Origin of the sequence: Bifidobacterium asteroides (genome assembly GCF_003202695.1) — a bacterium.
GTDB classification, from domain to species: Bacteria; Actinomycetota; Actinomycetes; order Actinomycetales; family Bifidobacteriaceae; genus Bombiscardovia; species Bombiscardovia asteroides_G.
In genome coordinates, this window is record NZ_QGLL01000006.1 from 461,371 (window position 1) to 636,145 (window position 174,775).

Annotated in this window: 143 protein-coding genes, 4 tRNA genes, 2 pseudogenes and 2 riboswitches (1 of these 151 cut by a window edge); of the genes and pseudogenes, 58 read left to right on the plus strand and 91 right to left on the minus strand. The window is 59.5% G+C overall.

Translation table 11 applies throughout. The features are described from left to right. The 5 genes from DKK75_RS03945 to DKK75_RS03965 form a co-directional block, all read right to left on the minus strand. A protein-coding gene (locus tag DKK75_RS03945; RefSeq protein ID WP_110452141.1) for a hemolysin family protein crosses the window boundary here: on the minus strand, positions 1-1,163 show its 5' portion. The gene continues 250 nt to the left of window position 1, outside the view; the window shows 1,163 of its 1,413 coding nt (coding positions 1-1,163); it begins with the start codon at positions 1,161-1,163; its stop codon lies off the left edge, out of view. Next, positions 1,156-1,710, minus strand: a complete 555-nt coding sequence (gene ybeY, locus DKK75_RS03950) for an rRNA maturation RNase YbeY (protein ID WP_110452142.1) — start codon at positions 1,708-1,710, stop codon at positions 1,156-1,158. The genes DKK75_RS03945 and ybeY overlap by 8 nt, the downstream gene beginning before the upstream one ends. After that, a complete protein-coding gene (locus DKK75_RS08335; RefSeq protein ID WP_110452143.1) occupies positions 1,707-2,918 on the minus strand; it encodes a PhoH family protein in 1,212 nt (403 codons plus the stop codon). The genes ybeY and DKK75_RS08335 overlap by 4 nt, the downstream gene beginning before the upstream one ends. A 40-nt stretch (positions 2,919-2,958) precedes the next feature. Continuing rightward, on the minus strand, positions 2,959-3,306 hold the full coding sequence (locus DKK75_RS03960) for a histidine triad nucleotide-binding protein (protein ID WP_110452144.1): 348 nt from the start codon (positions 3,304-3,306) through the stop codon (positions 2,959-2,961). A gap of 71 nt (positions 3,307-3,377) precedes the next feature. Continuing rightward, positions 3,378-4,178, minus strand: coding sequence for a 16S rRNA (uracil(1498)-N(3))-methyltransferase (locus tag DKK75_RS03965; RefSeq protein WP_110452145.1), 801 nt, complete (start codon positions 4,176-4,178; stop codon positions 3,378-3,380). Positions 4,179-4,298: 120 nt separating this feature from the next. Here DKK75_RS03965 and DKK75_RS03970 point away from each other — a divergent pair. Together DKK75_RS03970 and DKK75_RS03975 are read left to right on the plus strand one after the other, a co-directional pair. Continuing rightward, positions 4,299-4,387: transfer RNA gene (locus tag DKK75_RS03970), tRNA-Leu, on the plus strand. Positions 4,388-4,653: 266 nt separating this feature from the next. Further along, entirely contained in the window at positions 4,654-5,520 is an 867-nt protein-coding gene (locus DKK75_RS03975) for a TrmH family RNA methyltransferase (protein WP_110452146.1), read from the plus strand. A 204-nt stretch (positions 5,521-5,724) separates the two neighbouring features. Here DKK75_RS03975 and DKK75_RS03980 read toward each other — a convergent pair whose 3' ends face one another. The 12 genes from DKK75_RS03980 to aroC form a co-directional block, all read right to left on the minus strand. Beyond that, positions 5,725-7,041, minus strand: coding sequence for a uracil-xanthine permease family protein (locus tag DKK75_RS03980; RefSeq protein ID WP_110452147.1), 1,317 nt, complete (start codon positions 7,039-7,041; stop codon positions 5,725-5,727). A gap of 101 nt (positions 7,042-7,142) precedes the next feature. Next, entirely contained in the window at positions 7,143-7,865 is a 723-nt protein-coding gene (locus DKK75_RS03985; protein ID WP_110452148.1) for a metal-sulfur cluster assembly factor, read from the minus strand. Then, on the minus strand, positions 7,862-8,449 hold the full coding sequence (sufU, locus tag DKK75_RS03990; RefSeq protein ID WP_110452149.1) for a Fe-S cluster assembly sulfur transfer protein SufU: 588 nt from the start codon (positions 8,447-8,449) through the stop codon (positions 7,862-7,864). The genes DKK75_RS03985 and sufU overlap by 4 nt, the downstream gene beginning before the upstream one ends. A 60-nt stretch (positions 8,450-8,509) precedes the next feature. Further along, positions 8,510-9,784, minus strand: coding sequence for a SufS family cysteine desulfurase (locus DKK75_RS03995; RefSeq protein WP_110452150.1), 1,275 nt, complete (start codon positions 9,782-9,784; stop codon positions 8,510-8,512). Positions 9,785-9,805: 21 nt separating this feature from the next. Next, positions 9,806-10,585: a Fe-S cluster assembly ATPase SufC gene (gene sufC, locus DKK75_RS04000; protein ID WP_110452151.1), complete on the minus strand. Its 780-nt coding sequence runs from the start codon at positions 10,583-10,585 to the stop codon at positions 9,806-9,808. A 1-nt stretch (position 10,586) separates the two neighbouring features. Next, complete coding sequence (sufD, locus tag DKK75_RS04005) at positions 10,587-11,813, minus strand: Fe-S cluster assembly protein SufD (protein ID WP_110452152.1); 1,227 nt, start codon at positions 11,811-11,813, stop codon at positions 10,587-10,589. Beyond that, the gene (sufB, locus tag DKK75_RS04010) at positions 11,813-13,267 is read right to left on the minus strand and encodes a Fe-S cluster assembly protein SufB (protein WP_181414468.1); all 1,455 of its coding nucleotides are present in this window, start codon (positions 13,265-13,267) and stop codon (positions 11,813-11,815) included. The genes sufD and sufB overlap by 1 nt, the downstream gene beginning before the upstream one ends. A gap of 261 nt (positions 13,268-13,528) precedes the next feature. Further along, positions 13,529-15,193: a CTP synthase gene (locus DKK75_RS04015; protein ID WP_110452154.1), complete on the minus strand. Its 1,665-nt coding sequence runs from the start codon at positions 15,191-15,193 to the stop codon at positions 13,529-13,531. A gap of 64 nt (positions 15,194-15,257) precedes the next feature. Then, complete coding sequence (locus DKK75_RS04020; RefSeq protein ID WP_110452155.1) at positions 15,258-17,801, minus strand: excinuclease ABC subunit UvrA; 2,544 nt, start codon at positions 17,799-17,801, stop codon at positions 15,258-15,260. Continuing rightward, positions 17,798-18,268, minus strand: a complete 471-nt coding sequence (locus DKK75_RS04025) for a type II 3-dehydroquinate dehydratase (protein ID WP_110452156.1) — start codon at positions 18,266-18,268, stop codon at positions 17,798-17,800. The genes DKK75_RS04020 and DKK75_RS04025 overlap by 4 nt, the downstream gene beginning before the upstream one ends. A 3-nt stretch (positions 18,269-18,271) precedes the next feature. Continuing rightward, positions 18,272-19,903, minus strand: coding sequence for a bifunctional shikimate kinase/3-dehydroquinate synthase (locus DKK75_RS04030; RefSeq protein WP_110452157.1), 1,632 nt, complete (start codon positions 19,901-19,903; stop codon positions 18,272-18,274). 12 nt (positions 19,904-19,915) lie between these two features. Then, on the minus strand, positions 19,916-21,109 hold the full coding sequence (gene aroC, locus DKK75_RS04035) for a chorismate synthase (RefSeq protein WP_110452158.1): 1,194 nt from the start codon (positions 21,107-21,109) through the stop codon (positions 19,916-19,918). 62 nt (positions 21,110-21,171) lie between these two features. Between aroC and DKK75_RS04040 the strand changes: the two genes are divergently transcribed. Next, the gene (locus DKK75_RS04040; RefSeq protein ID WP_110452159.1) at positions 21,172-21,645 is read left to right on the plus strand and encodes a hypothetical protein; all 474 of its coding nucleotides are present in this window, start codon (positions 21,172-21,174) and stop codon (positions 21,643-21,645) included. A gap of 44 nt (positions 21,646-21,689) precedes the next feature. Here the strand turns inward: DKK75_RS04040 and mltG are convergent, their stop codons facing one another. From mltG to rpsD, 7 genes are all read right to left on the minus strand, one after another. Further along, entirely contained in the window at positions 21,690-22,886 is a 1,197-nt protein-coding gene (gene mltG, locus DKK75_RS04045) for an endolytic transglycosylase MltG (protein WP_181414442.1), read from the minus strand. Beyond that, positions 22,887-23,369, minus strand: a complete 483-nt coding sequence (gene ruvX / locus DKK75_RS04050; protein ID WP_110452305.1) for a Holliday junction resolvase RuvX — start codon at positions 23,367-23,369, stop codon at positions 22,887-22,889. Positions 23,370-23,376: 7 nt separating this feature from the next. Next, a complete protein-coding gene (alaS, locus tag DKK75_RS04055) occupies positions 23,377-26,058 on the minus strand; it encodes an alanine--tRNA ligase (protein ID WP_110452160.1) in 2,682 nt (893 codons plus the stop codon). Between the two features lie 165 nt (positions 26,059-26,223). Next, positions 26,224-26,463 carry a hypothetical protein gene (locus DKK75_RS04060; protein WP_110452161.1) on the minus strand — a complete coding sequence of 80 codons (240 nt, stop codon included), beginning with the start codon at positions 26,461-26,463 and terminating at the stop codon, positions 26,224-26,226. Then, the gene (locus DKK75_RS04065; protein ID WP_110452162.1) at positions 26,463-26,894 is read right to left on the minus strand and encodes a DUF948 domain-containing protein; all 432 of its coding nucleotides are present in this window, start codon (positions 26,892-26,894) and stop codon (positions 26,463-26,465) included. The genes DKK75_RS04060 and DKK75_RS04065 overlap by 1 nt, the downstream gene beginning before the upstream one ends. A 92-nt stretch (positions 26,895-26,986) precedes the next feature. Then, positions 26,987-27,655, minus strand: coding sequence for a histidine phosphatase family protein (locus DKK75_RS04070; protein ID WP_110452163.1), 669 nt, complete (start codon positions 27,653-27,655; stop codon positions 26,987-26,989). 92 nt (positions 27,656-27,747) lie between these two features. Further along, a complete protein-coding gene (gene rpsD, locus DKK75_RS04075; protein WP_110452164.1) occupies positions 27,748-28,374 on the minus strand; it encodes a 30S ribosomal protein S4 in 627 nt (208 codons plus the stop codon). A gap of 318 nt (positions 28,375-28,692) precedes the next feature. Between rpsD and DKK75_RS04080 the strand changes: the two genes are divergently transcribed. Together DKK75_RS04080 and DKK75_RS04085 are read left to right on the plus strand one after the other, a co-directional pair. Then, entirely contained in the window at positions 28,693-29,379 is a 687-nt protein-coding gene (locus tag DKK75_RS04080) for a TetR/AcrR family transcriptional regulator (protein ID WP_110452165.1), read from the plus strand. Beyond that, a complete protein-coding gene (locus DKK75_RS04085) occupies positions 29,376-30,653 on the plus strand; it encodes an MFS transporter (RefSeq protein ID WP_110452166.1) in 1,278 nt (425 codons plus the stop codon). The genes DKK75_RS04080 and DKK75_RS04085 overlap by 4 nt, the downstream gene beginning before the upstream one ends. Positions 30,654-30,735: 82 nt before the next feature. Here the strand turns inward: DKK75_RS04085 and DKK75_RS08275 are convergent. The 4 genes and pseudogenes from DKK75_RS08275 to DKK75_RS04105 form a co-directional block, all read right to left on the minus strand. After that, positions 30,736-31,308: pseudogene (locus tag DKK75_RS08275) on the minus strand (NAD(P)H-dependent oxidoreductase). Between the two features lie 164 nt (positions 31,309-31,472). Next, positions 31,473-32,807, minus strand: coding sequence for an ABC transporter permease (locus tag DKK75_RS04095; RefSeq protein ID WP_110452167.1), 1,335 nt, complete (start codon positions 32,805-32,807; stop codon positions 31,473-31,475). Continuing rightward, positions 32,794-33,987 carry an ABC transporter permease gene (locus DKK75_RS04100; protein ID WP_110452168.1) on the minus strand — a complete coding sequence of 398 codons (1,194 nt, stop codon included), beginning with the start codon at positions 33,985-33,987 and terminating at the stop codon, positions 32,794-32,796. The genes DKK75_RS04095 and DKK75_RS04100 overlap by 14 nt, the downstream gene beginning before the upstream one ends. 42 nt (positions 33,988-34,029) lie before the next feature. Then, positions 34,030-34,986 (minus strand): ABC transporter ATP-binding protein, encoded by a 957-nt coding sequence (locus DKK75_RS04105; protein WP_110452169.1) that lies wholly within the window; start codon positions 34,984-34,986, stop codon positions 34,030-34,032. 180 nt (positions 34,987-35,166) lie between these two features. Between DKK75_RS04105 and DKK75_RS04110 the strand changes: the two genes are divergently transcribed. Together DKK75_RS04110 and DKK75_RS04115 are read left to right on the plus strand one after the other, a co-directional pair. Next, positions 35,167-36,474: a sensor histidine kinase gene (locus DKK75_RS04110; RefSeq protein WP_110452170.1), complete on the plus strand. Its 1,308-nt coding sequence runs from the start codon at positions 35,167-35,169 to the stop codon at positions 36,472-36,474. After that, positions 36,471-37,124, plus strand: a complete 654-nt coding sequence (locus tag DKK75_RS04115) for a response regulator (protein ID WP_110452171.1) — start codon at positions 36,471-36,473, stop codon at positions 37,122-37,124. The genes DKK75_RS04110 and DKK75_RS04115 overlap by 4 nt, the downstream gene beginning before the upstream one ends. Positions 37,125-37,175: 51 nt before the next feature. On the opposite strand, the gene DKK75_RS04120 is transcribed toward DKK75_RS04115, so the two are convergent. Then, positions 37,176-39,731 carry a UvrD-helicase domain-containing protein gene (locus tag DKK75_RS04120; RefSeq protein ID WP_110452172.1) on the minus strand — a complete coding sequence of 852 codons (2,556 nt, stop codon included), beginning with the start codon at positions 39,729-39,731 and terminating at the stop codon, positions 37,176-37,178. 203 nt (positions 39,732-39,934) lie between these two features. Further along, positions 39,935-40,228, minus strand: coding sequence for a hypothetical protein (locus DKK75_RS04125; RefSeq protein WP_029678544.1), 294 nt, complete (start codon positions 40,226-40,228; stop codon positions 39,935-39,937). 247 nt (positions 40,229-40,475) lie between these two features. On the opposite strand from DKK75_RS04125, the gene DKK75_RS04130 reads away from it, so the two are divergent. Beyond that, complete coding sequence (locus tag DKK75_RS04130; protein ID WP_110452173.1) at positions 40,476-41,066, plus strand: xanthine phosphoribosyltransferase; 591 nt, start codon at positions 40,476-40,478, stop codon at positions 41,064-41,066. Positions 41,067-41,104: 38 nt separating this feature from the next. Here DKK75_RS04130 and DKK75_RS04135 read toward each other — a convergent pair whose 3' ends face one another. The 3 genes from DKK75_RS04135 to DKK75_RS04145 form a co-directional block, all read right to left on the minus strand. Continuing rightward, positions 41,105-42,097, minus strand: a complete 993-nt coding sequence (locus DKK75_RS04135; RefSeq protein WP_110452174.1) for a D-2-hydroxyacid dehydrogenase — start codon at positions 42,095-42,097, stop codon at positions 41,105-41,107. 73 nt (positions 42,098-42,170) lie between these two features. Beyond that, positions 42,171-43,340 carry an aminotransferase class I/II-fold pyridoxal phosphate-dependent enzyme gene (locus DKK75_RS04140; protein WP_110452175.1) on the minus strand — a complete coding sequence of 390 codons (1,170 nt, stop codon included), beginning with the start codon at positions 43,338-43,340 and terminating at the stop codon, positions 42,171-42,173. Between the two features lie 372 nt (positions 43,341-43,712). Then, a complete protein-coding gene (locus tag DKK75_RS04145; RefSeq protein ID WP_110452176.1) occupies positions 43,713-44,657 on the minus strand; it encodes a sugar-binding transcriptional regulator in 945 nt (314 codons plus the stop codon). 155 nt (positions 44,658-44,812) lie between these two features. Between DKK75_RS04145 and deoC the strand changes: the two genes are divergently transcribed. The 7 genes from deoC (at position 44,813) to DKK75_RS04180 (ending at position 50,327) form a co-directional block, all read left to right on the plus strand. Beyond that, positions 44,813-45,463, plus strand: a complete 651-nt coding sequence (gene deoC / locus DKK75_RS04150; protein ID WP_110452177.1) for a deoxyribose-phosphate aldolase — start codon at positions 44,813-44,815, stop codon at positions 45,461-45,463. Between the two features lie 92 nt (positions 45,464-45,555). Further along, positions 45,556-46,926: an L-fucose:H+ symporter permease gene (gene fucP / locus DKK75_RS04155; RefSeq protein WP_110452178.1), complete on the plus strand. Its 1,371-nt coding sequence runs from the start codon at positions 45,556-45,558 to the stop codon at positions 46,924-46,926. A 14-nt stretch (positions 46,927-46,940) separates the two neighbouring features. Then, positions 46,941-47,957, plus strand: coding sequence for an aldose 1-epimerase family protein (locus DKK75_RS04160; RefSeq protein WP_110452179.1), 1,017 nt, complete (start codon positions 46,941-46,943; stop codon positions 47,955-47,957). An 8-nt stretch (positions 47,958-47,965) separates the two neighbouring features. Further along, complete coding sequence (rbsK, locus tag DKK75_RS04165) at positions 47,966-48,892, plus strand: ribokinase (protein WP_110452180.1); 927 nt, start codon at positions 47,966-47,968, stop codon at positions 48,890-48,892. A 154-nt stretch (positions 48,893-49,046) separates the two neighbouring features. Continuing rightward, positions 49,047-49,457 carry an isoaspartyl peptidase/L-asparaginase gene (locus tag DKK75_RS04170; protein WP_219997310.1) on the plus strand — a complete coding sequence of 137 codons (411 nt, stop codon included), beginning with the start codon at positions 49,047-49,049 and terminating at the stop codon, positions 49,455-49,457. A 91-nt stretch (positions 49,458-49,548) separates the two neighbouring features. Then, positions 49,549-49,974, plus strand: a complete 426-nt coding sequence (locus DKK75_RS04175; RefSeq protein WP_110452307.1) for a TetR/AcrR family transcriptional regulator — start codon at positions 49,549-49,551, stop codon at positions 49,972-49,974. Further along, on the plus strand, positions 49,971-50,327 hold the full coding sequence (locus tag DKK75_RS04180; RefSeq protein ID WP_110452181.1) for a hypothetical protein: 357 nt from the start codon (positions 49,971-49,973) through the stop codon (positions 50,325-50,327). The genes DKK75_RS04175 and DKK75_RS04180 overlap by 4 nt, the downstream gene beginning before the upstream one ends. Before the next feature lie 552 nt (positions 50,328-50,879). On the opposite strand, the gene DKK75_RS04185 is transcribed toward DKK75_RS04180, so the two are convergent. After that, positions 50,880-51,125 (minus strand): hypothetical protein, encoded by a 246-nt coding sequence (locus tag DKK75_RS04185; RefSeq protein ID WP_110452182.1) that lies wholly within the window; start codon positions 51,123-51,125, stop codon positions 50,880-50,882. A gap of 606 nt (positions 51,126-51,731) precedes the next feature. Here DKK75_RS04185 and DKK75_RS08135 point away from each other — a divergent pair. The 4 genes from DKK75_RS08135 to DKK75_RS04205 all read left to right on the plus strand — a co-directional run bounded on the left by DKK75_RS08135 (position 51,732) and on the right by DKK75_RS04205 (position 57,854). Beyond that, on the plus strand, positions 51,732-51,869 hold the full coding sequence (locus DKK75_RS08135; RefSeq protein ID WP_181414443.1) for a hypothetical protein: 138 nt from the start codon (positions 51,732-51,734) through the stop codon (positions 51,867-51,869). Positions 51,870-52,170: 301 nt separating this feature from the next. Further along, positions 52,171-52,383 carry a hypothetical protein gene (locus DKK75_RS04195; protein WP_110452183.1) on the plus strand — a complete coding sequence of 71 codons (213 nt, stop codon included), beginning with the start codon at positions 52,171-52,173 and terminating at the stop codon, positions 52,381-52,383. Positions 52,384-52,386: 3 nt separating this feature from the next. Then, the gene (locus DKK75_RS04200; RefSeq protein ID WP_110452184.1) at positions 52,387-54,474 is read left to right on the plus strand and encodes an Eco57I restriction-modification methylase domain-containing protein; all 2,088 of its coding nucleotides are present in this window, start codon (positions 52,387-52,389) and stop codon (positions 54,472-54,474) included. A 2-nt stretch (positions 54,475-54,476) separates the two neighbouring features. Further along, a complete protein-coding gene (locus DKK75_RS04205; RefSeq protein ID WP_110452185.1) occupies positions 54,477-57,854 on the plus strand; it encodes a DEAD/DEAH box helicase family protein in 3,378 nt (1,125 codons plus the stop codon). Positions 57,855-58,383: 529 nt separating this feature from the next. Here DKK75_RS04205 and guaA read toward each other — a convergent pair. After that, positions 58,384-59,946, minus strand: a complete 1,563-nt coding sequence (gene guaA / locus DKK75_RS04210) for a glutamine-hydrolyzing GMP synthase (RefSeq protein WP_110452186.1) — start codon at positions 59,944-59,946, stop codon at positions 58,384-58,386. Positions 59,947-60,286: 340 nt separating this feature from the next. Here guaA and DKK75_RS04215 point away from each other — a divergent pair, with 340 nt between their 5' ends. The 3 genes from DKK75_RS04215 to DKK75_RS04225 all read left to right on the plus strand — a co-directional run bounded on the left by DKK75_RS04215 (position 60,287) and on the right by DKK75_RS04225 (position 66,012). Continuing rightward, positions 60,287-62,761 carry a phosphoketolase gene (locus DKK75_RS04215; protein WP_110452187.1) on the plus strand — a complete coding sequence of 825 codons (2,475 nt, stop codon included), beginning with the start codon at positions 60,287-60,289 and terminating at the stop codon, positions 62,759-62,761. Between the two features lie 158 nt (positions 62,762-62,919). After that, positions 62,920-64,608: a phosphate acetyltransferase gene (gene pta / locus DKK75_RS04220; RefSeq protein ID WP_110452188.1), complete on the plus strand. Its 1,689-nt coding sequence runs from the start codon at positions 62,920-62,922 to the stop codon at positions 64,606-64,608. 177 nt (positions 64,609-64,785) lie between these two features. Further along, on the plus strand, positions 64,786-66,012 hold the full coding sequence (locus tag DKK75_RS04225) for an acetate/propionate family kinase (protein WP_110452189.1): 1,227 nt from the start codon (positions 64,786-64,788) through the stop codon (positions 66,010-66,012). 142 nt (positions 66,013-66,154) lie between these two features. Here DKK75_RS04225 and hisN read toward each other — a convergent pair whose 3' ends face one another. Both hisN and aroA read right to left on the minus strand, forming a co-directional pair. Continuing rightward, complete coding sequence (gene hisN, locus DKK75_RS04230; RefSeq protein ID WP_110452190.1) at positions 66,155-66,955, minus strand: histidinol-phosphatase; 801 nt, start codon at positions 66,953-66,955, stop codon at positions 66,155-66,157. Positions 66,956-66,987: 32 nt separating this feature from the next. Continuing rightward, positions 66,988-68,346, minus strand: coding sequence for a 3-phosphoshikimate 1-carboxyvinyltransferase (gene aroA / locus DKK75_RS04235; protein WP_110452308.1), 1,359 nt, complete (start codon positions 68,344-68,346; stop codon positions 66,988-66,990). A gap of 115 nt (positions 68,347-68,461) precedes the next feature. On the opposite strand from aroA, the gene DKK75_RS04240 reads away from it, so the two are divergent. Further along, positions 68,462-68,535, plus strand: a tRNA-Pro gene (locus DKK75_RS04240). A gap of 339 nt (positions 68,536-68,874) precedes the next feature. On the opposite strand, the gene DKK75_RS04245 is transcribed toward DKK75_RS04240, so the two are convergent. The 5 genes from DKK75_RS04245 to DKK75_RS04265 all read right to left on the minus strand — a co-directional run bounded on the left by DKK75_RS04245 (position 68,875) and on the right by DKK75_RS04265 (position 74,221). Further along, the gene (locus DKK75_RS04245; protein WP_110452309.1) at positions 68,875-69,558 is read right to left on the minus strand and encodes an NUDIX hydrolase; all 684 of its coding nucleotides are present in this window, start codon (positions 69,556-69,558) and stop codon (positions 68,875-68,877) included. Positions 69,559-69,594: 36 nt separating this feature from the next. Continuing rightward, entirely contained in the window at positions 69,595-70,512 is a 918-nt protein-coding gene (locus DKK75_RS04250; protein WP_110452191.1) for a Nif3-like dinuclear metal center hexameric protein, read from the minus strand. 42 nt (positions 70,513-70,554) lie between these two features. Continuing rightward, positions 70,555-73,443, minus strand: coding sequence for a DNA polymerase I (gene polA, locus DKK75_RS04255; RefSeq protein ID WP_110452192.1), 2,889 nt, complete (start codon positions 73,441-73,443; stop codon positions 70,555-70,557). Between the two features lie 7 nt (positions 73,444-73,450). Next, positions 73,451-74,098 (minus strand): ANTAR domain-containing response regulator, encoded by a 648-nt coding sequence (locus tag DKK75_RS04260; protein ID WP_110452193.1) that lies wholly within the window; start codon positions 74,096-74,098, stop codon positions 73,451-73,453. Positions 74,099-74,147: 49 nt separating this feature from the next. Then, positions 74,148-74,221 (minus strand) — tRNA-Leu (locus DKK75_RS04265). 121 nt (positions 74,222-74,342) lie between these two features. On the opposite strand from DKK75_RS04265, the gene DKK75_RS04270 reads away from it, so the two are divergent. After that, on the plus strand, positions 74,343-74,936 hold the full coding sequence (locus DKK75_RS04270) for an NUDIX domain-containing protein (RefSeq protein WP_110452310.1): 594 nt from the start codon (positions 74,343-74,345) through the stop codon (positions 74,934-74,936). A gap of 227 nt (positions 74,937-75,163) precedes the next feature. On the opposite strand, the gene pyk is transcribed toward DKK75_RS04270, so the two are convergent. The 6 genes from pyk to DKK75_RS04300 all read right to left on the minus strand — a co-directional run bounded on the left by pyk (position 75,164) and on the right by DKK75_RS04300 (position 83,280). Continuing rightward, positions 75,164-76,606, minus strand: coding sequence for a pyruvate kinase (gene pyk, locus DKK75_RS04275; RefSeq protein WP_110452194.1), 1,443 nt, complete (start codon positions 76,604-76,606; stop codon positions 75,164-75,166). A 111-nt stretch (positions 76,607-76,717) separates the two neighbouring features. Beyond that, a complete protein-coding gene (locus DKK75_RS04280) occupies positions 76,718-77,719 on the minus strand; it encodes a TerC family protein (protein ID WP_110452195.1) in 1,002 nt (333 codons plus the stop codon). A 160-nt stretch (positions 77,720-77,879) separates the two neighbouring features. Beyond that, positions 77,880-79,991, minus strand: coding sequence for an excinuclease ABC subunit UvrB (gene uvrB, locus DKK75_RS04285; protein WP_110452196.1), 2,112 nt, complete (start codon positions 79,989-79,991; stop codon positions 77,880-77,882). 38 nt (positions 79,992-80,029) lie between these two features. Further along, positions 80,030-80,677 (minus strand): dephospho-CoA kinase, encoded by a 648-nt coding sequence (gene coaE / locus DKK75_RS04290; RefSeq protein ID WP_258333146.1) that lies wholly within the window; start codon positions 80,675-80,677, stop codon positions 80,030-80,032. A 73-nt stretch (positions 80,678-80,750) separates the two neighbouring features. Next, entirely contained in the window at positions 80,751-82,256 is a 1,506-nt protein-coding gene (gene rpsA, locus DKK75_RS04295) for a 30S ribosomal protein S1 (protein WP_110452197.1), read from the minus strand. 103 nt (positions 82,257-82,359) lie between these two features. Then, the gene (locus DKK75_RS04300) at positions 82,360-83,280 is read right to left on the minus strand and encodes a bifunctional methylenetetrahydrofolate dehydrogenase/methenyltetrahydrofolate cyclohydrolase (protein ID WP_110452198.1); all 921 of its coding nucleotides are present in this window, start codon (positions 83,278-83,280) and stop codon (positions 82,360-82,362) included. Positions 83,281-83,625: 345 nt separating this feature from the next. Between DKK75_RS04300 and DKK75_RS04305 the strand changes: the two genes are divergently transcribed. Both DKK75_RS04305 and DKK75_RS04310 read left to right on the plus strand, forming a co-directional pair. Continuing rightward, positions 83,626-84,501, plus strand: coding sequence for an ABC transporter ATP-binding protein (locus DKK75_RS04305; RefSeq protein WP_110452199.1), 876 nt, complete (start codon positions 83,626-83,628; stop codon positions 84,499-84,501). Then, on the plus strand, positions 84,498-85,325 hold the full coding sequence (locus tag DKK75_RS04310) for a metal ABC transporter permease (protein WP_110452200.1): 828 nt from the start codon (positions 84,498-84,500) through the stop codon (positions 85,323-85,325). Before DKK75_RS04305 ends, DKK75_RS04310 begins: the two co-directional genes overlap by 4 nt. A gap of 6 nt (positions 85,326-85,331) precedes the next feature. On the opposite strand, the gene DKK75_RS04315 is transcribed toward DKK75_RS04310, so the two are convergent. Both DKK75_RS04315 and DKK75_RS04320 read right to left on the minus strand, forming a co-directional pair. Continuing rightward, positions 85,332-85,811, minus strand: coding sequence for a 2-C-methyl-D-erythritol 2,4-cyclodiphosphate synthase (locus DKK75_RS04315; protein ID WP_110452201.1), 480 nt, complete (start codon positions 85,809-85,811; stop codon positions 85,332-85,334). A 14-nt stretch (positions 85,812-85,825) separates the two neighbouring features. Continuing rightward, positions 85,826-86,446, minus strand: coding sequence for a CarD family transcriptional regulator (locus DKK75_RS04320; protein WP_110452202.1), 621 nt, complete (start codon positions 86,444-86,446; stop codon positions 85,826-85,828). Between the two features lie 223 nt (positions 86,447-86,669). On the opposite strand from DKK75_RS04320, the gene DKK75_RS04325 reads away from it, so the two are divergent. The 4 genes from DKK75_RS04325 (at position 86,670) to DKK75_RS04340 (ending at position 90,586) form a co-directional block, all read left to right on the plus strand. Further along, positions 86,670-87,401: a response regulator transcription factor gene (locus tag DKK75_RS04325; RefSeq protein WP_110452203.1), complete on the plus strand. Its 732-nt coding sequence runs from the start codon at positions 86,670-86,672 to the stop codon at positions 87,399-87,401. 17 nt (positions 87,402-87,418) lie between these two features. Next, entirely contained in the window at positions 87,419-88,549 is a 1,131-nt protein-coding gene (locus tag DKK75_RS04330; protein ID WP_110452204.1) for a sensor histidine kinase, read from the plus strand. A gap of 70 nt (positions 88,550-88,619) precedes the next feature. Next, positions 88,620-89,237, plus strand: coding sequence for a LexA family protein (locus DKK75_RS04335; RefSeq protein WP_110452205.1), 618 nt, complete (start codon positions 88,620-88,622; stop codon positions 89,235-89,237). Further along, a complete protein-coding gene (locus DKK75_RS04340) occupies positions 89,234-90,586 on the plus strand; it encodes a Y-family DNA polymerase (protein WP_110452206.1) in 1,353 nt (450 codons plus the stop codon). Before DKK75_RS04335 ends, DKK75_RS04340 begins: the two co-directional genes overlap by 4 nt. On the opposite strand, the gene DKK75_RS04345 is transcribed toward DKK75_RS04340, so the two are convergent. After that, positions 90,583-91,362, minus strand: a complete 780-nt coding sequence (locus DKK75_RS04345; RefSeq protein WP_110452207.1) for a ComF family protein — start codon at positions 91,360-91,362, stop codon at positions 90,583-90,585. The two genes, DKK75_RS04340 and DKK75_RS04345, sit on opposite strands and share 4 nt — an antisense overlap. A 72-nt stretch (positions 91,363-91,434) precedes the next feature. Beyond that, on the minus strand, positions 91,435-92,247 hold the full coding sequence (locus DKK75_RS04350) for an HAD-IIB family hydrolase (RefSeq protein WP_110452312.1): 813 nt from the start codon (positions 92,245-92,247) through the stop codon (positions 91,435-91,437). A 92-nt stretch (positions 92,248-92,339) separates the two neighbouring features. Here DKK75_RS04350 and DKK75_RS04355 point away from each other — a divergent pair, with 92 nt between their 5' ends. Then, positions 92,340-92,774, plus strand: a complete 435-nt coding sequence (locus DKK75_RS04355) for a metallopeptidase family protein (protein WP_258333147.1) — start codon at positions 92,340-92,342, stop codon at positions 92,772-92,774. A 10-nt stretch (positions 92,775-92,784) separates the two neighbouring features. Here DKK75_RS04355 and DKK75_RS04360 read toward each other — a convergent pair whose 3' ends face one another. The 3 genes from DKK75_RS04360 to DKK75_RS04370 are packed head-to-tail and all read right to left on the minus strand — an operon-like array spanning position 92,785 to position 97,755. Continuing rightward, positions 92,785-94,308 (minus strand): DUF5719 family protein, encoded by a 1,524-nt coding sequence (locus DKK75_RS04360; protein WP_110452209.1) that lies wholly within the window; start codon positions 94,306-94,308, stop codon positions 92,785-92,787. Then, a complete protein-coding gene (locus DKK75_RS04365; RefSeq protein ID WP_110452210.1) occupies positions 94,305-97,439 on the minus strand; it encodes a glycosyltransferase in 3,135 nt (1,044 codons plus the stop codon). The genes DKK75_RS04360 and DKK75_RS04365 overlap by 4 nt, the downstream gene beginning before the upstream one ends. A 58-nt stretch (positions 97,440-97,497) precedes the next feature. Next, positions 97,498-97,755 (minus strand): WhiB family transcriptional regulator, encoded by a 258-nt coding sequence (locus tag DKK75_RS04370; RefSeq protein WP_110452211.1) that lies wholly within the window; start codon positions 97,753-97,755, stop codon positions 97,498-97,500. Positions 97,756-98,057: 302 nt separating this feature from the next. Here DKK75_RS04370 and DKK75_RS04375 point away from each other — a divergent pair, with 302 nt between their 5' ends. From DKK75_RS04375 to DKK75_RS04390, 4 genes are all read left to right on the plus strand, one after another. Next, positions 98,058-99,485: an LCP family protein gene (locus DKK75_RS04375; RefSeq protein WP_258333148.1), complete on the plus strand. Its 1,428-nt coding sequence runs from the start codon at positions 98,058-98,060 to the stop codon at positions 99,483-99,485. A 73-nt stretch (positions 99,486-99,558) separates the two neighbouring features. Beyond that, complete coding sequence (locus DKK75_RS04380; protein WP_258333149.1) at positions 99,559-100,833, plus strand: LCP family protein; 1,275 nt, start codon at positions 99,559-99,561, stop codon at positions 100,831-100,833. 174 nt (positions 100,834-101,007) lie between these two features. Continuing rightward, positions 101,008-102,897: an FtsK/SpoIIIE domain-containing protein gene (locus tag DKK75_RS04385; RefSeq protein ID WP_181414444.1), complete on the plus strand. Its 1,890-nt coding sequence runs from the start codon at positions 101,008-101,010 to the stop codon at positions 102,895-102,897. A gap of 77 nt (positions 102,898-102,974) precedes the next feature. Continuing rightward, the gene (locus DKK75_RS04390) at positions 102,975-103,253 is read left to right on the plus strand and encodes a WhiB family transcriptional regulator (RefSeq protein WP_015021978.1); all 279 of its coding nucleotides are present in this window, start codon (positions 102,975-102,977) and stop codon (positions 103,251-103,253) included. A gap of 120 nt (positions 103,254-103,373) precedes the next feature. Here DKK75_RS04390 and DKK75_RS04395 read toward each other — a convergent pair whose 3' ends face one another. Beyond that, complete coding sequence (locus DKK75_RS04395) at positions 103,374-104,861, minus strand: sensor histidine kinase (protein WP_181414445.1); 1,488 nt, start codon at positions 104,859-104,861, stop codon at positions 103,374-103,376. Positions 104,862-105,029: 168 nt separating this feature from the next. Between DKK75_RS04395 and trhA the strand changes: the two genes are divergently transcribed. Beyond that, a complete protein-coding gene (trhA, locus tag DKK75_RS04400) occupies positions 105,030-105,950 on the plus strand; it encodes a PAQR family membrane homeostasis protein TrhA (protein ID WP_110452215.1) in 921 nt (306 codons plus the stop codon). Between the two features lie 162 nt (positions 105,951-106,112). Here the strand turns inward: trhA and DKK75_RS04405 are convergent, their stop codons facing one another. The 13 genes from DKK75_RS04405 to DKK75_RS04465 all read right to left on the minus strand — a co-directional run bounded on the left by DKK75_RS04405 (position 106,113) and on the right by DKK75_RS04465 (position 120,939). Beyond that, complete coding sequence (locus DKK75_RS04405; protein ID WP_110452216.1) at positions 106,113-106,592, minus strand: GreA/GreB family elongation factor; 480 nt, start codon at positions 106,590-106,592, stop codon at positions 106,113-106,115. 105 nt (positions 106,593-106,697) lie between these two features. Beyond that, a complete protein-coding gene (locus DKK75_RS04410) occupies positions 106,698-107,105 on the minus strand; it encodes an FKBP-type peptidyl-prolyl cis-trans isomerase (RefSeq protein WP_110452217.1) in 408 nt (135 codons plus the stop codon). Between the two features lie 89 nt (positions 107,106-107,194). Beyond that, a tRNA-Leu gene (locus DKK75_RS04415) sits at positions 107,195-107,280 on the minus strand. Between the two features lie 24 nt (positions 107,281-107,304). Further along, entirely contained in the window at positions 107,305-108,306 is a 1,002-nt protein-coding gene (locus tag DKK75_RS04420) for a Ppx/GppA phosphatase family protein (protein WP_181414446.1), read from the minus strand. 11 nt (positions 108,307-108,317) lie between these two features. Further along, positions 108,318-109,043 (minus strand): DUF501 domain-containing protein, encoded by a 726-nt coding sequence (locus DKK75_RS04425; RefSeq protein ID WP_181414447.1) that lies wholly within the window; start codon positions 109,041-109,043, stop codon positions 108,318-108,320. A gap of 69 nt (positions 109,044-109,112) precedes the next feature. After that, complete coding sequence (locus DKK75_RS04430) at positions 109,113-109,709, minus strand: FtsB family cell division protein (protein ID WP_110452219.1); 597 nt, start codon at positions 109,707-109,709, stop codon at positions 109,113-109,115. Between the two features lie 102 nt (positions 109,710-109,811). After that, entirely contained in the window at positions 109,812-111,107 is a 1,296-nt protein-coding gene (gene eno / locus DKK75_RS04435) for a phosphopyruvate hydratase (protein ID WP_110452220.1), read from the minus strand. A gap of 43 nt (positions 111,108-111,150) precedes the next feature. Next, the gene (mfd, locus tag DKK75_RS04440) at positions 111,151-114,774 is read right to left on the minus strand and encodes a transcription-repair coupling factor (RefSeq protein ID WP_110452221.1); all 3,624 of its coding nucleotides are present in this window, start codon (positions 114,772-114,774) and stop codon (positions 111,151-111,153) included. Beyond that, positions 114,764-115,363 (minus strand): aminoacyl-tRNA hydrolase, encoded by a 600-nt coding sequence (pth, locus tag DKK75_RS04445; protein ID WP_110452222.1) that lies wholly within the window; start codon positions 115,361-115,363, stop codon positions 114,764-114,766. Before pth ends, mfd begins: the two co-directional genes overlap by 11 nt. Before the next feature lie 40 nt (positions 115,364-115,403). Further along, on the minus strand, positions 115,404-115,934 hold the full coding sequence (locus tag DKK75_RS04450; RefSeq protein ID WP_110452223.1) for a GNAT family N-acetyltransferase: 531 nt from the start codon (positions 115,932-115,934) through the stop codon (positions 115,404-115,406). Continuing rightward, positions 115,931-119,137 carry a UPF0182 family membrane protein gene (locus DKK75_RS04455; protein ID WP_110452224.1) on the minus strand — a complete coding sequence of 1,069 codons (3,207 nt, stop codon included), beginning with the start codon at positions 119,135-119,137 and terminating at the stop codon, positions 115,931-115,933. The genes DKK75_RS04450 and DKK75_RS04455 overlap by 4 nt, the downstream gene beginning before the upstream one ends. A 9-nt stretch (positions 119,138-119,146) precedes the next feature. Next, on the minus strand, positions 119,147-120,310 hold the full coding sequence (locus DKK75_RS04460) for a glycosyltransferase family 4 protein (RefSeq protein WP_110452225.1): 1,164 nt from the start codon (positions 120,308-120,310) through the stop codon (positions 119,147-119,149). After that, positions 120,307-120,939, minus strand: coding sequence for an NAD(P)H-dependent oxidoreductase (locus DKK75_RS04465; RefSeq protein ID WP_110452226.1), 633 nt, complete (start codon positions 120,937-120,939; stop codon positions 120,307-120,309). Before DKK75_RS04465 ends, DKK75_RS04460 begins: the two co-directional genes overlap by 4 nt. Positions 120,940-121,072: 133 nt before the next feature. Beyond that, positions 121,073-121,231: riboswitch (M-box (ykoK) riboswitch) on the plus strand. A gap of 97 nt (positions 121,232-121,328) precedes the next feature. Between DKK75_RS04465 and DKK75_RS04470 the strand changes: the two genes are divergently transcribed. From DKK75_RS04470 to DKK75_RS04485, 4 genes are all read left to right on the plus strand, one after another. Beyond that, positions 121,329-123,068, plus strand: a complete 1,740-nt coding sequence (locus DKK75_RS04470) for an ABC transporter permease (protein WP_181414469.1) — start codon at positions 121,329-121,331, stop codon at positions 123,066-123,068. A 20-nt stretch (positions 123,069-123,088) separates the two neighbouring features. Beyond that, a complete protein-coding gene (locus tag DKK75_RS04475; protein WP_110452228.1) occupies positions 123,089-124,441 on the plus strand; it encodes an ABC transporter ATP-binding protein in 1,353 nt (450 codons plus the stop codon). 38 nt (positions 124,442-124,479) lie between these two features. Then, positions 124,480-124,552: riboswitch (Fluoride riboswitch) on the plus strand. 87 nt (positions 124,553-124,639) lie between these two features. Then, complete coding sequence (locus DKK75_RS04480; protein WP_110452229.1) at positions 124,640-125,101, plus strand: FluC/FEX family fluoride channel; 462 nt, start codon at positions 124,640-124,642, stop codon at positions 125,099-125,101. Further along, the gene (locus tag DKK75_RS04485) at positions 125,098-125,472 is read left to right on the plus strand and encodes a fluoride efflux transporter FluC (protein ID WP_110452230.1); all 375 of its coding nucleotides are present in this window, start codon (positions 125,098-125,100) and stop codon (positions 125,470-125,472) included. Before DKK75_RS04480 ends, DKK75_RS04485 begins: the two co-directional genes overlap by 4 nt. 50 nt (positions 125,473-125,522) lie before the next feature. Here the strand turns inward: DKK75_RS04485 and DKK75_RS04490 are convergent, their stop codons facing one another. The 6 genes from DKK75_RS04490 to DKK75_RS04520 all read right to left on the minus strand — a co-directional run bounded on the left by DKK75_RS04490 (position 125,523) and on the right by DKK75_RS04520 (position 131,659). After that, positions 125,523-126,530 (minus strand): bile acid:sodium symporter family protein, encoded by a 1,008-nt coding sequence (locus tag DKK75_RS04490; RefSeq protein WP_110452231.1) that lies wholly within the window; start codon positions 126,528-126,530, stop codon positions 125,523-125,525. Positions 126,531-126,651: 121 nt separating this feature from the next. Continuing rightward, the gene (locus tag DKK75_RS08030; protein ID WP_146208609.1) at positions 126,652-126,759 is read right to left on the minus strand and encodes a L,D-transpeptidase family protein; all 108 of its coding nucleotides are present in this window, start codon (positions 126,757-126,759) and stop codon (positions 126,652-126,654) included. 746 nt (positions 126,760-127,505) lie between these two features. After that, a complete protein-coding gene (locus DKK75_RS04505) occupies positions 127,506-128,306 on the minus strand; it encodes an alpha/beta fold hydrolase (protein ID WP_110452234.1) in 801 nt (266 codons plus the stop codon). After that, entirely contained in the window at positions 128,303-129,409 is a 1,107-nt protein-coding gene (gene ychF, locus DKK75_RS04510; protein ID WP_110452235.1) for a redox-regulated ATPase YchF, read from the minus strand. The genes DKK75_RS04505 and ychF overlap by 4 nt, the downstream gene beginning before the upstream one ends. Positions 129,410-129,465: 56 nt before the next feature. Continuing rightward, entirely contained in the window at positions 129,466-130,269 is an 804-nt protein-coding gene (gene proC, locus DKK75_RS04515) for a pyrroline-5-carboxylate reductase (RefSeq protein WP_110452236.1), read from the minus strand. Positions 130,270-130,279: 10 nt separating this feature from the next. After that, a complete protein-coding gene (locus DKK75_RS04520) occupies positions 130,280-131,659 on the minus strand; it encodes an alpha/beta fold hydrolase (RefSeq protein WP_110452237.1) in 1,380 nt (459 codons plus the stop codon). A 434-nt stretch (positions 131,660-132,093) separates the two neighbouring features. On the opposite strand from DKK75_RS04520, the gene DKK75_RS04525 reads away from it, so the two are divergent. From DKK75_RS04525 to DKK75_RS04540, 4 genes are all read left to right on the plus strand, one after another. After that, on the plus strand, positions 132,094-133,131 hold the full coding sequence (locus tag DKK75_RS04525; protein ID WP_181414450.1) for a LacI family DNA-binding transcriptional regulator: 1,038 nt from the start codon (positions 132,094-132,096) through the stop codon (positions 133,129-133,131). Positions 133,132-133,185: 54 nt separating this feature from the next. Further along, the gene (locus DKK75_RS04530) at positions 133,186-134,169 is read left to right on the plus strand and encodes a ribokinase (protein WP_375314992.1); all 984 of its coding nucleotides are present in this window, start codon (positions 133,186-133,188) and stop codon (positions 134,167-134,169) included. A gap of 326 nt (positions 134,170-134,495) precedes the next feature. After that, the gene (locus DKK75_RS04535) at positions 134,496-137,186 is read left to right on the plus strand and encodes a DUF7134 domain-containing protein (protein ID WP_258333150.1); all 2,691 of its coding nucleotides are present in this window, start codon (positions 134,496-134,498) and stop codon (positions 137,184-137,186) included. A gap of 336 nt (positions 137,187-137,522) precedes the next feature. Beyond that, on the plus strand, positions 137,523-138,212 hold the full coding sequence (locus DKK75_RS04540; RefSeq protein ID WP_110452240.1) for a response regulator: 690 nt from the start codon (positions 137,523-137,525) through the stop codon (positions 138,210-138,212). Between the two features lie 19 nt (positions 138,213-138,231). On the opposite strand, the gene DKK75_RS04545 is transcribed toward DKK75_RS04540, so the two are convergent. From DKK75_RS04545 to DKK75_RS04570, 6 genes and pseudogenes are all read right to left on the minus strand, one after another. Next, a complete protein-coding gene (locus DKK75_RS04545) occupies positions 138,232-140,880 on the minus strand; it encodes an ABC transporter permease (protein ID WP_110452241.1) in 2,649 nt (882 codons plus the stop codon). 31 nt (positions 140,881-140,911) lie between these two features. Beyond that, positions 140,912-141,796 (minus strand): ABC transporter ATP-binding protein, encoded by an 885-nt coding sequence (locus DKK75_RS04550; RefSeq protein WP_110452242.1) that lies wholly within the window; start codon positions 141,794-141,796, stop codon positions 140,912-140,914. 369 nt (positions 141,797-142,165) lie between these two features. Next, entirely contained in the window at positions 142,166-142,414 is a 249-nt protein-coding gene (locus tag DKK75_RS04555; RefSeq protein WP_110452243.1) for a hypothetical protein, read from the minus strand. Further along, positions 142,411-142,584, minus strand: coding sequence for a hypothetical protein (locus tag DKK75_RS04560; protein ID WP_181414451.1), 174 nt, complete (start codon positions 142,582-142,584; stop codon positions 142,411-142,413). Before DKK75_RS04560 ends, DKK75_RS04555 begins: the two co-directional genes overlap by 4 nt. A gap of 53 nt (positions 142,585-142,637) precedes the next feature. Continuing rightward, a pseudogene (locus DKK75_RS04565) lies at positions 142,638-143,526 on the minus strand (ABC transporter ATP-binding protein). A gap of 194 nt (positions 143,527-143,720) precedes the next feature. Further along, on the minus strand, positions 143,721-145,040 hold the full coding sequence (locus DKK75_RS04570) for an O-acetylhomoserine aminocarboxypropyltransferase/cysteine synthase family protein (protein WP_110452245.1): 1,320 nt from the start codon (positions 145,038-145,040) through the stop codon (positions 143,721-143,723). Between the two features lie 287 nt (positions 145,041-145,327). Between DKK75_RS04570 and DKK75_RS04575 the strand changes: the two genes are divergently transcribed. The 4 genes from DKK75_RS04575 (at position 145,328) to DKK75_RS04590 (ending at position 150,718) form a co-directional block, all read left to right on the plus strand. Then, positions 145,328-146,224: a pyridoxamine kinase gene (locus DKK75_RS04575; RefSeq protein WP_110452246.1), complete on the plus strand. Its 897-nt coding sequence runs from the start codon at positions 145,328-145,330 to the stop codon at positions 146,222-146,224. A gap of 726 nt (positions 146,225-146,950) precedes the next feature. Beyond that, positions 146,951-147,469 (plus strand): YraN family protein, encoded by a 519-nt coding sequence (locus DKK75_RS04580; protein ID WP_110452247.1) that lies wholly within the window; start codon positions 146,951-146,953, stop codon positions 147,467-147,469. Continuing rightward, positions 147,469-149,055 carry a YifB family Mg chelatase-like AAA ATPase gene (locus DKK75_RS04585; protein ID WP_110452248.1) on the plus strand — a complete coding sequence of 529 codons (1,587 nt, stop codon included), beginning with the start codon at positions 147,469-147,471 and terminating at the stop codon, positions 149,053-149,055. Before DKK75_RS04580 ends, DKK75_RS04585 begins: the two co-directional genes overlap by 1 nt. A 13-nt stretch (positions 149,056-149,068) precedes the next feature. Further along, complete coding sequence (locus DKK75_RS04590; RefSeq protein ID WP_258333151.1) at positions 149,069-150,718, plus strand: DNA-processing protein DprA; 1,650 nt, start codon at positions 149,069-149,071, stop codon at positions 150,716-150,718. On the opposite strand, the gene DKK75_RS04595 is transcribed toward DKK75_RS04590, so the two are convergent. After that, on the minus strand, positions 150,634-150,978 hold the full coding sequence (locus DKK75_RS04595; protein WP_181414452.1) for an MGMT family protein: 345 nt from the start codon (positions 150,976-150,978) through the stop codon (positions 150,634-150,636). The two genes, DKK75_RS04590 and DKK75_RS04595, sit on opposite strands and share 85 nt — an antisense overlap. Positions 150,979-151,056: 78 nt before the next feature. Between DKK75_RS04595 and DKK75_RS04600 the strand changes: the two genes are divergently transcribed. From DKK75_RS04600 to DKK75_RS04610, 3 genes are all read left to right on the plus strand, one after another. Further along, complete coding sequence (locus tag DKK75_RS04600; RefSeq protein ID WP_110452249.1) at positions 151,057-152,958, plus strand: FAD-dependent oxidoreductase; 1,902 nt, start codon at positions 151,057-151,059, stop codon at positions 152,956-152,958. A gap of 142 nt (positions 152,959-153,100) precedes the next feature. Beyond that, positions 153,101-154,240, plus strand: coding sequence for a succinate dehydrogenase/fumarate reductase iron-sulfur subunit (locus tag DKK75_RS04605; protein ID WP_445337708.1), 1,140 nt, complete (start codon positions 153,101-153,103; stop codon positions 154,238-154,240). A 73-nt stretch (positions 154,241-154,313) separates the two neighbouring features. Further along, positions 154,314-154,991, plus strand: coding sequence for an O-methyltransferase (locus DKK75_RS04610; protein WP_181414453.1), 678 nt, complete (start codon positions 154,314-154,316; stop codon positions 154,989-154,991). A gap of 18 nt (positions 154,992-155,009) precedes the next feature. On the opposite strand, the gene DKK75_RS04615 is transcribed toward DKK75_RS04610, so the two are convergent. Together DKK75_RS04615 and DKK75_RS04620 are read right to left on the minus strand one after the other, a co-directional pair. After that, a complete protein-coding gene (locus tag DKK75_RS04615) occupies positions 155,010-155,777 on the minus strand; it encodes an LOG family protein (RefSeq protein WP_110452252.1) in 768 nt (255 codons plus the stop codon). Between the two features lie 235 nt (positions 155,778-156,012). Continuing rightward, on the minus strand, positions 156,013-157,365 hold the full coding sequence (locus DKK75_RS04620; protein ID WP_258333152.1) for a 3'-5' exonuclease: 1,353 nt from the start codon (positions 157,363-157,365) through the stop codon (positions 156,013-156,015). A gap of 908 nt (positions 157,366-158,273) precedes the next feature. Between DKK75_RS04620 and DKK75_RS04625 the strand changes: the two genes are divergently transcribed. After that, entirely contained in the window at positions 158,274-158,744 is a 471-nt protein-coding gene (locus tag DKK75_RS04625; protein WP_110452253.1) for a hypothetical protein, read from the plus strand. 93 nt (positions 158,745-158,837) lie between these two features. Here the strand turns inward: DKK75_RS04625 and DKK75_RS04630 are convergent, their stop codons facing one another. From DKK75_RS04630 to DKK75_RS04655, 6 genes are all read right to left on the minus strand, one after another. Next, on the minus strand, positions 158,838-159,575 hold the full coding sequence (locus DKK75_RS04630) for a helix-turn-helix transcriptional regulator (RefSeq protein ID WP_110452254.1): 738 nt from the start codon (positions 159,573-159,575) through the stop codon (positions 158,838-158,840). A gap of 1,240 nt (positions 159,576-160,815) precedes the next feature. Next, entirely contained in the window at positions 160,816-162,048 is a 1,233-nt protein-coding gene (locus DKK75_RS04640) for a macrolide family glycosyltransferase (RefSeq protein ID WP_110452256.1), read from the minus strand. A 166-nt stretch (positions 162,049-162,214) separates the two neighbouring features. Continuing rightward, complete coding sequence (locus tag DKK75_RS08140) at positions 162,215-162,364, minus strand: hypothetical protein (protein WP_181414455.1); 150 nt, start codon at positions 162,362-162,364, stop codon at positions 162,215-162,217. 3 nt (positions 162,365-162,367) lie between these two features. Continuing rightward, entirely contained in the window at positions 162,368-162,553 is a 186-nt protein-coding gene (locus DKK75_RS08205) for a hypothetical protein (RefSeq protein ID WP_110452257.1), read from the minus strand. A 252-nt stretch (positions 162,554-162,805) separates the two neighbouring features. After that, the gene (locus DKK75_RS04650; RefSeq protein WP_219997312.1) at positions 162,806-164,563 is read right to left on the minus strand and encodes an ABC transporter ATP-binding protein; all 1,758 of its coding nucleotides are present in this window, start codon (positions 164,561-164,563) and stop codon (positions 162,806-162,808) included. Continuing rightward, positions 164,564-166,603 (minus strand): ABC transporter ATP-binding protein, encoded by a 2,040-nt coding sequence (locus DKK75_RS04655; protein ID WP_445337710.1) that lies wholly within the window; start codon positions 166,601-166,603, stop codon positions 164,564-164,566. A 155-nt stretch (positions 166,604-166,758) separates the two neighbouring features. On the opposite strand from DKK75_RS04655, the gene DKK75_RS04660 reads away from it, so the two are divergent. From DKK75_RS04660 to DKK75_RS04685, 6 genes are all read left to right on the plus strand, one after another. Beyond that, entirely contained in the window at positions 166,759-167,733 is a 975-nt protein-coding gene (locus tag DKK75_RS04660) for a helix-turn-helix domain-containing protein (protein WP_110452259.1), read from the plus strand. Positions 167,734-171,004: 3,271 nt separating this feature from the next. Further along, positions 171,005-171,286 (plus strand): hypothetical protein, encoded by a 282-nt coding sequence (locus DKK75_RS04665; RefSeq protein ID WP_110452260.1) that lies wholly within the window; start codon positions 171,005-171,007, stop codon positions 171,284-171,286. After that, positions 171,276-171,728 (plus strand): hypothetical protein, encoded by a 453-nt coding sequence (locus DKK75_RS04670; RefSeq protein WP_258333153.1) that lies wholly within the window; start codon positions 171,276-171,278, stop codon positions 171,726-171,728. Before DKK75_RS04665 ends, DKK75_RS04670 begins: the two co-directional genes overlap by 11 nt. 72 nt (positions 171,729-171,800) lie before the next feature. Beyond that, a complete protein-coding gene (locus tag DKK75_RS04675) occupies positions 171,801-172,166 on the plus strand; it encodes a hypothetical protein (protein WP_110452261.1) in 366 nt (121 codons plus the stop codon). A gap of 5 nt (positions 172,167-172,171) precedes the next feature. Next, complete coding sequence (locus DKK75_RS04680; protein WP_110452321.1) at positions 172,172-172,372, plus strand: hypothetical protein; 201 nt, start codon at positions 172,172-172,174, stop codon at positions 172,370-172,372. 94 nt (positions 172,373-172,466) lie between these two features. Further along, complete coding sequence (locus DKK75_RS04685; RefSeq protein WP_219997313.1) at positions 172,467-173,360, plus strand: Ltp family lipoprotein; 894 nt, start codon at positions 172,467-172,469, stop codon at positions 173,358-173,360. Positions 173,361-173,850: 490 nt separating this feature from the next. Here DKK75_RS04685 and DKK75_RS04690 read toward each other — a convergent pair whose 3' ends face one another. Then, positions 173,851-174,468: a bifunctional DNA primase/polymerase gene (locus DKK75_RS04690; protein WP_110452262.1), complete on the minus strand. Its 618-nt coding sequence runs from the start codon at positions 174,466-174,468 to the stop codon at positions 173,851-173,853. Between the last annotated feature and the right edge of the window lie 307 nt (positions 174,469-174,775).

Sequence of the window (174,775 nt, forward strand, 5' to 3'; positions counted from 1 at the left end):
TCGTCAATGGTGATCTCGTAGAGCTCCTCCAAGTCGGCAATGGGCGTGCGGACCGGCAGCTGCCAGGTGTGCGTACCGATCTGCTTGGGTTCATCATGCTGGACCCGGTCGTGCTCATCCTCCAGCTCGCCCACAATCTGCTCAATGGCATCTTCAATGGTGACCAGGCCAGCGATGCCTCCATACTCGTCCACAACCACGGCCAAGTGGTGGCGGGAGCGCTGCATGTAGTGAAAGAGATCGTCCACTGGCTTGGATTCTGGAACCAGAACGGGCCGACGGATAATGGAAGCGACTGATCTGTCGCCTCTGTGATTGAAGGCTATGGCACGGACAACATCCTTCAAGTAGACGATGCCGACCAGATCATCCACGTCGTCCCCAATGGCGGGAATGCGGGAGAATCCCGATCTAGAGAAGAGCTTCAGGGCCGAATCCAGACTGGCGTCCTTGGAGATGCAGATCATGTCGGTGCGGGGAACCATGATTTCGCGTGTCAGCGTGGTCGACAGGGTCAACACGTTCTTCAGCATCTCAGAGATCTCGGGATCGAAGGCGCCGGCCTCCACCAGTTGATCGACCATGGCTCGACCCTGCTCGATCTGGATCTTCTCCAGCTCCTCGTCGTCGGAAAGGTCGCCGCGATGGTTTTTGCGGGAACGGGCTTCAGCCTGCCGCCGACGCTTGAAAGGTGTAAGGAGAACAGCCAGCCCGACCAGGCGAACGTGCTTGAGCAATGCTTCCATGGGCTGACGTGAACGGCCACGAGGACCCAGGGTGACGGAGACCGCAGCCACCAGGATGGCCATGGCGACCCCGCACAGCAGCTGCTCCCAGAGGAATAGACCGCCAAGAGCAGCCATGCAGGCCACCAGGACGCCGACCATGATGTCGCAGATGATGCGCACAAAGGCGCAGGCACTTCCCGTCACTTGCCGCTGGGAGATCAGACTCTGGGCTCGATGAATCCGATCGATCCGCTTCATTCTGGAGAACTGGCTGAGCTCCTGGTCGGTCTGCAGACCCAAAATCAAATTGTTGAGACTGGATCGGGTCACACGATTGAGCGCCCCTTGAGCCTCGGCCAGTGCAAGGGAGAGAACGACCAAAGCGATGGCGACTAGAGCCAAAACCACTATTGCGGCAATTGCCTGCTCACTCATGGGATCCGCCTTTCTGGTGGGCATCACGACCGAACCGCTCATAGATCTCCAGAGCATTGACGGCCCCGGCCGGCAGACCGGCATCCGCGATGGGTCCCTGACGCAAAGCGAGGAAGGTCAGCAGCAGCTGACGTTGCAGACCGAACATCTGCGCCTCCTGCTCCTTGCCGACGTGGTCATACCCCAGCAAGTGCAGAGTCCCATGGATAGCGAGCAGCAGCATCTCTTCCATGGTGGAATGGCCTGCCGCCAGGGCCTGTTGAGCCGCCACCCAGGGACAGATGACTATATCCCCTAGGATGCCCTCCTGCCGATGGTCCTCGTCGCCTGGGCGCAGCTCGTCCATGGGAAAGCTCATGACATCGGTTGGGCCCGCCAGGTTCATCCAGCGCTCGTGCAGCACCGCCATGGGCTCGGGATCGTTGAAGAGGATTGTCATGTCGGACTGGGTGCTCACACGCATCTGATCCAGTACCCATACCCCCAGGTCGGAGAAGGTCTTGGCATCAATCAGCCACTGGGTCTCGTTGGTCACTTCTACGCTCATGCCTGCCCCCGTCCCCGGCTGCGGGCCTGATCGGAGCGGTCGTAGGCCCGGACAATCTGCCCGACCAGCCTATTGCGTACCACGTCAGCCGCCTGTAGATGTACGAAGGCGATATCGTCGATGCCATGGAGAATCTCTTCTATGGTGGCCAGACCCGATGCGGGGCCGCCCAGATCCACCTGGGTGACATCGCCGGTGATGACCATTTTGGTGTTGAAGCCCAAGCGGGTCAGGAACATCTTCATCTGCCTGCGAGTGGTGTTCTGGGCCTCATCCAGAATGACGAAGGCATCGTTCAGCGTGCGCCCGCGCATATAAGCAAGCGGGGCCACTTCGATAGTCTCATCGGCCAGTAGACGATGAAGACGCGTGGCCCCCAGCATATCGGCAAGGGCATCGTAGAGGGGTCGCAGGTAGGGATCAACCTTCTCATTAAGCGTGCCAGGCAGGAATCCCAGGCTCTCCCCTGCCTCCACGGCCGGCCGGGTCAGAATTATGCGCCCGGTGCGCCCAGCCCGGAATTCCTGAACGGCCTTGGCTACCGCAAGATAGGTCTTGCCGGTGCCGGCTGGACCGATGCCGAAAGTGATGGTATGCGTTTCGATGGCGGCCACGTAGGCTGACTGGCCAGCGGTCTTGGGCCTGATCGGACCCTTGGCGGCCTGGGTCAAGGGACGGCGACGAACTGCCGAGCTTGCTATCTTACGGGACTGGTCGGCATCTTCAAGGGGGCTGCCCCCCTCCGGTTCTGCAATATCTGCCCTCCGATAATTGCGGTCTACGTGAGTATGGTCTGTCGTATTGCGGTCCTGGATTTTGCAGTCTGCAAAGGTTTGATCTGCGGTATTGCTGTCTGTAATTTTCTGCTCTTCTGCCGAATCGGCATCGGCGGACTCCACCGGATGTGAACCATTGTTAGCGTCTGCGGTCCCTAGACGGCGGTGGTCCAGTATTCGCCCCACCTGATCGGCATCCACAGGGACTTGGTCGGCGGTCTGCATGAGTTCTGACAGCAGGTCCCTGATCTGTGCCGCCTGGACATCGCCCTGCCGATCCTGGGCCCGCAGCATGATCCGGTTGCCCCGAACCAGAATGGACACGGCCGGAAAGGCACGCTCGATCCTGTCGATGACTGCATCCTCCGGCCCCAGCACCTGAACCGGGTCGATCCCCTCCGGAATCTCCAAGGTTCGCGTAGTTACCGCCACGGATTCCCTTCCTGCACGATGACGATGGTGAATGCGGGCCTCACTCGGGAAGCACCTGTCCGGTCAGAACGTGGGCGTGGACGTGGAAGACCGACTGGCCGGCATCCTCTCCCGTATTGAAGATCAACCGGTAGGCTCCATGGAAGTCCTGGTCGGCGATTCGCTGCGCCACCTGGACTATGCGGGCCAGGGTATCGGGATCCGCCTTGGCCAGTTCGGCCACCGATCCGTAGTGGTGGCGCGGGACGATCAGGACGTGGACGGCTGCCTTGGGGTTGGCATCCTTGAAAGCGTAGACGGTCTCATCCTCATAGACTTTTTCGCTGGGAACCTCTCCCGCCACGATTCTGCAGAAAATGCAGTCCTCCTGTCGATCGTCATCGCTCATAGCCACTCCTTACCGTTTGCTGACAATGCTGTTTTCCATTTTATGGTCGAGGACGTATATTGCGATCTACTTCATGCGCTGGGCTCAGGGGCTTCTGAATGCCAGCGGCCCATCATATCCGCCAGCAGAGTCAGGGCCACAGGTCCAGCCAGAGCCGCCCTGAGTATGTTGCCTCCCAGCCTCACCGGCAGGGCCCCCTGCCTCATCATGGCCTGGACCTCCTGATTGGCAATCCCACCCTCGGGACCCACAACCACAGCAACTGACGAGCCATCTGGCAGCTCGCCAACACGTTTACGGACCGCATCCCACCCAAGGTCGGCATCCTGGTGCAGAACCAGCACTAGGTTTCCCTGATTGGTTGCCATCCGGCACCAAGCGGCTAGACCATGGCTGTCTACCTTGCCCAGTAGTCGAGGACGGTAGGCCCTCCGGCTTTGCTCAGTGGCTGCGTCCAAGGTGGCCTGCCAGTGGCGGTCGTTGCGACCAGTCCGCCATTTGGCAATGGATCGATCAGCCTGCCAGGGCATGACCTGATCGACCCCGATCTGGGTGGCCATGTCGATGGCCTGCTCGTCCCTGCCGCCCTTGGCCAGGGCCTGAACAAGAACCAGTCCCTTCTCTGGAAGTGCCTGGCGGCCCACAGCGATGACCTCCACCAAACCGGTCGAAGCATCCCTGACCAAGGCACTGATCCGCAGTCCGTTTCCGTCTGAAAGATCCAGCTGATCCCCGTTCTGCAGCCTCATGGAGCCCAGAGCATGGCGACGAATATGCTCGGGCAGGGTCAGACGCCAGCCAGTGTGAAGCTCGTCGCTGGCCAGTGGGGAATCATCGTGGTCGGGATCCAGCAGAAAGAGGGGTGCAGTCATGGTGACAGGCTACAGCCCGCTGCCGAAAAGCGTTCTCCCACGACGACACGCACCCCCCAATCGCCCAGTGCGCGATGCCGCCTGAGATGCTATGATTGTCTGCGTTGCGATTACGCACCTGTCCGGGTGGCGGAATGGTAGACGCGCTAGCTTGAGGTGCTAGTGCCTATATATATACAGGCGTACGGGTTCAACTCCCGTTCCGGACACTTAGCTTCTCATCAATGGGGCCACCTCGATTCTCATGTTTCGTATTTATTGAAAATTAGCGTTGAATATTTCATCCACAGATTCATGTATGGCTCGTGCCGTTGCTTTTTTGATTAATGCAACTGATGAGTACAGCTCATTTTGACTTATTATCAGTGTTCTTGAGTGAAAATCACACATGCCCGGTTTTCGGTTGCGCCGCCTATGCTGTTGACAGAACACGGGTCCCTCAAAGGCCCAAGAACCAGAAGAAGGAGCTACAGGCGTGCTCAGAGTGAGAATCGACTCCATCGAGGACGACAGAATCGAGGCCTTCACCAGGCTGACAGAGCCACAGCTGCGCAATCGTCTGGAACCCGCCAAGGGCCTGTTCATCGCCGAATCCCCCAAGGTTATCGCCCGTGCTCTGGATGCTGGGGTAGAACCTATCTCTTTCCTGGTGGAGGAACCATGGCTGGAGGGAATGCGTTCCATGTTCGATCAGGTGGACGCAACCTTCGGACCTAACGTCCCCGTCTATGTGGCCAGCCCTGCACAGCTCAAAACGATCACTGGCTACCGGCTCCATCGAGGCGCGCTGGCCGCCATGAGACGCTGGCCTCTGCCCACTGTTGAGCAGATTTGCCGATCAGCAAAGCGAGTAGCCGTCATGGAGAATATTGTTGATCACACCAACATCGGTGCCCTGATGCGTTCAGCTGCCGCCCTGCAGGTGGATGCCGTCCTAGTCACGCCATCCTGCTCTGATCCTCTGTACCGCAGAGCTGCAAGAGTCTCCATGGGCACGGTCTTTCAGGTTCCATGGACCAGGATCGGCGGCGATGATATCCACGCCTGGCCCGACCAGGGCATGCGCCAACTGCAGGATCTGGGCTTCACGACGGCGGCTATGGCCCTGAACCGGGATGCCATCAGCCTGGATGAGCTGGCGGAGCGTCTAGGTCCCGGACCCAACCGGATCGATCGTCTGGCTCTGATATTCGGTACGGAAGGTGATGGACTGAGTCACAGGACCATCGCCAGTGCGAACCTCACTGTACGCATTCCCATGAGCCACGACGTGGACAGCCTGAACGTGGCTGCGTCAAGCGCCGTAGCCTTCTATGCGACCAGACCCAAGCGCGCTGGCTGAACCTTGCCAGAGCTGGTCCAGCCAGTTATTTGAACAAGCCAGTCAACCGATCAAGCCAGGAACTGAGTCCTCTGCTCAGCAGCAGAGTCCTGCGGCCCTCCGTCGCTTCATTCCATGGCCGAGTACTTAATATCGGGCAACCAATTAACATCAGGCAATCTTCAGCATCAGGAAACCACGGAAAGTCGGACGACACCGAGGCAATCAGCTCTCTTGGGAGACGGCCTGCGGATCCTCATGAATGTAGTCGTCCGGGTCGATGGTCCCCCGCCAGCGGCCGATGGCCTTGAGACCGTGGTACATGACCAGCGTAGCCACAGAGCCAATGGCGATACCGTTGAAGCTGACCCCGGCCACCGCGAAGGTGAAGTCAGCGATGCCCACGATCATGACGACGGCGCCCACGGTCATGTTGACGGACTTGCCGAAATCCACCTTGTTCTCCACCCAGATGCGGATGCCCAGCATGCCGATCATGCCATAGAGCATGGTGGTGACCCCGCCCAGAACGCCAGTGGGAATGGTATTGATGATGGCCCCGAACTTGGGGCAGAGGGAGAGCAGGAAGGCGAAGATTGCAGCACACCAATAGGCGGCTGTGGAGTAGACCTTGGTGGCGGCCATAACGCCTATGTTCTCAGCATAGGTGGTAGTGCCCGAGCCTCCGCCCAAACCGGCCAGAGTGGTACCCAGCCCGTCGGCCATCAGGGCTGTGCCGATCTGATCGTCATAATCGCGGCCGGTCATCAGAGCCACCGACTTGACATGTCCGATGTTCTCCGCCACCAGGACCAGCACCACGGGGATGAACATGGCCAGGACGGAGGGGTCGGCCTGAGGAGTCTGGAAGTGAGGCAGACCGAACCAGGCGGCCTTTTCCACAGCCGCGAAGTCGACCTGACCCTGTGTGACCGCGAAGCAATACCCGACAATGACGCCCAAGAGAATGTTGAGTCGGCCAATCAGTCCCTTGAAGAGGACTGCTATCAGCATGACGGCCACCAGGGTTACCAAGGCGGTCAGCGGAGCGGATTTGAAATTCTTCCAGGCCGAAGGGGCCAAATTGAAGCCGATGATGGCCACGATGGCGCCATTGACCACAGGGGGCATGATCATATCGATCCAGCGCGAACCGGCGAAGTGGACGATCAGGCCGATCAGGAAGAGCAGAGCGCCGGTGACCATGATCCCGAAGGAGGCCACAGCCAGACCCTTGTGAGCGGTGGTCACCGCCAGGACCGGCGCTATAAAACCAAAGGAGCTGCCCAGGTAGGAGGGCAGGCGATTGCGGTTGATCAGCAGGAAGAGGGCCGTAGACATGGCCGTGAAGAAGAGGGTTGTAGAGGGGTCGAATCCGGTCAGAATAGGAACCAGGAAGGTGGAGCCGAACATGGCGATGACATGCTGGGCGCCGATGCCAGCCGTACGTGGCCATGTGAGTCGCTCATCGGGTTCCACCACTTCGCCCGGAGCCAATGTCTTCCCGTCTCCATGCAGTTTCCAGCCCATGGACAATGCCATTTCACTGTGCTTTCTCTCATGCGCCGTGCCGGTCACGGCGGACCGGAAACATCAGTATATTCGCATGGGAGGACCCGAGTCGGCCTGCCGGACGGGTATCCTCACTGATACGTGGGCATGTTCTCGAAGTTGAAGCCGATGGCGGCCAACTGCTCACGACCTTCTGGGGTGATCATGTCAAGGGTCCAGCGCGGCGACCAGGTCCAATCGATGCGAAACTCTTCCACCAGGCCCGCAAGGACGCTGGCGCACTGATCCTCGATCAGGTCAGTCAGGGGGCAGGCCGGCGTGGTCAGGGTCATGGTGATGATGGCCCTTCCCAGTTCGTCGATTTCTATGCCGTAGACCAGCCCCAGGTCAACTACGTCAATGCCTAGCTCAGGGTCGATGACCTGGTGCAGAGCCTCCTTGACATCTTCAGCAGTGGCCCGGCCGATGTCGTCAACAGCCTTCAAAGGAATGGCTTCCTCAGCAGCGGCCTCAGTATCAGCGGCATTCTGGTTCGTAGTCTTGGCACTGTTGCCGGCCGGCGCACTGGTCGAGGATTGGTCGCTTAAGACCCGGTCCGCTGACGCGCCATCAGGGGAAGCTCCTGATGTAACTGCTTCTGCACTCTGATCATCAGACTGTGTCAAATTGGACTCCTTGTCCGCCTGACTATCGACCTGGCGCATGGAACTACCTTCTGCCGACTTCAAAACCGTTTCAGCACCCAAAGGATTGCTGGCCAGCGCCTGTGCCGTACCCGGATCGCTGATGGCTCTGCCCACCGAGGCCAGGATGGAGTCCTGGGGTTCGGGCACCAGATTCATATTGCCGTTCATGCCTGCTCCTCCTTCGCACCTTCGTCGCCCTCTTGCCCAGCCGACAGGGCTTGGGCCACGGAGGCCTTCATACCCTCCCAACCCAGCAGAGCGCACTTGATTCGCATGGGATACTTGGACACGCCTTGGAAGACCATGGCATCGCCAAGGGCATCCTGAGTCTGCTCGTCCTCAAGTCCAGCTCCGCGTGATTCCATGAGCTTGCGGAAATCGGCAGCCAGGTCCATGGCATGATCGACGGCCTGCCCCTGGACCAGATCCACCATGATGGACAGGCTGGCCTGGCTGATGGAACAGCCCGAACCCTGCCAGACGATTCGCTGGATGAGGTCGGGACCGCCCTGCTCGCCAGGCGCTACCTCCACATGGATGGTGGCCTGATCCCCGCAGGTGGGGTTGAACTGATGGGACTCGGCAGCCAGACAGGCCTCGTGCTCCACCCGGATGGTCACGCCGTCGCCATCCGGGTCTTCCCCCGCATCAGACTGATCCCCTACACGCCCGTGAGGATTTCGTGCTGCGTCCAGGATTACCTCCTGGTACATCTGCTCCAGTTCCTCGTCGTCCATACCGAAATCCGCCATGTCCTTAAACTTACCAGTACGTCTTGGTCAAAACCGTCTATGCGCTGCCGGTGAAGGCCTTCAGGCCACTCGGAAGAAGCTGCGGACACCGGAGACGGCATCCAGCAGGGCATCCGTATCGGCAACAGTATTGTAAACGCCCGTTGAGGCCCGGTTGGATGCCATCAGGCCAAAGTGGCGGTGCACCGGCTGAGCACAGTGATGTCCCACGCGGATAGCAATACCGCGTGAATCCACATACTGGCCTACGTCGTGAGGATGGACTCCCTGAACGTCGAAAGCAACCGTACCGATCCGGCCCTCTGGCGTGGTCGGCCCTAGAATTCGCACACCCTCCAAATCACCCAGTCGCAACAGACCAGCGGTGATGGTCCTCTCGTGTTCAGCCACGTTATCCATGCCCAAATCCATCAGCCAATCGGCGGCTACTCCGGCGCCGATCATCTGTGCCACCGGCTGTGTTCCAGCCTCGAACCGGGCCGGAGGATCCATGTAGCTGGCTGGACGGTCCAGATAGGCCAGCTCCACCATGGATCCGCCAAATGATGCCGGAGGCAGGGCTTCCAGGAGTTCACGACGGCCGTAGAGGAAGCCTACGCCGGTGGGGCCATACATCTTGTGAGCGCTCCAAGCAGCGAAGTCCACATCCATGGCATGCAGATCCACAGGCAGATGAGGCACCGACTGGCAAACGTCCAGCACTACCAGGGCGCCCACCTGGTGGGCACGGCGGACGATGGGCTTGATGTCGGTGATGGCGCCGGTCACATTGCTGACGTGGGTGACGGCGACCACCTTGGTCCGCTCGGTAATGACCTGGTCGGCAGTATCGGCCAGGACGCGGCCCTCCGAATCCAGATCGAAGTACTTGAGGACTGCTCCGGTCCGGTAGCACAGCTCCTGGAAGGGCAGGAGGACCGAGTGGTGCTCAGCCTTGGTGACCACGACCTCATCCCCCGGCTTCAGAGCGAAACGACGTGCCGCCTTGCCTCCGCGACCTAGGCTGGCGTTGCTGAAGGCGGTGGCCAGCAGGTTCAGAGCGGCCGTGGCACCGGCGGTGACCACAATCTCCTCGCCGCCCTCCTGGCCCTCTGCCCCGACCAAGGCGGCAACGCGGGAGCGAGCATGCTCAAAGGCCATGGTGCTGCGGGCGGCCAGCTCATGGGCGCCCCGGTGTACCCCGGCGTTGTCCCTCAAGTAGAAATCCCGAACGGCATCGATGACCGCCAGAGGCTTCTGAGCTGTTGCGGCCGAATCCAGATAGACCAAGGGGTGACCATGCACCTGCTGGTCCAGAATCGGAAACTGCTGACGAATACTGTCATCGATGACCATTGCGGACCTCTTCTCTTATCCTCAGGCCAGAGCCGATTCCGAGTCGGCGCCCTCGGGCAAGTACTGGTCGTACCCGGTATCCTCCAGGGTGTCGGCCAGCTCAGGGCCACCGGTCTTCACAAAACGGCCGTCAGCGAAGACATGGACGATGTCAGGCTTGATGTACTTGAGGATCCTGGTGTAATGGGTAACCATGAGCACACCCATGCCCGTGCTCTCCTTGGCCCTGTTGACTCCTTCGGAAACGATGCGCAAGGCGTCCACGTCCAGACCGGAGTCGGTTTCGTCCAGGACAGCGAACTTGGGCTTGAGCAGCTCCAGCTGCAGAACTTCGGCCCGCTTCTTCTCACCGCCCGAGAAGCCCTCATTGACCGAGCGCTGGGCGAACTTGGGATCCATGCGCAGCCTCTTCATGGCATCATTCAGATCCTTGGTCCACTGGCGGATGGCCGGAGCCTTACCGTCGACCTCGGTCTTGGCAGTACGCAGGAAGTTGGTCATGGATACGCCGGGCACCTCGACCGGGTACTGCATGGCCAGGAAGAGACCGGCCTTGGCCCGCTCGTCCGGGGTCATCTTAAGCAGGTCCTGCCCATCCAGCAGAGCCTGGCCCGAGTCCACCTCATACTTGGGATGACCAGCCAGGGTGTAAGCCAGCGTGGACTTGCCCGACCCGTTGGGCCCCATGATGGCATGGGTCTCGCCAGAGTGAACGGTCAGCGTGGCCCCCTTGAGGATCTGCTTGCGACCCTCCTTGGTCTCCACCGAGACGTGCAGATCCTTGATTTCCAATGTGGACATGTCAGTTCTCCTCCAAAACGTGCTGCATCTCTTGATCCTCGCCGGCCGCCAGCCTGCGGTCGATGACCCCCATCAGGTGCCCGGAGACGCTGGGGACGTCAATCTCCTCCACCAGTTCGCCGAAGAAGCCTCGAACCACCAGCTTGCGGGCCTCCTGCTCCGGGATGCCACGGGACTGCAGGTAGAAGAGCTCCTCATCGTCAAAGCGTCCGACCGAACTGGCATGGCCGGCCCCGATGATGTCGCCGTTCTCGATCTCCAGGTTGGGCTCGGAATCGGCAATGGCCCCCGGGGTGAGCACCAGATTCCGGTTGAGCTCATAGGAGTCGGTTCCAGGCGCCGTGGGCTGAATGAGCGCGTTGCCCACCCATGTCGTGTGCGCGCCGATTCCGTCCAGGGCCCCCTTGTAGACCACACGGGACTTGCAGTTGGGGTGGTTGTGGACCACCATGGTCCGGTGCTCCATGTGCTGGCCGGGATCGACAAAGTAGATGCCCAGCATGTTCAGGTCACCCTGCTCGCCGCCGAAGTCCTGATCCATGCGCAGCCGCACAACGTCTCCGCCTAAACTGACGACGGAGTGACGCAGGGAGGCCTCGGCACCCAGGTGAATGCGGTGGTTGCCGATATGCTTGCTGCCCTTGTCCCATTCTTGAATAAAGGTGGTCGACATCTGCGAATTGTCGCCAATATCGATTTCAACCCCTTCTGCAAGGCGTGCCTGGCCCTGGTGCTCAACCACCAGATCGGCCTTGGTGCCCGCCTCTGCCTTGATGACCAGGTGGAAGGCATCAAGTTCAGGACCGCCGCCATTGACACGGACCAGCACAGGCTGATCCAGAGTGCCTTTGAGATTGACTACAGTCGCCTGCTTGCCGCTCGCCCACTCCACGGCAGCCGCTCGATCGCTGGGCTTGAGGACAGTGCCGCAGGGAGCCTGGTCCATAGGAATCTGGCTGAAGCTGACCTGCTCTGCTGGCGGTTCGGACCCGTCGATCATGGTGACCGAAACCTTGGTCAGACCGCTGGGCTTGAAAACGGTGAAGAACTCCTCCATCCGGTCGATGGGGGTGAATCGCCAGTCATCCTGCTTGCGCGTGGGCATGGGGAAGTCGTCGGGATTGAAGGATCGGGGCTCCTTGTCGGCGCTGGACGGCATGGTGGCCGGGAATGCATACGGATCTTCGGGATCCGCGTGCGGAATGGTTATTTCGCTCTTCTGTGACATCAGCCTACCGAACCCTCCATCTGCAATTCGACCAAGCGGTTGAGTTCCAACGCGTACTCCATAGGCAGCTGCCGGGAGATGGGCTCCACGAACCCGCGCACAATCATGCCCATGGCTTCCTTCTCCTCCAGACCACGGCTCATCAGATAGAAGAGCTGGTCTTCGGAGACCTTGGAGACGGTGGCTTCGTGAGCCATCGAAACGTCGTCCTCGCGAACGTCCACATGAGGATAGGTGTCGGAGCGGGAGTAGTCGTCCACCAGCAGGGCATCGCAGACAACCGAGGAAGAGGACTTCTCGGCGCCCTTGATGATCTTGACCAGGCCTCGGTATGCGGCCCTTCCCCCATTGCGGGAGATGGACTTGGAGACGATGGTGGAGGAGGTGTGAGGTGCCAGATGGATCATCTTGGCGCCCGTGTCCTGGTACTGTCCCTTGCCGGCGAAGCCCAAGGAAAGAGTCTCGGCCTTGGCGTAAGGCTCGGCCAGGATGCAGGCCGGGTACTTCATGGTGGCCTTGGACCCGATGTTGCCGTCAACCCACTCCATGGTCCCGCCCTCGCGTACATAGGCACGCTGGGTGACCAGGTTGTAGACGTTGTTGGACCAGTTCTGCACCGTGGTGTAGCGCACGCGGGCGTGGGGCTCGACCACGATCTCCACATTGGCCGCATGCAGGGAGTCAGTGGAGTAGATGGGGGCCGTGCAGCCCTCCACATAGTGGACGTACGAGCCCTCGTCGGCGATGATCAGCGTGCGCTCGAACTGCCCCATGTTAGGCGTGTTGATGCGGAAATAGGCCTGCAGAGGGATATCCACATGGACACCCTTGGGCACATAGACGAAGGAGCCGCCCGACCAGGCCGCTGTGTTCAGGGCGGCGAACTTGTTGTCGTCCGGAGGAATAACGGTGGCGAAGTACTTACGGAAGAGGTCTGGGTACTCTTTCAGGGCTGTGTCCGTATCCAGAAAGATGACTCCCTGCTTGCGCAGGTCTTCACGAATGGAGTTGTAAATGACCTCGGACTCATACTGAGCGGCCACGCCGGAGACCAGCCGCTTCTTCTCGGCCTCGGGAATACCCAGCCTGTCGTAGGTGGTGCGGATGTCGTCGGGCAGATCCTTCCAGTCCTTGGCCTGCTCCTTCAAGGGCTTGACATAGTACTTGAAGTCGTCGGCATCAAACCCGCTTAAATCCACGCCCCACTTGGGCATGGGCTTTTCCATGAAGGCCCGATAGCCCTTAAGCCGCATCTGCAGCATCCAGTCAGGCTCGCCCTTGTCGGCCGAGATGGCCCTAACCACGTCCTCATCGATGCCCTTGTGGGCATCGCGCCCAGCGTCATCGGAATCATGCCAGCCATAGGTATAGTCGCCGAACTCGGAGATGATCTGGTCGTCCTGTTTGATTTTTTCTTCGTTGACGCGGGAGCGGTCGGCCACGTACTGGCTCATTTCCACATCCCTCGATGTGTCTGTCCGCTGCGAGGTGCTATCCACGAGCTGAGACCTCCTAACACACGCACGGCCGCCATATGCGGCCGATCACACCATTACAGGATAACCGGGACAGTAGTGAACCGCCAGAGCCTGGCTTACGCTCTCTAAGGAATTCAGCCAGCCCTCTTAACAGCAGCGCCGAGACGGACAATCGCCCGCTTCCCTATAAGAGGGAAACGGGCGATCATAGCGAACGTTTTTGAAAACGAATTGACCTCAGGCCGCCTCCTGGCCTCCATGCTCCAGGCTGGCCTTGACCAGGCCGGCGAAGAGAGGATGCGGCTTGGTGGGCCGGGACTTGAACTCCGGGTGGGCCTGGGTGCCCACATAGAAGGGGTGCTGGTCCTGGGAAAGCTCCACGAACTCGGTCAGCTGCCCGTCCGGGCTAGTGCCCGAAATGTGCAGACCGGCCTTGTCCAGCCGCTCCTTGTAGGCCACGTTGACCTCGTAACGGTGACGGTGGCGCTCGGAGATCTCAGTAGAGCCGTAGAGCCGGGCTACCAGGGAGTCAGGCTTGAGCACTGCAGGGTAGGCACCCAGGCGCATGGTATGACCCATGTCACCATGGCCGGCCACAATGTCCTTCTGCTCCTCCATGGTGGCAATGACCGGGTTTTCACAGTCAGGCTCGAACTCCGAGGAGTTGGCATCCTCCAGCCCCAGAACGTGGCGGGCGAATTCGATGACCATGGACTGCAGACCCAGGCAGAGTCCCAGTGCGGGCAAGCCGGTCTCGCGGGCGTAGCGCAGGGCGCCGATCTTGCCTTCGATGCCACGGATGCCGAAGCCACCGGGGACCACGATGCCGTCGACATCCTCCAAGGCCCTGCGGGCGCCGTCCATGGTCTCGCAGGTGTCGGCAGCAACCAGCTTGACCTGCACTTGCGACCGATTGCCGAAGCCGCCGGCCTTCAAAGCCTCGATGACCGACAGGTAGGCATCAGGCAGGTCGATGTACTTGCCCACGATGGCAATAGCCACCTTGGTACGGGGATTGTGGACTCTGTCGAGCAGGTCCTCCCACTCGTTCCAGTCCACATCGTGGAAGGGCAGACCCAGCTTGCGCACCACATAGGCGTCCAGACCCTCCTTGTAGAGGATCTTGGGCACGTCGTAGATGCTGGGCGCATCCACGCAGTTGACCACACCCTCGGCATCCACGTCGCACATGAGGGAGATTTTGTCCTTGATGGCCTGGTTGAGCGGCCGGTCCGAGCGCAGCACCAGGGCATCGGGGGCAATGCCCAGCTGGCGCAGGGCCATGACCGAGTGCTGGGTGGGCTTGGTCTTGAGCTCGTGTGCGGCGGCCACGTAGGGAACCAGGGAGACATGGACGAACATGCAGTTGTCCGGGCCTATGTCCCGCCGAACCTCGCGGGCGGCCTCCATGAAGGGCTGGGACTCGATATCGCCCACAGTCCCACCGATCTCGGTGATGATCACATCCACGTCGTCGCCGGCCTGGGCCCGCATACGACTCTTGATCTCGTTGGTCACGTGAGGAATGACCTGGACGCACTGGCCCAGGTACTCCCCCGCACGCTCCTTGCGCAGAACGGACTGGTAGATCTGGCCGGTGGTCACGTTGGCCTTCTGGGAGAGGAAGACGTCGGTGAAACGCTCATAGTGGCCGATGTCCAGATCGGTTTCGGCCCCATCCTCGGTCACGTAGACCTCGCCGTGCTGGAAGGGGTTCATGGTTCCCGGATCGACGTTGATGTAGGGATCCAGCTTCTGTTGAAGAACGCGAATCCCGCGGCTTCTCAGCAGTCGGCCCAGAGAGGATGCCGTCAGTCCCTTGCCCAATGAAGAGACCACGCCGCCGGTGACGAAAATGTGTTTGGTGATATGCCCTTGCGAATTTCCATGTTCTCTGACCATGGAACTTCAGCCTATCAGACGGGAGCGACCAGAAACCGACCAACACTCGAGGGGGCGGACGGATTCAGACTCGCTTGAGATGTAGGTGTTCAGCCAGGTAGCGGCCGGTCACCGAATCCGGGTTACGAGCTACGGATTCAGGGTCGCCCTGTGCCACGATTCTTCCGCCTCGATCGCCGCCGCCCGGGCCCATATCGACCACATGGTCGGCGTTGGCGATCATGTCCAGATCATGTTCGATGAAGACCACAGTAGCCCCTTTGCTGACCAGGCGCTCCAGCACTCCGATCAGGACGCGCACATCCAAGGGGTGCAAGCCGGTGGTGGGCTCGTCCAGAACGAACATGGAGCCACTCTGTGTGCGGCCCAGCTCGTTGGAAAGCTTCAGCCGCTGGGCCTCCCCGCCAGAAAGGGAGGGAGTGTCCTCCCCCAGGGTCAGGTAGTCCAATCCCAGATCCTTCAAGGTCTGCAGGCCTCTGCGGATGGCCGTGTACTCGCGGCTCTGTGCGAAGACTTCCAAGGCCCGGCCCACCTCCATGGCCAGCAGATCAGGCAGGCTCAGCGGCTCCGGGTGGGACGGCGTGGACAGTCGGTAATGCTCGGCCTCCGGACGGTACCGTCGACCATGGCAGCTGGGACAGGTGATGGGGATGTCGGGCAGGAACTGCACATCCAGGCTGATTTGGCCTGTACCGTCGCACTGGGGGCAGCGCAGGGATCCGGTGTTATAGGAGAAAGCCGAGATTCCCAGCTTGTCCTTTTCCGCTCGTTCAGTGGCCGCGAAGAGACGGCGCAACCGGTCCATCAGCCCCGAGTAGGTGGCCACCGTGGAGCGCACATTGATGCCAATGGGCGAGGAGTCCACCAGGCGAACCCTGTCGATGCCCGCCGAATCCAGGCTGTGTACGTGCTTGGGCATTGGATTGCCCTGAATACAGGTCTGGAGGGCCGGAACCAGAGACTCCAGGATCATAGTGGTCTTGCCGGAACCGGATACCCCGGTCACAGCCGTCATGCAGCCACGAGGAATGGCCAGATCCAGCGGGCGGACCGTGTGAATGGGTCCTGCCTGCATACGGATCCATTCATTCTCGGCAGGCAAGGGATGCCGGTCCCGCGTCAGAACAGGCTCATGTCCATCCAGAAAACCAGCGATGCGCGAGTCCGGATCGGCGGCGATCCGCTCAGGAGCTCCCTGTGCCAGGATCCTGCCGCCGCGTTCCCCTGCTCCGGGGCCCATTTCGATAAGATCGTCGGCTGATGCCAAAACCTTGACGTCATGGTCGACAAAGACCACGGAATTGCCGTCGGCCAACAGATCGCGCATGACCCCTATCAGCCCCTCCAGGTTTGCCGGATGCAGGCCAGTTGAGGGCTCATCCAGCACATAGAGCACGCCGGTGGTCTCATTGCGTACAGCCCTAGCCAGCTGGGCCCGCTGCCGCTCGCCTGTGGAAAGAGATGCGCTGGAACGGTCCAGGGTCAGATAGCTCAGTCCCAGCTGTATCAGACGCCTGCCCATCTCTGCCAGAGTCCTGCATAAGGCTGAGGCCATGGGCTGCAAAGCTTCAGGCAATGTGGGCGGCAGCTTTCGTCCCCAGTCCAGCACGCGATCCAGGGGCCAGGAGGTGACCTTGGCCAGGTTGTCCCCGTTGATCTCAGGCAGGCGCGCCCGCTGGTTGAGCCGTGTGCCCTTGCAATCAGGACAGGTCCTTTCGGTCAGGAACTTGGCAACTTTGGCTAGGCGTTTGTCATCGTTGGCCCTTTTGAGCTCCTCGGTCACAGTCAGGCGGGCATTGCGGAATGTGAAGTCCAGCTCGTGGACCCCCTTGACCGAGGTGATGGTGATGTGCTTCTTCTCGGCCGGCCCTTCGAAGACGATCTTCCGTTCCCTATCAGTCAAGTCCCGCCAAGGCACATCGGTGCGGACTCCGAACTCGCGCACGATGTCGGGCTGAACGTTGAAGCCGAAGGTCCGCCACGGCACCACTGCCCCCTGATCGATAGTCAGGCTGTCATCGGGGACCAGGGTGGCATCGTCCACCTCACGCACGGTTCCGGTTCCCTGGCAGGTGGGGCAGGCTCCCAGAGAGTTGAAGGCAAGCTCCTCGGCGCTGGGAGGCACCACCTTTGCTCCGCAGATCGGGCAGGTGATGGGCATCTCGGCAGCCACAGCCAGGGTAGGCTCCTGGCGATGGCCATTGGGACAGACATGGCTGGACAGCCGGGAGAACATCAGCCGGAGCACATTGAGCAGCTCAGTGGCGGTGCCGAAGGTGGAACGCATGCCGCCAACGCCCGGCCGTTGACGCAGAGCCAAGGCTGGCGGCAGGAAGCGTACCGAGTCCACCTGAGGACGCTGAACCTGAGTCATCCGCCTCCTGGTGTAGGTAGACAAGGATTCCAGGTAACGGCGGGAACCTTCTGCATAAAGGACTCCCAGAGCCAAGGAGGATTTTCCGGAGCCCGAGACCCCAGCGATCCCAACCAGGCGATTCAGGGGGATATCTACATTCAGATCGCGCAGGTTGTGAACCCTGGCCCCGCGGACAAGGATAGCCGTGGGCGGTGCGAAGAGTTTTTTACTGGTCTCTCCGCTGTCGCTCATGCGGACTCCAGCAGATGGGCTACTGCTTCCAAGGCCAGCCGGTATCCGTAGAAGCCCATGCCGGTGATGGTGCCGGTAGCCACTGGCGAGATGACGCTGCGCCGACGGAAGGCCTCTCTGGATGAGGGATTGGAAATATGGACCTCCATCAGCGGCAGCCCTGCCTGTGTGACCTGAACGGCAGCATCGGCAAGCCCATAACTGTAGTGAGTGAAGGCAGCCGGGTTGAGCACCACTGCGCTGCTCTGGTCCACGGCCTGGTGCATCCAACGGATGACCTGGCCCTCGTCGTCCGATTGCAGCACCTGAGCATCCAAGCCCAACTGCAGACCCCAATGTTCGCAGTCCCGGGCGAGAGTCGCCAGATCCTGACGGCCATAGACATCAGGATCGCGCACGCCCAGCCGACCCAGGTTGGGTCCGTTGACCACCAGAACCTTCTGCCTGCCCTTGTCGGCATCCGCCATCTGTCATTCCTCCTTGCGTATGGCCTGGAAGGCCTCCTTGAGCGCCGAGACCGGCGGATCGTCCAGGTGGGTGGGTTTGCCCAACCCATCAAGAATGATAAACCGCAACTTGTTGCCTCGGGCCTTTTTGTCCCGATGCATAAGAGCCAGCACCTGGTCGAAATCTCCCCCATCCCACCATGTCCTAAGGCCCAGAGAAGAGAGAAGCTGCCGATGATAGTCGACCGCCTCCTGATCCAGATGGCCGGTGATCCTTGCCAGCTCGGCTGCGAAGACCATGCCCACGGATACGGCCTGGCCATGCCGCCAAGTGAAGTGTTCGATCTTCTCGATGGCGTGGCCCAAGGTGTGGCCGTAGTTGAGAAACTCCCGCAAGCCGGACTCCTTGAGGTCCACCGAGACGTGCCGGGCCTTGACCTCGACCGTACGCTCGATCAGATCCTGGACCACCGTGCCCAACCACTGGTCGGACTCCTGTCCGTCGAAAGCACGCAGGGAGTCGGCCCGCTCCTCCAGCTCACGCAGGATGCCCCCATCCATGATGAAACCGGACTTGGCCACCTCGCCCAAGCCCTCTACAAAGATATCGTTGGGCAGGGTACGCAGGGTGCGCAGATCTGCGAGGACGCCGACAGGGGTATAGAAGCTGCCGACCAGATTCTTGCCCTGCTCCAGGTTGATGCCGGTTTTGCCTCCGGTGGACGCATCGACCATGGCCAGCAGGGAAGTAGGGCAGTTCACATAGTGAATGCCCCGCATCCAGGTAGCGGCAATGAACCCGGCCTGATCAGTAGCTGCTCCCCCCCCCAGGCCTACGACTGCATCGGAACGGGTAAAGCCTTCAGTAGACAGGCGCTCCCAAATGCTCTGACTGACCTGGATGGTCTTACCGGCCTCCGCGTCGGGAATGGTCAGATCCAACACCTGGTAACCAGCCTGGCGCAGCAGGGCCCGGGCATGGTCGGAATGCCGCTGAACCGGCTGGGTGTGAATCAGGGCCACCCTCATAGTCTGGTCTCCAAGCAACTCATGCAGTCGCCCGGTCACCCCTGCGCCGATCCTCACATCGTATGGGTCAGGCCCGCTGACGTGAACCACCCGCTCAGTCAAGGCATCGGCCAATCGTCTGGCCAGGGCATGAGGGGTGGTGTTCCTGGATTTTAGGGTAATAGTTGCTAGATCCTGGTAGACGCTGCGACGTTCACGATAGAGAGCCATCCAGCGTTCTGACGCACCACCGCGAAGGAGTGGACGATGATCCGACCGAGCCGCTCGGCTGATCCCCTCCTCCGGGTCGATCTGCAAGTAGACTACAGCGCCACCTGCCCGCCGATAATCCTGCAGTGCTTGGAAGACCTCGATGCTCATGGGAGCACCTCCTCCCAAGGACAGGATGCCACCGGAAAAGTCCTTCAGCAGCTCGAGGACCGCTCGGGTTTCCATATCTCGGAAAGCCTGTTCGCCCCGGGTGTCGAAGATCTCGCTGACTGATCGGCCTGCCTCTTTCTCAACGCACTGGTCCGTATCCCTAAAAGGCGCCTTGATCAGGGCGGCTGTCTCCCTGCCCAGACGGGTCTTGCCTGCACCGGGCATGCCGATGACGACGGCCTTGGGCATGCTGCTGCTTTCAATCATGCGATCCGCCCCTCACCGCAGATGCTCAGGCCAGGACTGGAGGTAGGCTTGGGCGTTGCGTTGAACTTCGTCGAGCGAGTCGCCGCCGAACTTTTCCAAGGCGAAGCGCGCCAGGGTCAGGTTCATCATGGCTTCACCAATCACTGCGGCGGCAGGAACGGCAGTCACGTCTGAGCGCTGATGGATAGCCTGGGCAGGCAGACCGGTGGCCACATCCACTGTGCGCAGGGCCCGAGGGACCGAGGAGATGGGCTTCATGGCGGCTCTTACCCTGATCGGCTGGCCGTTGGACATGCCGCCTTCCAGGCCGCCTGCGTGATTGCTGAGCCTGCGGATCGTACCGTCCAGGCCCGGCTCCATCTCATCATGGGCCTGTGAGCCAGGACGATCAGCCTCGCTGAATCCGTCGCCGATCTCCACACCCTTGATGGCCTGAATGCTCATGAAGGCACTGGCCAGGGCAGCATCCAGACGTCGGTCATCCTCCACATACGTGCCGAGACCTGCAGGCACACCATAAGCGATGACCTCGAAGACGCCTCCGGCGGTGTCTCCGTCCTTCTTGATCTGGTCGATCCTGGCCATCATCCGCTTCTCGGCATCCTTGTCCAAGGTCCTGACCGGCGAGACATCCAGGGCGGCTCCATCCTCAGGGCCAGGCACGACTTCATGCCCCTCCAGGCCGATCCCGGCTATGGAGACGACATGGGAGACGGTTCGTATGCCCAGAGCCTGCTGCAGAAAGTCAGCAGCCACTGATCCTAAGGCCACCCTGGATGCGGTCTCCCTGGCCGAGGAACGCTCAAGGACCGGACGCGCATCCGTAAACCCATACTTGCGCATACCAGTCAGATCAGCGTGGCCGGGCCTGGGCCTGGTAAGGGGGGCGTTGCGACCAGTCGTCGGAGGCTCCTGATCGGCAGGCAGCTCTTCCACGCTCATGATTCGCTCCCATTTGGGCCACTCCGTGTTGCCGATCTCCATGGCCACCGGCGAGCCGAGCGTCCGCCCATGCCTGACCCCAGTCAGCAGTCGCACACGATCCTGCTCAAAACCCATCCTGGCCCCACGACCATAGCCCAGTCGACGGCGGGCCAGAGCCGATTCAATATCCTTTGTGGACACGGCGACCCCGGCGGGCAGGCCCTCCATCATAGCCACCAAAGCCTCTCCATGGGATTCCCCCGCCGTCTGCCAGCGCAACATATTCAAGCTCCTCGTTCGTTCCTCGTTTGCCAGGTTAGGGCTACCTGTGATTATCTTAGAAGATGGTCTACCTCATCCCAGTGCCGGGACTGCTGACCGCCCTCCTGTTGGCCCTGATTGACATCCGCTCCCGGCGAGTCCCTCGTCTTCTGGTGATCTTCGGACTGATGCTGCAGACCGTGACCCTGCTGGTCTTTTCGGTGATTCGGGCTCAACCAATATTGCTTGTGCAGTGCCTGCTGCTGACTCTGGCATCTGCAGGCCTTCAGCTCTTGCTGGCCCTGGTCCGACCTGGTGCCCTTGGTCTGGGCGACGTGACGGCCACAGGTCTGATAGCTCTGAGCCTATCCGTTCTTGGATGGACAACCATCCTGATCTGGTGGTTCATGATGGGGCTACTGGGGCTGATTGCCCTCGCCTTGCTCTGGTTGGCTCGTCGCCGCGCATCTGCAAGAACAAGCAGCCCTCTCACGCTGGCCTACGTCCCGGTCATCCTCGCCGGGGCAGTAGCGGCCTTGATCGTTGACGCCGTCTAAGACCCGCCCGACGCCTGACCGACAAGGAGATTCATGAAGAGGCGCTATTGGCTCTGCTGGTTGTGCTGAGATTGCCACGCTTTGTATTCTTTGACATCGCGGTTGAATTGATCCTGATTGTCGCTAAATCTAGTCTCTCCGGTGTCCATGTTGACAGTTACGAAATAGAGCCAGTCGCCCGACTCAGGGTGCATGACCGCTTGGATGGCCTCATCGCCCGGGCTGCCGATTGGCCCTGGGGGCAGACCCTGGTGGACTCTGGTGTTGTAAGGGTCGTTTGTGTTCTGCAGCATGGCATCGGTCAGCTTCAAGGCGGAGACATTGTTGGAGTAAGCCACAGTGCTGTCCATGCCCAGGGGCATTCCTTTGTCCAGTCGGTTGTGGATGACCTGGGCCACCTTGCTGTAGTATTCAGACTTGTTGACCTCGGCCTCAATGATGGAGGCCGTGTTGAGGATGTTCTGCCGATCCTGGCCTCCTGGCACGCCGAGCAGGTCCAGCCGCTCTATTCGCTTGGAGACAAGATCTGTCAATATGACCTTGGCTGACCCAGCCTTGCGCACGTCGTATTCGCCAGGCTGCAGCCACCCTTCGAAGTTACCCTGGGCCTCCTGGGGAAGGATGCCCTCACCCTTGGCCTGGATCAGGGCATCGAATTCGCTCTGTGGAACCCCGGAAAGCTGGACGGCCGTGGCGATCACATCGCGGACCCGCTCCCCGGCCCGCACCTGCAGGAAGCCTCCGGCCTTGTTCCGGTCGGTCAGAATGGCCACCACGTCAGAGGCCTTCATTCGCAGACGCAGATCGAAGGTGCCGGGCATCAACCTGGATTCGGACTGAGTGCTGGCAACGGCATGCAGGAAGGCCGCAGTGGACTTGACCACACCAGCCTTGACTAGATTGGCACCCACCTGATCAGCCCCCTGGCCGCTCTCTACCGTAAACTCCAAGGGCTGTCCACCGGGGCCTGGATAGTCAGGGGCGACCTCCTTGGTGGCTACGATCCTAGGGGTGCCATGACGCAACCCACCTACCAGAATCACCGTACAGGAAGCGGCCAGCACAACAGCCAAAGCGATGATCACCATCATGATCCGCTTGCGACGCTTGCGCCTTTCGCGTCTACGGCGCATCTCGCGCCGCGAATGAGGAGGACGCGGCGGTTTAGCGGAAACCAGGGGTTGCCCATCGTCCACCCACTGGATCTTGTCCTGGAAGAAGTCCTGCATGTCGTCGGCCAATTACCACTCCTTGTCGGCACGTTGATCGTCCAGGGCCGACTGCAACAGCACAACAGCGGACTGCTGATCGACTACGGGACGATGTCTTCGCCCATCCACGCGGGCATCATACAGCTGACGATGGGCGCTGACGGTCGTCAGTCGTTCGTCTCGCAATACTACACTGGGCACCTGCTCTGGGGCAACGTCAGCATCCTGTGCGGCCTCCTGAAGGCGGATAGTCAGGGCGCGCACCCAACGGGACGCCTTTTTGGCGCTGCGACCAGTCTGACCGCTCAAGAGCAGAGGGTATCCGACTACGACTCTGGACACGCTTTTGTCCATAATCAGGTCCTCCACCTGGTCGAGGGCCTGAAAGTAGTCGCCTTGAACCCTGATGTTGCCTGCGGGAAATGCCAGGGTCAGCTCCGGGTCCGACAGGGCCAGGCCCACCCTGGCTTCGCCAAGGTCCACCCCCAGCCATACGGCTGTATGTGATCGCACAGGAAGCTCAGCCCTCTCGGACCTGATCACTCAGAGCTTTCAAGGACCGATCAATGGCCGAGGCATCCTGGCCCCCGCCCTGGGCAAAGTCAGGCTTTCCGCCGCCACCGCCGCCCAGAACCTTGGAGGCCGTCCTGACCAGGTCGCCAGCCCTGAAACCACGATCACGAGCTGCCTGGTTTGTGGCCACGAAGATGACAGGCTTGTCACCCTCGCTGACACCGGCCAGAGCGACCACGACCGGGTATTCCTCACCCATGCGGGCACGCAGGTCGGTCACCGTCTTGCGCAGTGCATCGACCGAGCCGAAATGCCCCATATTCCGAGAGGCGATCTTGACCTCGCCTGGGGCATGCAGGGCCTGATTGGCCAGTTCAGGCACAGCCTGGGCCATCTGCTGCTCATAGGTGGCCGCCAGTCGGCGGTCGGACTCCTTGAGCTTGGCCAGCAGGGCCGAAATCCTGGATTCAAGCTCGTCAGGGCGAGCGTTGAGCTTGTCGGAAAGCTGAGAGACCAGCGCATGCTCACGGGCGTTGTATTCGTAGGCCCCCTGGCCCACCACGGCATCCACACGACGAACACCAGTGCCCACCGAGGCTTCGGACATGATGGAGACCGCGCCGATCTTGCCCACGTGATCCACGTGGGTTCCTCCGCAGAGCTCTCGGCTCCAACCGTCTTCGCCGATGGAGACCACACGAACCACGTCCCCGTACTTCTCCCCGAACAGGTGCATGGCGCCCAGAGCGATGGCATCGTCGTACTTCATTTCCTGCGTGGTCACGGCCAGGTTGTCGCGCAACCGGTCATTGACACGGGCCTCCACCGCATCCATAGCCTGACGGCTGGGGGCCTGCGACCACTGGAAGTCGAAGCGCAGCCTGTTGGGCGCATCCTCGGAACCGCGCTGCGTGGCCTGGGGGCCCAGCTCCTCGCGCAGGGCCTTGTGTACCATGTGCGTGGCAGTGTGCGAGCGAGCAATAGCTCCGCGCCGGTTCCTGTCAATGGTGGCCGTGGCCGTAGCCTGCAAGGTCAGCGTTCCCTCGGTCAGACGACAGCGGTGGATGGTCAGTCCCTTGATGGGCTTCTGCACGTCATCTACCTCCAGGACGGCCCCATCGTCGGTCAATATCTCCCCTTGGTCGGCCAGCTGACCGCCGGCCTCTGCGTAGAAGGGCGTGCGATCCAAAATCACCTCAACCTGGGCAGGTGCCTTGGCAACCGGAACCGCCCCCTTGCCCTCCTGGATGATGCCCAGGACGGTCGACCGGCTGGAGAAGTCGGTGTAGCCCAGAAAGATCTGAGGCTCGTCCAGGCTCTTGCGCATATCATCGTAAACGCTCAGATCCACGTTGTGCCGCTTCTTCATGGCATCGGCGCGGGCCCTGGCCTTCTGCTCGTTCATGAGCTTTCGGAACTCGTCCTGGTCCACCTTGACGCCCTGCTCGGCGGCCATCTCCAGGGTCAGTTCGATGGGGAAGCCATACGTGTCGTGCAGTGTGAAGGCATCCTTGCCGGACACCTCAGGTTCGCCCTTCCCGCTCTTGGCCTTGCTTACAGCTGTGTCCAGAATGGTGGTTCCCTTGTCCAGTGTCCGGCGGAAGGCCAGCTCCTCGCCATAGGCCGATTCGGCCACCTCGGAGAAGGTGTTGTTCAGCTCAGGGTAACTGGGCGACATGGCCTCCTTGGAGACCGGGAAGAGCTGGGGCAGGACCTCCTGATCCACGCCCAGCATCTTCATGGAGCGAATCGTGCGGCGCAGAAGACGACGCAGCACATAGCCACGACCGACGTTGCTGGGGCGGACGCCGTCGCTCATGATCATCAGGGCCGAGCGGACATGGTCTGCCACCACACGGAAGCGCACGTCATCCTGGGCGTCATCGCCGTAGTGCCGTCCAGACAGGCTCTCGGCTGCCCGGATGACGGGGTAGACCTCGTCGGTCTCATAGATGTTCTGCTTGCCTTGGAGCAGGTAGGCCAGCCGCTCAAGTCCGGCACCGGTGTCGATGTTCTTGTGCTCCAGCTCGCCCACGATGTGCAGGTCGGTCTTAGAACGGACGTTGTCCACCTCGTAGTTCTCGAAGACCAGATCCCAGATTTCGATGTATCGGTTCTCGTCGGCCGAGGGACCGCCCTCCTTGCCGTATGCAGGCCCGCGGTCCACATAGATCTCGGAGCAGGGGCCTCCGGGGCCGGGGCCGCCAGTGGTCCAGAAGTTGTCCTCCATGCCCAGAATTTCCATGTGCTCGGGGTCGAAGCCCTCGTTCTTCCACAGGGAGCGAGCCTCGTCATCGTCGGTGTAGGTGGTGACCCAGATCGTTTCGGGGTCGAAGCCGTAGCCGCCCTGGTCCTGGGGCTTGGTCAGCAGGTCCCAGGCATAGTGGATGGCCTCCTCTTTGAAGTAGTCCCCAAATGAGAAATTGCCCAGCATCTGGAAGAAGGTGCCGTGACGTGTGGTCTTGCCCACCTCGTCGATGTCCAGGGTGCGCACGCACTTCTGGTTGCTGGCCATGCGGCTTTTGGGAGGGGTCTGCTCCCCCAGCAGGTAGGGGATGAAGGGGACCATGCCGGCGATGGTGAAGAGCGTGGTGGGATTGGGCGAGATCAAGGAGGCGGAGGGAACCACCAGATGATCCTTGCCTTGGAAATAATCGAGGAAACGCTTGGCGATTTCCGATGTGCGCATGCTGCTTTCGCTCCTTCAGACCCGGTGAACGCCGACGGGATACGGGCTGTCCAAATGACTCGGTTGTCCGAGGCGCGAACAAGTCGCCCGCGCTTCGGACTCATAGCTGAATATGCTGATTTTACACCGGCCAGGCCTCTTTGTACTGGCCTGTCCGCCCCAGGCTCAGCCCTGGAAACGGTACAGATAGCGGCGGTCCAGCTCGTCCTGCCGCTGGTGCATTGTTTGGGTGAACTGGCGCACCAGGCCGGATAGGGTCCGGGAGGCTACCTGGTCCTGATCCTCGCCCAGCACGAATTCTCTCGCACGCTTGGGGGTATTGGCCCTCACATAGGCCTCGGCCTTGGTGACCAGGACCACGCCTGCTGTGACGCCCAGTCCCAGCCAGAAGATCCGTTTGAACATCAGCGGGTCCTCCCCTCGTTCCCTTGACCATCATTGGCCTTTTTCGCTGTTAAGGACTTGGATTCGGCGCGGTCGCGGCCTCCTGAAAGGAATGACGAGATCGTCTTGCGCATGGCATACAGGAAGGCTGCCACTTTGATGACCGGCTTGCCCAGCATTGATCCGTACAGGTCAGTCAGGGCACCTACGTTGCCTGCCGTCGTCGAAGCCGCTGCGGAGATGCGATTGACGTCAGTCAGGGTCTGGTTGAGCTGGGTGACCGTGCTGGCGGACTCGTCCAGAGTGGGCACAACATGTTCGCCCGTTTGCTTGATGGTCTGCGCCAGCTGATCGAAGAGCTTCCCCAGACGAATCAGGGGATAGATCAGAAACCCCGCCAGGATAGCGAAGGCAATGGCCGCTATCAGGCCGGCAATCTGTCCTACGTCCATCTGCTACCTCTCTTCCATTGGTACGATACTGGGGACTACGCTAGCACGCGCCATCTATCAGTCCAGGCCATGACCGGCCGGTTGACGCCGATTCAACGATTGAAGGACCGGACCTGCAGGGCGCGATCGAAGGGAGCATCCGTATCGAAGTCGAATATGGTGACGCTTCCGTTGCTAGGGCGGCTGCTGGTGTCGTAGCGCCCGCCGCCGAAGCGGTTGACCAAACTGAGCAGGGTGTTGCCGTGCGAGATCAGCAGGACGCGGTCATCATTCTTCAGGTCCGCGTTGGCTGCAATCAGAGAGAGTCCGCCTGCAATCCGCGTCCAGTACTCACTGTCAGACTCAGCATCTCCAAAGGGATCAGCCTGCTTGAGGAAGTCCCTGGTGGCAGCCAAACCGAACCGGTCCACAATCTGCTGGTAGGTGCCCGCTCCATGGGGAGCGCCTGCAGCCCACCAGGCCATGGCCATGTCCTGCCCCTCGAAGTAGCCGTAGAACTGCTCGCGGAAGTGACTGTCGCTGACCGGCTCCGGCTTCTTCTCCGACTGGTTCCGGGCCAGGATCCTGCGGACCGTCTCCTGAGCCCGAGTGGTATCCGAGCAGTAGGCGGCGGCAAAACTCACCTGGCTGAGCTTGTGGCCTGCGCGATCGGCATCCTCCAGACCCGAGGAGGTAAGCGGCGAGTTGGACCATCCCTGGAGACGGTTGTAGCGATTGAAATAAGTCTGCCCATGGCGGACAGCATATAGATGGAGCAGCATGCCTCTATTATCTCACCCCTACCCCAGCAAGGGCGGCAGATCCTGACATGCAAAAGGCCCCGGACGAACCGGGGCCCCAAAGTCGCAGGCGGTCAGCGAGCGTAGAACTCGACCACGTACTGGATGTTGATCTGAACCGGGATCTCCTCCGGCTCGGGCTTGCGAACCAGGCTGGCCTTCAGGGAAGCCAGGTCCACGTCCAGGTAGCCGGGAACCGCGGGCAGCACATCCCGGTGGACGCCTTCGGCGGCGATCTGGAAAGGCACCATGGTCTGGCTCTTGGGCTTGACCTGGATGGTCTGGCCGGGCTTGACCCTGTAGGATGGCCGGTCCACGATGTTGCCGTCGACCAGGATATGGCGGTGGACCACGTACTGACGGGCCTGGGCGGTGGTGCGGGCGATGCCGGCGCGCAGAACCAGGTTGTCCAGGCGGGACTCCAGCTCGCGGAGCATGGCGGCACCGGTCTGGCCGGACTCGTGGGTGCCCCGCTCATAGGCGGCGCGCAGCTGCTTCTCGGAAACGCCGTACTGAGCGCGCAGCCTTTGCTTCTCGCGCAGACGGACGGCGTAATCGGATTCGGTGCGACGGCGGCTGCGTCCGTGCTCGCCGGGGCCATAGGGGCGCTTCTCGAACAAGCGCTGGGCCTTGGGAGTCAAGGCAATGCCCAAGGCGCGCGACAGGCGGACCTGGCGACGCGCACGCTGAATGTTAGTCATTGATGCAATCCTTACTTGCTTCTGTCGTTATCTGAACGAAGACGGCCAAAACCGTCGAGTCAGGCCTCTCCAATGCTTCACCGTGCCATGCACGAACGGCCTTGCGACCGCCGACCCATTGATGGGCTGAGACTCCAGATAGATTTGCGCACAAATGCGCAAACCAAGTATTTATTAAACCACATATACCCGACCTGCAAGTACAAGTATGTTATGGTATATTCATACCAACGGTCGGTATGATATTGAGGCAAGAATGGCAGACTCACCCAACCGATCAACGACGACCCATCTCCGAGATCTGCAAGGAAGGCGAACATGGCCCGCAATACACACCCCGAGCTGACGCTGGAGCGAATCATCAAAGCCGCCACCGAGCTCTTCACCAGCCAAGGCTACGACAAGACCAGCATGCAGGACATCATCGATGCAACAGGAGGATTAAGCAAGGGAGCCGTCTACCATCACTTCCGGTCAAAGGAAGACCTCTTCGATGCTGTGGCCAATAGGTTGATGAAGACCATAAGCGAGACGAACAACAAGGCCCAAACCCCATCGGGACAAGGCACGGCTTTGGAGCAGCTGCAGTCGCTCTTCTCCCCTGAGCGAGCACGAAAGAGACTGGAGGCTGCGGATCTGATGTTCCGTAAATTCAACCCAAAGGCCAATCCCAAGATGCTCGGCATGGAATTCACCGCCTTGGTGGATGAGCGGGACGACTTTGTCGACCTATTCAAACAGGGCAATCAGGACGGTTCACTGCATGTAGACCATGTCGAACAAACCGCCGAGGTTTTCCGCCTGCTAGCCAACATGTGGCTGCTGCCCTTCTTTCGCCGGGGCACGCAGACGGAGCTGCGCGCCAGAGCCGCTTGCTTTTTCTCGATCATGCAGGGCCTGGGCATCCCCCTGCACGACCAGGGATTCTCCGACCTGCTGGCCTCCTTCGGCACCAATGCCGAGGACAACAACAAGGAAAAGCCCGAAAGCGAAGGCAGTATATGAACCCGCCTGCTCACGACCAGGCCTCAAGCATGGGCCACTCCAGGAACAAGGGCCTGCTGACACTGCCATTCATTGCTCTTTTGACGACTGAGATTCTCTCCAATCTAGGGCAAACATGCTTGGTCTTCGCCCTTCCGCTTCACCTGCTCAACATCTCAGGATCGGCATCCCTCTATGGCATGGCATCCGCTCTGGCTGTCCTTCCATCCATTCTCCTGACACCCCTGGGCGGAGCTCTGGCCGACCGCCTGCACAAGCAGTCCACCATGGCGGTGCTGGACATTCTGACAGCACTGACCGCCTTCTTGTACATCCTGATAAGCCACAAGATCGACCCAGTTTTTTTGACCGTGGCCTGCATGATGCTGATCAATGCCTACAGAGCCTGTTACAGCCCAACGGTGCAGGCAGCTCTTCACTGTCTGGTGGACAGAAAAGATCTGACCCGTGCATCAGCCCTGGTTTCGCAGGCGATCTCCTTGGTAGGAATGATCGGACCAGTATTGGCCGGCATGGTCATGGGATTCTTCGGAATCATGCAAGTGGTCGGGGTCGCCGCCTCGGTCTGTCTCCTTTCTGCCGTCTGGATCAGAATCGCCGTCAGGATTCCCGAACCATCACGGGGCCCCTCACAAGGCCCAAGAGCACTGGTGAGCCATCTGGCCGCGGACACCAAAGCAGCGGCACAATTCCTGATTAGGCATACCAATCTCAAAGTGGTCATAGGACTCAGCCTGGCGGCCAACTTGATCTTTGCCTCCTACATCAACGTGGCCCTACCTTATATGGTCACGCGCACGCTGGGTCTGAGCAATGCCATGCAGGGGCTGGCCGAAGGAATACTGGCCTGCGGAAGCCTGCTTGGAGCCATCCTGGTGTCCCTCCGTCCAGGCTGGTTCTATCTGCAACGGATACCCATGCTGCTCTCGGGCAGCGCCCTGGCACTTCTGCCAATTGCGGCAGGACTGCTATTGCATTCGCCTACATATGTCCTCTTCGCCCTGGTAGCTGGATGCATGGCTCTGGCTGCGGGAATGGTGCAGACGGTCAACATCACTTCCCTGTCCTATGAGCAGATTCATACCCCTGCAATGCTGATAGGCAAAGTAATAGGGCTGACCAACAGTCTATGCATGTGCGCGATTCCGCTGGGACAGGCTGCCTTCGGTCCTCTGATCGATCACTGCCACATGCCCGTGATCATCACCGGGGTGGTCATAGTGACGCTGATGACATGTCTGATTGCCAAGCTGGCCATGAAGCCGGACGAATGACTGGCATGGTGGATGCCCTTTGAATGCCGCACCGACGTTGAGCGACATCGACGCAAAAGCATCTTAATAAGGCTGACGGGCTTTACTCTGCTGAAAGCACTGTATTGCATATCTTCTGCGTGAAGGCTTCGCGGCGTTCAGCTGTATCAACTTTCGAGTCGATACAGCCCAGAATGCTTGCCCCAGTGAATTTAACGCCACAGAATTTTAGGATGGAATGCTTCCATCGGGTCACGGTGGAACCATACATCTTGGATACGAAGGCCGGCCCATGGCTGCTGCTGATAATTTGCGCCGTCTTGCCTTTGAGCAGCCCCCGCGAGTTAAGTCTGCTCTCATATCGGTAGGCAAATTGTGGCGTGACCACCCTATCAAGCCAGCCCTTGAGAATGGCCGGTTCACCTGCCCGCCAAATGGGGAAGACAAAGACCGGATGATCGGCTCAGGCGACCATGCTTTGATAACGCTTAGGCGCTGATTCGTCCTCCATGTGCTTGGCGTAGCCATAGCGCAGCACCGGGTCGAAGCCTTCCTGGCTGAGGTCGATCATTTCGACCGTGCGGCCCTTACGTCGGGCAGCTTGTGCATAAGCCTGGGCGTCGGTATGGCTGAAACTGCCTTCATAGGGTGATCCTTGAATAACGAGCATATTCATATCATTCACTTATTCAATCGTGCTGCATTGGTTTTGGCGCTATCAAAGCTTCAGATGGCTTTATTATCCAAAATTTTTTTATATTCGGTAGATTATCGAAAACAAAACCGTTGACAGATTAGACAGCGAGAGGTCTGCCTGAAAATGATATGAATGCAGGAAAGCTATCCGATCATACTCGGGTCGGAACTGACAGGAGCGACCAGGGTGACCCGGGTGCGCGTCAGACGTGAGACCATGAGACCAGCACAGGCATAGGCCAGAGCAAACAAGGCAACCACCGTCAGCGGAAGACCCCAAGAAGCCAGGGCTGCTGCGTTTGAATCCATAATTGATTGAACAGCGGTGTTGTACCACCAGCCTGGGGTCAGTTTGCCGATGGTCTGCATGACCGGAGGCAAAGGGCCGCCGGAACTTGACCCGGAAGTGAACATAACCACTAGGCCAAAGGTGACTCCCACGGAGTTTATGAGAGAAGAGGAGGGGTTGAACTGAGCAAGCATGAATCCAAATGATGCCGCAGAAACAGCGAATATCAGCATAGCGCCAAAGCTCAGCAGCACCCTCCCCCAGCCCAGTGAAGCCAAGGACACCCCTGATGCCGCCATGCTGAAGACAACAAGTGACGCATAGTATGTCCAGGAAATGGCTGCCAGAATGAGGGCTGCCATAAGCTCCTGCCCATTCAGACTGCTTGATTGCATTGGAGAGGCAAGCAGGCGTCGATGCCGATCAGGAGAACTGAAGGCTCCGAAGAGCGTGGCAACGCAGACCGTCAGTGCCGTCATCAAGGGAAAGGCAGCCAGGCCGACTGTCATGGCGAAGCCTTTCAACAGGGCTCCATCGTCATCCTTTGGGCTGGCATGGATGCCCACACGTAGCTGGTCGCTGACACAGTGGGCTACTACATAGGTAGCCGCATCCTTTACCGCTGCGGATGAATGCAAATCCATCGAACCGTTTTGGCCAAGACCTGTCAGCAAAGCTGTACGAAAAGCATCAAAATAACTGTCCACCTGCAATTGTGCCAGACTGCCACGGCTGGAATTATAGGAGGCAGCCGTTTCAACTTTAGGGAAACCATGCGTCTTATCGCCGCTGTGAACTTGGGTAGCAGTGTCTTCAAGCGCCTCAAGGAACCGTTGGCCATATCCGGCTGGGATGATAACGGTCAAATCGCTTTTACCAGATACATTGGCATCCTGCAGGGTCTGAGGCTTATCTTCGACTGTCACCAATTGAGCCGACCCGCCCAGATACCGCTCCAAACCCTGGCCCAGCTCGCAACCAGCCTGGTTACCGCAGTCCCGGTTGATGACGACTATCTTCGCACGTGCGGGTTCAAAGCGCCCAACCGAGCTTGAGGCATTGGCCCGTACCGCAGCCTGCATATTCGTGGAACCGACGACAATCATGATCAGGCTCATGCCCACCAAATACAGGAGGAGATAGAACTTATGCGCCCAAATGACGCGCAGTGCTGTTTTACAAGTATTCATACCGTTGTTTCCTTAGAAGCAGACCACAGGCGGTCAGGAAGATGGCGGCCATAATGGCCAGGATGCCGCAAGTGCGGGCGAAAGGCCCCAGGCTGTCGTAGTAGACGATGTCGTAGAAGAGATTGGAGACCTGTTTTACTGGGTTGATCATGTGGAGGATAGGAGCATGCTCCTGTATGGCATTGTTGAGGTCCATAGTCATGCTGCCGTAGAGGCCGATAAAGGTACTCAGGGTGCAGTCGATGCCTATGACCAGGCCAACCTTCGTTTCGGTGGGGAGTTTAGGAATCGCGCCCATCATAGAGCCGAAGGCGGTAGCCATAAAGGTGCCCACGGCGATGGCTATGAGTGCTATCGGGTCACGACCACCTGTTTGCACGCCGCAGACTGTGCGGACGAAGACGTAGGCGACCAGGAGGCTGACTGCTGAGATGAGCCAGGAGGCCAGGAAGGCGCCCGCTGCCTGCCGCCACTTAGGGCTGGGAGAACTGGCCCTTCGGGCTCCCAGGGCTGAAAGGTTGGGCTGAGTCCTGGCAATCATCTCAGCTGCGGTGCTGGCTCCGATAAGGCAGGCCATAGCAAGCACGGCGAAGAAGTAGGGCGCAGTCATCGAAGGACGGATGTGCGTCAGGCGGATTTGCTTGGTGTAGGCCTGTTTGCCGGATTGCAGCAGAATTTGGTTGCCTGGCGAGGCAATGGCTGCCCTTGCGGAGTTCGCCTGGTTGAAGCTGCTCAGCGAGGCGGAAAGAATGGAGACCGCTATGCCTTCGGAGGCGGTTGCATCGGATTGGATGTTGGCGGCTTCGCGGTCAGACAGGACCATGTTGATTAATCCGTCAGAACCCGCGTACAGGTAGCCGATATCCTTCCGGGTATCCAGACGCGTGTTCGCTTCGCCCCTGGAAGCCACTATCGTCGGGATAAGCAGCTGAGTGCCGTCGGATCCTGCCTTGGGTTTCTCCGATAGTGATGAAACCAGCTCGTCAGCGCCTGGGCTGGCTTTCCAGCTAGCGTCCGAGACTATGGAGAAATGTTGTGCCTCGGCAGTGTAGCTGTCTTGCAGGTTGCCCATGATGCCCAGCACCAGAGCGGCCAGAATGACTGGAAAGGCCAGGACCCAGAAGAGGGAGGAGGTGTTGCGTATCGAGGTCTTGACGTTGATCAGGAATGAGTTCCACATAAATAAAGCGCTCCTTACGGCAATTGAGCCTAGGGACCGCGCTCAGTCGCGCAGTTCCTTGCCGGTCAGTTCCAGGAACACGTCGTTGAGGGATGGCGGGCGGCTGGTCAGGTGGCCGTAGCTGGTCCGGGTGGATTCCAGGACCGTCAGCACATCCTGCAGGTTGTGTTCGCCCTGCCGGCAATGGATGACCAGTTCCTTGCCGTCATAGTCGACGGACTGAGCCAGAGTCAGGGCACGGATCCTGGCCAGTGTGGACTCCTGCAGATCCAGAGTCTCAACGGTGATCTGCTCGCCGGCCTCTACCATGCCCTTGAGCTCCTCGGCGGTGCCCAGGGCAATTTGACGACCATGGTCCATGATCATGATCCGCGTACAGATCTGCTCCACCTCCTCCATGTAATGGCTGGTGTAGACCACGGTGGCTCCCTGGGCATTCAGCCGTTCGATGCCCTCCAGGATGGCATTGCGGCTCTGGGGGTCAACGGCGACGGTGGGTTCGTCGAAGAAGATGAGGTCAGGCTGGTGGGCGATGCCGCAAGCAATGTTGAGCCTGCGCAGCAGACCGCCTGACAGTTTGCCGGGACGGAACTTGCGGAAGTCGCCCAGCCCCACGAAGTCGATGGCTTGCTCGACCAAGTCCTTGCGGTCGGTCTTCCTGGGCACATAGAGGGAGCAAAAATAGTCGATGTTCTCCTGCACGCTTAGTTCATTGAAGACAGCCACATTCTGTGGAACCACCCCGATATGACTTTTAAGATCGTAGGAGGTCGAGGTCATCTCCTGCCCGAAAATCCGAACCGTCCCCGATTCAAAGCTGAGCAGGGCCAGTATGCAGTTGATGGCGGTTGATTTTCCTGAGCCATTGGGGCCGAGCAGTCCGAAAACCTCGCCTTGATTGACTTCCATATCGAAGTGGTCCAAGGCCACCATGTCACCGTAGCGCTTCACCAGTGCGCCGACCTTCAAGGCAGGCTCTTGCTCACGTGAACTGTTCATGACTCCATCATCCCAGCTAGGACTGGCCCAACACCATGACAGTCGTCATCAATATTGTGGATGCACAAATCAGAACTATGGCATTTGTCATGGGTGCCACTGCCTGCGGATAGACGCAGGAACGGGTAGTCCGCCAATTACTATTGGCAACAGTAAGAGCAGCAGGGCAAGGAGACATTCATGGGCAGGATTGCTGGCTGGCTGGTCCTGCTTGGTCTGGGGACCTTATGCGGATCATGGTATGGTTCAGGGGTTTCAGGAACCCTGATCGCCGGCCTCCTGGCCTCAGTAGCCGCAGGAGCCCTGTGCGAATGGATGCTGCCAGCGCCAGGTTCCATGTGGGGTGGCGCTCTGGTGTCGCTTTTGGCAACGTTCATACCGGACTGGCTTTTCTTTTTCCCGGCCCTGGCCTTTGAGGCGGGAGTTGGATTCGGAGCCATGGTCCCGGCAACCGGATCAGCCGGCATGAAAGACTCTCGGACCATGGCAGTCATTCTTCCAAGAAAGAAGAACCATGAGCCGGCCTGGCCCATGCTGCTCTTGACCCTGCTGCCGGCATTCTTTTGGCTGATACCTGCCGTCACCGACCTTGTATTGGTCAGAGGCCTCACCCGACGCTATGCCCTGCTGGCTTTGCTGACATCAGCACTGGCGCATGGCGGCGGACTCGCATGCGCCCGCCTGGCGGAGGCTAAGGAGCATGTATGGCAGATTGAAGACACCGAGCGCTACCGGATTCGCCAACTGCACAGCCGTATCAACGACCTGGACGAGAAGAGAGCCCAGGCGACCCGGATGGCGCACTTAGCCGAGCGGACCAGGATCGCCCGAGATATTCATGACAATGTGGGCCACCGGCTCACCCGTGCCATCATGCAGATCCAGGCTGGCCGGGTGGTTGCGCAGAGCAAAGGCGATCAGAGTACCGAGCAGATACTGGATGATGTCGGCAAGACCTTGGACGAGGCCATGACCACAATACGTCGTTCGGTGCATGACTTGGAGGATGAGGGCACCGACTTCGCATCCCAAATGGAGGATGCCGGCTCCGAGGCTTCTATGGGGCAGCTGCAGGTCGATCTGAACAACGGCATTGAGGCAGCACCTGCACCCGTGTGTCGCTGTTTGGCCACCATTATTCGCGAGGCCCTTACCAATACGGTCCGCCATTCTTCAGCTCGGTCAGCACAGATTATTCTGCGTGACCTCCCGGCCTTCTGGCAATTGGTCGTGCAGGATGACGGCGGAATTCAGCAAGCGCAGCCCCACAGCTCGCACTTAACACCAAGCAATGAACGTAAGCATGGGTCAGAGCTCCGACGAGGCATGGGGCTGGCCGACATGGAGGCCAGGGCCAGGGCTTTGGGAGGCACAGCCAACAGCGGCCCCAACCAGCAAGGATGGAAGGTCTTCGTATCCTTGCCCAAGGAACCCTGGTCAGACCACAGCGCAGCTGAGCATGTAAAGAATGGGCAGGTCATGGCATGAAAGTCGCTATCGCTGATGACGATCCGATCGTCTGCTCGTCCCTGTCAACGATTCTGACCGCAACCGGCGCTGCAGACGTGCTCTGGACCGCCAATGACGGCCAGTCAGCCTTGGATTGTTTTCAGGCTCCCGGCGGGAGGCCTGACGTGCTGCTGCTCGATGTGCAGATGCCTGGCATGAATGGCCTGGAATCGGCAGAGCGCATCATCGCCATGGATTCAACTGCCCGCGTGCTTTTTCTGACGACCTTCGCGGACAAGGACTATGTTTCCCGCGCCTTGGCCTTGGGAGCCAAGGGCTATGTGATCAAGCAGGACGTGGCTTCAGTGGTTCCGGCCCTTCAAGCCGTCATGGCAGGGCAGACGGTTCTTGGAGCTGAGGCTGTAGCTAATCTGTCAATTGTCAAGCAGGACGAGCAGACACAAAAGAACCCAGCTGAGCCTGTTCCCCGGCGCTTCCAAACTCTGACAGACCGCGAACGTGAAATCGTCACTCTGGTTGCCGACGGACTCGATAACCAGGCCATTGCCAGACGTCTCTACCTCAGCGAGGGCACCGTTCGTAATCACATCTCCGCCATCCTGACCAAGACCAACCTGGCCAACCGCACCCAGTTGGCCGTGGAATGGCTCTCCTCGCATGAGTCGTGAGCATGCAGCTTCTGCGATCCGGCTTCTTGACTAGCGCCTGGTCTTGAACGTTCATAGCTTTTCGATTGGCGCCAAGCGCAGCATCAGCCTCTTTGTCCCCTCGGAGCCAAAGTCCACGGTCAGAACCGAATTGTGCCCCTTGTCCTGAATATCGACCACCTTGCCCAGGCCATACTGGTCATGGGCCACCCTGTCACCCAGGGAGAAGTCCTCTATGGACAGTCCGTTCGACTGAGGCTGGGCTGAGGCTTTGCCAGCGTGTGCGGATGACGACGAGCTCGCTGTGCTGCGCCTGGTCGTGACTTTTCCGTTTCTTGAGGAGAAACTGTCGGAAGACCAAGAACCGCCGCCTCTGCGGGAGCTGTAACCCGATGATCCGAACGACCGCGGCGAGGATGTCCGCGAGCGCCCATACCCATTGCGACCAGAGCTAAAGCCAAAACCGGATCCGCCGAGAGTCTGATGACCAAACGCACGGCCATCGCTTACATCCTCAAAGCCGCCGAATTCGTCCTCGTCGTCCCCCAGGTCCCAGCCTGCGCGCATCCGCTCGCTTCCGGCCTGCCGACGTTTCCAGTCGATCAACTCGTCAGGGATGTCGTCCAGAAACTGGCTGGGCAGCATATCATTGACCTGCCCCCATTGGGAACGTACGGCCGCCCGGGTCAGGTAGAGTCGACGCTTGGCGCGGGTCACGCCCACGTAGGCCAGTCGGCGCTCCTCCTGCATCTCATCGGCATCCTCCAGGCAGCGGGAGTGAGGGAAGGTTCCTTGCTCCATGCCGGTCAGGAAGACCACCGGATACTCCAGACCCTTGGCTGTGTGCAGGGTCATCAGCGTCACCTTGCCCGAGTCGTCGCCCAGTCCTGGCAGCTGGTCCGAATCGGCCACCAGTGCCGTGGTCTCCAGGAAGCCAGCAAGCGTAGCGTCTGGCGTCTTCTGCTCGAACTCGGCGGCCACGGACTGCAACTGGCCAAGGTTCTCCAGCCGGGAGGCATCCTGGGGATCCACCGACTTGCGAAGCTCGTCCAGCATGCCGGATTCCTCCAGCACCTTCTCAACGATCTGCGATGGCTTGGTACCGTGCTCTGCAGCAAAGTCGGTCAGGGAAGCAATCAGATCCCTGAAGGCCTTCATTCGCTTGACCATGAGCGTGGAAGCCCCGGGCACCTCCTCGATATGCTGCACCCCCTCCCAGAAGGAGACATGATGCAGATCCGCATAGGAGGTAGCCGCAGCCTCGGCGCGCGCGGCCAGGCCACGCTTAGGCACATTGAGTATCCTCCGCATGTTCACGTCATCCTGGGGGTTGGCGATGGCGTGCAGGTAGGCCAGGGCGTCCTTGATCTCCTTGCGCTCATAAAAGCGGGTCCCGCCCACCAGCTGATAAGGCAGGCCTGCGTTGATCAGCCCCTCCTCCAAGGCACGGGACTGGGCGTTGGCCCGGTACATGATGGCCATGTCGGAGTATGGAATGCCCTCCTCGCTGCGCAGCCGGGCGATCTCGGTGGCGATCCAAGCAGCCTCCTGCTGTGCGTTGTCGGCGGCATAGCCCACGATGGGCTCCCCTTTGCCCAGTGCAGTCCAGAGCTTCTTGGGCTTGCGGCCCTCGTTCTTGACGATGATGGCATTGGCTGCGTCAAGAATGGTCTGGGTTGAGCGGTAGTTCTGCTCCAGGAGGATGGTCCGGGCTCCGGGGAAGTCCTTCTCGAAGTCCCTGATGTTGCTGATGTCGGCCCCTCGGAAGGCATAGATGGACTGGTCCGAATCCCCCACCACGGTGATCCAGGCCTGATCCTGCTTGTCGGCATCAGCACCGGCCAGCTCGCGCATGAGCACGTACTGGGCATGGTTGGTGTCCTGGTACTCGTCCACCAGCAGGTAGCGGAAGCGATGGTGGTAGTACTGTGCCACCGTTGGGGACTGCTGGAGCAGCTGGACCGTGCGCACGATCAGATCGTCGAAATCGACGGCGTTGGCCTGAGCCAGCCGATGCTCGTACTCGGCGTAGACCACGGAGTAGAGCTCTTCCTCGTTGCCGAAACGGGCGGTGATCTGCTGGCCGCGCTGCCCAGGCCGGTAGTCGGGGGCGTACTCCTGCAGCTGCGTGCGCCAGTCCTGCAGGTTGTTCTTGTAATCAGATATATGGCTGAGAATGTTTCTGGGGGTGTAGCGTTTCAGATCGATGTCGAGATCCTTGCCGATCAGCTTGATCAGGCGCTCGGAATCGGCAGTGTCATAGATGGTGAAGCCTGATCCCAGCCCGATCTCCTTGCCATCCCGCCTCAGAATGCGCACGCAGGCCGAATGGAAGGTGGACACCCACATGCGGTCGGCTACGGGACCGATCAGCCTGCGCAGGCGTTCGCGCATCTCGGATGCCGCCTTATTCGTGAAGGTGATGGCCAGTATCTGGCTGGGCCAAGCGCCGAACTGGCTGAGGATCCAAGCGATCCTGCGGGTCAGCACCCTAGTCTTGCCCGAACCGGCCCCTGCCCCGATCAGCAGGGCCGGTCCCTGGTATTGAACCGCCTCGGCCTGACGATCGTTGAGCCCCTTGAGCAGCTCCTTAGCGCTGCGCTGGATCAAGTCCGGTTCCTCGTTCACAAGCCACCTCTTGCCATCTGGTCTCGGTCACCGTCACAGGCCGGATGGCGCGCACCCGGCAAACAATTATTTCTACCACAATGCGGTGTCATCGACCCTGGCGCACAGATTTGCCGACTGACATAACGGCAGGCATAAAAGACCCCGTCCGCTTTTGAGAGGGAAAGCGAACGGGGATGAGTCGGGAAGTCGAGATGACCCAGTCAGTTGCGCATTTGGTCCTTGGCGTTGTTGACAGCCTCGGTGGCGCCCTGCTCAGCCTTGGCCTTGCCGACCTTGACATCGGCCTTGGCCTGGTCCATCTTGTCGGAGGCGGCGTCCTTGGCGTCGCCCATCTTGTCCTGGGCAGCGTCCTTGGCATCGCCCAGCTTGTCGGCAACGGCGTCCTTGGCATCGGATGCCTTGTCCATAACCGTGTCCTTTACATCGCCTGCGACGTCGGAAATCTTCTCGCCGGCAGACTTCATGGCATCCTTTGCATCATCCAGAATCCCCATATGGTCCTCCTTAGGTCCTTTAACGCATCGCGACGATGCGTGACCATTGCGGTCGATTTTCACTGTAACAGTCAGGACCTTGAATCCTTGGATTGACGGGCTGACACGCCAGGAAGACACTCCAATCCGCTGGAGGTGAAACCTGGCGGATCAGGCCAGCCTGGCGACGGTCGCAGAACCGGGTTATGTTGGTTTCTATCCGTAGGGACCATAGGGGCCCCGCTTTCATGACGACAAGGACAATGACATGCAGGAACTTGAGGAGCGAATCCGCTGCCAGGGCACGGTCAAGCCTGGCAATGTACTCAAGGTGGACGCCTTCCTCAACCATCAGTGCGACGTGCGGCTCTTCGACCACATGGGCGCCGAATGGGCCCGCCTGTTCGCAGGTCACCGTATTGACAAGATTCTCACCATCGAAGCATCCGGCATCGGCATCGCCTGCCTAGCCGCCCGCCACTTCGGCGACGTTCCGGTGGTCTTCGCCAAGAAGACCCAGTCCATCAACCTTGACGGCGACCAGTACACGGCCCGGATATACTCCTTCACCAAGCAACGGGAGTATCCCGTCATCGTGGCCAAGCGCTTCCTCAATGAGGGCGAGCATGTGCTGATCCTTGACGACTTTCTAGCCAAGGGCAATGCCCTGCACGGTCTGATCGACATCTGCCATGACGCCAAGGTCATCGTAGAGGGCATCGGCATCGCCGTGGAGAAGGGCTTCCAGGAGGGCGGCCGTACCCTGCGCAAAGAGGGCTACAACCTCAAGTCCCTGGCCATCGTGGAAAGCATGGACCCGGACCAGGGCACCATCGCCTTTGCTCAGAATCCAGCCTGAGTAGGTCGGCCCCGGTTCGGGTCGCTGCAATAAGAGGGTCAGTCCACCTGATGCTCGCTGATGCCGCCCTCCAAGACGGTCTTCACGTCGTTCAGGGAGATATTGACCATGGCAGTCACGGCGGCATCAGTGTAGAAGCCGATATGAGGCGAAACCTCGACGTTGGGCATAGCCTTGAGGATCTCCAGGGCCTGGTTATCGACCTTGGTCCCGCTCAGATCCTTTTCGAAGATGCCGGCCTCCCCCTCGATGGTGTCGATAGCGGCACCGGCGATGGACTTGGTCTGCAGGGCCTCAATCAGAGCCGGCGTGTCCACAATGGGACCGCGGGCCGCATTGATCAGGAAGGCCGAGGACTTCATGGCATCCAGGGCCTGCGCGTTGATCAGATGATGGGTGGTCTCGTCCAGTGGCGTATGGACGGTGACGATGTCGGCCCGCTTCAGAAGAGTAGGCAGATCCACATAATCCAGGGTGTCTGCCAGCTCAGGGCGGTGAACAGGATCGTCGGCAATCACAGTGGAGCCCAAGGCACGGAAGATCCTGGCCACGGCCGATCCGATCTTGCCGGCTCCGATGATCCCCACAGTCAGGTTGTGGATCTCGTGGGCCTGAAGCCCGTCCCAGGTATAGTCGTCCTTGGCCTCGCGAGCGCTGGCCTCCCCCAGATGCCGAACCAGACGCATGACCTGGGCCAGGACCAATTCCGAGACCGACCGGGGCGAGTAGGCAGGCACGTTGGTGACGACCAGCCCGTTATCCCGGGCAGCCTGCAGATTGACGATGTCATACCCAGTGATCCGCAGGGTCAGCTGCTTGAGTCCATATTCCTTGAGCCGCTGGTAGAGTTCTGGTTCGGACAGAGCAGCATGCTGCTGGATGACGATGCCGTCGTATCCCTTGATCATGTCCACGGTTTTCATTCCTAGATCGCGGTCGGTGGTATCCACCTGAACGTCATTGGCTTGGGCCCAGGCCTGAATGGCCTCCTGCTCGTCGGGGCGTACTGAATACATGAGAATACTGGTCATTTTTGCTTTTCCTTAATAACTGTCTTCATTGATGGTTGTCAGATGATGATTAGCGAATGGATAGCCGGAGCAATCAGCCACGATTTTCGCGCATATAGTCGCCAATTCGCTCCACGGCAGTGTGTAGATCCTCCATGGAGGCCGCATAGGAGATGCGGACGTAGCCTTCTCCCCCAGGTCCGAAGCTTGCTCCGGGGATTACCGCCACCTTGGCCTTTCGAGCCAGGTCGTAGACGAAGCTCCAGCTGTCCCGCATGCCCTCCGGCAGCCGGGCGAAGATATAGAAGGCGCCCTTGGGATCAATGACATCCAGACCGACCTCGGGCAGGGCCTTGACCAGATAGTCCCGCCGCTTGCGATAGGCCTCGCGCATCGGATCCGTGTCATTCATGCCCTTGGTCAGAGCCTCCTGGGCCGCATACTGGGCGTTGGTGGTCACTGAAGTGATAGTGAACTCATTGACCTTGCCGATCTGGTCAATGACATCTGCGGGGCCAGCGGCGATGCCGACCCGCCATCCAGTCATGGCATGGGACTTGGAAACCCCGCTAAGAACGACCGTCTGCTCGGGCAGGATGGTGCCCATGGAGACATGAGTGCCCTGATAGGTCAGCTCGGCGTAGATCTCATCACTGAGCACGAAGAAGCCGTGTTTGCGCGCCACCTGGGCCAGAGCTTCCAGATCCTCGCGGGCATAGGTCACGCCGGTGGGATTGGTTGGATAGTTGAGCACTAGGGCCTTGACCGGGCCTTCACTGTTTTCGACGGCAGCCTCCAGCTTGTCAGGTTTGAGAATGAAATCGTCATCAGAGGTGTCGACGAAAACGGTCTTGGCGCCGCTCAGCTGAGCAATAGGAATGTAGAGCGGGAAGATAGGCGTGGGCAGAATGACCGTGTCGCCCGGGTTGATCATGGCGGTCAGACCCGAGAAGATGCCTCCGGTGGCCCCGGCAGTAATCACCATTTGCGTGTTAGGGTCGTAGTCCAGCTCGTACTTGGCGCGAAGATAGTCGGCTGCTGCCTTACGAAGACTGGGCATGCCACGACTTTCGGTGTAATGACTCCGGTTGTCTTGGATGGCCTGGATGCCCGCCTGCTTGACGTGCTCGGGCGTAAAGAAGTCCGGCTCCCCAAGGGTCAGCTTCACGATGCCGTCGATTCCGGCGATCTCTTTGTTGAACCCGAGAATGTCACTCGGTGCCAGAGCTTTGACCCTGGCATTCATATGATCCGCCAATGTCATTGGCTTGTCCTTTCCCATGCGGTTACTGCAACCATTGTCGCTGGTGCTGCCCTACCGACTATGCGGTGACGATGCACGGGAAATGCTGTCGACGACTGCAGGGCCGGTGGGTTCCGATCCATGCAACCGTTCCTACAAGGCACGCGGCGTCACAGATCGAATCCGTGCCACCAATAGGTAAATCGTGTGCCCTGCATGCTGAAACCTCCTGCGGAATCTACAATCAGCATTGTCACCAAGCGTACAGCGAAGTTTCGGCAATCCTATGAACGCGACCATTATTTGACCAATCGCTTCCATGCTCCTGACGCGACAGGCATCCAAAGAGCCTATGGCAGACGGCACAATTCAGTCGACTGCATATAGGGTCGCTCATCCTTCAAGCAGCCGCATGGCAGCCTGCGAATCCGTGATCAGCACATTGGCATAACCGCCTAGAAGCGCCGCCCGCATGGATGCTAGCTTGGAAGGCCCTCCCGCCACCAATATGGAGTAAGGCTTCTTGCGCAGCCGATAAAGCTGTATCCCCACCGTTCTCGCATCAATGCTGTCATCCGCAATGGAGCCGTCGGCAACTATAAATCGTGAAAGCACATCGCCGACAGCCTTATGCTGCAACATAGCGATCTCCCTGCGAGAAAGATATCCTAGCTTGAAGAGCATGGTATCGTCACGAACGGTTCCGCAGGTAAACACGGCGATATCGGTCCGGTCCCCCTGACGGACGATCTCGTCTATGAAACGGTCCTTGAGCACAATGTCCCGTGTCAACGCATTGTCGAAAATGACCGGCAATGGCAGCACTGTTGTGGTGGTGCCGAAGGCCATACCGAATTTCAGGGCGATATCCGCGGCATAGTTGTTGAAGTCGGATGCGGAGACGCTCCCCTTCAGCTGAACCACCGACACATCCTTGTGCTCATTGGGCCGCAGATGATCGGCTACGGCCTTGAGAGTCCTCCCCCAGCTGATGCCCAACCGGTCGTGGTCTCCGACAATCTCGGCGAGGTAATCTGCGGTGACCGCGCCCAGTTTGCCCCTTATAACGTCTTCATCACCGGTCGAGTCATAGGCAAGCCTGACGTCGCGCAGGCCGAATGCCACTTTGAGCCTTCTGGCAAGAGACTGCAGGTCAGTCTGCGGGTCCGCGATGAGCACGCGGACAAGCCCTTCCCGTCTGGCGAAGGCCAGGAGACGCGAAACCGTAGGACGGGAAACGTTCAGTCTGCGGGCGATTGCGCTTTGGCCCAAGCCCTCTTCGTAATACCAGTGACAGACTGTGACCGCTTGATTCCTATGCTGTTCATCGTTGATCATGAAACCTTCCCTTCTCATAGTCGCGCAAAACCAACATGCAAAAGAGCTTCACGGCTTGCCAGCGATTGAGCATTCATTTTTGAACATATGTTCATCTTAGTATTTTACTTTTGTGCATTCACTGTTAGTGTGAGGTCCACAAGGAGGTAACAACCATGCAGATCAATCGCCTCATCGATCACACACTGCTCAAACCAGACGCAACGCTTGCGCAGATTGACCAGGTCATCGACGAAGCCCTGAACAACCATTTCTATTCGGTCATGGTCAATCCCTACTGGGTTTCCCACGTCCATGAACGAGTCAAGGGGTCAGATGTCCTGACTGCCTGCGTCATCGGCTTCCCCCTGGGCGCCAACACCACGGCCAGCAAGGTAGCCGAAAGCCGGGAAGCCATCGCGAACGGAGCCGATGAGCTGGATATGGTGATTAACATCGGCGAAATGGCAGGTGGTCGGGAAGACCTGGTCGCCAAGGACGTTCGTGCGGTCGTCGAGGCCGTCCACCAGGCAGGAAAGGTCATCAAGGTCATCATCGAGACTGCTATGTTTGACGATAAGCAGATCGCGCGGGCCAGCACCCTGGTGGCTGACGCAGGCGCTGATTTCGTCAAAACATCCACCGGATTTGCCAGCCGCGGCGCCAGTGTGCACGACATCGAAGTCATCAAGCAAGCAGTCAACGGAAGAATTCACATCAAGGCCGCGGGCGGCATCCATACCCGGCAGGAGGCTGAGGCCCTAATCGACGCAGGCGCCGAACGGCTGGGCACCAGCTCCAGCATGGCCATCATCGGCAAGGCCTGACTTCGGCATCCGGGGGTCCGCCCCCGGACCGGCACTTAATACCCGGCGGACGCAGCGCGGCGGCCACCGAATGCAAACCCAAGGAGGGGTTCATGCAATCACCAACTTTACAGAAGCGTCCAACAGCTTCTTTCCATCTATTCAAGCTGCATGCTCAGGAATTGGATGATGGATACCTGGACAGGACGCCTATGCTCCAGTACATTCTGCTCTCCTGTCTATTCCCTCTTTGGGGAGCGGCTGCCAGTCTCAATGACATACTCATAACTCAGTTCAAAACCATTTTCACCCTTTCCAATGTCGCCAGCGCCTTTGTGCAGACGGCCTTCTATCTTGGCTACTTCCTGATTGCTATACCGGCTTCACTCATCATCAAGAAGACCTCATACAAGGTCGCTATCATGATCGGCCTTTCGCTGTATACCATTGGGTGCTCGATCTTTTTCCCAGCCTCGCGCATGGCCACCTACGGATTCTTCCTAATCGCCCTGTTCGCCTTGGCCTGCGGCTTGAGCTTCCTCGAGACCTCGGCCAACACCTTCAGTTCTCTCATGGGGCCGAAGAAGTACGCCACCCTGCGGCTTAACATCTCTGAGACCTTTTACCCGCTCGGAGCCATCGCCGGCATACTCCTGGGCAAATACCTGATCTTCGGTGCGGGCCAGAGCCTGGAAAAGCAGATGCAGGGGCTTCATGGACAGGCCCGCATCACCTTCGGCGAGCGTGCACTTCAACACACCCTGCTGCCTTACAAATACATCATCTTCGTTCTACTGGTCGCCCTAGTGCTTTTCGCACTGACACAGTTCCCCTCAGGCAAGCCCAAGGTGGATTCGACCAAACAGCAACCTCAGGCGCGCATAGGCGAAACTCTGGTCTATCTTGCGCATAATCGCCGCTTCCTTTGGGGCATTTTCACCGAGTTCATGTATGTAGGAATGCAGACGGCCGTCTGGTCCTTCACCATCAGATTGGCCATGGAGCTCAATTCCTCGATCAACGAACGCTCGGCATCGACTTTCATGGTCTACAGCTATGCGGCCTTCTTCGTAGGCAAGGTCATTGCCAACTTCATGATGAAATCCATGCAGCCCGCTCGTGTCCTGCAATGGTTCTCGGCGTTCGGACTGGCAGCCCTGGTCTACATCCTCCTGGTGCGCAACATGAGCGCCGTCTATGCGGCCATCATTGTCTCGGGACTGTTCGGACCCTGCTGGGCCACCATCTACTCCGAGACCTTGGATACGGTGACCGACAAACGCCACACGGAAACAGCGGGAGCCATCATCGTCATGTCCATTGTGGGCGGTGCCTTCATCCCTGTAGTGCAGGGATTCGTCGCGGACATCTCGAACATGTCCCTGTCCTTCCTTGTCGATGTGGTCTGCTTCGCGGTCGTCTGCGTCTACTCCACAGCAAAGATGCGCGCCTTCAAAGCTGAGGGCGCTCGGCAAAACCAATGAAAGGAAAACCAATCATGCAACAGCTTCACCTCAATCATGACATGTTCGGCCCAGCCGAATTCACCCTCTATCAGGACGATAATTTCAAAGCCGTCACTTTCGTCTACCCTTCAGGAGTTGAAGCGGTCCGTCTGGAGAATTCCTGCGGACAGCTCACCGTCCTGCCCTACATGGGCCTGATCATCTGGGATGCGGTCTTCGACTCCATCAGTCTGAAAATGAAAGACATGTTCTCTCAACCCCTGCCCGGCACTGGCATCGCTGATACATACGGCTGCTTCCAGTTCACATCAGGACTCCTTGGCGGCGGAACACCGGCACCGGAGGATGACTATCAGCTCCATGGCGAGGCTCCGACCAGCCGTATGGACAATGCCTGGCTGGAATTCGGAGATGGGACCATGTCAATACATGGGCAATTCGAATATGTCAAGGGGTTCGGCGACCACTACCTGAGTCGGCCATCCGTAACATTGCACACGGATTCCGGTCTCTTCGACATCGGCTTGGAGATCACCAACCTCTCCAACTGCCAAACCATGCCCCTGCAATACATGTGCCATATGAATTACGCCTACGTGCATGACGGACATATGGAGCAAAATGTGCCTGACGGTGCTTTCCGCCTGCGCCAGACCGTTCCCGCCCATGTTCATCCTACCCCGCAATGGCTGGCCTACAATGAAGACCTCAAGGTCAGCGGCGAGCTGATCAACGACCTGAACGACGAGAGCCACTACGATCCTGAAATTGTCTTCTTCTCCCAGAATCTGGCCAAGTTTACCGATGTCGCCGAGTTCCGACTCCACCTGGATGCCGAACACAACTTCCTGACAAGATTCAGCACTGAGCAATTCCCCATCGTCACCCGCTGGCTCCTTTATAACGCCGATCAGCAGGTAGCGGCCTTTGCTCTGCCCGGCACCAGCACGCCCGAGGGCCGCGCCGCCGCTGAGAAGGCAGGCACCCTGATCCATCTGAAGCCCCAGGAAAAGCGTTCATTCCTGGTAACCACCGGCTTGGAAAGGTAAAGAAGAATATGGCTGACATCACTGTCATCGGTTCCAATATGTATGAGCTGACCACCTTTGTCGATCGCATGCCGGTCGAGGGAGAGACTGTGGAAGCTCCTGAATTCGAGATGGGGTTCGGCGGCAAGGGGGCCAACCAGGCCATCGCTGCCGCCCGTCTGGGTTCAAATGTCAATTTCATCACCATGGTCGGCAAGGACGAATTCGGCAGACAGCAGCTGGAGAACTACCGCAGCAATGGCATCAGAGCCGAGGGAATCGGCATCGCCGATGGAAGCAGCGGCGTAGCGCCGATCTTTGTGGACACCAGCGGCGACAATCGTATTCTGATCGTCAAAGGCGCCAACAAGCAGCTAACGCCTGCCGCCTTAGACGGCAAAAAAGACCTGATTAAGGGATCGAAACTGGTCGTTCTCCAACAAGAGATCGCCCTGGAGACGAACTACCATGCAATCGAACTGGCAGAGAATTACGGCGTCCCGGTCCTGCTGAACCCTGCGCCAGCCAATGACGATCTGAACATCGACTATGTATCCAGAGTGGCCTTCTTTGCGCCGAATGAGACCGAGCTGGCAACGCTTACTGGAATGCCCACAGGGACATTGGACGAGATCAAGACCGCAGCACGGAACTTGATTAAGCGTGGGGTAGGCAACCTGATTATCACTATGGGCGGCAAGGGCGCCCTATGGGTCAGCGCCGACCAGGAGCTGCTGGTGCCTGCGGTCACGGTTGAAGCCGTGGATACCACTGGCGCCGGCGATGCCTTCATCGGCTCGTTCGCCCACTACTACACGCAGGGCGAGGATGTGCCAACCGCTCTGGGCCACGCCAACAGATATGCGGCAATCAGCGTCACGCATCGAGGCACCCAGAAAGCTTATCCAACGGCCGCCGAACTGAACAACCTCCTGCTGGAAATGGTGCAGGCATAAGGTCTTCGTTATAGTCGCATCGCCAGACGTGGACGGGCAGACCGCCCTCGTCTGGCTTTTTATGTCCTCACTGCGAAATGCTGTCATATACTGTGCCTCAAAGACAGGTAAGAGACAGAGTTCTTGGAAATGTCGGTCAAAAAGGGGCGAGGAAATGACCAATCGAGTGACGCTGGTCACTGGAGCCACCAGCGGCATAGGGTATGAAACCGCTCGAATGCTCGCCGATCATGGATACCGCGTATATGCGGCCGCCACCGGGCTGGGAGAAGACATCATGAAAGGGTGCCTCTCCTATCGGATCGTCGCCCTGATGGGAAGTGGATTGACCCCTCAGGAGGCCTGCGATACTGCAGTCTGCGGATTTGACGACCTCCTGAGGAACCGCTACGGCAAGGTCGGCGAGATCTCCATGATCGCTCTCAACGCAAGAGGGGAATGGGGAGTCGCCACCAACGTGGAATTCACCTTCTGCACAGTCAAGAAGGGCGAGCCGATACGCATACTCATGGCCAATCCGGATGGCAGGGGCGGAACACGAATCGAACCAGTGGCCAAGAAATAGTTGCAGGAATACGAACGCCCGCTGAAGGCGCCCATCAAATGACCGTTTATCATTCTTGACTGATTAGTCAACTAATGCTATCTTGATGGGCATGGGTCGCAAGAGAAGTTTCGATGATGATGAGGTACTTGCCCGTGCCCGCGGGGTTTTCCTGGAGCATGGCTATGAGGGAACGTCGATTGATGCTCTCGTCAAAGCCACGGGTCTGCTCCGGGGCAGTCTCTACAGTGCCTTCGGCAGCAAGCGTGGCATGTTCGTGGCTGCGCTACGCGATGCAACGGATTCAGAGTCGGGCGATTCGGGAGTGCTCAATCTGGTATTGGTGGCACTCATGGAGCTGTCAGATCATGATCTTGAAGTTCGTGGGCTGGTCTGGGATTACCTTGCGAAGCTGTCCAGCTCGGGATCTGACGATACTAATGCTGTGGCCCTTGATATCGCCACGCTCCTTGGCGAGACGCTGCTGCAGCGTGCACATATTCGGTTGCAGTCTGATGATGAAAGAAGCAAGTCATGAACAACAAGGTGGCAATTGTCGGGCGGACGCTGGAGATTGAACCGCAGGGCTTGGATAAGATGTGGTCGTTCAAGGGGAAACTGGCCGTGCCGCTTGAGCATGTTCTGGGTGCTAGCGAGGATCCGGGCATTCTTGATGATGCCAAAGGGCTGCGTTCACCCGGCCTTCATGTTCCCGGTAAATGGGCCGGCACATACATTGAGCACGGGGAAAAGACATTCTGGAATGTCACCAGACCGGAAAGTCCCATTGTCATCCAACTCAAGGATGAGCGCTATGACCGACTGGTGCTCGGAGTGGAACATCCCCGTGAGCTGGTTGACCGGATCAACGCAGCCATCATCGAAAAGTAAACGACGAGTTGCAGCTTCTGAGTTTTTCTATTAGCTATCGGCGTTCAAGTGGTTAGAAGGTTATCGAATGGGCCGACAAGTTATATGACGTATCGGTATATGACTTGTCGGCCCAGATGCTCACTCCCACTCGATAGCGGTGATTCTGCTGCTCCGCCATTCCAGCTACACCCAGTTTCCGCGCCATCTCGAAGCGCGTGCCGCCGAGTGACGCGACGACACGCTTCGTCGTCTTAGTGGACAAAAACTAGGACAGTTTCGAAACTCTTGTCAAGCGCAGGGCCTTAAGTTTTAGCTTTTGGACCAAAAAGTATAGAAGATGGTCTTTCATAGCTAGAAAACACTGAAAACGCCTGTTTCGAAACTCAAACGCCATTTTGCGCGCAAGCCGGCAGCTGCGCCTGCAAGTGAGTAAATGCGAGTGGCTTGTGAGCGATTCAAAAACCGTAGGTCACGGCTCTTCGTCATCGGTGTCCGAAGTGAGTAGTCTTGGTTGACTTGCCCATAAGTTGACGCTTTGGACAAAAGCCAGCCAACTCAACGACTCCCGTATCATAGAAACCACTTGGAACAGAGGCCGATCTGAAACACCGAATAGACGAGTATCAAGATTCCGAAGCAGACCATCATCACACAAAGCCCGATTCCGGCCCATTTTATAAAAGAGTCTTTTCTTTGCTTGTCGGAATTAAACTCCAGCCGGTCGGGAGAATATGTCTTGCCGTACTCATCGGCCCTTGAGGCCTCTTTCGAAAGCAGCTCGAAGGCTTCGTCGAGATCTTCGGCGAGCCTGTCCACATCGAACCTAACTTTGAAAAGATGCGTCTCGTCATGCTACTTGAGCGCCGATTTGTCCTGCAACAAATAGAACCTCTCGCCGTTCACTTCGTTTGCCAGAGCGGTCCTCTCGAGCAGCTGATGCCCACTCGTCCGCCCCACCTTGCGCAGACAGCCCTCCCGCAATGTCCATGTCTCAACGGATGGGTACTACTTGTCTGGATGCGCCTGGGGCAACATGCCAAAAGCACGCAAGGTCGCGCGCAGAACACGCAGCAGCAAATACTACAGAAAAGGCGCACGACAGATGCTGGACTTCGGACAACAGCACTGCGGAAGACGAGCATTCTGACCACGACCGAACAACTCTGGCTACTAGACAGGCGCCCATATGGGGCGCCTTTCACTTCTCAGAGACTTAGCTGCCAGCTAAGGTATGCAGCCCATGGCTGTTTCGCGAAGGCCCGACCAGCTCGTCTTACCGCGATCCTTCTCCGCTCACGCCCGGTGCGCCGTACGCATCAAGCGGTTCAATCGTCGCGCAGACGAAAAAGCACACGGTGCCGTGGGGTGTGCTCGCGCGGTGCTGCGCAACACGTGCATTGAAAGAAAGAAGGAGGCGAACCGATGTTGGACTATGAAGAGAAGATAAAGCGTCGTGAGCTGCCTGCCACGATGGCAGATGCTGAAAGGCTGGCGAGGGGCCTGGACCAGCTGCTCGAGTCCATGGCGCCGGCCGATCAGCCGGTCTCGCTCGACACCTAGGGGATACTAGCCCTGATGTCGATAAGCGAGAGGCGCATCGAGCGTATCTGGGCGCCACCCGCATCCTGGAGGCCCAGAACGAGTTTTACGCCGAGGAGCAGGCAACACCAAACCCCTCGAAAACCAGGAACACGGCTCAAGCGGAAACTGCTCTCCGAATCCAAATGGAAGTTTCCTACGTCTGGTACGTTAGCATGAGGCCTGGACATCGACTGTCCCTCTATTCCCAGTGCCACGCTGTACCGCTGCGTTATAATAATGAAAATGCATTTGTATTGCATTTCGAGCGACAGGGACACAAATGTCTGACGGTTACAAGGACCTCGTCAAACGTAACCCCGACGAGACTGAGATCAGAAGCTTCCTGGTTGACGGCGACCAGGTCTCCGTGCCCCTGCACATCCCCGACACCTTGCGTGACGCGGCCAAGCAGGAGGCGGCCCTCCGAGGTATGGGCTTCTCGGCATTCGTACGCACGTGCATGCTCGAAGAGCTCGCGAAGAAGGGACAGTAACCCGTGGCCGAGCCAATCTATGATATGTCGGTCAAAAGCTTCATAGAGTACTTCTACCGTCGATACCCAACCTTCATTCTTAAAACACTGCTGTGCGATCGCACGACGGGACGCAATATCATATGGGCCGACAACGAATACGAGACTTTGGGCGAAGGCTACATGGGCGACGACGAGATGACCGTCGAGAAGATCACGGGCATGAACTCCGGCATCATCAAGCCGCGCATCGCCAAGGAAGAAGAGAAACAGTCCCGGCGCACCAAGAGTCGCGCTGAAGTATTCACTCCATCGTGGTTGTGCAACGAGATGAACAACGACCTGGACGAGGCATGGTTCGGCCGACGCGACGTTTTCAACACTGAGATCATTGCAGACGATGGCGCCAATACATGGACGGCCGCTAATGAGCCAATTGAATTCCCCAAGTCGAAAGGGCACGGTTGGCATGCCTACGTGGAGGCACCGCGGCTCGAGATCACGTGCGGCGAAGCACCATTCGTGTGCTCACGTTACGACACCGTGACGGGCGACGAGCTGCCCGTGCACGAGCGCGTGGGCTTCCTAGATCGCAAACTGCGGGTCGTGACCGAGAAGACCAAAACTCGCGAGGAATGGGTGCGTCGAGCGCTCGACGCGCTGCGGGCGACTTACGGCTTCGAGTATCAGGGTGACAATCTGCTCATCGCACGCATCAACGTGCTCGAAACGTTTGCCGAGCATTTCCGCGACCGTTGGGGGTCGGACGCTGCGCAAGACGAACTTGAGCAAGCCGCGTGGATCGTTTCCTGGAACTTCTGGCAGATGAACGGCTTCACCGATGCCGTACCCACCAATAAGATGGGCGCTGTGACAAAGTCGACCCTGGGGACATTCGAAACGCCCAAGCCGGAACCAGTACAGTCTTCGCTGTTCGATGACGCGTTTTCCGACGCGGCAAACGAAAAGGCCAAGAAATATGAGCCAAAGGAGACGGTTCCTCTCTGTGTGATTTATGACTGGCAGAACGGTGAGCCCTTCGAGTTCGCCACATTGAAAGGCAAGGCAACGGCCATGAAGAAGAAATTCTATGCGGTGATCGGCAACCCTCCGTATCAGGAGACCGTAGAAGGAAGCACGCGAGCAAGACCTGTTTACAATTATTTTATGGATGCTTCTTATGGTGTAGCTGAGAAAACCGTACTTATTACCCCTGCGAGATTTCTGTTCGATTCTGGTTTGACGCCTAAAGCATTCAATCAACGAATGCTGGAAGACGAGCACCTTAAAATTGCTAAGTACTATCCCGACGGTGCGGAGGTATTCCCTAACACCGATATCAAGGGTGGAGTTGTTATCACCTATCACGACGAAAAGAAAACATTCAAGCCTATTCGAAGGATGTACAAAGACGAGCGTCACCGTTCCCTCGTCGAAAAGGCGCTCAAGGCTAGTGATTTTCAGCCTCTATCGACTATTGTTGGAAGCCAGGGCACTTTCAAATACACAGATGCTTTTTTTAAAGACAACCCTGCTGCGCGTAAGGTTCTGACCAAAGGTACTAAAGATAAAATTCTATCTGCACACTTTAGCGACAGCGATTTTGCTCGCTCGTTCATGGATGTTGAGACTGATGGTTACGTAAAAGTGCTCGCCCGTGTTGAAGGACGGCGTGTGTATCGCTGGATTCGAAGTGATTACATTGTTGAAAATGGCAACGATACACTTGCGTTTTACAAAGTTTTTGTTGCCGAGGCTCAGGGTTCTGGAGCATATGGTGAAGCTTTGAGTGATACCGTTATTGGAGAGCCCGGGACAGCGCAAACGGATACGTTTCTGGCCTTTGGCAAATTCGACAATGTTGATGAGGCACATAATCTTTCGAAATACCTTAAAACCAAGTATGCGCGTGCACTGCTAGGGGCGCTTAAGGTTACTCAGCACGCTGCCTCTGCGGTTTGGGCCTACGTCCCTCTCCAGAACTTCACTTCCGCTTCCGACATCGATTGGTCGAAGCCCGTAGCCGACATCGATCACCAGCTCTATAAAAAGTATGGCCTTAATAATGACGAAATCGAGTTCATCGAATCCAACGTGAAGGAGATGAATTAATCATGACGGTCATCGACATCTCCCAGATAATTGCGACCACCGCGCCTGCGGTGCCGCAGATTTACGCTTATACCACGCCCGAGATCGCCCGCCATAACGGCTGGACAAAGATCGGCTACACCGAGCAGGACGTGCGCGAACGCATCAAGCAGCAGACGCACACCGCCGACGTGCGGTGGCACCTGGAGTGGAGCGGCAACGCCACGTGGGAGCACCGCGCAGGCACGTTCCACGACACCGACTTCCATGCGTATTTGGAGAAGCAGGGCGTCGAGCGCGAACAAAAAACGGAATGGTTCAAGATCAGCGGTGAGGAGTCCCACCAGCAGTTCTATCAATTTCGCGACACCGACGGCGTGCTGGACACACCCGGCTCCGCCTCCTACACCCTGCGCGCCGAGCAGCAGCATGCCGTTGAGCAGACGGGCGCATTCGCCCGCGCCCATTGGGACAAGGACGGCGCTCACGGTGGAGAGTTCTTGTGGAACGCCAAGCCGCGCTTCGGCAAGACCCTCACTGCCTACGACCTGTGCCTACGCATCCACGCGCAAAAGGTGCTCATCGTCACCAACCGTCCCGCCATCGCAAACTCCTGGTACGACGACTACGTGAAGTTCGTGGGCCTGGAGCACGGCTACCGCTTCATTAGCAGCGTGGACGCCTTGGCAGGCAAGCCCTACTGCCTCAGCCGCGAGGAATACCTGCGCGCTATTCGCAACAACCCGGAGGGCCCCAAGGGGTTCATCGAGTTCGTGAGCCTTCAGGACCTCAAAGGCTCCATCCGCTTCGGCGGCGTGTATAAAAAACTCAACGAGGTGGCCGATCTCACTTGGGACGTGCTCATCATCGACGAGGCTCACGAGGGCGTGGACACCTTCAAAACCGACGTGGCGTTCGACCACATCAAGCGCCACTTCACGCTGCACCTCTCCGGTACACCCTTCAAGGCCATCGCCAACGAAAAGTTCGCCGATGATGCCATCTATAACTGGACCTATGCCGATGAACAGCAGGCCAAGGGCGACTGGCCCGCCGACTCCGAGCAGCCGAACCCCTACGCCGACCTCCCCAAGCTCAACCTGCTCACCTACCAGATGAGCGACATCGTTGAGCAGGAGGTCCGCGGCGGCATGAAGATCGATGGCGAGCAGACCGAGTTCGCCTTCGATCTCAACGAGTTCTTTTCGACCAAGCAGAACGGTGACTTTGTACACGAAGATGACGTGGACAAGTTCCTCAACGCGCTCACCACGCAGGAAAAGTTCCCGTTCTCGACGCCCGAGCTGCGCGACGAGCTGCGCCACACGTTCTGGATACTCAACCGCGTCGACTCCGCCCGCGCCCTCGCAAAGAAACTGCAGGAGCACCCCATCTTCGGGGACTACGAGGTGGTGCTCGCAGCCGGTGACGGCAAGATCGACGCCGACGACGAAAACGAGAAGTCGCTCGACAAGGTGCGCCGCGCGATCAAGGACCACGACAAAACCATCACGCTGTCGGTGGGCCAGCTCACCACCGGCGTCACCGTGCCCGAGTGGACCGCCGTGCTCATGCTCTCGAACATGACGAGCCCCTCGTTGTACATGCAGGCGGCCTTCCGCTGCCAGAACCCGTGCCTGTTCGACCTAGGCGGAGGCAACTACGCACGCAAGGAGAACTCCTACGTCTTCGACTTCGACCCCGCACGCACGCTCACCATCTTCGAGCAGTTCGCCAACGACCTGTACGGAGAAACCGCGCAAGGTGGCGGCGACGCGAAGACGCGCGAGCGCCACATCCGCCAGCTGCTGAACTTCTTCCCCGTCTACGGCGAGGACGACGATGGGCAGATGGTCGAGCTCGACGCCGAGCAGGTGCTCAGTGTGCCGAGGCGCATCCACGCCCGCGAGGTAGTCAAGCGCGGCTTCATGAGCAACTTTCTGTTCCAGAACATCGCGAGCGTCTTCCATGCGCCAGCAGAGGTCGTGGAGATCATCCAGCGCTTCGATCCCTACGAGCAGGGCAAGGCGCAGAACGCCGAGAAGGCCAAAGTCAAGATCGACGAGGGTACAGCCGACGAGCTCTCGATCAACGACGAGGGCGAGGTGGAGATTCCCGACGAGCAGGTCGTTGGCAAGGCGGCGGACATCTTCGGGCCGAAGGTCTATGGCGACATCACCGTCGAATTCTCCAGCCACGTGGACGGCATCGCGAAGGCTCACGAGGCCGATGACGATGACAGGGCGATGCTCGACAACCTCAAGAAAGCCTTCAAGAAGAGCGTAACCGAGCCCTTGGTGCAGGCCGGCAAGGAGAGCTACGGCAGCGAACTCAAGCCTCGCCAGCAGCAGCAGATCGAGCGAAAGGTTCAGGCAGATGCCGACATCCAGCTCAACCGCCAAGTAGGCGATTATCAGATCCAGGCGCGCCGCATCAAGCAGTTGCGCAAAGACGAGCTCAAGGCGGCAACCAACGCAGCCGAGCGCGCTGAGGTGAACCAACGGTACGACGAGCAGAAGGCCGAGACGTTCCAAGCGCTCGCCCAGAAGCTCGAGGACACCCGTAAAGAGCTCGTGCAGAGCGCCGGCGAGACCGTGGTGCGCGAGATAGAGACAGCCAAGAAGGAGGACGAGAAGCAGGGCATCGAGGACAAGGTGCGCGCCCATCTGCGCGGCTTCTCGCGTACTATCCCGTCGTTCCTCATGGCGTACGGCGAAGAGGGCACGACGCTCGCGAACTTCGACACCGTGATCCCCGCCGACATTTTCCGCGACGTAACGAGCATCACTGTGGACGAGTTCCGCTTCCTGCGCGACGGCGGCGACTACACCGACGCCGAGACCGGCGAGACGAAACATTTCGTCGGGCACATCTTCAACGAGGTAGTGTTCAACGACTCCGTGTGCGAGTTCATCAAGCTACGCGAGTGCCTGGCCAACTACTTCGACGAGTCCCAGACAGAGGACATCTTCGACTACGTGCCGCCCCAGAAGACCAACCAGATCTTCACGCCGCGCAACGTCGTAGTTGAGATGGTGGACCTTTTCGAGAAGGAGAACCCGGGCTGCTTCGACGATCCGAACCACACCTTCGCCGACCTGTACATGAAGTCTGGCCTGTACATCACTGAGATCATCAAGCGGCTGTATCGAAGCGACGGCATGAAGGCCGCCTTCCCAGATGACCGCGAGCGACTGGACCATATCCTGGAGCGCCAGGTGTTCGGTATCGCGCCCACCAAGATCATATACGAGATCGCCACGCACTTCATCCTGGGCTTCCACGACGAAGTCGGCCATGGATGCGACTCGAACTTCGAACTCGCGGACTCCGCGGAGCTTGCCAAGGAGGGCACGCTGGATGCTTACGTTGAACGCGTTTTCGGGCCCAAGCTAAGTTAGGCGTAAAACGCCATGGCACATGCACTCGACAGCCTGCAGGACGGGCGTGCGGAGGCAGCGTACAGCGGCGATTTATACGGCGTCACTCCACGGCATTCTCCCCTGGATACTCCCGCTTTTCCTGAGTGAGGAGATTCTTTACTCCCCACTAGCCACTTGGAAAAGCACCGAATAGACACTGCTGAGAAGTCTACTGAGTTTGTTTTGGGTTTCACAGGTCCCGATACAGCGCCGTTCCGCCCTCGTGAACAAAAACCACGCATCTACTCTCGGGGATATAGCTTTACTCACAATCCTCCGTATACTGCCCCGCACTTTATTGTCTTGAGGTACACGGCATAAAGAATGAAATCGCAGGTGAGGGGGAATAAAACGGCAAAGAAAAAGCCTCCGTTCCAACGCAGGAACGAAGGCCTATTTATCTAGTTTATTCATCGCCGTCGCAGGCGGCTTTGCCGTGATTCACGTATGAAACGAAACTCAACGGCACTGCGCGGCATTCAAAAGCGCAAGTCAAAGCTCTATCGGTCTACTCCCACTCGATGGTTGCCGGAGGCTTGGAGGTGCAGTCCAGGACCACGCGGTTGATGCCCGGGCACTCGTTGGTAATGCGTGTGGAAATAGTGGCCAGCACGTCGTAGGGCAGACGCGTCCAGTCAGCAGTCATGGCGTCCTCGGAAGAGACCGGACGCAGCACGATCGGCGAGCCATAGGTGCGCTCGTCGCCCTGCACACCTACCGAATGCACATTGGCCAGCAGCACCACCGGGCACTGCCAGATCTGCCGATCCAACCCAGCCTTGGACAGCTCTTCGCGGGCAATGGCGTCCGCCTCGCGCAAGGTCTCCAAGCGTTCACGGGTGATCTCGCCAATGATGCGAATACCCAGACCAGGGCCCGGGAAGGGCTGACGCCAGACGATCTGGTCAGGCAGGCCCAATTCGGTGCCGATAGCCCGGACCTCATCCTTGAAGAGGGTGCGCAGGGGCTCGATCAGCTTGAACTTGACATCCTTGGGCAGACCGCCCACATTGTGGTGGGACTTGATATTGGCTGCTCCGTCTCCACCGCCCGACTCGACCACGTCGGGGTAGAGCGTGCCCTGCACCAGGAACTTTACTTCCTTGCCGGTCTTGCCGGCCTCCTCGATCACCTGCCGCTGGGCTTTTTCAAAAGTGCGGATAAACTTCTCGCCGATGATCTTACGTTTGCGCTCGGGATCGGAAACACCCTTGAGCGCAGTCAGGAAATCCTGTGAGGCATCCACAGCTATCAGCTTGATGCCAGTGGCGGCCACGAAATCATGCTTGACCTGCTCGGCCTCCCCTTTACGCAGCAGACCATGATCCACAAAGACGCAGGTCAACTGGTCGCCGACGGCCCTGTGGACCAGGGCAGCTGCCACTGCTGAGTCGACGCCGCCCGACAGGCCGCAGATGACCTGGTCGTCACCCACCGTGCGACGGATCTTCTCCACCTGTTGCTCGATGATGCCTGAGGCATTCCAATCCGACGGCAGTCCAGCGCACTGATGCAGGAAGCGATCGATCAGGTCCTGCCCCAGAGGGGTATTGGTCACCTCGGGATGCCACTGGACCCCGTACAGCCCCCGGGAAGGATCCTGCATGGCCGCAACTGGAGCACCTTCGGTATGCGCCAGAACCTCAAAGCCTTCGGGCGCGCGGTTGACGGCGACGCCATGGCTCATCCACACATCCTGCCGGGCGGGCGAATCCTGCAGTATTCCTTTGGCGCTGTCGATGAAGGCCTTGGTCTTGCCGTACTCCCCCAAGGCCGCCTTGTCCACCTCGCCGCCAAGCTCATGGGCCATGACCTGGAAGCCATAGCAGATGCCCAGCACGGGCACCCCCACTTCGAAGATCCGCCTGTCAATCGTAGGCGCCCCGTTCACGTATACGGAGGCTGGACCGCCTGAGAGGATTACCGCCTTGGGATCCTTGGCTAGCATCCGGTCCAGACTCATCGAATGAGGCACCAGCTCGGAATAGACCCCCGCCTCCCTGACTCGACGAGCGATCAGCTGGGCGTACTGCGCACCGAAATCGACCACCAGCACGGGACCCTGTGCCATAAGACTCCTTATATATATAAGTATGCTGTATCTGCCATGAATATCTGTGAACGACGATTCCACGCCTACAGACATGTCCAGTATGGTTGTTGTTTTCGACAATGCTACCGTCATTGAGCCCTTATCGGCACCCCCGATAGGCAGTCGTGTCTGCAAAGCAGACAATTCCATCGCATTTTCTCACAAGAGCGAACACACACTGCAAGAAAACGTTCAGAAAAGTCGTCTCGTTCACGTACCATGAAGCCATTGGATATGGACTCGACGGATGTCTGAATTGACACTGTTCGGGCCCATAACCGAGGTAAATAAACAATCGCACTAAAGTGCAGGAGTACACATGACGAATCCTGTTATCGGCACCCCTTGGGCGAAGCTGGAGACCCCAATCGCCGAGGAGACCCTCGAGGCCGTCGACAAGTATTGGCGGGCGGCCAACTATCTTTCCATCGGACAGATTTACCTTCGCAGCAACCCCCTGATGAAGGAGCCCTTCACTCGGGAGGATGTCAAGCATCGTCTGGTCGGCCACTGGGGCACCACCCCAGGCCTGAACTTCCTGCTGGGCCATATCAACCGACTGATCGCCGACCATCAGCAGAACACTGTAATCATCATGGGCCCCGGTCACGGCGGCCCCGCCGGTACCTCGCAGTCCTACCTGGATGGCACCTACAGCGAGTACTACCCCAAGATCACCAATGATGAGGCTGGCCTGCAGAAGTTCTTCCGCCAGTTCTCTTACCCAGGCGGCATTCCCTCCCACTTCGCGCCTGAGACCCCCGGGTCCATTCACGAAGGCGGCGAACTGGGCTATGCCCTCTCCCACGCCTACGGCGCCATTATGAACAATCCCAGCCTCTTCGTGCCCTGCATCGTGGGCGATGGCGAGGCCGAGACCGGCCCTCTGGCCACCGGCTGGCAGTCCAACAAGCTGGTCAACCCCCGCACCGACGGCATCGTCCTGCCCATCCTGCATCTGAACGGCTACAAGATCGCCAACCCGACCATCCTCTCGCGTATCTCCGACGAGGAGCTGCATGAGTACTTCCATGGCATGGGCTATGAGCCCTTCGAGTTCGTTGCAGGATTCGACGACGAGGACCATCTGTCCATACATCGTCGTTTCGCCGACCTGCTGGAGACCGTCTTCGACAAGATCTGCAACATCAAGGCCCGGGCCGAAACCGACGACATGACCCGTCCCTTCTACCCCATGATCATCTTCCGCACCCCCAAGGGCTGGACCTGCCCCAAGTTCATCGACGGCAAGAAGACCGAGGGATCCTGGCGCGCTCACCAGGTGCCGCTGACCTCCGCTCGCGACACCGAGGCCCACTTCCAGGTTCTCAAGAACTGGCTGGCCTCTTACAAGCCCGAGGAGCTCTTCGACAAGAAGGGAGCCCTGCGTCCCGAGGTCACCAGCTTCATGCCCAAGGGCGATCTGCGCATCGGCGAGAACCCCAACGCCAACGGCGGGCGTCTGCTCAAGCCGCTGGAGCTTCCTGACATCCACGACTACGAGATCGATATCAAGAAGCACGGCCATGGCTGGGGCGCCACCGAGGCCACCCGCGTCCTGGGCTACTACACCCGCGACGTACTGGCCAAGAACCCCACCGATTTCCGCATCTTCGGGCCTGACGAGACGGCTTCCAACCGTCTGGCTGCCGCCTACGAAGTGACCAATAAGCAGTGGGATGCCGACTACCTGTCGGAGCTGACCGACGAGCACATGGCCCATACCGGTCAGGTTATCGAACAGCTCTCCGAGCACCAGATGGAAGGCTTCCTGGAGGGCTACCTGCTGACCGGCCGCCACGGCATCTGGAGCTCCTACGAGTCCTTCGTGCACGTCATCGACTCCATGATCAACCAGCATGCCAAGTGGCTGGAGGCCACCGTCCGCGAGATCCCGTGGCGCAAGCCCATCGCCGGCCTGAACCTCCTGGTCACCTCGCACGTCTGGCGTCAGGACCACAACGGGTTCTCCCACCAGGATCCTGGCTTCGTCGACATCCTGCTGAACAAGAACTTCAACAACGATCACGTAGTCAACATCTACTTCCCTGCCGATGCCAACATGCTGCTGAACGTGGGCGAGCGTTGCTACAAGTCGACCAACTGCATCAATGCCATCTTCGCCGGCAAGCAGCCCGCCGCCACCTATCAGAGCGTGGACGAGGCCGCCGCCGAGCTGGAGAAGGGGGCTGCCCGCTGGGATTGGGCCTCCAATGCCAAGGATGCTGAGGATGCTGATGTAGTCATCGCCACTGCAGGTGACATCCCCACCCAAGAGGCCCTGGCCGCCGACGACATGCTGCAGAAGCTGGGCGTGAAGGTTCAGTTCGTCAACGTGGTCGATCTGCTGAAGATCCAGGACACCGAGGAGAACGATCAGGCCCTGTCCGACGAGGAGTTCACCGAGCTCTTCGGCAAGGACAAGCCGGTCCTGTTCGCCTTCCACGCCTACCCCGGCTCCATCTACCGCCTGATTCACGGACGTCCCAACCACGACAACTTCTCCGTGCACGGCTACGAGGAGCAGGGCTCCACCACCACGCCATTCGACATGGTGCGCGTCAACAACATGGATCGCTGGTGCCTGGCCGCCTCCGCGCTGAAGCTGGTGGACGCCGGCAAGTACGCCGATCAGATCGACAAGTGGACCAAGTTCCGCGACGAGGCCTTCCAGTTCGCCGTGGACAAGGGCTACGACCACCCTGATTACACCGATTGGGTCTGGCCTGATGCCAACCGCGCCGGTCAGGAGACCATCTCCGCCACCGCCGCGACTGCCGGAGACAACGAGTGATACGCTGATCCGACTCTGGAACCGCCCGTCATGCAGAGCCCGCATGGCGGGCGGTTTCCCTTTTTTATGGCCTTTGCAATCGCCAATAGCCCTATACTGGACACGGTTGTGAACAAAGCAGTCATCGAGACAACCACGTCCGAACAGGAGAAGACACAGTGAGTCTTGCAAGCATCACCATCATCAGCCCAGAAGCCGCCAACGGCCGCAATGTTGTTGCCTACGGCCTGACCAAGGCCTTGAGTGCCAAAGCACAAACAGCCGTGTTCAGGCCAATCGCCTGCAGGAAGCACCCCTTGACCCCGACACTGGTTGCAGCCAGCTCATTTCCTGATACGGATCCAGAGATCTGCCGCGGCAAGTGTCCAGGGCACGCCACAGAGGATCCCATGCAGACCCGTGCAGACGCCCTCAATGCCTATGACCAGCTGGTGGAAGCCACCCACCCAGAGCGCGTCCTGATCGTGGGCAGCGACGCTTTGAAGCTCTTTGACCCCGGTCTGTTTGCCCTCAATGCACAGATCGCCGCCGACCTGAGGTCCCCGGTCATGCTGGCTGTCTGCACGATCGGCAGGGAACCCAGTCAAGTCATGAAGACCGTGGCAGCTTGCCGACGGACCATTGAGGCCCAGGGAGCCGTGCTCGCCGGAGTCTTCATCACCGGGTGCAAACCAGAGCAGAAAGCGCCTCTTGCCCAGGCTTTCCAGGAATACGACCTGCCGACCTGGACGGTGTCCAAGATGGATTTCGATACGGATCCGTCCGCTGACCAGGCCCGCCAGGCCACCAGCCGGACATTCCAGCAGGAGGTGGATGTCGATCAGGTGCTGAAGGCCGCCGATGCTGCCAACCCTAAGGCCACCACTCCTGTAGCCTTCCAAAATGATCTGTTGGCCGAGGCCAAGGCAGACAAGAAGACCATAGTCCTGCCCGAGGGCGGCGAGGACCGCATCATCAAGGCGGCCGACTACCTGCTGGCACGCAACATCGTCGACCTGATCATCGTGGGCGACAAAGCTTCCATCTTGGCACGCGGCAAGCAGCTTGGCCTCAGCAACCTGGATCAGGCCTCCTTCCAGCCCATGGATGACGAGCAGGTGCTGGCTCCCATGGTCGAGCGCCTCTGCCAGCTGCGTGCCAAGAAAGGTATGACCCCGGACCAGGCGCGCAAGCAGCTGGCTGATCCTTCATATTTTGGCACCATGCTGGTGGTGCTGGGCAAGGCCGACGGCCTGGTGTCCGGCTCGATCAACTCCACTGCCAACACGGTCCGTCCGGCCCTGCAGGTGATCAAGACCAAGCCAGACGCTTCGCTGGTCTCCGGAGCCTTCCTCATGTGCTTCCCCGACCATGTGGCGGTCTTCGCCGACTGTGCCATTAACCTCAACCCATCCTCGGAGCAACTGGCTGACATCGCCATCCAGTCGGCCCAAACCGCTCGCTCCTTCGGGGTGGATCCACGCGTGGGTATGCTCTCTTACTCCACCCTGGGCTCGGGCAAGGGCCCGGATGTCGACCTGGTTGAAGAGGCCACCCGTCTGGCTAAGGAGAAGGCACCGGACCTGCCCATCGTGGGCCCCATCCAGTTCGATGCGGCCTGGTCGCCCACCGTGGCAGCGACCAAGGCCAAGGGCGATCCGGTCGCCGGAAAGGTCAACGTCTTCGTCTTCCCCAGCCTGAGCGCCGGCAACATCGGATACAAGGCCGTACAGCGCACCTCCGGTGCCCTGGCCATCGGACCGGTCCTGCAGGGGCTGAACAAGCCGGTCAATGACCTCTCGCGCGGCGCTCTGGTGGCCGACATCATCAACACCGTGGCCCTGACCGCCGTCGAGGCACAGGACTGATCGCTGTCCCTATAGCTCAGGGGCTGTTGTTGGGTCACTGCTTCAGCAAGAATTCAGCAGCAGCCCCGAAACCATTCCGGCCTGGCGATATTCCGCGCCTTGTAAGGGCCGACGAGTAATCTGGAAGACTGATTGAGGAGCGCAGGCTCTATACAAGCACATCAGGAGGATGCCCCAATGGCGAAAACCGTCCTAGTCATCAATTCGGGTTCAAGCTCGATCAAGTACCAGCTGGTCGATCTGGAGACCAGTAAGAGCCTGGCCTCGGGTCTGGTCGAGAAGATCGGTGAGCCAACCGACGGCCATTACAAGCATGAGGTCAATGGCGAGAAGCATGAGCTTGAGGAACCCATCCACGACCATGAGACCGGGCTCAAGCGCGTCCTAGGCTTCTTCAAGGAGTATGGACCGGATCTGGACAAGGCCGGCATCATCGCTGTGGGCCACCGTGTCGTCCAGGGCGGAGCCATCTTCCCCAAGCCTGCTCTCCTGACCAAGAAGACCCTGAGCCAGGTCAAGGATCTGGCTGTGCTGGCCCCCCTGCACAACGGGCCCGAGGCTGAAGGCGCCGAGGTTATGAGCCGGCTGATGCCGCAGACCCCGCAGGTCTTCGTCTTCGACTCCTCCTTCTTCTTCGAACTGCCCAAAAAGGCCTCCACCTACGCTCTCAATAAAGACATTGCCAAGCAGTACCACATCCGTCGCTACGGCGCCCACGGAACCAGCCATCAGTATGTGGGCCAGCTGGTTCCCGATCTGCTAGGCAAGCCTGCAGAGGGATTGCGGCAAATCGTCCTGCATATCGGCAACGGGGCTTCCGCTTCGGCGCAGGTCTCCGGACATCCCGTCGAGACCTCCATGGGTCTGACCCCCTTGGAGGGACTGGTCATGGGCGGTCGTACCGGCGATATCGACCCTGCCGTTGTCTTTCACCTGATCCGCAACGCCCACATGAGCGTGGATGAGCTGGACACCCTCTTCAATAAGCGCTCCGGCATGACCGGCCTGACCGGCCATGGCGACATGCGTGAGGTCCACCGGCTCATCGCCGAGGGCGATGAGGATGCCAAGCTGGCCCTGGACATCTACGTTCACCGCATTGTCGGCTACATTGGCAACTACACTGCCCAGATGGGCGGCCTGGATGCCATTACCTTCACGGCCGGCGTGGGCGAAAACGATGAGATCGTGCGCCGTCGGGTCATCGAACAGCTGGAGCCCTTCGGTGTAAAGCTGGACCAGGAGAAGAACGACCAGCGGTCCAAGGAGGCCCGGATCATCTCTACTCCCGACAGCACAGTCGCCGTCTGTGTCATCCCCACCAACGAGGAGCTCTCCATCGCCCGTCAGGCCGAGATCGTCGCGAGCCAAGGCGATGCCTACGGCAACAAGTTCCAGGCCTGACCGCTGATCTGATCTGTCCTTTCAAGCTGATTGATGAGTGAATGATGAATGATTGAGATCAAGGTTTGGTGCTAACAACCGAGAAGGCCGACGACCACAGCAATGCATGTGACCACCGGCCTTCTCCTATATGTCATTTGCGTCAATCCCCTAAAGCCGCCAATGCCTCCTTGTGCAGAAGGCCATTGCTGGCAAGACCATTGCCACCCCAGGGACCCGGGTTGCCTGCCAGATCCGTAAAGCTGCCTCCCGCCTCGGTCACAATGGGGACCAGCGCACCCATGTCATAGAGGTCAAGTTCCGGCTCGGCCGCAAGGTCGATGGCCCCCTGGGCCAGGAGCATATACTGCCAGAAGTCGCCGAATCCACGCAGGCGCCAGATCCGATCAGTGAGGTCGAGAAGCTGCTCTCGGCGCCCTATGGCCTTCCATCCAGTCAGCGACGAAATGGACATGGAGGCATCTTCCATCCGGTCCACTCCTGACACGTGGATATCCTTGGGTTCTTCTCCCTGGCGCGCCATGTAGGCTCCCTGGCCCTGCGCGGCATACCAGCGAGTGCCGAGCATGGGAGCCGATACCGCGCCGACCACCATCTGGCGGTCTACTTCCAAGCCGATCAGAGTTGCCCATACAGGAACTCCGCGCACATAGTTCTTGGTTCCGTCAATCGGATCGATGATCCACCGCCTGCCGTTTGATTCCTGCTTGCCCAGCTCCTCGGCATAAACGGTATCGTCCGGCCGTGCTTGGGCCAGAACACGACGAATCACCGCCTCTGCCTCCTTGTCAGCCTGGGTAACCGGCGTATTGTCCGCCTTGCGTTCCACCTTGAGATCCGATGACATGAAGTAGCCCATCGTAACCTGATCGGCCTTATCGGCCATGGTGATGGCCAGATCCAGGTCCTCCCGCAAGGACGGCCTTTCAGCCTCGACATTCATAAGACGGCTCCTTCCGCTCGAATCGCTGTGGCTCAATCTTGGTCTTCGCCTGCCAGCATCCGCTTCCACATACCTGGGAAGTCAGGCATGGTCTTGGCCGTGGTGCCGATGTCGCGCACCCGGATGCCAGATATCCTAAGCCCGATCATGGCGGCAAAGGTGGCCATACGGTGGTCGGCATAGGTCTCCATGACAGCCCCGTGCATATTCTGAGTCGGCACCGGTTCGATCTCCAGGCCATCGTCCAACTCCGCCGCATGGCCGCCTACTCTGGTGATCTCCGTGGCAAGCGCCTTCAGCCTGTTCGTTTCATGACCGCGCAGGTGGGCGATCCCGTGAAGGCGACTGGGTCCGTCGGCAAAGACCAGCATGGCCGCAATAGAGGGCACAATCTCCCCTGCCGGGGACAGGTCGAAGTCGCCAAGCCCATGAATGGCTTCCCCGCCGATCACCTTGCAGCTGGCACTACCTTGCCCATCGGGAACCATGTCTACCTTCGCGCCCATAGCCTCAAGATACCTGGGCAGGAAACCACCTGGCTGGGTGGTATGTTTCGGCCAGTTGGGTACGCTGACTCGGCCGCCTCCTATCAGAGCCGCTCCTAGGAAGGGTGCCGCATTTGACAGATCGGGCTCCACCTGGACCTGATCAGGCAGCTGTGTCCCGCCAGACCCCCGACCTTGAACGCTCCACCTGTAGCGGTCGGGATCGGCCTCGACATGGACTTCGGCCTGACGCAGGTCCTCTACAGTCATAGCGATGTGCGGAAGGCTGGGAAGATGCTGGCCAGCGTGCACGATGGTCATGATGCCATCAGCCCTGGCAGCCAGAAGCAGTAGGCCGGAAATGAACTGCGAGGATGCTGAGGAGTCTATGGTCACCTCTCTGCCAACCAGGCGAGGCGGCGGCGTGAGCACAAAGGGCAGAAAGCCCTCCTTGCCCAGATACTCGATCCTGGCTCCCAGCTGGGTCAGCCCCTCCAGCAGGGGCCTCATGGGGCGCCGATAGGCCTGCTTGTCTCCGTCGAAGAGCGTGGGTTCATCAGCCAGCATGGCCAGACCCGGCACGAACCGCATGACAGTCCCGGCCAGCCCGCAGTCCACCCGAGCGCCGCCATGGAAGCGCCCATCTGCCGGCGGGACAACCGTCACCTTCGTAGGACTACCCTTATCAACAAGACAGACCACTCCGAGGGCTTCCAGGGCACGAATCATCAGGTCCGTATCACGCGATCTGAGCAGACCAGCCAGCCTGACGGGGCGACTTCCCAGGGCCGCCAGAATCAGATACCTGTTCGAGAGGGACTTGCTTCCCGGTATGGTCACCGTCGCATCCAAAGGGCCACCTGTCTGCGGCGCTGTCCATGTCTCTTCCACTGTCATGGTCACCATGGTAACCATAGGCGCAGAGCTGTTCCCGCTTCTTGTTCGTCCCTACCAGGTCAGCAGAGATCCGACCCTGTGCTATATTGATAAACTGTGCCCATACGGTGATACCGTTGGGCCCCGGGCTATAGCGCAGCTTGGTAGCGCGCCTGCTTTGGGTGCAGGATGTCGCCGGTTCAAATCCGGCTAGCCCGACTTTTTTCCCATGCCAGGTGTCAGGTTCTTGCGTTCATGCCAGCAATCCTGTCAAGAAGGCCAATGGAGCCAGAAGGCCTGCAAACTCTCAAGCAGGGCTCTGGTGAAAAAGATCACGCCAAGATGCGAATGGTCGGCATGGGCGGCGACCAGCTCCCATCCCAGTTTTCCAGGTTATATTCCAGCCAGCACTCTGGGATAAGGGCGGGACCATACGTTCGGTAACCGCATGGTAAATGTCGCCGCAGAAAGAAAAACAGCAGATCGCTCCCATGGTCATGCCACCAAGACAATTGGTATGTTTAGGCTTAGTTTCCATGCATCCTGCCAGCCCCGGTCCTAATGCTCCTTCAGACGACGAATGGCCTCGTGCTGGATGGCCACCATCGCCTTGGCATCGGTGACTCCCGCCCCGCAGAGCTCCTGCCAGGAAACCCAGGTCGACTCGATATGCTCGCCCGGATCAAAGTCGGTGGGTCCTTGATGCCAGCGACGCAGATGAAGGACCATGATGTGTCCAAGCTCGTCGCTCATTCCCAAGGAGGAGTAGACGTCGGGGGCGGCATCGATCCAGCCGTCCTCAGGATTCAAATGACTTTCGGAGCCCCTAGCACCTTCAGGCCCGGGCACCAAACCAGTTTCCTCACGAAGTTCGCGCAGGACGGCCATGACTGGGCTCTCCCCCGAGCCAATGAAGCCTGCAGGCAGACCAAAGACATAGGCTTGGGCCCCCACCCGATACTCACGGGTCAAGAGATAGGCATCGGCAGCGCAGTCATGCACCAGCATGACCACGCAAGGAGCGTGACGGATGAGCTGCCGGTCGATGGTTTCCTTGGAACCGTCACGCCGGAACATGGCCACCTGCTGCTGGTTAATAACAAATATCGGGCCTCGGAAGACCTCCTTGTCATCAATCAGTTCGGGAGCGCGGGTCATATCGATGCCCTTGAGCCCCTGGCCATCCTGACCGGCCAGTCTTGCAGCCAATCGTGCCTGCAGCTCCGGTGCTTCAGCGCTCATGAAATCATCCTCCTCTTCATCCACAAACCGCAGTACTCAGCGCACCACCATGGTCCAGGGATCGGTGACGATGGATGAGACCTCCACTTGCGGACGAACACCTGTAGCCGTCTCCAGGACCCTGGCAATGTCTCCCTTGGCGAAGCGGAACCAGAGGCTCTCGATGGCCGAATGCGGGGTGTTGATCAGCATGGGCCTGGGCTGATTGGCCCGACCGGCCATTCGTGCCTCGTAGAGGGCCTGCTGGTAGGCATCCGTAGCAGGATGATGGCGCAGATCGCTGGTGATGTAGACATCAGCTCCCGTGGACCGGACCAGATCAAACTCGGAGTCTCCTGAACCGGGCAGCAGAGCGACGGTTGAGACCATGGCCCGGGACGGACCGACCGCCTGAACTCCCAGAGCCGTCCTAGGCAAGAGATCAGCCACCTTATGGACCAGATCCTCAAATGGCATGGGCTCCGGAAGGCTTCCCCAACGACCCAGACCCACAAGAATCCCCTGATCGGCGTGCAAATCGCGTTTCGAGACCGGCTGAGGAGCCAGTGGTCGTGCATCCTGCAGGTTCAGGGCATCGGCCGCGGCTTGGGCCACGCCACGATAAGCAGCATCAGCATTGGTATGCCCCACCCAGAGTCCGCACCGGCCCTCGACCAGCCTGGTTATCACATCCCCACGGAAGTCCTGGCCGGAAACCTGGTGAACCGACCTGAAGAAGAGCGGATGGTGGGTAATCAGCAGGTCGGCCTTATGGTCCAGAGCCTCCTGAACCACATCAGGCCTAGGGTCCACAGCGCACCAGATCCGCCGGACCGGCCAGGACGGGTCTCCCGCCACTAGACCCGGATAGTCCCAGTCCTCCGCATAATCCAGCGGGTAGATCCCCTCCAGCAGATCCACCACCTGGCCCAAAGGCACCGAAGGCCTCTGAACCTCATTTTGTTCATCAGGCATGACGATCCCTCCTCGGATCTTACTGGGTCAGACCGCCGCGCATCAGTGAGCGGCCAGCTCCCAGTCCTGGCCGATACCGGTGGACACGTCCAGGGGCACGGCCAATTCAACGGCATGCTCCATGGAATCCTTGACCAGCTTGGTGGCCTTGTCGGTTTCGCCGGGAGCAATTTCCACCACCAATTCATCGTGGATCTGCAGGGATATGCGACTCTTCAGCCCCTGATCCGACAAGGCGCGGCTGGCCTTGATCATGGCGATCTTCATGATGTCGGCGGCCGACCCCTGGATCGGCGCATTCAGGGCGCCCCTCTCAGCAGCCTCGCGGGTGGGACGGCGCTTGGAGCGCAATCCGGGGAAGTAGCGCCGTCGGCCAAACATGGTCTCGGTGTAGCCCTTCTCCCGGGCATCCGCCACTAGGGATTCCAGGTATTCATGGACCTTGCCGAAGGTGGCGAAGTACTTGGAGCGCAGCACATCGGCTGCTGCTGGACTGATCTTGAGCTGCTGGGCCAAGCCGTATGTGCTCAGTCCATAGGCCAGTCCGTAGCTCATGGCCTTCACGTGGGAGCGCTGATCCCCGGTGACTTCCTCCATGGGGATGTCATAGACCAGGCTGGCCACGTACCGATGAAAGTCAGCGCCGGACTTGAAAGCCTCGATCAATGCCTGGTCTCCGGAAAGATGGGCCATGATCCGCAGCTCCACCTGGGAGTAATCCGAAGAGAGCAAGGCCTCGTATCCGCTTCCGGGAACGAAGGCCGAACGAATCTCGCGGCCCCGCGCATCCCTGTTGGGGATGTTCTGCAGGTTGGGATCCACCGAGCTCAATCGGCCAGTGGCAGCCACGGTCTGCTCATAAGTGGTGTGCAGCCGTCCATCCCGAGGATTGACCGCCTCGCGCAAGGTCTGCACGATCTGTTTGAGCTTGTTGGTCTCCCTGTGCTTGAGCAGCGCGCCCAAAAAGTCGTTGGCCCGCTCATTGTTGACCGACTTGATATACAGGTCCTGCAGGACCGAAACATTGGTCGAGTAGGAGCCGGTCTTGGTTTTATGGGTAGGAACCAGGCCCATGTCATCGAACAGCACCTTGCTCAGCTGCTTCGGGCTCTGCAGATTGACCTTGCTGCCAGCCTTCTCCCAGGCGATTTCCTGAGCCTGATGGGCCTCAGCGGCGAACCGGTCATACATATCCTTCAGACGGGCATCATCCACCTTCGCGCCCTCAGTCTCCATCTGCGCCAGAACTGCGGAAGTGGGCAGCTCTATGGTGCGCAAGAGGCCATACTGGTGACGCTCGTCAATGAGCACCTGCAGCCGCTCGGAAAGCATCATAACGTACTGCGCCTGGCGAAGAGTCCGAGTCACCTGTGTTGGTTCCTCTTCATCCTCTCGCCCGTCCAAGGCCAGAGAACCCTGGGTAGCCTGAGGCTCTTCATCTACTGTGATATCCAAAAAATGAGCGACGGCGTGTTCCAAATTATCAGCATGAAAATCAGGCTGCGCCAGGTAGCCTGCCAGCTTGGTGTCAAACAACGGCAAGGGCATGCTCAGCCCCTGACTCTCAAGCAGGTGCAGGTGCTCCTTGTAGCCATGGACCACGCAGGTGCCGATCCGCTGGTCGATCAGCTCCTGGATGGCCTTGCGCATGGCTTCGTCAATATCTTCCGCCTTCAGGATCAGACCATGACCGTCCATGGATAGAATGGCAAGCTCTTCCAGGCCGTAGTCACCATGATTGGCCCAGCCCACGGCATGAAGAACCCAGTGCTCCTTCATTGCTTCGCTGCACCGCATGGCATTCTGGTCGAAGTCGCCAATGTCCTTGATTTTGTCCAGGGAAGCGGCCATGGCATTGACATGGTCCGCCGAGTGTCGGCAAAGGGCCTTATCCGGCAGATGCTTGTCGCACCAGTCCCGCAGCTGGTCGGCACTCTCCGCCTGATCACGCTTCGGCTGTATGAATTCCTCCTGCTTATTGGTGACATCAACCTGAGCGGAGGTTGGAGAGTAATCAGCAACCGTGTTGAATCCGCGCAAGATCTTCTTGCGTGTCTGCTGGCCGAACTGCAACTGTTCGAATATAGGCAGAACTTGATCCATATGAATGGTGCCGAAACGCAGATCCCCCACTTTCACGCCCAGGTCAAGATCGCGCACTAGGGCATTGACCTTCCGGTTAAGCCTCACTTGATCAGCGTTCTCTGCCAGGGCCTGGCCCTTCTTGCCGCCGATTTCGTCGGCGTGCTCCAGAATGGAATCCAGCGATCCGTACTTGTTGATCCACTTGGCGGCATAACCGTCACCAACGCCAGGCACGCCAGGAATGTTGTCAGCGCCCTCGCCGCGCATGGCAGCCAGATCCGGATACTGCTCCGGGGAGACCTTGTAGCGGTCCTTGATGGCCTCGGGCGTCATGTGCTTGAGGTTCTTGAAGTGGTGGCCCGGGTAAAGCACCGTGATGTCGTCGTCCACCAGCTGGAAGGCATCCCTGTCTCCCGACAGAACCAGGGTCTTGAATCCAGCCTGCTCCCCCATAGTTGCCAGTGTGCCGATGATGTCATCACCCTCGTAGCCAGGCTTTTCGATATAGGTGATGCCCAGACCCTTGAGCAGGTCCTGGATCAGGGGCAGCTGGCTCAGCAATTCCTTGGGTGCTGCCTCACGGGTGCCCTTGTACTGAGGGAGCATATCATTGCGGAAGGTGCCACCCTTGACGTCAAAGGCTACACCCATATGGGTGGGCTTCTCCTTGGCCATGACATCCGCAAGCATGGTGGCAAATCCCCATACTGCGTTAGTGGGCTGTCCGGTCGAGGTTGTGAAGCTCTCGACGGGTAGGGCATAGAAGGCCCGGAAGGCCAGCGAATGTCCATCGACGACCAGCAGGGTGCGGCCGTCCTTGTCCTGCTTCTTCGTCTGGTCTTCCATAGAAGGGCTAACGGTCGTTCTGATTGGCCACGTTGTTGATGACGACGTCGGCCACTTCCTGCATGGTCAGTCTGCGATCCATGGAAGTCTTCTGGATCCAGCGGAAGGCCTCGGACTCGGTCATGCCCATGCTCTCCATGAGCAGGCCCTTGGCTCTATCCACCCGCTTGCGGGCTTCGAAACGGGCCTTCATGTCGGTGACCTCGTCCTTCAGGGCGTTGATCTGATCAAAGCGAGAGATGGCTACTTCAAGAGCCGGCAGCAGCTTTTCCGGGGCGAATGGCTTGACCACATAGGCCATGGCACCGGCATCAGCCGCCTTCTCAACAAGGCTCTGCTGGGAAAATGCCGTCAGCATAACCACCGGGGCCAAGTTTTCCTTGCCTATCTCAGTGGCGGCCGTAATGCCGTCAGTGCCGGGCATCTTCACATCCATAACCACTACGTCTGGTCTCAGCTCGCGGGTCAGATCAATGGCCTCCTGGCCGCTGGCCGCCTGACCGACCACGTCATAGCCGGCATCCTCGAGAGCTTCAACGGTATCGAGCCTGATCAAAGCCTCATCCTCCGCCACAACCACGGTCCGCCCTTCGGGGGACTCGCTGCGGTTCTTACTCTCTGAAGCCACTTTCAACCTCGTTTCCTGAAAGTCCATCTGTACGTCACCGGACGACCGATGAGGACGGATGGGGTTCGCTTTATCGTGCCCCCGGTGAGACTCGAACTCACACTGCACGGATTTTGAGGCCGTTTCCTCTGCCAATTGGGATACGGGGGCTTTTCATCACCACAGAGAATCTACCATACTTTGGCGACGACGCAAGGTTATTCGTGTTGAATCTGCCTTAGAATGAAGACAGTTATGTATACAGGCACATCAGCAGTCGAAGGAGAGCATGATGACCACTCAGATCTATCGGCGGTTCGATCCTTGGCGCACCTCCCCCGTCCAGGAGAAGGCCCGCAAGCAGATCATGGACAGCCACTATTTCAGCGTCGACAGGGTCACCTATGAATCCAGCGACAACCAGACTTTCGATCGCAGCATCGTCAGCGAAAAGCATGGGGACACCATAGCAGTCCTGGCCATCACCGACGACGGACGAATACCCCTGGTCGAGCAGTACCGTCTGCCCACCCACCGCTGGACCCTTGAGCTGCCCGCCGGCCACCCGCTCAACGATAAGGAAGCCCCCATTGATGTAGCCACCAGACGACTGCGCGAAGAGGCCGGATACAAGGCTGCCTCCTTTAACCAGTTCGCCAGATTCATCAATACTCCCAGCTTCTCCACCCAGCACACCACGCTTTTCTATGCCGAAGGCCTGACCCCGGTCCAGCCTTCCAGCCTTGCACCAGAAACCCCCCACCAGAATGTGCGCCTTTTCACCGTGGATGAGGCCTACGACATGGTGATCGCAGGAACCATACTGGATGCCAAAACCACCATCGCCATTCTGCGGGCCAAAATCGGACTGTCTGACCTGCACTGACAACAGCACAGGAGCAACTGACTGCTGTCAATGCTTAAGCCTGGAACAAGAGCGGCAAGCTTAGCCGGGACTGGAGCCTTCATACAACGAACCGGCGGCCTCAGCCCCCCGTCGTCCTGGGCGGAGAAAGACCACCGGTTCGTTGCATTGCAATAACAGTGTCAAATGAACCTAACGGTTAACCTGCCTGACTGACGCAAACGACAGTCAGGCAGCAAACCGGAAAGTCACTCGTTGGCGCCTACAGTGTGCACATAGATGCAGTCGGTGTTTCCCGGTTCATACTCGCCTTGAGCGCTGCTGAGCACCACCAGGCAGTCGCCGTCGGAGACCTTGCCCTGCTTCTTCAAGGTGGAGTCCACGAAAGCCATGAGACCTGCACGGTTGAAATCGTGGTAGTCCTGCTCGCACATAAAGGCCTCGGTGCCCCAGCTCAGAGCCAGCCAATGATAAGTATGCTCATCGGTGGTCAGAGCATAAATAGGGGCGGCCGGACGCTCGCGAGAGACCCGGTGCACGGTGTTGCCTGTCTGGGTGAAAGCCACAATGGCCTTGGCGTTGATCTTGTCAGCCAGGTCCACGGCGGCGGAGGAGACGGCACCAGAGTTGGACATGTCCAGGTTGCGCATACCCGGGATACGGTCAAAACCGTGGGTGGTGGCGTATTCGGAGATCCGTGCCATAGTAGCCACCGTAGTGTCGGGGTAATCGCCGACGGCGGTCTCGTTGGAGGTCATGGTGGCGTCGGCGCCATCCAGGACGGCGTTGGCGCAGTCGGAAGCCTCTGCACGGCTGGGGATGGGCGAATGAACCATGGAGCCCAGGACCTCAGTGGCGACGATGACCGGCTTGGCATACTGGCGGGCCAGCTCAATGCAGCGCTTGGTCACCAGGGGGACCTGCTCGAAGGGCATCTCCACGGCCATATCGCCGCGGGCCACCATAATGCCGTCGAAGGCCTTGACGATCTCCTCCAGGTTCTCAACGGCCTGAGGCTTCTCGATCTTGGCGACGACGGGGATGCGGCGACCCTCCTCGTCCATGATCTCGTGGGCGCGGTCGATGTCGGTGGCGAAGCGGACGAAGGACATGGCGATGATGTCAGCGCCGGTGCGGATGCCCCAACGCAGGTCCTCCTCATCCTTGGGAGTCAGCGCCGGCAGGCTTACAGCCACACCGGGCAGGTTGATGCCCTTGTGAGAGGAGACCGGACCAGCCACGACCACCTTGGTGTAAACCTGATTGCCCTCGACCTTAGTGACCTCCAGACGGACCTTGCCGTCGTCAATCAGGACAGGATCCCCCGGATGGCAGTCCCCGGGCAGACCCTTGAAGGTAGTGGAGGTTATGTGCTCGTCACCCTCGACATCATCGGTGGTGATGATGAACTCCTGGCCTTCCTTGAGGATGACCTTATCTTCGCCCTGCTCGTTCTTCTTGAACCATCCGCAACGAATCTTTGGACCCTGCAGATCAACCAGAGCAGCCACGTTGCGTCCGAGCTCCTTGCTGGCCTGACGCACGTTGTTGTAAACCTTGAGATGATCTTCAGGGGTGCCGTGAGACCGGTTGAGCCTTGCCACATCCATACCGGCCTTGACCAGCTTGGTGATGTTTTCCAACGACTCGGAAGCCGGCCCGATAGTATCGACGATTTTGGCTTTGCGCATATGCTACCTGCCTGTTCTTTTCCATGTTTACCGTTCTATTGTACAGACTCGGCGCGATGAGAACCAGTATTTTCCGTTAGCGCTAACAAACCTTGTGATCCAAGGCTTTGCCTATTGCTTATCTCCATGTGAATCTGTTTCAGAGGATGCCAAACGACTCTTGATCACTGAAGCCAAGGCGGCAATGCCTACAGCCAGAACGATGACCAATAGGGAGACCCCAGTCGGGATATCCGGCACGGCTGTCAGAGGCCGTCCGCCATTGATGAAGGGCAGCGTGTTGCCGTGCAAAGCTTCCAGAATCAGCTTGACCCCGATGAAGGCCAGGACCACAGCCAGCCCTAGAGGCAGATACTCCAGCTTGTCCAGTAGGGAACCCAGCAGGAAGTAGAGCTGCTGAAGGCCCAGCAGGGCGAAGACATTGGACGTGAAGACGATGAAGGGATCCTTGGTCAGCCCGAAGATGGCAGGAATGGAATCGAACGCGAACATGACATCGGTGGTGCCGATGGCCAGGAAGACCACCAGCATAGGAGTGAAGTAGCGCTTGCCCTCAAAGGTGGTCCGCAGATGTTCACCGTCGTAGTGGCTGGTAATGGGGATGACACGGCGCAAAACTCTGATCATCCCGTTCTCGTGGTACTCCTCCTGCTTGCCCCGGCTGGATACCATGTTCCAAGCGGTATAAAGCAGGAAGAAGCCGAAAATGAAGAAGACCCAGGTAAAGCGGGTAATCAGCGCAGTCCCGGCTAGGATGAACACCCCGCGCAGCAGCAAGGCAATGGTGATGCCGATGCTGAGCACATAGCGCTGAAGACGCAATGGCACAGCGAAATTGGTCATGATAATGACGAAGACGAAGAGGTTGTCGATGCTGAGGGAGTACTCGGTCAGCCAGCCCGAGTAGAACTCTATGGCCGGCTTGGACCCGGCCACCTTCCATATCAGCGCCCCGAAGATCAGGGCCATGACCACGAAGAAGCCGATGTGCAGCACGCATTCGCCGGTCGAAGGCACATGTGGCCGCCGCCCGATCACCAGAAGATCGACCACTAGGAAGACAGCCAGCACAACCAGGCTCACAACCATGAACGGCAGAGGTGTTTCAGACATATTATCTGACTCTAGCGGCAAGATATGACGTGCTCATCTCCCCGTCTGCATGTCTGATCATCCTTTCCGACGGCGCTCTGTAGTTCAGGCCTGTGATGCTCTTGCCGGACATCACAGGCTCGCAATAAGGTCGAAGCTGGCCACTGACCAAGGGCCGAACTTACTTTTTAGCCTCGGTCATCTGCCGAAGCTCCCTCTTCAAATCCTTGATTTCGTCGCGCAGGCGGGCTGCAAGTTCGAACTGCAGCTGTTGCGCAGCCGTGTGCATCTGGTCGCTTAGCTGACGAATCAGGTCGGCAAGATCCTGCGCAGGCAGACCGGCCTGGAGGATCTCCTGATGCCGCTTGTCGGCCTCCTCCTTGTCGTAGAGGGGCACGCCCAGGTGAGAGTTGCCGGCCTTGTTAGCGTTGCGATAGCCGCCTGCAAGCAGGGTCTGAGTGTCCACATCCTCCTTGGCCAGCATGTCGTTGACGTCGCTGATCTTCTTGATCAGCGGCTTGGGATCCACACCGTGTTCCTTGTTGTAGGCGATCTGCTTGGCCCGACGACGGTTGGTCTCGCTGATGGCCTTCTCCATGGAGTCGGTGACCTCGTCGGCGTACATGATGACCTTGCCGGACACGTTCCTGGCCGCACGACCGATGGTCTGGATCAGGGAGCGGTAGGAGCGCAGGAAGCCCTCTTTATCCGCATCCAGGATGGCCACGAGGGAGACCTCAGGCAGGTCCAGCCCCTCGCGCAGGAGGTTGATGCCCACGATGACGTCGATCTTGCCCTCGCGAAGCTCCCGCAGGAGCTCCACACGCCGCAGGGTGTCCACGTCAGAGTGCAGGTACTCCACCTTGATGTCGCGCTCCAGCAGGTAGTCGGTCAGGTCCTCGGCCATCTTCTTGGTCAGCGTGGTCACCAGGACCCGCTCATGGCGGTCCACCCGCGTCTTGATCTCGTCCAGGAGGTCATCCACCTGGCCCTTGACCGGCCTGACCTCCACCTCGGGATCCAGCAGACCTGTGGGCCGGATGACCTGCTCCACCACACCGTCTGACAGACCAATCTCATAGTCGCCAGGAGTAGCCGACAGATAAACGGTCTGACCGACCTTGTCCAGAAACTCGGGCCACTTCAGCGGACGGTTGTCCATAGCCGAAGGCAGGCGGAAGCCGTGCTCCACCAGGGTCCGCTTGCGACTGGCATCACCCTCGTACATGGCACCGATCTGGGGAACGGTCACATGGGACTCGTCGATGACCAGCAGGAAGTCGTCAGGGAAAAAGTCAAGCAAGGTGTGGGGCGGCGTTCCAGGTTCGCGTCCATCGAAATGTCTGGAGTAGTTCTCCACTCCGGAGCAGGTGCCGATCTGGGTGAGCATCTCCAGATCATAGGTGGTACGCATGGTCAGCCTCTGAGCCTCCAGCTCCTTGCCCTGCTTACGCAGCTGGCCCACACGCCAGTCCAGCTCCTCCTTGATGGTCTTCAGTGCGCGCTCCATCCGCTCGGGACCGGCCACATAGTGGGAGGCTGGGAAGATGTGCACTGAGGACTCATGGGCGATTTCGTCCCCGGTCAGCGGGTGCAGCGTGGAGATGCGGTCAATCTCGTCGCCGAAGAATTCGATGCGTACGGCCAGCTCTTCATATACGGGGATAATCTCAACCGTATCTCCTCGCACGCGGAAGGTGCCTCGAGTGAAGGCGATGTCATTGCGCTTGTACTGCATGTCCACGAACTTGCGCAGCAGATCGTCCCGGTTGATCCGGTCCCCCTCGTGCAGGAAGAGCATGCGTCCGGCGTACTCTTCGGGCGTTCCCAGGCCGTAGATGCAGGAGACCGTGGCCACCACCACGCAGTCGCGCCTGGTCAGCAGGTTGGCTGTGGCGGCATGCCGAAGACGCTCCACATCATCGTTGATGTTGGAGTCCTTCTCGATATAGGTGTCCGTCTGGGGGATGTAGGCCTCAGGCTGGTAGTAGTCGTAGTAGGAGACGAAGTAGGAGACAGCATTGTCGGGCATGAGCTCGCGGAACTCGGCACAGAGCTGTGCAGCCAGTGTTTTGTTGGGCTCCAAGATCAGGGTGGGCCGCTGCAGGCGCTCGATCAGCCAGGCCGTGGTCGCGGTCTTTCCGGTGCCGGTGGCTCCCATGAGCACCACATCGTTCTCGCCATTCTCAATCCGAGTGGCCAGCTCCTCGATGGCTTCTGGCTGATCGCCGGAAGGCTTATAGGGAGACTTGACCACGAAGGGCTTGTCGGTCCGCTCAATGTTGAACCCCATGAAACTCCCTTCCAGGATGCGTCGTTTGCCAAGACCCGTCAGTAACTGCGTGAGGATCCCTTGGCCAAGGCCTTCAACTCTTCATATATTCTATCAACAGACTCGAACATTTGTTCGATAGGCTGGGATCCGTCCACCAGCAGATCAGCCTGAGCGCGTCGGGAACTGCTGCTGGTCTGGGAACCGATGCGCTCAACAGCCTGGCTCGGCGTCATATGCCGCTGATTCACCATACGCGCAATTCTCACCTGGCTTGGAGCTTCTACCAGCAGAACCCTGTCGAAATGAAAAGGAATGGCTGAGCCTACCTCGGTCAGCAGGGGCACCTCATGGACCACCACCTCGGAGCCGTCCAGCCATGGCTGCTCGACCTTTGCGGCCAGGTCATAGACCAGCGGGTGAATGAGGTCGTCCAGATCCTTGCGATCCCGGTCGGCCGTCGGCCCCCCAAAGACCCGTGCCGCCAGGGCTGACCTGTCCACTCCCCCCTGATCGTCCCCGCAGTCCGCTCCAAAGCGCTCCAGAACGGGCTTCACGCCCGTTCCGCCCGGAGCGATGACCTCATGGGAGAGCCGGTCGTAGTCGATGATCCTGGCCCCGTCCTGAGCCAGCCGAGCAGCCACAGTGCTCTTGCCAGCCGCTATCCCGCCGGTCAATCCCACACGTATCATCCCGACCTCCCACATGTAGCTGTTATGACAGCACATACAAATGGAGGGGCCCGACCGAGGCCGGACCCCTCCATTCACTGCTTAACGCTCACTTCTTTTCCTTGAGCAGCTGCTCGCGCAAGGCGGCCAGCTGGTCGTCGGAGGCCAGAGTGCCCTCGGAGCTGGACTCCGAGCTGTAGTTGGTGGTCTCCTCGGAGCTCTGACGGTGAGAGTGAGAACCAGAGGCAGGCGTCTGAGAGGACCTGCTGTCCTCCGCAGCTGAAGCCTCGGCGTTCTCCAGCTCCTTGGCCACGAAGGCCTTGTGCTGCTCCCAGAGGTCGTGGGCGGCCGCATACTGGGACTCCCACTCCTCCCGCTGCTTCTCGTAGCCGGCGATCCACTCGTTGCTCTCGGGGTCGAAGCCCTCGGGATACTTGTAGTTGCCGTCCTCGTCGTACTCGGCGGGCATGCCGTAGATGGCCGGATCGAAGTCCTCGGAGGTCGGATCGACGGAGTCGTCGGCCTGCTTGAGCGACAGGGAGATACGGCGACGATCCAGATCGACATCGATGACCTTGACGAAGATCTCCTCGCCCTGCTTGACCACGGTCTCGGGGTTCTCCACGTGGCGGTTGGCCAGCTCGGAGATGTGGACCAGGCCCTCGATGCCGTCCTCGACGGAGACGAAGACACCGAACTGCACGATCTTGGTGACCTTGCCCTTGACGATCTGTCCGGGCACGTGGGTCCGGGCGAAGCGCTGCCAGGGGTCTTCCTGGGTGGCCTTGAGGGACAGCGAGATGCGCTCGCGGTCCATATCGACATCCAGCACCTCGACAGTGACCTTGTCGCCCACCTTGACGACCTCGCTGGGGTGATCGATGTGCTTCCAGGAGAGCTCGGAAACGTGGATCAGGCCGTCCACGCCACCCAGGTCGACAAAGGCGCCGAAGTTGACGATGGAGCTGACCGTGCCTTCGCGGATCTGGCCCTTCTTGAGCTGGGCCATGAAGGTCTCGCGCACCTCGGACTGGGTCTCCTCCAAGTACTGGCGGCGGGAGAGGACCACATTGTTGCGGTTCTTGTCCAGCTCCAGGATCTTGGCCTTGATCTTCTGCCCGATGTAGGGAGACAGGTCGCGCACGCGGCGCATCTCGACCAGTGATGCGGGCAGGAAGCCACGCAGACCGATGTCGACGATGAGTCCGCCCTTGACGGCCTCGATGACGGTGCCCTCGACGACTCCGTCAGCATCCTTGATCTTCTCGATGTCGCCCCAGGCACGCTCGTACTGAGCGCGCTTCTTGGACAGGATCAGGCGCCCTTCCTTGTCCTCCTTGGTGACGACCAGAGCCTCGATGGTGTCACCGACCTGGACCACGTCGTCGGGATCGACATCCTTCTTGATGGAAAGCTCGCGGGAGGGAATCACGCCCTCGGTCTTGTAGCCGATGTCCAGCAGAACCTCGTCATGGTCGATCTTGACGACCGTCCCCTCGACCAGATCCCCATCGTCGAAGTTCTTGATGGTGGAATCGACTGCTTTGATGAAGTCTTCCTCGGATCCGATGTCGTTGACCGCGACCTGAGGGACTTCCTTCTTGTTCTCTGCCATTAATTAAATTGTTTCTTGTATAGTTGGTGGATATTTTTACCGTATTGAGTTATGCGTTCCCGCCGGTAGGCGCGAACATCCTCCATGATAGGAGACACCACGGTCATTGTCGCCGGGATGCCTCGGGCGTGTCGCAGGCGAGGATTCCGGCGGCTCGCTCAGCGGAATCGACCACGTTGGCCAGGAGCATGGCGCGGGTCATCGGTCCTACACCGCCGGGATTAGGCGTATAGGCGGATGAAGACGGCCTGGCGGCCGGATCGATGTCGCCCTTGATCCGCCAGCGCCCCTCCTGCTTGTCCCAGATTCTGGAGACGCCTACATCCACCAGTACGGCACCCGGGCGAACCTGATCCGGACCGACCAGCCCGGCTCGGCCCACGGCTGCGATGATCACGTCCGCCCTGCGCAGATGAGCATCAATGTCCCTGGTGCGGGTATGACAGAGCGTCACGGTGGCGTCCACCCCGCGATTGGTCAGGAGCAGTCCGATGGTGCGCCCCACGGTCAATCCTCGACCCAGCACGCAGACCTCCTTGCCGGCGAGGTCGATCCCGTAATGGTCAAGCAGATGCAGAATACCCCGCGGGGTACAGGGCAGAGGGGTCCGCACCCGGCCGTCGGCATGCAGGACCAGCTGGCCCAGATTGTAGGGATGCATGCCGTCGGCGTCCTTGGCCGGATCGATGCGTTCGATGATCTCAGTGGGGTCCACACCATAAGGCAGGGGCAGCTGGACGATGTAGCCGGTGCAGTCAGGATCCTGGTTAAGCTGATCCACTGCAGCAAGAATCCGCTCCTTGCCGGTATCGGCGGGCAGGTCCACCCTGATCGACCGGATGCCTACCTGGCTGCAGTCACGATGCTTGCCCTCCACATATTTGAGCGAACCGGGGTCCTCCCCTACCAGGATGGTTCCCAGGCCAGGAGTGCGCCCCAAGGCTGTCAGCCTAGCCACGCGAGCGCGCAGGTCCTCCTTGAGTTCTGCAGCCGCCGCCTTTCCGTCTAGTTTCACTGCCGTCAATACATCTCCATCATCCAAGCGGGCGCAAACCCTCGTCGAATTCGTCTGAGCAAGCCTAGCGCAGATTCCTTCGCGACCGGAACCACATGTCCGAGGGACGGTCCGGACGGCGACCGCATCCATGTTGCATGCAGGCGCGCGAAAAACCGGACCTTCGATTTGACTGACTGCCAAAGCGAATGCCGCATGAGGACATAGGCGGAAACCGACCGGGTTGCAGCGCGGGCCACGATGAGAGGAAGACTTGGCTGACGAGGTTGCGCGCTACCCTTTCCCTCGTCATAATGAGAATCATGCTCAATAAGAGCAGGACCACCATCTTGAATCCCTCCCGGAAAGGACGCCATGGTTACGGACACGGATAGAACATCCACCCAGGCCTGCATCGTCTTCGACCATGCCGCCATCCGCCGATCTGGGCGGCTGATCTGGTCTGAGGGAACCTTCGCTATTCCCTCGGGGACCGTGACGGCCATCGTCGGCACCAACGGCACCGGCAAAACCAGCATGATGCAGGCCGAGCTCGGCCTGCTCCCCCTGGATGCAGGCAGTCTGCAGGTCCTGGGACAGCCAGCTGGGCAGGCCAACGACCGCATCGGCTACGTGCCTCAGAGCTACACTTCGGATATCGACTCCAACCTTACGGCCGAGCAATCCGTTCTGCTGGGGCTCACCGGCACCCGCTTCGGCATTCACCCCGTCACCCGGCAGGACCGCGAGCGCACCAGAAAGGCCATGCGCTTCGTCGGCGTGGAGGACAGGGCCCACCTGCGCCTGTCGCAGCTCTCCGGCGGCCTGCGCCAGCGGGTGGCCATCGCCCAGGCTCTGGTCTGCGATCCTGATCTGCTCATGCTCGACGAACCCCTGGCCAATCTGGACCTGGCCGGGCAGCGCGCCACCGTCCACCTGCTGGCACAGCTCAACAGCCGTCTGGGGATGACCATCCAGGTGGTGGCCCATGACCTGAACATGCTGTTGCCTGTGCTGACCGGGGCGGTCTACCTCTTGGATGGACACCCCCACTACGCCCGCATGGACGACGTGCTGGACTCGGATCTGCTCACCCACCTCTACGGCACCAAGGTGGAGGTAGTCACCACTCCCCAAGGGGACATGTTCGTGGCCCCCGACATGGACGAGCCGATCGGACCTGTCCACAATCGCTATCAACCCAGCCAGGTGGCCCGCCTGCACGAAACGGACAAGGAAAGGACCTCATGACCACATCAGTCTTCGATTCCCATTGGACGGAGATCCTCGCCGCCCCTTTCATGCGCAACGCCATGCTGGCAGGATTATGCATCGCTGTGGCCGCCGGAGCCATGGGCTACTTCACCATTGCCAGACATTCCACCTTCGCTGCCCACGCCCTGGCCCACATCGGGCTGCCTGGCGCCACAGGGGCTGTCTTGCTGGGGCTGCCGGTCTCTGTCGGCATGGGCCTATTCGCCCTGGGAGGGGCGCTGGTCATCGGAGCCCTGGGCAAGCGGGCCTCGCAGAGGGAGATCGCCACGGGCACGGTCCTGGCCTTCGCCACCGGCCTGGGACTCTTCTTCGCCAGGATGTCCAGCTCGGCATCCCAGCAAATGCAGGCCATCCTCTTTGGTTCCATCCTGACCATCACCCGAGGCCAGGTCATCGGCTTCATAATCTTCGACGCGATCCTGCTGATCCTGCTGGCCCTGATCTATCGGCCCCTGCTCTTCAGCTCCCTGGATGAGCAGGTGGCCCAGGCCCGAGGCGTGCCCATCGGGCTGATGAACCTGACCTTCATGGCCATCATGGCCGGGGTCATCACCATCGCCGTACCGGCAGTAGGGACTCTGCTCATCTTCGCCTTGGTCGTCACTCCAGCGGCCACGGCCAACATTCTGGTGGCATCTCCCCTTCGGGCCATGCTTGTATCAGGACTGATCTGCCTGGCTTCCATCTGGGGGGGCCTGGTGATTTCGGCCATGGTGCCCGCTCCTCCAAGCTTCGTCATCGTGACCCTGTCCACCCTCTTCTGGGCCCTGGCTAAAGGATGGGCGGCACTGCGCGCCTGATGCCGATCAGTCCACCAGGGCGGCAGCCATGGCGGCGATGCCCTCGTTGTGACCGGTGAACCCCATGCCATCAGTCGTGGTGGCGGTCAGCCGGACCGGTGCCCCGACGGCCTGGCTCATGGCCTGCTGGGCCAGGTGACGACGGGAAGAAACTTTGGGACGCTGGCCGATGATGACTAGGGAGGCGTTGAGCAAACTGCGGCCGTGCCCGTGCAGGCAGTCCATGGTCCTCTCCAGCATGGCTGCCCCATGCATGCCCGCCCCAAGAGCCTGTGGGCCCAAGCCGAACAAGGTGCCGATATCACCCAGGCCGGCAGCTGACAAGATGGCATCAATCAGGGCGTGGGCGGCCACATCGCCGTCAGAATCGCCTAGCAGGCCAGGAGTTCCGTCATTCCAGGGCAGGCAGGCCAGCCAGAGGGGACGTTCTCCAGTTGGATCGAAGCGATGAGCATCAAAGCCCAGTCCGACGCTTGGATCACCCACGACTGGTCCCGGCCTCAGTGCTTGGCCTTGGTCTTGCCCTTGCCCTTGGTCTTGGATGCCTCCTGAGCCACCCGTGCCAAGGTCTTGGAAGCTGGTTCCTTGGGGGATTTGGTATGGTGCTTGTCATCGCCAGGCATGGGCTCTGCATAGCCCAGATTGACGTCCAGCAGACGCTGGGCCTCGTCCTCGTCCAGCTTCTCGGACAGGGCGATCTCGGAGGTCAGAATCTTGCGGGCCTTGATCAGCATCCGCTTCTCGCCCGCCGACAGCCCGTGCTCGTCCACGTCCCGCTGAGAGAGGTCGCGCACCACTTCGGCGATCTTGTTGACCTCGCCGGTGGCTATCTTCTCCACGTTCAGCTTATAGCGGCGGGACCAGTTCATCTCCTTCTCCTCGACCACCGGGGTGCGCAGGATTTCGAAGACCTTGGCCACTGCCTTGGCGTCGACGATGTCCCTGACGCCCACCTTGGCTGCGTTCTCGACGGGAACGTTGATGACCAGCCCGTCAGAGGAGAGCACGGACAGCTGCAGGTATTTACGGGTGACGCCCTTGACGGTCCGTTCGGTGATGGCATCCACCCTGGCGGCCCCATGACGCGGATAGACGACCATGTCACCGACCTTGTAACCCATATGTCCTCCAGAACGAGTCGATAAAATACCATATAATAATGTCATCGCGCATGGACTTGCCGACGGGCGTCAGAAGACGACGCGATTCTCCGCGAGCACACTTCCCCTGGAGGCTCTGAAGACTATTCTGGAAGAAACGACGGTGGTGGAACGAATGCCAAAAGGCTCCACCCCGCATGACGACCATCGTTTTGCGGATCAGTGATCGAAGACAGAGGTAGGCATGATCAAAAACACAAGCCGCTACACTACACCCAGCACCATCCTGGTGGTTGAGGACGAACCCACCCTGGCCACCGCCATCGCCCAGCGCATCACCGCCGAAGGGTGGACGGCACGGGTGGCCTCGGATGGTGCCAGCGCCGTGCAGGCCGCATCCCAGATCAAACCTGACCTGGTCATCATGGACATCATGCTGCCCGTCATGGATGGTCTGGAGGCCACCAAGCGGATCGTGGCCGAGCGGCCGGTGCCGGTGCTGATTCTGACCGCCCGGGATGATGAGGCCGACAAGGTAACCGGTCTGGGAGCCGGCGCCGACGACTACATGACCAAGCCCTTCTCCATGCGCGAGCTGATCGCCCGCTGCAAGGCCCTTCTGCGCAGGGTGGAGCGAGCCAAGGTCATTGCCAAGAACTCCGAGAACGAGAAGGTGCTGGACTTCGGATCCCTGGTCATCGACCCGGCCCAGCGCATCGTGACCCTGCGTGGGGAGCAGATACACCTGACTCCCACCGAATTCGACCTGCTGGCCACGCTGGCCCGTCGACCCAAGTCCGTGCTCACCCGTGAGAAGCTGCTGGAGGAGGTCTGGGACTGGGTGGATGCCTCAGGCACCAGGACGGTGGATTCCCACGTCAAGGCGCTGCGCCACAAGCTGGGCTCGCAGATGATCCGTACTGTGCACGGCGTGGGATACGCCTTCGAGCCGCCCGAGGACCAGGACCAGCGGTAGCAGCTGCAGTGCAGACAATGGGCAAGGACGGCAGAAACCGGCGCAAGAGGCCTAATCTGAGTGCGCGTGTGGACCGCGAACGACCCATTGGGTCCTTCGCCTCATTGAAGGTGGAGCTGAGCGTCCTGATCATCATCTCCACAGCCATCGCCTTCGTAATGGCCTGGTTCCTGCTGAAGATGGGCTGGAGCGGCTGGATTGCCATGCCCCTGACCCTGGTGGTGGCCCTGGGGATCACCTACTTCTTCTCGCGGGGGCTCACTGCGCCCCTGCGCCAGATGCGGGATGCAGCCGAGGCCATGGCCGACGGTGACTACACGGTTCGGGTCCACGCCACGACGACCAGCCATGACGAGGTGGGACTCCTGGCCCAGTCCTTCAACGAGATGGCCGAGGAGCTCCAGCACGCCGACCAGATGCGCCGTGACATGGTGGCCAATGTCAGCCACGAGCTGCGCACCCCTGTCTCGGCTCTGCAGGCCATGGTGGAGAACATGGCGGACGGAGTGACCGACCCCACGCCAGCCAACCTGGAAGGGATTCTGGAGCAGACCCACCGCCTGTCCGACCTGATCGCCTTCCTGCTGGACCTGTCGAGGATGGAGGCCGGGGCCGCCAGCCTGCAGATCGAGGACTTCGACTTCGGGGACTTCATTGACGAGACCCTTCAGCCCCTGGTCATAGCCGATGCCGGGCATGCCCACGACATCCAGGTTGATCTGGAGAAGGGCCTGAGAATGGAGGGCGACCAGGACCGGCTGCGCCAGCTCTTCACCAACGTCATCAGCAACGCCCTGAAGCACTCGGCCGACAGCACTACCGTGCTGATCCAGGCCCACGAGGACCGGCAGCACGAGGCCATAGTCACCAACGTGGTCAACTTCGGCTCGCAGATACCTCCCGAGGCCCGCACCGACATCTTCCGGCGCTTCGTCAAGGGCAAGGCCGGACCGGGCACGGAGTCGGGAGGCACCGGGCTGGGGTTGTCCATCGCCCGGTGGGCGGCTCAGCTGCATGGAGGACAAGTGCAGGTGGTGGACGATCCGCGCGGAGCGGACTTCGAGATCACCCTGCCCAGATACCACCGCGATCCCGACGAGGACGAGGTGGACGGGGACCGCTCCGGCGGGTCCGACGCGCCGCATTGACGGGGAGGCGAACTTCGACTCATAATGAAATCGAACATTTGTTCGAATATCATCGAGTTCGAGGTGTGCCATGGTAGCTGCTATCCATGGGTCGCCGGAGGCGGCCCCTGTTTCCCTGCCGGAGTGCCGGGTCGACGCCCTGAGCATCTTCCGAGGGCGCCCCAGCCCCATTCCCCAGGCCCTGGAGGCCGTCCACGCCGGTTTCCCTTCAGTAGCCCAGGACTACTTCAGTGGCGATTTCAGCTTCGATCAGAACGTCATCGTCCACCCCGATTCCACCTTCATCATTCATGTGGCCGGCGATTCCATGACCGGCGCTGGCATCTTCGATGGGGACCTGCTAGTGGTCGACCGATCCCTGGAGCCCCGCGAGGGAGACATCGTCATCGCCATTCTGGACGACGAGCTGTTGGTCAAACGGCTGGCCAGGCGCAAGGGACGGACCATGCTGCGGGCCGAGAACCCCGCCTACCCTGACTTCCTGCCCCAGGAGGGCGAGGAACTGGTCATCTGGGGAGTCGTCATCGGCAACTACCACTGGCAGCGAGTGGATGCCAAGGGCGAACCCCGGAGCGGCTCTCCCCTGCCTCAGGTCACCTACCCCGGACACACTCCGCATAGACACAGGCCCACGGGAAGCCAGAGCCGGAAACCCGTCTACCCTTCCACGGGCTGGGGGTCGGCGTGAGCGCACAGGGATCGGCCGATCCTGCAGCCGGGACCGCTCTGACGAGCCGGGTAGTCCTGGCCGATGCCAATTCTTTCTATGCCTCCTGCGAGGCGGTCTTCGATCCCTCCCTGGCTGACCGTCCGGTGGTCGTGCTGTCCAACAACGACGGCTGCGTAGTGGCCCGCAATCGCTCGGCCAAGGCCTTGGGCATCACCAATGGCACACCCTGGTTCACCATTCGTGACCGAGCCCTGCAGGACGGGGTGGTGGCCCGTAGCTCCAACTATGAGCTCTACGCCAGCCTCTCCCGGCGCATGATGGCCATCATGGCCCATTTCCTGCCCAACCAGGAGGTCTACTCCATCGACGAGTGCTTCATGGACAGCATATGGAACGACAAGCGCACCGTCGAGATCTGCCGGAAACTGCGCGCCGCGGTCCTGCGGTCCACCGGCATTCCCGTCAGCGTAGGGGTGGCGCCTACCAAAACCTTGGCCAAGGTGGCCAACCACTGGGCCAAGGATCATCCCTCGACCGAGGGGATCACCCTCTGGAACCAAGTGGAGGCCCAGTATGGCGACCAGATTCTGGCATCAGTGCCCATCGACCAAGTCTGGGGGGTGGGCCGACGGCTGACCGGCAGGCTTATGGGCATGGGCATCACCACTGCTTTGGATCTGCGCAATGCAGATCCCTCCCTGATCCGGCACCGGTTCTCCGTTATGCTGCAGCGCACCCTCCTCGAACTGAGGGGATGGCCCTGCATCGAGCCCGAGGCGGATGCCGCCAGAGGCGTGCGCACCGATCAGATTCTGTGCTCACGCATGTTCTCTCACCCCATCGAGGGCTACGCCACACTGGCTCAAGCGCTGAGCATCTATGCCCAGAAGGCCTGCCGCCGTCTACGCCGGCAGCACGGCCTCTGCGGCAGGGTGCGGGTCTTCTGCTCCACCAGCCCCTATGCGCCTCAGCAGTTCTGCGCAGCCAGCCGGACCGTCGTCCTGGAGGATCCCAGCGACGACCCGCTGGTCATCGCCGGCGCAGCCAGTCGAGCGCTCAAGGGCAGGGTGGATCCGTACGCCCGCTGGATCCGGGCCGGGGTGGTTCTGTTAGATCTGACCGATGCCGACCGCTTCCACACCCTGGAAGGTCTGGACGCAGCCCGAGACACCCATGGTCTGGGAGATGTCCTAGAGGATGTCACCCGGCGTTTCGGCCCCTTCCGGGTGGGCATAGGCTATGGAGGCATCCGTGGCAAGGGTCGGAGTGACGAGGATATGGGGGCCGACTGGGCCATGAACCGGGGCATGCTCTCCCCCCGGGCCACCACCCGCTGGGATGAGATGGCCGTAGCGCAGGCCCGCTAGAGGTCCTCATGACCTGGAGGAACAGCCGCCAGAGCCAAGGCGGCCAGCGGCAGAGCACCTGCGTTCTCCAGGGCGCGAGCACACTGGCGAATGGTGGATCCCGTAGTGATGATGTCGTCCACCACCAGGACGGGATGGCCTGTCAGCCGTGCGGGATACGCAACCGCGATCCGCCCTGTCAGCCGATGGGAACGATTCCGGCGGCCACCCACCTGAACGGACTTGGTTCTGACGGAGTTCATGATCAGAGCTGGTTCCACACGGGCAGTCAGGCCCTGCCGCTGCAGGGCCTGGACCAGGGACAGAAGGATCGGCTGCAGATGAACCCTCCCCCGCCTTCGTAGGGAGGCGGCCGAAGAGGGAGCAGGAACCACCAGAATTGCCTTCGCAGGCTTGGATCGAAGCAAAGGGTTGATCAGCCTGGACAGGGCTGGAGCCAGATCGGCCATGACTTGGCCCAAGGGCCCGTCCAAGGGTCGGTTGTCATGGTCCTTCCAGGCCAGAATGATCCGCCTGACAGGACCGCGATATGGAGCGCAGGCCAAGGCCAAACCTGCGGCATAGGCAGGCGCAGGCACCGAGAAAGGCCGGAAAAGCAGAGATCTGCAACTGGGGCATAGCAGAAGGTCGGGGCGGTCGCAGCCGGCGCAGGCTCGAGGAGCCAACAGGTCCATGGCTGAGGCCGCCAGGGTCGAAGTGACAACGCAAGCGGCCCGTCGGAGTCGGCCAGATGCCAATGAGAGGTTGTGCATATCGCCCAGCCAACCCTCAAACATAGAGAATAGGCAAACAGAGCTGGACCATGTGCATGGACAAACCACCGTTCACAGGATCGTCTGCAGGCCGATTCAGTCCAGATCAGCCTCCATGACCCGGATCAGATCCAGGGCATCGGCAGGGTCATGCACACGCAGGGCCATAGCTCCGGCCAGAGCTGCCGGATAATCGTTGCCATCCGGATCCATCCGGTCGCCCACGAAGGCGATATCGCCTACCTCTACGCCCAGCATCCTTGCCAAGGAAGTCACGGCATAGGCCTTGTCGATGCCCTTGGCCGAGATGTCCACGCTGGTGGAGCCGCCGGAGCGCACTTGTAGGTGGGGCAGGTCAGCGGACACGGCCCGGGCCAAGGCATCCTTGCGGCTGTTATCGGGATCCCAGGCCTCCTTGGCTTGAACAGGAGCCTGCTGACCCAAGGCGGAGAAGGTTATCTGGCTACCACGATCCTCAATGCGCGGCCCCCAGACCTGCTCCTCCCAGTCGCCCAGCTGCTTGGCCCTGCGCTCAAGACTGTCCTCGGCCGCCTGCCGATCCTGAGCGCTCAGGTCGTGGGCGTAAACGCAATCCCAGCTTCCGTCCTGCCAGCGGTAGTAGCGGGTGCCGCTGGTGGGCATCAGATGCAGCTGGTCGAAACGAGTATCGTCAGGCAGGGCATCCAGCACCTGGTCACGAAACTGACTGAACCGCCCGCCCGATACGATAGCTACGGGCCGAAGCCGGGTCAGGGCAGCGAAATGGACGGCCATGATCTGGTCCATGCGCGTCTTGGACAGCGCCAGGGTATTGTCCAGATCAAAGGCCAGCACTCGTGTTCGTGCGCAGATGGACCTTATGTCTTGGCCGCCCCACCAGGCCACGTTCAACGCACCATCCTCCGCCATGATTGCTCCCATCCGCTTGTGAATCATCGCACCATGCTACAAGACACCCTGAATCAAAACCGACTCAGAGTTGAGGCGCTATGGTGAGTGTCATGATCAGCGATCAGCCGCCTTGGTCCCGCAGCGTCTACCGGGACAGTCATGGCCGCGGGATTCGTCGGCCCACGTTCGGCACCCGCCTGCCCCGGTACCGCACCAGATGCGGGATCTTCGACGATCTGACCGCAGCGCAGATCCGGCGGCTGGGCGCCGGATGGCCCCAACTGGTCAAGCCCGTCCAATTCGCTGTTGAGGACGTGCCTCCCTCCGACCCCACCCCATGGGAGGACAGATCGGACCTTTTCTCGCGCAGTTTTCCGGCGAGCCGCGGCATTCCCGCCAGAATCGTCCTCTACCGACTGCCCATCCAAAGCAAGACCCGAGACCGCACGGAGCTGGAGCTGATCATCCGCGACGAGCTGGTCATGCAACTGGCCGATCTCTATGGGCGCGATCCTGAGGAGATCGACCCCATGTGGGGACGCTGAGCACCCGCTCTCAGGGCAGGACAGTGGAGTCGGGGCCTGAACGAATCAGAGTGGTTACAGGCATGAGCCCATCAGGAGCCATGACTGCCAGACCGGCCAGGCCAGCCTGGTTGACCGCATCCACGCTCAGGCGCGCGTTCCATATCAGCCGGGAGGAGTCATGCCCAGAGTCCTCATTCAGCCGAACAGCGGCCACCTGATCGCCCAGATCGTGGGCTGAAAGCTCATGGGCACGGCCTGCCTCAACAGTCAGCGTGCGCTCCCCCAGCTTGTTGCCCTTTTCGTCGAATCCAACCAGTTCGGCCTTGATCGGATCGGCCGATGGATTGGCAAGGGTCAGCGCGGCTTGGGCAGGATGCGATACGGTCAGAGCCGAGGAGGCGGCAGCAGTCCCCGCAGGGATCAGGGCCAGGTCGGACTGCGACCGGTCCTGACTACCCTGGCCGGTCACCTGCAGGACTGCCCGGATAGGCTGGTCGGCATGCGCATGCAGAGCCAGCTTGCCATCAGGCACCCCGCCCAGGTCCACCGCCGTGGCCCGTGAACCCTGCAGATCCAGCCGCCGCAAGGATTGCTGACCGCCTTCATCCATCCAGGACAAGTCCACCGTCGTGGCCCGTGTGCTCTGAAGAAGCAGAGTAGCCTGGTCCGCCCCGCGCAAGCCGGGAATAACCAGATCACGGCCGGGAGCCGCCAAGGCAACCACCTGATCCGACCCGCGTGGATCAAGTCCAGCCATGACATTGACAGAGACCGACATGGCCACCGGAGCCTGGGAGCTGCGAGCCCGGACGTATATGGCCTGCTGGTCAGGAGCCGCCGCAGATAGGTCGTATGAGGCATGACTACCGGGTGCCACGGTCATGGTCTTTCCAGTCTCCAGAGACAGGTTGCCTGAGGAGTGCGAGCCCTGGGCATCAAGACTGATCACCGTGGCCTTGGATGACGGGTTGTAGACCACCAGCCGCTGGGTGGCTCCTCGGCCGGTGGCGGGCAGCAGGAAATCCGCGTCCATGACGGCCCGCGGGCAGGCAAGCGCCTGGATCCCTCGCAGATCACCCTTGGTGGCCCAAGAGACCATACCGATCGCAGCCCCCGTGCCCGGCTGGGATTTGAGCATCCGGGAATCGAAAGCAGCGGCCGAGGCACCGGGATCGAGCGAAGCGGCCATGGCCTTCTGCCCGTCCAAGAGATCAGGATCGGTCACCATGGTACGTCGCCCGCCCTCAAGTGGAGTCAGGCTAGAGCTGCCAATGGATCCGAAGGCGGCGGCTGTGACACGGGCACTCAAATCCCCTTCCGATGCTTTGAACTGGTCATCGCCGACCTTATCCTCGTCCGCTACCGCCATTCGAGCCGGGCAGTAGGCCGTCACATCCCGCTGGCTGACTCGGCTGGCAACCACTGTCGAACCCTGGGCCTTATCGGCCAAGGAGGCCGGAGGCGTCCAGACCAGCAGAGCGGCGATCAGGACCGCCACCAGGGGCACTGTGACCAGAGCGGCCGCCAAGGATCTCTTGCTTCGTGCACTCATAGTTGATCCCCTCCAAAATAACCCGGTCGAGGCAGGGCAACCAGGCAGTATCCCAGCAGTACCAGTCCCAGGGTCCAAAGCCAGACCCTCCTCCAGGTGCTGGCTTCTGCCCGACGGACACCAGCCATGTCAACGCCCACGTTCTTGCCGGACTGCGAACTCAAACGGAAATAGGTTCCCTGGGCGTTGGCCATCACCTGCTGGGCACCATCGCTGGCGGTGATGTTGGATACCAGGTCATCGTTGGGCGTGGGCCCCAGGCCCGCGGCTCCAGAACGGTCAGCGGGCACGTAGATGCCACCGAAGCCCAGGTCGGTCACAGCGGCTACGGCTTTGGAGTCGGCATTGGCCATCAGAGCCGCCGCCGAACGCGAAAGGACCTCCTCGCCTGCCATCTGCCTGCCATTCACCCTCTGAACACGAAGGGCAGGCGAGGCATCGATCAGTTCTCCTCGAGAGGTGTGCAGACCGGTGTAGGCCACGCGGCCGTGGGAGGGCGAGGTCAGCACCAGCACCCGATGGGACGGATCCTTGTCCATATAATCCACTGCTACTGCCGGAAGCTGCCGTCCATCAGCAGACAGGGGTCCTCCGACAGGCGCCACCAGACCGGCCACTGCCACACCTGCAGTAGCCAGAGCCAGTACCAAGCCCAGCAAGAGCCTCGGAACCCGTCCGCCACCATCGACCACAGCCACCGAATTCACTGACTGCGCAGAAGGCAGAGGCGGACGATCAGCATCATCTTTAGCCTGATCATGTCCGGGAGCAAGAGGCGAGAAGGGACGGACTGCCCTGCCAGCCAAGAGGCCCAAACAAACCAGCAGCCCCATGAACGCCATCATCATGCCAGGAAGGACCGAACCGGCCACCGGACCGGTCTCATCAAGTCCGGTGCAGACCGCCTGCGAGACAATCGCCAGGACCAGGCCAAGCAAGATCGTGATCCATAGCATCCTGGCAGCCTTGAGCGCCCGAGGCACAATCAAGGCAATAAAGGCGAGCAAAGCAACCGCCAGCAGACAGCAGGCCAGCGTGATTGGACGCCAGAGCTCAGATCGCCACCTGAAAGGCCATAGGGCCGAAACATCCAGGCCCAGCAGGCGGGTCAGCAACTCCCCCAGGCTCCCGATTCTCGGGTGGCCTGTCAGGTCTGCTGAGGGGATCATAAGGTCTGCGAAAAGCTGTCTCCAAAGCCCCTGATTTGCATGATGCAAAGAGTTGGCCAGGGTCGGCGCCAAGGCCAGCGCCGAAGGCAGCGGAATCAGCAGCAGCATGACCCGATGAGAGGGCACTAGGCAGATCGCCATGATGAAGAGCGGAATCATGGCCAGCATGAGTTGAGGTTCGGCTGCCAGGACCGGCAGGAAGCAGATGGAGGCCAGAGCCGCCTGTTGCACCGAAGCCTTGGGTTGCACAGGAGCCTCGGCCTGGTACAACCCCACGGCCTTGAAAACGAAAGCGAAAGCGGCAGGCATGAAAGCCATGACCGTCAGCATGGGCAGCTGCAGACCATCCACAATGCCCAGGGCGAATGCCAGGCAAGCCCAGAGCAAGCCCAGCAGAACGCGGATGGGGTTGGATCTGGTCACTACGCCGGCCAGGGCCCAGAAAGACAGAGCAGTCAATCCCGTCTCAGCCAGGAGCATCAGAGCCACGGCCTGGGCCACATGACCGCCGGTCAGCAGAGCGAAAGGCAGGAGCACCAGGAGGAAGGGGGCAGGAACTGCGGGCTGCCCCACGCCGCCGGCCCAGGACCAGGAGGTTGTAGCCGCCGCAAGCAGGCGGGACCAGTCAGCTCCAGACGACGGCAGCGAGGGCGCATGGATGGCCCCTCCCGAAAAAACCGTTCGGCACAGAGGCCAGTGGGTGGCCACCAAGGCAGCCAAGACCACTAGAGTCATTCCTGATGCCCATGCCAGGCGTCGCAGAAGCTGCTGGCGCAGATGCGCCAGAGCCAGGTGGCTGAGCATAGGATGCTCCTGCTGGTCGCGGAAGGCCTTTCTGCGCTGCTGCCACTGCCGAATCTGCTGGCTGTTGGCCTGAAGAATGTCTAATCGACGGGGACCGCCATGGCAGACAGAAGTCAGACGGCGACGCATGGTCAGCAAGGCTGCAGGGCGAGCCAGGATCCGCCAGGGTGCGCATAGACGGCAGAAGGCTCGGTATGGCCGCTTGCCGATAAGATCAACAGCCATGAACCAGCAGGCAGCCAGGATCCGCCAGAGCCAGACCAACGGCCACCAGAGCAAGGCAAAATCGGTCAGCAGATAGCGTTCCCGAGCCAGCACGGGACCTATGAAGGCATCTAAGGGGCGATCAGACTGCACCGGCCGTCCATTCCGATCACGCAATCCGCTCATTCTGGCGCTGGCATGAGCCATTCGGGCGCTGGGTACCACCACCACCCGTCCGCCTGACAGGCAGATGCGGCGACAGAGATCATCGGACTGGCCAAAAGTGCCAGCCCAGGCACCAGGTCCACCCAGGTCCTTCATGGTCTGCATAGGCACCAAGGCGCCAGCCAGGCTCACTGCGAAGACATCCTGACGCGCGTCATACTGCTCTTGGTCGGGCTCGTTGTCCACCACTAGACTCACCGTTCCGTGATGGTAGGCATACCGACCCACGTCTCGCAGCCCCTCGCCCTGCCAGTCATACTGCTTGGAGCCCAGCAGGGAGGCAGTGGGATTGCTGTGCCAGGTGTCAACCAGCTTATCCAGACAATGCCTATCCAGCGGACGGCTGTCATCATGCAGAAGCCAAAGAGCGCGAATCCGGCCAGGCAGACGGGCGTAGCCAAGCGCCTTGTCCAGGGCATCGCCGAAAGAGGATGCACCTCGCGCGCGAACCACCTGCACCTCCACCCGCGCTGGCCCATCCACCGGAAACTGCGCATAGAGAGGCTCGGCAGTGGCTCCCGAGCAGTCCGCGATGACCAGGATCCGAGGCAGAAGACTCTGCCGCAAAAGAGCACGCAGGGTGTCCGGCAGGTAGGTCAGATCATGCTCGACCGTGATCACCGCAGCCACGGCATCCTCCACATGAGGACTGGCAGCAGGCGAACATTCGTTCATGACTGAAGAGAGGACCTGCCGGACATCCTGGGCTTGAGGCGCGACGAAACTCATGCGTTCCAGTCTACGCAAACCAGGTCACCGGATGTCCCGCTAAGACACCTGCGGCGATTCAGACTTGACGCTGTGCGCGCATCATTTTCTTGTAACGGCGGCGCTCCCGTTCACTCATGCCGCCCCAGATGCCGAAGCGCTCGTCATGTTCGACGGCCCAGTCCAGGCATTGCTTACGGACGGTGCAGTCTGCGCAGACCCGTTTAGCCTCCTGAGTGGAGCCCCCCTTGCCCGGAAAGAACGCCTCCGGATCGGTCTGTGCACAGAGCGCCTCGCTCCGCCATGATGGTCCGATATTGGCTTCGAACCATTGCATCAGCGGCGTCAGCCTTTTTTTAGTTGTACTGCTGTATCGAGTGTCTATAAAACCACTCATAGCGACCCCCCAGTCCCTAGTGTGTTTACACACTTTTATTACAGTCGCTGCGGGGGTCGTCTGTCAACCCATAACGCCTCTTAACGGATATGTATCGCCCAAGGAGGAGCTCCGGATGGGGGTCAGACTATACTATGACTGGTTCACGCACGCGTCATCGCCATCCCGGTTCTTCCCGCCGGAATGACGCTACAGCGACAGCCGATGAGGAAGGCATACCATTGACGTCCCCAACCAGAAAGATGGGTCTGCCCAACATCAAGGCGGGCAGGAACAGCAAGCCCCGGCACAGCGGCGGGTTCCGTAGCAGCCACCGCCTTCGCACCGGCATTTGCCTGGCCCTGACTTTCGTTCTATGCTTTATGACCTCGATGGCGGCGGCCTTCTGGACAGACATCAACGGGCACATGCACGTGCTCAAGCCCGTCAATCCCCTGACCCAAGCGCACAAGGATCCGGAAGACATCTACAAGGGCAAAACCCTGAACGTCCTAGTGCTGGGTCAGGATACCCGCGAAGGCAAGGGCAATGCGGACGTGGGCGGCAGCGGGGACGGCCTGGAGGAAAACCACCAGTCGGACACGGCCATGGTGGTCCAGATCGCCGCCGATCGCTCCTATGTGAACGTGGTCTCCATTCCCAGGGATTCCATCGTAGACGCGCCAGCCTGCACCACCAGCAAGGGCAAGACCATCCCAGCCCGACGTCAGGTCATGTTCAACTCAATTTTCGCTGAGGGCTACAACCAAGGCGGCGACGTAACTTCAGCCGCCAGCTGCTCCCTGGCTGCAGTCCGCTCCCTGACCGGCCTGGACATCCAGCAGTTCGTGGTGGCCGACTTCAACGGCCTCAAGTCCATCATCGACGCTCTAGGCGGGGTCGACGTGTGCATCCCTAAGGACACGCGGGACAGCTACACCGGCATCGATCTGAAACGCGGTCTGCACCATCTGGACGGGACCCAGGCCACCGAGTACGCCCGTATGCGCCACGGAACCAGCGCCGACGGATCGGACATCATGCGCACCACCCGCCAGCAGTACCTGATCAAGAGCCTTGTCAACGAGGCCAAGACCGTTGATATTTATTCAGACCTGCCCAAGGCCTACCGTCTGGCCACCACGTCCATCTCCACCCTGCAGCTGAGCGAGGGGCTGGGCAGCTTCCAAACCCTACTGGGCCTGGGCAACTCGCTCAAGCATATAGACACCGCCCATATCTACGCCCGGACCATACCTGTCAAGGAATGGCCCCTGGACCGCTACCGGGTGGTATGGACCGACCAGGCCGAAACCATATGGGACCTGCTGCGCAAAGGCGAGCCGTTGACCCAGGCCAATGAGGATGCTGGCTCGACCTCCTCGTCGGACAATCAGACCAACAGCGAGCAGAAGGCGCAAAGCACGCAGGGTGACGTTCAGACCCAGAGCAAGAGCTCGGGCACAGGGACCAGCAGCCAGGCCCCCTCTGCATCTGCATCCGCTCAGCCCGGGCCGGATCCGAGCACAGGACTGATCACCATGCCCGACAAGACCTTGATCGATCCGAGTACAGGCGGCATCGTGGATCCGAACGACGGTACCATCAAAGACGCGCAAACCGGACAGTACATAGGCATGGCAGACCGCTACCTTTTCGCCACGGTCTGTGCGGTTCCGGCGCAGAGATAGCCGATTAACCCCATTAGGTCGTTCAAACATGCTATTGCTTGCCTAGTTGGTCAAAGCTATGGAGGATGAAGGCATGCGGACTGGTTCAGACCAAGGCGGACAAGAGCAGGAGCCACCTAGTTTCATGCCCTCCAGGCATCGCCATCCCGAAGCCGCCCCCAACGCTCCCGCCAAATCCGCCAGGCACAGCCGCAGAAAGCAGGAGCCACCCAGCTTCTCGCCCTCCTCAAGGAGCGTGAATCAACCGACGCGGGCTAACACAACTCGGACAGCCAGGCGCACCAGCGGCTCCTCACGGACCACGCCCAGGCCAGCTGTCCCCACTGCTCCCCGCACAAACGACTGGAGCACCAGCGGCAATCAAGGCAACCGGCGCCTGCGGACCAGTACCGCCCTGACCCGCAAGCATCCGCTACGTAGGTTCATAGCCATACTGCTGCTGGTCATCCTGCTGGCCCTATTCGTACTGGCGGGCTGCGGCTGGTTCTGGATCAATGCCAAACTCACCCGCGAGAAAATGCTGACGGACACCCCGGGTTCTGGAGCAACCACCTGGCTTCTGCTGGGATCAGACCAGCGTGACGGCTCCCCAGGAGCCGGCCAAGACACCAGCATCACCGGTTTCCGGACCGACACCATCCTGGTGCTGACCAAGCCCCGGCATGGAGCTGCTTCCTTGATTTCAGTTCCCCGCGACTCTCTGGTCAAACAGGACGGGAACTACATGAAGATCAACGCCGTTGCATACACATCGGGCTATACGGCTCTGACCAGCAAGATCGAGGACATTACGGGCCACAAGATCGATCATGTGGCTCTGATCCGCTTCGGAGGCCTCAGCAAGGTAGTCGATGCCATGGGTGGCATCAATCTCTGCTATGACGCGGACGTCAACGACCCCAAATCAGGCATGGTCTGGTCCAAGGGCTGCCATCAGGCCGATGGCGGCATGGCCTTGGCTTTTACCCGCATGCGCTACTCGGATCCCAAGGGTGACTTCGGGCGGGCCGAGCGGCAGCGGCAGGCCATATCGGCCATCACCTCAAAGGCTCTGCAGCCTTCGGTCTTGCTCAACCCTGTCGCAGCCAACAAGGTTCTTTCGGCAGGCCTGGATGCCCTCGTGGTGGACGAGCGCACTAACCCCATAGACCTGGTGCGCATGGTACTGGCCTTCCGCAGCGCCAGTGGCGGGAAAGGCATTACCGGAAGCCTTTATTGGACCAACCCCAACTATTACCCCAACAGACGGGTCGGCTCCACCGTTCTGCTGGATCAGGCCCGCAATACAGACCTGTTCAATCAGCTGATCCAGGGCAGTCACGCCCCAGGCACTGTCGGCGGCATCTAACAGCCAGCATCAGGCACACGCTTCTCGAATCCTGCCAGCCCCATCCACATTCGACCACATTGCAGGTTCTCCCTGGCAATCAACAACGGGATCTTTCATGCTAAGAACATGACCAAGGCCCATTCGCTAGCAAGTGCACTCCCCGCATCAGCGACAGTCGGCTCGAAGAAGTCGATGAAAAATAAGAACGACCATCTGCGCCCCGCTAATAAGCGCAGAGCCCAAGTCATTCTGACCCTGGTTGCACAGACAGCTCCAGTCTTGGCTCAAGCGGGCATGATCTGGTACGTGGTCGGCCAGGGCCGCTGGATACTCCTCCTCCTGCTGCTGCCCAGTCTGATGGGAACTCTAGCCATAGTGCTTTTAAGCCTGCTGCGAGCGCATGGTCGGCCATCGTCCTCTCCCCTTACCAGCGCACAACTGAAATACGACACAGTGTCCAATAGTGCATCCCTATCGACGAACACAGAGGACAAGGCTCGACAGGATCTGGCTGAGCTAGCCTCTGACCCTGGCCCTCAGCTTGAGTCCCGGCTGTCGGAATCAGGGGCTTCAGGACCGCACGGTCTGCTCTGGCAGAGCATCGTGCACGCTTGGCTTGCCGCATCAGGGACGACGGCACCAGCAGTCATCGGAATCCGCTCTGACCATAATCCGCTGATCATCGACTTGCCGCACGACGGGCCCCACGCTCTGGTAGCTGGTACCACAGGATCAGGCAAATCGGTCTTTCTGCAGACCTGGTGCTTGTCCCTGGCCGCCAGCCAGCCGCCGGATCGGCTCAATCTGGTCCTGCTGGACTTCAAGGGCGGTGCCGGATTCAGTCTGCTGGCGCGACTGCCGCATACCGTGGGCTGTGTGACCAATCTGGACCTGGACCGGGCCGTACGCGCATTGAACGGTCTTCAGCGGGAGTTGGAGCGGCGCCAACGCCTGGTTGCCAAAGCAGGAGTAGCAGACACTTCACTGATGGCAGATCCACCGGCACGCTTAGTAGTGGTCATCGACGAGTTTCAGGCCTTACGTCAGCTCCTGCCTGACTATCTGGACAAGCTGACTTCTCTGGCCTCTCAGGGAAGGTCCCTGGGCATGAACCTGGTAGCCTGTACCCAGCAGACCATGGGGCATGTCGGTACTCAGATGCGGGCCAATATGAACCTCGGCATCTGTCTACGGGTACGTGACCCCCTTCAGTCCAGGGAGCTACTGGGCTCCTCCTGCGCCACGGCAATCAATCCAGCATGCCCAGGTTTGGGTTTCCTCGAGCAGGGTCAGGGCCTACAGGCCTTCCGCACTTGCCCAGCGACTGACCCAAAGGCCCTGGTGGAACAGATCATAAAAGCCAATCGCTTCTGCGGCAGCCGACCGCCAGCGCCGCTCTTCTCCCATCCACTGCCAGAGCATGATCCGGCCTGCGGACATGTCCTCTGGCGGTCGGGACGGCCCTTGATACCCCTGGGACACATCGACGACGGGGTCCTGCTCCACATCTATCGGCTGCCGCTCAAAGGCCATACAGCCCTGATCGGACCGCGTGGCCGAGGCAAAAGCACTCTGCTGGCCCTTCTGGCCCGTTCCCTGCTCGCCCTGATGAAGCCGGGAGCTCAGCCAAGTCCGAACTTCGACCTGCGCATTACGCGTCGGACTGGTCAGGACTACAGCAGCAGAGACTTCCCAGGCTCGGTGCCAACACCGCCTCATAGTCGTCAGGATGGCGAACGGGAGCTGGTTTGGATTCTTGATGATGCCCAGGATCTGCTGGATCCGCTCTGCCAGGATCCTCTGGCCACTCTTCTGCAGGAGGCTTTAGAACAGGAGGACACCACTGTGATTCTCGCCGTGGATACAGCTAGCGCACTGCGAAGACCAGAACGTTTCAGACGTCGCTTGGTGTTTCCTTGTGGCGAACGCGGGACCGATCTGGCAGCTGGCATCCCCGCGGATCGGCTGGCGACCCTATCCTCCCGTACCAGTGCCATTCCTGGACGGTGTCTGATCCTGGATGCGGGCAGCGGTATTCCACTACAGGTGTTCTCTTTAGCCGTAAAACAAATGGACCCTTGAAAAAAGTCGCTCATCGTGCTTATCTTGCATACGGTAGTGATAAATTATCGATAAAAACTTCTTGGAGGCTTAGGTAGATGAGTAATGCGTTTGATTGGCGCGCCAAGGCTGCTTGCCGTGACAAGGACCCTGAGCTGTTCTTCCCAGTCGGCAACACAGGTGCGGCCTATCAGCAAATCGAGGAAGCCAAGGCCGTGTGCCGGACCTGCAAGGTCATTGACGCCTGTCTAAAGTGCGCGCTGGACACCAACCAGGATTATGGCGTCTGGGGCGGGCTGAGCGAGGACGAACGCAGGGCTCTGAAGCGTCGGGCCATGCGTGCGCGTAGATCCCAGGCCATGCAGATGCAGTCCTGATTCTTTGATTCTTTCCAGATTGCAAAAAGGAAGGGGCGATGGCTTAATGCCATCGCCCCTTCCTTTTCCTGAAAAACACCCCCTGGCTGAAAGGCGTCCTCCGTTAAAAATCGCCCAGCCTCACACGTCCTGAGCCACGCGCAGCTTGATGTTGATGACCGCTCTGGTGCCCCCATCCCTGCGGGGCTCCCACTTGACCGTGCCGCCGAAGTCATTGGTAACAAAGGTATTGATGATCTGCGTGCCCAGCCCGGACCCGGTGGAACGAGCCTGGCCCTGATCCGACTCTGTGCTGTAGCCGTTGCCATCATCCTCGACCACCACATTGAGGTTGTTGCCGCCACGGCCCACCGATATGGTGATGTGACCCTCGTCACGCCCCTCAAAGCCATGTTCGACGGCGTTGTTGACCAGTTCGGTCAGCACCAGAGACAGGGGCGTGGCATCCTGGGCGGGCATCATACCGAACTTGCCCACGTATGAGATGGTGATATGTTGGTCGCTGGTCGTCGCCAAGTCCACGCTCATCTTCAGCAGGTTGGCGATCACCTTGTCGAAGTCGACAATCTCGTCAGCGGTCTGGCTGAGGCCCTCGTGAACTACAGCAATGGTCTGGACGCGACGCTGGGCCTCCTCCAGCTCCTTGCGGACCTCGTCGGACTTGGTGCGTCTGGCCTGCAGCCGGAGCAGGGCCGACACGGCCTGAAGGTTGTTCTTGACCCGGTGATGAATCTCCGAAATGGTCGCATCCTTGGTCTGCAGCTCCATCTCCCTGCGGCGCAGCTCCGTCACATCCCGGCAGAGCACGATGGCACCCGTTCTGCCCTGCTTGCCGTACAGGGGCAGAGAACGCATGGAGACGGCCGACCCGTTGGCATCCAGCTCCGAGTCCACGGCCGCCTTGCCCGACAGGACCAGTGGCAGGGAGTCGGGCACTGGATCATTCTCCTTGAGCAGAGAGGTCCCGATCTCGCTCAGATACTGGCCGATCATGGTCTCCACCGAACCCAGCCTGCGGAAGCAACTGATGGCATTAGGCGAGGCATAGCGCACCACGCCGCCCGCCGTCAGCACGAAGAAACCGTCAGCCACCCTGGCGTTATGCCGCTGGTTGAGTACTGAATCCGCATAGGGAAACTCACCGCGGGTGATCATCTCGAAGAGCTCCTTGCCCGAGTTGATGCTCTCGCTCTCATAGCGGCCATTGGACTCGCGGGTGGCCATATTGGTCTCCCTGACCACCAGACCCAGGGTTCTGCCCTGGTGACGGATGGGGGCGTAAACGTCGCAGACCGTGGCGCGGCCGATGGTGCGCAGCTTGGTGGACCGCAGCACCCCCTTGGACCGCATGGCCGCCTCCAGCTCCTCGCGACGATCAGCAGAGAACTGCTCCCCAACCACGTCTTCGGTGCGCAGAGACATGACCGTGGAGGGTCGGCACTGCTCGGCCACAGTAAACTCCCCCTCACCGGTGCGCAGCAGGAGCAGCAGGTCAGCAAAGCTCAGATCGGCGATGACCTGCCAGTCGGCCACCAGATGGTGGAGCCACTCTCGGTCCTCCTCATTGCAGTCGTCGCACGATGCCAGAATTTCGGAAAAATCAGCCATGTCCTCCATCATACAAAGGACCTGCAGAAGCAGACAGTCCGGTCATGCCAAGGGCGATGATGCCATGTGCGTCCAATACACGGGTCTGAGGTAGGGTTGTTCACGGATATTTCGCCCCGATGGCCGGACAAAACAAGTCCCGACCAGTCAAGGAGCTAAGGGAGGGCCATGGCAATCAGGACCAGCGAGGACGGCAGACCGCCTGAAGACGAAGAGGTCGATCCCGATCTCGAGCGCCGCCGTCAACAGCGTCGTCAGGAGCTGACCTACCTGCGCCGAGATTCAGAAGTGGCCCACGAGGCCCATCTGCAGGCCAAGGCTGATGCAGTGCGCGCCAAGGCCAAAGCCAAGGCTATGCGAATCATGACTAAGGCCGAGATCAAGGCATCACGCATTGAGGGCATCCCCGACATGGAGATCGAGCGTAAGGTCCGTTTGGATGTGCATGGTCGTCCTAAGCCCCTCCTGCGCGGCTGGATCCACGCCGTGGCCGCCCCGCTGGCCCTAGCAGCCGGCATCGTGCTGATCTGTCTGGCCCACGGCACTGGCCTCAAGCTGGCCTGCGCTGTCTTCATGGTCGCTTCACTGGCCCTCTTTGGCAACTCGGCCCTCTACCATCTGGGTGACTGGACGCCAGGTACTACGGACGTGCTGCGCCGACTGGACCATGTCAATATCTTCCTGCTCATCGCCGGCACTTACACCCCTATCTCCTTCGCGCTTGACCCATTCTGGAGACGGATCATCATCCTGGGCATGTGGGGGGCAAGCCTAGTGGCCATGATCGTCCACGTCTTCTGGATAGAGGCTCCCCGCTGGCTGTATACCCTGGTCTATGTGGTCTTCGGAGTCTCAGGTGTGGGCTTCCTGAAGCTCTTCTGGGACTCCCCCATGGCCGGTCCGCCGGTGGTTTGGCTGATCGTGGCCGGCGGCCTGGCCTACATCCTGGGAGCCGTGGTCTACGGCCTGCGCCGACCGGACCCCTGGCCGCGGGTCTTCGGCTTCCATGAGATCTTCCACTGTGGGACGGTCATCGGCTACGCCTGCCATATCGTGGCCATCTACCTGGTGGTCTGCAATTTGCGCTGAGCAGCTCGCCAGTCCCGTGCCTTTTGAATAAAAACATCGGTCTGCCTTAAGAATCAACCGATCATACACAGAGCACTTACTCATAGACAAAGCCGCCCTTCGTCGACCATGGCGAAGAGCGGCTTCATTCAGGCCGGGCTGGGGCGGTGAGGGGTCGTCCCGCTACTTGAGGGGCCGGGCATCCTTGACAGTGACCGAGATATCCTTGCCGTTAGGGGCCTTGTAGGTCACGGTCTGGCCCTTCTTGGCACCCATGAGGGCTGCTCCGATGGGCGACTCGGGGCTTATGACATCGTAGTCGGTGGCCACGGTCAAATCCCTGGAGCCCAATACATAGACCATTTCGCTGCCGGCCATGGTCAGGGTGACCAGGGAGCCATTGCCCACCGTGCCGGCCTTGGGAGCCTTGAGAATCTTGGCGTTGCGCAGCTTGACGATCAGCTCGTTGATCCGCCCCTCATTCTTGCCTTGCTCCTCGCGGGCAGCCTGGTAGCCGCCGTTTTCGCTCAGATCACCCTCAGCGCGGGCAGCCGCGATACGCTCGGTAATCTCATCGCGGTACTCGCCCTGACGATGGTCAAGCTCCTCCTTAAGCTTGTCATAAGCGGCCTGTGTCAGCAGAATCGTCTTTTCCTCAGCCATCTGATTCCTCCTTGTTTGATCCACTTGTCTCGTGGCCCGACCTTAACTGCAAAGTCAAGGGTATGAAAAAGGCGCCGGCCCTCACCGGCGCCTGAAGACCCTTGTCTACCGTGTCGATATGATGTCGATCACGAAGACCAGGGTATCGTCGCCGCCGATACCCGCCTGGGGCATCCCCTGACGGCCGTATCCGTACTCCGGCGGAATGGAGACCAGCAACCTGGACCCCACATTGTGGCCGGGCACCGTCTGGTCCCAGCCGCGAATGACCTGCCCCACGCCAATGCCGAAGCTGGCTGGCTGATGACGCTGGAAGCTGGAGTCGAAGACCTGATCCGAACCCCAAACGACGCCGTGATAGTTGACGGTAACGGTATCACCCTTGCGGACAACAGGCCCGTCCCCCTCGACCAGTTCCACGGCGCGCAGCCCGCTGGGTGCCGGACCATGGAAGGTTATGGTCGGCGAGGCACCGAATTCGGCGTTCACCTCGGGCATGGATTGGTCACTCATCACAACTCCTTTGGTTTTCTTGCATACCAGCGTATCGGTTCGTCGGCCTTGTGACAAGTTGCAACACTGCCGCCAAGCCGATCATGCCTTGGTGCCCCGGGTGGGAATCGAACCCACAAGCCGGTGAAGGCGGCGGATTTTAAGTCCGATGCGTATACCATTTCGCCACCGGGGCCGTTACACATAACGCCTTAGTATATCATTTGCGCAGGAGGGTCCGACCATAGTCCAGGACCAGGCCATCCAGGAGGCCGTGCTCGCTGGCCACATAGGTTCCCGAAGCCAGCGCGCTCGGACTGGCCTGGCCTAGACGCTCCAGCAGACGGCTCCAGATCAGAGCGCCGCCGCCGATCACATCCACACGTCCGGGATGGATGGCCTTGAGCTCCCGACGCTCCTGCCGCCTCATATTCAGCACCTGATCGTCAACCCGGCGGGTCGCTTCAACCGAAATGGACTGGCCGTCGACGGCATGGCGATCGTAGATCTGGCATCCCAGAGCCAGGGCGCTCATGGTGGTAACCGTGCCGGAGACTCCGATCACACTGCCGACCTCGGCTACAGGAACCTGGTCGAAGGCCCGGTCGATCCAGCAGTCGACATCCTCAAGCGCCTGGTCGATCTGCTCCCGGCTGGGCGGATCGTCCAGCAGATGGCGCTCGGTCATCCGCACGGAGCCGATGTTCATGGAGCAGGAAGCCATGACATGGTCCGCAGGCAGATCGCTCCCGTCCCCACCCAGGACAAGCTCGGTGGAGCCACCACCCAGGTCAACCACCAGGTAGGGCGCAGGAGGCATATTAGCGCTGCCCCGCTGCTCCAGCACACTGACCGCGCCCAAAAAACTCAGCGAGGCCTCCTGGGAGCCGCTGATGACCTCAGGCGTGACCCCTAGGATGGAGCGCACTCCCTCTTCGAAACTCTCGCGGTTGTCGGCATCTCTGGTGGCCGATGTGGCCACAAAGCGCAGGCCATTCACCGGGTGCTCCTGCAGCTGTCGGGCGAAGAGCCGACAGGCCTCAAAGGCGCGCTCCAGAGCCTGATTGGAGAAGCGGTGGTTGCGGTCCACGCCCTCCCCCAGCCGGATAACCCGCATCAGCCTGGGAGCCACCGGGTGGAGTCCCTGTCGGTCCACCTGGGCTATCAGCAGACGTATGGAATTGGTGCCGCAGTCCACGCCCGCCACCGTTACCTGATCCATGGAAGCCCCCTTCATCGGTTCTCCTGCCGATCCTCTTGCCGGAATGCTTCAGCCCAGGGCTGGGCGCACCTGCAGAGCTGTGGGTCGAATACCGGCCGCACCAGATCCAGGACCCGGTCGCCCAGGGGATTGATCCCGGGACCCATAACCAGGGACTGGGCGGTCAGAGCATGCAGACACTTGACCCGCTTGGGCATGCCACCGGCCGAGATTCCGGCGATGCGCCCTTCATCGTCACCCAGCCGCTGGGCCAGGGCTGAGCGGAAGGCCAGATAGAGTTCATGCGCCCTGCGGTAAGAGTCGGCCAGATCCGCATTCGAACCTAACTCGGTATTCCAGTCAGCCATGATGCCATCGGCCTCCAACCGTGAGACGGCCTTGACGGCTTCAGGACTGGTCAGATAGCACGTGGTCGGAAAGGGCGTGTCATCCTCCAGCTGGGGCCGAGTGACCACAGCCAGCGGATTGCCACAGACGCAACAGGCGCCCACGGCCACCATGCCACGCGGATAGCGGCCCAGCTGCCGGTTCACGACGGCTATCTGATCTGGCGTAGCCGGAGTGGCCAGAAGCTCCTGTACACGATCTCTGACCGCTGCCAATCCTCGGTCGCTAACCAGACTGGAGACTTCGACCTCATGCTGCCCAACCTCGGACTCGACCTGGACCTTGTCTGCGGCTTGAGATTCCACTGCTGGCTGGGGCCGTCCCTGGGCCTTGATCACGCCTGACCTCATCTTTCCTGATTGTTTTGCTGCTGCGATGTTCATTAACCGCTGGGGCGACAAAATCCGAGCCTTCGGAGTTCACTGCGCTCCCCCGCCATCGGATGGAGAAGGGCCACCAGAACCACCTGGACTGCTGGAACCGCTCGGACTAGCTGATCCGCTCGGACTGGCGGATCCTTTCTGACTGGTTCCGTCGCCAGAATGCTGGCCCGCACTCCCTTTGCTCCTATTGGCAGCCGGATCCTGATCGGCTTTGGCGAAGGAATAGGCCATCTCCTGATACCAGGGCAGGGAGTTCTTCCTGGGAGCCCTGACCCCCTTGCTTCCGGCTTCGTCCTTGTCTTTGCTGCCCGTAACCGCCTCCGGATGCAAGACCCGGATGGCCTCCTCGTCAGGGAAGACGAATCCCAGCCGATCCCGGGCCTGGGCGGTTACATAGGCCTTGTCGTCCCAACGCCGGATCTGGTTCTCCAGGTCACGCTTATGCTCGACAAGCTGGGCCTGTTGGTTGCGCAGACCGTTGAGCTCGGAAAGATTTATGGCATAGGCATGGAAGGTCGAGACCAGTTGGATCAGCCCCAAAGCCACGATGATGACCGCTACAAAGAACGTGATGGGTCCCGACGACCACCTGTCTGTCCGCCGATCGACGTCGCTTCGTTTGTTCTCGGTCATACTCACAAAAATACCCGCGGCAGCCGACGCGGACCGCCACGGGTGAAAAGACTGCCCTGTCGGGTCAAAACCTGCGAAGGCTCCGATCCGGCCGGCAAGGCCTTACTTGGCGTACTTCTTGCAGGCCTTGAAGGCGCTATAGCCGGCGTACTCGGCGGTGGAGCCCAGCTCCTCCTCGATCTCCAGCAGCCGGTTGTACTTGGCGATGCGCTCGCCGCGGGCCGGAGCACCGGTCTTGATCTGGCGGGTGTTCTTAGCCACGGCCAGGTCGGCGATAGTGGTGTCGGAGGTCTCGCCGGAACGGTGGGAAACCATGGATGTGAACCCGTTGGCGGTAGCCAGCTCAATGGCGTCCAGGGTCTCGGTCACAGTGCCGATCTGGTTGAGCTTGACCAGCAGGGAGTTGGCTGCCTTCAGGTCGATGCCCTTCTGCAGTCTCTTGGGATTGGTCACCAGCAGGTCGTCGCCCACGAACTGCAGACGGTCGCCCATGGCGGCGGTGATCTTCTGCCAAGCGCCCCAGTCCTCCTCGGCGAAGGGATCCTCAATGGAGACCAAGGGATACCTCTCTACCAGCCCCTGGTAGTAGTCCAGCATGTAGTCGGCATCGCGATCCTCGCCGTCGAAGTGGTACTTGTCAGTGTCCTTGTTATAGAACTCCGAGGAGGCCACGTCCAGGCAGAGGCCGATCTGCTTGCCGGGCTCGTAGCCGGCGGCCTGAATGGCATCGACGATGTACTTCAAGGAGTCCTCATTGGACTTCATCTTGGGGGCAAAGCCGCCCTCGTCGCCCAGACCGGTCTCATGACCGTCCTTCTTGAGAATGCCCTTGAGGGTGTGGTAGACCTCGACGCCGGCGCGCAGAGCCTCCCGATAGGAGTCGAAGCCGTAGGGGGAGATCATGTACTCCTGGATGTCGGTGGCAAAGTCAGCGTGGGCGCCGCCGTTCATGATGTTCATGTTGGGCACAGGCAGGATGTGGCCGTTGGTGCCGCCCAGATAGCGATAGAGAGGCAGTTCGGCGGACTCGGCAGCCGCATAGAGCGCAGCCAGGGAGACGCCCAGAATGGCGTTGGCGCCCAGCTTGCCCTTGTTGGGGGTGCCGTCCAGATCAATCATGGTCTCGTCCAGGGCGCGCTGATCGGTGGCGTCCATGCCGATGACATTGGGAGCGATGGTCTCATTGACCGCCTTGACGGCGTCCAGCACGCCCTTGCCCTGATAGCGCTTCTTGTCGCCATCCCTACGTTCCCAGGCCTCGGCCTCGCCGGTGGAAGCACCGGAGGGAACCAGACCACGCCCCTCAGCGCCGTCCTCAGTCTGCAGAACGACCTCGACGGTCGGGTTGCCGCGGGAATCAAGAATTTCGCGCGCGAACACGCTTTCAATTGCTGCCACAACTGCTCCTTCAATAAGTTGTTGTGATGTCTCTTACAGAATACTAGTTTTGTTGGACGGGCGAGGGACCCGCTGGCGTGCCATCATCGGAGGACTTGGGCAGCCCCCAGGCAAGGTCGTCCAGCAGGGTGTCCACCCAGGCGGTCATGGCCGCTGAATCCATGGGTCCCGAACCCAGCGAGCCCGCGAAGGGCGCCAGAATCAGCAGGGTCTGCGTCACTGGGCGGTACTGGCTGCCCTTGTATATTCGTGCGATCCTGGCCTGGAGAGAGTCGGGCATGGTTACGGGTCTGATGCGCACCCTGGAGCCCTGGGAGGCGATCTCCGCTATGCCCAAGGAGCGAGCCTTGGCGCGCAGCCTGGCTACAGCGAAGAGGGTGTCGAACTGGGCAGGCGGACGACCGTAGCGGTCAGTCAGCTCCTCGTGCAGGTCGCGCAGATCCTGCTCGTTGCGGGCCGAGGCCAGCTTGCGGTAGGCCTCCAGACGCAGCTTGTCCGAATCGATGTAGTCCACCGGAATGGAGGCCTCAAGAGGTAGGTCGATGCTGACGGTGACCGGCTCTGTCCGCCCGGGCTCCTTGTACTCTTCCACAGCTTCAGAAACCATGCGCACGTAAAGATCGAAGCCGACTCCCTCGATATGGCCGGACTGCTCGTCGCCCAGCAGGTTGCCGGTTCCGCGTAGCTCCAGGTCCTTCATGGCCACATCGTAGCCGGACCCCAGCGCCGTGTTCTGCGCGATGGTGGCCAGCCGATCGTGGGCGGTCTGGGTCATGGGCTTGCTGGGGTCGTAGAGGAAGTAGGCGTAGGCGCGCTCCCGGCCGCGTCCCACCCGGCCGCGCAGCTGGTGAAGCTGGGAGAGTCCGAAGCGGTCTGCCCGGTCCACTATCAGCGTGTTGGCGTTGGGGATATCCAGGCCGGTCTCGACGATGGTAGTGCAGACCAGCACATCGATGTCCCGGTGCCAGAAGTCACGAATGACCCCGTCCAGCTGCTTCTCCCCCATCTTGCCGTGGGCCACGCCCACCTTGGCCTCGGGGACCAGCGTCTGCACTTTGGCTGAGACCTTGCCGATGTCCTCCACCCGGTTGTGGATGTAGAAGATCTGGCCCCCGCGCAGGAGCTCTCGGCGAATGGCTGCAGTCACCTGGGCATCCTCGTAGGCGCCCACATAAGTCAGCACCGGCAGACGGTCCTCAGGGGGCGTAGCCAGCGTGGACATCTCACGGATGCCGGTCACCGCCATCTCCAGGGTGCGCGGAATAGGCGTAGCCGACAGGGACAGGACGTCAACGTTGGTCCGCATGGCCTTGAGGGTCTCCTTGGCCTCCACGCCGAAGCGCTGCTCCTCGTCGACGATCATCAGGCCCAGATCCTTGAAACGGATGCGCGGGTTGAGCAGCTTGTGGGTGCCGATGACTACATCCACGGCCCCGCTGGACAGGCCCTCCATGGTGGCTTGGTTCTCCTTGGCGGTCTGGAAGCGGCTCATGGCTGCTACATCCACCGGGAATCCTGCAAACCGCTCAGTAAAGGTCTGATAGTGCTGCTGGACCAGCAAGGTCGTGGGCACCAGAACCACCACCTGCTTGCCATCCTGAACGGCCTTAAAGGCGGCACGGATGGCTATTTCGGTTTTGCCGAAGCCTACATCACCGCAAATCAAGCGGTCCATGGGCACGGGCTTCTCCATATCGGCCTTGACATCGTCGATGGCCGTCAGCTGGTCCGGAGTCTCCTGGTAGGGGAAGGCGTCCTCCAACTCCTTCTGCCAAGGAGTATCCGGGCTGAAGGCGAAGCCCTTGGTGCGCTGCCGGGCCGAATAAAGCTTGACCAGGCCCTGGGCGATCTTATGGACATGCTTGCGGGCCTTGGCCTTGGTGGCCGACCAGTCGGATCCGCCCAACTTGTTGAGTCTCGGGATCTCGGCGCCGATGTAGCGGCTGACCTGGTCCAGCTGGTCGGCAGGCACGAAGAGCTTATCTGGAGGGGCGTTGCGCTTGGAGGGGGCGTACTCCAGGACCAAGTACTCCCGGCTGCCCTTGCTTGGGCCTACGCCCACGCTGCGCTGGCGCATGCCCAGGAAACGGCCGATGCCATGCTGGTCGTGGACCACATAGTCGCCGGGCTTGAGCTCGTCCAGGTCGATGGCCTTGCGTCGACGGTTGGAGGTCTTGCTTCCGGCAGCCACGCTGGTGCGCCCGGTCAGGTCACGCTCGGTCAGCAGGGCCAGATGGGCAGACTGGTCCACGAAGCCGTCGACGGCCAGGGAGCGGTGGTACTCCACCCCGACGACCCCCGTGGTCTGCACGGCCCGACGCAGACGGCTCAGCGTTCCTTGGGCCGGAGCGGTGACTACAACCCGATCGCCGTGCTCCAGCAGGGAGGCGATGCCCGATGCGGCCCGATCCTCGTCGCCGCGGTACTGGTCCGGTGCCAGAGCATCCAGACGCTCGGCCCCCTCCCGATCCGGGTCCACCGACAGGTCGGTCAGCTTCCAGACCTCTCCCTTGCGGTACTCCAGTGAAGCGATGACCTCGTCGTAGTCCAGGAAACTGGCCCTGTCGAAGCTGATGGGTGCACCCGAGCCCTGCCCGGAGGCCGCCACATGCCAACTGGCGGCCAGGAACTCGTTGGCGGTCTTGACCAGGTCTTGGGCGGAGCGGGCCAGCAGCTGTGGCTCAGACAGCAGAATCAGAGCGCCCTCGGGCAACATGGATCCTACCGGCACCAGGTCGTCGACCAGGGCAGGCAGGAGGGATTCCATGCCCTCCACCGGAATGGCTTCGGCGATGGACTCCAGCATGTCATCGGCGTTGGGGATGCTCCCGATCAGGCAGCGAGCGCGGGCGCGGACCTGGTCGGTCAGCTGCAGCTCGCGGCAGGGCGGCGCCCAGATCCGGTCCAGATCGGGGCCGTAGGTTCGTTGATCTGAGGCGTGGAAGCTGCGGATAGTGTCCACTTCGTCGCCAAAGAACTCGATGCGCACCGGGTGAGCCATGGTGGGAACAAAGACGTCAAGGATGCCGCCTCGGACGGCGAACTGGCCACGCTCCATGACCAGATCCACGCGGGTGTAAGCGTTGCGAACCAGGGCCTGGACGGCCTGATCCAGAGGCAGCTCCTGGCCACGCAGGAAGACCAGGGGCTTCACATCCTGCAGACCCTTCACCACCGGCTGCAGCAGGGAGCGCACAGGCATGACCAAAATGCGGATGGGTCCAAAATCAGGATCGTCCTGAACAGGATGGGCCAGCCGCCTGAAGACGGCCATTCGTGAGGCCACGGTGTCTGCCCGGGGCGAGAGCCGCTCATGAGGCAGGGTCTCCCAGGAGCGCAGCAGAGCCACGTCAGCAGGATCGCCCCCATACCAGGAGCGGACGGCGCCGCTCATCTCCTGAGCGTCACGTTCAGAAGGGACCACCAGGACGACTGGGGCACGCCCGGCTGCGGCTGCTGCCAAGGCTGGCCTGATGCCCTGAGGAGCTTGAACCATGAGGGGGATATCAGTGTCCTCCGCAGGCTGGGAGTCTCCTTTGACCAATCTGGCGAAGGCAGCATCCGTCTGAAGAGCGTCCAGGAGAGGATGCAAGGGCCCATTCAGGGATTCCTGGGGCTCTGCCTTCTTGCCGGCCTCCTGCCCTGACCGGGTATCCTCATCGACCATTGAACTGCTCCTGAGCCTGGCTGAGGCCCTTGGTGATCACGGTTTCTGCGGCATCAGCGCCATCTGCCAAAAACTCAGGCAGACGCTTGCGCTGATCGCCGGCAAAAGTGCCCAGAACCCAGTCCACGGTACGCCTATGGGCATCCGGACCTCCTCGGACATGCCCCACGCCCATGCGGACCCGGGCGTAGACGTTGCTGCCCAGTGAGCGATCGATGGAGCGGATGCCGTTGTGCCCGCCCGAGGATCCGCCGGCCTTGACCTTGATTCGGCCGAACTCCAGATCCATATCGTCATGGATGACCACGACCCGGCTAACTGGTATGTGATAGTAAGAGCAAATGGAGGCCAGAGCATCGCCCGAGTCGTTCATGAAGGTGAGCGGCTTAGTCAGGAAGAAAGCCGTGCGATGTCCGTCGAGATCCAGGGTGCCGCGGCCCAGCAGAGCCAGACCCTTGTGGTCGCGCATGTTGACCGACCATCGTTCGGCCAGCAGATCGGCGCACATGAAGCCCATGTTGTGCCTGGTGCCCTTATACTCGTCACCCGGGTTGCCCAGTCCGGCTATCAGCCAGAAATCGGATGCCATGTAGGTGATACCTCCTGCTCTCAAACGCGACGGTGAGATTCTACACAGGCTCCCCGACCCCGTTTCGCTCAAGGGACAGGCTCCAGTAGGAGACGTCATGCAGGACGAACCGGTCCCAGGCGGCTTGATGAAGAAGGCCGAATCGGCTGAAACCGAACCGATGCAGCAGTGCCTTGGAGGCCGAATTGTCATCGAAGATGATGGCCACGGCCAGACGCATGCCCTCCTGTTGGGCGCGCTCCAGCAGGGAAAGGACCATCAGGGCGCCCAGGCCACGTCCACGGCTGTCGCGATCCACGTAGTAGCTCAGCTCGCAGGTCTCCTGGTAGCCGGGACGATCGTAGTAGGCCGACAGGGAGCCGAAGGCCAGCACCTTGCCCTCCTGCTCCAGGACCAGGACCGGATGGCCCTGGTCCGGATCGTGGGCCAGCCACCATTCCAGGCGCTGATCCAAGCTGACCTGAGCAGTATCCGCTGTGGAACCGCCATCCATGACCGCCTGATTATAGATGGCGGTGACCGCCCCCAGGTCCCCGCGACGGCAGAGCCGGATGAGCGGAATGGCGCTCACTTGTTGCCGCCCTCCTGGTCGGAGGCCTCCTTAAGGGCTTCACGCAGACGGTTCTGCGCCTCGCCGTAAGCGCTGAAGTCGCCCTTCTTCAGGGCGGCATCGCCATCGCTCATGGCCTGATTGGCCTTGTCCAAGGCCTGTTTCAAAGCCTGCCCTCCTGTCGCCGACGCCCCGCCGGGCCCGGCGGTCTTGTCCGGGGCCTGCCCGGATTGCTTGCTCTGGTCAGCATCGGAATTGGTGCGTCCTGTGTTGTCGGCATCGCCGGCCGATGCACCCGAGTTGCCCTGGAAGGTCTTGTCAAGGGCCGCATCAAGGGTGGCCGAGGAGGAGACCTTGTCTCCAAAGGCCACCAAGACCCGCTTGAGCAGGGGGAAGCTGGTGGCGCCGCTGGACTGGACGTAGACCGGCTGGATGTAGATCAGTCCGCCGCCTATGGGCAGGGTCAGCAGGTTGCCGCGTTTGACCTTGGTGGACCCGGACTGGAGCAGATTGAGCTCGGTGGAGACCGCAGCATCCGAGTTGAAGTTGTTCTGCGCCTGCCCAGGGCCAGGCACATTGGAATTCTTGGGCAGCTCCATCAGCCGGATGGTCCCGTAGTCCGGGCCTATCACCCCCTTGGTCGACCCGGCGTCGGAATCCACAGACAGGAACCCGGTCAGAATCTCCCTGGTGGAAGTGCCGGCGGGGATGAAGGTGGAGGTCAGCGAGAAAGCGGGCTTGTCAGTCCCCGGGGTCTGCAGGGTCAGATAGTAGGGAGGCTGCTTGACCCCGGCCTTCTGCTCCTTGCTGGTGCCGGTCGGATCCACGGGGGTCTGCCAGAAGTCCTCGCCGGAGAAGAACTGGCTGGCCGAGTTGACGTGGTACTGGGAAAGGAGCTGGCGCTGCACCTTGAACAGGCTCTCCGGGTAGCGCATATGGCTCATCAGATCGCCCGAGATGGACGAGAGCGGCTTGAACTGGCCGGGGAAGACCTTCTGCCAGGCCTTGAGCACCGGATCCTGGGCATCCCAGGCATACAGGTCCACCGAACCGTCATAGGCATCGACTGTAGCCTTGACGGAGTTACGGATGTAATTGGCTTTTTGAGAGCCCAGGCCTTTGACGGCCTCGGAGCTCAGGGTGGTCGTGTCCTGGGTGATGGGCCCCAGATCCACCTTCTGGGAGTAGGGATAGGCATCAGAGGTGGTATAGCCGTCCACGATCCACTTGACCCGGCCGTCTACCACAGCCGGGTAAACGCGCCCGTCCAGGGTCAGATATGGTGCGACCTGGGCCACGCGCTCCTTGGGCGAACGGTTGTAGAGGATCTGCGAGTCGGGAGTGACGCGATCCGAAAAGAGGATCTGGTCGGATCCAAAGCGGATGGCGTAGAGGACCCGGGACAGGAAGTTACCCACCGAGGGGCCGCCGTTGCCCTTGAACGTATTGGTGGCTCCCTTAGAGCCGGTGGGATAGTCGAATTCCCAGCCTGATGAACCCTGGGGCGCACCGACGATGGAGTACTCGGGTGCGTTGGGCGAGAAGTAGATTCGTGGCTCGTAGTGTTGGCTGTCGGTCAGCTTGCCCCTGGTGGGGATGTCCTGCTCGAAGAACTCGGGCTGTCCGTCCGGAGTGACCTTGTTGCCGTAGGCGGCCACGATGCCGTAGCCGTGGGTGAAGACCGTGTGGTCATTGACCCAATTGCGGTTGTCGTTGCCCTCCAGGTCCAGCTCGCGGGCCCCGATGACCGTATCCTGGCTGACTCCGTCAATATCGTACTTGTCGACAGCCAGGGTGTCTTCGAAGGTGTAGTACTGCTTGGACTGCTGCAGCTGACGGAAGGTGGGAGAAACCACCTGGGGGTCCAGCAGACGAATCTGTGCGGTGGTCTCCGCATCCCGGGAGAGCGCACCCGACTGAACCTCGGTGGTGGCATCATAGGCTTCGGTCTTGAGCTTATCCAGCCCATAGGCCTTGGCGGTGGCGGCGATGTTGCGCTGGATGAAGACGGATTCCATTTCCTGAGCGTTGGGATTGACTCGGAAGCGCTGGACCAACGCCGGCCAGAAAACAGTCAGCAGCAGGGACAGCACAATGGTGACGGCCACAGCAAGGGCCGGAATCCGCCACTGCTTGACGGCCGACCCTAGCGATCCTGCACGGACACGGCCTGGTTCCAGAGTACGTGACCTCAGAATCCAGACGGCCAGGATTATACCCAGCAGGGCCAGAACCACGGCCATGATCAGCGTGACAGGTATGGCTGCCTTGACTGAGGTGTAGGAGGCACCAGTGATCCGATCGCCCTCCTCAGTCAGCCTGCCGAAGACGCCCAGGGCCGTGTCGCCGGCCCAGACCAGCATGAACAGGAGCAGCCAAACGGCCACCTGCCTGCGGGCGGAACGAGTCATCTCCAGAATGCCTCGACCGTGCACGGGCATGGTCAGTCGAATACCGCCCATGAGGAAGTTAGTGACCAGGCTGAAGACCGTAGCCGCCAACAGCATCATCAGCAGGGAGGAGACCAGCAGCTGGAGGCCGGGCAGGATGAAGACATAGAAGCCGGTGTCCAAGCCGAACTGGGGGTCGCGCGCCCCGAAGGACTGGGCGTTGAAGAGCAGAAGCACCTGCTTCCAGTCAGCGTTGAACTGAAAACCAAAGAAGACACCGACAACCAGGGAGACCACCACGGCCACCTTGAGCGCCTTGCGTGAAGAGACTCCCTTGCCTACCTCAATCAGATCGCCCCTGACCCTGATAGTGGACCCGTCGGGCGAATCGGGACGGCTGCGGATGGCCAGGAAGGCCGAGAGCAGGGTCACCGCGGCCAGCAACAGGGCGTAGGCCAGCCACAGGCCCACCTTGATGCCCAACTGGGTCCAGACAATCCGTACCGCCCCCAGCTGGGAAAACCACATGACATCGGTGATGAAGCGGCTGAGCCCGAACAGGAGCAGGAGGACGACCAGGACAGCGGCGACAGCCACGGCTAGAATCCGCGTGCCGCGGGAAGGTCCGTCATTGCCCTTCTTTCGAGAAGTCAACCGGGGGTCACCGGTTCCTGGGAAGCGGGAACGGGGCGTGCCGCCGGACCCTTGGCCGGGACCCTCCCCATCGGTTTGCACGTGCAGGATGACCGGGTCGTCGTCATTGCGACGCCGGCCTGGTCCGCCTGGACCGCCCTCAGGGTCGAACATGGATCCGAAGAAATCAAAGAATGACATGTACCTAGCCTACATGAGATGGCGGTCTTGGATGGCTTGCCGGTAGACCTCCTCCACCTGATCGGCCACCGTGGTCACGTCGTAACGGGCCAAGAGCGCCAGCTGGTCATGGCGCACATTCCGCCTCCAGGAGGGGTCCCCCAGAGCCTGAGCGATTCGCCGGGCCAGCAGTTCGGGGGTGTTGGGCGAATCGACGGGCACCAAAGCCCGCTCATCGCCCATCAGGGTGGACCGGTAGCCGGGATTATCCCCAGCCAGCACCGGAGCCGTGCCCGAGGCGATGGCCTCCAGCAGGACGATGCCGAAGGACTCGCCCCCGGTGGAGGGAAAGACGGTCAGATCGGATGAGGCCAGCAGGGCGGGCTTGTCCTTCTCGTCCACAAAACCAGGGAAGGCCACCGGGGTGCGCAGGGCTGCGGCATTTCGACGGCAGTCCTCCAGCAGCGGCCCTTTGCCGGCCATGGTCACATGCAGGCCTTCGGGCAGGATGCCGTACCGCTCCCCCGCCTTAAGGGCTGAAAGCAGGATCCCCGCCCCCTTGCGGGCCACGAACCGCCCCAGAAAGACCAGATGCGGCCCATGGCCGTGCAGGCGCGCTACCCCTTGGTCGCCAGCGGCCTGTCGGGCCCGGCGCAGGGCAGCCACGTCCACGGGGTTGGCCACCACCCTGCTGGGCACACCGGCAGTCTGCCGGGCATAGCTGGCCGCCACAGGCGAGACTGCAATGACCCTGTCGACGCGCCTGTGGGTCCTGCGGTTGATCATCCCCAGCAGCCGACCGCCCAGCAACTGCAGGTTTCCTGTGGGTGCGATGTGATAGGTGGCCACCAGTGCTGTTGCCGGGTTCGCGGCACGGATGACCCGCCCGGCCAGGAAGGGGCTGTAGGGGGCCTGAACGTGCAGCAGGTCGAAGTGCCCGGCCTCCAGGACCCGGCGGATGGGCGCCTTGGGCGCTGGCAGAGGTATGCGCATCCTGTTGCCGTTGAAGGAGACCATGACGTTGCGGGACAGGGAGTGAACCCCGTCAACCGGCGGATGGGCGGTCTGACCGACCAGATACTGGACCCTGTGACCCCGCTTGCCCAGCTCCCGTCCCAGGGTCAGAATGTGTTGCTGGACCCCGTCAAACACATCCAGGGTGTCATCGAAGATGAATCCGATGCTGAGCGTCACTGAGCGTCCTGGCCTGCTCCGGGCTCGGTCCCTGCGGCCAGTCGACGACCCTTGAGGGCCAGGGCCACCAGGTGCCGGTCGGCGGCCTCCCGCGCCTCCTGTTCGTCGTTGCCCGAGTCCAGATTGTCCACATAGATGGTCTCCACCTGAGCAACCTGGCAATACTTGAGGAAGGTCTGCCTACGCAGCTGGTTGTCCAGGGCCTCCCCGATGCCGCTGGACTGGTACCATTCCTTGTCTCCGCCGGTCAGCATAACGAGCTCCACACGGCGCCCGGCCAGGGCTCCGGGAGTTCCATCAGCGTTGTAGGCGAAGCCCCGGCAGATGACGCGGTCGATAAAGCCCTTCATGATGGCAGGCATGCTGTACCAGTAGACGGGGAAGACCAGGGCCAGTACATCCGCATCCTTGATGCGCTCCTGCATAGCCTGCGCATCCTCGGGCATAGGTCCTTGGCCCAGGTAGTGGGTCCTGTCCTCCATGCCGAAGACGGGATTGAACCCTTCGGCGCAAAGGTCAATCAACTCGGTGCGAGCCCCGCCCTCGGCCGCCCCGTCCAGCAGGGCGTTGCCCGCCGCATCGGTCAGACTCTTGGGTTCGGGGTTGGCCGTGACTGCCACGATCTTCATAGGGATTCGCTCCTTACATTTCATTTCGCGCCTGCACCGACTGCATACAGACCCTTGTCATTGTCAGTCCTGGCAAGGACGGCAACGCCGGTTTGGCAAATGCTTGACACTGCTCCTAGGCCCATCTATGTTATTGCGTGGTCGGTAGGTGAAGCTACCGCATGGACAAGGCATGCTGCCGCAAAGTGGTGGAGACACCCCGCGCAGGTCAACAGTCCCCGTCGGATCAAGGCAGGGACTAATGCAGGGCCAAATACCATGCGAAGCCGAAGCTTGAACGATGACAATGGTCGGCCCAGGGCCGATCGCTACGCCGTCTTCGAGGCTGCCGACAGGGATGTTCCGCACCTTGGAGGGAGGCCATCGTGAATACTGTCGCACTGCCAGGAATGCTCCGTTCTCCACTGAACGACGACCGCAGCCAGGCATCGCGCTCCACCCGCATATGGACGGGCCTGGCCGTAGCCATAGGCGCACTGGTCCTGCTGGGGGCCCTGGCCTATCTGCTGCCCGCCTTGGGCGCCCCCATCGGCCCCGCCGGCGTTCCCTCGCACGTTTCCACGGACCCGTCCAACCTGCCCTACTACGCGCTGCGCTCCCTCTTCCGCATGTTTACAGCCCTGATCATCTCCCTGGTCTTCGCCTTCCTCTATGGACTGGCCGCCGCACGCTCACGCCGCCTGGGCGCGGTGCTCATCCCCCTGCTGGACATTCTGCAGTCGGTGCCCGTCCTGGGCTTCCTGTCAGCCACCATCTCCATCTGGCTGGTCCTCTTCCCCGGGTCCATCATGGGCGTGGAGGCGGCCTCCATCTTCGCCATCTTCACCAGCCAGGCCTGGAACATGGCCTTCTCCTTCTATAACTCGCTGACCAGCGAGCCTGCCGACCTGGACGAGGCGGTAAGGCTGATGCGCCTGACCCGCTGGCAGCGCTTCTGGAAGCTGGACGTACCAAACGCCATGATTCCCCTGCTCTGGAACTGCATGATGAGCATGGGCGGCGGCTGGTTCTTCCTGACCGCTTCCGAGATGATCTCGGTCAACAACAGGACCCTGGCCCTGCCCGGCATTGGTTCCTTCGTTGAGGAGGCCACCGCCGAGCAGGATCTGGGCAAGGTGGGGCTGGCCATCCTGACCATGATCGTTGTGGTCCTATTGATTGACTTCCTGCTCTGGAAGCCATTGACCGCCTGGGCCGAGAAGTTCCGCTACACCAGCAGCCAGTCCACCGAGCCCCGGCGCAGTCTGGTGCTGACGGTCATTCGCCTGTCCGGAGTCAAGGACCTCTTGAGTCTGATAGGCCATCCGCTAGCCGACCTGCTGGACCGAATCACCCGCCCTCTGGGCCGCACCGGAGCACGGTGGAGCCGTGACGCCGAGCGCAGGCGAGCATGCGACCTTGTCTGGTGGGTCTGCCTGGCCCTGATTGGCTTGTGGGGGCTCTGGCAGCTGGATCGTCTGGTAATCCGCCCGCTGGGCCTGGGCGAGGTCGGGCATGTCTTCCAGCTGGGCCTGCTGACCTTCCTGCGAGTGCTGATCCTGATGGTGGTCTGCACGATTGTCTGGGTCCCGATAGGCGCCCTGATCGGCATGGATCCGCGCATCTCCCGTTACCTGCAGCCCCTGGTGCAGATTCTGGCCTCCTTCCCGGCCAACTTCATCTTCCCCTTCGTCACCATGATCTTCATCGTCTGGCGGATCGACATCAACTGGGGAAGCATCCTGCTCATGGCCCTGGGCACCCAGTGGTACATCCTCTTCAACGTCATCGCCGGAGCCTCGGCCATTCCCGACGACCTGCTGGAGATGTCGCGCAGCCTGGGCCAGAACCGCTGGCAGCGATGGAAGACTCTGATCCTGCCGGCTCTGTTCGGATCCTGGTGCACCGGCGGCATCACAGCGGCCGGCGGGGCCTGGAACGCCTCCATCGTCTCCGAGGTGGTCTCCTACGGCAAAACCGAGCTGACGGCCAAGGGCCTGGGTGCCTACATCGCCCAGGTGACCACCACCGGCGACACCCCCCGAATCATCCTGGGGGTGGCCGTCATGAGCATCTTCGTGGTCCTGGCCGACCGGTTCTTCTGGTCTCCCCTGCAATCACTGGCACAACGGCGCTATTCCCTGACATGAGAAGTCTGAGAGGTTCGACAATGACCAAGATCAATTCCAACGGGATCATCACGGCCGAGCACGTGACCAAAACCTACCAGTCCGACAAGGGTGCAGAGCTGACCGTCCTGGACAACATCGACTTCACCCTGCACGAGGGCGAGGTGGTGGCCATCTTGGGCCGTTCCGGCGCCGGCAAGTCCACCCTGCTGCGCATCCTGGCCGGCTTGGTCCCAGCCAGCAAGGGCAACGTCGAATACCGGGGCAAGCAGCTGGAAGGACCCAACCCCGGCGTGGCCCTGGTCTTCCAGAGCTTTGCTCTGATGCCCTGGCTGACCGTCAAAGACAACGTCGAACTGGGCCTGCAGGCCCGCGGCATACCCAGGAAGGAGCGGGAGAAACTCTCCCTGGCTGCCATCGATGCCATCGGCCTTGACGGCTTTGAAAGCGCCTACCCCAAGGAGCTCTCCGGCGGCATGCGCCAGCGCGTAGGCATTGCCCGGGCCCTGGTTCTCAAGCCGGATGCCCTCTTCATGGACGAGCCCTTCTCGGCCCTGGACGTGCTGACTGCCGAGAATCTTCGCCAGGAGGTCCTCAAGGTCTGGTCTGAGGAGGCTGGCAGCGTCAAGTCGGTCCTGATCGTCACCCACAACATCGAGGAGGCCGTGGAGATGGCCGACCGGGTCCTGGTCCTGGACTCGCATCCCGGCCGGGTTATCGCCAATGTGCCCATCAACCTGGACAGGCCCCGGGACAAGCAGTCCGACCTCTTTCAGTCCTGCGTGGACTACCTCTACTCCATCCTGACCGGTCAGCGCGACAGCGAGGACATCCGCCGCCGTCTGCAGACCAAGGTGCGCAACCGTCAGGCCGTGCGGGACTCGGTGCGGGACGAGGACACCGCCGAGCGCAACCTTCCCGACGCCACCCCCGGCGGTCTGGCTGGTCTGGCCGATGTCATGGTCAACCAGCCCAACGGCATGGACCTGGCCGACCTGGCCGCCAAGCTCTCCTTCGAGGTGGACGACCTCTTCCCCCTGATCGACGCCGGGCTCATGCTGGGCATCTTCCAGGCGGACAACGGGCACGTCAGGCTGACCGACCAGGGCCGGGTCTGGCACGATGCCGACATCCTGGAGAGCAAGGAGATGTTCTCACGCATGCTGATGAATCATGTTCCGCTGATCCGCATCATCGACCGGGCTCTGAAGAACAGCGACGACAAGAGTCTGCACGGCTCCCTGATCCTGGACCTGCTACGGGCCCACCACTCGGACAGGGAGGCCGTCCAGCAGTTCGACACCGCCATCACCTGGGGCCGCTACGGCGAGCTTTTCGACTACGATGCCGACGACGACCGGCTGACCCTGGACCCGGAGAACCACGCCGAGTGAGCAGCTACGGCCGTTGCAGTCCTCTTCCGCTCCTAGAATGAGCCTCGGGCGATGGAACCCGCCCGGGGTTTGAGCCCCGAACCGCAAACTGCTGATAGTTCCTGCACTATGATTCGACGACCCCGTCTGCGGGCCGGGTGCAGGCGCATGCCATCCAGCCCGACCCCCGGATGCTGATCCGTCAGGAACCGAGATCCAATGACTCAACCCCTTACAGAAGCCGCAGAATCTCAGCGACTCGAACCCGATATGGCCACGACTCTGGTCGTAATTCTAGGGGGAGCTCTAGGCACCGGCTGTCGATACGCCCTGAGCCTGCTGCCGGGCCAGAGCGGTCCACTGCATCCGGGAACCCTCCTGGCCAATTTGATCGCCTGCGCAGGCTACGCCCTCCTGACCGCCTTCCTGGCCGAGCTGCCAAAAAGCGCACACGCGCGCCGAATTCAGTTGACCAATAAGGGCCTGGGTATGGGCTTGTGCGGTGGGCTATCGACCATGTCCACTCTCTCGCTGGAACTGGTCCAGGGTTTCTCTGGCAGTCGAGTCCAGGCAACAGCCACCTACCTGTTCATCTCCTTTGCCGGAGGCCTGCTGGTCTCCTGGGCCATGGCCACGCTAGGAGCGCATATGGCCGCACATATGCAGGCGGGTTCGCGATGACCGCCACATTGCTGATCTGCCTGTGCGGCGGTTTGGGTGCCGGACTGCGCTACTTGTTGGACACCCTGATCAAGGCCCGCTGGCAGGTGGATCTGCCCTTGTCGACCATGATCATCAACCTGCTGGCCGGTTTGGCTGCGGGACTGGTGGCCGCCCTGGCCGCCTTCCACGGACTGCCCGCCTGGGGACGGATGCTACTGGCCACAGGCCTGCTAGGGGGATTCTCCACTTTTTCGACGGCTGTCAACGAGGCGCTGGCCCTGGCTCGGCAGAGACGGAACCTGGCAGCCCTAGGCTATCTGGCAGCATCCATCTTTCTGCCGCCGCTGCTTACGACCACCAGCTTTCTGATGGCTGGACCAGGCCTTTAGAGACCAGGTCTTGACCGGTCAAGCTCGCCCAGCAGGAAAGGAGCCCAAAATCAGGCGCGAGCCGGTTCCGGACGACCCTGGGCGGAGTCGGCGGCAATCCCCAACCGGTCATCATGCCGACGCCACCAAGCGGACAGGACCGAGCCGGAGATGTTGTGCCAGACGCTGAAGAATGTGGAGGGGATGGCCACAATCGGGTCGGTGGCGAAGGCTTGCAGGGCCAGGGTTGCACCCAGTCCTGAATCCTGCATGCCCACTTCGAAGGTGATGGCCTTCTGCTGGGCATAGCGGAACCCCTTCGGATAGATGCGGTACATGAGCCTGCTGAAGAGGAAGCCCAGCCCATACCCGCACAGGTTGTGAAGCATGACCACTGGCAGGACCAGGGCGGTGGCGGCGGTGAAGAGCTTGGCATGGTTGACGGAGACGACCACGCCGATGATGACCAGGATGGCGATCTGCGAGACCGCCGGCAGGGCCACGGTCACTTTCTTCACCTTCTCCTTGAAGAAGGCATGGACGGCCAGACCCAGAGCGATGGGAATGAGCACCACCTCAAGGGCGGTCAGGAAGAGCTGCTTGGTGGGAATGGCCACATACTGACTGGCCAGCAGGCTCATCAGCATGGGGATCATGAATGGTGCGCACAGGGTGGAAAGCAGGCCTATGGACACGTCCAGGGCCACGTCGCCACGCGACAGGTAGGACATGACGTTGGAGGAGGTCCCCGAGGGGCAGCAGCCCACCAGGATAACTCCCACGGCGATCATGCCGTCCAGGCGGAAGATGCGGCAGAGCAGCACGGCCAGCAGGGGCATGATCAGGTAATGGGCTATGGTGCCCACGATGACCATGAGCGGCATCTTGACGATTCGCTTGAAATCGTCAAGGCTCAGGGTCAGGCCCATGCCGAAGAGAATAATGCTCAGGAAGTAGTTGGTGTAGCTGCGGGCCCAAATGCTAATCTGCGGAACAAAGAAGTTGATGGCGGCCCAAACTAGGACCACTAGGATGAACCATTTAGTCAACCAGTCACTGAATCGCTGCACCTTTTGCATGATTCCTGACCACTTCCTCTCGATAGTTCTCTCTGTGGTAGAGCAAAGGTAGAAAACCGAAGGCAGACACGACGGCGAATGGTCACATTTTGGACGAGGCTGTTCCTGCAATAAATGGAATTCACTTGACCTGAACGGGAGTGTCGGCGGGCACAGCCTGCATGCTCCACAGGGCATCGGGTACCGTCAACCGAATGCAGCCGTGGAACCCGGGTCGGATGCCCAGCATATGGCTTCCTCCTTGATACAGCTACCGCTGGAATCAGTGGAAACCGAGTGGAGGAGAAAGACCCCTTGGTTCAGAAAGCTGGTGTAGTAGCGGGCGCCCGTCCCCTCGCTGGGATCGTAGAAGTGGTCGCCGCGCTCGGCCTGGATGCGGAAGCTGCTCCTGCGCGTGGAATCATCTATGCCCGTTAGGCATGCATGATGAGAGCAGGTCAGACCCATCACGTACGCACACCCGCTGGTCCTGAAGGCTGACCGCCAGGGAGAGGCCGGGGTGGGCCGCAGGATTCAGGTAATCGACCTGCTGCGAAGGCTCGTCCAATCAACAGGACAGGCAGATTTGCCAGCCGGGTCAGTCTTCTGAACATTTGTCTGCCGCTTTGCTGGCTTCTTCGTCGCTGATGAAAAGGAGAAGGCGGATTTGCCGGGATGCTGCGTCTTGGGAAATCGTCTCGCAAAACAGTGGATCTGCTAGAAGCGCTCGCAGCTGCGATTCGTTCAGCATGGGCCGCATCCACCGGCTGGCTCAGGTTGGCGATCAGGACTGTCAGCAGCAGCGTCAACAGAGCGGTTGTCACTACTACAGGAGTGCTGCTGGACAGGGTCCAGCAGCCAACTGAGCATGGCAAGCACACGCCGCTTAAGGCGTTTGCTCTCCAATCCCCAGACAGCCATATCCTTCCCCTTCGTCGCCATTGAACGAACATCTATGCACAGCTCATTTTAGCGGCAGAAGAAGCCAGCAGGGACTCAGCCTTTCAACACCTGCCTGCCCCAATCCGCTAGTAGGTCGCAAACCAGAGCGGTCTGCTCGATCTGCACATTGTGGCCGGCACGGTCCAACGCCGAGTAGGAGGCCCGAGGGAAGCGACAGGCCAGGTCGAACTGATCCAGGTAGCCCACATGGTCGTCCTGACGGCCGCAGACGAAGAGCACAGGAGCTATGAAGCCGGACCAGACCTGGTCGAAGTCCATATCCAGCTGGTAGTGCCCCTCCATTCGCGCCACCGTGTCGGCATCGGCCGAACGAATGCCGGGCATAATGGTGCGTTGGTAAGCATCCAAATGCTTCCGGGACTCAACCACGGCCATCTGCCGGTAGGCATGCCTGGTGAATTCGTCCACGTCGGCCAGGCCTTGGTCGTCCCGGACCAACACCTGACGCGGGGGCAGGCGCCTGTGGGCGGTCACCGGATCGACCACCGAGGAGAGCAGGGCCATCCCCCGGCAGCGATCCAAACGACCGGCGGCGGCATGGCGGCTGAGCAGCCCACCCAGGGAGTTGCCCACCAGGGCGAAGGAGCCGCCGCCGCTGAAAATGTCCACCTGGTCATCCAGCCACCGGGCCAGACCGTCCAGGTCGAGGATGGACGGGTCGGGCGGCGTACGGCCGAAACCGGGCTGGTCCAGATAGATCCGCTCGAAACCGCCCACCCGTTCGAAGACGGGATCCAGGTCGTCGAAGATGTGATGGTCCACGCCGGACCCATGCACGAAAATCAGCGGCAGCCCATGGCCCCGGCGAATGGCGAACCCGGGCTTGGCGCTCACTTCTTGGAACCGGAGGGAATGCCGGTCTTGAACTCCACGATGTCGCCGTCCTGCATGATGTAGTCCTTGCCCTCAAGGCGCATCTTGCCCTCCTCGCGCACCTTGGCATAGGACCCGTCGGCGGCCACGAAGTCGTCATAGGAGACCACCTCGGCCTTGATGAAGCCCTTCTCGAAGTCGGTGTGGATGACCCCCGCGGCCTGGGGGGCGGTCCAGCCCTTGTGAATCTGCCAGGCGCGCACCTCCTTGACCCCGGCGGTCAGGAAGGTCTGCAGACCAAGGATGTCGAAGCCCACCCGGGCCAGCTGGTCCAGGCCTGACTCCTTGAGTCCGGCATCGGTCAGCATCTCGCGGGCGTCGGTCTCGTCCAACTCGGTCAGCTCGGACTCGAACTGGGCGTTCAGGAAGATGGCGGGTGCGGGAGCCACGGAATCGGCCAGCTGCTTCTTCATGTCCTCGTTCTGCAGCTCGTCGTCGTCCACGTTGAAGACGTAGATGAAGGGCTTGGCAGTCATCAGATGCAGGTCGTAGAGCTCGTCCTTGTCGATGTCCCCGGCCTGGGTCGCCTGGTCGATGGTCCGCCCCTGGCCCAGAATCTCCTTGGCCTTGCGGACGGTGTCCAGGTAGGCGGACTTGATCTTGCCGCCGCGCTGGTCCTTCTCCAGCTTGGGCAGGGCTTTGTCGATGGTCTGCATGTCAGCCAGGATCAGCTCGGTGTTGATGGTGTCGATGTCGTCGGCTGGATCCACCTTGCCGTTGACGTGGACGATGTCGTCATCATTGAAGGCGCGGACCACCTCGCAGATGGCGTCGGCCTCGCGGATGTTGGCCAGGAATTGATTGCCCAGCCCCTCTCCCTCCGAGGCCCCCTTGACGATGCCGGCGATGTCCACGAAGGTGACCGTGGCGGGCACGATCTTGTCCGTGTGGACCAGCTTGGCCAGAACGGGCAGCCGGTCGTCGGGCAGCGGCACGATGCCGGTATTCGGCTCGATAGTGGCGAAGGGGTAGTTCTCCGCCAGAACGTTGTTGCGGGTGAGGGCGTTGAAGAGTGTGGACTTGCCAACGTTGGGCAGTCCGACGATTCCTATGGTTAACGACATATCCACCAGTCTATTGCCCGGACTGCCCCGGCGTGGCTCCCCTTAGAGCAGCAGGCTCAGTCGTCGCGCTCCACCGCATCGATGGCCTCGATGACCGCTCCACGGAAGCCGTGCTTCTCCAGGGAGGCGACGCCCTTGATCGTGGTTCCGCCCGGCGAGCAGACCGCGTCCTTCATGGCCCCGGGATTGGTGCCGGTGGCCAGGTAGAGGGCTCCAGTCCCCTGAACCATACGCGCCGCCAGCCGGTAGGCCGCCTGCCTGGACAGCCCATGCTCCACCCCGGCATCGGCCAGGGCCTCCATATACATGGCCGTGTAGGCGGGCGCACATCCGGCGATGGTCGTACCCACCGAGACCTGCTCCCGGGGCAACCGTTCAACCATGGCCACCGGGTCGAAGACCTCGGTGAAAAGCTCACGCTGTTGATCCGTCAGGGTATCGTCCTCCTGGGTGACCAGAATCCCCTGCCCTACAGAAATGGGGGTGTTGGGGATGGCGCAGATCAGGTGGGTGCCTTCTTCAAGGATGTCGGCATAGTCCTCAAGGGTCATGCCGCCCACCACGGACAGGACCATACGGTCCGGATCAGCCAACTCATGACGGATGGGTTCGCAGACCTGAGCCACCTGCCCCGGTTTGACGGCCAGAATCACCAGATCGGCGGCCGCAGCTACCTCGGTGCCGGAGTGCATGGGCCGCACTCCCAGTTGCGCCGCCCGCTCCACCAGTCGGTCATAGTGGGCCGCACAGGCCACAATCCGGCCGCCGGGGAGCACGCCCGCGTCGACCAGGCCCTGGGCCATAGCCTGGGCCATGTTGCCGTATCCGATGAATCCGAGAGTCAATGAGTCCGTGTTCATGCTCTCAAGTCTAGCCTCGCGCCGGGAAGAGCCCCTCTAGATCGCCGCGCTCCAGGGCCAGCTTGTAGAGGTGGGAGAAGACCTTGTCCCCGTGCAGGCCGTCGTGCTCGAACTCGTTGGTCACCCAGGCATGGGCGTGGCCCACGCGGGAGAGGGTGTCCAGCTGGAGCTCGGAGGGCACGTAGAGGTCGTCGGCATAGACCGCGGCCTGCAGGGGAACCTGATTGTCGGCCAGACGGGCGGGATCGTACAGGTGGCCCCAGGAGCCCTCCTCCATAAGCAGACTGACTGCCGGACCGAAGGGACGCAGGGCCGACTCCTGCTCGAACATCCAAGGGAAGATCACCTCCCCGGTGAACATGAGCGGGCGGGCAGCAGTATCGAATTCAGGGCGGGCATCGCGCACCCGCTGCCCGGCCCAGCGCAGGGGGCCGCAGTCCCCGTCAGCGTAGATGAACTCCTGCAGAGGCCAGTAGAGCGGGCTGACCGTCGTGGCCGCCCGCACCTCCTCCAGGAAGGTCTGCGACAGGGTCGCCCGGGAACCGACAGCACCGGAAACGGGCAGGCTGCCGTCGCCCTCCGAGAAGGCCGTGTCCAGCAACCAGTGGAGGCGCTCGAAACCGCCGCTCTTGCCCAGGTCGGCGCCTAAAGTCTGCAGCCGCTCCACGCTCAGTGGGTCGCCGCCGGGCAGGACCACATCGCCCTGGGCCAGCCGGTCGGCAATGGCTGCTACACGTTTTTGGTCCCCCGGATAGCGCTGGTAAAAGATTTGGGACCTCTGGGCCATTTTGGTGAAGGTATGAGAGTAAAGCTCATAAGCATCAGTGGGGATGTGCGGAACGCCCCCAGCAGTGAAGGCCGCAGCCAGCCCCTGGGGGAAGTTCGACAGGTAGGCCATGGTCAGAAAACCGCCGAAGCTCTGCCCCAGTGCCACCCAGGGTTGACCGGCGAAGACCGTGCGACGCAGATGCTCAAAGTCCCGGATGATGGAGTCCGCCAGGAAATGCTTCAGATAGTCGGCCTGGGCTTGGGGCTGACCTAAGGAGGCCATGGTAGAGCCGTCAATGGCGCTGGACCGGCCCGTACCCCGCTGGTCGGGCAGAACAATGCGGAAGTGGCGCAGGGCCTCGGGCATCCACCCGTCGGCACTGGCGCTCAGCGGCCGCGGTGCCCCATACCCGGGTCCGCCCTGCAGGTAGACCAGCAGCGGCAAGTCGTCGTGGACATGTTCGGGGGCACAGACCACGCGGTAGAAGCAGCGGATGACCGCCTGGTCCGAATCATCTTCGGCTCGCCAGATGCCAGGTTCACTGCCCGCCCAGTCCAGGGGAACGGGGATGGACCCCTCACGGACGTAGAGTCCCGGCAGATAGTATCCCTGGTTGATCATGCGCTGGCTCCTTTCTTTTCGATCAGTTGGGTTTATTGTCGTCGGGCGGTTGGACCTGGCTTGTGTGTTGTTTTTCCGGATAGCACGGTAGATGCAGCGATGCTTTGGAACTGGTCGGATTTTGTTGTGGCCTGTTTGGCCGGCGCGATGTCCGCTAACGCGGATGCTCCTGTGCTCACCCCCTCCCAAAGGGAGCCGACGCACTTCGCGCGCCCGCCACGCTCCTGTAAGCAGCCGCTTCCTGCTAAGCATTTAGCCTCGCCTGACTTCACCCATAGCCAAGCCTCGACTGGCCATGCTGTGAAAGTTGCGGTATCGTTACCGCACTGATATAACTGAAGCCTGTCAGAACCGTTCGCCTCCCCATGGCAGCGGTCAGGCAACCGCCAAGGTCGGCAGTCCGGCCCGGCGGCCGTCCACTTCGACGAAAGGCCATGATGGCGTACGCGACGATCAGGGATGTGGCCCAACGGGCCGGTGTCTCCGTATCGACGGTCTCCCGAGCCCTCAACGACTCCGGGCGAATCTCCCCCGCCACACGACAGCGCATCAACCAGGTCATCCACGACTTGCACTACGTGCCGGACTCCCGCGCCCGGTCCATGCACTCCGCTCACTCGCGCACCATCGGCCTGCTCATCCCGGACATCCGTAACTCCTACTTCGCGGACCTGGCCTATCTGATCCAAGGCCAGCTGCTCAACCATGGCTTCCAGACCCTGATCTGCACCTCCACCCAGGATGATTCTGGCGAGGACCGAGCTCAGGTGCGCAACCTGCTGGGACAGCACATCGACGGTGCCATCATCGTGCCTGGACCGCGTTCCTCGCGCACCCTGGAGGAGCTGACCAGACGCGGATTGCCGCTGGTCTGCGTGGACAGGGCTGCCGAAGATGCCGCCGGACGCGGCGGGCGGACCATCCCCTGTGTGGACGCCGACCCTGAGTCCGGGCTCAGGCAGGCCCTTGAGGATCTGCACGCTCATGGCCACCGACGCATCACCCTGGTGCCCGGACCCCTCAAGGAATCGGCCACCTTTCGGGAGCGCCTGGACGTATACCACAATCTGCTGGCAGGCTTAGAGGGCATGGACGACCCGCTGGCCGACGAGGCTGAGCCCGGCACCTTCGACCCCGATATGATCGACCTCTGGGCCCGGCAGGGAATCACCGGAGTGCTCTTCGGGTCCTCACTGGATGCCATACGCGCCATAAAGACAGCCCAGTCCCGAGGAATCAGCATCGGGACGGACCTGTCCATGATCACCTTCGACGATCTGCCGGTCTTCCGCCTCCTGACCCCGGCCGTGTCGACCATCTCCCAGCAGATCGACGTCATGGGGACCCGCTGCGTGGACATGCTCCTGCAGCTGATGGCGGGCTCGCCGGTGCGATCGGTCCGGCTGCGGACCAGCTACCGCCACTGCGCCTCGGTAGGCCGCCCGCCCGCGCACACCGGTCAGGATCCCTGAACCTTTCACAGCGCGATCATCAAGGCGAACAAGCTCATCAAGGAACGGAGAAACATGATTCAAGATATGGCGGCAGCACCCGAGCAGGTGCTCAAGGGACTGGACACCATCAAGGGATCCATCTCGGTGGTCGGTTCCATGAATGCGGACTACACGGTCAACACCGACCGGCTGCCCAAGCCAGGCGAGACCATCAACGGAGGTCCCCTGCAGGTGCTGCCCGGGGGCAAGTCGGCCAACCAGGCAGCGACTGCGGCCCGCATCGGTGCCCAGGTCAGGCTCTTCGGGGCAGTCGGATCCGATTCCAACGCCGACTTCCTGCTGGGGCAACTGGGAAACGCCGGGGTGGACGTCTCCCATGTGATGACCGTGCCCGGAGCCAGCGGAACCACAGTCATCACCGTAGACGCGCGCGGCGAGAATACCATCGTCTACTCCCCCGGCTCCAACGGCAAGGTGGATGTGGACTACGCCCACCGCTCCCGCCAGGCTCTGACCTCGGCCAAGGTGCTGGGCCTGTGCCTGGAGAGCCCCATCGAAACAGTCACTGAAGCCGCACGCATGAGCCACGAGGCCGGCATGACCGTGCTGCTCAACGACTCCCCCTTCCGCGCCGACCTGCCCGCCGACCTGATCGCCAACTCGGACCTGATTCTGGTCAACGAGCATGAGATGGCCCAGCTGCTGGGCATCGAGGAGCCCGAGGACGGCGACTGGCTCGGAACCGACTGGGACCGGATCAACCAGACCATGCAGGACTTTGGGTTCCGCCGGGCCATCGTCACTCTGGGCGGCGAGGGATCCATAGTGCTGGACCAGGGCCAGACCTACCGGATCCACGCCGTGCATGTTGATGCCGTGGACACCACCGGCTGTGGGGACGCCTTCATGGGCACCGTGCTGGCCGGTCTGGCCTCCGACATGACCCTGGTGCAGGCCGCCCAGCTGGCCTCCTACGTCTCCGCCTACGCCGCCACCGGGCAGGGCGCGCAGGCCTCCTACGGGACGGCCGAGCAGATCCGGCTGCGATTCTCCTGAGTCTGAGCGTTCGGGGTCGAGCCACCAGGATTCGGACAATCAGACAAGTAGAGCGCTTTTGACCCCATCCCCGCATTGTCAGGCCGACGAACCGTTGCAGAATAGACGACGGAACGTCGGCCTGACTGGCATCTACGAGCACTTGGGAGGGATGCCCGTCGACTGTCGGATGCCCCACTGCTAGCTCGATTGTCTCGGTCCGGAACCTCATTCGATCACATCATTCCTCGGACTGATGGCACCGCCCGCGACCCCCGAATATTGTTGATTCCATGAATGCAGTCAGCCGAACAGCGCAGCGACCGATCACCAGGTCCAACAATCGAATGTTGCTGACTGACGCCCTCTTTGCCATCGCTCTGTTTCTGCTGGTGAGCGGCTCCAGCGCCAATCTGAGAGATGGAGCCCTGATCCCATTGCAGGAAAACCTAATCCTGATGTGGACGGCCCTGCTCATAGCCCCTGTCGTTATCCGTCGCCGATTCCCCGATCTAGCAGCCGGACTCTTCGTCGCTGTGGCTCTGGCTCAGCTCCTGTTAGGGCCTGCCATCATGCTCTCCGATGCAGTCTGCCTGGTGATGGTCTATTCCTGTATGCTCTACGGACGTCCATCCTTGCGTCGACTCTACCTGACCGTGGCCTGGGTCATGACGCCCCTATCCTGCCTTATCTTCACATTGGTCGATTTGGGGTTTCTGCCTCCGGGCAAGACGCAGCCGGACCACACCTCAATGTTGCCGACCTCATTCAAAGATCTGGCAATCACCTTCCTATCGAATTTTCTGATCGAGGGGCTTCTGCTGCTCATAGCCATCGTTGCAGCCTACTGGACGCGGACCAGACAGGATGCTCTCGGCGAGGCCCGGCGACGCAACCACGCCTTGGCGCTGCAGGCAGAAAAAAGCGCATCCCTATCTGCCAGCGCTGAACGGGCCCGCATAGCGCGTGACATGCACGATGTCGTCGCCCACACTCTGTCCATTGTCATTGTGCAGGCAGATGCCGGCAGGTACGCAGCCACTGGCAATGCCGAGCTGGCACTCAAGACCATGCGCACCATCGATCAAGAGAGCCGTCGTGCCTTACGTGAGCTGAGCTCGCTCTTCGGCAAACTCAAGGCTCCAACCAATTTGGCGCCCGACACCAGCCAAAAGACAGCGGTTTCCCCTCCCAGTCAACACCCATTTTCCCCACAACCAACGGACCCAGCCCATATCCAGCTCCCTGACCAATCCCAAGCAAGTGCCCAAACCACGAACGCTCATGTTCGCAATTCAGTTGATGCAGAACGCGCTCAACCAATTCAAGTCAGCGGCTGCCCTCCCACAATTAAAGAGGCTCGAACCGCAAACACTGCCAAGGCCAACGTTGATACGCCAGACAATGCACATACTTGGCCCTCGGCTGCCACATCTTCAAGCAACCCGCCGACCAGCTACGGATCATGGACAGACCTGATAGAAACCGCCCGACTCGCTCAACCAGAATCCCGATTCAGCCGACGCATTGAAGGCCGACCCTGCCCAGAAAAGTTGGATCGCAGCCACGCCTTAACTGCCTACCGGGTCCTTCAAGAAGCCTTGACCAATATCCGCAAGCATGCCGTTCCGGCTTCAAACGTGCTGATCGAAGAACAGTGGCTCACGGACGGTCTGAGCCTTGCCATCGACGACCACCCGTTCGACCATGCCCCTACCAATTCAGACTCTCCGCCGCAGATGGAACAACCCGAGCATTCAGGTTTTGGCCTTTTAGGGATGCGCGAACGGCTGACTTCTCTGGGAGGCAACCTTCAAGCTGGTCCCAAACCAGAAGGCGGTTACCACCTCCAGGCGTGGATTCCTTTTGCCGCTCAGCCAAAATCCGAACCCGAGGCGGGGATACATGCGAATCGACAAGCTCAATGGTCCCTCCACTCGATTGTCTCCACGCTCTTCATTTGGTTTCAACGCCACCCATTGACAGCCGACCTGGGTTTGGTGATCGGACTCGTATTGGTAGAGAATCCAGGTCAAGCTCTTGCTATAGCACCTGTCACTCCCCAGTATGATCCGAGTCGGCCAGGAAGAATCATCGCCACGCTAAGTCTCGCTTTGCCTCTGATTGTGCGCAGGGTCCGTCCCGGTATTTGCGCCGTTATAGTAGCTGCAGTCGCCGCCCTGCTGCTGCTCTTCTCACCTTGGCTGCCAGAAGCTGCAGTCTCGTCACCAATCGCCGTCTATTCGGCAATGGTTTACGGTAAAAACACCACCAGACGCTGGGTTCCGTTCGCGGTCATCACGGATATGGTTTTATGGGCTGTTAGATGTGCAGTCAATAACCAAGGGTGCCCCACCATTTTGTCCTACTTGGCAGAAGGACCAGAAGAGCCATCTTTTTCTGCATCCCATTTAACGCTTTTCATAGTGATGGCCGCACCGGCCTTGATCTGTCTGCTGACCATTCTGATTGCCTCCCGCCGACGCACCCGTGGTTCGGTCCTGCTCCTCCAGCAGGAACGCGAGCGCGCGCTGAGCCAGACCCTGCAGGAAAGCCAGGCTCTAGCCGCCAATCAAGAGCGGGAACTTATCGGCGCCACCATGCAGGTAGAGGTGGCTGCCACACTGAATACAGTCATTGCATCCACCAGCAAAGCCATCGCCGAGTTGAACGATTACCAAGTCAAGGGAGTAGACCCTCCACCAGAGCAGGTAGCGCAAGCCTTCGGCGACATTGCGAGCCAAGGACGCCAGGCCCTGGCTCGAATGCGCCAACTGCTCACAATCCTGCGTCACAGTTCCAGCACCGATTTGCATTCAAACACTGACATCACCGATAACCCAAACAAGAGCCTCAATTCATACAGGAACCAGATGGACAAGCCCACCCACAAGACCACACCTTTGCCGGCCCTTCACCCAGCCAAACCTCTGCCAGTAGATCTTGATGATCAGCTTGACGACCGTCCACAAGATTCGCAACAGGATAAGGAACCAGAGTATGTCCAATCGGACCAGCCGGACCAATCGGACTCCTGACATAGGCGTTCTTGATAATGAACATCTCCTATGGACAGCACACAGGAAAATGATCATGTCAAGTAATCATCAGCACACTCGAAAAATTGAGCACCCCATGAACTACGCACCCGAAGATTCGTCACTCCGGGAATTGATTGGTGACGAGCATAACTTCACCAGTTGAAAGTCTTTCTGACGATAGTCGCTTAGCCAGCAATTACTCAGACAACAATCAATCAGACAGCGATTACCCTGGCTCCGAATTGAATCCAGTCGTAATTCCTCGCAACACTCAACTCAGATAAAATCGGATAGTGGCGCTGGCCATCATCTAACGGAAAGAAGCAGGCAGTCATGGAACGGACCGAACCCATCAACGTTGCAATCGTGGATGACCAGGATCTGGTCCGTGCCGGTTTTGCCATGGTCATCGGCTCCCAGGATGACATGACCGTGGTCGGCCAAGGCGCAGACGGCGAGCAAGCAGTAGATCTGGCCTCACGCCTGCGGCCTGATGTGATCCTCATGGACGTTCGCATGCCCGGCATGGATGGTTTGGCAGCCACCCGCCAGATCACTGCTTTGTCACCTGACCGCCCGGAGCCCAGGGTCATTGTGCTGACCACCTTTGATCTTGACGAATACGTCATGGCTGCTATAAAAGCCGGCGCATCAGGATTTCTGCTCAAGGATACCGAACCTGAAACCCTGTTATCCTCCATCCGTACAGTCCACCAGGGCAATGCGATCATCGCCCCTTCGGCTACAAAACGACTGATAGAACACATGGCCCACGACATGCCAGCGGCCGAATCCATGCCATCGGAATCAACCTATCGCGATCCCGAAGCGGACCTGCTCACTGATCGCGAGCTGCAGGTCCTGATTCACATAGCCCAAGGCCTGAGCAACCAGGAGATTGCTGACAATCTGGGGATCTCACTGCCCACAGTGAAAACCCATGTCACTCATATTCTTCAGAAAATCAATGCCCGCGACCGCGTCCAAGCAGTGGTCTTCGCTTACGAAAACCATCTGGTATGAACACGGCCATCAGTCAGCATCAATCGTCACTGAGCGCCTCAATGGGTGAAACCTTGACTGCCTCCCTGGCTGGCAGCACACTGGCTGCCACCGCAGCCAGCAAGGCCACTGGCAGTATCAGCGCAAAAGCCGACCATGGCACGGTGAAGGTCACAGATCCTAAAGGCACAAAGACCTGATAAGCTCCTATCCACCCGAATAGCATTCCTAGAATGATTCCAGCCAAACTGGCTCCTAGGGCAATCATGCAGGCTTCGACTCCCAAGGATCGGCGAACCTGGCCGCTGCTCATGCCGATTGCCCTGAGCGTGGCGGTCTCACGACGGCGTTCCAGCACCGACATCATCAAAGTGTTGGAGACCCCTATCAGGGCGATAATGACCGCAACGCCCAGCAAGGCCACCATGATCGCCAACAAGGAATCGATTCTTTCGCCCCATAGCCTCTTTTGCGTCAGCCCACCGCTGATAGCTATGTCGTCATGCTCTCCGACAGCCTGACGTATGTCATCCAAGAGCAGTGCGGCATCGCGATCTCCCTGCGTCCTGATCCAGATTTCATGCGTCTCGGTGTTTATCCCAGCGACATTCCGGGAGTCCGTAATTGCGTAGACGCCACTGGTATCCAGCCGGCCGAATCCGGCAAAGACCCCAGTCAATGTTCTTTCTGCAACTGCCTCTTTTCCACGTTCATCGTCCGCCTGAGGATCAGCTATCGACAACTTCAACTGACTTCCATCCCGGTAACCGGAATGCTTGGAAATCGTTCTGGTCGATACCAGCAGCGCATCCGACCTTTGCATACCTGGACCCAGATCGGCATCAAGCACATGCCTTATCCGTGAAGCATCCAAGGCATAGACAGTCATGGAATCTTGTGAGGGGCCTCCTGACTCGACCTTGGCATTGAATCGCTGCACCAGCTCTGCATCAGCAACACCTTGAATACGCTCAATGTCCCGCACATTTTTCTTGTTCAGCCCCTGACCAGATATTTCAATATCCAAGGAATAACGCTGATCAATATCCTTGGCCAAGGTCCGTTTAGTGGTTGCCGCACCCGTAGCCAGAGTGGAGACCAGGGTAACGCCGATCAGGAGAGCAACACCTGTGGCAGCGACTCGTGAGGGATTGCAAGCGATATTCGCCACTCCAACCTTGCAAGATGGTCCAATCCGGGACACAGGCCTACCCAGGCAACGCAGAAGAGCTGGAATCCACCGACGCGCACCGATCAGCGCACCCAGGAAAATCAGCAAAACACCAAATACCGCGAGACCTAGCAAGAGTTCCTGCTGATTACTGGTCTTGACTGTATCGCCGGTGTTTGTCCTGACTAGCTCCCTGACGCGCCCAGAGGACCAGATCACGAACGCTATGCCAATGACCTCCAGCAGGATGCTGATCAGCAGACCGGTCCGTTTCCTGCTTCCTCGCTCCTGATGATCCACTGGCTGCAGGGCTTCAAGCGGTCTGACCCTGATAGCCGTACGCGTAGACCCAAAGGCAGCCACCAAGGTTGCCAGAACGCCAAGCGCAAACGGAACCAGAAGAGCAGCAGGAGTAAGCAGAAGTGCAAGCTTCATGGTGCCCGAATGCAAACCGAGGCAACCGGCAAGGCCCATCAAACCCATGGCCAGCAGGATGCCTAACAAGGACGATATGACACCAAGAAGCAGGGCCTGCTGCAGCACGCCTACCCTGATTTGCCGTCGATCCGCGCCAATAACCCTCAACAGGGCCAGATATCTGCGCTGTCTGGCCACCATGATCTGGAAGGTGTTGGCAATCACCAAGGCAGCCACCACCATGGCCAGCACACCGAAAGTCATGAGGAAGACAGTCATGATGTTCACACCATTGCCGGTCTGCTCACTGAGCAGCCTGTCCTCCATGGCGCGACGATCCTCCAGCCGGTATCCGTCGGGAACGTATCGGCTGATCTCATGCAGAGTGTTCTGGAGGTCCTTGCCTTGACCATCAACCTCCAGATAGATGTTTTCCACAGGAAGGGACTCCGGTCCAACCATTCTCGCCTTAGTCAGCAGACGATCAATCCGAGATCTCGTCAGCACCACAGCTCCGCCGAAGTCGTCGTACTGTCCACCATGGCTCTTGCAGATGCCTGAGATGGTCAAGTCCACAGTGCCTTGGTGGACAAGGCTTTCTTTATTTGAAGAATCCGGAGCACTGTCACTTCCTGGCAGCATCAACGGGGATAGATGGAGGCGCACCTTATCCCCGAGGCGCGCCCGGAGCCTATCGGCGATGGAACGTGGGAGTACAACCTGATCGTCTGAATCCGGCCATTGTCCCCGATCCAAATCGATAGGCATGAGCTCCTGCCTGGCACCCATAATCGCCAGAATCCCCTTGCTGGACTGACCGTTTGCTTCCGTATCCACCATGAGGTTGACATCGGGGCGCAGACCACGAACCCCCTGCAGTTTCGACAACCCCCTGCTATCGAACTCGTCGAACAGAATTGGCTTGTCCTGATCCCTTCTGGCTGTCACAGCATAATTGGCTTGGCCGGCATCCATGCTGATCTCGTGACGCATGGAGGCATTCGCCACGTTGCCAAAAAGAAGTGTCAGGCACATAAAGAGGGTGCCGATCACGATGGCCAGACCAGCCGGCATCATCATTCGTGCATCGCGCTTCATCATCGTACGGGTTATCCGCCACACAATGCACCCCCTAGTCCTGTACCTGGGAATAGTCAGCAGCGCCAGCCGAAACTTGTTCAGCCAGAAGATCGTTCATGGCTTTCACCGTCGGATCCTGTCGGTCCGCAACGATCTGTCCGTCGGCAAAGACCAGCGCACGGTCGGCATAGGATGCGGCATAGGCATCATGGGTGACCATGATGACGGTCTGGTTCAACTCGCGTACGGAATCGCGCAGGAACTTCAGAACACCAGTGCTGGCGGCCAGGTCCAGGTTCCCCGTCGGTTCATCCGCGAAGACCAGACCGGGTTTGGTTATCAGTGCTCTGGCGATGGCGACCCGCTGCTGCTGTCCCCCGGATAATTCACCGGGAAGATGGTTCAGCCTCTCCGACAAACCCAGCGTCTCTACCAGCTGCTCCATCCACGGGGTGTCAGGCCGAATGCCGTCCAGTACCAGCGGCATGAGGATGTTCTGTTTGGCCGTAAACATAGGCAGCAGGTTGAAGCTCTGGAAGATGAATCCCAGATGTCGCCGCCTGATCAGGGTCAGCTGACGGTCGTCCAGTCGTGTCAGGTCGACTCGGCCAGCCTGATCGATCGATGAATGATGACGATGTCTGCTCTTCGGCTGCAGAAGATCAGCGGCCATATAGACATGGCCAGAGGTGACAGTATCCAGACCGGCTAGAACGTGCATGAGCGTTGACTTGCCCGAACCTGAAGGGCCCATGATAGCCGTGAACCGGCCTTGCTCGAAATTCACGTCGATTCCGCGAAGAGCATGGACAGCATTCGAACCTTGCCCATAATCCTTGGTCAGCTGCCTGGCGCTGACGGCCGGTGGTCCCGCGACGCGTTGGCCTGCTCTGTCTATTAGTCCTTGTGAAGACGAAGTATCCGCTTTGTGCTGCATGGTGCTCCTTATCCGCGAGGAAGCCTTTCTCCCGTCAGCTTCCGACCCTATGCGGCTATCGACTGCCGCGATATGGTCCCTAGGAGCGATGAAAGCAATCATCCTTACGGATGACTGTGCTGAAGAATTCGTCCTGTTAGGCGGGCATCATCCAAATCAACGCGGGGTGGCGGGGATGGACACCTGCGGAGATGAAGAACATCATGTTCGACACAAGAGACATGAGACTCAAGACATGGAACCATCAGGCCAAAGGTCAGGGGCTTCGATATGAACCTGCCCGCAACCTGGTCAGCGCTGGCCTGCCGTTTCGGCCCAAGGTCCTCGGAAATATACAGCATGTTAGGCGACAGGTTCAGATTCACCTGGTCACCCAGGGAGAGCCTGAGCCTGAGCCTGGACACCAGCCGGCCCGGGTAAGACCACTTGGTCATCTGCGCGAGGCCAGGATCCCTTGGACAGACCGACCGGCATCAGTGATGAATCCGTCACAGGAATGGCGATTACGCTCTCGCTCTTGATCTTGCCTGCGCGGACATCCGCCATGAGCTGGGCATCGGATCTGACTGTGTGAACGCCTGGGACTTTTGCCAGCTCCTCGGTTCTGAAGTCCTTCACCCTTTTCTGATCTGAATTGCTGTTTTCCGCGGGGATGATGGCGCAGTTGGCCTGGCAGCATCGGAAGAGACCATACGCCGCATGGAAATGTCCATGGTGTTGCCGAAGAGGAAGGTCATGGCAATAAACAGTGTTCCGACGACTACGGCGATGCCGGCGGGAACCATCATGCCCAAGTCATGCCGCATCATTTTCCTGGCAGCAAACCACATGAGCATTCCCCCTAGCGACCAGCAGCCGAGTTAGCTGTAGCTGCGGGGGCCATGACTTCCTCAGGGAGCAAGGCGTTCATGGAATCCACTGGGGCTGTCCTGGTCTGCCACGATTCGACCACCCGCAAATACCAAAGCCAGGTCGGCAAAGGAAGCTGCAAAAAACATCATGCGTAACCATGATGATGGTCTGTCCCAGCTCGCGGACCGAATCCCGCAGGAAGCTGAGCACCTCGGTCGAGGAGGCCGTATCCAGGTTTCCAACGGGCTCGTCCGCAAAGACAATGGAAGGTTTGGTGATGAAGGCCCTGGCGATGGCCACACGTTGCTGCTGACCACCCGAAAGCTCGCTGGGCCGGTGGGTCAACCTCTCCTCCAAGCCTAGGGTCTTGGCCAGAACGCTCAGCCAGGTTGTGTCTGGCTTGGCCCCATCCAGGATCAGGGGGATGAGTATATTCTGCCTAGCCGTAAACATGGGTAGCAGGTTAAAGCTCTGGAAAATAAAGCCTAGGCTCTGGCGCCTCAAGAGAGTCAGCTGATTGTCATTGAGCGTGGTCAGGTCGACCACCCCCTCTGCCCTCCACGACGGTTGGCCCGCCTGCCTTTCACCCTTTCGGCATCGGCCCCGTTCAGGTAGACATGTCCGGAGGTAGCGGTGTCCAAGCCGGCCAGGGTTTGCATGAGAGTGGACTTGCCCGAGCCGGAGGGGCCCATGATGACCGTGAACCTGCCCCGCTCGAATTCAACATCCACGCCGCGCAGGATATGGACCAGGTTTTCCCCACTCCCGTAGTCCTTGATCAGCCCCTGGGTCTTGATGGCCACCTGGGCGATCTGCTTCGATTCGCCCGCACCAGACGAGGGATCGGAAGGCGCCCTTGTCTTTGCTCCATGCTTCATGCCCTTGTCTTATTCACCCGAACATCACACTCAGCCAGTCAGGCGCTGCCTGCAACCGGAAAATGAGGGGAGGAGGCATATACCAAAGATGCCCATCGAAACGTAATGAGGTTTCGACAGGCACCTTCTGTTTTCTCACCTTCTCGGTCGTATATCACGCATATACGTGACCAGGAAGGAAGTATGATTGCCGGTTACTTGGCCAGACCGGACTCCTTCAATGCCTGGAAGGCACCCTTGAGATCATCCAGAATGTCCTCGATGTTCTCCGTGCCGATGGAGAGCCGGATGGTGCCGGGATGGATGGCCTGATCCTCCAGCTCCTCCGGCGTCTCCTGGGAGTGGGTGGTCGATGCCGGATGGATGGCCAGGGACTTCACATCAGCCACGTTGGCCAGCAGGGAGAAAAGATGCAAGTTGTTGATGAAGACCCTGGCCGCATCCTTGCCGCCCTTCAGATCGAAGGTGAAGATGGAGCCAGCCCCGTTCGGGAAGTACCGCTTATAGAGCTCGTGATCGGGGCGTCCCTCGATGGCCGGGTGGCTGACCGACTCCACCTCCGGCACGGTCTGAAGATAATCCACCACCTTCAGGGCGTTCTCAACGTGGCGCTCAACCCTCAGCGAGAGCGTCTCGGTCCCCTGCAGGAGGAGGAAGGCTGCAAAGGGCGAGATGACGGCGCCGGTGTCACGCAGGAGGATGGCGCGAATGCGGGTGACGAAGGCCGCAGCCCCCAGATCCTGGTAGAAGCGCAGACCGTGGTAGCTGGGGTCGGGTTCGGTCAAGGTGGGGAACTTGCCGGGTACTGCCGCCCAGTCGAACTGGCCGCCTTCCACGACGACCCCGCCCAGGGTGGTGCCATGGCCGCCGATGAACTTGGTGGCCGATTCCACGACGATGTCAGCTCCGTGCTCCAGCGGCCGGAACAGGTAAGGAGTGGCGAAGGTGTTGTCGACGATCACCGGCAGGTTGTGGTCATGGGCGATCTTGGAGATGGCCTCGAAGTCGGGCAGATCGGCGTTGGGGTTGCCGAAGGTCTCGAAGAAGACCAGCTTGGTGTTGTCCTGGATGGCCGACCCGAAGTTGGACGGGTCCGAAGGATCCACGAAGGTGGTCTCGACACCGTCGCGAGGCAAGGTGTGCTTGAGGAGGTTGAAAGTGCCACCGTAGATGTTCTTGGAGGACACGATATGGTCCCCGGTCTGGGTGATGTTCCGGAAGGCATACTCCACAGCGGCGGCCCCCGAAGCCACAGCCAAGCCTGCAGTGCCGTCTTCCAGGGCGGCGATCCTGTCTTCGAACACCCCTTGGGTTGAGTTGGTCAGACGGCCGTAAATGTTGCCCGGGTCCTTCAGCGCGAACCGGGCCTCGGCGTGGTCGAAGTTGTGAAATACGTAGCTGGTGGTGGCGTAAATCGGCACGGCCCGAGAATCAGTGGCGGGGTCGGCCTGCTCCTGGCCCACATGGAGCTGAAGCGTCTCGAAATGGTACTTGTGCGGGTTCTGGTCGGTCATGTCGATTCCTATCTGTTCCTGACGGATAAAGCGCCTGCGGGTGATTCATCCTCGTCCAAGTTCTTGACTGCGACCATAAGCGGCCCAAGCCCACCAGTTCAAGCCGGAAAGGACTTTTCGGTATCGTCCTTTTTTATAACAGCTTCCAAAAGGTTGAAAGCGGGCCTTTTTCATCTCGATATTCCACACGCGGCGGTGCCCGTTTAACCCCTCCGCTGTAGAGTCGAGTAAGCAACGGAGAAGGCTCCGCTGCGAACAGCCTCAGCAGGCATGAAGGAGTTCAAGAGATGGCCGGACAGACGGACGATCAGAACAGGCTCTACCAGCGCGACAGCAAGTACATCCCCCGAGTCGCCGCTGTGCATGACATGTGCGGGTATGGCAAATGCTCGCTGACGGCCGCCATTCCCATCCTTTCGGCAGCAGGATGCGACGTTTGCCCGGTGCCCACCGCCCTGTTCAGCGCGCACACCATGTTCAAGGACTACACCTTCCATGACACCACCGAGATGCTGCCGGGATACCTGGATGCCTGGCAGAAGGAGGGCGTCGAACTGGACGGAATCTACAGCGGGTTCCTGGGCAGCGCCGAGCAGGTCGACATTATTCAGCGCATGTATCGGGAATACCCCAAGGCCCTGCGGCTGGTCGACCCGGTCATGGGCGACGGCGGATCCATGTATCCCACCTACACCGAGGAAATGTGCCGGGCCGTGACCAATCTGGTCGATGGGGCCGACCTGCTCATGCCCAACTTGACCGAGGTCAGCCTGCTGACCGGCATCGACTATGAAGGCCAGGACCTCGACGATGCCCAGGTTGGCGAGCGTCTGGGCCGCCTGCTGGACATGGGCGCGAAAAACGTCATCATCAAGGGCATCGACCGGAAGGATGGCAAGCTGCGCAACTTCGTGGCCTCAGCAGATCATGGTGGAGTCAGCGAGCGCACCGAACTGGTCCATGACAAGCTGCCCTTCATGATCCACGGAACCGGCGATGCCTTTGCCTCCAGCCTCTGCGGGGCGCTCTTTGCAGGACGAGGCTTGGCCGATGCCGCTCGGATCGCCGGCGAATTCGTCCGCTCGGCCATGCAGCATACACGCAATCAACCCGACTATCAGCAGCGCGGGGTCAGCTTCGAGCTGGATCTGGGGCAGATGACCGCTCTGATGCAGGAGCAGTGATTACAAGGTCGCTGAAAGTGACTTAAGAGTCTGGGCACTTGTCAAGCATGAGAGACCAAGGTGGATGAACAGAAACCCAGGCGCCTCAATCACCGCATTCCTGCCAGCCAAATACCAAATACGCAGTCGACTAGGTGACATATCAGTCAAAGAGCAAGCCAGTCACAGCAGACCGGAATACATTGCCAGCGAATTCGCCGGCGGTGCCTTCCGGTCTCTTTATTTATGTTCTTTTAGCTGACTGCTTACCTGCCCCTATGCTTATTCGCTTTTCTTTGTGCTACCTTTTCTGCCTTCTAGATTTCTGTTTCTTTGATTTCTGTTTTCGTCTTTGTGTCGGTTCTTTTGCACCTCCTCGCCTCTGCCGCCCTTGTCTGACATAGAGATACGCGCAATGCACGCAACGTCGGCATCGTAAATCCACTCGTTCATCCACTATCGTGTGCGCGCAAACTCATTCGACCACATGCCTGGTTCGACTGGTCACGGACTTCCTTTCAGTGGTCTTCTAGAAATATGGACACACAAGCACTGATCAGACCAACCAATCACCACACTGTCATCAACGACAGGGGCGACAGAAGAGATACTGACGCTATGGCCATAGACCCATCGGTTGCGCAGCCTATAAGCCCTCTGCCCGATTCCATAGGATCTGCCGACAACCCAGAAATCATCCAACCTTGCAGGACCACATCAGGTACAAGCAAGCATAAATCTATCGACATGGAGCTAGCAGATGTTGAACGACAGATCAGGGTCAATGGCATAAACAGCCAAAAGCTCGGACGATTGGGCGAAGACTACGCCTGCCAGTGGCTGCGACAACGAAATTGGAGAATCTTAGCCCGAAATTGGAGAAACAGGTTCGGCGAGCTGGACATCATCGCTCTGGATCCCGAGGCGGTTCTGGTCTTTGTAGAGGTCAAGACCAGGCGCACCGGACGCTTCGGATCCCCAGAGCAAGCTGTCAGCCCGCGCAAACAGTCCCACCTGCGTCGCGCAGCAGTCCAATGGCTGATCAGCCACGACCGAGATCCCCACGCACAGCATCGTGGCACCCGCTTCGATGTCATCAGTCTGTCAGTCAAGTCTGATCCTGCCAGAAGCATGTATTCCGAAGGATCCTATCCCTCGGCTTCCTGTCAGACATTCAACAAGGCTGTCCGAGGATCCAACCGCTCAGGCAGGGGCGGGTGGAATCCGGGATCAGTCTTCCTTAAACATACCAGAGAGGCCTTCTGATGCGTCTTGGATCAGCTAATTCTGTGGGATTGATAGGCCTCAAGGCCTTCCTCATCCACGTGCAGTCCTTCATCTCCCCAGGTCTGCCGTACTTCTCCATTATCGGCCTGCCGGATACCTCCCTGTCGGAGTCGCGGGAACGGGTCAAATCCGCGTGCTCAGCCTGCGGATTCCGTTGGCCGCAGACCAGGGTCACCGTCAACATGTCCCCTGCTTCAAAGCCCAAGCATGGCTCATCGCACGATTTGGCCATTGCGACCAGCGTCCTCGAGGCAGGCGGTGCGCTTCCGACAGATGGTCTGGATCATACGGTCATCCTGGGCGAACTCAACCTGGATGGCACGATTCTGCCCATCAACGGTCTGCTGCCCATTCTGACGCAGGCCAGGTCCCAGGGGATCACACGGGCTTTCGTCCCTGCAGACAACCTTGACGAAGCTCATCTGGTACCCGATATTGAGGTCGTGGGACTACGCCACCTGGGCCAGCTCATCCAGGCCTTGGGTGGGCGAAGCAGGATCGCCATCTCCGAAGCAGACACTCGTCAAGACTCTGATAAGTCAACCGCCATAGCGAGTGTGCATTCCAGTAACTCAGGTCATGAAGACAACTCCCCCGCCAATGCCGACCCATCTCCGCCCAAGCCGGACATGGCTGACGTAATCGGCCAAGAGGAGACCAAGTGGGCCATGATGGTGGCTGCAGCCGGCGGTCACCACATGCTCATGGTCGGCCCTCCAGGAGCCGGCAAAAGCATGCTGGCTGAACGGCTTCCCAGCATCATGCCCGCCTTGGACGCTGTTCAACAGCTGGAAGTGGCCTCCATTCGATCCCTGTGCGGCACGCTGAGCCAATATGGGATCTCCGATGTGCCGCCTTTCGAGGCTCCTCATCATACGATCTCCATGGCGGCCATGGTTGGAGGCGGCGCCGGACTGGCCACCCCCGGTGCCATCACTCGTGCCCACCGCGGCGTCCTCTTCATGGATGAGGCTCCGGAATTCTCCCCAAGGGTGATCCAATCCCTGCGTGAGCCCTTGGAGATCGGGCGAATCTTCTTGTCCCGGGCCAAGGGCAGCACCACCTTCCCGGCTCGTTTCCAGCTGGTCATGGCCGCCAACCCCTGCCCTTGCGGGTACGGATACGGCACCGGCGAGCGCTGCACCTGCACGCCCCGCGAGCGCCTCCGCTACTGGAACAGGCTGTCCGGACCAATCATGGACCGCATCGACATCCAGACCACGGTCCCCCCGGTGACCGGCCCCGGATTCGACGACCACCGTCCACGCCAGCACAGCGCTCAGATCCGCCAGCGTGTGACCCGCGCCCGCCAGACGGCAAAAGAGCGTTTTCACAAGCAAGGTTGGACCTGCAACGCTCAGATCAGCGGCGAATGGCTGCGTCAGAACACGTCAGCCAAGGCACGTTCGGTCGTCGATCAGGCCCTGCGCAGGCAGCGGATCAGCCTGCGAGGTGCCGACCGCACCATGCGCCTGGCGTGGACTCTGGCAGACCTGGACGGACGGACCAGCCCCGGTGCCGACGATGTGACCACCGGCATCCTGCTCAGAACAAGGGCCGTCTGAGATGGCCCAACCCATGATGAAGACTATGCCTGACGACCAGCCGCGGCCGATGACCATGGTCGAAAGCGACTGGCTTACCAGGACCGTGTTGACTCTAGCGGCAGATGGTCCCGATGCTTTTATGATTGCCTGTCTTCTGGGCTCGGACCAGGCGGCCGATCTTTGTCGAAATCTGATCGAACTAAGAGCGCCAAACCAGGCCGGGACTGACGGCCCTCATGATGCTGCTCGCACGAGACTGGATGAACGCTTTCTGAAGGGGACGGCTCGGTGGGGACGACAAACGAACCCCGAGGACCTCATCCGGTTCCACAAGATCAGCAACTCCTGGCGGAGACGCCTGACACCCTTGCTTGCCATGGACACCGACCAGGTGCGGACCATGATGACTGGCGGTGGCCGATTCTGGGTGATGACCCCAAGCGATCCCTGCTGGCCAGGCCAGGTGGATGACCTGGCACGCCGCTCCGACTGGGCCCCTCCCCTCTGCCTGTGGGGGCAAGGCAATCCCGAAACATTGATCTGCTGTGACCGACCCTTGGCCGTGGTCGGGTCAAGGACATGTGACGAGTATGGTCGGTCCACTGCTCACCAGATAGCCAGGAAGGCTGCTGGCGAAGGCCACCTGGTCGTCTCCGGCGGGGCCATGGGCACGGATGCCGCCGCCCACTGGGGAGCCCTGGCTGCCGGTGGCGGACGCACGGTCGCCGTTTTTGCCGGAGGCTTGCTGCACATGGGTCCCAAGCGCAACAGCCGTCTGTTCGAAAACATCGAGGCAGATGGCGGCACACTGATCAGCGAACTACCGCCCGGAACCATCCCCGAGGCGCGTCGGTTCCTGCTACGCAACCGGATCATCGCCGCCCTGGCCTCCGACATCGTAGTGGCACAGGCACGGCACAGATCAGGCGCGTTGAACACAGCCAACTGGGGTGTCGAGCTGGGTCGTCGCGTACTGGCCGCTCCTGGCAGAATCGATCAACCGGAAAACACCGGCTGCAACCGGCTCATCCATGAGGGCAAGGCGGAGCTACTCCTGTCTGCATCCGACATCCGAGACATTTGCCACCCTGCCCATGGACCGGTTCACCCCAGCAAGTTCGTCCGTCAAGAAGTCTCCGCTTCAGTCGATAACGCCGAATCACGCGGTAATCAAACGAACAGGCATAACGCGCGACGCACACCGACGATTGGTTCGGATCATCCGAACCAGACCATAAACGGCGGTCAACCGGGCCCAACCGTGCTCAAACAATCCCGGACTGATAGAGACGAACCTTCAACCCACTCTCAGCACAGAGAGGATTATTCAACCCAGCCATCAAATCCGGGAACTGACAGTGAATACAAAAAAGCAGATGACGAGTGCCTAACCAAGGAAGAGGCAACCGTGCTGGCGGCTATCAGCACCTGCCAGCGTCGAAATGGTCCGCCCATGACGGGACAGCTTCGCGCTGAGCTGGCCGATCAGGGACATGAGTTCTCCGTCAGGCATCTGATGCAACTGCTGGGATCCCTGGAGATTCGTGGTCTGATCAACATGCAGGACGGATGCGTCGTAGCTGAGCACCTGAAGAATCAGGCCTGCCAGCGGCAACGATCCAAATCCACCACCCAGCCGTCTGCACCAGCCGATTCATCGGTACTCGGAGGAACAAAATGAACGCCCTCATCCTCCAGCAGCCGACGCTGACGTTCAGGACCGCCAAAGGCGAATCCCGGTGCCAGAGAACCATCGCGGAAGACCACGCGATGACAGGGAATCACCCCGGGTTCAGGGTTGTCATGAAGCGCATAACCTACGAACCTGGCGTTGCGCGGGTGACCAGTCAAGGATGCGACCTGACCGTAGGTGGCCACCTTGCCGCGAGGGATCCGCCTGACGACCTGATACACATGCTGGGAGAAGGAAAGTTCGGTCATAAGACCCATTCTGCCCGCGCAAGCAGACATGGGCTGGAAGGGACGCCACTATCAACGGGTCGTGACAGTATCGTTGGTATGAATCCGCAGAAGGTCAAAAACCGCTATGATGCCGTCATCGTCGGAGCCGGAGCAGCCGGGCTGTCAACCGCTCTGGGACTGTACAGGGCTCTGGAGGGCAACAGAAGCAAGAGCGGCTTATCTCCAAAGGTCCTCGTCGTCTCCAAGTTACAGCCCCTGCGGTCCCACACCGGCTCAGCAGAGGGTGGCATCGCGGCCAGTCTGGGCAATCAGGAGAAAGATGACTGGCATTGGCACTACTACGACACCATCAAGGGCAGCGACTGGCTGGCTGACCAGGATGCCGTGCGGATTCTGGCCGAGCAGGCCCCGGGCATCATCATCGAACTGGAGCATGACGGAGTGGCCTTCTCAAGGACTGAAGACGGGCACATCGCCCAGAGGAAGTTTGGCGGCCATACCGCCGATTATGGTGGCCACCCAGTCAGGAGAGCAGCCTATGCAGCCGACCGTATCGGCCACCAGATCCTGCACGCCCTGTGGCAGCAGTGCCTGCGTCTGGGAGTCGAGTTCGCTGAGGAATGGTATGTGACCGATCTGGTCGTCGACCCCCCTGCTGATGAGGAAACCGGCGGCCAGGCCCGCGGACTGATCGTCCTGGACACCCACGCCGGCAAGCTGCAAGCCATCCAAGCCGACAATATCGTCCTGTGCACGGGCGGGGCCGGCCGACTCTTCCATACGACCTCCAACTCCTGGGATCTGACCGGTGACGGCATGGCGCTCGCCCTGCAGGCCGGCCTGCAGCTGGAGGATGTGGAGTTCATCCAATTCCATCCCACCGGCCTGGGCCACACCGGCATCCTGCTGTCGGAGGCCTCCCGCGCAGAAGGCGGCGTGCTCAGGAACAGTCAGGGCCGGGCCTTCATGCAGGACTATGCGCCGGGACACGGCGACCTGGCCGCCAGGGATGTGGTCAGCCGTTCCATCATGGCCGAAATTGATGCAGGTCGCGGGGTAGCCGATCCATCGGACCCGGACGGGCCTCATGATTGCGTCTGGCTGGACATGACCAGCATTGACGGCCAGCGCATGACTGCCCTGCTCCCCCAGGTCACCGAGACCATCCATCGCTACGCCCACCTGGATCCCACTGTGGACATGGTTCCGGTCAAACCCACCGCTCACTACACCATGGGAGGCATCCCCATTACCGATCGTGGCCGCGTCTACCGCTGGCAGAATGGCCACCGTCGAATCATCGACAGACTGTTCGCCGCCGGGGAATGCTCCTGTGTCAGCGTTCACGGAGCCAACCGACTGGGCGGCAACTCCCTGCTGGACGCCTGCCTCTTTGGCACCAGGACCGGGCAGACCATCGCCGCGGTCATATCCAAAGCCGACGAGCTAAACGACATGACCGACACGTCTCCGCTCACACAAGCTCTGCAAAAGCGTCAGGCCTTCCTGGACGAGTTGCTGACTGGCGCGAGTGAAGCCAAGCCCTCAGAACCAGCATTGGCTGACGACCAAGGCGAAGCCTCCGACCCCGGTGATGAAGCCAGCCTGAACAACCCTTATGCGCTGATGGGTCGATTGGGACGGCTGATGGAGGAGGCCGTTGCCGTCCGATGCGATCAGGGCAGCATTGAAAAGGGTTTGCTCGGTCTGGATCAACTGGAAGCTGATGCAAAACAGCTGCGTGCGCACAGTGAGACAGCAGTACTCAACCAGGAAGTCACCGCCATCATGGAGGTGGACAACCTGCTGACACTGGCCCGGGCTGTGTTGAATGCCAGCCTACAACGTCAGGAGTCCCGCGGCGCCCTATATCGCAGCGATTATCCGCGGCGCGATGACGAACACTATCTGGCTCACACCATGATCGATGCAAAGGAAGACGTCTCCTGGCAGCCTGTTCATATCGTCGACATGCCTCCCAAGGGCCGCAGCTACTGATGGACTCCGATTATGGACTCTGAACCCAAACTGGTCAGACAGGCACCTGTTCGACACCGATCCTGGTCAGTCAGGGATTAGGATGGAGTCCGCGCATATCAATGGGCATCGGGCCATATCCCGAGCAAGGACAGGAGCAACCGTGACATCACAGTCCACCGGCTCAGACGGATCCAAGGCACCCGCACCGGACCGCGATCCCCGTCCTGTGACCTTCCGAATAGCCCGGTTCACCCCACGACCTCAATCAGAGCGTCCGGCACGAACCAACCCATTCGCCAAGAGCAACCCCTTTGCCACGGCTGGCAACCGACGGGCCCGAGGCCGCCGCTGGACGCAGGAGTACACGATCCGCATTGCCCCACAGCGCACTGTTCTGGATGCCCTTTTGCAGATCAAGCGGGAGGTGGACCCCACACTGAACTTCCGGTACTCCTGCGGACATGGCATGTGCGGATCGGATGCCGTGCTCATCAACGGCCGCCCGGATCTGCTCTGCACTGCCACCATCGCCGACTGCCTTTCCGCATCCAAAACCATGCCGAACGTATACGCCACACCCGGTGTAGCTAATGGAAATTCGCAGGCTCAGCAGCCTCCAGCCTTCCGCCGCACCGGCACAGCGACCACCGCAACGGCCGTATCCACGTCAGCATCGCACTCAGATTCAGTCCCAGACTCAACGGCCACAAACTTCTCGGCTACAGATCCTACGGAAACCGGAACCGCTACAAAAGCTACAAGCCATACTGACACACCACATCCTACAGAAACATCAGGCTATGCAGAATCTTCAGTAGTAGAGATCCGCCCACTTCCCGGCTTCACTCCCCTCAGAGACCTGATAGTGGACACCGATGCCATGTTTGAGCAGATTAGACGCTTCAAGCCTTATCTGCTCAATGATGATTCCTCTGCTGATAGCAGCCAAGCAGCCCAGACAAAGGCAGCCAAGGCAGAACCAGCGTCGGAATACCGGCAAACCCCGGAAGAGCTGGCCCGGTATGAGCTGCTCAGCACCTGCATCGCCTGCGGACTCTGCCAGGGGGCCTGCCCCATTTATGCGGGCGGTGAGGCCTTCGCCGGCCCGGCAGCCATGATCGCAGCGGCTCGATTCATCAACGATTCCCGCGACAGCCATCGGCAGGAACGTCTTGAGGCCATTGACCAGGTGGACGGAATCCAGGCTTGCCAGTCCATACGGGCCTGCACCCGACCCTGCCCCCGAGGGATCGACGTGGGCGAAGAGATGTGGAAGCTGGTCGAAGCCGTCAAGGAGTAGCCAAGCTCATGCCCACACAGGTCAACAAGAGCCGGCGACAGGCTTGTGCCCTCTAGTCGTTACCATGGTTAGCATGGACAAAACCTCGTACAACAACATCGCCAGAGGATGGGAATTCGCCGAGGCAAGCGCTCTGAACGTCGAATCCGACAGGTTGCAGACCTTGCGAGACAAGGCTACAGAGGCCGGATTCGCCCAATGTTCCCGGTCTCAAGGCGCCTTCCTGCAGTTCCTGGCCGGCCGGAACGCTCCGGCTTCCATCATTCTGGTAGGCAACGGCTCCGTGGTCGAAGCCCTGCGCCTAATGACGGGCCTGCATGGTCATGGCCAGTTCACCGCCGTTGACTCCACAGCCCAAGGCACCTCGCTGGTCAAGAAAATTTTCGCTGGCATGGAGAAAGTCCATCCAGGCATGAGGCTGCGGGCGGTCAACGCGGCTGCCCGAACCTACTTCCCCAAGCTCAACCCCAGCGACTACGACCTTATCGTCGTCTCAGGCAATGGGGACAACTACCAGCAGGTTATGGACCAGGCCCCGCGCCTGCTCAAGGACCGGGGACAGCTGATCTTCACGGATGCCTTTGACCTGCTGGAGAATCCAGACAAGGGCGGCGTGCTCAACCCGGCCAATAGATCCGCCAAAACGACCACCTTACGCACCATCATGGAGGTCATAGGCAAAGACCACGCCTGGGAATCCTGCCTGCTGCCCATCGGCACGGGCATGATCATGGCCACCCGCGCCCACTGACTGCCGCGCACCTATTATTCAGGCACGGTGACGCAAGATGGCTTCGACAGCCTCATCCGGATCATCAGTGCGGATGACCAGATCGGGGTCCAGCTCAGAAATCATGCCCCGCTGCTTCACCGTGTCCGAAATCCAGTCAAAGAGCCCCTGCCAGTAAGCCCTGTCGAAGAGGACGATGGGCATGCTGGGTGCCTTATGTGTTTGGACCAGGGTCAGCACCTCAAACATCTCATCCAGGGTACCGAACCCACCGGGGCAGACGATGATGCCCGAGGAATATTTCATGAACATCATCTTGCGTACGAAGAAGTAGCGGAAGGTGATGCCCAGATTCACCCAGCGGTTGAGTCCCTGCTCCATGGGCAATTCGATGCCCAGACCGACGGACTTGCCACCGACCTCAGCGGCGCCCTTGTTGGCCGCCTCCATGATGCCAGGCCCTCCCCCGGTAATGACTGCCATACCGGCCTTGGCCAAGTCGCCGCCCATCTTGCGCGCAGCGGCATAGTTAGGATCCTCCCTGCCGGTCCGAGCGGAACCAAAGATGGCGGCTGCCGGCCCCAGCTCCGCCAATGCACCGAACCCGTCGACGAACTCGGCCTGGATGCGCAGCACCCGCCAAGGATCCATATGCAGCCAGTCCGTGTCACCGCCCGATGAGAGCAAACCAGCATTGGCGTCCGCCTCAGGAATCATGGGCCCGCGCATAATGACCGGACCGCTGTGGTAGGTCCTGCCCAGGTCCGGACCCTCGTCGTCATTGTGATTGTCAACCATATCCGCCATGTACGCATTCCTTCATCGGGCCCCAATCCGAAGGACCCGCTCGATCCTGTTCCGGCTCTCATGATAGCGGCCCCCGCCGCCCGGCTGACAGCAAGGTAGCCATCGGCACTCGACTATTCAGAATGCTGTCTGCCTAGGCAGAGCTCACCCGGAATACGAACCATTGAGCCAAGTTTCTTGCTTCCGTGCTTTACGGTTCTGTTGGATAACTATCAAGGCAGATCTGAATATTCGGCTACATCTCAAACTTCATCTGCGCTGAACCAGTCATATTAACTTCCTTCAGTGAAGCTGTTTGCGCGAATTGGCTCAATTCCATCTCGGCATGGGCATAGGGAAATGAGACCCGCAACTGGCAGGTTCCCTTTTTACTTCTCGCGCCGAAATGCGCGTACGATACGCCGCCTTCAGGCGGAACCTGGCGGTAATGGCGTGATGTCTGCAATACGGTGAGGCATCCCGCATATTCTCCGTCAAGCCAGACTTGGATTGTCGGCCAGCCTTTGTACTTACCTGTTTTGATGAATCCATGCAGCAATCTCACCCAGACCTCGTCACTGGTGGAGAATCGGTTAAACAGGTCCTGATGCTTTGCCGCACCCGACACACCAACGGTCTGCCACTTATCTATACCCTCTACGATGCACTGACCATCGGGACGCTGATTGCATGGGCGATGCACACCTCTCCCCTTGAAACGCCGGGACTGCCTAGGCTGCTTCAATGCCGTAGAAGCACTGGCTGAAGAAGTTGACGCATTGAGAACAGTAGTGAACCCACCGCCTAGCCCGCTCATATACCGGCGCATCCATTCAAAGCACTCCTGAGTCTGCGCGGCGTCAGACAATGCACGATGCTCCTCGTTCTCTGCGATGTCGAATCTGCGAATAAGATCCTGCAGCCGGTGGTGCTTCTCCTGGGGAAACAAAGCTCGGCTCATTTGTAAGGTATCCATGCACACTGGGCCGGGCATGGTATACTCCACTCGTGCACTCTCAGCTTCGAAAAACCTCATATCGAAGCGCAAATTATGACCTACAACAGGGTCGTCGCCGACCCAGGACCAGAACAAAGGCAACACATCGCCGATCTTCGGCTGACCGTCCAGCATGGCATCAGTAATGCCAGTCAATTCGACAATCCTGCTGTCCAAACTCCTGCCGGGATCAACCAAGGTATCGAAACTGTCGACAATGCTCCGGCCGCGAACCTTCACTGCCCCGATCTCGATGATCTGATCCATCTGTGCACGCAGACCCGTCGTCTCGGTATCAAGCACCACATAATCCACAGGCAAGCCGTCATCGTTGTCGGCAGGTTTCGCATTATCGTTCAAAGGAACCAGCTCGTCAGCGGGCCGTTTTGCATGTTTTCCTCTCGGACCATGCCTTTTCTTAGCGGTTGGGCTTATATGCTCATTTCCGAGGTCTTGAGTCTTCTGTTTATGCGCCATCGCATACAGCACTACCAACAGAATGATAACCGCAATACTGATTCCTGAGATCACCGGATGCATGATGATCACACCAAGCACTGCAAGAATGACAATACCCAGCAACGTGCCCTTGTCATTCTTCCTTTTCCTCACGCTTGATAAGCTACACCGCAGCCTGGAAACCCATCAACATTATTCGGATTCCCTCTATCAGTGCGTGTAAACATCAACGGACACCTTTGCAGGGAACGAAGAGCATGACTCATGCAAGGTCCAGTGTGAATGTATCGCTTTCTGCATAAGTTCGCTCACTTACAACATGCCATAATCAAGTAACTCGGCAAAACGATACTGAACATCGACCGGCAGTAACTGATGCGTCGCTTATATGTCTTTGCTAGGACTGCTGAAAACAAACTTACCTTTGAAACAAATTCTTGAACATTCCCATTGCTTCCCTGTCCGCTATAACTTCTGCAGCAGAAGATGTGGGGGGAAATATATAATGCGGGGTGACTCTGCATCAAACCTTAAACATACTGAATACAGTACTTTTCGTATATTCTGACCCAGTAAGCAGCAAGCGCCCTGAAAACGGTAGGGCTTTAAGGTAAATAGGCTTAACTTTAATGTCACAGCAGACATATCAATCCTGCCGCGCAAACACCTCTTTGATAAAAAAGACTCGATCTATCGTCTGATGACTTTCCCATTCAAGCATCTAATCAACAACATCGTCTGCTCTTCAAATAACTGACAGATTGACAGCACATTGACTCTAAAAAGTATAAGGACGAATCACGCTCAAACTTTCGAGCAAGGGGACCCTATTTTGCAATTTATCAATCCAATCAAATACCTGTCCACAGGAGCTATGTGCAAAAGCAACGCTAACGAATTGTTTCCAAACTTGGAGCTGTTTTCCACGGTATTCGATTAGCATCGTAAACCCGTCATCTCTGTGACCTACAGGAGGGGGGCTGATATGAATGCCGACTTCAATCTCACTTAGGCCTGCATGATATTCTATTGCCGTTCACTGAGGACGAGAGGAAGCGCAAATGCGTAAGGGCATAGCGGCTACAGTAGCCGCAATAGTCATGTTGATAGGCTTGTCATCCTGCGGAGGAAATTCTTCAACAAGCTCGGATGCAAGAAAGCAAACGAACAGTTCACAAGGGGAGCCCAGGAAAACGAACAAAGCTCCACAACCGGCCGATCTAACAGGGACATGGAAGCAGACAAACGGTTCCGATAAAGACCACTACCAGCAGGCAACGGTGACCGCTGATAGCATAGAAATCAATTGGGTGAGCCCCGACACCACCAGCCTATATTGGTCCGGCAGCTTCACCCCGCCCACCACCGCCGGCGGCTACTCTTGGACCAGCCAGGGAAACAAGGACAAAATGTCGCAGAGCTTGCTCGCCTCACAGGACGACACCAAAGATTTCACGTATGAAAACGGTGAAATCACCTACAAGGCCAGCGCGATGGGCACCACAACCACCGTTCACCTCAAGAAGCAGTAAAAAATATCTGTATAGCCCCCCCCCTCAACTTCTACCCAAGAAATGTCATACAAAAGCGTATTTCTGAGGTGCGATCTGCTTTTCCTATGCAAGTCAGGTCATGTTAAAGATGTGAATCAGAATCCAGACGATACCTGCACCCAGAGAGAATCCAACGGCAGAAGTCACACAGAAATTGATGACCGGCCCCACAATCGGATGGGACTTGAACGCCTGGCTGTAGTATCGATTTCCAGGCATGAGCCACTTTCGTTCAAAGCGGGTTCGTTTACTACGGTCCACTTCCTCGCCAGACAGAAAGGCCTTGATCTCCCGATAGGTCTGCACATCATTGCGGGCTTTAATCTGCTCGATGTACGCGGCAGCTATGATACCCAAAATGCCCGTTATCAGAGCCAAGGCAAGCGTGGCATACAGAATCACATCTGACTTATTCAACTTCAAATAGAAAGTAAATCCGACGATAAGGGTCAAAAACATGAAGACCGTGAGAATTCCACAGACCAAGCCGAGTCGGCGAAGGTTTTTAGTTTCCGAATCAATGCTCTTATCCATGATGTCGAGATCTCCTCTGATCAGTTGGTCAATGGTCACATCGAAGAGGTTGGACAGGAGGAGCAGGTTCTGCACGTCCGGGTAGGTGCGATCGTTCTCCCAGTTGGATATGGTCTGGCGGGACACAAATATCCTCCCCGCAAGATCGTCCTGGGACATGCCCCGCTCCGAGCGATACCGGCGAATCTGATTGCCCAGTTCCATACCCCTGCCACTCGCTTTCCCTGACCATCGTTCGCTAACCGATGTTGGTTGATGACTATGTGGTTGCATCATCGTGACCTGCGCAAGTCCGACCCCCTCAAGCTATCAACACAAGCTCTCACCCAGCAAAAATTCCCCCGCCAAAAGTCTTTGACATCCTCATTTTTCAAGGATTATCAGCATGGCTCAACCAAAATGAAGGCTGGAGAAGCACCTCAGACGGGTTATCAACGCCACACCAATCACACTCGCCTCACGTTGCCGATTGCCAAGCCCTATGTATTGTCATGCAATTAAGCCATCCAAAGATAAGAAGGTATAGCCAGTGGGACAAGACCCGGTCATACTCCCCATGATCCACGAGTGGCATCGAAGGATTAAGTCAACTGATGCGCTTCACGATTGGAAATCGGCCATCGGCTCCGCGGCAAGACTTGACGGATCCGGTCCGTAGATACTCATCGGCATGGATTAGGGTCCTATCCTGGAAATGGCAGCCACTTACCAAGGCGACTCTAAGAAGTCAACTTGGGTAGGTGGCTTATATACCACGCCATGACACCGGCATCAGACAATGCTATAAGAGAGTTCAGAACAACTTTGAATTGACCAAGGAGCAGACGGGAATCAACAGCTGTATCGAGGTGGATAACCAGATGTTCAACACCATGGTGTCCAGAAACCCCGGCCGGGACTTGCACTGTTCTATTTCATTGACACAGGCTCTTTTGGCCGAGCGAGCTTCGCAGCAGCACGTTTCACCGTTTGTACCAGATGATCGAATGCCTCAGAATACGACGGAGTATCCTCCCTTGAAAGTCGGATTCAGGAGGAAATTGCAGGACATCGAGCCGTAGAGCGGGGAGATCCTCTGCCTTCTCAGAACCGGGTGAATACAGGCCAGGCCGCGCCAACCGTCCTTCCATGCCAGCCGGGACAGGACATCCGCACTGGATGATGCAGTAGCGCCAACGACCGATCCAAGCTGCGGGGAACGGCAGGACGAACAATATCAGAGCCTCCTGCCTGTCACCAGTAACCAGCATCAGCCAATAGACTGTATCCAAGATGCTTCCAACTACTCAATACGCGCCCATGCAACGCTGCAGGGGAAGATGTCCAAAACTACGCAGCACAGGTATCAAAGCTTGTTGTTCGGCTTCCCCGTCAGTCATTCGCAAGTGTTACACATCCAAACCTTTCTCATCATTGGCGTTCTATGGTTCGTAGGGCCAATCACGAGAGGTCGTCGGCATGTCGCAGTGCCTCACATGATGTGGATGCGCGACAATCCGTTGGAATGCTGGGTTGGTCAGGAGTGGTTGAGGATGTGGTCCAGATCCTTGACTATCTGCTGGTTGCCGCCAGACTTTCGCATGTCCTCACTGACTCTGTTGACATTGTCGGCGATTTGTTTGTCTGCCAGGATCATCAAGGCTGCACGCCCCAGCGTCTGCCCGTTGATCTTTTTGCGGCTCACCACCGTTCCCAGCCCGAGCTCTGCGATTCTCGCCCCTACCGTCGGCTGATCGTCGGCCATGGGAACCACCACCATAGGCACCTTATAATAGAGGGCTTCGTTGACGCTGTTCATGCCGCCATGCGTGATGAAAAGGTCAGCCTTCTCAAGGACGGCCAGTTGGTCTACAGACTGGTGGATGAAAATGTTATGAGGAACCCGGCCCAATTTTGTCTGGTCGAAATTACGGCCCACTGAGAGCACTACTGTGACATCTCTATCTCCGAACGCTGCCACCACCGCCTGGTAAAAGGGCATAAAGGTATTGAAGATCGTGCCCAAGGATGCGTAGATGATAGGCCGTCCTTCACCTCTGTTGAGCTCATCGTCCAGGCGTGCGTCCTTGGCTTGCGCTGCTCTGCCATCCAGAGAGGGGCCGATGAACTTGAATTGCTTGTCCGAAAAAGCTTCATTGCCAAGCTGGAAAGACCGGGATGTGTAGACGTACGTAAGTGTCGGATTGTTGTCGACCATCTCCGTGATGAAATCGTCGGATTCGATACGCCCATGCCGCCGCATCGAAAGCGACATCAGTTTCACAACGGCAGGAAACTTCAGCAGACTGGTCACGTGCAGCCCGCCCGTATCAGACAGATTGGCAAGAATCGATCGATTGTAAGCAAATGTGGATGACAGGCGGATGGAGGGCACGCCGATCTGATCAGCAAGGCATTTGCCCGACAGCAGCAGGCCTTCATACATGAGAGCATCGTACTGCTTCTCTACTGCCAAACGCCGGGCTGTCTCTATCGCGTAAACCCCGCCACGAAGACTCTGCACCTTGTTCGGCTGCTCAGGATAATCATCATAGGGAACAAACAACGCACCCGAATCTTCTATCTGATCTCGCCATCGTGGATCGCAGACATAGGTGACCGAATAACCGGCCTTCACCAAAGCACGCACGGTTCCCAAGGTCGGATTGATATGACCCTGATACGGCATATTCAGCATGAGAAGGCTACCTCTCGTAGGAGATGAAGCCATATCATGCTTTCCTGGAATAATATCCTCTTTTGTTCCCATTACCGCCCCTTCCCTTTATTAGAATTTTGCTTGAACCTATCAGGTTTCCCCCATGCGCAGTATGTCCAGCCATATACTGGACACACTCAGTCCCACCCGACAGCGATCTGTACTGATACTCACCTGAATGATGGCAAACGGCATTCGGCATTGTTTCACCGGGTGCTCATATAGCAAGCCAAACGGCGAATGTCAGGCTTGCTGCGCCCAATATGCACAGCACAAACCAGCGCTTGTCCTTCTTGCCCAATACGAATCCCCGATCAATCAATGCCAATCCGAGCAAAGCCGCGAATACCATAATCCAGAAGCCCATGTTCTAGGCCTTTCGTCGCAGTTTGATGATTCGATCATGCTGGTCAGCCAGTGAGGCGTCATGCGTAACGGTGACGATGGTAGATCCCGAATCGTGGTCCAGGCCAAAGAGCAGAGCGATGATCCTCGACATGTTCGCTGAATCGAAAACGGCAGCGAGCTCATCAGCAAGAACAGCCTCGGAATTCATAATGACGGCCCGCGCAAAAACTGTTCCTACTTTTCTCCCACCGAAGCATTTAAGCGGCTTTTGCTAAGTATAGACCCAATGCCAGAGAGTCCAACACCTGGCCGAATCTTCCCGAATGCCCTTACCTGGCGTCCCTGCCTAGAGCAGGGACAGCTTGATGCTGTCCGCGATGCTCAAGGAACTGATAAGCCTTGATTCCTGCAGAACGAACCTGATTTCCCGGCTCCTCCATGCAGCCGATTCAAGCTCTTTCTATAAGGACCAGTCTGCACTCTCTCCCTGCAAGCGAACCATCCGCGCAAACTCACCATCTGCGGCCATAAGCTCCTGGGGAGAACCCTGCTCGACCACACGCCCATGGTCAAGAACAACAATCCTGTCGGCCTGCTCGACAGTGCGCATCCGATGGGCGATGACCATGACGGTCTTCCCCACCAGTAATTGCGAAAGGGCTCCCTGCACCTGCGTCTCGTTCTCCACATCCAGGGAGGCAGTGGCCTCGTCAAGCAAGACAATCGGGGCGTCCTTGAGAATGGCTCTGGCAATGGAGATTCGCTGCCGCTCGCCTCCGGAAAGTCTGGAGCCATTTTCACCAATCATGGTCCGGTACCCCTGTGGCAGGCGCGAGACGAACTGGTCGCAGTTGGCGGCCCTGGCCGCAGCCAACACCTCCGCATCACTGGCACCGCTCCGACCCATCCGTATATTGCCCATGACTGTGTCATCAAAAAGCATCACTTCCTGGAAAACCACGGCATAGTCTCGCAGGAGAACCTCCGGATCCACTTGGCTCACATCCACCCCTCCTACAGTGATGGAACCTGAAGCGGCATCCCAGAAGCGAGCTGCAAGGCAAGCACAAGTCGATTTCCCAGATCCCGAGGGGCCAACCAGGGCCGTAATCTCCCCCTCCTTGGCAGTGAAACTGACATCTTCAAGGACCGACTCACCTGCCGTATTACCCGCAAGCGCTGGATAGGAAAAGGCAACGTGGTCAAAGACGATATCGTGCCCATTGGGATGGAATTCCGCACTCCCCTCGGCTACAGGTTCTTCGGTGATGGAACGAATCCGCCGGGCCGAACTCTGGGACTGGAAGAGTTCCGAAACCAGCATCAGCGCCTGGTCAAAAGGGGAATAGATTCGTGAGACCATCAGAAGGAAGAGGAACATGACCATGAAGTCAATCCTGCCCTGAATGATCAATCCGGCAGCCACCAGGAAGGTGGTTGCCACGCCCAACCTCAAAACCACCATGGCGGAGTTCATTATGAGGCCATTGGTCATCTCGGTTCGGACTGTAATGGCTTCGGTGTCATCGATGGTCGAGAAGAGCCTCTCCAGATACCTGTCCTCCTGATTGGTGGCGTGAATCTCCCGAACGCAGTCAAGCGTCTCCTGAATGCCGTCACTGACCCGAATCTGGGCCTGCCTTGTGCGCCGTGACGAGGCTTCAACGAATCGTCGGGTGGCAAAGATAATAGCGAAAGCCACCGGCACGCTCCAGAAGGCAGCCAGATCAAGAGCCCAATTGATAGGCAGAAGCGACAGAAATATCAGGACGGATGAGACGACTGCACCGTAGAGCTGGCTCAAGGCATGGGCGTAGGCATGCTCCATGGTGGCTACGTCGCCCAGAATGGTATCGGTCAGATCAGCCAGGTCGCGCCGTCCGAAAAAGGAGAGCGGCAGTTTGCGCAGTCTCTCGGCAAGGTCGATCCGCTGGGTTCCGGTCTGGCTGAAAACTGCACCGTAGGAATAGCTGTACTGGAACCAGGAGGAGCCGAAGAGTATGAGGGCAAAGAGCAGGAGACCGGCAAGGTAAGGCAAAATCTCCGGCAGGGACGCCCCTGCTGTCAGGTGTTCAACAAAAGCGTTCATGACTAGCAAAAGGGATGCCGTTCCCGCCATGATGATCAGATTGGTCAGTGTGGTCCAAAGCGTTCCCAGAACCACGATCTTCATACCCTGGTCGGACAGTGCGTACTTCTTCTTAAATGAGACGAGCACTTATGCCTCACCTCCTTCCCTCTGAGTGTCGGAATTACCGGTCGACGAGTCCGCAACGAATGGCTCGGCACCGGAAGCGGCGTGCTCCTCGCCGGCAGTGAAGCCTGCTGGGTTTTGATCCGCTTTGCCGACAGCCTTTGAAGAGTTGTCGACCTTCCAGGAGACCGCCCGTTCGTAATCAGACCAGAGACGGGCATAGGTACCCTGCGCATCAAGAAGCTGGTTATGAGTGCCCTGCTCAACCAGGTGACCCCCATCCAGCACCAGGATTCGATCGACATGCGCCACAGTCGACAGACGGTGGGCAATCATGAGAACGGTTCGCCGTCGGCCTCCTTCAACCCGGGTCAGCTTGGTCAGCGCCTTCTGTATCAGGACCTCGTTCTCGGGATCGGCAAAAGCAGTCGCCTCATCCAGGACCACAATGGGAGACTCCTTGAGGATCGCCCTGGCCAGGGCCACACGCTGGACCTCTCCCCCGGAAAGGTAGGTTCCATTTGAACCGAGCATGGTGTTAAACCCATCAGGAAGCTTGTCGACAATGTCCATGCACTGAGCCGCTCTCAACGCATCCATGACCTGCTCAGGAGTGGCTTCCGGTCTGGCTGCGCGGACGTTCTCCAGGATGGTCATCGAAAAGAGCCTGTTGGTCTGGAAAACGAAGGCGACCTGCCCCATCAGATCGTGGGGATCGATGGACCTGACATCAATACCACCCACGGCGACCCTGCCGGAATCCACATCCCAAAAACGAGGCAACAGACTGGCACAGGTCGATTTCCCGCCTCCCGAAGGTCCGACCAGGGCCACCGTTCCACCCTCCGGCACCTCGAAATCAATCCGCTCCAGTGCCGGGCGATCGGCACCTGGGTAGGTATATGACACCCGTTCCAAGGAAGCATCCGCCGACTTCGGATGTTCAGGTTCGGTGGATACCGTCAGGGGGTCAACGCTGAGCACACCTGTGATCCTGCTCAAGGCATCGTCAGCCTTGCTGAAGGACTCACTGGAGAACTGCAGACGGGTCATGGCCGTGGGAACCATGCCCGAGAAGACGGAGTAGAAGGCAAAATCGGACAGGAAAGAGGCAAAGTCACCCTGCCCCGAAGCCAGCAGGATGGCTACAGGTATAAGGAAAACCACAGTCCCGTTCAGAGCCGTCATCTGAATGGTCTGAGGCAGGTGGCAGATTTGCATGGCATAGTTCCTGGCTATTCGGCTGTAATGCTCAATGGCCTCATGAAAGGCCTTGAAGGAATAAACCGTCTGCTGGAAGACCTTGACCACCGGAATGCCACGGACATATTCGGTCCCAGTCTTGGACATTCGCACCAGGGCATCCTGGTATTCCTTCATAAAGGACTGTCCCTGATCGTTCATCATGACTCGGATACAGACCAAGGCAATCAGAATGGGAAAGAGACAGGCCAGGCCCATACGCCAGTCGAAAACCAGCATCAGTACCGGCATGCCCAGAATCATGGCAAAGGAGCCGGCTGCATCAGGGAGGATATGGGCAAGCAGATTCTCGGTGTCGGCCGCTGAGCCATCAATGGTGCGACGCAACTCGCCTGAAGCATGAAGATCGAAATACCCCAGGGGCAAGCTCATCAGATGGCTTATGGCCTCTTTACGCATGTTGGAGGCACTCCGGAAAGCTGCCAGATGCGTCATCAACAATCCTGCACAGTACAGAATGACGGAAGCCGCCGCAAACCCTAATCCAGCCCATCCGTATATGACGATTCCCGAGGCCTGGGACCACTTCGGCGCTACAGCAAGAAGGTCTTTTACTGCCAGCCATATGCAGAGGTAAGGCCCAAGGCCGGCAATTGTGGAGAGGGCGGACAGACCACAGCCGAGATAGGAGAACACCTTACGAGGGCCAGCAAAATCAAGCAGCTGCATCAGGGAACTACGCCCATGCGACCTGTCCTGTCCAGGCCGGCCTCCACCGCCTTGTGCTTTACCTTCTATAGCATCCGGTTTGCATCCCGAATCCACCTGATCTGTGGTCATCCCTTTCCTCCTGATTTTCATCCAAAGCCTTGTCGTTCGTTGCCATCGAACGTAATCTGAGAAACCAACGGCTGGAAGACCGTCACAGAGCGACGGATGAATCCATAAAAGGTGCGAACGAAAACGAAAGTCTATCGAGATAGCCACAAGGCCGGCAGAATGAAACCAGGTGAGCAATGACAGACCACGCGATACGCTCCGAATCCCGCGAGATACAGACCCTGTATCGCCCCCAGGTAGAGCAACTCGGTATGGAACTCCATCACCGGTCGGGAGGATTGGAAGGGCAGGTCGATGGCGACATCTGCCGGGGAAGATTCCAAGCCAATCCGGCGGGTCCTTATTGCCTGGTCATATGGCACGACATCACCTTCCTGCGCGAGATGGATTTCAGCGAGTACGCCATGACCGACTACGCCTGCCTGACCCTGGATGAAAGCCCGGCATCCAACCCCGCTCCTTACGGGTTGCAGCCATGTACGAAGCAGGAGGGCAATATGGTCTCCTTGGTACAGCAGGCGGGAACATTCACCAACCGTATGCCGGCAGGCTTCCGCTCGCAGACCCGAAGCATCTGCATCCTGCCCGATTATTTCACTGAGCTGGAAAACCAATGGCCCGGCCAGGTCGCGGGACTCTTTGACATCTTCGCCCAACCCTGGCCATCCGATATTGCACTGGCCGCTTCAACCGCCCTGTCAAAGTTTGCCCCAGGGAGGCAGGGCCAGACAGAGTTCCTCATAAAAACACACATCGATCTGCTCCTGGCAAGGCTGGCCAAATCTTCCTCTGCCCTTGTACAGAGCCACGAACCGTCATATGACTGCGACCTGGTCCAACAGGCTAAAACCCACATTCAATCCCACCTGGGCGGCGATCTCTCCATCGATCGTATAGCACAGTCCCTGTATGTGGAACGCACCCGTTTATGCACCGCCTTCAGGCATCAGACCGGCACAAGTCTGGCCAGGTTCATCAGAGAGCAAAGAATAGACCAGGCACGCCACCTTCTCTCGTCCACTGGGGAGGACATTGCCTGGATCGGCAGGCAGGTCGGATATATGCGCCCTAGTTCATTCAGCGCGACTTTCACCAGAGAAACCGGTGTTACTCCAATCGCTTGGCGCGAGCAGTACAGCCGTGTCAAATAAGCTCGCTGCAATTAATACGTCCGCGTTTCGTAAGTCAAGTAAATGGTCACAGACTTAAGGACTAAGACTTTATGAACATTCCCTAAACCGATAGCCTTGTCCGGTTTTGGCTCCCAGACAGGAGGCTTATGGAGTGATATCGATGTCCCGTCCTGGTAGAGGGAAACGATCTTACATTCCTCCGCACATAGAGATCATGTTCATATGGCTCTGCATCGAAACGAAGGGGCCCATCTGCGACTTGCCGCCACAAATCGTGATTTTTCGAACTTTCAGGCATACATAGCGCTCACTCCCGTGTAGCGTACTTTCCCCGCTTTAACCAGATTGTGCAGAGCATCCATATTCTCTAGCATTCCCGGCGGTGATTGATATAGAGGCCTACATAGTCCATTCCCAGACGTTCCAGACTATGGTCAATTTGCTGCGTTATAAGCTTTCGGGAATGCACGTGCTAGTTGGAGCGATCCAACGGGGATGAAGAAGACTTTGGTGGCAACGGCGATTCCGCCCTACTTCGCATACTTCTCCAGGGCATGGCCTAGGTATCGTTCAGATTTCCTATGCGGATAGACATTGGTGGCGTCAAAGAAGATGGATAGGTCTCCGTGTAGCAAGATGTGCTTCTTAGCGTTTATCCACGATAATCGACCGCATAATCGACCGCAGCTCCTGCCAGGATTTCGAGCTTTTCAAGATGAGGGCACTACCGGAGAAACCTGACCAAAATCTGGTATGCTCCACTTCATCGACAGCAGCTCCCTGGCGTGAAGGATCATCGCAGCAACAGACTTCACCTTCTGTGTTAGACACTCGAGTGCCGCGAAATACGACCAATTGACCGCCTCTCGCTTTTGGACTTAGGGAGAAGTTGCAAGATACAGAGATTATCGGAGCGACTTGGATTGCGGGTAGATCTTCCAGAAAACTTATTGGGGCTTCAGGGAAAATCTCACCATTCAAGCCATAGGAACATCCCATTTCAAGATGGCCCCGGAATATCCATTCTTTGGCAGTATCATAGGCTCCGCTCTCAATCCCCTCAGCTAACAAGGTGTCGAGAGTCGGTACTGGGAGTCCTTCGGCATCCATAATCGACTGGATGCATGCCAGACCGCAATAGTTGTCCTCCCACTCCACCCGCGGTAGCTTCGTTCCGTCGGGCAAGGCAAGGTCCCTCAAGCAGAGCATGTTGCAGATATCGATGAGACGCTAAAACGGTATCGTACATAGTCACACTGCACTCCTTCGTTGAGTTTCATCACTTCCATACAGTGTGGACAGAAAATACAGTGCGCCAGCACCAAACAGCAATGAGCAAACCAGACGCACCTCTCACTACTTCACCAAGTCAAGCTCATTATTGCCGTATTTCACCGCCTTTTATGTAAAGACAAATGCCCTATAGTCCTAGAAAATATTTTGCACTCCAGCTGAGAAGGCCAAACGGGGCGGCAAGCTCAGAGACTCAGCGGAATCACAATCATGCTGAAGCCGCTTCAGAGCCTCTCGTCACTCAATTTTCGGAAGTCTCTTTTAACTAGACCAGAACGGAACTAGTACATAAACCTGTACAATGCTGAAGACATGACATAGATGTCCAGACCGCTCGACAGCAGCCTGCTTTATTTTTTGGTGAAAGGAACCGTCGATGTGGCTTTCGTTATGGAACTTACTCATAGATGTGTCACAGCTTCTAGGCGGCGTGGGAGTATTCTTCGCGGCAATTGAGTTCCGCCGATGGAGCAGAAGTCAAAAACGAGCAAGCCTTGATCTGCGCACATTCGCCGTAGACAAAGAGGGAACAGCCTCATCGCGTCTTACAAATGTCGGAGCAGCAAGTGCCAATATCCTCTCCTTGTGGCAAAGAGACGCCACCATAGACAGTCCGATGGCATCCTGCATACCCTCCAGACTCGCGCCAGGGGAAAGCGTTGAACCCACTTTCCACGGTTGCAATTCCGCATCACGCATTTGGGTTGGATACAATTCGTCAGACGAATCAGACAGAATACGATTCGCCTGCCTGCCCTTGATGGAACAGCCGAATGTGAAACAGCCGCACTCGCGGACAAGCAGCCCCACTATCTCAGACGTGATCGGCGTCCATTCCAGTCGGTGGCACCATGGTGACCATCTGTCGCCAACGGGCAAGAGCGTAACTTGGATACGCGGTCTTGGGAGAAGAAAGAAAACACTACGCAAAATGGTCGAGATAATAATGGACATACACTCCCAAGGAGGCAAATCAGTTCCTCTGCGTATGAGCGCAACGATGCTCTAGACTGAGTCGGCTTCAGATACCCTTTGGTCATCTCCTCAGCATCCGAAACCACATGAGACTGCATCTTCCGACCGTCGCAATTATCGCCGCGAACACGCACCTCATGCACTAACCTTCTGTCGGGAAGACATCCCCCGATCTAAGACTCAATAGGCAGGTTTTAACTAAGGTGGTAGGACACCCTGCTAATTAATAAGCTTAACAGAGCCGGCCAGGTACGCAGAATGCTTTCCGTGCCATCAACTGAAACATCCTCCTCCAACGACTTAGATGTCTTATGAGCAAGAGTGATCTGCTTTCAGTTGTCAGAGCAATAGTCCAAATTATTGTCAATGAGGTCTATGAACAAGGTAGCCATTGTCCAACGCCCACCTTTCGAAAGGCCTGAAGGTATACCAAGAGGTGCACACTCTGATACCACGGGGACCATATCGGCCGTAATGCTGGTTCCTGGTCTTCTCACAGCGTAGCTGCATGCTGCCCCAAATGCACTAAAAATGCGCGCGGTTCATATTACGCTACCAGTCTCTGGCCTTTGGGCGTATCGAAAAGCAGCGGAATCGGGTCGCAATCGACGCCCTCAGCAATTCGGAAGACTTCCTCAAGCGTAAACGGCATAAAAGTACGTGGAGTTGAGTTGAGAGTAGTACTTGGCATCCTGGTCCTGCCCGGCAAAGCGACCTTCTTGATTCCTGATGTCCTGATTGCAAAATTCTTTCTGCTCACAGCTCTTTGCGTGATATAATTGTATTTCGCTTCATTTGACTAGCAACAATTGCTGATTAGACTTCAACCGGCCTAAACTGCAATGTACCACTTAGCTGACAATATGTGTCAAAGCTGCAGGAAAGTACTTGCATGACCAATGCTGTTACAGCAGAGCGATGCTATTCGGTAAATATGCCGGTGCGAAGCTGAGGAAGGCATAGCCTCGCACGGACACAGACAGGCAAGGTGGCGGATGCCCTAGGCCATGCAAGATCAGCAATGTCGAACTGGCTGAATGCAAAGCCTCCGATAGATGTAGCAGTTGCCAATAAGATCTGCGATTACATCGGAATGGACATCACCGTGGTCATCCGTAGGGCCGAACAACGCATGACGGAAGACCTCGGCCTCTATCCTCCTCTGACTGTGGATCCCTCCCAGCTCTCCGACGATGAGAAGGTGGCCTACGTGCTGGACAAGGTCAAGGCCGGCGACCAGACCCTGGCGGCCATGCATGATCCGAACAAGGAGAAGGAGGCAGAAGGCGGCGATGGCAGATAAGGGCCCAAGGCTCCTGGACGGCCTGACGTCAACGATGACGTACGGGCAGATGCACCGCTACGCCGACACCCTGAACGTCACCATCGGCAGCGCGCTCCTGCCGGAAGGCATGACCGGATTCTACGATGAAGCCACCAGGACCATCCTCATCGACAGGCAGCTCATTTACTGCCAGAAACGCTGCACCCTCGTCCACGAGCTCATCCACTGGCAGCACGCCGATGCCACCAAGGACGGCGTTTATGGCTCACGCTTGGAAAACAGGACGCGACGCGAAACCGCTTTGAAACTCGTGAACCCGCTCGAATACCAGACGGCGGAAGCCATGTACGAAGGCGACCCCTACCAGATCGCCTGCGAACTCGACGTCACCCTCCAAATCATCCAGGACTACCAGCACATACTCGATTCAAGCCACATGCATTGCAAAGCACGGAGCTAATCCCCACTAGCAAGATCACCGTACAGAACAACTGATAGCCTGCTGGTAGTCACAGACGACGAAAGGAATCATATGGTCAAGAAATTGGCCTCGCTGCTCCTGGCGATATGCGCATCAGTCTCGCTTGCTGCATGTGGGGGACAAAGCTCCGATGCAGTACAGCGGCTCAAGGCCGAATGCAGCAAAGCCTCCGATGCCATTCAGTACAACGAAAAAGAAAACAGCATAATGTACATGTCTGAATTGGACTCGGATACAAGCTCGGAGGCTTTGCCTGGTCTGTCGTGCATCACAAAAACCGTTGGCGTTACCGCTGATGAGCTGAATGACCAGGTGCAAGACGACGGCAGTGGGTATCTGGAGAAGAATGGATACAGCATAGGCATATCGTCAACCGGGCAAAATGTCACGCTTAATATAGAAGACCAAGATAAGTGACGGTCATGAAGTTCGGCATGCGTACCCCCAGCCCCAGACGCTCCCTCAAGGCGCGGACCACGGGCAAGTGGAAGAGGCAGGCGAAGAAGGCCCTGATTCCCGGATACGGGAGGAAGGGCATGGGATGGATACGAAACCCCAGGAAAGCCATGTACAACAAGGCCTACCGGAAGACCACGTTCAGCATCTGGGACCTGTTCAAGTAAGACAAAAAAAAATGAGCCCCGCTCCGGCAGGGCTTTTCCCATGCCCGCGAAGCAGCTTGCTGTTCGGCAGGTCAATAGCAGCTAAGGTAGTTGTATGAGCAAGAGAGTTCTTGGTTTCATTATGTGCTGCGGCTTGATGGCAAGCCTTGCCAGTTGTGCGCCTAAAAACACAACCGCAAAACCGAAACCATCAAGCGACTCCGCAGACTCCTTGTATGACCAGCGTCCCTTGTTCTTCTCATGCAGTGTAAAAGACGACAATGGCGACGACGTTAAAAACGATAAAGGCGAGACCAAGCTCATAACCATTAAAAATTACAAGGATTCATGGAAGTACCCTTCGCCGCTCGACTGTATGGCCCAAGGAGAAACACCAGACCCCACCGAGGAGCAGAGAACAGCCTTGAGCAAGGTCCAAACAAAGGACGACGCCTCCGACGCGGACGATGGATTCACACGCGTGCTGGCAGAATGCGCCAGCACCACAGGATACCCAATCGACGGGCGCAGCGACACGAACAAGGATCCAGACAAGAACCCCTTCGCCAACGCAGAAGCGGCCAAGGACGGATACAAGGTCCTAGCTTTCTGCCCAGACCACCCCCAAGCGGCAAGGATCAAACGGAACGCCGACCAAGCGTCATCCAATGATGCGCAGGGCAGCGCTCAGCAGAAAGAAATCCCAGCCGAGTACCAATCCGCTCTATCGAAGGCTCAAGACTATTCAAGCATAATGCACATGTCTAAGGAAGGTATCCGCGAACAGCTATCAAGCGAGAACGGAGAGCAATTCTCTCAGCAAGCCGCTCAATACGCCGTAGAGAACCTCCAAGCTGATTACAACGCCAATGCCCTTGCCAAAGCCAAAGAATACCAGGAGACTATGCATATGAGCCCAGCAGCCATCCAGGAGCAGCTCACCAGCCAGTACGGAGAAAAGTTCACACAGGAGGAAGCGGCTTACGCCGTGCAGCACCTCAACCAGTAGCCAATCTCCACATATCGGCCCCGCTCCGGCGAGGCTTTTCTTTTGCGGATACTTTTATCCAACGAATATCCAACAAAATCGTGTTTTGGAGAAACTCCGCAAGCAATGGAAAAGCCCCGCAGCCGTTGTGGCTGTAGGGCTTCCGCGTGGTGCGCCAGACAGGATTCGAACCTGCAACCTGCTGATGTACTGAGAGCAAATACCCCATACTGTGCCGAACTACCTAAAGCTATATAGCAGAAGGGAAATTGAGCCAATTAATACAGATAAAGCTAGGCTGAAATTGGGAGAAAAACGACGTTCATCGTGTCTGAATCGTGTCTGGATGTTTCTTTCCTTGTCCATGTGGGGTATGGCTGGCTTACGTCATCGCCCTAGATTGAATCTAGGGGGTGGTTGACCCTACCTCTGGGTTAGGGTCGGTGCATGGCTTATGGCTGTGGGCTGCGTTCTGCTGCCATTGGGTTCTTTGCGTCGGGTTCGCTTTTGCTTAGGCGCTTATGCACTTGATTACTTCGAAGAGGAGGGTGAGGTCGGTGAGCCTGGCCGGGCTGTCCCGCCAGACGTGGCCCGTGTAGGTCATGTACCGGCCCTGCGAGTAGGCTTCCGCGTCCATCAGGCCGCGTATCTTGATGCCTTTGCGTTCGGCGCACCGGCCCCAGATGTGCAGGCCCTGGCCGGAGGGGCTGATCTCAATCCAGGTCCTGCCCGCCACGGGGGCGAGCAGCATCTTGGCCCAGTCGGCCAGGTGCCCCCGGGAATCGTAGCAGTGGTCCAGGTCGATGCAGGCGAACCCGCCTCCCAGGGCGAAGCCCAGGCCGTCACCCGCCTTGGACTGCTCGGCCGTGGGCAGGCTGGTCCAGGTGGCCGGGTCGGTGCTTGAGGCCGGGGCCCCGTCGAAGCGAACCGGACGCTTGCTGGTTCCGTCGCCCCGGTGGACCAGCCGCCAGCGCAGCCACCGGTCGGCCATGGCCATGTCCGGGGGCACCGGCATCCTCCTGCACGCCCGGTGGGCCCGCTGACGGCAGGCGTCCGAGCAGAACCTGCGCCGCCGACCCCTCCCCGCATGCTCCGGCAGAGGATTGCCGCAGAACTCGCATCGTGTCATGCTTTAATTATATCGTGACAAGACTCAGAAGACAAGAAAACCAAGCAATATCAGGTATTCAAGTTATTACGTGACAACGGTAAAAACATGGCTTCTGTCACGAATGCGGAGCCTGGCGCATTCGCAGGATGCCCCTGCAAGCCACGGAAACAGGCCATAGAACGGCCAGAGCCAGTAGACGGGCTATAGGAACTAAACGCGTTGTTTATGTTGGGGGTTTGGCCTTGTGGCTGTAAGCGTGTTGGGTGGTTGTTAATAGGTCGGGTTGTTAATAGGGGTCTTGCAGGGGTGCCCGTTCCTGTTCGAT

Bases quoted from the DNA above. Each gene is read 5' to 3' on its own strand.
- DKK75_RS04020 (WP_110452155.1), bottom strand. From the start codon at position 17,801: ATGAGCGACAGCGGAGAGACCAGTAAAAAACTCTTCGCACCGCCCACG.
- DKK75_RS04070 (WP_110452163.1), bottom strand. From the start codon at position 27,655: ATGCTGCTCCATCTATATGCTGTCCGCCATGGGCAGACTTATTTCAAT.
- pth (WP_110452222.1), bottom strand. From the start codon at position 115,363: ATGGCATCCGATTTCTGGCTGATAGCCGGACTGGGCAACCCGGGTGAC.
- DKK75_RS04250 (WP_110452191.1), bottom strand. From the start codon at position 70,512: ATGCCTGATGAACAAAATGAGGTTCAGAGGCCTTCGGTGCCTTTGGGC.
- sufD (WP_110452152.1), bottom strand. From the start codon at position 11,813: ATGTCACAGAAGAGCGAAATAACCATTCCGCACGCGGATCCCGAAGAT.
- DKK75_RS04145 (WP_110452176.1), bottom strand. From the start codon at position 44,657: ATGATCAACGATGAACAGCATAGGAATCAAGCGGTCACAGTCTGTCAC.
- DKK75_RS08030 (WP_146208609.1), bottom strand. From the start codon at position 126,759: ATGCTGGGCATCCGACCCGGGTTCCACGGCTGCATTCGGTTGACGGTA.
- DKK75_RS04560 (WP_181414451.1), bottom strand. From the start codon at position 142,584: ATGATGGTTCCCGCCGGCATCGCCGTAGTCGTCGGAACACTGTTTATT.
- mfd (WP_110452221.1), bottom strand. From the start codon at position 114,774: ATGGTCGATGAGGATACCCGGTCAGGGCAGGAGGCCGGCAAGAAGGCA.
- DKK75_RS04085 (WP_110452166.1), top strand. From the start codon at position 29,376: ATGAACCCGCCTGCTCACGACCAGGCCTCAAGCATGGGCCACTCCAGG.
- DKK75_RS04580 (WP_110452247.1), top strand. From the start codon at position 146,951: ATGGAGCTAGCAGATGTTGAACGACAGATCAGGGTCAATGGCATAAAC.
- DKK75_RS04410 (WP_110452217.1), bottom strand. From the start codon at position 107,105: ATGAGTGACCAATCCATGCCCGAGGTGAACGCCGAATTCGGTGCCTCG.
- DKK75_RS04080 (WP_110452165.1), top strand. From the start codon at position 28,693: ATGGCCCGCAATACACACCCCGAGCTGACGCTGGAGCGAATCATCAAA.
- DKK75_RS04480 (WP_110452229.1), top strand. From the start codon at position 124,640: ATGACTCAACCCCTTACAGAAGCCGCAGAATCTCAGCGACTCGAACCC.
- DKK75_RS04040 (WP_110452159.1), top strand. From the start codon at position 21,172: ATGGTCTACCTCATCCCAGTGCCGGGACTGCTGACCGCCCTCCTGTTG.
- ybeY (WP_110452142.1), bottom strand. From the start codon at position 1,710: ATGAGCGTAGAAGTGACCAACGAGACCCAGTGGCTGATTGATGCCAAG.
- DKK75_RS04395 (WP_181414445.1), bottom strand. From the start codon at position 104,861: ATGGCTGATTTTTCCGAAATTCTGGCATCGTGCGACGACTGCAATGAG.
- rpsD (WP_110452164.1), bottom strand. From the start codon at position 28,374: ATGACTAACATTCAGCGTGCGCGTCGCCAGGTCCGCCTGTCGCGCGCC.
- DKK75_RS04175 (WP_110452307.1), top strand. From the start codon at position 49,549: ATGGGTCGCAAGAGAAGTTTCGATGATGATGAGGTACTTGCCCGTGCC.
- DKK75_RS04310 (WP_110452200.1), top strand. From the start codon at position 84,498: ATGACCACATCAGTCTTCGATTCCCATTGGACGGAGATCCTCGCCGCC.
- DKK75_RS03960 (WP_110452144.1), bottom strand. From the start codon at position 3,306: ATGAGCGATGACGATCGACAGGAGGACTGCATTTTCTGCAGAATCGTG.
- DKK75_RS04610 (WP_181414453.1), top strand. From the start codon at position 154,314: ATGGACAAAACCTCGTACAACAACATCGCCAGAGGATGGGAATTCGCC.
- DKK75_RS04355 (WP_258333147.1), top strand. From the start codon at position 92,340: ATGATCAGCGATCAGCCGCCTTGGTCCCGCAGCGTCTACCGGGACAGT.
- DKK75_RS04600 (WP_110452249.1), top strand. From the start codon at position 151,057: ATGAATCCGCAGAAGGTCAAAAACCGCTATGATGCCGTCATCGTCGGA.
- guaA (WP_110452186.1), bottom strand. From the start codon at position 59,946: ATGGCACAGGGTCCCGTGCTGGTGGTCGATTTCGGTGCGCAGTACGCC.
- DKK75_RS04380 (WP_258333149.1), top strand. From the start codon at position 99,559: ATGCGGACTGGTTCAGACCAAGGCGGACAAGAGCAGGAGCCACCTAGT.
- DKK75_RS04350 (WP_110452312.1), bottom strand. From the start codon at position 92,247: ATGGCGGAGGATGGTGCGTTGAACGTGGCCTGGTGGGGCGGCCAAGAC.
- rpsA (WP_110452197.1), bottom strand. From the start codon at position 82,256: ATGGCAGAGAACAAGAAGGAAGTCCCTCAGGTCGCGGTCAACGACATC.
- hisN (WP_110452190.1), bottom strand. From the start codon at position 66,955: ATGAATGTCGAGGCTGAAAGGCCGTCCTTGCGGGAGGACCTGGATCTG.
- DKK75_RS04430 (WP_110452219.1), bottom strand. From the start codon at position 109,709: ATGACCGAGAACAAACGAAGCGACGTCGATCGGCGGACAGACAGGTGG.
- DKK75_RS04115 (WP_110452171.1), top strand. From the start codon at position 36,471: ATGAAAGTCGCTATCGCTGATGACGATCCGATCGTCTGCTCGTCCCTG.
- DKK75_RS04405 (WP_110452216.1), bottom strand. From the start codon at position 106,592: ATGGCTGAGGAAAAGACGATTCTGCTGACACAGGCCGCTTATGACAAG.
- DKK75_RS04030 (WP_110452157.1), bottom strand. From the start codon at position 19,903: ATGATTGAAAGCAGCAGCATGCCCAAGGCCGTCGTCATCGGCATGCCC.
- DKK75_RS08140 (WP_181414455.1), bottom strand. From the start codon at position 162,364: ATGGGCTTCTGGATTATGGTATTCGCGGCTTTGCTCGGATTGGCATTG.
- DKK75_RS04655 (WP_445337710.1), bottom strand. From the start codon at position 166,603: ATGAAAATCAGGAGGAAAGGGATGACCACAGATCAGGTGGATTCGGGA.
- DKK75_RS04360 (WP_110452209.1), bottom strand. From the start codon at position 94,308: ATGAGTGCACGAAGCAAGAGATCCTTGGCGGCCGCTCTGGTCACAGTG.
- DKK75_RS04335 (WP_110452205.1), top strand. From the start codon at position 88,620: ATGGTAGCTGCTATCCATGGGTCGCCGGAGGCGGCCCCTGTTTCCCTG.
- DKK75_RS04680 (WP_110452321.1), top strand. From the start codon at position 172,172: ATGAAGTTCGGCATGCGTACCCCCAGCCCCAGACGCTCCCTCAAGGCG.
- DKK75_RS04585 (WP_110452248.1), top strand. From the start codon at position 147,469: ATGCGTCTTGGATCAGCTAATTCTGTGGGATTGATAGGCCTCAAGGCC.
- DKK75_RS04485 (WP_110452230.1), top strand. From the start codon at position 125,098: ATGACCGCCACATTGCTGATCTGCCTGTGCGGCGGTTTGGGTGCCGGA.
- DKK75_RS04670 (WP_258333153.1), top strand. From the start codon at position 171,276: ATGGCAGATAAGGGCCCAAGGCTCCTGGACGGCCTGACGTCAACGATG.
- DKK75_RS04260 (WP_110452193.1), bottom strand. From the start codon at position 74,098: ATGGACTTTCAGGAAACGAGGTTGAAAGTGGCTTCAGAGAGTAAGAAC.
- DKK75_RS04100 (WP_110452168.1), bottom strand. From the start codon at position 33,987: ATGTGGAACTCATTCCTGATCAACGTCAAGACCTCGATACGCAACACC.
- DKK75_RS04615 (WP_110452252.1), bottom strand. From the start codon at position 155,777: ATGGCGGATATGGTTGACAATCACAATGACGACGAGGGTCCGGACCTG.
- DKK75_RS03995 (WP_110452150.1), bottom strand. From the start codon at position 9,784: ATGGTCATCGATGACAGTATTCGTCAGCAGTTTCCGATTCTGGACCAG.
- DKK75_RS04550 (WP_110452242.1), bottom strand. From the start codon at position 141,796: ATGCAGCACAAAGCGGATACTTCGTCTTCACAAGGACTAATAGACAGA.
- DKK75_RS04105 (WP_110452169.1), bottom strand. From the start codon at position 34,986: ATGAACAGTTCACGTGAGCAAGAGCCTGCCTTGAAGGTCGGCGCACTG.
- DKK75_RS08205 (WP_110452257.1), bottom strand. From the start codon at position 162,553: ATGAATTCCGAGGCTGTTCTTGCTGATGAGCTCGCTGCCGTTTTCGAT.
- alaS (WP_110452160.1), bottom strand. From the start codon at position 26,058: ATGCGCACATCGGAAATCGCCAAGCGTTTCCTCGATTATTTCCAAGGC.
- DKK75_RS04140 (WP_110452175.1), bottom strand. From the start codon at position 43,340: ATGACATTGGCGGATCATATGAATGCCAGGGTCAAAGCTCTGGCACCG.
- DKK75_RS04195 (WP_110452183.1), top strand. From the start codon at position 52,171: ATGTCTGACGGTTACAAGGACCTCGTCAAACGTAACCCCGACGAGACT.
- aroA (WP_110452308.1), bottom strand. From the start codon at position 68,346: ATGGTGACCATGACAGTGGAAGAGACATGGACAGCGCCGCAGACAGGT.
- DKK75_RS04345 (WP_110452207.1), bottom strand. From the start codon at position 91,362: ATGTTTGAGGGTTGGCTGGGCGATATGCACAACCTCTCATTGGCATCT.
- DKK75_RS04305 (WP_110452199.1), top strand. From the start codon at position 83,626: ATGGTTACGGACACGGATAGAACATCCACCCAGGCCTGCATCGTCTTC.
- proC (WP_110452236.1), bottom strand. From the start codon at position 130,269: ATGAACACGGACTCATTGACTCTCGGATTCATCGGATACGGCAACATG.
- DKK75_RS04245 (WP_110452309.1), bottom strand. From the start codon at position 69,558: ATGAGCGCTGAAGCACCGGAGCTGCAGGCACGATTGGCTGCAAGACTG.
- DKK75_RS04205 (WP_110452185.1), top strand. From the start codon at position 54,477: ATGACGGTCATCGACATCTCCCAGATAATTGCGACCACCGCGCCTGCG.
- DKK75_RS04320 (WP_110452202.1), bottom strand. From the start codon at position 86,446: ATGGGTTACAAGGTCGGTGACATGGTCGTCTATCCGCGTCATGGGGCC.
- DKK75_RS04470 (WP_181414469.1), top strand. From the start codon at position 121,329: ATGCTCCGTTCTCCACTGAACGACGACCGCAGCCAGGCATCGCGCTCC.
- ychF (WP_110452235.1), bottom strand. From the start codon at position 129,409: ATGTCGTTAACCATAGGAATCGTCGGACTGCCCAACGTTGGCAAGTCC.
- DKK75_RS04015 (WP_110452154.1), bottom strand. From the start codon at position 15,193: ATGGTCAGAGAACATGGAAATTCGCAAGGGCATATCACCAAACACATT.
- DKK75_RS04665 (WP_110452260.1), top strand. From the start codon at position 171,005: ATGTCGAACTGGCTGAATGCAAAGCCTCCGATAGATGTAGCAGTTGCC.
- DKK75_RS03980 (WP_110452147.1), bottom strand. From the start codon at position 7,041: ATGGCATTGTCCATGGGCTGGAAACTGCATGGAGACGGGAAGACATTG.
- rbsK (WP_110452180.1), top strand. From the start codon at position 47,966: ATGGCTGACATCACTGTCATCGGTTCCAATATGTATGAGCTGACCACC.
- sufU (WP_110452149.1), bottom strand. From the start codon at position 8,449: ATGGCGGATTTCGGTATGGACGACGAGGAACTGGAGCAGATGTACCAG.
- polA (WP_110452192.1), bottom strand. From the start codon at position 73,443: ATGGAAGACCAGACGAAGAAGCAGGACAAGGACGGCCGCACCCTGCTG.
- DKK75_RS04630 (WP_110452254.1), bottom strand. From the start codon at position 159,575: ATGATGCAACCACATAGTCATCAACCAACATCGGTTAGCGAACGATGG.
- aroC (WP_110452158.1), bottom strand. From the start codon at position 21,109: ATGTTGCGCTGGCAGACGGCGGGGGAATCCCATGGAGAGGCTTTGGTG.
- DKK75_RS04545 (WP_110452241.1), bottom strand. From the start codon at position 140,880: ATGATGAAGCGCGATGCACGAATGATGATGCCGGCTGGTCTGGCCATC.
- DKK75_RS04420 (WP_181414446.1), bottom strand. From the start codon at position 108,306: ATGGATCAGGTAACGGTGGCGGGCGTGGACTGCGGCACCAATTCCATA.
- DKK75_RS04325 (WP_110452203.1), top strand. From the start codon at position 86,670: ATGATCAAAAACACAAGCCGCTACACTACACCCAGCACCATCCTGGTG.
- DKK75_RS04130 (WP_110452173.1), top strand. From the start codon at position 40,476: ATGCAGGAACTTGAGGAGCGAATCCGCTGCCAGGGCACGGTCAAGCCT.
- DKK75_RS04640 (WP_110452256.1), bottom strand. From the start codon at position 162,048: ATGGGAACAAAAGAGGATATTATTCCAGGAAAGCATGATATGGCTTCA.
- fucP (WP_110452178.1), top strand. From the start codon at position 45,556: ATGCAATCACCAACTTTACAGAAGCGTCCAACAGCTTCTTTCCATCTA.
- DKK75_RS08135 (WP_181414443.1), top strand. From the start codon at position 51,732: ATGTTGGACTATGAAGAGAAGATAAAGCGTCGTGAGCTGCCTGCCACG.
- DKK75_RS04465 (WP_110452226.1), bottom strand. From the start codon at position 120,939: ATGAAGATCGTGGCAGTCACGGCCAACCCCGAACCCAAGAGTCTGACC.
- DKK75_RS04180 (WP_110452181.1), top strand. From the start codon at position 49,971: ATGAACAACAAGGTGGCAATTGTCGGGCGGACGCTGGAGATTGAACCG.
- DKK75_RS04520 (WP_110452237.1), bottom strand. From the start codon at position 131,659: ATGATCAACCAGGGATACTATCTGCCGGGACTCTACGTCCGTGAGGGG.
- DKK75_RS04375 (WP_258333148.1), top strand. From the start codon at position 98,058: ATGGGTCTGCCCAACATCAAGGCGGGCAGGAACAGCAAGCCCCGGCAC.
- DKK75_RS04160 (WP_110452179.1), top strand. From the start codon at position 46,941: ATGCAACAGCTTCACCTCAATCATGACATGTTCGGCCCAGCCGAATTC.
- DKK75_RS04095 (WP_110452167.1), bottom strand. From the start codon at position 32,807: ATGAATACTTGTAAAACAGCACTGCGCGTCATTTGGGCGCATAAGTTC.
- DKK75_RS04065 (WP_110452162.1), bottom strand. From the start codon at position 26,894: ATGGACGTAGGACAGATTGCCGGCCTGATAGCGGCCATTGCCTTCGCT.
- DKK75_RS04110 (WP_110452170.1), top strand. From the start codon at position 35,167: ATGGGCAGGATTGCTGGCTGGCTGGTCCTGCTTGGTCTGGGGACCTTA.
- coaE (WP_258333146.1), bottom strand. From the start codon at position 80,677: ATGTGGGAGGTCGGGATGATACGTGTGGGATTGACCGGCGGGATAGCG.
- DKK75_RS04455 (WP_110452224.1), bottom strand. From the start codon at position 119,137: ATGTCATTCTTTGATTTCTTCGGATCCATGTTCGACCCTGAGGGCGGT.
- uvrB (WP_110452196.1), bottom strand. From the start codon at position 79,991: ATGGGGTTCAACATTGAGCGGACCGACAAGCCCTTCGTGGTCAAGTCT.
- deoC (WP_110452177.1), top strand. From the start codon at position 44,813: ATGCAGATCAATCGCCTCATCGATCACACACTGCTCAAACCAGACGCA.
- DKK75_RS04590 (WP_258333151.1), top strand. From the start codon at position 149,069: ATGATGAAGACTATGCCTGACGACCAGCCGCGGCCGATGACCATGGTC.
- DKK75_RS04170 (WP_219997310.1), top strand. From the start codon at position 49,047: ATGACCAATCGAGTGACGCTGGTCACTGGAGCCACCAGCGGCATAGGG.
- DKK75_RS04595 (WP_181414452.1), bottom strand. From the start codon at position 150,978: ATGACCGAACTTTCCTTCTCCCAGCATGTGTATCAGGTCGTCAGGCGG.
- DKK75_RS04575 (WP_110452246.1), top strand. From the start codon at position 145,328: ATGGCCGGACAGACGGACGATCAGAACAGGCTCTACCAGCGCGACAGC.
- DKK75_RS04060 (WP_110452161.1), bottom strand. From the start codon at position 26,463: ATGTTCAAACGGATCTTCTGGCTGGGACTGGGCGTCACAGCAGGCGTG.
- DKK75_RS04365 (WP_110452210.1), bottom strand. From the start codon at position 97,439: ATGAGTTTCGTCGCGCCTCAAGCCCAGGATGTCCGGCAGGTCCTCTCT.
- DKK75_RS03965 (WP_110452145.1), bottom strand. From the start codon at position 4,178: ATGACTGCACCCCTCTTTCTGCTGGATCCCGACCACGATGATTCCCCA.
- DKK75_RS04530 (WP_375314992.1), top strand. From the start codon at position 133,186: ATGATTCAAGATATGGCGGCAGCACCCGAGCAGGTGCTCAAGGGACTG.
- DKK75_RS04660 (WP_110452259.1), top strand. From the start codon at position 166,759: ATGACAGACCACGCGATACGCTCCGAATCCCGCGAGATACAGACCCTG.
- sufC (WP_110452151.1), bottom strand. From the start codon at position 10,585: ATGTCCACATTGGAAATCAAGGATCTGCACGTCTCGGTGGAGACCAAG.
- DKK75_RS04540 (WP_110452240.1), top strand. From the start codon at position 137,523: ATGGAACGGACCGAACCCATCAACGTTGCAATCGTGGATGACCAGGAT.
- DKK75_RS03985 (WP_110452148.1), bottom strand. From the start codon at position 7,865: ATGAACGGCAATATGAATCTGGTGCCCGAACCCCAGGACTCCATCCTG.
- DKK75_RS04475 (WP_110452228.1), top strand. From the start codon at position 123,089: ATGACCAAGATCAATTCCAACGGGATCATCACGGCCGAGCACGTGACC.
- DKK75_RS04675 (WP_110452261.1), top strand. From the start codon at position 171,801: ATGGTCAAGAAATTGGCCTCGCTGCTCCTGGCGATATGCGCATCAGTC.
- DKK75_RS04370 (WP_110452211.1), bottom strand. From the start codon at position 97,755: ATGCAATGGTTCGAAGCCAATATCGGACCATCATGGCGGAGCGAGGCG.
- DKK75_RS04330 (WP_110452204.1), top strand. From the start codon at position 87,419: ATGGGCAAGGACGGCAGAAACCGGCGCAAGAGGCCTAATCTGAGTGCG.
- DKK75_RS04625 (WP_110452253.1), top strand. From the start codon at position 158,274: ATGCGTAAGGGCATAGCGGCTACAGTAGCCGCAATAGTCATGTTGATA.
- DKK75_RS04215 (WP_110452187.1), top strand. From the start codon at position 60,287: ATGACGAATCCTGTTATCGGCACCCCTTGGGCGAAGCTGGAGACCCCA.
- DKK75_RS04025 (WP_110452156.1), bottom strand. From the start codon at position 18,268: ATGGCGGATGCCGACAAGGGCAGGCAGAAGGTTCTGGTGGTCAACGGA.
- DKK75_RS04685 (WP_219997313.1), top strand. From the start codon at position 172,467: ATGAGCAAGAGAGTTCTTGGTTTCATTATGTGCTGCGGCTTGATGGCA.
- pyk (WP_110452194.1), bottom strand. From the start codon at position 76,606: ATGCGCAAAGCCAAAATCGTCGATACTATCGGGCCGGCTTCCGAGTCG.
- DKK75_RS04425 (WP_181414447.1), bottom strand. From the start codon at position 109,043: ATGAGGTCAGGCGTGATCAAGGCCCAGGGACGGCCCCAGCCAGCAGTG.
- DKK75_RS04490 (WP_110452231.1), bottom strand. From the start codon at position 126,530: ATGCAAAAGGTGCAGCGATTCAGTGACTGGTTGACTAAATGGTTCATC.
- DKK75_RS04280 (WP_110452195.1), bottom strand. From the start codon at position 77,719: ATGTCTGAAACACCTCTGCCGTTCATGGTTGTGAGCCTGGTTGTGCTG.
- sufB (WP_181414468.1), bottom strand. From the start codon at position 13,267: ATGAGCCAGTACGTGGCCGACCGCTCCCGCGTCAACGAAGAAAAAATC.
- DKK75_RS04535 (WP_258333150.1), top strand. From the start codon at position 134,496: ATGTTGCTGACTGACGCCCTCTTTGCCATCGCTCTGTTTCTGCTGGTG.
- DKK75_RS04690 (WP_110452262.1), bottom strand. From the start codon at position 174,468: ATGACACGATGCGAGTTCTGCGGCAATCCTCTGCCGGAGCATGCGGGG.
- DKK75_RS04225 (WP_110452189.1), top strand. From the start codon at position 64,786: ATGGCGAAAACCGTCCTAGTCATCAATTCGGGTTCAAGCTCGATCAAG.
- DKK75_RS04135 (WP_110452174.1), bottom strand. From the start codon at position 42,097: ATGACCAGTATTCTCATGTATTCAGTACGCCCCGACGAGCAGGAGGCC.
- DKK75_RS04270 (WP_110452310.1), top strand. From the start codon at position 74,343: ATGACCACTCAGATCTATCGGCGGTTCGATCCTTGGCGCACCTCCCCC.
- DKK75_RS04390 (WP_015021978.1), top strand. From the start codon at position 102,975: ATGAGTAATGCGTTTGATTGGCGCGCCAAGGCTGCTTGCCGTGACAAG.
- DKK75_RS04570 (WP_110452245.1), bottom strand. From the start codon at position 145,040: ATGACCGACCAGAACCCGCACAAGTACCATTTCGAGACGCTTCAGCTC.
- DKK75_RS04125 (WP_029678544.1), bottom strand. From the start codon at position 40,228: ATGGGGATTCTGGATGATGCAAAGGATGCCATGAAGTCTGCCGGCGAG.
- DKK75_RS04525 (WP_181414450.1), top strand. From the start codon at position 132,094: ATGATGGCGTACGCGACGATCAGGGATGTGGCCCAACGGGCCGGTGTC.
- trhA (WP_110452215.1), top strand. From the start codon at position 105,030: ATGGCAATCAGGACCAGCGAGGACGGCAGACCGCCTGAAGACGAAGAG.
- DKK75_RS04385 (WP_181414444.1), top strand. From the start codon at position 101,008: ATGAAAAATAAGAACGACCATCTGCGCCCCGCTAATAAGCGCAGAGCC.